We start from the raw sequence: 230,686 nt of genomic DNA, 5'->3' as shown, positions 1-230,686 counted from the left end.
CGTCCGACGAGGAAGACGATGCCGGGGCAACGTGACCCGGCGCCCGCCGATTTCCGCCGCTTCCGTACAAAACGCCGTTAAGACGACTCTCATGCTCCGCCACCTCTCGATACGCGACTTCGTCATCGTCGCCGCGCTCGATCTCGAATTCGACCGCGGCTTCACCGTGTTCTCCGGCGAAACGGGCGCGGGCAAGTCGATCCTCATCGACGCGCTCGCGCTGACGCTCGGGGCACGCGCCGACTCCGACGTCGTGCGCGCCAAGGCCGCGCGCGCCGATCTCACGGCTGAGTTTCAGGCCGGCGGCGAGGTCGCGCGCTGGCTCGACGAGCACGCGCTCGGCGGCGAGGAGGCCGGCGCCGGCGACGAGAGCCGCGTGCTGCTGCGCCGCGTCGTCGATGCCAACGGGCGTTCGCGCGCATTCATCAACGGCACGCCGGCCACGCTCGCCCAGTTGCGCGAGGTCGGCGAAATGCTCGTCGACATTCACGGCCAGCATGCGCACCAGCTTTTGATGCGGCCCGACGCTCAACGCACGCTGTTCGACACGCATGCGGGGCTGACGCCGATCGCAGCTAGTGTCGCGCGCGCCCACCGCGCGTTGCGCAACGCGCAACAAGCGCTCGAGCTGGCCGGCACGCGCGAACGGGAACTCCAGCTCGAACGCGAGCAGCTCGCCTGGCAGCTTGCGGAACTCGACAAACTCGCGCCGCAGCCCGGTGAATGGGAGGAAATCAGTGCCGAACACCGGCGCCTCGCCCACTCGGCCAATCTGATCGAAGGCGTGCGCGGAGCGCTCGATACCATTTCGGAGTCCGACGGCGCAATGCTCGGCCAGCTCGGCTCGATCGTTTCGAAATTGCGCGATCTGGCCGAGATCGATCCCGAACTCGGCGATGCGCTCGCCGCGCTCGAACCAGCCGAGATCCAATTGCGCGAAGGCGCGTACTCGCTGACTCACTATGCGCAGCGGCTAGAGCTCGACCCGGATCGCCTCGCGCAAGTCGAGCGACGGCTCGATGCGTTGCATTCGCTTGCGCGCAAATTCCGTCTGCAACCCGAGACACTGCCGCAGGAACACGAGGATCGACGCGCGCAGCTCGCCGCGCTCGACGCCGCGGCCGATCTCGATGCGCTGCGAGCCGTCGTCGAAAAAGCGCATCAGGCCTATATGGGTGAAGCCAAGCAGCTATCGAAGGTGCGCGCCAAGGCTGCGAAGGCACTCGGCGCGGCGGTCACGACCGGCATGCAGGAATTGTCGATGGCCGGCGGCCGTTTCGAAGTCGCGCTCGTACCGCTCGTGGAGGGCGGTGCGCACGGGCTCGAGCAGATCGAATTTCGCGTGGCCGGCCACGCCGGCGTGCCGTTGCGGCCGCTTGCGAAAGTGGCGTCCGGCGGCGAGCTCGCCCGGATCAGCCTCGCCCTGGCCGTCATCGCGAGCGCGGCGAGCCTCACGCCAACGCTGATCTTCGACGAAGTCGACACGGGCATCGGCGGTGGTGTGGCGGAAGTCGTCGGCCGCCTGCTGCATCAGCTCGGGCACGACCGGCAAGTGCTGTGCGTCACGCACCTGCCGCAAGTCGCGGCACGCGGCGATCATCACTTCCAAGTGACGAAGGGGATGGGCGACGGCGGCGCGACGCTCTCGACCGTCGTCGCACTCAATCATGCGAGCCGCATCGAGGAAGTCGCGCGCATGCTTGGAGGCCTCGAGATCACGGCCACGACGCGCCGGCACGCCAAGGAAATGCTCGCCGCGTAAAGCGCGGGCCGACGCGAGGTCGCCACCGCGCCATCGCTTACGCGACAAGTGCCGCGCTCAGCCGAACACGCGGCGCCAAAGCTTGAGCACGGCATCGCACTCCGGCGCAATGCGCTCATGCGGCACGCGCGCCTTTTCCATACCGTCGAGCCGCAATTGGTGCTGAAGCTTGCGGTAGGTCCGATAGGCCGCGCCGACTGTCTCCGCCTCCTCGGCACTCATGAGCCCGAAACGCGCGACCTCGCGCAGGAGCGCAATGTTGCCCGTGTTGCGAATCAGTTCGGGATCGTGCGCGGCATGCAGCAGCACCCAATACTGAACGATGAACTCGATGTCGACCATGCCCCCGCGGTCGTGCTTGACGTCGAACAGATCGCTGGGATTCGGATGGCCCGCCGCGACACGCTCGCGCATCGCCACGATCTCGGCCAGGAGCGGGCCGCTTTCGCGCAGCGTCGTCAGCACACGGTGGCGGATGTCTTCGAACTCGCGCCCGATCTGCGGGTCGCCAGCACAAAAGCGTGCGCGCGTCAGTGCCTGGTGTTCCCAGACCCACGCCGTATTGGCCGCATCCCCTTCGCGTAGCTGATAGCGCCGAAATGCGTCGAGGTCGGTGATGAGCAAGCCTGACTCGCCGTTCGGCCGCAGCCGCAGGTCGACGTCGAACAGCGTGCCTGCGCCGGTCGCCGTCGTCAGCCACGTGATGAGCCGGCGCGTGAACGTCGAATAAATGTCCGAGGCCGCGTCGTCCGGGTCGTCGTAGAGAAAGATCAAATCGAGGTCGGATGCGTAGCCGAGCTCCTTGCCGCCGAGCTTGCCGTAAGCAATGACCGCGAAGCGCGGCACCTCGCGATGGCGCTTCGACAACTGCTGCCAAACGGTTTCGATCGCCACGTCGAGAACGGAGTCGGCGAGTTCGGACAGGCGGTCGCTCACCTGCTCGACGGTCAACCGCCCCGCCAGATCGATCAGCAGGATGCGGAACACCTCGGCCTGATGCGCATGGCGCAGCAAGTCCATCTGCTGCTCGACGCCATCGGCGGCGGCCAGACGCGCACGCAGCGACATCTTGAATTCGAGCCAGTCGAAGGGGCTGCCGATCGCTTCGTCATCGAGCAGTTCGTCGAGCAACTGAGGGTGCCGAATCAGATAGCCGGCCGCCCAGCGCGACCCGGCGAGCACGGCCAGCACGCGTTCGAGCGCGGCCGGATATTCGTTGAGCAGCGCCAGGTACGCGCCGCGACGGCTCACGGCTTCGAGCAGGTCGATCAGGCGGGCGAGCGTCGGGCCGCGCTTGGCTTGCGGCTCCATCGCCGCGGCAGCATCGAGTGCGCGCGCCGCGATCGTGTCGAAACGCTCGCGGTTGCGCTCGGGCAGCCCCTGGTAGCGCGCCGAGCGGCGCACCGCGGCGAGGCGCGCGTGCACGTCGCTCGCATCGTCGAAGCCGGCCGCCTTCAAACGAACGATCGCTTGCTCGTCGGCAGCTTCATCCTCGAGCGCGGAACTCCAGAGCGCGCCCGCCCGCAAGGCGTCAGGGTCGCACGCGCCGGTCGCCTGCGCGCGCGCGCCGGCCTTGTCGGCGAAGATTTGGTCGAATTGCGTCTCGACGCGCTCGCGATGGCCGTCGAGCGCCGTCATGAACGTCGCGACGTCGGCAAAGCCGAGCGACGCGGCAAGCCGTGCGCGCTCGTCGGCATCGACGGGCAGCGCATGTGTCTGCGCGTCGTTGCGATACTGCAGCCGATGCTCGAGTTCGCGCAGGAAACGGTAGGCATCGGATAGGTCCGCGCACACGGACGGCGCGACCAAGCCTCGCGCCGCCGCATGACGGAGCACGGCTAGTGTCGGACGGATTCGAAAACCCGAATCCTGGCCGCCGCGGATCAATTGAAAGACTTGCGCGCTGAACTCGATCTCGCGGATGCCGCCCCGGCCGAGCTTGATGTCGTCGGCCTTGTCGGGCCGCATCGTAGCGCGACGCTGCGCTTCTTCGCGAATCTGCCGGTGCAGCGAGCGAATCGCGCCGATCACGCCGAAATCGAGGTAACGCCGGTAGACGAACGGCTTGACGAGCGCCTCGAGCTGCTCGGCTAGGCGCCGCGCCGCATCGCTGTCGTGCTCCGACACCAGCCGCCCCTTGATCCAGGCATAGCGCTCCCACTCGCGGCCCTGGACGTAAAAATACTCCTCGAGCATGCCCAGGCTGCAGACGAGCGGGCCCGAATCGCCGTTCGGGCGCAACCGCATGTCGACACGAAAAACGTACCCGTCCGCGGTCGGCTCGGCAAGCGCACCGATGAGTCGGCGCCCGAGCCGTGTAAAAAATTCCTGCGTCGAGATCGCAGCACGGCTGCCGCCCGCGGTTTCGCCATCGTCTTCGTAGACAAAGATGAGATCGATGTCGGACGACACGTTCAGCTCTCGGCCTCCGAGCTTGCCCATACCGACCACGCCGAGCGCGAGCCGTTTGCCGTCGGCCGCCCGCGGCTCGCCGTAAAGCGCTTCCAACTCGGTGGAAAGGACGTCGAGCGCGCGCTGGATCGCGGCCTCGGCCAAGTCGGTCATCGTGCCCGTCACTTCGGCGACGTCCGCTTTGCCGGCCAAGTCGCGCTCCATCACCGCGCAGAACACCTCCGTGCGCAGTCGGCGCAACGCGCAGCGCAGCGCCTCCTCGCCGATAGGGGTTCCCGCCTCGGCGCCGCGCGCCTTGCGGTGCTCGGCGATCAGCGCGCGCAGCCGTGCATCGATGCGCTCTCGCGTGATCGGCGCGGCGGCGAAGGCGGCGATGAGCTCGGATAGTTCGGCGCGCGCGGCGATCGCACGCGCGGCATAGGAGGAATAAGCGGAACTCAGCAGTGCGGCAGCAGTCATGGATAGGCGTGGCTCGCTTTTTGCAGCGGTAACGGCAGCCGCGAGCAACGTATCCGGTCCCGCAGGCACCGGAACGAGGCACGGCACGGCCGCGCGCCACGCAGGCAGCGAACGTTCTCGCGCGCGGGGACGGCTGGCCGCTGTGATACATTTCGTCGTCCGAGACGCCAAACTACCACATCCCCGATTCGCCGCAGTATGTCCGACAGCAAGGAATCCGCCGAAGCCGCCGTCGCCGGACACGCGCATCACGAACATCGGTGGCTGCGCCGAATTCTCAAGTTCGCGCTCGCCGTCGCCGTTCTGGTCTACTTCGCCGTTGCCGCCGTTTTCATCGGGCTGCGCTACGTGGTCCTGCCCCGCATCGACGATTTTCGGCCGCGCATCGAGACGCTCGTCAGCAGCCGCGCGCACGCCGACGTGCGAATCGGCAAGCTCGCCCCCTATTGGTCCGGCTTCGAGCCTGGCGTCGACGTGACAGACCTCGTCATCCGCGACGCCCACGGCACGCGCGCGTTGTCCGTGCCGCACGCCACCGCCACGCTATCGTGGGGCGCGCTGCTGCGCGGCAAGCCGGCGCTTGCGAGCCTCGTGATCGAGCGTCCCGACGTTCTTGCCGCGCGCGAGCCCGACGGCTCGCTCTGGGTCGGCGGCGTGCAGGTGCCCACGACGCATACGGGCAACGATACGTTCTCGACCTGGCTTCTTTCGCAACAAGCAATCGTCTTGCGCGGCGGCACGCTGCGCTGGCGCGACGCGCTGCTCAAAGCGCCGGAACTCGCGCTGCACGACGTGCGCATTGCGATCCTCAACGACGGCCTGGTCCATCGCGTCGCGCTGCAAGCACCCGCCGAAGGCACGCTACTCAAGGGCCCGCTCGATTTCCGCGCGCGCTTTCGCCATACGCCGCTGATGTCGATCGGCAAGCCACAGAATTGGACCGGCCAAGCGTACGTGTCGACAGGTCCCGTCGAGCTGCCGATCCTCGCGCGCTACGTGAAGCTGCCCGTCGCCACCTATGCGGGCCGCGTCGACAACGCGATCTGGGCGAGCTTTTCCGGCGGACACATCCGCTCGGCGCACGGCAAGCTGGAAGGATCTGACATTGCGCTGCGCGTGCGCCCAACGCAGCCGCAGCTCGACATGCCCGTCGCCCACTTCGGCTGGACCCTCTCGATCCAGGCGCAGCGCGACTACCGGCTGCAGCTCACGAATCTGCGCGCCGAACTCGGCCAGCCGCCGTTACCCGACGGCACGCCCGTGTCCCGCACGCTCACGCTGACGACGCTCACGGGCCGCTACCGCGTGCCGACGGTCGAACACGGGCAATTGATGAGCGTGACGGGCGACCGCGTCGATCTCGGCATCCTCGCCGAATTCACCCGCGCCCTGCCCGTACCGCGCCGTTTTCTCGACGAACTCGTGCGCTTCGACCCGCGCGGTATGGTTGCGAACTACACGATCGCGGTCGAGCGCGCTCGTCCCACGAGCGCGCTGGCCGCCAGCGAGGAGCGCGTCGCCGGCACGGCCCCGATCGTGCGCTATCGTTTCAAGGGCGATCTGCAAGGCATCAGCCTCGCCGCGCAAGAGCCGCCGCCCGGCCTATCGCCGGCAGGCCATCCGCGCGCCGGCCTGCCCGGGTTCGAAAATCTATGGGGCAGCATCGACGCCGACGAGCGGCACGGCACGATCACGCTCGATACGGTCAACGCGGCGGTCACGATTCCCGGAGAATTCGACGATCCGCGGCTGACGTTCGACCGCCTGCGCATGCATGGAAACTGGACCGTCAGCCCGACACGCGCACCGGGCGACGCACACAAGGCGTTTTCGATCACGGTTCCGGATCTGAGCGTCGAGAACGCCGACACCGCGGGCAGTCTCGCGGCGACCTACACGAATCCGGGCCACGGGCGCGGCGCGCTCGATTTGAAAGCGACGATCGCACGTGCGAACGTGCCGGCGATCGCGCGCTATCTGCCGACGAGTATCGGCGAGCACTTGCGCGATTATTTGGGCCACGGTCTCCAAGAGGGGGTCGCGCGCAACGCGACGATCGAGGTGCATGGCAATCTCGACAAATTCCCCTACTCGCGCGAGCCGAAGGCCGGCATCTTCCGCATCGTCGCGCCGTTCTCGGGCGGCCGGTTCGATCCTTCGCCCTATCCACCCAAGACGCTCAAGAACGGCACGCCCGACCTCTGGCCGGCGCTCGAAGGCATCGACGGCGTGTTCACGCTGAAGGAAAACAAGCTGCGTTTCGACATCGATCGCGCGCATTACAAGCGCGTCGCGATCACGCGCGTCGCGGGTCATATCGACGATCTGGGCAATCGCGGCTCGAACCTCGTCGTCGACGGGAACGCGCACGGCCCGCTTGCCGACCTGCTCGATTATGTCAACCATAGCGCCGTCGCGGGCATGACGGGGCACGTTGCCGACAAGCTGCGGGCAAGCGGCCCCGCCGGGCTCGCGCTGACGCTCACCGTGCCGCGCACGCCCAATCCGCACGTCGACGTCGCGGGCACGGTCACCCTGGACGGCAACACGTTGTCGGCACCGCAACTGCCGCCGCTCGAAGCGCTCGGCGGCCAGGTGCGTTTCACGAAGCAGACGCTCTCGCTCGAGCGCGTCGCGGGACGCTGGCTCGGCGGCGAAGTGCGCGCTACCGGCGCGCTTCAGGACAGCGGCGGCTATGCGTTCGACGTCGCCGGCCGCATCGCGGCCGACAGCGCACGGCAATTGGACCTGGACGGCCCCGCAGCCAAGATACTCGGCCACGTGTTCGGCGCCGCGCCCTACTCGATCAGCGTGCGCGGCAAGAAGGGCGCGCTGCCGACCGTCTCGGCTACCTCGGATCTGACCGGCCTCGCGCTCGATCTGCCCGCGCCGCTCGGCAAATCGCTCGGCACGCCGATGCCGCTTTCGTTCGAATTCAAGCCGCTTGGCGCTGGCGAAGGCAGCGGCAACGCCGCGACCGAAGGCATGCGCGCGCGTGCCGATCTACGCCTCGGGCCGGTCGAGGCCGCTTACATGGTCGAGCGGCGCGCCGGCGGCAATGGCGGCAGGCCCAGCCTCGCCGTTCTGCAAGGCGCGATCGGCCTGAACGCACCCGCGCGGCTCCCGCCTCACGGCGTCACCGCCACGCTGACGGGCGACTCGTTCGACGCCGACGCTTGGCGCACGTTCGCCGACGAATTACGCACCGGTCAAGAAGCTGCGCAACCGGCTGCACAACCGGCAACGCAATCGTCTGCGCAGCCCGCGCAGCGGCCACCGCGGCCGGCCTCGGCACCGCCCTCGCGAGCGTCCCAGTTCATGCCGAGCCGCATCGCCGCCCGCTTCAAAACGCTCAAGCTGCTCAATCGCCCGTGGTCGAACGTCGCCGTCGATGCGACGCAGGCATCCCGGAGCTGGCAGGCGAATCTCACCTCCGACGAAGTCTCGGGTAGCGCGTCCTGGCAGCCCGGCGCGGCCGATGCGCCCGGCGGCCAACTGCACGCAAGGTTGACGAAGGCATCGATTCCAGTCGCCGTCGGGCATGATTTGCTCGGACAGCTCACGCCGAGCGCGAACCAGCCGATGCCGGCGATCGACCTCGTCATCGACGATTTGACGATGCACGGCCACGACATCGGCCGGCTCGCCGTGAACGCGCACAACTTCGACGAAGACGGCGTGCCCGTCTGGCAGGTCGACAAGCTCGACGTCTCGAACCCCGCTGCACATCTGCTCGCGACGGCCAATTGGCGGACGTCGCGCCAGCCCGGCAGGGCAGCCGACGCCGACATGCGGCGCCGCACGGTCGTCGATTTCAAGCTCGACGTGGCTGACGCGGGCGCGCTGCTCGGCCGCTTCGGCCTGCCGCGCACGGTGAAGGGCGGATCGGGCTCGCTGTCGGGCAAGGCCGTCTGGCGCGGCGGCCCGACGGCGATCGACTATCCGACGCTCGACGGGCGCTTGTCGATGGACCTGCATCACGGCCAAATCCTGAAGGTGGACCCCGCCGTGGCCAAGCTGCTCGGCGTGCTCAGCCTGCAAAGCTTGACGCGCGTGCTCACGCTGAACTTCCGCGACGTCATCGGCGAAGGGCTGCCGTTCGAGCGCGTGTCGGGCACGGCGCTGGTGCGCAACGGCATCGCCCGCACCGACGATTTTCGCGTCGTGACCGCGCCGATGCGTGCCGATTTGGCGGGCAGCGTCGACTTCGCACAAGAGACGCAAGATCTGCACGTCGTGCTGACCCCGACGCTGAACGCGGGCTCGGCCGTGATCGCGGCAACCGTCGTCAATCCGCTCTTCGGCCTCGGCGCGCTCGTCGCCAATGCCGCCCTTTCGCAGTCGATCTCGCGCGCCTTCGCCCACGACTACGCCATCACCGGATCGTGGTCGCATCCGCTCGTCGAGCGGGTCGCGGCCGATCGGGGTAAGATGGCTGCTCCGGCCGAGGCGACGGGCCAGTAAGGCACACGGCGGGGCATGCGCCCCAGCGAGGCCCTGCGCCAGCGAGCCCCGGCAGCATCCGACACCGAATTCATGAGCGACCGCCCCGTCCATCCGACACCGTTTCGCGTCGCCGCGCTCCAGATGGTCAGCACGCCGGAGCGCGAGCGCAATCTCGAAGACGCCGAACGGCTCATCGCGCGAGCCGCGGCCGAGGGCGCCCAGCTCGTTCTGCTGCCCGAATACTTCTGCTTCATGGGCCACAAGGACTCGGACAAACTGACCGTGCGTGAAGCATACGGCGACGGCCCGATTCAGCGCTTCTTGGCCGACAGCGCACGTCGCCACGGCGTGTGGGTGATCGGCGGCACGCTACCGATTGCCGTCGCCGATCCGGCCGACGCCGGGCGCGTGCTCAACACGACGCTCGTATTCGACCCGAGCGGCACAGAGAAAGCGCGCTACGACAAGATTCATCTTTTCAACTTCGAAAAGGGCGCCGAGTCGTTCGACGAAGCCCGCACGATCCGCCCGGGGAGCGAAGTTCAGTCCTTCGAGGCGCCTTTCGGACGCGTCGGGCTGTCTGTCTGCTACGATCTGCGCTTTCCCGAGCTGTACCGGCGCATGGGAGATTGCGCGCTGATCGTCGTGCCTTCGGCGTTCACCTATACGACGGGCCGCGCGCATTGGGAAATGTTGCTGCGCGCTCGCGCCGTCGAAAACCAGTGCTACGTGCTTGCCGCGGCTCAAGGCGGCTCGCATGAAAACGGCCGCCGCACGTGGGGCCACAGCATGTTGATCGACCCGTGGGGCGAGATCGTGGCCGTGCAGGACGAAGGCCCCGGCGTCGTCGCCGGCGATATCGACCGCGCGCGCATCGACGAGGTCAGGCGCAGCCTGCCGGCGTGGCGCCATCGCGTACTTGCTTAACACCTTCTGCCTCAAACGGACCGCATGAACCTGATCGAAACCGGCATTCGCAATCTCGCGACCGCGAAAGACGTCCTGCTCACGCCCTACGGCCTCGACGAAGCGCGCCTGATCCGCACGCTCGCCGACATCTTCACGCATCGCGTCGATTACGCGGACCTCTACTTCCAGGCGACGCGCAGCGAAGCATGGAGCCTCGAGGAAGGCATCGTGAAGTCGGGCAGCTTCAGCATCGACAAGGGCGTCGGCGTGCGCGCCGTCGCGGGCGACCGAACGGCCTTCGCCTATTCCGACGACCTTTCCCCCGAGGCGCTGGCCCAGGCCGCACAGGCCACGCGCTCGATCGCGAAAGCCGGCGGCGGCAAGCAGAAGATCAAGGTGGCGAGCACGTTCAAGGGCATCGCCGGGCGCGACCTCTACCTGGCGGCCGACCCGCTCGCTTCGCTCGATGCGACCGAAAAGGTCAAGCTGCTCGAGCGCGTCGAACAAATGGCCCGCAGCCGCGACACGCGCATCACGCAGGTCATGGCCGGGCTCGCCGGCGAATACGACGTCGTGCTGGTTGCCCGCAGCGACGGGGCGATCGCAGCCGACGTGCGGCCGCTCGTGCGCGTGTCCGTGACCGTCATCGCCGAGCAAAACGGCCGGCGTGAAATCGGTAGCGGCGGCGGCGGCGGCCGTTTCGACTACGGCTACTTCACCGACGACGTCCTCGCACGCTATGTCGACGATGCCGTCAAGGCGGCCCTCGTCAATCTCGATGCGCGTCCGGCGCCGGCCGGCACCATGACGGTCGTGCTCGGCCCGGGCTGGCCCGGCGTGCTGCTGCACGAAGCGATCGGCCACGGGCTCGAGGGCGACTTCAACCGCAAGGGATCGTCGGCGTTTGCCGGCCGCATGGGCGAGCGCGTGGCGGCCAAGGGCGTCACCGTCGTCGACGACGGCACGCTGCCGAACCGCCGCGGCTCGCTCAACATCGACGACGAAGGCAATCCGACGCAGTGCACGACGCTGATCGAGGACGGCGTGCTCAGGGGCTACATCCAAGACACGCTGAACGCGCGGCTCATGAAGATGCCGGTCACGGGCAATGCTCGGCGCGAGTCGTACGCCGCGCTGCCGATGCCGCGCATGACGAACACGTACATGCTGGCCGGCAACAAGGCGCCGCAGGAAATCATCGAATCGGTCAAGCACGGCCTTTACGCCGTCAACTTCGGCGGCGGCCAAGTCGACATCACGAACGGCAAGTTCGTGTTCTCGGCCTCGGAGGCCTACATGATCGAGAACGGCAAGGTGACCTACCCCGTCAAGGGCGCGACGCTGATCGGCAGCGGCCCCGAGTCGCTCAAGTACGTCAGCATGATCGGCAACGACATGGCGCTCGACACCGGCGTCGGCGTCTGCGGCAAGGAAGGCCAAAGCGTGCCTGTCGGCGTGGGCCAGCCGACGCTGCGCATCGACAATCTGACCGTCGGCGGCACGGTCTGATCGGCCGCGCGATGCGAATTTCTTGCATCGCGCGATTGTTTTGCGCGGACTACCCGCATTATTAGGACACCCCGATTGCAGCCCGCGCTTAACCGGCGTATAAAGTGAAACGCACCTTTTTGATGAGCGTCATCCCCGTCATGTTCACGAAGTTTTATTTTTACTTCTTTTGGCATCTCAGTCCGCTGGCGGATCGAGAGGGGTGTTAGCGCGTTAAGCAAACCCGAATTCCCGAAAAACCGCCAGCGAGCCTGGCGGTTTTTTTTCGCCTCGGCATAGCCGATCGCCGGCGAGAACCGTACCCGATGAGGAGAAGCGCAACATGCCCCCCTACAATACCGACGACGTTCGTATCCGCGAATTGAAAGAACTCACGCCGCCCGCGCATTTGATTCGCGAGTTCTCGTGCACCGAGGCCGTCTCCGACCTCATCTACGGCACGCGCCGCGCACTGCATCGGATTCTGCACGGCATGAACGATCGGCTCATCGTCATCATCGGCCCCTGCTCGATCCACGACCCGAAGGCCGCGCTCGAATATGCGGGCCGCCTCGCCCACGAGCGCAAACGCTTTGCCGGCGAGCTTGAAATCGTGATGCGCGTCTACTTCGAGAAACCGCGCACCACGGTCGGCTGGAAGGGCCTGATCAACGATCCGCATCTCGACAACAGCTTCAAGATCAACGACGGCCTGCGGACGGCGCGCGAACTGCTCGTTGGCATCAATGAACTGGGGGTGCCGGCCGGCACCGAATATCTCGACATGATCAGCCCGCAGTACATCGCCGATCTCGTGTCGTGGGGTGCGATCGGTGCGCGCACGACCGAATCGCAGGTGCACCGCGAGCTCGCCTCGGGGTTGTCATGCCCGGTCGGCTTCAAGAACGGTACCGACGGCAACGTCAAAATCGCCGTCGATGCGATCAAGGCGGCATCGCAGCCGCACCATTTCCTCTCGGTCACGAAGGGCGGCCACTCGGCGATCGTCTCGACGGCCGGCAACGAAGACTGCCATGTCATTTTGCGCGGCGGCAAAACGCCGAATTACGATGCGGCCAGTGTCGACGCAGCCTGCGCCGACATCGGACGCGCCGGGCTGGCGGCCCGGCTGATGATCGATGCGAGCCATGCCAACAGCTCGAAGAAGCACGAGAATCAGATTCCCGTCTGCGCCGATATCGGCCGCCAAGTGGCCGCGGGGGACGAGCGCATCGTCGGCGTCATGGTCGAATCGCATCTCGTCGCCGGCCGCCAAGATCTGCAGCCTGACTGCGCGTTGACGTACGGCCAAAGCATCACTGACGCGTGCATCGGCTGGGATGAAAGCATCGCCGTGCTCGAGGGGCTGGCCGACAGCGTCAAACAGCGTCGCATCGCGCGCGGCGGCGGCAACTGATCGAGGCAGGCGGCCGCGGCACCATAGAGGGACGCGGCCGTTCATGCACGTCAGGCAAGTGCGCCCGTGCCGAACACTTCGCTGTGAATGCGCGCGGCATCCACGCCGAGGGCGACGAGCGCATCGCGCTGCGCCTCCATGAACGCCATCGGGCCACAGAGGTAGTAGTCGGCATCGGGCAGCACGGCTTGCTCGACGATGCGCGAGAAATCGATGCGGCCTTCGAAATCGTAATCGACGCCTTGCCGGTCGGTTGCACCCACTTCTTCGTAGAACACGGCGCGCGAGACGTTCGCATGCGTCGCCACCGTTTCGGCGAGCCACTCCTTGAACGCGTGGACCTGGCCGTTGCGGCAGGCATGAACGAATGCGACGCGACGTGCGCTGTGCTCCGCAGCCAAGGTGGAGAGCATCGACGCCATCGGCGTGACGCCCACGCCGCCCGAGACGAGCACGACCGGCGTCGACTTCGCGCGATCGAGGCGGAAGTCGCCCATCGGAGCGGTTACCTCGACGACGGTACCCTCCTCGACCCCATCGTGCAGCAGTGTCGAGAGACGTCCGGCCGGCACGGCTTCGTTGCCGCCTTCGCGCTTGACCGAGATCCGCAGCCATTTGCCGTGCGGCGCGTCCGACAGGCTGTACTGCCGCGGCTGATCGACACCCAGTTCGCCGACGTAGCGCTTCACGGTAACGAATTGGCCGGGCTCGAAGCCGGCGGCCGACGCACCGTCGGCGGGCGTCAGGTAGAACGACGTGATCTCGTCGCTCTCGATCACTTTGCGCGAGACGACGAACGGACGATAGCCGCTCCATGCCGCGCCTTCGTAGAGCTTCGCTTCCGCGCCGATCATGATCTGCGCGAGTTGCCCATAGGCCGCGCGCCAGGCGTCGAGCGTGGCCTCGTCGACCGCATCGCCGAGTACTTCGACGACGGACGCCAGCAGGTTTTCACCGACGATCGGGTAGTGCTCGGGGCGGATGTTCAGGCTCGCATGCTTGTGCGTGATGCGGCCGACGGCGGAGCCGAGCGCGCCGAGATTGTCGATGTTGGCCGCGTAGGCATAGACGGCGCGTGCGAGCACATCGGCTTGGCTGCCGCTCGTTTGGTGCGTCTGGTTGAAGAGGTTCCTCAGCTCCGGACGATTCGCGAACATGCGGCGGTAGAAATGCTTCGTGATCGTGGCGCCGTGCTCGGCAAAAACGGGGGCAGTCGCTTTGACTCGGGAGATTTGGTCGGGCGTAAGAGCGGCAGTCATCGATTCGTGTTCCTCATTAAGATGCATCAAGAATACATTTTAACAAGGTTCGGCTTCCATACGACACTTTGTCGCAGGGCAGCATGCCACGCAGGGGCCGACTGCCCGACGTCTTCCGAGATCCGGTCAGAAGACGTGCTGCGGCTGCGCTACTCGACGCGACGCTCGGGCTGCCAGAGCACGTCGCTGCCGCCACCCGCCCGATTGAGCACGCGCGCGAGCACGAACAGCAGATCGGACAGACGATTGACGTACCGGCGCGGGGCGTCGGCAAGCGGTTGCTCGGCGCCGAGCACGACGATCACACGCTCGGCGCGCCGGCAAACGGTGCGGCAGACGTGCGCAAGCGCCGCGGCGCGCGTGCCGCCCGGCAGGATGAACTCCTTGAGCGGCGGCAAATCGGCGTTGTAGTGCGCGAGCCAGCCGTCGAGCCGAGCAAGATGCGCGTCGCCGATCACCGTATGGCCCGGGATGCAGATCTCGCCGCCGAGATCGAACAAATCGTGCTGAATGGCCGTCAGCGCTTCGTGGACATCGGCCGGCAGCGGCTCCGTCAACAGCACGCCGATCTGCGAGTTCAACTCATCGACGTCGCCCATCGCGGCAACGCGCGCGTCGTCCTTGCGCACGCGGCTGCCGTCGCCGAGGCCCGTCGTGCCGTCGTCGCCCGTGCGCGTGGCGATCTTGCTCAAGCGGTGGCCCATCGTCGTCACTCCTTTTGTATCCATTGACGGCGTCTTCGCCGAAGTTGCGCGCCGCTTCCGAGCCGGACGCAACGGCCGCGAAACGCAAAAGCGACCCATTATAGGCGCGCGACGAAGCGTCCTCGGCGCTCTTCCGGGTCGGCCTTTCGGCCCATTCTGGCACCCCGGCGTTCAGCGTAGAATGAAGCAACCTTTGAACCGAACGTGGGATGCGGCGCCGGCCTGCCGGCGGCCGCGCTCAACCGCTCACCACCCGGCCCGATTACATCGACGCGAGGCGCGCCTAGGCGGCCCGCGCGAGGAGACGCCACTCGTGAACCATCCCGTGCCGCCGGCCGCACTGCGTCCTCGCCGGCCGTTCCCCGCCGATCTGCTGTCGGCGTTGCAAGTGGCGTTCGGCGAGCGCGTGTCGATCGCCGACGCCGTGCGCGCCCATCACGGCCGCGACGAATCGCCGTTCGATCCGCAACTGCCCGACGCCGTGGTCTTCGTGCAAAGCACGGAGGAGGTACGCACGATCGTCGAACTGTGCGCCCGCTACGACGTGCCGATCATCCCCTACGGCAACGGCTCGTCGCTCGAAGGGCAACTGCTTGCCGTCGAAGGCGGCGTGAGCATCGACTTATCGAGCATGAACCGCATTCTGTCGATCGCGGCCGAGGACATGACGGCCACCGTGCAGGCCGGCGTCTCGCGCAAGACGCTCAACGAAGCGCTGCGCGATACCGGCCTCTTCTTCCCGATCGATCCGGGCGCCGACGCAAGCCTCGGCGGCATGTCCGCCACGCGCGCCTCGGGCACGAACGCCGTGCGCTACGGCACGATGCGCGAGAACGTGCTAGGGCTCACCGTCGTGTTGGCCGATGGGCGCATCATCAAAACGGGCACGCGGGCACGCAAATCGTCGGCCGGCTACGATCTGACACGCCTGTTCGTCGGTTCCGAGGGAACGCTTGGCGTCATCACCGAAGTCACGGTACGGCTCTATCCGCAGCCCGAGGCCGTCTCGGCGGCCGTCTGCGCATTTCCGTCGATGGGCGAGGCCGTGCGCACCGTCATCGAGACGATCCAACTCGGCGTGCCCATTGCGCGCGTCGAATTCGTCGATGCACTGGCGATTCGCGCGATCAACCGGCATTCGAATCTCACCCTGACCGAATCGCCGACGCTCTTTTTCGAATTTCACGGCACCGAAGCCAGCGTCAAGGAGCAGGCCGAGCGCGTCGAAAGTCTCGCCGCCGAGCACGGCGGCAGCGGCTTCGCCTGGGCCACTCGGCCCGAGGAACGCAGCCGCCTCTGGAACGCCCGGCACACGGCATTCTTCGCAATGCTGCAACTGAAGCCGGGCTGCCGCGCGGTCACGACCGACGTCTGCGTGCCGATTTCGCGGCTCGCCGATTCCGTCGTGGAAACCGAACGGGATCTGCTGGGCTCGCCGCTGCCATGCCCGATCGTCGGCCACGTCGGCGACGGCAACTTTCACGTCGCCATGCTGATCGATCCCGAAAAGCCCGAGGAACTCGAAGAAGCCGAGCGGCTGAACCGGCGCGTGGTGGAGCGCGCGCTGGCGATGGGCGGCACCTGCACGGGCGAGCACGGTATCGGGCTGCACAAGATGGATTTTCTGCTGGAGGAGCATGGGCTCGCGGCCGTCGATGCGATGCGCGCGGTCAAGCACGCGTTCGATCCGCGCAACCTGATGAATCCCGGCAAGATCTTTTCGTACACGAGTTGATGCCGCCGACGGGGGAGCCTATGGAAGCCGTTACCTTGCCGGCGCAAGAGCGTGCCGAACGCCAGCGCGAAGTCGTGCAGGCGCTCATGGCCACGCTGCCGGCGCACTGCCTGCTTTATCGCGAGGAAGACACCGCACCGTACGAGTGCGACGGGCTGAGTGCCTACCGCCAGTTGCCGCTTGCCGTCGCGCTGCCCGAAACCGAGGCGCAAGTGCAACGCGTCTTGCAGATTTGCCGGCGGCTAGGCGTGCCCGTCGTGCCGCGCGGAGCCGGCACGGGCCTCTCCGGGGGCGCCTTGCCGATCCCGCAAGGCGTCGTGCTCTCGCTCTCGCGCTTCACGAAGATCGTCGACGTCGACTCCTACGCGCGCACGGCCACCGTGCAACCCGGCGTGCGCAACATCGCCGTGTCGGAGGCCGCCGCGCCCTACGGGCTCTATTACGCGCCCGATCCATCGTCGCAGATCGCCTGCACGATCGGCGGCAATGTGTCCGAGAATTCGGGCGGCGTCCATTGCCTCAAGTACGGTCTGACGGTCCACAATGTCCTGCGCGTGCGCGCCGTGACGATGGACGGCGAGATCATCGAGTTCGGCTCGCTCGCGCCCGATTCGCCGGGGCTCGACCTGCTCGCCGTCATGATCGGCAGCGAAGGGATGTTCGCCGTCGTGACGGAAGTGACGGTCAAGCTCGTGCCCAAACCGCAAACGGCGCAAGTCGTGATGGCGAGCTTCGACGACGTCGTCAAAGGCGGCGAAGCCGTTGCGGGTATCATCGCCGCCGGCATCATCCCGGCCGGTCTCGAAATGATGGACAAGCCCGCCACACGCGCCGTCGAATCATTCGTCGGCGCCGGCTACGACCTCGATGCCGCGGCGATCCTACTTTGCGAATCGGACGGCACGCCCGAAGAAGTCGCCGACGAAATCGTCAGAATGACGGCCGTGCTGCGCGAGCACGGCGCAACGCGCTTGCAGATCTCGCGCACCGAGGCCGAACGGCTGCGTTTCTGGTCCGGCCGCAAGAACGCGTTTCCGGCCGCGGGCCGCATCTCACCCGATTACTACTGCATGGACGGCACGGTACCGCGCCGCGGCATCGGCCCGCTACTCGCACGCATCGAAGCCATGGAAGGCAAGTACGGGCTGCGCTGCATCAACGTTTTCCACGCGGGCGACGGCAATATGCACCCGCTGATCCTGTTCAACGGCAACGACCCGGACGAGCTGCGGCGCGCCGAGGAATTCGGTGCGGAAATCCTCGAATCCTGCGTCGAATTCGGTGGCACCATCACAGGCGAGCATGGCGTCGGCATCGAGAAGATCAACTCGATGTGCGTACAGTTTTCAGCCGCCGAGCGCGACGCCTTCTTCGCGGTCAAGCGTGCGTTCGATCCCGCCGAGCTGCTCAATCCGACGAAGGGCATCCCGACGCGGGCACGCTGCGCGGAGTACGGCAGGATGCACGTGCGCGGCGGCCTGCTGCCGCACCCTGAGCTACCGCGCTTTTAAGGCGCCGCCAGGGCCGCGGGGCAGTTCGGGGCACGCGGAATTACCCCTACGCAGCCTCGCCCTGGCTTGTCTCCGAGCGCTCGGCCGGTACAATCTGGAACGAGTGCAATCGCGGCATGACTTGCAAAAAGCCGGCTCTACCGGATGAACGACACCACGAAGCGGGAAGCCATGCAGGAAGAGGACATCGTGGCCTACTGGTCCGAACGGATCCAGAAGGCCACGGCTGACGCGCGCCCGCTGCGTTTGCGCGGCGCCGGCACCAAAGATTGGTACGGCCAGCAGTTGCAAGGCGAAATACTCGATACGCGTGCGTATCAAGGCATCATCGCCTACGATCCCGCGGAACTCGTCATGACTGCCCGCTGCGGCACGCCGCTCGCGGAAATCGAAGCGGCGCTCGCCGAGCACAACCAAATGCTGGCCTTCGAGCCGCCCCACTTCGGCCGCGCATCGACACTGGGCGGCTGCATCGCGGCCGGTATTTCCGGGCCGCGCCGCGCGCAGGCGGGTGCGGCGCGCGATTTCGTCTTGGGCGTCGCGATGATGAACGGTACCGGCGAGGTGCTGCGTTTCGGCGGCCAAGTCGTCAAGAACGTTGCGGGCTACGACGTCGCGCGGCTCATGGCCGGCTCGCTCGGCACGCTTGGGCTCATGCTCGAGTTGTCGATCAAGGTCATGCCGCGCCCCGCGGTCGAAGCCACGTTGAAGTTCGACATGAACGGCACCGATGCCGTGCGCAAGCTCAACGAATGGGGCGGCCGCCCGCTGCCGATCACGGCCAGCGCGTGGCGCAACGGGACGCTCGCCGTGCGTTTGTCGGGCGCCGAAACCGCCGTGAAGACGGCGCGCAATACGATCGGCGGGGAGGTCGTCGACGCTGTGGAAGCCGAGCGATTTTGGGACGGGTTGCGTGAGCAGACCGATCCGTTCTTCGCCTCGATCCCGCCCGATGCGGCGCTATGGCGCCTAGCGCTGCCCTCGATCACGGAGCCGCTGCAACTGCCGGGCGCACAGTTGATGGAATGGGGCGGCGCGCAGCGCTGGTGGATCACCGATACCGATGCGCAAACGGTGCGCATCAGCGCCAAGCAGGCGGGCGGTCATGCGACGATCTTCCGGGCGGGCCGCGCCTTCGATCGCACCGTCGGTGTCTTCACGCCGCTGCCGATGCCGCTGATGAAAATACATCGCGGGTTGAAGACGGCCTTCGACCCGGCGCGCATCTTCAATCGCGCGCGCATGTATCCCGACTTCTGACGACGGCCTTCATGCTGCGAAGGCGCTCAGTGCAGACACGAACCACGCGACCGGGCTAAAGATAAGAGCGACGCGATGCAGACCCATCTGGCAGACTTCATCCGCAATACGGCCGACGGCGAAGAAGCCGATGCGATCTTGCGCAAATGCGTGCATTGCGGCTTTTGCACGGCCACCTGCCCGACCTATCAACTGCTCGGTGACGAGCTCGACGGCCCGCGCGGACGTATCTACTTGATCAAGCAAATGCTCGAGGGCGGGAGCGTCACGCGCAGCACGCAACTGCATTTGGATCGCTGCCTCACTTGCCGCAGTTGCGAAACGACGTGTCCGTCTGGCGTGCAGTACGGGCGGCTCGCCGAGATCGGGCGCCAGCATGTCGAAGCGACGGTGCCTCGGCCGCTACGCCAGCAGCTTGTACGCCGATTGCTCGCAAGCGTGCTGCCCAACAGCGCCGTATTCGCGCCGGCGATGCGGCTCGGGCAGCTCGTGCGTCCGTTCCTGCCGCGCCGGTTGCGCGACAAGATTCCGCCGCGCCAGCGCTTGCTCGAATGGCCGACGCATATGGCGTCCGCCGAAACCGCGGCCGGCCCGTCCGGCGAGGGGCGCCGCATGCTGCTCCTCGCCGGCTGCGTGCAACCGGCCATGCTGCCGAACATCAACATCGCAACGGCGCGCGTCCTGCATGCGCTCGATATCGAAACGTTGATCGAGCCCGAGGCCGGCTGCTGCGGCGCGATCCGTTTGCACCTTGGCTACCGCGACGAAGCGCTCGACGACATCCGGCGCAACATCGACGCCTGGTGGCCGCACGTCGAAGCCGGCATCGAAGCGATCGTGATCAATGCATCGGGCTGCGGCGCGACGGTGAAGGAGTACGGCCATCTTCTGCGCAACGATCCGGCTTATGCCGACAAGGCGCAGCGGATTACCGAGCTTTCGCGCGACGTCGTCGAGGTGCTGGGCGGCTTCGAAACGGAACTCGCGGCGCTCGCACGCCGGCGCGGCGTGCATACGGTGGCGTTCCATCCGCCGTGCACGTTGCAGCACGGGCAGCAGATTCGCGGCGAAGTCGAGCGCTTGCTCGGCTCGCTCGGCATCGAAGTACGCCTGCCCGTCGATGCCCATTTGTGCTGCGGCTCGGCCGGCACGTACTCGGTCACGCAGCCGTCGATGTCCTATACGCTGCGCGATCGCAAAGTGCAAAACCTCGAAGCGCTCGAGCCGCAGATGATCGTCTCGGCCAACGTCGGGTGTATCGCCCATCTGCAAAGCGGGACGTCGATGCCGGTCGCGCATTGGGTCGAACTGCTAGAGCATTTGATTTACGGGTAACGCTTTGGACATGCTCCTGTGCCCGCCCCAAACGGCCTTGCCCATTATTTGAATACGGCACAGGCTTCGCGCGAGCCGAGTGACGACACGCCCCCAATCGTCTGCGACGATTTATACGGTACGCCCTATAAATGCAGGCAGGTCCGCGTATCCTGTTGGCGCTCGGGGGCAGCCCGAGTCGCACTAGCCCTTAGCTACTCTTGCCTCATATCCACCTGAAATCAAAGCATTACCCGATCTGGACGAGCTTTTCTGGGACATGATCGATTCGGTGCGGCTGCAGACAGAAAGCGCCATATTGGAGAAAGCCAAGAAAGTCATCGTGGAAAAATTCGGTTGGCGAACCCTATTAGGAACAGCCGATCACACCGCCAGTCTAATTCGTCTCAATGAGCCGTCCAAGCTTCTAGGGATCATCCCTTTCGGATGGTCGAGCGTTGACACATCACCCACCGGGTATGTTTTGGATTTTAAAAATCACGACGCAAACATAACCCAATCCCTGATGATTACTCCAAGCCACTGTGATTTGGTTATTTCTATATCATCGAATCAATCCGAGCAAATCGATTGGATTCGCAAGCACGCAAACCTATTCTTCAACCCGGAAATAAAACTCGGCAAAGAAGAATATGGAACAAAGTATACTGTATCGCTACAGGAAGATAGCAGACATTTGTTCACATCGAAAGCTATCGATGCAATCGCCAAGCAATCCGCAAATCGCATCGTAAACGCCTTCAAGGACGAGGCGTTTGCCGAAACTCGAAGAGAGAAAATAATCAACTTCCAGCAATGGCACTTCCCTTTCTACAGCGCTTGGCTTGCATATAAGAGGCGTGAGTACCCGGAGGCAGCGGTTCGCGCAACGCTCGATACGATTGCCCTCGCCGGTGGTCCGTTTGGCAAAGGTCTGTCAAAAATTGGGATCGTGACTAAAAGCGGAACCCTTCGGAAAGTAGGCAATGGTCTGCAAAAGCTTGGAAAGCTAGATGTGCCCGGCGCGGTCGATGGCGTCAAGGAGGGCATCGCAGCGGGTGTCGCGAAAAAGGTAGGAGGCCCGGCAGCGGAATGGTTTGCCGAAAAAGCAGTCCAGGAGATCAATCAAGGCCCGAATACCAATACGTTGAACAACCTCGTGGATCACGCCTACAGCGGCAGAAGCAGAGAAAAAGCGCACATGGAGGGCGTAGCGCGGAACACGTAGAGAGCGCGTTGCGCGAGCCCGTATAATCTGCAACGGACTCCGGGCCTACGCTCACGCAAAACAAATGTCCCATATCACCGACAATCTGCGGGCGGTCCACGCCCGCATCGAACGCGCGGCGGGCGCCGCACAACGCTCGCCCGATTCGATCCGCCTGCTGGCCGTCTCGAAGACCTTCCCCGCCGAAGACGTCCGTGCTGCTTTCACCGCCGGCCAGCGCGCCTTCGGCGAGAACTACGTGCAGGAATCGCTCGCGAAAATCGAAGCGCTCGCCGACTTGCGCGCGCAGATCGAATGGCATTTCATCGGGCCGCTGCAATCGAACAAGACACGGCCCGTCGCCGAGCATTTCGACTGGGTCCATTCCGTCGATCGGCTCAAGATCGCGCAGCGCTTGTCCGAGCAACGGCCCGATGCGCTGCCGCCGCTGAATGTCTGCCTGCAAGTGAACGTGAGCGGCGAGGCCTCGAAAAGCGGCGTCGCGCCGGAAGACGCGTCAATGCTCGCGCGCGAGATCGCCGCGCTACCGAAGCTGCGGCTGCGCGGCCTCATGTCGATTCCCGAGCCCGCCGCCGATCCAGCGGCGCAGCGCGAGCCGCATCGCACGGTGCGGCAACTCTATGAAACGCTGCATGCGCAAGGGCTCACGCTCGACACGCTATCGATGGGCATGTCGGGCGATCTCGAAGCGGCCATCCTCGAAGGCGCGACGATCGTGCGTATCGGCACCGCCATCTTCGGCAAGCGCGACTACACGCGGTAAGCGACGACGCGAAGGTTGCACCCACCGGGTTGCACCCAACTGAATCGCATCGAGCAGCGGTCTATAATCGGCCGCTGCATCCATCCACTCCCCTCCCCTCATCATGAAAATCGCATTCATCGGCGGCGGCAACATGGCCGCGGCATTGATCGGCGGCCTGATCAAACGCGGCGTCGTGCCCGCGGACCTCTACGCGATCGACGTCAACGAAGACGCTCGCGCGCGCACGCATGCGCAGTTTGGCGTCGCGACAGCGGCGGTGGCCGACGAGACGCTGCGCGGCTACGACGCCATCGTGCTCGCGGTGAAACCGCAGGTACTGAAAACCGTATCGGCCTCGCTCGCGCCGCATCTGTCGGCGCAGCTCATCGTCAGCATCGCGGCTGGCATCCGCGGCACGGATCTGTCGCGCTGGCTCGGCGGCTACACGCGCGTCGTGCGCGCGATGCCCAATACGCCCGCGCTGATCGGCCAAGGCGTGACGGGGCTCGCGGCGCTGGCGGGCGTCGACGAGGCGGGCCGCTCGTTGGCGTCGCAGGTGCTCGGCGCCGTCGGCGAAACGGTGTGGTTCGACGACGAAGCGAAGATCGACGCCGTCACGGCGATTTCGGGTAGTGGGCCGGCTTACGTGTTTTATTTCATCGAAGCGATGCAAGAAGCGGCGCGCCGTCTCGGCCTGAGCGACGAAGAAGGCCGCGCGCTCGCGCTCGGCACGTTTGCGGGTGCGGCGCAATTGGCCGTGCAATCGAACGAAAGCGCCGCCGTTTTGCGCGAACGCGTGACATCCAAGGGCGGGACGACGGCCGCGGCGCTCGCCGCGTTCGACGCGCAAGGGATCAAAGAAGCGATCGCGAAAGGCGTGCTCGCCGCCGATGCGCGTGCGAAGGAAATGGGCGACGAGCTCGGGCGTCAATAAGGTCGCAGCCGCACGAGCCGAGTGAAAGCGGCGCACGGTGCAATGCCCAAGCGCCTCATAGCACCTCGCGGCACCTCATAGCCCCGACACGGCGTAATGCGCGGCGATGCCGACGAAAAGCACGCCGCCGAGCCAGTTGTTATGACGAAACGCGACGAAGCAAGGCGTCCGCTCGCGGCCGCGAATCAGTGTGTAGTGGTAGAGCGCGCAGCCGAGCGCGCCAGCCCACCCGGCCCAATAGAGCCAATCGAAGCGCAGCGCAGCGCCGAGTGCCGCATAAATGCCGAGCGTGGCCGCGTAGCAAAGCATGATGGCCGCCACGTCGAAGCGGCCGAACGTGAGCGCCGACGTACGGATGCCGATTTTGACGTCGTCGTCGCGATCGACCATCGCATACTCGGTGTCGTACGCCACCGACCAAAACACGTTCGCGACGAGCATCACCCACGCGATCATCGGCACATGATTCTGCACGGCGGCGAACGCCATCGGAATGCCGAAGCCGAATGCGATGCCGAGATAGGCCTGCGGGATCGCAAAGAACCGCTTCGTGAACGGATAGGTGCCGGCCACGAACAGCGCCGCCACCGATAACGACTTGGTCAAGCCATTGAGCGGCAAGATCAGCAGAAACGACACGATCGACAGCCCCGCCGCGATCGCCAGAGCCTCCCACGCGCGAATCTTGCCCGAGGTCAGCGGCCGCGATTCGGTGCGTTTCACGTAGCGATCGAAGTCGCGGTCGGCATAGTCGTTGATCGCGCAGCCCGCTGAACGCATGAGCACCGTGCCGACGACGAAGATAACGAGCAGAAACGGCGACGGCCGGCCGTTCGAGGCGATCCACAACGCGTTGAGCGTGGGCCACAGCAGCAGCAGGCTGCCGATCGGCTTGTCCATGCGGATCAAGCGCAGATAAAGCGGAAGACGGGCGAACAGGGACGCGTACATGGGCAAAAACGGCCGAAAACAAAAGACGATCGCCGTATTGTAGAGCCGGAGCGCCGAAACGCCGAGGGCCTCCCGATCGCGAGATCGAGGAGGCCCTCGGCATGATGCATCGCGGCGGCCGTGCTGCTTGACGATCGCTCGCTAACTGCTCGGCAATCAATCAACCGCTTCAGGCGAGCATCGAGCGCAGCATCCAGGCGGTCTTTTCGTGCGTTTGCAGGCGCTGCGTGAGCAGATCGGCCGTCGGCTGATCGTTGGCCGTATCGGCAGCGGCGAAGACTTCTCGCGCCGTGCGCGCGACCGCTTCCTGGCCTTGCACGAGCTGGCGAATCATCTCCTCCGCTACCGGCACGCCGTCGGCTTCGGGAATCGACGACAGCTTCGCAAAGTCTTTATAGCTGCCGGGCGCATGCACGCCCAGCGCGCGAATGCGCTCGGCGATCGCGTCGACGGCCAGCGCAAGTTCGTTGTACTGACCTTCGAACATCAGGTGCAGCGTATTGAACATCGGACCCGTCACGTTCCAATGGAAGTTATGGGTCTTCAAGTAAAGCGTGTAGGTATCGGCAAGCAGCCGCGACAGACCTTCCGCGATCTTTTTGCGGTCCTTGTCGCTGATGCCGATGTCGATTTGCACTGCGGTATTTTTCTTTGCCATGGCGATTCCTTCCAAGGATGAAGCGAAACGGCGAAACGGCCGAACCGGCCGGCCGCGATCGCGCGGACGAACCGGCGAGCGCAGCCAACGCAATTCAGTAGGGCACGGACGATCGCAAGTGTAGCCCAGGCATGCGAGACGGCGCCACCTTGCACGGCACCGCGGCGGCATTGCGCAACGCTCGATCGCCTTGTCCCATGCCCCCAATCCCACTTCGCGCCAACGCCCTCGGCCATGCATCGGCCGAGGGCGTCGCGTCGCGTTGAGCCGAGTCGCCGCCGCGCTTACTTGGCGTGCGTGGCCCTGCGTCGCTCGATCGCAGCCGTCACTCCGTCGCCGTAGGCGGCATCGGCACGGCCAAAGTGCTCGAGCGCACGCGCGACGATATCCTCGGGCACCCCTTCGATATGACGCGCGATATTGTCGAACAAGCGCTGACGCTCACCTTCCTCGAGCAGGCGGAACAGCGCGCCCGGCTGGCTGTAGTAGTCGCCATCCTCGCGGTGGTCGTAGCGGTCGATCGCGCCCGCCGCGAGCGGCGGCTCGGCGGCATTGCGGTCCTGCGCAAAACCACCGAACCGGTTCGGCTCGTAGTTCGGCGCGCCGCCGAGATTGCCGTCCGTGCGCATCGCGCCATCGCGGTGGAACGCGTGATGGACCGGACACTTCGGCGCATTCACGGGAATCTGATGATGATTGACGCCAAGCCGGTAACGTTGCGCGTCGCCGTACGAGAAAAGCCGCCCTTGCAACAGGCGATCGGGCGAGAAGCCGATGCCGGGCACGACGTTGGCCGGCGTGAAAGCCGACTGTTCGACATCGGAGAAGTAATTGTCCGCGTTGCGGTTCAACTCGATCACGCCGACGTCGATGAGCGGATAATCCTTGTGCGGCCACACCTTCGTGATGTCGAACGGGTTGTACGGTACCTTCGCCGCATCGGCTTCGGGCATGACTTGAATGCGGAAGTGCCACTTCGGAAACTCGCCGCGATCGATGGTCTCGATCAAGTCGCGCTGCGCGCTTTCGCGATCGCCGGCAATCACTTGCGCCGCCTCTTCGTTGGTGTAGTTCTCCACGCCCTGCGCCGACTTGAAGTGGAACTTCACCCAGAAGCGCTCGCCGCCTTCATTGACGAGCGAGAACGTGTGCGAGCCGAAACCGTGCTGCTGGCGGTAATTGCGCGGAATCCCGCGGTCGCTCATCAGAATCGTGACTTGATGCAGCGACTCGGGATGACGCGACCAGAAATCCCACGCCGCGACGTTGCTGCGCAGGTTCGTGTACGGATCGCGCTTTTGCGAGTGGATGAAGTCGGGGAACTTCAGCGGATCGCGAATGAAGAATACGGGCGTGTTGTTGCCGACGACGTCCCAGTTGCCCTCCTCCGTATAGAACTTGATCGAGAAGCCGCGCACGTCGCGTTCGGCGTCGGCGGCGCCACGCTCGCCCGCCACCGTGGAAAAACGGATGAACAACGGCGTCTCCTTGCCGATCGCGCTGAAGATCTTCGCCTTCGTGTACTTCGTGATGTCGTGCGTGACGACGAACCGCCCGAACGCGCCCGACCCTTTCGCGTGTACGCGGCGCTCGGGGATGACCTCGCGGTCGAAATGCGCGAGCTTTTCGAGCAGCCAAACGTCTTGCAGCGCAATCGGGCCGCGCACGCCGGCGGTCAGCGAGTTTTGGTTGTCGGCGACGGGTGCGCCCGCGGCGGTCGTGAGTTTGCGGTCGGACATCGTGAACTCCTCAATGAAAAAACGAAGCGAAGTGGAATCGCTCACGCGGCGAGCGCGCGAGCGGCAAGCAAGGAGAAGGCCGCGGCACGCGAGCCGCGCAGGGACACGGCCAGCCGTGCGCCCGTTCTGAAACGGGCTGGCGAAGCAACGACTCGGGCGATGAGTTGGGACATGACTTCCTCCACGGTGGGCTTGAGCGCTCGATCGGCGCGATCCATGGAGTGAAGAATAAAGAAAGCTATCGATTTACGATATTCGATTATTGTTATCTATTCGATAGTACCGCTACAGCGACAACGGGACACCTCGATAGCGGCGCGGCCGAACGCGGCATGCGCCGCGCCGGCCGGCAGCCGGACCGTCAATTGACGGCAACCGGCATGTCGAGCTTGCTGACGCCGGGCAGCTCGCAAGACGAGATGGCCTCGCTGATGGCCTCGATGGCCGGCATGCGCGTGAAGCTCTTGCGCCAAGCGAGCACGACGCGCCGGTCGGGCACGGGCTCCTCGAACGGCACGTAGCTGAGCAAGCCCGCGTCGGGTCCGCCCGCATGCGCCCTGACCTCGTGCACCGACATGCGCGGCAGCACGGTGATGCCGACGCCGCTCGCCACCATGTGGCGGATCGTCTCGAGCGAGGAGCCTTCGAATGTCTTCTGAATGCCGTCCGCTGTTTGCGAAAACCGCATCAATTCGGGACAGACGCCGAGCACGTGGTCGCGGAAGCAATGTCCGTTGCCGAGCAGCAGCATCGTTTCCTGCTTCAGGTCGTTTGCGTCGATCTTCTTGCGCGACTCCCAAGCATGCCCCGCCGGCAGCGCCACGACGAACGGCTCGTCGTAGAGCGGACGCACCATCAGGCCCGTTTCCGGGAACGGCAGCGCCATGATCGCGACGTCGATCTCGCCTTGCTTGAGCAGCTCGATGAGCTTGAGCGTGTAATTCTCCTGCAGCATCAGCGGCATCTGCGGCACGGCCCGGATCATCTGCTTGACGAGCGTCGGCAGCAGATAGGGGCCGATCGTATAGATGACGCCGAGACGCAGCGGCCCGACGAGTGGATCCTTGCCCTGCTTTGCGATTTCCTTGATCGCGAGCGTCTGCTCGAGCACACGCTGCGCTTGCGTGACGATCTGCTCGCCGATCGGCGTCACGCTGACTTCGCTCGTGCCGCGCTCGAAAATCTGGACGTTGAGTTCGTCCTCGAGCTTCTTGATCGCGACCGACAGCGTCGGCTGGCTGACGAAGCACGCCTCGGCGGCACGGCCGAAATGCCGCTCGCGCGCAACCGCCACGATGTATTTCAGTTCAGTGAGCGTCATTGGGGGACCAATCAGGACGTTGAAATCGATAGGTTTATCTTATACACCCGAGGCAGCGATTCGCCAACAGGGCGGCAACGCAGGGCTGCGTGTCCTCGGTCACGCGGCAACGACGGAGGGGCCGGCACGCATCGACAGCGAATGGCCATGCCGGGCGCCCTTCGTTCGCGCTCAGCCGCTCAGCCGCTCAAGGCGCTCAGGCCTTCAGGAATTGCTCGCGGCCGCCGAGCCAGCGCGCCAAATGCTGGAGGACGACGTCGGGATGCTCGGCGATGAGCCGCGCCGCGGCCTCTCGGGCCGGCTCGATGAGCCAGGCGTCGTTTTCGAGACTGGCAAAGCGCAGCATCGCCGCGCCCGACTGGCGCGCGCCCAGAAATTCGCCGGGGCCGCGAATCTCCAAGTCGCGCCGTGCGATTTCGAAACCGTCGGTCGTCTCGCGCATCGTCTTCAAGCGCTCGCGCGCCGTCAGCGACAGCGGGTTGCTGTAGAGCAGCACGCAGATGGAGGCCGCGCTGCCGCGCCCCACGCGCCCGCGCAATTGGTGCAGTTGAGCGAGGCCGAAGCGCTCCGCATGCTCGATGACCATCAACGACGCGTTGGGCACGTCCACGCCGACCTCGATCACCGTCGTCGCCACGAGCAACTGCGCCTCGTTGCGCGAAAACGCGTCCATGACGGCCGCCTTCTCGGCCGGCGGCAGCCGCCCATGCACGAGGCCGACGCGCAGTTCGGGCAACGCTTGCGCAAGCGTTTCGTAGGTCTCGATCGCCGTCTGCAACTGCAGCGTTTCGCTTTCCTCGATCAGCGGGCACACCCAATACACCTGCCGCCCCGTCAAGGCCGCCTCGCGCACGCGCGCGATCACTTCGTCGCGGCGCGCATCGGAAATGAGCTTCGTCACGATCGGCGTGCGCCCCGGCGGCAGCTCGTCGATCGTCGACACGTCGAGGTCGGCGTAATACGTCATTGCGAGCGTGCGCGGAATCGGCGTGGCCGACATCATCAACTGGTGCGGCTGAAAACCCGCCGCGCCGCCGCCCGCGCGATCGGCTTTGGCGCGCAGCGCGAGCCGCTGGGCGACGCCGAATCGATGCTGCTCGTCGACGATGACGAGGCCGAGCCGCGCGAATTCCACGGTGTCCTGAATGATCGCGTGCGTGCCGATCACGAGCTGAGCCGCCCCCGAGGCCGCCGCTTCGACGGCCGCGCGCTTCTCTTTCGCCTTCAGGCTGCCGGCGAGCCAGGCGACGGTGACGCCGAGCGGCTCGAGCCAGCCGCGCAGCTTGCGGGCATGCTGCTCGGCAAGGATTTCCGTCGGCGCCATCATGGCCGCCTGGTAGCCGCAATCGATCGCTTGGGCGGCCGCCAGCGCCGCGACGACGGTCTTGCCGCTGCCGACGTCGCCCTGCAACAGCCGTTGCATCGGATGGGGCGCGTTCAGATCGGCCGATATCTCGGCAACGACGCGCGCCTGCGCGCGCGTGAGTTCGAACGGCAGCGCGGCCGAAAGCCTCGCGACGAGCGTCTCGCCGCCCGTACCGCGCGGCATCGACGGGGCCGAGCGGGCGCGCCGCTCCTCGTGCGCGCGCTTGAGCGACAGTTGCTGCGCGAGCAATTCGTCGAACTTGATCCGGGTCCAGGCCGGATGGGTGCCGTCGATCAGCGCCGTTTCGTCGGCGCCCGCGCTCGGGTGATGAAGCACGCGCACCGCCTGCGCGAGCGGCGGCAACGCCAGCGGCCGGCAGTATTGCTCGGCGATGCGCTCGGGCAAGATTTCGGGCAGCGGCGTGCGGGCGAGCGCATTGTCGATGGCCTTGCGCAGATACGCCTGCGAGACGCCGGCCGTACTCGGATAAACGGGCGTCAGTGCCTGGGGCAGCGGCGTGTCCTCGTCGACGGGGCGCACCGTCGGGTGGACCATTTCGAGCCCGAAAAAACCACCGCGCACGTCGCCGCGCACACGTAGGCGAACGCCAAGCGCCATCTGCTTGACCTGCGAGCCGTAAAAATTGAGGAACCGCAGAGAGAGTTCGCTGCCGTCGGCGTCGCGCAGCTTGACGACGAGCTGCCGGCGGGGCCGATAGGCGATTTCGTTGTCGACGACGATGCCTTCGGCCTGCGCCGTCTCGCCAGGCAAAAGCTCGCCGATCGGCGTAAGCGTCGTTTCGTCTTCATAACGCATCGGCAGATGCAGGACGAGATCGATGTCGCGCGTGAGGCCGAGCTTGGCGAGCTTGTCGACCGTCTTCGCGAGCTTCGCCGGGGAGTTGCCGGCCACGGTCTTCGTCCGTTTCTTCGCAGCGCCGGCAACCGCACCGATGACGGGCTCGGCCGGTGCGTCTTCCTTCGCGAGCGCATCGCCGGCGCCGCGCGAACCCTCATCGGGCGCGGCTTGGCGCCGCTTCCTGGCGCGCGCGGGCGGTGCCGTGTCGTCGGCGGAATCGGGCAGGCTACGGTCGGACAACGGCATTACGCTCCTGGCAAGTACAATAACGGCTTTCTTCTCGACGAACGGCACGCGGGGCCGCCTCGGCATCGCGCTTCGCGATCATAGCGGCTCGTGAGCCGTTTCGCCGCATCCTCACCGCCGATCAACGCAGCATGTTCACGCTTTCCGATTTCGATTTCAATCTGCCGCCCGAGCTGATCGCGCAAACCGCGCTGCCTGAACGCAGCGCGAGCCGCCTGCTCGAAGTCGACACGACGACCGCGCCCGCGCGCCTCGTCGACCGGCGCTTCGCCGATCTGCCCGAGTGCTTGGCCCCGGGCGATTTGCTCGTCTTCAACGATACCAAAGTGCTGAAGGCCCGCTTCTTCGGCCAAAAGGCCAGCGGCGGCAGGATCGAGGTGCTCGTCGAGCGGCTGACGGGCGAGCGAACCGCGCTCGCGCAGATCCGCGCGAGCAAGAGCCCGGCGCCCGGCACGGCGCTCAAGCTGGCCGACGCATTCGAGGTGACGGTCGGCGAGCGCGTCGAGCCGTTCTACACGCTGCACTTTCCCGACGACTGCCTCACGCTGATCGAGCGCTATGGCCGGCTGCCGCTGCCGCCCTATATCGAGCACGACCCCGATGCGGCCGACGAAACGCGCTACCAGACCGTCTTCGCGCAACACCCGGGCGCCGTGGCCGCGCCGACGGCCGGCTTGCATTTCGACGAAGCGCTGCTTGCGCAGCTCGAGGCGCGCGGCATCGAGCGCGCCACGCTGACGCTACACGTCGGCGCGGGCACGTTCCAGCCCGTGCGCGTCGAGAACATCGCCGACCACAAGATGCACAGCGAGTGGTATCGACTACCGCCCACGCTCGTCGACAAGATCGCCGCCACGCGCGCGCGCAAAGGGCGCGTGATCGCGGTCGGCACGACGTCGATGCGGGCGCTGGAGGCCGCCGCGCGCGACGCGCAGGCCGCGGGCCGGCCGCTTGGCGCGACGTCGGCGGAAACCGACATCTTCATCACGCCCGGCTACCGCTTTCGCATCGTCGATCGGCTCGTGACGAACTTTCATCTGCCGAAGTCGACGCTGCTCATGCTCGTTAGCGCGTTCGCCGGCATGGAGCCGATCCGCGAGGCGTACCGGCACGCGATCGACGAGCGCTATCGGTTCTTCAGCTATGGCGACGCCATGCTGCTGACGAGGGTCGATAACTAAGACGCGCGCGGGCGAACCGCCCTTTCTTTCACGCGCTGCGCGGTCATATCCGGGCAGCGGTTTTCCCTTGCGCCGGACTGTTCTCCGGTAGCACTTGGAGCCTATCGATGACCGAAGGTCATACAAACGATCAGCCGTCGTCCCCCGCAACGGGTCTGGACGGCCTCAAATTCGAACTCGTCAAGACCGACGGCCGCGCGCGCCGCGGCCGCTTGACGCTCAACCACGGCGTCGTCGAAACGCCGATCTTCATGCCGGTCGGCACGTACGGCACCGTCAAGGCGATCCAGCCGCGCGAGCTCGAGGAGATTCGCGCGCAAATCATCCTCGGCAACACGTTCCACCTCTGGCTGCGTCCCGGGCTCGAGACGGTTGCCGCGCACGGCGGACTGCACAGCTTCATGGGCTGGCGCCGGCCGATCTTGACCGATTCAGGCGGCTTCCAAGTGTTTTCGCTGGGCGACTTGCGCAAGATCACCGAAGACGGCGTGACGTTCGCCTCGCCCATCAACGGCGACAAGCTGTTCCTCTCGCCCGAAGTGTCGATGCAGATTCAGAAGGTGCTGAACTCGGACATCGTCATGCAGTTCGACGAATGCACGCCGTACGCGACCGACGACGTGCCGACGACGCACGAAGACGCCGCCGCCTCGATGCGCATGTCGCTGCGCTGGGCCAAGCGCTCGATCGACGAATTCGGCCGGCTCGGCAATCCGAACGCGCTGTTCGGCATCGTCCAAGGCGGCATGTACGGGGATTTGCGCGACGAATCGCTGGCCGGCCTCTCGGAACTCGGGTTCCACGGCCTGGCTATCGGCGGGCTGTCCGTCGGCGAGCCGAAAGAGGAAATGATGCGCGTGCTGGAGCACATCGGCCCGAAGCTGCCGGCCGACAAGCCGCATTACCTAATGGGCGTCGGCACGCCCGAGGATCTCGTCGCGGGCGTGGCCGCCGGCATCGACATGTTCGACTGCGTGATGCCCACGCGCAACGCGCGCAACGGCTGGCTGTTTACGCGATTCGGCGACGTCAAGATCCGCAACGCGACGCACAAGAACGCGCTGCGCCCGCTCGACGAGACCTGCGGCTGCTACACCTGCCGCCATTTCACGCGCGGTTATCTGCACCATTTGCACCGGGTCGGCGAAATTCTCGGCGCCCAACTCAATACGATTCACAATCTCCATTACTACCTCGAACTCATGAGCGAGATCCGCGAAGCGATCGAAACGGGCACGTTCGAGGCATTTCGTCGCCGTTTTCGAGACGAACGCGCGCGCGGTGTGGACTAGCGGCCGGCGCGCTGCGCGCGGGCGGAGCCGCGCCCGCGCTAGCGCACGCGGGGACGGCCGGCAATCGCTGTAACCGTGCAGCCGGCAAGTCCGGCGCAGGTGGTAAAATACGCGGCTATTTTTCGATCGCCTCAGATCGTTTCGATCGTCCTTTACGGAGAAACCAACGTGTCGCTGATTTCCAATGCATTCGGGCAAGGCGCAACCGGCGGCGGCGCCGAGTCGAGCCTGATGAGCTTTTTGCCGCTCATCCTCATGTTCGCGGTGCTGTACTTCATCATGATTCGCCCGCAGATGAAACGTCAGAAAGACCATCGCAACATGCTCTCCGCGATGGCCAAGGGCGATGAAGTCGTGACGAACGGCGGCGTCGTTGGCAAGGTGACGAAGGTCGGCGAAGCGTACGTCGGCATCGAAATCGCCGCGGGCACGGAAATCACCGTGCAAAAGGGTTCCGTCACGACGATTCTCCCGAAAGGCACGATCAAGTCGCTCTGACGCGGCACCGCCCTACAGTACCCGGCTCGAGGCGGCGCGACGCGCCTAGCACGTTACGCCGCACCGGGGCCGGTGAGGGAACGCCCCGCACCGCCCACACGCCAACCCACCCGTTCGGCTCCCCCATGAATCGCTACCCCCTTTGGAAATATGTCGTGATGGCCGTGGCACTCGCCATCGGCCTTCTGTACACATTGCCCAACTTCTACGGCGAAGCGCCGGCCGTGCAGGTGCTCAGCGGCAAGGCGACGGTCAAGCTCGACGAATCCACGCTCGCGCAGGTCGAATCCGCGCTCGCCGCCGATCAGATCAAGCCTGACGACGTCACGTTCGACAACGCCACGACCAACGCCAACATCCGCGTCCGCCTGAAAGACACCGACACGCAGTTGCACGCGAAGGATTTGCTGCAAAAGGCGCTGAACCCCGATCCGAACGATCCGCAATACGTCGTCGCGCTGAATCTGGAAAGCGCTTCGCCGCGCTGGCTCACGGCACTGCATGCGCTGCCGATGTACCTCGGGCTCGACCTGCGAGGCGGCGTCCACTTCCTGATGCAGATCGACATGGCGGGCGCGCTCAACAAGCGGCTCGACTCCGACGCATCGGATGCGCGCACGTTCTTGCGCGACAACGAGATCCGCGAAGGCGGCGTCAATCGCGTCGACCAAACGATCGTCATCGATTTCGCCGATCAGGCAACGGCCGATAACGCGCGCACGCAACTCACGCGCAACATCACCGAACTGCAATGGGCCACGCGGCAATCCACGACCGGCGGGGCGCAAGTCGTCGGCACGTTCGCGCCCGCGCAGTTGAGCGCGGTCGAGGAAGCAGCCGTCAAGCAGAACATGCAGACGCTGCACAACCGCGTGAACGAGCTCGGCGTGGCCGAACCCGTGATCCAGCAGCAAGGCGCCGACCGCATCGTCGTCGAGCTGCCCGGCGTGCAAGATACGGCCAAGGCGAAGGAAATCATCGGCCGCACCGCCACGCTCGAGGCGCGCTTGGCCGATCCGGTCAACACGCACCCCACGCCCGGCGAGGCCGTCCCGGCCGGCGACGAGCTCTTCACCGAAGGCAACCAAGCGCCGGTGCTGCTGCGCAAGCAAGTGATCTTTACGGGCGACAGCATCATCGACGCCTCGGCCGGCTTCGACGAACACCAGCGCCCGTCCGTCAACATCCGCCTGAACTCGGCGGCGGGCCGCGCCGTGGCCAGCGTCTCGCGCGACAACATCGGCAAGCCGATGGCGATGGTGCTGTTCGAAAAGGGCAAGGGCCAGGTGCTGACGGTCGCGACGATCCAGTCCGAACTCGGCGATCGCTTCCAGATCACGGGCCAGCCCACCCCGCAAGCGGCCGCCGATCTCGCGCTGCTGTTGCGCGCGGGCTCGCTGGCTGCGCCGATGGACATCATCGAAGAACGCACGATCGGCCCGAGCCTCGGGGCCGACAACATCAAGAAGGGCTTCGACTCGGTCGTCTACGGCTTCGCCGGGATCACCGTGTTCATGATCGCCTATTACCTGCTGTTCGGGCTCGTCTCGGTCATCGGCCTGTCGGTGAACCTGCTCTTGCTCGTGGCCGTGCTGTCGATGCTGCAGGCTACGCTGACGCTGCCCGGCATCGCGGCTATCGCGCTCGCGCTCGGTATGGCGATCGATGCGAACGTGCTGATCAACGAGCGCGTGCGTGAAGAACTACGCCACGGCGCGCCGCCGCAGCTCGCGATCCAGAACGGCTATGCGCATGCCTGGGCCACGATTCTCGACTCGAACGTCACGACGCTCATCGCCGGCCTGGCGCTGCTCGCCTTCGGCTCGGGCCCGGTGCGCGGCTTCGCCGTGGTGCACTGCATCGGCATCTTGACGTCGATGTTCTCGGCGGTGTTCTTCTCGCGCGGCATCGTCAACGCGTGGTACGGCGGCAAGAAGAAGCTCAAGTCGCTCGCGATCGGGCAGGTCTGGCGCCCGGCCGCGGCCGAGGCCGTGGCCTATCCGCAAGTCGGCAGCGACGTCGACGAGCACACCGACACGATGCGCACGGCCAAGACGGTCACCGCGCAAAAGGGCAAAGTCGGACCCAGCGGCGCGAAGCCGGTCCTGCGCAATCGCGCGCGCGAAGGCACCACCTCGCGCAAACCGGGCTCATCCCGCTAATCGGTTCGTCGGAACCCGGAGACAAGACCATGGAATTTTTCCGCATTCGCAAAGACATTCCGTTCATGCAACGCGCGTTGATCTTCAACGCGATCTCGTTCTTGACGTTTTTCGCCGCGGTGTTCTTCCTGATTCATCGCGGGCTGCATCTGTCGGTGGAGTTCACGGGCGGCACCGTCATCGAAGTGCAGTACCCGCAGACGGTACAGCTCGACCCGGTGCGCAAGACGCTCGATACGCTCGGCTACGGCGACGCGCAGGTGCAGACCTTCGGCACCTCGCGTGACGTGATGATTCGGCTGCCGCTGAAGCATGGCCTCTCGTCGTCGCAGCAAAGCGAGCAAGTCATGGCGGGGCTGAAGGCGCAAGACGCGGCCGCGCAATTGCAGCGCGTCGAGTTCGTCGGGCCGCAGGTGGGCAAGGAGCTCGCCACCAACGGCCTGCTCGCGCTCGCTTGCGTCGTCGCCGGCATCGTCATCTATCTGTCGTTCCGCTTCGAATGGAAGTACGCCATTGCCGGCATCATCGCGAACTTGCACGACGTCGTGATCATTCTCGGCTTTTTCGCATTCTTCCAATGGGAGTTCTCGTTGTCGGTGCTGGCGGCGGTGCTCGCGGTGCTCGGCTACTCGGTGAACGAATCGGTCGTTATCTTCGACCGGATTCGCGAAACGTTCCGCCGCGAACGCAGGATGACGGTGATGGAGGTCATCAACCACGCGATCACGAGCACGATGTCGCGCACGGTCATCACGCACGGCTGTACGCAGATGATGGTGCTGTCGATGTTCCTGTTCGGCGGCCCGACGCTGCACTACTTCGCGCTCGCGCTGACGATCGGCATCTGCTTCGGTATCTACTCGTCGGTGTTCGTCGCAGCGGCGCTGGCGATGTGGCTTGGCGTGAAGCGGGAGGATCTGCTCAAGGACAAAAAGCCGCGTCACGATCCGAGCGATCCGAACGCCGGCGCACAAGTTTGAGCGGGGCGTTGGCTTAGCTGTTAGCCCTGCTTCGAGCTTCACCGCTTCGAAAAACGGCGCGCATGCGGGTGGAACCGCGGCGCGCCGTTTTTGTTTGTGCGAACGACGGCTCGGTGCGGAGCCAGCGCGTATCAGAAATGAAACATTTTCTGCCGATACGCCCACCGTTGGGCCCGCGTTGGCCTGTCCACCCTGTTCAGGGGGTCATGGCGCGAAAATTGCATAGTCGCACCCTATTCATGCCGAATGACTTGGAAGTCCGCTATGAGCACAGAATTAGGGACCGTAACGCCGCTCCCGCCTCGAATGATCACGACGCCGACGCGGCAACAGCGCTCGAACGCAATCCGTTCGGCCGTCGATCAATTCGCCGCGCGCGTCGATCTCACGCCCGCACAACGGCATCTGCTCGGTCTCGTGATCGACGAAGCGATCGAAGCTGTCACGCCAAGACCGTCGACGCTCGCACCGGGCAACGCGTCGAACGAGACGATGCTCCCGCCCGCTTGACGCGGCGCGAGGCAACACGCAGTGCTTTGCGCCGCACCATGGCGGGCGGCGCAACCTCCCCAAAACGAGCGCTTCACCGCGGCTGACGCCCGAAACGCCGAATGAATGCGCGTTCGCGGGCGATCCGCCGTGCTGCTACCGCTCTGCCAGCGTGCCGCTACTGAGGCAGGTAGTTGATGAATGCGAGCGTGCCGTCCGCAACCAACATGAACAGGCCATCCATGCCGTTGTTGACCACGCCGACCATCTGGCCGGTGAACTGCGCATTCCCGGTGCCCACCGATTGGATGTTGTTGGACCAGAAGTTATTCGCCGTCATCGCCTCCGACACTAGATACACCTGACCGTTCGGCGTCGACCATGCCAAATTGGCGACGCCGCCGTTCGACACCATGACCGGCGCGGCATTCGAGATCGGATACTGCTCGGACGTGATGTTGTTGATCGGCCCCCATTGCGGGAAGCTCGGCGGCGCGCAGTAAACAAGCGGATTTTGGCCGACGCCGACGTTCGCGTTGTAACCGGCATAAGCGGCGTTCTGCAGATTGGTATCGAAATTCGCCGCTGGCCCGTTGGCGAATTGCGGCGGCGAATCGGGCGGGATCGTCGTGCCGACCACCGTGAACGGGCTCCATGAGTCGTAACCCCCGCCCGCGTACTGTGTCGACTGATACATATTGGGCTGATTGCCGATCAACACCGCTTGCAGACATCCCTTATTGGTCCCGCCCTGCAGCAGGAACACGGGGAACTCGGTCGGCATCGAATTGAAGCCGCTGCCGAGATGACTCCATGAAGACCATTGTGGGTTGCTGCCGACGGACGTTTCCCATGCATGCCACAGATTGCCGTTCGTATCGAGCGCGAATGCTTCGAGCCGCGCATTGGTGTTCTGCACGAGTTGGACGGGGCCGCTGAAGTTCGTGCCGGACGGGGCACCCGTGATCGCGACCCAGGGCGTGTAGATGCCCTGGAACGGGTTGATGTAGCTGATCTGGATCTGCCCGGATTGCATGCGGCCGATTACCCCGATCGAGCCGTTCTGCGACAGCGCCGCAGCGGGGCTGTACGTGAGCGTACCGCCCCACGTGGACCATTTGCCTTTCGTCCCGGTCGTATCGATCTGGCACATGCCGAGCCGGTTGTCGAAGTTACGCGTGAACGCGAACAGCGACCCCGAGTAGTAGACGGGTGTCGGTAGGCCGCGAAACTGCCCGCCGAGATTCGCCCAGTCCGTCGTGGGGCCGACGGACAGCTTCGAAAATTCTGTTTGTTGATAGTCACTCGCTGGCAGGGGTGTGGACATAGTAGCTCCTGATCTCCTTGGTAACGTGCGGCGTGCTTCAGCCTTCGTCTCGCCACACTACGCACGGTGGCGGGCGACGCACCGTCGCCCATGAAACGGCTGACACCAACGTGAACCAATTTCGTTTTGCTTTTCGTTTTGATCGAAATGCCGATTACGATTTTCGGCCGACGCGCTCGTCGATCGAAAACGTCACGTAACAGGCAACCCGGACGGCCCCGCGCTCAATGCAAGCGCGATCCGTACCGGGGCCGAATTGAGCTTAGTGCATGGGTTCGCGTGCGGAAGGCGCACCTATCTAGGTTGCTAGGTGCGGGGAGCTCGCCAAGGAGAGGGGATGCGACGGCTGAGAAAAGACGAAAGACGGGGGCAGTGGCCGGCGGGAATGGATGAGGCGCGCTAAGCGCGCGCCTGCCTACGCATCACTTGAACCCAAGCACCCTACGCGACGCGACGAGCGCAACAAAGCTCACCAGCGCCGCGAACATCAAGTAAAAGCTCGGCGCGACCTTCTCGCCCGTCTCGCGAATGAGCCACGCGATGATGAACGGCCCGAAGCCGCCGAAGATCGTCACGGCGATGTTGTAGGCGAGAGACATCCCCGTGGTGCGCGTCGCGACGGGGAAAATCTCCGACAGCAAGCCCGGCAGCGCTGCGAAATACCCGGTCACGATAAGGCCCATCGCCACTTGCACGGCGAACAGCGTACCGGCACTCGGGGCCGCGACGAGCCAAGCGAAAGCCGGGTAGATGAACACGAGCATCAGCGCCGCTGACACGAGCATGATGCCCGTGCGGCCGATCTTGTCGGAAACGTGGCCGACGAACGGCGATCCGATCATTTGAATCACGCCCGTCAATACCACGGCCGAAAACGCGACGGAAGGCGGCAGCCCCAACTGCTTCACACCATAGGTCGGCATGAACAGCACGAGGTAAGTCGCCACCGTGCCGAGCACGACGATCCCGATTGCAATCAAGAGCCGCGCCTTATGGGTGGCGAACGTGTCGCGCAGCGGCGACGTCGTCGTTTCGGCGGCGAGGAATTCGGGGGTCTCGTCGACACTCGAGCGAATGTAATAGGCGATCGGCCCGAGCAGTAGACCGAACAAGAACGGCACACGCCAGCCCCAGGACATCAATTGCTCGTGCGTGAGCGTACCCGTCAGCACCGTGCCGAACACCGCCGCCAGAACGGTCGTGAGCCCTTGGCTCGCAACCTGCCAACTCGCGAAGAAGCCGCGCCGCTGCGGCACGTGCTCGGCGAGGAATGCGGTGGCGCTGCCGAATTCGCCGCCGGCCGAAAAGCCTTGCATCAGCCGCGCCAAAACGAGGATCAACGGCGCCGCGATGCCGATCGTCTCGTAGGTGGGCAGCACGACGATGATGCCCGTGCCGACCATCATCAAGAGAATCGACAGGGTGAGGGCCGACTTGCGGCCGACGCGGTCGGCATAGGCGCCGATTACGATCGCGCCCAGCGGACGCATGAAGAACGAGACGCCGAACGTACCGAGCGCGAGCAAGAGGGAAACGGTGTCGTTGCCGGCAGGGAAGAACAGCTTGGCGATCACGACGGCGAAGAAGCCGTAGACGACCAAATCGAACCACTCGAGCGCGTTGCCGATCGAGGTGGCCAGGACCGCGCGCCAAACATGGCCGCGGGAAGTCATCGATGCTGCCGCCAACGTGTCACTCATGCCAGTCTCCTGCGGTTTGCCGAAGAATCATCGACGAGGGCACCCGTTCATCGCGGGCACCTGCGAAATTAGATGTGCACGCAACCAAATACGGCCGGCTTGGCCGGCTGGCGCCCAGTATGGCCCGCAAAAATGACACGCGCAACGCGCACATTCCCACTGGACGAAAAAAACCGCCCGAAGCGAAACGCTTGCGGGCGGTTTTTCCGATGCAGCGGAGGGCTACGAAGCCACGAGGCCGCGTAGCGCGGCCGACAGCAGCGAAGCGCTTACTGCTTGATCCCTTCGGCTTGAATCTCGAGCTTCGTGTCCATGTTGAAGCCGTAGCTCTTGCCGAAGTCGAGGCCGAACTCGTCACGCTTGAAATCGGCGCGCGCCTCGACGCCGCAGACTTCACGCTTGAGCATCGGATTCATCATGCACTTGAACGATTTGATCGTCAGGTTGACGGGCTTGGTCACGCCATGCAAAGTCAACGTGCCGATCACTTCGACGGGCTTGTCGCCGTCGAACTTGATTTCCGTGCCCTTGTAGCTGGCGGTCGGATATTTGGCGACGTCGAAGAACCCCGGCGTTTGCAGGTGTTCGTTGAGCTCCGCGTTGCCCGTATCGATCGAAGCCGGATCGATCGATACGTCGACCGAGCCCGTCTTGGTCTCGCGATCGAGCGTGACGGTGCCCGTCGTCTTCGTGAACTTGCCGCGCCAAATCGACAAGCCGCCGAAGTGATCGGCCGCGAAGCTCGGGTAGGTATGGTTAGGATCGAGCTGATACGTGGCAGCGGATGCCGGCGTCAGCGAAACGATCGATGCGGCGGCAATCGCCGCGGCGATGAGGGTGCGAGTCTTCAATGGATTCTCCTTGTCGGAAGCCGCCCTGGCGAGCGGCGGTCAAACGATGACGACGCAAGCCTGAAACGTCGATGTCTCCGGCTTACGACTTTTTCGGTACGACGATATGGAACTTGATCGTGACTTCATCCGCTACCGTCGACGTGTCCTTCCATTCGCCGGTGCCGATGTCGAACTTCAAGCGGCTGATGGGCAACGCGCCGTCGAACGTCTGCGCGCCGGCTTGCTGGCCGACCGTCATCGGGAACGTAACGGGCTGCGCCTTGCCTTTGATCGTCAACGTGCCCGTCACGTTGTACTTGCCGCCGCCCGCGGGCGTGATCGCCGACGACACGAACGTGGCCTTCGGGTAGGTCTTGGTGTCGAACCACTCCTTGCCGCGCACTTGTTCGTTGTAGCTGTCGTCGCCGAGGTCGTAGCTGCCGACGTCGACGGTGAGCTGCGCGCTGCTGGCGGACGGCTTGGACGGATCGAAGCTCACCTTCGCATCGAACTTCTTGAACGTGCCCTCGACCGGCACGTTCATTTGCTTCGACGTGGCGGTCACCGTGCTTTTCGCCGCATCGACTTGCGCGAAGGCAATGCCCGAGGCTGCCAGCGACGCGGCCGCGAAGGCGGCGATCATGTAGCGGTAAAACGAAGCTTTCATTTTCATCCTTGCTGGTTGGCGTCTTTCACTTCACTTTTCTTGTAATCGGCTCGATTCGGCTCTTTTTCAACTTCTTTTCGCTTCACTTTATTTCATTTCATTTCAAAAACGGGATCATGCGGGCGAGCAAGCCGTCGCGGTCGACCCATTGATGCTTGAGCGCGGCAGCCACATGGGCCACCACGAGCGCCGCCAATCCGCAATTGAGCAGAAGATGCGCCGTTTTGAAGATCGCTTTCAGCGTTGGATCTGGAGCGATCAGCCGGGGCAGCGGCACGATGCCAAGATAGACGACGGGCACGTTCGCGGCCGAGCTGAACAGGTAGCCCGTGATCGGAATCGCGATCATCAGCGCGTACAGGAGCACGTGAACGAGGTGCGCGCCGGCGCGCTGCCAAGCGGGCATCCCGGACGGCAGCGGCGGCGCGCGGTGCGTCGCGCGCCAGAGGATGCGCAGCGCCGCCAGCGCGAATACGGTCACGCCCATCCATTTGTGCCACGAGAAATAGCGCAGCTTCGTGGGCGTGAAGCCGTGAATGCTCGTCATCACCCAGCCCAGCGTAAAGCCGCAAATCATCAACGCGGCGATGAGCCAATGCAGGCCGATGGCGGTGGGCGTGTAAGCCTCGTCATGAGCGGTAAACAAGTCGCGATGTGTCATTGCCGTGCTACGAAAATGGATCGTCGCCATGCTACCCCAAGCCGCAATTTCATGCGGAGCCGCTATCGGCAAGCCGAACATAGGCCGGCCCACCCGACGTGGCGCGAAAGTTGCCCCATCGAGCAGGCGTCCGTTCGCGTGCGTCCCCTTTTTCCCGCATCGACCGACAAGTGATGAGCACCCCATTTGGTAAGATGGGCGCGGGTTTGCGGGGGATCAGCGCCTCATGGCACGCCCGCCCGACGCCTCCGGTCCATGAAGTCCACGCTAACGCTTATGAACGGAAATGACCTGATTGCTTGTCACGACTGCGACACACTGTTGCGAAAACCGCGCGTCTGCACGAAAGGCAGCGCGCGATGCCCGCGCTGCGGTGCGATGCTCTATCGTCCGAGCGCCGTTCAACTCGAGCGGATCAGCGCGCTCACGCTGGCCGCCCTGTTCACGTTTCTCATCGCCCAAGCCTTTCCGATCGTCGAACTCGACCTGAACGGCGTGACCTCGCAAACGACGCTGATCGGAGCGCTCGTCGCGCTCTGGAGCGAGGGCATGGAACTCGTCGCGATCGCCGTCTTCTGCTCGACGATCCTGTTTCCGCTCGTCGAACTCACCGCCCTGCTCTACGTGCTCGTGCCGATCCGCGCAGGCGTGGTGCCGCCGGGCTTCAACCTCGTGCTGCGGGCCATCCAATTCGTGCGGCCCTGGGGCATGATCGAGGTACTGATGCTCGGCATCCTCGTTACGATCGTCAAAATGACGAGCCTCGCCCGCGTCGTTCCCGAAGCCGCGCTGTTCGCCTTCGGCGCGTTGACGCTGATGCTGGCCGTCGTCGTCCTGTTCGATCCGCGCGCGCTTTGGGACATCGCCGACGTAATCGGCGCACGGCGCACGCGCGGCGCGGCAACGCCTCGAGCCGCTGCGATCGCATCGAATCGCGGCACGAGCACGCAAGCCCGATGACGACGAAATACCTCACCGCCGCCCATGCGGGCATGATTGCCTGCCACGCCTGCGGGCACGTTCAAGCGCGTACCGCGGCGGGACAGGCGCAGAAGCAGGGACAGCCCCAGCGCGCGAGCGGCACGGCGACGGCGGCGCGGCAGCAACGCTGCGGCCGCTGCGGCGCGGCGCTTCATCTACGCCATCCCGACAGCATTTCGCGTACGTGGGCGCTTCTGATTGCGGCGGCGATTCTCTATATCCCCGCCAACTTACTGCCGGTGCTGCACACCACTTCGCTGTTCGGCAACGAGGACGACACCATCATGAGCGGTGTCGTTTATTTCTGGGTATCGGGCGACTGGCCGCTCGCCGTGATCGTCTTCGTCGCCAGCATCCTCGTGCCGATGCTCAAGCTGACCGTGCTTGCCCTGCTCGCCTGGACGACGCAGCGCCGCTCCGCCTGGCGGCCGCACGAGCGCACCAAGCTCTATCGCATCGTCGAGCGCATCGGCAGGTGGTCGATGCTCGACGTGTTCGTCGTGACGCTGACTGTCGCGCTCGTGCGCTTCAAGTCGCTTGCCGTCATCACGGCGGGCTGGGGCGCCCTCGCCTTCGCCGCCGTCGTCGTGCTCACGATGGCGGCGTCCCTTCAATTCGATCCGCGCCTGATCTGGGACTGCGCGGATGCCCGCAGCCCACACGCTTCTGGACGAGACCATGACTAGCCCGCAAGGACAGCCCCCCTCCCCGAACGGCGGCCCTCCGCAGGGCCCCGAGTTGCCGCCGGAATTGCAGCCGGACCTGCCCGAACCCATCACCACGCCGCGCAGCGGCTGGCTGCCGTCGCTCGTCTGGCTCGTGCCGCTCATCGCCGCGCTCGTCGGCATCGCGCTCGTCGCGAAGTCCGTCATCGACCGCGGCCCCATGATCACGCTCAGCTTCTCCACGGCGGAAGGCCTCGAGCCCGGCAAGACGAAGGTAAAGTACAAGGACGTCGATATCGGCTCGGTCAAGACCATCCGGCTTTCGCACGATCACTCGCGCGTGCTCGTCTCGGTTCAGCTCACGAAGGAAGCCGCCGATTTCGCCGTCGAGGACACACGCTTTTGGATCGTGCGTCCGCGCATCGGCACGACCGGCATCACGGGGCTCGGCACATTGCTGTCGGGCGCCTATATCGGCGCCGACGCGGGCCGCTCGCACGAAACCCAGACCGATTTCGTCGGGCTCGAGAAACCGCCGGCCGTCACGGGCGACCAGAAAGGGCGCCGCTTTTCGCTGCACGGCGCCTCGCTCGGCTCGATCGACATCGGTTCGCCCATCTACTACCGGCGCGTGCAGGTGGGACAAGTCGTCGGGTTTTCGCTCGATCGCGATGGTACCGGCGTGTCGATCGACGTCTTCATCGATGCCCCCTACGACCAGTACGTCGGCACCAATTCGCGCTGGTGGCATGCAAGCGGCGTCGATCTGCGCCTCGACTCGAACGGGCTGAAGCTGAACACGCAATCGCTCGCGACGGTCATCATCGGCGGGCTCGCGTTCCAATCTCCGCCCGGCGAGAGCGTCGGCGCCGAAGCGCCCGACAACACGGTATTCACGTTGGCGGGGAACGAGAGCGACGCGATGCGCGCACCCGACGGCCCGCCGCTCGTCGTCGTCATGAACTTCGATCAATCCCTGCGCGGGCTGTCGGTCGGAGCAACGGTCGATTTCCGCGGCATCGAGCTCGGCGAAGTCACGGCCATCGGCATTCAGTACGACCCGAAAGCACGCGACTTCACGATGCCGGTCACGATGAACCTCTACCCCGATCGCCTCGGCCAGCGATTCCGCGAATCGATCGAGCACGGCGGCCAAGCGGCGGGCAAACAGTTGCTGCGCACGCTCGTCGTGCACGGGCTGCGCGGCCAGTTGCGCACGGGCAATCTGCTGACCAACCAGCTCTACGTCGCCCTCGACATGTTCCCGAAGGCCGCGCCGGTCTCGTTCGACGTCAACCGCGCGCCGCTCGAGTTGCCGACCGTGCCGAACACGCTCGACGAGCTGCAGGTGCAAGTGGCCGATATCGCGCGCAAGCTCGATCAGATTCCGTTCGACCAGATCAGCAAGAATCTGAACGGCACGCTCGTCAACGCGAACGCGCTGTTCAAGCAGCTCGACACGCAGCTCGCGCCGCAGGCGCGCGAGACGCTGGCCGCCGCGCAGCGCACGTTCGGCGCGGCGCAATCGACGTTGCAGCAGGATTCGCCGCTGCAATCGGACATGCATCAGGCGCTGACCCAGCTCACGCAGACGTTGCAAACGCTCAACGCACTCGCCGATTATCTCGAGCGCCATCCCGAATCGCTCTTGCGCGGCAAAGCCAAGGACCAGACCCAGCCATGAAGCGTGATCAACTCGCCCTGCGTGCTCGCCCGCTCGCCATGTTCGCCGCCCGTGCCGCGCTGACCGGCGCCGCGCTGATCGGCGCCGTGTTCTTGTCGGGCTGCGCCTCGTCGCCGCCGAGCCGCTTCTATACGCTCGGCGGGGGCGGCAACGCCGCCGGCCCCGCGGCCGGCGCGACGGCAACGCCCGCATTCCTGATCGAGGTGCCGACGGTCGAGGTGCCGGCACAGGTTGCGCGCAATCAACTCGTCGTGCAGGACGACGCGACGCGGGTAACCGTGCTCGAACAGGAGCGCTGGGCGTCGCCGCCGGCCGATGAGTTGCGGCGCGCGCTGTCGGGCGACCTCGCGGCGAGACTCGACACGTTCGACGTCTTCGGCTCGCCGCGGCCCGAAAACGTGCCCGTCTATCGCATCGCCGTGAACGTGCGTCGCTTCGAGTCATGGCCGGGGTCGCGCGCCGTGCTCGATACGGTGTGGAGCGTGCACTCGCTGCGCACGCAGGCGGTGGTGACGTGCAGGACCGTGCAGACCGAAACCGTCGCCCCGGGCTACGACGCGCTCGTCGCCGGGCATCGGCGCACCGTCGGCGAGCTGGCCGATTCGATCGCGTCCGTCGTGCGCGCGCTGGCCTCCGGTGCCAGCGCGCCGGCGACGAACGCCGGCGACTGCGCGGTAGGCAGATCGGAACCGGCGGTCGCAGGCGCGTCGTGAAAGCCAACACCCGAAGATAGCGCCGGCGCCCGCGTACAATGACGCCTTTGCACGCTCGGTTTTCGTCCATGTCTTCGCCCACGCCGTTCGATTTTTTTGCCCCTTGCCCGCGCGGGCTCGAAGCCGCGCTCGCCGCCGAGTTCGCGGAAATCGCCGAGCGCTTGCCCAGCGTAGCCGGCGCGCCACCATTCGAGGTAGGCGCGCAGGTGCCGGGCGGCGTGCATTTTCGGGGTGGATGGGCAGCGGGCATGGCGGCGAATCTGCACTCGCGGATCGCTAGCCGCGTTCTCTTGAAGATCGCGGAGCGCCCCTACCGCGGCGAACAGGACATTTATGCACTGGCAGCCGAACAACAGTGGGAACGCTGGTTTTCGGCGAACGAGACGCTGCGCGTCGATCTCACGGCGATCAAATCGCCGCTGCGCAGTCTCGAGTTCGCGACGCTGCGCGTGAAAGACGCCGTCTGCGATCGGCTGCGCAGCGTAAGCGGTGCGCGCCCGAGCGTCGACACGGCGCAGCCCGACGTGCGGGTGTTCGCGTTCCTCACCGCCACGGTTTGCACGCTCTACCTCGACACCTCGGGCGAGCCGCTCTTCAAGCGCGGCTGGCGACTCGACAAAGGCGCCGCGCCGCTGCGCGAAAACCTCGCCGCGGGCATCCTGCGTCTGACCGGATGGACGCCCGGCACGCCGCTTTACGATCCGATGTGCGGCAGCGGCACGTTCGTCGCCGAAGCTGCGCAGATCGCACGCGGCGTTGCACCCGGCGTCGAGCGCCGTTTCGGCTTCGAAAAGCTCAAGCAGTACGACGTCTCGGTCTGGCAGTCGATGAAGGTCGCCGCGCTCGATGCCAAGCGCGAAGCCGGCGCGAGGAAAGTCGATCTGCCGATCTTCGCCAGCGACATTTCGGGCGACATGCTGGAGAAGGCGCGCGCGAACCTCGCACGCGCGGGCGTGCCGTCGCTCTGGCTCAAGCAGCTCGACGCGCGCGCGATCGTCCCGCCGAGTGAGCAGCCGGGCATCATCATCGCCAACCCGCCCTACGGTGAGCGCATCGAGGTGCGCGGCCGCGGCCCGCGCGGCGACGTGCGCGAGCCGCGCCACGCAAGCCGCGAGGCCGGCAGCGAAGCGTTCAACCGTGCGCAGCCCGATTGCGCCGACGGCGAATTCTTCCGGGCCTTCGGCGACGCACTCAAGCAGCGCTTTGCCGGTTGGCGGGCGTTCGTGCTGACGTCCGACCGCTCGCTGCCGGGGCAAATGCGGCTGCGCGAGTCCACCAAGACGCCGCTATTCAATGGCGCGCTCGAATGCCGGCTGTTCCGTTTCGATCTGGTCTCGGGCAGCGTGAAGTCGCGGCCGCAATCGCAAGACGGCGGAGCCGGCGCAGGCCAGTAACGTCATCCGCCCCGGCGGCGAACACGCCGGCGGCCGGCAGTCTCCACGAAAAGAGGGACAAGCTGCTGACAGAACGGTGTCAGCAGTACTGTCGCAGACTCTCTCTCATGCGCTCACCAGCGCTTGCCCAGCCTGCTTCCCCACGTCGACGGAGATTGTCATGACCGCTACTGCCACTGCCACGCGCGTTATTTCCTGGTTCGAAATTCCCGCGCTCGATTTCGAGCGGGCCGTTCGCTTCTACGAAGCCGCACTCGATCAGCCGTTGCGGCGCGAAGTCTTCGGCGGCGTGCCGATGGCCGTCTTCGCGCACGACGATGAGGCCACCGGCGGCGCGATCATCTGCAACCCGCGCGACATGCGGCCCTCCGTGACGGGCGACGGCGTCACCGTCTACCTGAACGCCGAGCCGACGCTGCGGGCCACGCTCGATCGAATCGCGCCGGCCGGCGGCAGGATCGACGGCTCGATCGTCGAGCTGCCGGACGAGATCGGCTACATCGCGTTCATCATCGATACGGAAGGCAATCGCATCGGGCTGCATTCGCGCACGCTGCGCTAGGGTCTGCTCGCGCGAATGGCTGGCTTGCGCTAGGGCCTGTTCACGCTCATTTCAGGCCTCTGCCCTACGATAAACTTCCGCCATGACCCGACGCGCCGATCGCCTCTTCCAGATTGCCGAATTGCTGCGCGGCCGGCGCCTCACGACCGCGCGGCAATTGGCCGAATGGCTCCATGTGTCGCAGCGCACCGTGTATCGCGACGTGCGCGACCTGCAGCTATCGGGCGTACCGATCGAGGGCGAAGCGGGTATCGGTTATCGACTGAGCCGCTCGGCGAGCCTTCCGCCGCTGACGTTTACGGCCGAGGAGCTCGCCGCGCTCGCAGCGGGCGCGCGGATGATCGAAACCTGGGGCGGTGCTGCGCTCGCCGGGGGCGCCCGCAGCGCGCTGGCGAAGGTGGCGTCGGCGATGCCGGCCGACAAGCGAGCGACGCTCGAGCGGCTGGCCGTGTTCGCGCCCTCGTTTCACATCGATCGCGAGTTTTCGGAGAAGGTGGACACGCTGCACCGGTCTGTCGATACGCGGCACGTCGTGAGCTTTGCGTACCGCGACCGGCTCGGCGCGAATACGGAGCGGCGCATCTGGCCGCTCAGCCTCGTCTATTGGGGCGGGCGTTGGACGGTCGGCGCCTGGTGCGAACTACGCGGCGACTTCCGCAACTTCGACATCGCGCAAATGACGCACGTCGCCCAGCACGAGACGTTTCCCGACATGGAAGGGCGGCGCCTCGCCGATTACCTGCGCCGCGTCGAAGCCCCCTCGGATCGGCCGTCAACGCCACGCTCGACAGCGAACCGATAATGCGCTGCCGGCCGCTGCGCGAGCAGAGGCCGGCACGCAAACATCATTCGACCGACTTCACCATGTCCTCGATGACTTTCTTCGCGTCGCCGAAGACCATCATCGTCTTGTCCATGTAGAACAGCTCGTTGTCGAGCCCCGCATAGCCGGCCGCCATCGAGCGCTTATTGACGATGACCGTGCGCGCCTTGTACGCCTCGATGATCGGCATCCCCGCGATCGGCGATTTCGGATCGTTCTTCGCCGCCGGATTGACCACGTCGTTCGCTCCGAGCACGAGCACGACGTCGGTCTGGCCGAACTCGTTGTTGATGTCCTCCATCTCGTAGACCAAGTCGTACGGCACCTCGGCCTCCGCCAGCAGCACGTTCATGTGGCCCGGCATGCGCCCCGCCACCGGATGGATTGCATAGCGAACGTCCACGCCCTTCTCGATCAGCTTGTCCGTCAGCTCCTTGAGCGCATGCTGCGCCCGCGCCACCGCCAGCCCATAGCCCGGAACGATCACCACCGACTCCGCGTTGCCGAGCATGAACGAAGCATCCTCGGCCGAGCCCGATTTCACCGGCCGCTGCTCGCCCGTGCCGCCTTGCGCCGCCGCGCCCGGCTCCGCACCGAACCCGCCGAGCAGCACGTTGAAGAACGAGCGGTTCATCGCATGACACATGATGTACGACAGAATCGCACCCGAGGAGCCCACCAGCGACCCGGCAATGATCAGCATCGCGTTGTTCAGCGAGAAGCCGATGCCTGCTGCCGCCCAGCCCGAGTACGAGTTCAGCATCGAGACGACGACGGGCATGTCCGCCCCGCCGATCGGGATGATGATCAGCACCCCCAGCGCGAAGGCGATGACCGTCATGATGATGAACGGCAGCCACGACTGCGTCAGGAAGAAGATGATGCCGAAGCCGAGCATGCCGAGCGCGAGCATCAGGTTGATCAGATGCTGGCCCGGATAGACGACGGGCGCGCCCTGAAACAGCCGGAACTTGTACTTGCCCGAGAGCTTGCCGAACGCGATGACCGAACCCGAGAACGTGATCGCCCCAACGAACGTGCCGATGAAGAGCTCGATCCGGTTGCCGTACGGCAGGAAGCCGACGTCGGGCGCACCGGGCGGCACGAGCCCGAACGCGGCCGGCTCGCTGACGACGGCGTACGCAATGGCCACGGCCGCCAGACCGATCAGCGAGTGCATGGCCGCGACGAGTTCGGGCATCTTCGTCATTTCGACACGAGCCGCGACATAGGCCCCTACCGCGCCCCCGACGACGAGCGCCGCGAACAGCAGGCTCAAGCCCAGCGTCAGGTTCGAGCCGAGCAGCGCCGCTTGCTTGACGATCAGCGCGATCGTGGTGAGGATCGCGATCGCCATACCGGCCATGCCGAACGCGTTGCCGGCGCGCGCGCTCTTCGGATTGGATAGCCCTTTGAGCGCTTGAATGAAGCAGACCGAGGCAACGAGGTAGAGCAGCGTGACGACGTTTATGCTCATTTACGCACCCTCCTTCTTCGCCGCTTTCTTCGGTTCCTTCTTCTTGAACATCTCGAGCATGCGCCGTGTCACGAGAAAGCCCCCGAACACGTTCACGGCCGCCAGCAGCACGGCGAACGTGCCGAAGAACTTGGCCTGCCCACCCACGGTGAGCCCCGTGGCGAGCATCGCGCCGACGATGACGATCGCCGAGATGGCATTGGTCACGGCCATCAGCGGCGTGTGCAGCGCGGGGGTGACGTTCCAGACGACGTGGTAGCCGACGTAGACGGCCAGCACGAAGATGATCAGGTTGATGACGGTGTGATTGATGATTTCCATCGCCTCGCTCCTTATGTCGACTTGCGGGTGACGGCGCCGTCGCGCGCGATCAGCGTTTGCGCCACGATGTCGTCGCTCATGTCGATGTTCAATGCGCCTTCCTTGGTCACGATCAGCTTGAGGAAATCGAACAAGTTGCGCGCATAGAGCGAGGAGGCGTCGGCCGCGACCATCGCCGGCAGGTTCGTGTGGCCCACGATCGTCACGCCATGCTTGGTCACCACCTTGTCCGGCTCGGTGAGCGGGCAATTGCCCCCGCGCACGCCAGGCAGCCCAGCCAGTTCCGCCCCACGCCCCGCGGCCAGATCGACGACGACCGAGCCCGGGCGCATCGCCTGCACCGTTTCGCTCGATAGCAGCATCGGTGCGTCGCGCCCTGGGATCAGTGCCGTCGTGATGACGATGTCGGCGGCTTTGGCACGCTCGTGCACGGCTGCCGATTGACGCGCGAGCCACGAAGGCGGCATCGGCCGCGCGTAGCCGCCCACGCCTTCGGCCGCCTCGCGCTCTTCCTGCGTTTCATAGGGCACGTCGATGAACTTGGCGCCCAGCGATTCGATCTGCTCCTTCACGGCCGGACGCACGTCGGAGGCTTCGATCACGGCGCCCAGGCGCTTGGCCGTGGCAATAGCCTGCAAACCGGCCACCCCGGCACCGAGAATCAACACGCGCGCGGCTTTGACGGTGCCGGCGGCCGTCATCAGCATCGGCATGAAGCGCGGATAGAGGTCGGCGGCGATCAGCACGGCTTTGTAGCCGGCGATGTTCGCCTGCGAGGAGAGCACGTCCAGGCTTTGCGCGCGCGTGGTACGCGGTGCGGCTTCGAGCGCGAACGCCGTCAGGCCGGCTTGAGCCAGGCGCGCCGCGTTCTCGGCATTGAACGGCTCGAGCATGCCCGCGAGCACGGCGCCGCGCTTGACCAGCGCAAGCTCGGTTTCGCTCGGCGATTGCACCTTGAGGATGAGCTCGGCGGCAAACGCCGCGTCGGCTTCGACAAGCTCCGCACCGACAGCGGCATAGGCGTCGTCGGTGAAGCTGGCGGCCGCTCCCGCGCCGCGTTCGATCGTAACGCGATGCCCTGCTTGGACGTACTTCTTCACCGTCTCGGGCGTCGCGGCGACGCGGGCTTCGTGCGCGCGCGTCTCGGCTGGCACTCCGATGTGCACGTTATATCCTCCTCACCTGCTCGTGAATGACACGAAGATGGAGCCGACGATGCTGCGTGCCGACTCCACTGCTTGAATAGGGCTGAATACCGCTTGAATACGTTGACACGACTGCGAGAAAACGTCGGGCCGCCCGGTGCTTGGCTTCTTCCCTTTGGTGCCTGTCGTGGTGCGACAGGCACGAGGGCCCGCTCAACCGGTGCTGCGGCTTCCTGAGCACGGCACGCTGAGCGTCACTTTAACCGAAGTCGCCCGAATCTTTGAAAATAGGTGTCACAAAGAATCGACCGCTCAATTCGGTTGCCCGCCGAGCACCGCATGTATGCGCCGTCGGCAACACGTGCCGCCAACCGGTAAAATGGCGGCCATGAAACAGGAACGCTGGACGCCCCGCGTCACCGTGGCGGCCGTCGTCGAACACGAAGGCCGCTTTCTGCTCGTCGAAGAGCAAACGTCGGAAGGATTGCGGATCAATCAGCCGGCCGGACATCTGGAATCGGGCGAGACGCTGACGCAAGCCGTCGTGCGTGAAACGCGCGAGGAAACCGCGCTGGCGCTCGTGCCGGAAGCGCTCGTCGGCGTCTACATGACGCATATCGATCTCCCGGACGGCGGCGCCACGTATCTACGGTTCACGTTCTGCGGACGCCACGAGGCGCTCGCACAGCCGGGCCCGCTCGATACGGGCATCGTCCGCACGCTGTGGCTGACGCCCGACGAGCTGCGCGCGTGCCGAGGGCGCCATCGCACGCCGCTCGTCCTGCGCTCGGTCGACGATTACCTCGCGGGCCGGCGTTTCCCGCTCGACTTCGTGCATACGCATTCGGTCGGGCCTCCTAACGGCAAGTAACAACGCAGTCGGTCATTCGTTCAATGAGTAAGCAAAGAGTCGTGGTAGGGATGTCGGGCGGTGTCGATTCGTCGGTGACCGCGTGGCTGCTCAAGGAAGCGGGCTACGACGTCGTTGGCCTGTTCATGAAGAACTGGGAAGACGACGACGACAGCGAGTACTGCTCGACGCGGCAGGACTGGATCGACGTCGTCTCGGTGGCGGATCTGATCGGCATCGACGTCGAAGCGGTGAATTTCGCGGCCGAATACAAGGAGCGCGTGTTCGCCGAGTTCCTGCGCGAGTATTCGGCGGGCCGCACGCCGAACCCCGACGTCCTGTGCAACGCCGAGATCAAATTCAAGGCGTTTCTCGATCACGCAATGGCGCTCGGCGCCGAGACGATCGCGACGGGCCACTATGCGCGCGTGCGCGAAGTCGACGGCCGCTTCGAATTGCTCAAGGCCACGGATTCGACGAAAGACCAGTCGTACTTCCTGCACCGTCTGAATCAAGCGCAGTTGTCGAAAACGCTGTTTCCGCTCGGCGAAATCCCGAAGACGGAAGTGCGCGCGATCGCCGCATCGATCGGCCTGCCCAACGCGAAGAAGAAGGACTCGACCGGCATCTGCTTCATCGGCGAGCGGCCGTTTCGCGAGTTTCTCAATCGCTACCTGCCGACCAAGCCTGGCCCGATGAAGACGCCCGACGGCAAGATCGTCGGTGAGCATGTCGGGCTCGCGTTCTATACGCTCGGTCAGCGCAAGGGCATCGGCATCGGCGGCAGCAAGGCCGGCAGCGGCGAGCCGTGGTTCGTCGCGAGCAAGGACATGGCAGCCAACACACTCTATGTCGTACAAGGTCACGACCACCCTTGGCTGCTCGGACACACGCTCGTCGCCGGCAACACGAGCTGGGTGGCCGGCACCGCGCCCGAACCCGGCGCACGCTTCGGCGCGAAGACGCGTTACCGGCAAGCCGACGCGGCTTGCACGTTCGGCGCGCTCGCAGCAAGCGGCGCCGGCGAGCGCTTCACGCTCGCGTTCGACGAGCCGCAGTGGGCAGTAACGCCAGGGCAGTCGGCCGTGCTCTACGACGGCGACGTGTGCTTGGGCGGAGGCATCATCGAATCGGCCGAAGCAGGCAGCAGGGCACGCAGCGCGGCCGCCACCGCGACACGGACGGCCGTCGCCGCCGACTGAGCAAACGCTTCGCGCCGGCCGCGCACAGCCACCCGGCCGAGGTTTCGCCGGCAACGCACCGTCCGCCCGCGTAATTCACTGTTACCTCACGTTGCGGGCTTTCCCGGCCCCGCGCACGATCGTTCCCGATTAAACTGGCGCATCTTTCGACCACGGCGGCCTGCGCGGGAGCGAAGCTGCGCCGTTCAGGAGCTTGTCCATGTTTTATCGACGCTACTTCGCGCTCTGGTGTGCCCTGCTGTTGGCGCTTGCGTGCGCGCTACTCTCCGCGCGCCATACGATCTCCTGGCTTTGGCTCCTGGCGCCGGCCGCCCTCATCGCGGTCGGCGTCTTCGACTTGCGCCAAGCCCGTCACAGCATCTTGCGCAATTACCCGATCGCAGGCCATCTGCGCTTTTTCTTCGAATTCATTCGGCCTGAAATCCGTCAGTACTTCGTCGAAGACGACACGGAGGAAAAGCCGTTCTCGCGCGCCCAGCGCAGCATCGTCTATCAGCGCGCGAAGAACGAGCCCGACAGCCGCCCGTACGGTACCGAACTCGACGTCAAGGCGGTCGCGCACGAATGGATCAGCCATTCGCTGGCGCCGACCAAGCTCGCCTCGCACGACTTTCGCATCGTCGTCGGGGCCGAGCGCGCGCAACCGTACTCGATGTCGATCTTCAACATCTCGGCCATGAGCTTCGGCGCACTGTCGGCGAACGCAATCCGCGCACTCAACCTCGGCGCGAAAACAGGCGGCTTCGCGCATGACACAGGCGAAGGCTCGCTCTCGAAATATCACCGCGAGCACGGCGGCGACATCATTTGGGAAATCGCCTCCGGCTACTTCGGCTGCCGCAACGACGACGGCACGTTCAGCGCCGAAAAATTCGCACGCCAGGCGTGCGAACCGCAAGTGAAAATGATCGAGATCAAGCTCTCGCAAGGCGCCAAGCCGGGACACGGCGGGGTGCTGCCCGCCGCCAAGGTGACGCCCGAGATCTCCGAGGCGCGCGGCGTGCCGATGGGGCGCGACTGCATCTCGCCGGCCACGCACAGCGCGTTTTCCACGCCGCGCGGCCTGCTCGAATTCGTCGAGCGGCTGCGCACGCTATCGGGCGGCAAGCCCACCGGCTTCAAGCTCTGCATCGGCCATCCGTGGGAGTTTTTCGCGATCGCCAAGGCCATGCTCGAAACGGGCATCGTGCCCGACTTCATCGTCGTCGACGGCGCGGAAGGCGGCACCGGCGCCGCGCCGCTCGAGTTCACCGATCACATCGGCGTACCGTTGCAAGAAGGGCTGCTGCTCGTGCACAACACGCTCGTCGGCATCGGCTTGCGCGAGAAGATCCGCATCGGCGCGAGCGGCAAGATGATCACGGCTTTCGACATCGCGCGCACGCTCGCGATCGGCGCCGATTGGGTCAACTCGGCGCGCGGCTTCATGTTCGCCGTGGGCTGCATTCAGGCGCAAACGTGCCACACGGGACGCTGTCCGACGGGCGTCGCAACACAAGACCCCGTACGCCAGCGTGCGCTCGTCGTGCCCGACAAATCGGAGCGCGTCTTCAATTTCCATCGCAACACGCTGCACGCGCTGCAAGAGATCGTCCAGGCCGCGGGGCTCGAGCACCCGTCGGAACTGCGTGCGCATCACATCGTGCGCCGCGTCTCGTCGCACGAGGTTCAACTGATGTCGGAGCTGCTCAAGTACGTGGAGCCGAACGACCTCGTCAACGGCACCTACCGCTACTCGCTCTACGAAAAATGGTGGCCGCTCGCCGATAGCGATTCGTTTTCGCCGAAGGCCCTCGCGCCGTTGGCAACGGCCTGACGCACCCGGACGAGATCAGGCTCCACGACGCGCTTGGCCAGGCGGCGCGTCAATTGGGAGTCGTGTCGATGAACGATTGGCGCTGCGCCAGTTTCGCGAAATGCTTCTCGAGATTCGGATACTTCTCGCGCCAATTGAGATCCGACATCCGAAAATCCAGGTAGCCGAGCGCGCAGCCAACGGCGACGTCGGCCAGCGAATAGTGGTTGTTGGCGCACCAGGGCTTGCCGGCAAGCCCTTGCGACATCGCCACGAGCCCCTCGTCGATCTTGCGCCGCTGACGCGCCACCCAGCCTTCGTTACGCTGGCTTTCCTCGCGCTGCGTTCCCTCGAGACGGATCAGGACGGCCGCGTCGAGCATGCCGTCGGCGAGCGCTTCCCAGCAGCGCACTTCGACGCGCTCGCGCCCCGATTGCGGAATCAGCTTGCCGACAGGCGAGAGCGTATCGACGTACTCGCAGATCACACGCGAATCGAATACGGCCTCGCCGTCCTCCATGACGAGGCAGGGCACCTTGCCGATCGGATTGAACGTATGAATGGTCGTGTCGGGCGACCAGACATCTTCGAGCACGAATTGATAGTCGATCTTCTTTTCGGCGAGCACGATCCGCGCCTTGCGGACGTAGGGGCTCGCGAGCGAACCGATTAATTTCATCATCTGCCTTTGTCTCAAGAAAACGCCGGACCGCCCCGCATCGCTTCGCGTCCGCCGCGTCGTGCGCGCGGCACGCCCACGCTGCGCCGGCGACGGCTTCGCGCGGGAGTCGGTTCGGGGGGCCCCTGAAGTGCGAGAAAGAGTATAACGTCGCCGGCGCCCGAAACGACGTACCGAAACCACATACCCAAACGCCATCATATCGGCTGGAGAGGCCGCAGCCCCCAGCGTAGCCGGCCCGTTTGAGCAGTACAATCGCACGATGAATACGCTGACCGAATCCCCCATCGCCGTCTCTGTCCACCAAGCGCGGCGCGAACGCCTGCTCGCCGCCATGCGCGCCGCGGGCGGCGGCGTCGCGCTCGTGCCGACGGCACCCGAGGTGCTGCGCAACCGCGATACCGACTATCCGTATCGCCATGACAGCTATTTCTTCTACTTGAGCGGTTTTGCCGAACCGCAGTCGTTCATCGTCCTGGACGCGACGGCGCCAGAGGGCGAGCCGCAATCGATTCTCTTTTGCCGGACGAAAAACGCCGAGCGCGAAACCTGGGAGGGATTCCATTACGGCCCCGAGGCGGCGCGCGAAGCGTTCGGATTCGATGCCGCGTTTGCGATCGAAGACCTCGACGCGCAAGTGCCGCGCATCATCGCCGACGCCCCCGCCCTCTTCTACGGGTTCGGCCGCTCGGCCGAGTTCGACGCGCAGGTGCGGCGCTGGCTCGAAGCCGTGCGCGCGCAAAGCCGCAGCGGCGTCGTCGCGCCCGTCAAGCTCGTCGATGCCCTACCGGTCCTCGACGACATGCGCCTCGTCAAGGACGAGCACGAGCTCGCGATCATGCGTCAGGCCGCGCGGATTTCAGCGCAGGCGCATCGGCGCGCGATGCAGATATGCCGCCCGGGTATGCGGGAGTACGAACTCGAAGCCGAGTTGCTCTATACGTTTCGCCGCCACGGGGCGCAAGCGCCCGCGTACGGCTCGATCGTCGCGGCCGGCGCGAATGCCTGCGTGCTGCACTATCCGGCCGGCAACGCGATCGCCCGCGACGGCGACCTCATCCTCATCGACGCCGCCTGCGAACTGGACGGCTATGCATCCGACATTACGCGCACGTTCCCCGCGAACGGGCGCTTCTCGCCCGCTCAGCGCGAGCTCTACGACATCGTGCTGGCGGCGCAGCAAGCGGCGATCGACGCCACCCGCCCCGGCGTGAGCTTCGAGGCGCCGCACGACGCGGCCGTGCGCGTGCTCGCGCAAGGGCTGCTCGATACGGGCATCGTCGATCGCACGAAGTACGCATCGGTCGACGACGTCATCGCCGAGCGCGCCTATTCGCGCTTTTACATGCACCGCACGGGTCATTGGATCGGCATGGACGTGCACGATTGCGGCGACTATCGCGAACGCACGGCGCCGCCCGACGCCACCGGCGCGTTGCCATGGCGCACGCTGCAGGCGTCGATGGCGCTGACGATCGAGCCAGGCCTGTACGTGCGGGCCGCGCCGGACGTGCCTGAGCACTATTGGAACATCGGCATTCGCATCGAGGACGACGCGATCGTCACCGAAGACGGATGTGTCCTGATCACGCGCGACGTACCCGTCGCGGCCGACGCGATCGAGGCGCTGATGCGCGATGCCCGGCAGGCATCGCCTTCCGCCTGAAGCCATGAGCGACATTCGTCCTTTGCCCGCGCCGCATGAGTTCGACGTGACGATCGTCGGCGCGGGGCCCGTCGGTCTCGCGCTGGCGGCTTGGCTCGCGCGGCGCAGCGCGAGCGCGGGGCTGTCGGTGGCACTCGTCGACGCGCGCGACCCGCAGGCCACGGCCGGCGATCCGCGCGCGATCGCCATCTCGGAAGGCAGCAGGATGCTGCTCGAGCCGTTCGGTGCGTGGCCGGCCGATGCCAATGCAATCGAGCGCATTCACGTTTCGCAACGTGGCCGCTTCGGGCGCACGCTGATCGAGCGCGGCGAACACGGCCTGCCGGCGCTCGGCTACGTCGCGCGCTATGGGTCGATCGTCCATGCGCTGGCCGGGGCCGTGCGCCGCACGCAAGCGCATTGGTTCACGTCGTGCCGCGCACTAGCGCCACAGGTCGAGCCCGGCGACGCGTTCGTCACGCTGCCGATCGAAAGCGCACATCTGCAGCGCGCCCTCAGGACGCGCGTACTCATCAATGCCGAAGGCGGGCTATACGGGCAAGCGCATGGAAAGCGGCCCCATCCGGAGCCGGCCGATGCCGAAACCGATCGCCGCACGGCCGGCCCCGCCAAGCAGCAACAGGCAGCGCACGCCGATGCGGCCAGCGCGCATCTCGCGGCCAAGCGCGAAACGCGCGACTACGGCCAAACGGCGATCGTCGGCACCGTCACCGTCTCGGCGCCGCAGCCTCACGTCGCGTGGGAGCGATTCACCGACGCAGGCCCGATCGCCCTACTGCCGATGGGCGGCGTGCGCCAAGCCGACTACGCGCTCGTCTGGTGCATGAAGCCCGAGGAAGCGGCGCGCCGCGGCGAGCTGTCCGACGCAGTACTGCTGGCGGAACTCGCCATCGCGTTCGGCGAGCGCATGGGCCGCTTCGAGTCGATCAAGGGGCGCGCGACGTTCCCGCTCGGGCTCATCGCTGCGCAAACGCTGGTCGAGGGCCGCATCGCGTCGATCGGCAACGCGGCGCAGACGTTGCACCCCGTGGCCGGACAGGGCTTGAACCTCGGGCTGCGCGATGCGCACGCGCTTGCCGATGCGCTCGGTCATGCGGGCGCCACGCCCGAAGCGCTCGCGCGATTCGCACGCCGGCGCGCCTTCGATCGCCGCATGACGATCGGCGCGACCGACACGCTCGCACGGCTGTTTACGATCGATTTTGCTCCTTTGGCGGCACTGCGCGGCCTCGCGCTGACGGCGCTCGAGTGCATGCCGCCGGTCAAGACGGCACTCGCGCGCCAGATGATGTTCGGTCAGCGCCGCTAGGGAGCAGGCTTGCGCGTTGCCGAGCGTGCAAGCCGGGCCGGTCGCGAGGGTATCGGTCGTCCCGGCGCTCTCGCCCTCTCGCCCTCTCGGCCGGCGGTTAACGGTAAAATGCGCGTTTCCCTGGTCGCCTTCCCACGCTCGTGCCTTGACGGTATGGGCGGACGCTTCTTTTCATGATGCCCACGCTCGGCTCGCACACTCTGCGCAACAACCTTTTCGTCGCTCCGATGGCGGGCGTGACGGATCGGCCGTTCCGCCAGCTTTGCAAGCGGCTCGGCGCCGGCTACGCCGTGTCCGAAATGGTCGCATCGAACGCGCAGCTCTGGAAAAGCGAGAAGACCATGCGCCGCGCGAATCATGCGGGCGAAGTCGAGCCGATCGCGGTGCAGATCGCGGGGGCCGACCCGGCGATGATGGCCGAAGCGGCGCGCTACAACGTCGACAACGGCGCCCAGATCATCGACATCAACATGGGATGCCCGGCCAAGAAGGTCTGCAACGTCGCGGCCGGCTCGGCCCTGCTGCAAAACGAGCCGCTCGTCACGCGCATCGTCGAGGCCGTCGTCGAAGCAGTCGGCAGCGGGCCCGGCGCAGTACCGGTCACGCTGAAAATCCGCACCGGCTGGAACCGCGAGAACCGCAATGCCGTGCGCATCGCACGGCTGGCCGAGGCCGCCGGCGTTTCGATGCTGACGGTGCACGGCCGCACGCGGGCCGATCTTTACCACGGCGAGGCCGAGTACGACACGATCGCGGCCGTCAAGGCGGCCGTGCGCATTCCCGTCGTCGCCAACGGCGACATCGATTCGCCGGCCAAGGCACGCGCCGTACTCGCGGCAACGGGCGCGGACGCGATCATGATCGGCCGGGCGGCGCAAGGACGCCCGTGGCTCTTTCGCGAAATCGAGCATTTCCTTATGACGGGCGAGCTGCTGCCGCCGCCGCGCATCGCCGAAATCCGGCAAGTGATGAACGAGCATCTCGAGGATCACTATGCGTTTTACGGCGAATATACGGGCGTGCGCACAGCGCGCAAGCACATCGGCTGGTACACTCGCGGCCTTTCCGGCGCCAATGCGTTCCGGCACCGGATGAATACGCTCGATACCACCCGCGAGCAGCTCGTCGCAGTCAACACGTTTTTCGACGAGCAGCAGGCGTTGTCGGACCGGCTCGTCTATGTCGACGAGGACACGCCCGAGCACGCCACGCCGAACCGCAACGAACCTTTAGCAGCATGAGCAAGCACAACATCGAACAATGCGTCCGCGACAGCCTGGGCATGTACTTCCAGGACCTCGACGGCGCCAACCCGCACGACATCTATGACATGGTGATGTCCTGCGTCGAGAAACCGATGCTCGAGGTGGTGCTCGAGCGGGCCGGCGGCAATCAGTCGCTGGCCGCCGAATATCTCGGCATCAACCGCAACACGTTGCGCAAGAAGCTGCAGCAGCACGGCCTGCTGTAACGCGCCACCTTCGTTCCTTTCCGGCCTTCTCTCCCATCATGATCAAGCAAGCGCTCATTTCCGTCTCCGACAAATCCGGCATCGTCGAATTCGCTCGTTCGCTGTCGGGGCTCGGCGTCAAGATCCTGTCGACGGGCGGCACAGCGAAGCTGCTCGCCGACGCCGGCCTACCGGTTACCGAAGTGGCCGATTACACCGGCTTTCCCGAGATGCTCGACGGGCGCGTCAAAACGCTGCATCCGAAGGTCCACGGCGGCATCCTGGCGCGTCGCGATTTGCCCGAACATATGGCCGCGCTCGAAGCGCACGGTATTCCGACGATCGATCTGCTCGTCGTGAATCTGTACCCGTTCGTTGCGACGGTCGCGAAGGACGATTGCACGCTCGAGGACGCGATCGAGAACATCGACATTGGCGGCCCGACCATGCTGCGCTCGGCGGCCAAGAACCATCGCGACGTCACGGTCGTCGTCGATCCGGCCGACTACGCCGCCGTGCTCGACGAAATGCGCGCGAACGCCAACACGGTCGCCTACAAGACGAATTTCCGGCTCGCAACGAAGGTGTTCGCGCATACGGCGCAGTACGACGGCGCGATCACGAACTACCTGACGAGCCTCACGGACGCCCTGCAGCACACCTCGCGCAACGCGTATCCGGACACGTTGAACCTCGCGTTCGAGAAGGTGCAGGATCTGCGTTATGGCGAGAACCCGCATCAAAGCGCGGCGTTCTATCGCGGTATCTCGGTGCCTGCCGGCGCGCTGGCCGGCTACCGCCAATTGCAGGGCAAAGCGCTTTCGTACAACAACATCGCCGACGCCGACGCGGCGTGGGAATGCGTGAAGACGTTCGACGCGCCGGCCTGCGTCATCGTCAAGCATGCGAACCCGTGCGGCGTGGCAGTTGCAGAGAATCCCGCGCAAGCGTATGCGAAAGCATTCCAGACCGACCCGACCTCGGCCTTCGGCGGCATCATCGCGTTCAACCGCGAAGTGGACGAAGCAGCGGCCCAAGCGGTCACGAAGCAGTTCGTCGAAGTGCTGATCGCGCCGTCGCTGACCGACGCCGCGAAGCAAGTGCTCGCTGCGAAGCAGAACGTGCGCGTACTCGAAATCGCGTTGGGCGCGGGGCAGAATGCATTCGACTTCAAGCGCGTCGGCGGCGGTCTGCTCGTGCAATCGCCCGATGCGAAGAACGTGCTGCCGCGCGACCTGCGCGTCGTCACGAAACGTCACCCGACGCCGCAGGAAATGGACGATCTGATGTTCGCGTGGCGTGTGGCGAAGTTCGTGAAATCGAACGCAATCGTGTTCTGCGGCAAGGGCATGACGCTCGGCGTCGGCGCGGGCCAAATGAGCCGTGTCGATTCGGCACGCATCGCGAGCATCAAGGCGGAAAACGCGGGCCTTTCGCTGCAAGGCTCGGCCGTGGCATCGGATGCGTTCTTCCCGTTCCGCGACGGCCTCGACGTCGTCGTCGCCGCGGGCGCGACCTGCGTGATTCATCCGGGCGGCTCGATGCGCGACGATGAAGTCATCGCGGCAGCCGACGAACACAACATCGCGATGATCATGACGGGCGTGCGGCATTTCCGTCATTGATCGAGCCGCGAGCACGGCGAGGGCGACTCGCATCGCCGAGCACCGACGAAACCCGGCCACCGCCGGGTTTTTTTATGCCTGTGCGTAGGGCATTTCTCTCGCTTACATCGATCCGTTTCTTGCGCCGTGCGCGCTGTGCAACTCTAGCGCAATATCGCCAAGATGGCGGCCATCGCCGAGCATCACGGCATCGGGCTGCGTCCGCGCGTGAAGCGCCACAAGTGCGCACGCATCGGTGAATCGGTGAATCGGCGCCCAGAGCCGCGAGGATCGCGCAATAGGCGCGGCCCACCGTTCGATGTAGTATCTCGGGCACTTCGTCCGATTTTTTTTCATGAGAATCCTCGGCATCGACCCCGGCTTGCGCGTCACGGGTTTTGGCGTCATCGAGCAGACGGGGCAGCGGCTCACCTACGTGACGAGCGGCGTGATCCGCACCACCGACGGCGATCTGCCCTCCCGGCTCGGCACGATCTTCGACGGCGTCTGCGCGCTCATCCGTCAACACGCGCCCGACCAGTCGGCCATCGAAAAGGTGTTCGTCAACGTCAATCCGCAATCGACGCTGCTGCTCGGCCAGGCGCGCGGCGCGGCGATCTGCGGGCTCGTCGCCGGTGGCGTGCCGGTGGCCGAGTACACGGCGCTGCAGTTGAAACAGGCGGTCGTCGGCTACGGCCGGGCGACGAAAGAACAAATGCAGCAAATGGTGGTGCGCTTGCTGAGCCTGTCGGGTGTACCCGGCACCGACGCCGCCGATGCGCTCGGCATGGCGATTTGCCACGCCCACGGCGGCAGCACGCTCGACACGCTCGGCGGCATCGCGCCCGCCCTGGCCAAGAAGGGCCTACGCGTGCGGCGCGGGCGGCTCGTGGGATAGCGGCAGGCGGTTGCCACGCGGCGCCTTTTCGGTCAGTCGTCGCGGTGCGCTAAACTCGCGCTTTCGGTTCACGCCTACCCGCCATGATCGGTCGCATTGCAGGCATCCTGCTCGAAAAGAATCCGCCTCATCTACTCATCGATTGCAACGGCGTCGGCTATGAAGTCGACGTGCCGATGAGCACCTTCTACAACCTACCGTCGACAGGCGACAAAATCGCCCTGCTGACGCAGCTCATCGTGCGCGAGGATGCGCATCTGCTCTACGGTTTCGGCACCGCGCAGGAACGCGCGACCTTTCGCGAACTCCTCAAGATCAGCGGCATCGGCGCGCGGATGGCGCTGGCCGTGCTTTCAGGCATGAGCGTGCAGGAGCTCGCGCAAGCGGTCACGCTGCAAGACGCCGCGCGCCTCACGCGGGTGCCCGGCATCGGCAAGAAAACGGCGGAGCGGCTGCTGCTCGAACTGAAGGGCAAGCTGGGCGCGGAACTTGGTGCGGCTGCGGGCACCGTCTCGCCGTCGGACCACGCCTCGGACATCCTCAACGCCCTGCTCGCGCTCGGGTATTCGGAGAAAGAGGCACTCGCTGCGATCAAGAACGTGCCCGCCGGCACCGGCGTCTCCGAAGGCATCAAACTCGCGCTCAAGGCGCTGTCGAAAGCGTAAAGGCCAAGCGGCACGCGGCATCCATCGCTCGGCCTGAGCGGCCGGCGCGCGCGGTACAATGGCACGCATGATCGAAACCGATAAGCTCGCCGCCGAGCGCATCATTTCCGCCACGCCCACCTCGTCGCACGAAGAAGTGTTCGAGCGCGCGCTGCGTCCGCGCCAGCTCGACGAATACGTCGGGCAGGAAAAAGTGCGCGGCCAGCTCGAAATCTTCATCGAAGCGGCGAAGCGCCGTTCCGAAGCGCTCGACCACGTTCTGCTGTTCGGGCCGCCCGGCCTCGGCAAAACGACGCTCGCGCACATCATCGCGCGCGAGATGGGGGTGAACCTGCGCCAAACGTCGGGGCCGGTGCTCGAACGCGCAGGCGACTTGGCCGCTTTACTGACGAATCTCGAAGCGAACGACGTCCTTTTCATCGACGAAATCCATAGGCTTTCGCCCGTCGTCGAGGAAATTCTGTATCCGGCGCTCGAGGATTATCAGATCGACATCATGATCGGCGAAGGGCCGGCCGCGCGCAGCGTGAAGCTCGATCTTCAGCCGTTCACGCTCGTGGGCGCAACCACGCGCGCCGGGATGCTGACGAACCCGCTGCGCGACCGCTTCGGCATCGTCGCCCGGCTCGAGTTCTACGATGCCGAGCAACTCTCGCGCATCGTTCGCCGCTCGGCCACGCTGCTCGGGGCGCAGATTCATCCTGACGGCGCGTTCGAGATCGCCAAGCGCTCGCGCGGCACGCCGCGGATCGCGAACCGCCTACTGCGGCGCGTGCGCGACTACGCCGAGGTCAAGGCCGACGGCGCGATCACCGCGCGTGTCGCCGATGCGGCGCTCGCCATGCTCGACGTCGACGCGGTCGGCTTCGATCTGATGGACCGCAAGCTGCTCGAGGCAATCCTGCACAAGTTCGACGGCGGCCCGGTCGGCGTCGACAACCTCGCCGCCGCCATCGGCGAGGAGCGCGATACGATCGAAGACGTCCTCGAGCCGTATCTGATTCAACAGGGCTTTTTGCAGCGCACGCCGCGCGGGCGCGTGGCAACGCTCGCCGCATATCGCCATTTCGGCCTGGCCGCGCCCGACGCATCGAGCACCGTGCGCACGTTGTGGGACGGGGGCGACGCGTAAGCGCACCGCGCTTAGTTCAGATCAGCTTCGAGGCCACGCAGCGATGTCCGAGTCGGCAGGTCAAAGCGGCAACGGCAACGAACGAAATGCATCCTTGCCTGCGTTCGTCGTGCGATTGCGCGAGCGGATCTCGCAAAGCGTGCTCAGCATGACGAGCGGCAGCGGTCCCACGCTCGACTACACTCACCCGCCCGGCGACCCGGGACTGTTCGGCCCCGACTCCGTTTGCTGGCAAGTGCATGCCGATTTCACGTCGATGATGATCGGCGGCATCAGCGCGTTGATGCTGCAGGCGTTGCACCCGCTTGCGCTCGCGGGCGTCTGGGACCATTCGACGTTTCGCACCGATATGCGCGGGCGCCTGCGGCGCACGGCCACGTTCATCGCCGGCACGACGTACGGTGCGCACGACGACGCGCTTGCGCTGATCGAACGCGTCAAGCGTATCCATCTTTCGGTCACGGGCGTTGCGCCCGATGGCCGCCCTTATCGCGCGAGCGATCCGGCGTTGCTGACATGGGTGCACGTCGCGGAAGTGTCGAGCTTTCTGGCGGCGCATCTGCGCTATGTGAATCCGTCGTTATCGTCGGCTCGGCAAGACCGCTATTACGCGGAGGTGGCGCTGATCGCCAAGCTGCTCGGCGCGACCGACGTGCCCGAAACACGTGCGCAAGTCGCCGAGTATTTGTCGTCGATGCGCCCCGAGCTCGAGGCGGGGCCGCGCACCCATGAGGTCGTGCGCGTTTTGCGCCATGCCGCGCCGCCCGATCGTCCACTCATGCAGCCGGCCGTACGGTTAATGCTAAACGCGGGCGTCGATCTGCTGCCCGACTGGGCGCAGCAGATGCTCGGCTTCACACGGTTCGCGCGTATGCAGGCGGTACTCGCACGGCCGGGGGTACGGCTCGTCGGCCCCTTCATTCGATGGGCACACGTGAATGCGGTATCGAAGCGCGCGAGACGGCGGGCGGCGTCTGCGCCGGATGCTTAAGCAACATCGCTTGGCTGCGCGGTATTGCGGAACGAAACGCCGACTGCCTCAGCGGGCTGCGCGCGCCGCCTTCACCAACCCATCATCGTCGCTCGCGCCGCCCAAGTGCGCGACGTCGGCCCATTCGAGCACCGTCGAGCCCCCATCGTCGCCGAACTCGACCGTGTTGATGCTCGTGTTGAGCAACGCATAATTGCGCGGTGCATCGAGCGCGAGGCCACGCGCATGGCGGTAGACGCAGTCGAGCACGCCGCCGTGCGTCACGCAGGCGATACGGCCGCCCGGATGCTTTGCTACCATCGCGGCCACCGCATGCACGACGCGGTGATAAAACACACGCACCGATTCGCCGCCTTCCGGCGAGAATCCCGGATCGCGGGTTTGCCAACGCGCGTAGTCGTCGGGATAGCGCTGCGCGATCTCCGCGCTCTCGTGGCCCTGAAACACGCCGTAAGCGCGCTCGCGCAAACCCTCGACGAGATGCGGCACGAGCCCCAGCGCCGCAGCCGTCGGCCGCGCCGTCTGCTGAGCGCGCTGCAGATCGCTCGAATAGATCGCATCGAGCCTTGCACCGCCGAGCGCTTCGCGCGCCAAGCGCTCGGCAAGACGCTGCGCTTGCTCGACACCGGTCTCGGCCAGCGGGATATCGATGTGCCCCTGGATGCGCTTCACGCGATTCCAAGACGTCTCGCCATGTCGGATGAAAAGAACTTGCGTCGGCATCGTCGGTAAATCGGAAAAGGTCAGGGGCGCGTTTGCAGCCAGAACGTCACGGGCCCGTCGTTGACGAGCGACACCTGCATCGCGGCGCCGAACTCGCCGGTTTCGACGATCGAATGGCGCGCGCGAGCCGACGCGACGAAGTAGTCGAACAGGCGCCTGCCGTCTTCGGGCGCCGCGGCCGGCGTAAAGCTGGGCCGCAGGCCGCTGTTCGTATCGGCGGCAAGCGTGAATTGCGAGACGAGCAGCAGGCCGCCGGCCCGCCCGGCTCCGTCGATATTCGTGACAGGCAGATTCATCTTGCCGGCCGTGTCGCTGAAGACGCGGTACCCCAGCACCTTCGCGAGGAGCTTGTCGGCGCTCGCCTCGGTATCGCCGCGCTCCGCGCACACGAGCGCCAGCAGGCCAGGCCCGATCTCACCCGTGACGCGCTCGCCCACACGCACGCTCGCTTGCGTCACGCGTTGGATCAGCGCGATCATCGGCGCGCTCCGCCGCGGCTTGCTTCCGTGCTGCTCGCGTCACGCGGCGCACGCCAAAGCCGGTAGATCACGAACACGAACCGCACCTCACGCCGTAAGCGTCACGCGCGAGAACCGGCGCTTGCCGACCTGCACGACGTATTCGCCGGCTTCGACTTTGAGCGCCTTGTCCGAGATCACAGTGCCGTCGATGCGCACGCCACCTTGCTCGACATTGCGCAGCGCGTCGCTCGTCGACGGTGCAAGCCCGGCCTGCTTGAGCAATTGGCCGATCGCAAGCGGCGCACCATTGAGCGTGACGGACGGGATGTCGTCGGGCACGCCGCCCTTGGCGCGATGGTTGAAGTCTTCGAGCGCGCGCTCTGCATCGGCCTGCGAATGGAAACGCGCGACGACCTCCTGCGCGAGCGACACCTTGAAATCGCGCGGATTGCGCCCTTCCTCGGCTTCGCGCCGGAAACGCGCGATCTCGTCGAGGCTGCGGAACGAGAGCAGCTCGAAATAGCGCCACATCAGCACGTCGGAGATGCTCATGAGCTTGCCGAACATATCGTTCGGTTTCTCGCTGATGCCGACGTAGTTGTTCTTCGACTTCGACATTTTGTCGACGCCGTCGAGCCCTTCGAGCAGCGGCATCGTCAAAATGCACTGCTGCTCTTGCCCGTATTGCTTTTGCAATTCGCGGCCGACGAGCAGGTTGAATTTTTGGTCCGTGCCGCCGAGTTCCAGATCGGCATTGAGCGCGACGGAGTCGTACCCTTGCATCAACGGGTAGAGAAACTCGTGGATCGAAATCGGCACGCCGCCTTGGAAACGCTTCGTGAAATCGTCGCGCTCGAGCATGCGCGCCACGGTGTAACGCGAGGCGAGCTTGATCATGCCGTCGGCGCCGAGCGGCATCGACCACTCGCTGTTGTAACGGATTTCGGTTTTTTCGCGATCGAGCACGAGCGCGGCTTGCTCGAAGTACGTCTTGGCGTTCGATTCGATCTGCTCGCGCGTGAGCGGCGGACGCGTCGCGTTGCGCCCGGACGGATCGCCGATCAGCGACGTGAAATCGCCAATGAGGAAGATGACCGTATGGCCGAGGTCCTGTAGCTGACGCATCTTGTTCAGCACGACCGTGTGGCCGATGTGGATGTCGGGCGCGGTCGGGTCGAGGCCGAGCTTGATCCGCAGCGGCGTGCCCGTTGCCGCGCTGCGCGCGAGCTTCTGCGCGAACTCTTCTTCGATCAGCAGTTCATCGGCGCCGCGCTTGGCAACGGCGAGCGCGTGGCGCACTTCGTCCGTGATCGGAAACGGCGAGGCGGGCTTGGAGGTGGACTCGGTGCTCATCTGGAAATCGATTGTTCCGGCTGGAGGACGGTGCAAAAGGTTCGATTGTCCCATATCTGGCGCGGCCGCTGACGCGATCGCGCAACCCTTAGCGCCCTCGGCCGTTCTCGCGGATAATCGGTGCCGCGAGCAAGTGCACAAGCGCTTTCTTCGGGTCGTCCGCTCGGCCCGCAACGACAAAGAGGAGCAGCAATTGGCGGCAAGCGCGACGCAAACCGGTGGCGAAGGCGTGTATTTCGGGCTGATGTCGGGCACGAGCATGGACGGTGTCGACGGCATCGCCGTCGAATTCCGCGCAGGTGAGGCGCCGCGCGTGCTCGCCGATGCGTTCGTCGGCTTCGCCGACGGGCTGCGCGACGCGCTGTTCGCCCTCCAGCAGCCCGGCGAGAACGAAATCGAGCGCGAGGCGCTGGCGGCGTCGGCGCTCGCGGCGCGCTATGCCGTCTGCTGCCACGAACTGCTGCGCAGCGCGAACATCGCGCCCACGCGCGTACGCGCGATCGGCGTGCACGGCCAAACCGTGCGCCACCGCCCGGAAAAGGGCTATACGCGGCAGATCAACAATCCCGCGCTGCTCGCGGAGATGACGCATATCGACGTCGTCGCCGATTTCCGCAGCCGCGACGTCGCGGCCGGCGGCCAAGGCGCGCCGCTCGTTCCAGCCTTCCACGCGCAGATTTTCGGGGCGAACGACGAAACGCGCGTCGTCTGCAATCTGGGCGGTATCAGCAACATCACCGTCTTGCCGCCGGCCCGCGCACGCGCGACGAACCGCGATGAGCGAGTTGCGGGAACTCGGGGAACTGAGCGGGCGGCCGATGGCGAGGCGGTCCGCGGGTTCGATTGCGGCCCCGCGAACGTCCTGCTCGACGAGTGGGCACAGCGCCACCTGGGCACACTCTACGACGAAGGCGGCCGCTTCGCCGCGAGCGGCATCGTCGACCAAGCGCTCTTGAACGTTTTGCTCGACGAGCCGTTCTTCGAGCAGGCGCCACCCAAGAGCACGGGACGCGACCTCTTCAACGCCGCGTGGCTCGACGCGAAACTCGTCGGTTTCGAGACGCTGGCGCCCGCCGACGTCCAAGCGACGCTTGCCGCGCTGACGGCCGTGAGCATCGCCCGCGAAATCGAGCGACACGCGCCCCGCTGCCGCGCCGTCTATGTCTGCGGCGGCGGCGCCCGTAACCCGACGCTGCTCGAGGCGCTCGAACACGCACTCGGTCGAAGCGGCGTCAGCGGTGTACCGGTGATGACCACCGACGCGCTCGGCGTACCGCCACACCACGTCGAATCACTGGCGTTCGCATGGCTCGCGATGCGCTGCATCGAACGAGCGGCCGGCAACTTGCCGGCGGTAACGGGAGCCGCCGGCGAACGCGTGCTCGGTGCGATCTATCCGCGCTGACGGCAACGGCGCGAGAGCGGGAAAAGCCGCGCGGAGAACCGCGCCGGCAAAACGCCGCACGCCACGAATAAAAACGGGGCCGAAGCCCCATTTCAAGGATCGTTTCGACGGCACGAAGCGAACCGCGCCACCCGCGCCGATCGTTTCAGCTTTGCATCAAACCGAGAACGACGAACCGCAACCGCAGGTCGTCGAAGCATTCGGATTCTTGATGACGAATTGGGCGCCGTTGATGTCGTCCTTATAGTCGATTTCGGCACCAACCAAATATTGGTAGCTCATCGAATCGATCAATAGCTGCACACCGCCCTTGTTCATGACGGTATCGTCTTCGTTGACCGCTTCGTCGAACGTGAATCCGTACTGAAAACCGGAGCAGCCGCCGCCTTGCACGAACACGCGCAGCTTGAGGTCGGGGTTGCCTTCCTCATCGATCAGTTGCTTCACCTTCTCGGCCGCCGCGTCCGTAAAGACGAAGGGGCTCGGCATTTCGGTCACAGGGGTATCGGTGACGGCGTTCATACTGACTCTCTCCAAAAAAACTTCTAAGCGCTATTGTATGGCCCTTCGCGTACTCTTGCTCTGCCCATCTGCGGTAACCCTATGAATGCAATGGGTTCTAACACGTGCCGGCCCTAGTTAAAAGCGCACAGCGTGACCGCATTCGGCACTGGGACGAGCAGGGATCATGAAAGCGAAAAAGCCGCCGTGCGAAAGCAGCGGCGGCTTTTTCGGCTGCGGCCCGCCACAGGCGGGGCGCTTCGAAACGATTAACGCTTCGAGAATTGCTTCCTGCGGCGTGCCTTGTGGAAGCCGACCTTCTTACGTTCGACTTCACGAGCGTCACGCGTAACGAAGCCGGCGTTCGACAATGCCGGCTTCAGCGTCGCGTCGTAATCCATCAGCGCGCGCGTGATGCCGTGGCGGACGGCGCCCGCTTGCCCCGTTTCACCGCCGCCCGAAACGTTGACCTTGATGTCGAACGTCGTGGCGTGGTTCGTGAGCTCGAGCGGCTGGCGCACGATCATCAGCGACGTTTCACGCGAGAAGTAATCCGCGATGGGCTTGCCGTTGACGACGATGTCGCCCTTGCCAGCCTTGATGAAGACACGGGCGACCGCGCTCTTGCGGCGGCCCGTACCATAGTTCCAGTTACCGATCATGTGGGCTCCCCTTAGATCTCGAGCGCCTTCGGCTGTTGAGCCGAATGCGGATGCGTGGCTTCAGCGTAGACCTTCAGCTTCTTGATCATCGCGTAGCCGAGCGGGCCCTTCGGCAGCATGCCCTTGACCGCCTTCTCGAGCGCACGGCCCGGGAAGCGCTCTTGCATCTTGCCGAACGTCGTTTCGTAGATACCGCCCGGGTAGCCCGAGTGACGGTAGTACTTCTTGTCCGTGGTCTTGTTACCCGTGACCTTCAGCTTGCCGGCGTTGATGACGATGATGAAATCGCCGGTGTCGACGTGCGGGGTGAATTCAGGCTTGTGTTTGCCGCGAAGACGGCGCGCCACTTCGCTGGCGACACGGCCGAGAACCTTATCCGTCGCGTCAATCACGTACCATTCGCGCGTCACCTGTTCGGCTTTGGCGGAAAATGTCTTCATGATCGATCCAAAAAATTGACCTGCCCTTCGTATTTTTCCTGCTTGGATGTGGCGCATCGAGGCACCGGTGCAGGCTCTCCCTGTTCTTCTTCCGCGGGCATGAATGCGGAAAAGCTCTGAATTATAAAGGAATTTGGCGGCACTCGTCAAAGGCGGCCGCGCCGCGCCGCGGCGAACTCTAAAAGGCGGTGCGGCAGGCGCGATGCTTGCGGCCCGCCAGCCTGTCAAAGCCGGATGGGCAGGCGCCGCACGAAAAAAAGCCCAAACGCGAGGTTCGGGCTTAATCCACCTAAGGAGGAGGGTGGAGGAGACATGCGGAGATCGTCGAAAGCGACAATCAATGAAGCGCATTGTACAGAGCCAAGGGCAGCTAGGCAAGAAAATTTGCATTGCGAAAATTAATCTCATAATGTGAGATGAAGAGGCGGCAGACCCAACCCCTCCGCGCCAACCCTTCGTTCGCGTCAAAGCTACAATGCAAATCCGACCGAACGTAACCATGCAAAAACAGCGGAGTAGTGCCATGGAATGCAAAGTGAGCTGGATGGGTCCTGACGGCATGGCCTTCGCGGCCGAAACAGGCAGCGGCCATCTGGCGATGATGGACGGCGCGCCGGAAGGCGGCGGCCGCAACTTGGCGCCACGGCCCATGGAGATGGTGCTGCTCGGCACGGGCGGCTGCACGGCCTACGACGTCGTCATGATCCTGAAAAAGAGCCGGCAGGAGATCGTCGACTGCTCGGTCACGCTCAAGGCCGAGCGCGCGAGCGAAGACCCGAAGATCTTCACGAAGATTCACTTCCATTTCACGGTGACGGGCAGAAACCTCAACCCGGCCACCGTCGAGCGCGCGATCAACCTGTCGCACGACAAATACTGCTCGGCGTCGATCATGCTGGCCAAGACGGCCGAACTCTCGCATTCATTCGAGATCGTCGAGAACTGACGCAGCTTCGTCCGCGAAAAAGCCGGCATCCTCAACGACGCCGGCTTTTGCATTTTTGCGTTTTTGCGTTCGGGAGGCGAAGTAGGCCGGTAAGCCGGATTCTGTGCATTCGCGGCACCTTGCGGCACCGCGAACGTGGCAGCCATTCCTCTAGGCGCGCCATTGCTGACGCGCTCGAGCTTCCTACCCGCAGGCAAGACGGGGGCACCGTCTTGCATCCGAAGATGCGTGCCTGCCTATTTGGAATTGCTCCGGGTGGAGGTTGCCGTGCCGTCTGCGTCGCCGCAGCCGCGGTGCGCTCTTACCGCACCGTTTCACCCTTACCTGATCCCCGCTTGCGCGGGGCCATCGGCGGTTTGTTCTCTGTTGCCCTGTTCCGCGTGTTGCCACGGATGGCCGTTAGCCATCACCCTGCCCGATGGAGTCCGGACTTTCCTCGCCCCTCCCGGCGCAAACCGGGAAGGCCGCGACTGCCTGGCCTACTTCGCAGCTTGCGAGTTTACCATCGCGCCCGCTTGTCCGCGCTTTCCATCGGCGCTTCCGTCCGCCGTTCCACTATGTAGCGCTTCGTTCGCGAATCCGAAATATGCGTCGACTCATGGCGGAATAAAAAAATACACTACCGCAGAGAACCCGCCGGACATGCCTCCTATGACGAAGTTCTGTTGTGTATCGATCCGGAATCGGCGCCCCAAGCGAACTTCCTCGTCCTATGGCGAGGCAACGCAAGGTGCGTCTGCCGCTCACGCTGATAGCCCCGCCGGCATCGCGCTACGCAAGTCGCGATCCAGCAGCTTCAGCGAAACAAGCCAATCCCCTCGTCTCGTGGCGCCCCACCCGAGACGATCGCTCAGCGTCGGCAAAACGAAACCCACGACCGACACAGGCGACCTCGGATTTTTGTTCGATCAAGGCCTGAGCAAGAGACCGGTCGACCTTGCCGCGAACCGGAAGGCGATGCAAGCGTGGAAGAAGGAATACGAGGCGAAGCAGGAAAACGAGCGAGCCGCGCGTGTAGCGGCCGCGGTAGCGAATCGAAACGCGGATGACGTCAATGCGGTCAAAAAGCGGGAAATTTCCGACAATGCGCTCTTGAGCGGCTTCAGGCCGCAAATGGAGCGGGAATATGAGCGGCTCGTCTACGAGGAGGGCTCGGAGGGTCCGCTCGAGGACATCGCACAGATGGCCATCGCGAACGTGTTCAACAACGCCGATGGCTCCGTCAACGCCGTGCGAGAGGAGCACGGCGGGTATATGCGAAGGTGAGCCGCGAGAGGCTCGCTAGCGCTCGATTTCCGACGCGGCAGGTCACGACGCCTGCTTGGCGGCGTTGCGAGTACGCCGTCCGGCGCGAAAGACGTGGGCGTCGTCGTAGAACGCCGGCGCCGTGTTGGCCGGCCAAAAGCCCGGCACGCCGAGGACCGGTAGCGGCGCGTAGCGGCCGTTGTCGAGGATAGCGGCGTCGGCGAGCGATGCGGCGACGGCCTGATCGAGCCACTCGTTTTGTCGATGCGGCGGCCAAGCGAAGTAGTCGACCGGCGCGGAGACGATCCACGCATGTCCCGTGCAGGCTTTGTACGGGGTAACCAGCTTTTCGAGCAGCGCATGGCCGAACACGCGCACTTCGCAGCGCGTGCCCCACACAGCTCGCTCGTCGACGAACAGCCGCCGCCAGTCGAACGTCGTCAGCGCGGCACTCAGTTGCGGATCGGCGCAGACGAACAGCACCGCGTTCTCGTCGAACAGCGTCAGAAAATCGCGTTCGGCGCCGCGTGCGCCCGTGATGCCGCCGCGCTCGATCGCCCTCGCCTGGCGCGCGTTGAGCGTCGCCTTCACGCGCGGATGCGCGAACCAGACGAGCGCATTGAAGAAATCGTGCAAGTTGCGGCGCGTCGGCACGCCGCCCGTCGCCGCGATATGCGCTTCGTAAGCCGAGCCGGCCGGCAGTTCCGCCTGCTCGATGAACGACAGCAGCCGCCCGTTGCCCGTGACGTGACCGGCGGCCTGTGCTTCGCAGGCGAGCATACCGACGAAGCCAGAGGGGTCGGCCTGCGCACTATGCTGCCACCTTGCGCCGCGCGCCGCATAGGGCGCAAGCCAAGGCGCGGACCAATCGATCCGCTCCAGATTCGCAATCGCCGATGCGCTTGCGCCTTCATCGAGGCACAGCTCCCGCGTCACGGTCCCCCTCCGAACTCGGAACTCAGGCGAGCCGCCAGCCGATCGCCTCGCCCGCGCGCAACGGAACGACCGCCGCTTCGCCCGCGACGATTTCAGCCGGCAAGGTCCAGCTTTCGCGCACGAGCGTCACACGCTCACTGCTGCGCGGTAGCGCGTAGAAGTCCGGCCCGAAGAAGCTGGCGAATCCCTCGAGCTTGTCGAGCGCGTCGGCGTTGTCGAACGCCTCCGCATAGAGTTCGAGCGCATGCAAGGCCGTATAGCAGCCGGCGCAGCCGCATGCATGCTCTTTCAAGCCCTTCGGATGCGGCGCGCTATCGGTGCCGAGGAAGAAGCGGGGATTGCCCGATGTCGCCGCTTCGACGAGCGCCACGCGGTGCGTCTCCCGCTTGAGTACGGGCAGGCAGTAGTAGTGCGGCCGAATGCCACCCTGAAAAATCGCGTTGCGGTTGTAGAGCAGATGATGCGCGGTGATCGTCGCGCCGAGCAAGCCCGCGTGCGCGCCGTCGTCACGCACGTATTGCGCCGCATCTTTCGTCGTGATGTGCTCGAAGACGACCTTGAGCTCCGGGAAATCGCGGCGCAAAGGCATCATCACGCGGTCGATGAATACCTTCTCGCGATCGAACAGATCGATCGACGAGTCGGTCACCTCGCCGTGCACGAGCAGCGGCATCCCAACCTCCTGCATCGCCTCGAGCGCCTTCGCGCATTTGGACAGATCGGTCACCCCAAAATCGGAATTCGTCGTCGCGCCCGCCGGATACAGCTTCACGCCATGGATGAAGCCACTCTCTCGTGCGCGCCGAATTTCGTCGGGCGGCGTGTTGTCGGTGAGATAGAGCGTCATCAGCGGCTCGAACTTCGCGCCGATCGGCAACGCGGCAAGGATTCGTTCGCGATAGGCGCGGGCCGCATCGACGGTAGTAACGGGCGGCTTCAGGTTCGGCATGACGATCGCGCGTCCGAACTGGCGGACGGTGTGCGGCAATACGGCCGCAAGCATCTCGCCGTCGCGCAGATGCAAGTGCCAATCGTCGGGACGGGCCAAGGTAAGCGAGGACAACGCGCCGCGCTGATACGCGGCGTTCGGGGACGAATCGGAAACGGTCATGGCGACGATCTGGCAAGAAGGCCGGCGGAAAAACCGCGCGGCGATGAGAAGTAGACCCCGTTACGCGAAGCAAGCCGCCCGCTATCGTGGAAAAACCGCAACGGACACCCGACAGCGCCCGCCGATTTCGCTTTTTTCGGCAGGCGGCTCGGTATATGCTTCGAAAAACATATTGTAGCGGGTTCGCTCGACGCACCCGCCCGTTCACACGCATCGCCAACCCGCAACATGTGCCAACTCCTCGGAATGAACTGCGCCGCGCCGACGGACGTCACGTTCTCCTTCACGGGTTTCGCTGCACGCGGCGGCATCACCGATCACCACGCCGACGGCTGGGGCATCGCCTTCTTCGAAGACAAGGCGTGCCGGCTGTTCATCGACCATCAATCGTCGGCCACGTCGCCGATCGCGGAGATGGTCAAGCGCTATCCGATCAAATCGAAGAACACGATCGCGCATATCCGCAAGGCGACGCAAGGCCACATCCTGCTCGAGAACTGCCATCCGTTCATGCGCGAGTTATGGGGCCGGCATTGGATCTTCGCGCACAACGGCGACTTGAAGGATTATCGGCCCGAGATCACTGGCGTGTACCAGCCTGTCGGCACGACCGACAGCGAGCTCGCGTTTTGCGCGCTCATGCAAGGCTTGCGGCACGCCTTTCCGGGTGCGCAGCCGCCGCTGCAAGAGTTGTTCGACACGCTGACCGCGCTCACGCGCGACATCACGAATTACGGCGTGTTCAACTTCCTGATGTCGAACGGGCAAGCGCTGTTCGCGCATTGCTCGACCCATCTGCATTACATCGTGCGACGCTGGCCGTTCTCGACGGCGCATTTGATCGACGCCGACATGTCGATCGACTTCGCGCAGTACACGACGCCCGAGGATCGCGTGGCCGTCATCGCCACACAGCCGCTGACCGACGACGAAATCTGGACCGCGTTCGCGCCCGGCGATCTCTTGATGTTCCAAGACGGCGAAGTGGCCGCCCGCGCGCACATTCCGGTGCCGCTCTCCGTACTCGAAAAAGCGCGCAATCCCGCTTGCGACCCAAGCGCCTCGGCCTCGATGTACCCGTCGGACACACCGGCCGCGGCGGCCTTCAGCGCCGATGCCGACGACATCGCGGCATTCGAGTCGTAACTCGGCCGAACGCCCGCCTGCCCGCTCAGTCAGTCCGTCAGTGCAAAATCTTCGCGAGAAACTCTTTCGCGCGGTCCGACTTCGGGTTGTCGAAAAACGCGTCCTTGCGATCGTCCTCGACGATGAGGCCCCGGTCCATGAAGATGACACGGTGCGCGACCTTCTTCGCGAACCCCATCTCGTGCGTCACGCACATCATCGTCATCCCGTCTTGCGCGAGTTCGACCATGACGTCGAGCACCTCGTTGATCATCTCGGGATCGAGCGCCGAAGTGGGCTCGTCGAACAGCATCGCAACCGGGTCCATCGACAACGCCCGCGCAATGGCCACGCGCTGCTGCTGACCGCCCGATAGCTGCCCCGGAAATTTGTCGGCCTGCCCTTTCAAGCCTACGCGATCGAGCAGCGCAAGGCCCTTGTCCGCGGCCTCCCCCTTCGAGCGGCCGAGCACCTTGATCTGCGCGAGCGTGAGGTTCTCCATGATCGACAAATGCGGGAACAACTCGAAATGCTGGAACACCATGCCGACCTTCGCGCGCAGTTTCGACAGGTTCGTCTGCTTATCGCGCAGCGATTGGCCGTCGACGACGATCTCGCCGTCCTGAAACGGCTCGAGGCCGTTGACGGTCTTGATCAACGTCGATTTGCCGGAGCCCGACGGCCCGCACACGACGACCACCTCGCCCTTCTCGACTTCCGTGGTGCAATCGGACAGCACCTGAAACGTGCCGTACCACTTCGAAACGTGACTGATCGAAATCATCCGGTGATCCTTTCGCAAAAACGCCTGCCGGCCGCTGCCCGGCCCGCGAAGCCTTTGCATGATACGCGGCCTGCGCGCGCGGGCAAAAATGGCCGATCGGGTCAAGAAGCGGCGGTGGGTCACGCGCGTAGGCACGCTTCGTGCCGCGTAAATATCCAAATGGGGATAGTCGTCGACCTTAGGGAAATGCCTACGCCGCATCGGAAAATCCCTACGCACGCAGTTTCGATAATCCCCGTCAAGTCGATCTATTCCGATCCATAAGCGGCGATCGATTAAACAGATGGAACCGATTTCAATCCGTGAATTCATGGCGACGCGCGAGGTTGCACTCGATTATTAAATCGACACATAACTCATCAAATTGTCATACTAAAATGGTAGACAGAAAGGCCTACCCCGTTGCCGAGCGGGCATCGGCAGGCCATCCGCCTCTCAATACCGCCCCGTAACGAGGCGTAACAATGACATCCATTGAGAGTCGAGCACTCGGGTTCGATGCGATTACTCCCCATTTCTTCTACGGCAAACGTTTCACGCCAACCCATTATTCGTCTGAATAGCTTTTCAGTTTTTCGATCAATTGCACCGATCGGCATTAAGTATTTGACGAAACGGCCGATAACCTTAATGCTCCGTTCCACCTTTTTAATACCCAAGAGCCCGAGTGCAATCACCGGCGCGGCCCCGGCGTCTGAGCCCGCGCAAAAACAACTCGCACATGTCCGACGCAACGCAATCAGTCACCGTCGATCAAGCAAAGCAGCCGATTGGGGTAGCCGGTCCCCTCACGTCGACGCTGGACCGGTGCCGCGATGCGCTGCGGCTGTCGAAACCACCCGAGTGGGCCATCGTCGGCCTTTGGGCCGGCTCGCTGGCCGCGCTCGGGGTGCTGGCCGTCGTCAAGCTCGATCTCGCCGCGCAATATCGCGTCGCGTTCTCCGTTCTGGCCGCCATGCTCGTGCTGCGGCACGCGGGCGGCCTCGCCCGTGCTCGACTCTTCTTTCTGCTTTGTTCAGGATTCCTGACCTTTCGCTACCTGTACTGGCGCACCACGTCCACCCTCGGCTATAACGGCTTCGCCGACTTCGTCTTCATGCTGCTGCTTTATGCGGCGGAGCTGTACGGCATCGTCGTCGCCATGCTCGGGCTGTTCGTCAACAGCCGGCCGCTGCGGCGCGCGCCGGTCCCGCTCATCACGACGCCCGGTGCGCTGCCCACCATCGACGTCTTCATCCCCACCTACAACGAGCCGCCGGATCTCTTGCAAGTGACGCTGCGCGCGGCGCTCGACATGCGCTATCCGCGCGAGCTGTTGAACGTTTATTTGCTCGACGACGGCGGGACGCTTCAGAAGCTCACGCAAGCGGCCCCCGACAAAGCCGCGGAAGCGCTCGCACGTTCGCAGGCATTGAAACGGATGGCCGAGTGCCACGGCGGCATTTACCTCACGCGCGAGCGCAACGAGCACGCCAAGGCGGGCAACATCAACGCCGCGCTCGCACACACGCGCGGCAATCTGATCGTCATCTTCGACGCCGATCACGTGCCGACCGCGGACTTTCTCGAGAAGACCGTCGGCCATTTTCAGCGCGACGAACGACTCTACCTCGTGCAAACGCCACACTTCTTCATCAATCCGGACCCGCTCGAAAAGAACCTCGGCATGTTCGGCCGCATGCCGCCCGAAAGCGAGATGTTCTATTCGGTCGTTCAACACGGCCTCGACTTTTGGAACGCGTCGTTCTTCTGCGGATCGGCGGCGTTGCTCCGGCGCCGATACCTCGAGGAGATCGGCGGCATCGCAGGCAACTCGATCACCGAGGACGCCGAGACGGCGCTGACGCTGCACGCGCGCGGCTATCACAGCCGATACGTGGATGAAGCGTTGATCTCGGGCCTGCAACCCGAAACGTTCGCGAGCTTCATCGTGCAACGCGTACGCTGGGCGCAGGGCATGATTCAACTCTTCCTACTGAGCAATCCGCTGCGGATGAAGGGGCTCACGCTCGCGCAGCGGCTCTGCTATTTCTCGAACGCGTTTTTTTGGTTTTTCTGTTACGCGCGCGTCATCTTCCTGTTCGCGCCCATCATGTACCTGGTGTTCGGGCTGCAGTTCTACAACGCGACGATCCCTCAGTTCTTCGCCTATGGCCTGCCGCAAATGATCTCGGCCATTCTCGCGTCCGATTACCTGTTCGGTCGCTATCGCTGGACGCTGATCTCGGAAGTCTATGAGTTGCTGCAATCGATGTTCTCGCTGCGCGCCGTCGTCTCGGTGATGTTGCGTCCTCGCGCGCCGGGCTTCAAGGTCACACCCAAAGGCGAAAAAATCGAAGAGGATTCGATCTCGGAGTTGGCGGGGCCGTTCTACATCGTCTACGTGCTCGTGCTGCTCGGCGTCGCAGTGGGCGTCTGGAAACTCTTGCACGGCTATCCGCATCGAGACGTCATCATCTCGGCCCTCTGCTGGTGCGGGCTCAATCTCGTGTTGCTCAACGCCTGCATCGGCGTGCTCTACGAGCGCAAGCAGCGTCGCGCCGTCCCGCGCGTGCCCGCGAATCTCGCGGCGACGCTGCATAGGGAAGGCGCGTCGGGCGACGCGAGCGCCGGGCCCGGCATCGCGTGCCGCGTCGTCGATCTGTCGGCGGGCGGCCTCAAGGCCGTCATCGCAGCCGACGATGCGGCGCGCGCGCCGCGCCAAGGCAACGCCACGCTCGAAATCTTCAACGTCGCGCGCGGACACACGAGCCGCATCCCGCTGACGATCCGCAACGCGTTTTCGAGTCGCGACGGCGCGCTCGTCATCGGCGCGCAGTTCAACGACGACAGCGTCGCCGGCCTCTCCGAGCAAGTCTCGCTCGTGTTCGGCGACAGCGGCCGGTGGCGCGACTTCCGTGAGAGCCGCAACCGCCGTATCGGCGTGTTCCACAGTTTGGGGATCGTCGTCAAGCTCGGTTCCGTCCACGCGGCCGGTCATTACCGTGTGTTCGTCGTCGGCATGCTGCGCTACGCGGCGCATCCGTGGCGAGCCGTCTCGCCCATCGTTCGCGCCTTAGGTTCTCTTCATCAAAAACGACAACAATGAGTGCTTCATTTCTGTTCCGCGCAACGGCTCGAGCGATGTGCTGCGTCGTCGCGGTGTTCGTCGGCGGCGCCCCGCTTGCCGATGCCCACGCAAAACCGGCCCCCAAAGTCGCCTCGGTAAAAATCGCCGCGCCAGCGAGTGCGGCCGCGCCCGTCAAGCCCGCCAACCCGGCGACGGCAAACGAAGGACAAACCCTCTCGCTCGCGACGCTCGGCAACCTGACGGGCGCACTGCGGCTCGCCGGCGCATCGGCCTCGCGCAGCATCAGCATTCCGCTCTCGGCCCGCGAGCGCGTGCACGACGCCGTGCTCCATCTCGTCGTCTCGAACTCGATTTCGCTGCTCACCGACCGCTCGGATCTCGCCGTGCGCGTCAACGATCGCACGATCGCGCAGTTGCAGCTTTCCTCGCGGCAACCCGAGACCACGGCCGACATCCGCGTACCTGCGGAGCTGCTGCGGCCAGGCTACAACACGCTCACGTTCACTGCCGCGCAACACTCGACCGAGAACTGCGAGGACCCCAACTCGCCCGAGCTTTGGACCGAGATCGACACGAGCGCGTCGACGCTGCGCATGCAGACGACTCTCGCGTCTTTGACGCCAACGCTGGCCGATTTGCCCGACCTCGTCGATCCGAAGCAATGGGCCGGCCGCGCGTTTGCGATCGTCGACGCTTCGCATCCGAGCGACGACCGGCAACTCGAAAGCGGAGGCCTCGTCGCGCAAGGTATCGCGCTCAGGCTGCGGTATCTGAGCGCGGCGCCGCGCGTGCTCGACGCCGAGCATGGCAACGGCGCCGGCATGCTGCCCGGCCTCGCGCTCGCGCCGCTCGCCGACTCCGACGTCGTGCTGATCGGCTCGCGGGAGGCGCTGCGCGGCTATCTCGACGCCAAGACGATCGAGCGCATCGACGGTGCGTTTCTGGGCATCTATCCGAAGCCCGACGATGCGCGGCGCTTCGTGCTCGTCGTAAGTGGGCGCGATGAGCGCGAGGTCGAACGCGCGGCGCGCGCGTTCGCACACAGCGAGCTGCCGCTGCCGCGCAGCAGCGAACTCGTCGTGAGTGGATTCGACGAAACCGCGCTGCCGCCGTGGTCGGTGGACAAAACCGTGACGGGCACAGCGCCCCACGCGTTTCGCGATCTTGGCTTTTCGAGCCGCACCTTGCGGCCCGGCGATGTGGCCGACATCGACGTACGCCTGCCCGCGGACATCTACGCCCCCGAAGACGCGAAGGTCACGCTCGACATGAACTTCACCGAAGGCGCGAAGATGCGCGAGGATTCCGTCCTCGACATCCGGCTCAACGGCCGCTTCGAGCAGGTCATCGCGCTCGATCAACCACAAGGCGCCGTGATGCGCCACTATCGCATCACGATTCCGCTGCGCGATTTCCGCGCGGGACTCAACACGTTGTCGCTGCGGCCGCTGCTCGTGCCGCTCGTCACGGATCACTGCACGCTGCGCCAGACGGACAACCTCGAAGTCACGCTATTCGACGACTCGACGCTGACGCTGCCGCCCGCCTCGCACTTCACGACGCTGCCCGATCTCAAGCGCTTCGCCGACAGCGGGTTTCCCTACACGGTGCAGCCCGACGGCAACGATCTCGCGATACGGCTCGCCGCGCACGACGACGACACGATCGCCGCGGCCTGGGCGCTAGCGGGCCGGCTTGCGCAAAACCAAGCCGCACCGCTCACTGCTGCTCAGCTCACGTTCGGCGCGGCGTCGAACGCTCGACGCGACGTCATCTTGGTGGGGGCCACGCCGGCGCTGCCGCCGGCGCTATTGCAGCACGCGCCGTGGCTGCCGGGCAAAAGCATCCGCATCGCCGACGACGCAACGGTCGCAGCCGATGCGCCAAGCGACGGCACGTTCCCGTTCCGCCTCGGACATCTGCTCGGTACGTCGGCGCGCGCGGCGCAAACCGATGTGACGTTGAGCGGCAACGTGCCGCTCTCGCGTCAATTGCTCGTCATGCAATATCGCGGCGAAGGAGGCGGCGCGATGACGGTACTGACGGCCGCGAACGCGGGCGAATTGCTCGACGGCGTGTCGCGCTTGATCGAGCCGAGCGAATGGGGCGAGCTTCGCGGAAACATAGCGGTCCTCACTTTCGATCATCCCGATCTTTGGACGGCGCGCGTCGGCGGCACCTACGAGGCGGGCTCGCTGGGGCCGCTCGATTGGCTCGGCTATACGCTCTCGGTCCATCCTTGGCTCGGCTATGCGGTGCTCGTCGCGCTGCTGTCGATATTCGCGGGGGCGTCCACGCTGCTGCTGAAACGCTATTACCGGAAACGGCATCGTGGCGTCGAGGAGTGACGCGCGTCGGCGCGCACGCTGGGTGCTCGGTTGCTGCCTTGTTCTGCCAGTCGGATGCTGCGCGATTCATGCGGCTCAGGCCGCGCAGAGCAACGTGCTGACCGTCGAGCGAGGCGATGCCACGCCCACTAGCGAGACGGGGTCGAGCGACGCCGCGATCGTGCGGCAGCGTGCCCAGCGCGAGGTGAACCTGTCGACGCGCACACGGGGGGCTGCGCATATCGCGCACACGGAGCAGCGCAATTTCGTCGACCCGGATGCATCGGCGGCGGTGGTCGGTGCGCCGCCATCGGTAAGTGCAGCGACAGCGTCGGCCGCATCGGCCCCGGCAACGACGGCTACCGCGACGACCCGCACCGCTACCGCGGCGAGCGCGATGGCATTCGTCCCCGATGAACGCCCGCTGTGGCGCCTGCTGCATGACCACCGCCTCGCCGATTTCGACCGCCAAGTCGAACAAATCGAGCATGAGGCGCCGTCGTGGCGGCCCTCGTCATCGCTCACCGACGAGCGAGCGCGGCAACAGCGAGATGCCGACGTCGCCGCGGCATTGCAGGGCAACGACGCCGTAGCACTGCGCCACGTGATCGCGCTCGTGCCCGACGCGTTCGGCTGCGCGCATATCGATCGCGTGTGGCAAGCCGCCGACGTCTTTGCCCGCACCGGAGCGCTGGGCGAAGTCGACGCACTCTATCGCACGGTCATTCCGTCGTGCGCGCCCGCCGACAATCGGATCGCGACGCTCTACCGTGCACAGCAACAACTGCCTGCCGATCGCGTCGACGCGCTGATCGCACTCGAAGCGTCGCAGGGACATCGCGACGCGCAAGGCGAAGCCGCGTTCGAGCGTCTTCGCTATCAACGCGCCATTGCCGCACTCGGCAAGTTGCCGCCGGACTCGGCGCAGGCGGCGAACCAACTCGCAGACGTGGCGCAATCGATCCGCAGCTATCGCGATGGCCCGGCCGCGGCGCTCGCCGGCTGGATCGCCCACGCGCAGCACGATGAAAGCGCTTCGCAAAGTTGGTTCGAAGCCGCCTTGACGTTCTCCCCCGAGAACGTCGATGCCAAGCTCGGCCTCGCCCAAATCAGGATCGAGTCACGTGACTACGACGCGGCGCAATCGCTACTCGACGCCCCGGCGCTGCGCGAGGATCCGCGCGCACGGCAAGCACGAGCGCAGATCGCGCTCGCCCATGCGAACGACGCTTACGCAGCGCGCCGCTACGATCAGAGTTTGAAATGGCTGGACGTGGCCGCTCGCGAAGGATTGCCGGCGACGGACAGCGCTGTGCCGCGCGGCTGGACGCTCTATGCGATGGGCCGATACGAGCAAGCGGCGGCAGCCTTCCGGGTTCGCTACGACGCAAGTCACGACGACGGCAGCGCCGAAGGGCTGGCGCTCTCGCTCCATGCGATGGGCAAGATCGGCGCACGCACGGGCGCCTCTCGCGGCACCCCGCCGAGCACCGACGATCGGCGCATCGACGCCTACCTCGACGCGCTCGATGCGCAAACGCAGTACTACCGCAAGCAATTCGTCGCGTCGAAGGCGGCGCTGAACGACGCCTTGGCCGAGCCCGCCGATCCGCAGCGAATCGTCGGGTACGTGCCCGCGGACTTGACCGGCATCGACGCACCTTCATTGACGGGCGGATTGGCGTGGTCCGATCACATCGGCGCGGCGGGTCAGGGTCGACTCGACACGATCGGGCCCGAACTGCAGAGCGCGTGGGTCCACGGCACGACGCAGTTCTCGCTGCAATATCGGCAGTTGTTCATCAATGCCGGAACGGAATCGCTCGATGCCGGCTCGCCGACTTCACCGCGTCTCGGAGGCTCGACGCGCGCGGAAGAAGTCCAAGCAAGCGTCGCCGATTCGACTCGAATCGGCGTGATGCCCAAGCTCGACTGGCGGCTTTCGCTCGGCGGCACGCAAGGCGCGCCATCGGGATTTCAACCGAACGGGGTAGGAACGGTCGGCCAGCAGACGAGTTGGGGAACGTGGATGCTCTATGGCGGCGTGACGCCCGTACGCGACTCGTTACTCTCGTGGCGCGGCATGGCCTGGCCCGAAGCAGCCGGCAACGACCGCTGGGGCGCCGTGCTCCGATCGTCGGGTGGTGCGCAGGTTCGCTGGCAAGTCGCACCGCACTGGAACATCGGCGCCGCAGCCACCGGGCAATGGTTGACGGGCAGCAACGTCGCCGGGAACGAAGGGGTATCAGTCGATCTCTCGGCCGCCTATGACCTGCACCTGCGCGGATTCGACTACCTCAACATCGGGCCCACGATGCATTACCTCTCGTATCGCCGCAACGAGAATTTCTACGATTGGGGACAAGGTGGGTACTACAGCCCGCAATCGTCGCTGAGCGAAGGTCTCGCATTGCAATGGCTAACCGCCGAAGGGCGCAAAACGCAGATTCGCGCAAGCGTAGAAGCCGGATGGAACGACACGCTGCAGCATTCGGAGGCATGCTTCCCGCTCGGCATACCGGCCGGCACGAGCTCGGCGATCGATGCGATGAACGCCGCTTGCACCGGCAGCCACGACCACGGCCCCTATACGAGCGCGGAAATCGCCGCGGTCACCCGACTCTCGCCGCGCCTGCAGGTGGGCGCGCTCGTCACCGCCAACGTGACGCCGGGCCGCGATCAACAATTCGGTGCGGCCGTCTTCGTTCGTTACTTCTTCGCGCCGCGTGCGGCCGTCTTCAGCAGCGATTTGCCGAGCAGCGCGCAGCAGTAAGCAAAAACACACAACGAAAAACGGGCGGACATCTTGCGATGCCGCCCGCTCGAGAAACCGGACGCGCCGTGAGGGGCGCGCCGGTAGTTCAAACCCGCTTCGCTTGTGGCGAATAGGGAATCAGGGATACAGGCCACGCATTTCGCGCGCCATCAAAATCCGCTTACACGCGACGATGAACGCCGCCGTGCGCATCGACACCTTGTTGTCGCTCGCCACTTGCCAGACAGCGCTGAACGCTTCGCGCATGACGCGCTCGAGGCGCTGGTTGATCTCGTCTTCGGTCCAGAAGAAGCTCGAGAAATCCTGCACCCACTCGAAGTACGACACCGTCACGCCGCCGGCGTTGGCCACGACGTCGGGGATCACGAGCACGCCCTTGTCGTGCAGGATGTCGTCGGCCGCCGTCGTGGTCGGACCGTTCGCACCTTCGACGACGATCTTCGTCTTGATCTTCGCCGCGTTCTTCTCGGTGATCTGGTTTTCGAGCGCCGCCGGGATCAGGATGTCGCTTTCGATCGTCCAGAACTCGTCGTTCGAAACCGGATCGGCGCCCTTGAAGCCGCCCACGCCACCCGTATTCGCGACGTGCTCGAGCAACGCGTGCGTATCGATGCCGCTCGACTTATGGAGCGCGCCCGTATGATCTTGCACGGCGACGACCTTCGCACCGGCTTCCTCGAACAAGCGCGCGGCGATGCCGCCCACGTTGCCGAAGCCTTGCACGGCGATGCGTGCGCCTTTGATCTCGAGACCCGTGCGGCGTGCCGCTTCCGTGCCGACGACGAACACGCCGCGGCCGGTCGCTTCACGGCGGCCGAGCGAGCCGCCCAGCGTGATCGGCTTGCCCGTCACGACGCCCGTGGCCGTTTGGCCTTGGTTCATCGAGTACGTGTCCATCATCCACGCCATGATCTGCTCGTTCGTGTTGACGTCAGGCGCGGGGATGTCGGTGTTCGGTCCGATGATGATGCCGATTTCGCTCGTGTAGCGGCGCGTGACGCGCTCGAGCTCGCCACGCGAGAGCGTGCGCGGATCGACGCGGATGCCGCCCTTCGCGCCGCCGTACGGCACGTTCACGGCCGCGTTCTTCACCGACATCCAAGCCGACAACGCCATCACTTCGGACAGCGTGACGTCCTGGTGGTAACGCACGCCGCCCTTGCCGGGACCGCGCGAGACGTTGTGCTGAACGCGATAGCCTTCGAAGTGCGCGACGGTGCCGTTATCGAGTTCGATGGGCACGTCGACGATGAGAATGCGCTTCGGGCGCTTGAGTGTTTCGATCCAACGCGACGACGAACCGAGGTACGGTGCGACGCGATCGACTTGACGCAGATAGTTTCCCCAGGGGCCGAGATCGTCGGCGTGAAGGTACGAGGGGATCGATTGTGCAGACGTGGTGGACTGCAATTGCGCTGACATGGACACTCCAACGGTCACTGAATGTGCGCCATTGTCGAAAAAGCCCTTTTTGAAATCCAATGCCGTTTGGTCATCCCGTTATGCATTTCTTGCATAACGTCGATACCGAGGCCGACTCGGCCCACGCTGCCAAGCGAGCAGCCGCGCGCGACGCCGCGCAGTACGCACGGTCGTGCCGCTACCGTCATCGCTACGCTTGCGCGACGCCGAGTTCGTCGGCAACGACCTGCCATAAGCGGCGCACGAGTTGCTGGCGCGGATCGTCGCCATTGACCGCGAGTTTGTCGCGGTACAGGCGGATTTCCATCGTCAACGTGAAGCGATCGGCAGGCAACCCGCGCGAAGCCGCACGGTCGAGCCGGATCAAATCGCCGGCCGCGACGGCGTCTTCGACGGCGCTGTGCGGCAAGAAAGCAACGCCGTGTCCGGCCAGCGCCATCGCCTTGAGCGCCTCGGCCATATCCGTTTCGTAGATCCGATCCAGACACAGCCGCTCGGGCGAATTCGCGACGATGACTTCGGTCATGCGCCCGAGATACGCGTTCGGCGTGTACGAGAGATAGGGGACCGGCGCGTCGGCGGTTCCCGGCAGGACGTAGCGCGCGCGGCCCGCGCGCGTCGGCGCCGAGAACGGGCTGATCGGCTCGAAGCCGAGCGTGAGCATGTCATAGCGGCCCGGATCGAGCGCGACCGGATGGCTCGGGTGGTGATAGCCCATCACGAGATCGCAGCCGCCTTCGACGAGCGAGAGCACGGCATCGTGAACGTTCAGCGCGCGCAGCCGCGTGTGCACGGGCCCCATCTGCGCTTCGATCCGCTGCAGCCAGAGCGGAAAGTAGGTGAGCGACAGCGTATGCGGCACCGCGAACTCGATCGTGGCGGCTGGCGAACCCACATGCCCGCGCAGCAGTATCCGCGACTCGTGCATGTGCGAGAGCATCGCGAGCGCCTGCTCGCGAAACACCTCGCCCGCCTGCGTGAGCCTCGTCGGATAGACCGACCGGTCGATGAGCTCGGTGCCGAGCCACGCCTCGAGCGCCTGGATGCGGCGCGAAAACGCGGGTTGCGTCACGTGCCGTAGCTCCGCGGAACGGCTGAAGCTGCGCGTCTCAGCGAGCGAAACGAAGTCTTCCAGCCATTTGAGTTCCATGCGAGCGAGGGCCGTGCCGGCCGAACGAAAAGCGACGCTCGCATTGTACCGGGGCGGCCCGCCCCAAGCCGCCATGCCGCGCGACGCGGCGACGCACCGTACACCCCGCATCCGCCGTTTCATGGCAACGTTGGTGCAGCGCACCATCGACGCGCGCCGGGCACATCGGGAGTGCCGTACCGCGCGATGCAGGTGCGCCGACGCTGTCGCCCGCAGTCGTCATCGCCGGACGCCCACGCAGACGCGGCCGCATCGGAAATGCCGCAATCGTAAGCGGCGCCTGACGATGCGGCCGGCCGGACGAGCGAAGGAGCGTCGATGGCATAGCGCTTGCGTTAGCGAGCCGTCGCGCGACGCGTAGAGCGCAGCCAAGACCGTGAGATGCCGCGGCGCTCATCGCCGCTAACGATTCATCCGACATTCGACGCGAGGACGATCATGAAGAACCTGCAAGATGCGCTACGGAGCGGCAATTGGCGCTCGCTCCTCGCCTGCTTTCTCTACTTCGACACGGGCTTCACGATCTGGATCGCCTATGGACCGCTCGCACCGTTCATCGGCAAGAGCATCGCCATGAACGCGGCGCAGCAGGGTTTTCTCGTCGCCGTGCCCGTGCTCTCGGCCGCGATTCTGCGCGTGGCGCTCGGCAACCTCTATCAGTCGGTGAACGGGCGGCGCGTGGCGCTGATGGGTATCGCGATTTCCGCGCTGCCCGCGATTCTGCTGCCGCTGCTGCCGGCCACGCCGTCCTACACGCTGCTGCTCGTACTGGGCGTTTTCCTTGGCGTCGGGGGCGCGAGCTTCGCCGTCGCGCTGCCGATGGCGGGCAGCGGCTATCCGCCGAAGGTGCAGGGCCTCGTGCTCGGCCTCGCCGCCGCCGGCAACATCGGCGCCGTGCTCAACGGCTTCCTGTTTCCGCGCGTGGCCAGCGCGTTCGGCTGGCAGTACGCAACGGCGTCCGCCCTGCCGCTGCTCGCGATCGCCGGCCTTACGATGTTCGCGTGGGGCGACGACCGCGGCAAAAAAACCGGCAGCGCCACGCGCGCACTGGCCGGCTTCGCCACGATACTCGCAGGCCTCGTCGCGCTCGTGCTCGCCGTGCATGCGGGCGTATTCGGCGCGGGCAGAACCGGCGTGCTGCTGCTGCCGGTGCTCGGCGCGACCGGGGCCATCGCGCTCTTGCCGGCGCGCTATCGCGCCGTGCTCGCCGAGCGCGACACCTGGGCCATGATGCTCGTCTACAGCATCACGTTCGGCGGCTTCGTCGGCATGTCGTCGTATGTAACGCTGCTGCTCACGACGCTCTATCAAATGCCGAAGCTCGAGGCCGGCGCGTTCATGTCGGTGCTCGCTTTTCTCGGCGCGATCGTGCGGCCGATGGGCGGCTACGTGGCCGACCGCATCACCGGTGTACGCGCGCTCACGGGCGTGCTCGCCGCGATCTCGCTCGCCGATTTCACCTTCGCCGCCTGGATGCCGCCGCTCGCGGGCGGCATTGCGATTCTGGTGTGCCTCTATCTCGCGTTCGGCATCGGCAACGGCGCGACGTTCCAACTCGTTCCCCATCGCTGGAAAAGCAAGACAGGCCTGCTCTCGGGCATGATCGGCGCGGCCGGCGGCATCGGCGGCTTCTATCTGCCGGTGGTGATGGGCATCGCCAAGGAAAGCACGGGCAGTTATCAATTGGGTTTCGCCACGTTCGGCGCACTCGCGGCCTGCACTTGCCTCGCGATCCTCGCGCTGCGCGGCCAATGGCTCGTCTGGGCCAGCCCGGCCGGCGCGGCGCTCGAAGCCGCACATGCGGCCAAGCCTGCGCGCGTCGGGCAAGCCGCCGCCGCGAACGAATGACGCGATCGAGCGAGCCGCGCTCGTCGAATTGCCCGATCGCCCCCTCGACTACCCGAACTGAGTCGGACTCAGTCCCGCTAAGTTGGGCTCCGGCGGTGGTAAAATCGCGGGTTCTCCCCTATTCCGAACCCGCGCCATCGAGCGCACCGCCCCATCATGTCCGATACCCGCGCCGATACGCTGTTTGCTCTCACCGCCCTTTCGCCGCTCGACGGCCGCTATGCCGCCAAGACAGAGGCGCTGCGCGACTGGCTCTCCGAAGCCGCATTCATGCGCCATCGCGTGACCGTCGAAGTCCACTGGCTCATCGCGCTGTCGCAAGCCGGCTTCGCCGAGATGCCGCGCTTTTCGGAAGCGGCCGAAACGTTCCTGCTCGATCTCGTTGCGCGTTTCTCGGCGCACGACGCCGCGCGCATCAAGGAAATCGAGCGCGTGACGAACCACGACGTCAAAGCCGTCGAGTACTGGCTCAAGGAATCGGTCAAGGGCCAGCCCGAGCTCGAACGCGCAAGCGAGTTCATTCACTTCGCCTGCACCTCGGAAGACATCAACAATACGTCGCACGGCCTCATGCTTGCCGGCGCGCGCGAGCACGTGATCCTGCCCGCGCTGCGCTCGGTGCACTGCCGCCTCGTCGCACTCGCGCACACGCAGGCCGAGCAGCCGATGCTTGCGCGCACGCACGGCCAGCCGGCCACCCCGACGACGCTCGGCAAGGAAATCGCGAACGTCGCCGCCCGCCTCTCGCGTGCGATCGAGCGCATCGCTCAAGTCGAGCTTCTCGGCAAGATGAACGGCGCGGTGGGCAACTACAACGCGCATCTGTCGGCTTACCCGAGCTTCGACTGGGAAGCGTTCTCGCGCAACGTCATCGAACAGCGGCTCAAGCTCACGTTCAATCCGTACACGATTCAAATCGAGCCGCACGACTACATGGCCGAGCTGTTCGACGCCGTCGCGCGCGCGAACACGATCCTGCTCGATTTGGACCGCGACGTCTGGGGCTACATCTCGCTCGGCTACTTCAAGCAAAAGACGAAGGCCGGCGAAATCGGTTCGTCGACGATGCCGCACAAGGTCAACCCGATCGATTTCGAAAACTCGGAAGGCAACCTCGGCCTGGCGAATGCCACGCTGCGCCATCTGTCCGAGAAGCTGCCGGTGTCGCGCTGGCAGCGCGACCTGACCGATTCGACGGTGCTGCGTAACATGGGCGTCGCGCTCGGCTACTCGCTGCTCGCCTACGAAGCGCTGACCCGCGGCCTCGACAAGCTCGAAGTCAATCCGGCCCGCTTGAACGAGGATCTCGATGCGTGCTGGGAAGTGCTCGCCGAGCCCGTGCAGACGGTCATGCGCCGCTTCGGCATCGAAAATCCGTACGAGCAGTTGAAGGAACTCACGCGCGGCAAGGGCATCACGCGCGAAGCGCTGCGGCAGTTCATCGCCACGCTGGCCATTTCGGACGAAGCCAAGGCGCTGCTGATGAACATGACGCCCGCGTCGTACACGGGCAAGGCAGCGGAACTGGCCAAGCGCATCGCTTAAAGCCGCATCGAGCATCGAGCAAGGCGCACCGTCGATCGGCGGTGCGCATTTTTTGCGCAACGCGTGCGTCCCGCGCTAGCCGAGATCCGACACCACCTCGTCGACGATCGCCTCGGGCTCAAGCTCGATGCTGACCGCGATCGCTTCGTCCGCGCCAGGCTCCTCGAGCGTGTCGAGTTGGCTTCGCAACAGCGCCGGATTGAAGAAATGCCGGCCGCGCGTCGCCAGCCGCTCGTGCAGCAACTCGAACGAGCCCTTCAGATAAACGAAGCGTACCGTCCCGTCCCCTTCGGCGCCGCCGCGCAGCACGTCGCGGTACGCGCGCTTGAGCGCCGAGCAGCCGACGACGAGCGATTGCCCCGCCCGCACCTTCTCTTCGATGGCCGTACGAATGGCCGCGAGCCACGGCCATCGATCGTCGTCGGTGAGCGCAATGCCTTGCGCCATCTTTTCTTTGTTCGCGGCGCTGTGAAATTCGTCGCCGTCGACGAAGCCGCAACCGAGACGCTCGGCGAGCAACTCGCCGATCCTCGTCTTACCGGCGCCCGAGACGCCCATCACGATCAGAATCATTGCGTTTCCCTTAGAGCCCGTTCATGCCGGCAACGGGCTCGCACTGGTGCTAGACGACCGTCGCGAGCGCGAAGGTCAGCCCGAGGCCGAGCAGCGAGATGATCGTCTCGCAGAGCGACCATGTCTTGAAGGTCTGCCCGACCGTCATGCCGAAATACTCTTTGATCAGCCAAAAACCCCCGTCGTTCACGTGCGAGAAAATCAGCGACCCCGAGCCCGTCGCGAGCACGAGCAATTCGGGCTGAACGTGCAGCGCAGCGGCCTTGGCGATCGGTGCGACGATGCCGCAAGCCGTCGTCATCGCGACCGTGGCCGAGCCCGTCGCGAGGCGAATGAGCGCGGCGACGAACCAGCCGAACAGCAGCGGCGACAGGTGCGCCTGCGTCGCGACCGCAACGATCTGCTGAGAGATGCCGCTGTCGCGCAGCACGCCGCCGAAGCCCCCGCCCGCCCCGACGATCAGCGTAATGCCGGCGATCGGCGCGAGGCAATCGCCGCAGAACTTCTGAATCTGCTCGCGGTTGAAGCCGCGCTGGGCACCGAACGTCCAGAAGCTCACGATCACAGCGATCAGCAGTGCGACGTCGGAGTTGCCGACGAAGCGCAGCAGGTCGTTCGGCACCGACTTCGGCGCGAACAAAAGATCGGCCCAGCTACCGACGAGCATCAGCAATACCGGCAGCAAAATCGTGAACAGCGTAATGCCGAAGCTGGGCAGATCGCGCCGGCCTTGCGCGGCATCATCGGCCGATTCGATGAACTGCGCGGCGAGCGGGTTGTTCTCGGGCAGCTTGACGTATCGATGCACGAGTAGCGCAAACAACGGGCCAGCGACGATCGCGGTAGGGATGCCGACGATGAGCCCGTATGCGATCGTCTTGCCGATGTCTGCGTTGTACGCCTGCACGGCCAACAGCGCGGCCGGATGCGGCGGAATCAAGCCGTGCACGACCGAGAGGCCCGCTACCATCGGCAAACCGATGAGCAGCAGCGACTTGCCCGTGCGCTTGGCGACGTTGAATGCGATCGGGATCAAGAGCACGAAGCCCACTTCGAAGAAAACGGGCAACCCGACGATGATCGCGACGAACATCATCGCCCAGTGAATGTGCTTTTCGCCGAACCAGCGGATCAAGGTCGTCGCGATCTGTTCGGCCCCGCCCGATTCGGCCATCATCTTGCCGAGCATCGTCCCGAGGCCGACCACGATTGCGATATGGCCGAGCGTGCCGCCGTTGCCCGCTTCGAACGACTTCACGATCTGCCCGGCCGGCATGCCCGCGGCAAGCCCGAGCAGCAGGGAAATCACGATCAGGACCAGGAACGGGTAGACCTTGTACCGGGCAATCAGCAAGATGAGCGCCGCAATCGCAATCAGCGCGTAGAGCAGCAAGAGGCCGCCGTGAACCGATCCCATGAAAAGTCTCCTTTGCTTGTTATGAAACGAGAGAGGTAGACGAACGCGCGAGCGGTGCGAGCCTTGCTGCCCACGCATGGTCGCTGCATTTTAGTCGGCGCGGCGATTTGGCGATAGAACCGGTTCCATTAACGAAAACCCTGATCCCTCCCGCCTAAAACGGCACGAGAGCGCAGGAATGTGCGGATTGGCGGCGACGATCGTTGCGGCGCCGCGGCGCCCGGGCAGGCGGGCGCCGCGGCGCGGTACGCGTGTCAATGTTGATGAGCGGCCAGCTCGGATGCGGCGCGGGCAAGACGCGTGACTTCGTCCCAGTTCTGCGCAGCCAGGGCAGCCTTCGGCGTGAGCCACGAACCGCCGACGCAGACGACGTTCGGCAATGCGAGGAAGCTTGGCGCCGTCTCGGTCGTGATGCCGCCCGTCGGGCAGAACTTGAGCGCCGGGAACGGCCCGTACAGCGCTTGCAGCATCGGAATGCCGCCGGCCTGCTGAGCCGGGAAGAACTTGACCGTCTCGTAGCCGAGCTCGAGCGCGAGCAGGATGTCGCTCGGGGTCATGACACCGGGTAGAAGGGGCAGGCCCGCGTCCTGTGCGGCTTGGTGAATGTCCTTGGTGAGGCCCGGAGAGACCGCGAATTGCGCGCCGGCTTTCTTCGCTTGCGCGCAGTGCTCGGGCTTCGTGATCGTACCGACGCCGACGACGATGTCCGGCGAGAGTTGAGCCGCGCGCTCGATCGCGCCGATGCCGGCCGGCGTGCGCAGCGTGATCTCGAGGACCTTGACGCCGCCCGCATGGAGCGCGCGCGAAACGTGTTCGCCTTGCTCGACCGTCTCGAAGGCGAGCACCGGAATGACGGGGCCGAGGCGGACGATGTCTTCAACCTTTTTCATGCCGGACTCCTTATTGCTGAGGGGTGTGGATCGGACGCTCGGCCGACTCGCCGACGACCGACGGAAGTTCCTGCGGAACGAGCGGCCCGAATACCGAGGCGCCCATTTCGGCCGGCGCGGCGGCCGCTCGAAAAACGCCGAACAATTCGCGGCCGAAGCCGACTTCGTTTTCCGCTTGATGCTTGGGCTGCTCGACGGCGCGTGCGTTCCATTGCCCGGCGTCGATCTCGACGTCGAGGATGCCGCGCTCGGCGTCGATGAGGATCGTGTCGCCGTCGCGCACCTTGCCGAGTGGCCCGGCGAGCAGCGCCTCGGGCGAAACGTGGATGACGGCGGGCACCTTGCCCGACGCACCCGACATACGCCCGTCGGTGACGAGCGCGACGTGAAAACCTTGGTCTTGCAGGACGCCGAGTAGCGGCGTCAGGCGATGCAACTCGGGCATGCCGTTCGCACGCGCACCTTGGAACCGCACCACGGCGACGAAATCGCGCTTGAGTTCGCCCTTATCGAAGGCCGCCTGCACGGCCTCCTGCGAGTCGAACACGAGCGCTTGCGCGCGCACCGTGCGGTGCTCGGGCGCGACGGCCGAGATTTTGATGACGCCGCGCCCAAGCTTGCCTTGCATGAGCCGCAGGCCACCGTCGGGCTGGAACGGCTCGGCGAACGGCCGCAGCACCTTCGCGTCGCCGCTTTGCTCGGGACCGGGCACCCAGGCGAGCTGCCCATCGACGAGCTTCGGCTCTTCCGTATAGCGGCGCAGCCCCTTACCCATGACCGTCGTGACGTCCTCGTGCAAGAGGCCGCCCTCGAGCAGGTTGCAGATCAGGAACGCCATGCCGCCGGCCGCGTGATAGTGGTTCACGTCGGCTTTGCCGTTCGGATAGATCTTGGCGAGCAGCGGGACGGCCTGAGAAAGCGCGTCGAAATCGTCCCAATCGATCAGGATGCCCGCCGCGCGCGCGATCGCCACGAGGTGCAGCGTATGGTTGGTCGAGCCGCCCGTCGCGAGCAGCGCGACGATGCCGTTGACGATCGCCTTTTCGTCGACGACGTGGCCGATCGGCGTGTACGCCCCGCGCTCGGCGGTCAGATCGAGCACGCGGCGCGCGGCAGCCGCCGTCAGCGCGTCGCGCAGCGGCGTATGCGGATGGACGAACGCCGAACCCGGCAGATGCAACCCCATGACTTCCATGAGCATTTGATTGCTGTTCGCGGTGCCGTAGAACGTGCACGTCCCGTGCCCGTGATAGGCGGCCGATTCGGCTTCGAGCAGCGCGTCGCGCCCCACTTGGCCCGTCGCGAACTGCTGGCGGATCTTGGCTTTCTCGTCGTTCGAGAGCCCGCTCGTCATCGGGCCGGCCGGCACGAAGATCGTCGGGAGATGGCCAAACTGGAGCGCGCCGATCAACAGGCCCGGCACGATCTTGTCGCAAACGCCGAGACACAGGGCCGCATCGAACATGTTGTGCGTGAGCGCGACGGCCGTGCTCATCGCGATGACTTCGCGCGAAAAGAGCGAAAGCTCCATCCCCGCGTTGCCCTGCGTGATGCCGTCGCACATCGCCGGCACGCCGCCCGCGAATTGCGCGACGCCGCCGTTTTCACGCGCGGCCCGCTTGATGATCTCGGGAAAATCCTTGTACGGCGCGTGCGCGGACAGCATCTCGTTGTACGAGGACACGATGCCGATGTTCGGCTCGCGCATCGCCTTGATCGCGAGCTTGTCGTTGCCTTCGAGACCCGCGAAGCCATGCGCGAGGTTCGCGCACGACAGCACGCCGCGGGCCGGAAACCGCCCCTGCGCGGCATCGATGCGCGCGAGATAGGCCAAACGCGTGGGGCGGCTGCGCTCCACGATACGGCGGGTGACTTCGGTCAGCGTGCGATGCGGCGAAACCATGGGGGGACGCTCCTTCCTGAAAAACGGCGCTCGAGCACCGAGCCGGTGGCGCGATGCGGCCGGACGGCCGCTCCGCTCGATTTAGGCGGAGGAAGTTTAGTAGAAAAACTACATCATGACAATGCGGATTGATCGTGACCACCAAATAAATGCCGCATGTACGTCAATTGCCGATCGAAAGCGCTCGCCGCATCGGTAGAAAATATATGTAGATTTTCTACATATCACAAGCCATACTAGCGCCGTCGATAGAACACGATACACCCGCTTGGCGCGGTTTTCCGAGATGCTTGCCCGAATCGAATCCATGCGCGCGCAGTTGCGCCCATCCGAACGCAAACTCGCCGACTACGTGCTCGACGCCCCGCGCGAAGTGCTCGATCTGGCGATGACCGAACTTGCGCAGCGCGTCGGCGTGAGCCAGCCGACGATCGCGCGCTTTTGCCAAGCGCTCGGCTGCGGCGGCTTTCGCGAATTCAAAATCCGGCTGGCGCAGAGCATCGCGCCCGGGGTGCCATCGGTCTACCGCGACGTGCGACCCGACGAGCCGGCGCCTGGCGTCGTCGCCAAGGTGTTCGACCGGACGATCGGGGCGTTGATCGAAGTGAGAAACAGCCTGTCGGCGCACAGCGTCGCCAAGGCGATCGATCTGCTAGCACAGGCATCGCGAATCGAGTTCTACGGCGCCGGCGGCTCCGGCATCGCCGCGCAAGACATCCAGCACAAGTTTTTCCGGCTCGGCATCCCGAGCGTGGCTTATGCCGATCCGCACACGTACACGATGTCGGCCGCGTTGCTCGGCGCGGGGGACGTCGTCGTGACGATCTCGAACACGGGCCGCACGCGCGACATCGTCGAAGCGGCACGCTCGGCGCTTGCCTGCGGCGCGAAGGTCATCGCGATTACAAACAGCAACTCGCCGCTAGCACAGCTTGCGACGGTGAGCCTGTTTGCGAATGTCGCCGAAGAAACAGATATTTTTTCGCCGATGACCTCGCGCGTCTCGCATCTGGCGATCGGCGACATCCTCGCCGTCGGCGTGGCGCTTCATCGCGGACCCGATCTCGTCGACAAGCTAGCGCGGGCCAAAAAAGCGATTACACGGCTTCGGATCGAGACGCCGCCGAGGCGGGACGAGGAATAGGACGAAGAGCGTGACTGAACCGTGCGGGCGGCGCACATCGTGGCCGCCGCCCGCAGGCGTCTGCCGACAATTCGAGATGAGCAGACGCCTGAAGCGCCGCGCTTCAGAACGGCTTGACGACGACGAGCGCCACGGCCGCGATGAGCCCGAGCACAGGCAACTCGTTGAAGAAGCGATACCAGCGATCCGAGCGACGATTCTCGCCTCGCTCGAATGCCGTCAGCAGACGGCGGCAGTAGGCGTGATAAGCGACGAGCAACACCACGACGCCAAGCTTCGCATGCAGCCAGCCCTGCCCTTGCCCGATGCCGTAGCCGAGCCACAGCCAGAGGCCGCAGGCAAGCGCGATCGCGGCGATGAACGTCATGAACCGGTAGAGCTTGCGCGCCATCGTCAGCAGGCGGGCAATGGCGGCCGGCTCCGTTTCCATGGCAAGGTTGACGAAAATGCGAGGCAGATAAAACAGGCCCGCAAACCAAGAAGCCACGAAAACGATGTGAAACGTCTTGACCCAGAGCATCGGTGTTGTGTCGTCGTGCGTTGTCGTGCGTTGTGATTGATTCGTATCGACATGAAGGCCATCGCGCCGGGGTGCGCGCCGAAACTCGCATCCCATGCTCCCGCGCCGATTGCCGTGCCTCGCGCTACCGCCGAACTTCGCCGTGCCCGAGCACGACGTACTTGAGCGACGTGAGCCCTTCCAACCCGACGGGGCCGCGCGCATGCAGTTTGTCGTTCGAAATCCCGATCTCCGCGCCGAGCCCGTATTCGAAGCCGTCCGCGAAGCGCGTCGAGGCGTTCACCATCACGCTCGCCGAATCGACTTCGCGCAAAAAACGCATCGCTCGGTCGTGATCTTCGGTGACGATCGCGTCGGTATGCGCCGAGCCGTACGTATTGATGTGATCGATCGCCGCATCGATGCCGTCCACGACCTTGATCGCGAGCACCGGCGCGAGATACTCGGTACGCCAGTCTTCCTCGGTCGCATCGACGAGCGCGAGCGCCGGAGCGCCGCTGTCCCACGGCGCAGCTTCGAGCACTGCCCGCGCGGCGGCATCGACGCGCAGCTCGACGCCCTTGTCGCGATACACGCGCGCGAGCGAGGGCAACGCCGCGCGAGCGACGCCGCGCGCGACGAGCAGTGTTTCCATCGTGTTGCAAGTGCCGTAGCGATGCGTCTTCGCGTTGTCGCACACAGCCAGCGCTTTGCACAAATCGGCGCGGTCGTCGACGTAGACGTGGCAAATGCCGTCGAGATGCTTGATCATCGGCACCCGCGCTTCCTCGATGAGCCGCGCGATGAGACCCTTGCCGCCGCGCGGCACGATCACGTCGACGTATTCGGTCATCGTGACCAGCTTGCCGACGGCGGCGCGATCGGCTGTCTCCACCACTTGCACCGCGTCGCGCGGCAGGCCTGTCGCCGCCAACGCTTCACCGATCAGCGCCGCGAGCGCCGTATTCGACGCCAGCGCTTCCGAGCCGCCGCGCAGAATCGCCGCGTTACCGGATTTCAAGCACAGTGCCGCGGCATCGATCGTCACGTTCGGGCGCGATTCGTAGATGATGCCGATCACCCCGAGCGGCACGCGCATCTGACCGACCTGAATGCCGGTCGGCCGATATTTGAGATTGCTGATCTCGCCGATCGGGTCGGGCAGCGCGGCCACTTGGCGCAAACCCTCGATCATCGTCGCAATGGCTTTGTCCGACAGCGTCAGGCGATCGACGAACGCAGCATCCATGCCCTTGTCGCGCGCCTTGGCGACGTCGAGCGCGTTCGCTTCTTTCAGTGCCGCCTGCTCGCGCTCGATCGCGCGGGCGATCGCCTCGAGCGCATCGTTCTTGGCCGCCGTGGCGGCCCGCGCCATCGCACGCGAAGCGGCGCGCGCGCGGCGGCCGATGGCGGTCATGTATTCGTCGATTTCCATCCTGATTCTCTGATTCTCGTTCGTGGCGCACACGGCGCGGTGTGTATTCGCAATGGCGCCAAGGCCAGCGTTTCTTCGATTGTAAGCGGTTGGAGAGCGGTTAAGCGGCTAAGCGCCGATCGTGCGTACGGCAGCGCGCTTGCCCGGCGCCGCCACGAGCGCGGCGATCTCGAACAGCCCTTCCCACGGATCGGGCGGCAACGCCACCCGCCGCCGGCTGCCCGGCACCGTGCCCGTGAGCCCTTTCACCTGCCGATCGAGCGCCGCTGCGAGCGCGAGCCCCTCCTCGAGCAGCGGCTCCGTCACGCGCGAAAGCGCGGGGCCGACGAGCCGCTCGCGCGGCCCCCAGACGCGGTTCTCCCGCAGCAACATTGCCAGCGGCTTGCCGGCTGCCGCGCCGCGCTTGATTTTCAGCAGCGTGCGCAACTCCTCGGTCAGCGCCCACAGCACGAGCACGGCCGCCTCGCCCTCGCCCTTCAAGCCGTCGAGCATCCGCGAGAGCCGGCCGACATCGCCGGCGAGCATGGCTTCGTTGAGCTTGAAGACGTCGTAGCGGGCGACGTTGAGCACGGCGTCATGCACCTGCTCGAACGTCAGCGCGCCCTGCGGATAGAGCAGGCCGAGCTTTTGAATCTCTTGGTGAGCGGCCAGCAAGTTGCCCTCGACACGCTCGGCGATGAACTGCAGCGCGCGCCGGCCATCTTCGCCCGGCACCACGCGCTGACCTTGCTGCGCGAGCCGCTGCGCGACCCAATTGGGCAACTGCGCGCGTTCGACGGGATCGATCCGCAGCGAGACGCCACGCTCGGTCAGCGCCGTGAACCACGCCGACTTCTGCGTCGCGGCATCGAGCCGCGGCAGCGTCACGAGCGTCAGCACGTCCGGATTGTCGGCCACGGCGAGCACCTTGAGCGCATCGGCGCCTTCCTTGCCCGGCTTGCCCGACGGAATCCGCAACTCGATCAATTGGCGCTCGCCGAACAGCGACATCGATTGCGTCGCCCCCAAGAGCGAGCTCCAATCGAAGCTGCGCTCGACGGTAAACACGTTGCGCTCGGTGAAACCGGCCGCACGCGCCGCGGCACGGATGCGGTCGCACGCCTCCTGGGCGAGCAGATGCTCGTCGCCGTAGACGACGTACAAGCCGGCAAGGCCCTTGGTCAGATGCGTGTCGAGCGCGTCGAGTCGCAGTTGCATAGGCGGCGGATCGTGAAGCGTGTTTGGCGGAGACGGCCGATTAGAGCGGCGGCGGCGGCAGCGGCGCGCGTGGTGCGACGCCCGGCGTCTGTTGACCCGGCGCCGGATGCAGCGAGTGCACGGTCGCGAGCCGGCGCGTCAGTTGGTCGACCGCGTCGTTTTCCATGTCCGTATACAGCAGTTCGGATTCCTGCGCCTTCGCCAGCGCGTATTGCGTGCTGTACGTCATGGCCCGATTCAACGCCATCGCGCTCGGCGGAATGAGCACGGCGCCGTCTTTGCCGGTCAGCCTGTAGTTGAGGATGTAGGTGAGTTCGTACTCCTCGGCCGCGCCGAGCAAATTGAGCGTCAGCACCGATTGCCCCCGCGCTTCGCTGAGCGTCAGCACGGCATCGGCGTTCGCCGGCGACTGAACGATAACGGTATCGCTACCGCCCTCGATCATCCGCGTCAAGCGCGCGGCCACGACCGGCGGCGCGCCTACGATCGCGAGCCGCTTGAACGCATAGTTTTCCTGGCCGCGTAGCTGAAAGCCGCACGCGGCGAGCATCGTCGTGCCGCACACGAGCGCGAGAAACGTTCGGCGTATCACATTGGCTCCTTGATTGAATCGCGCGCGGCGACATCGCACCGCGCGCCGCGCCTTCAGACGACGATGTTCACGAGCCGACCGGGCACGATGATGATCTTCTTCGCGCTCTTGCCTTCGCTGAAACGCGCGAACATCTCGTGCGCCAGCGCCGCGGCTTCGATCGTCTCACGCGACGCATCCTTGGCGATCGTCAACGCACCGCGCACCTTGCCGTTCACCTGCAGCACGAGTTCGATCTCGGCCTGCTCCAGCGCCTTCTCATCGACCTTCGGCCACGGTGCGTCGAGCAGCGTCCCGAATTCGTCGACGAAGCCGAGCGTCTGCCACAACGCGTGAGTCACGTGCGGCACGACAGGGTACAGCACGCGCAGCAGGACGCCGTAGCACTCGCGCAGCACGCTCGGGCGCGCGAGCTTGGCGTCTTCCAGCGCGTTGAGCATCTTCATCGCGGCCGAAACGACCGTGTTGTACTGCAGCCGCTGGTAGTCGAAATCAGCCTGCTTGAGTACACCGTAAATCTCGCGGCGCAGGGTTTTGTCGACCTGCGCGAGCTGAGCCGCGTCGAACGTGTCGCGCGCGATGAGTTCGGCTTGATTGGCATGGCCGAACGTCCACACGCGGCGCAAGAAGCGACTCGCGCCCTCGACGCCTGAGCCCGACCACTCGAGCTGCTGCTCGGGCGGCGCGGCGAACATCGTGAACAGGCGCGCCGTATCGGCGCCGTGTTGATCGATCAGCACTTGCGGATCGACGCCGTTGTTCTTCGACTTCGCCATCTTCTCGACGCCGCCGAGCACCACCGGCTGGCCGTCGGCATGGAGCGTCGCACCGATGGGGCGCCCCTTGTCGTCGTGCTCGACGGTGACGTCGGCCGGGTTGTACCAGGTCTTCTTGCCCGCGGCGTCTTCACGGTAGAACGTTTCGTTCAGCACCATCCCCTGCGTGAGCAGGTTCTTCGCCGGCTCGCCGAACTTGACGAGCCCCATGTCGCGCATCACCTTCGTCCAGAAGCGCGAATAGAGCAAGTGCAGAATCGCGTGCTCGATGCCGCCGATGTATTGATCCATCGGCATCCAGTAATCGGTGCGCGCATCGACCATCGTGTCCGCATCGTGGCACGTGTAGCGCGAGAAGTACCAGGACGAATCGACGAACGTATCCATCGTGTCCGTCTCGCGCTTGGCGGGCGCGCCGCACGTCGGACACGCGCAGTTCACGAACGCCGCCGACTTCGCGAGCGGGTTGCCCGTGCCGTCCGGCACGAGATCCTCGGGCAGCACGACGGGCAGATCCCGCTCTGGCACCGGCACGTCGCCGCACGAGGCGCAGTGGATGATCGGGATCGGCGTGCCCCAATAGCGCTGGCGCGAGATGCCCCAATCGCGCAGACGCCAGGTCACTTGCTTGTCGCCGAAGCCAAGCGCCTGCAGATCGGCGGCGACAGCGTCGACGGCCTGCTCGTATCCCATGCCGTCGTAGCGTCCGCTATCGACGCAAGCGATGCCTTCCTTGTCGCCGTACCACGCCTGCCACGCGTCGGTCGAATAGTCGCAGCTCGCCTTCGCGATCACTTGCTTGATCGGCAAACCGTATTTCTTCGCGAACGCGAAGTCGCGTTCGTCGTGCGCGGGCACGCCCATGACCGCGCCTTCGCCGTAGCTCATCAGCACGTAGTTGCCGATCCACACTTCGACGCGCGCTTGCGTGAGCGGATGCGTGACGAAAAAGCCCGTCGGCATGCCCTTCTTTTCCATCGTGGCAATCTCGGCCTCGGCCACGCCGCCATGCCGGCACTCGTCGATGAACGCTTGCAACTCGGGCTTGCCCTGCGCCAAGCGCGCAGCCAGCGGATGCTCGGCCGCGATCGCGCAGAACGTGACGCCCATGATCGTGTCGGCGCGCGTCGTGAACACGCGCAACAGCTTACGCTCGCCGTCGAGCTCGTACGGGAAGCCGAAATTCACGCCGAAACTCTTGCCGATCCAGTTCTGCTGCATCACCTTGACGCGCTCGGGCCAGCCGAGATCGTCGAGATCGTTCAGCAACTCATCGGCGTACTGAGTAATACGCATGTAGTACATCGGGATCTCGCGCTTTTCGACGAGCGCGCCCGAGCGCCATCCGCGCCCGTCGATGACTTGCTCGTTCGCGAGCACCGTCTGATCGATGGGGTCCCAGTTCACCGTACCGGTCTTCTTGTAGACGATGCCCTTTTCGAGCATCTTCAGAAACAGCCACTGGTTCCACTTGTAGTACTTCGGATCGCAGGTGGCGACCTCGCGCGACCAGTCGATCGCGAGCCCCATCGACTGCATCTGCCGCTTCATGTAGGCGATGTTGTCGTAAGTCCATTTCGCGGGCGGCACGCCGTTGGCCATCGCCGCGTTTTCGGCGGGCATGCCGAAGGCGTCCCAGCCCATCGGCATCAACGTGTTGTAGCCGTTCATCCGCAGATAACGGTACATGACGTCGTTGATCGTGTAGTTGCGCACGTGCCCCATGTGCAGCTTGCCCGACGGATACGGCAGCATCGAGACGCAATAGAACTTCGGCTTGCCGGCGACTTCGGCCGAGCGGTAAGCGTTCGACGCGCGCCAATCTGCTTGGGCGGCGGCTTCGATGTCGGCGGGTAAATATTTTTCTTGCATGGCGGTGGTTCGGGCTGGGCTGTCGTGGCGCCTTGCAATGCGGGCGCGGCAATACGTCGAGATGCGATTTTCCCCGCAAATGGGGAAAACTTCGATTATACCGTTCGGCCGAGCGCAAGCCGCATGCGCGGCGCGTGACGGCCGGTCGTTACGGCTTGGCGGGCACGGCCGGCGCGGTGGGCACCGTGTCCGTGCTCGGCGCCGCACCGTCGCGCGGCGGCTCGGTCACGAAGCCGATCCGATCGAGCCCCGCCTGCTGCGCGGCGCCCATCACCTGCGCGATGATCTCGTAGCGCGTCGAGCGCGCAGCCCGCAGGTGAAGCTCGGGCGGCGTGCCGGCCTTACCCGCTTGGGCGAGACCCGCACGCACGGCGTCGAGCGACATCGGCCGACCGTCCCAATAGAGCCGACCGGCGTCGTCGATCGAAAGAGTGATCGTGTGCGGCGTTTGCGGCGCCGGCGCGGCAGCGACCTTCGGTAGATCGAGCCGGATCGCGTGGGTGAACAGCGGCGCCGTGATGATGAAGATGACGAGCAAAACGAGCATGACGTCGATCAGCGGCGTCATGTTGATGTCGGCCATCGGCGCGGCCGAGCGCTCTTTGTCGAATCCGCCGAATGTCATGATCGCCCCCTCGCGCTAGCTCTGCGTCGTCGTCAAGCGCGCGCCTTGCGCACCGGCTCGCTCGCCTGCTCATGCGCCGGCGCGGCGCCGAGCCGTTCGGAGGCGCCGCGCGCCGGCGGCGCCTCCGCGCCGCTCGGTGTCGTGTCTTTTTCATGCGCCTGCGGCGCGCACACGTACGCATGCAGATCGTGCGCGAAACCGTCCAGTTCCTCCGATAGCTGCCGCTGCATCCTGCCGAGGACGTTGTAGGCCAGCACGGCCGGAATGGCGACGACAAGGCCGAAAGCCGTCATGATCAGCGCTTCGCCGACCGGCCCCGCGACGTTCTCGATCATCGCTTGTCCGCTCGCGGCGATGCTGCCGAGCGCGTGATAGATGCCCCACACGGTACCGAGCAGGCCGACGAACGGCGCCGTGCTGCCGACCGAGGCGAGCAGCACCTGCCCGAACTCGAGCCGACGCTGCGACGCAAGCAGCGCCTCTCGCAAGGCGCGCAGCACGCGCTCCCCGCGCTCGACGCGCGCGAGCATCGCGGACGGTGCATGAACCTCCGACGCCTCGAGCGCCGCCTCGGCGAGCGGCGTGAATACACGCTCGCGATCCGCGCCGCGCAGTGCGAGCACGCCGTCGGAGAGCGTCGCCGACTGCCAAAACAACGCAAGTGCACGGGGCCCTTGGCGCTTCGCCCGCACGAGCATCCAACTCTTGACGATCAGAAAGCACCAGCTTGCGATCGACATGGCCAGCAACACATAGGCGACGCCGTGCGTGAGCGCGTCGCTCGATTGCAAGTAGTGAACGATGCCCGTGTTTTGCATGCGAATCCCAAAGCGAGAACAACGCGCCGGCGCGCGTTACGCGATCGGCGCGATCAGCGCAGACCGAGTACGTCCTGCATGTCGTAAAGGCCGGCGCCGCGTTCGGCGAGAAAGTGCGCGGCCCGCAGCGCACCCTGCGCGTACGAGACGCGGCTAGCCGATTTGTGCGTGATCTCGATACGCTCACCGGTACCGGCGAACAACACCGTGTGATCGCCGACGATATCGCCGCCGCGAATCGCCGAGAACCCGATCGTCGACGGATCGCGTTCGCCCGTCACGCCCTCGCGGCCATAGACCGCGCATTCCTTCAAATCGCGGCCGAGCGCGCCGGCGATCGCTGCGCCCATTGCGAGCGCCGTGCCCGACGGCGCATCGACCTTATGGCGGTGATGCGCCTCGATGATCTCGATGTCGTAGCCGGTGGCGAAATGGCGGGCAGCGAACTCGAGCAGCTTGAGCGTCACGTTCACGCCCACGCTCATGTTCGCGGCGAAGACGATCCCGATTCGCTCCGCGGCAACGCGCACGGTGTCGCGCTGCGCGTCGGTCATGCCGGTCGTGCCGATCACGAGCTTCGTGCCGTGGCGCAGCGCGGCGTCGATGTAGGCAATCGTGCCTTCGGGCCGCGTGAAATCGATGAGGCAGTCGGCTTTCGCGAACACCTGCTCGACGTCGTCGGTCAGTGCAACGCCCGTGCGCTGCCCGAGGAATGCGCCGGCGTCCTCGCCGAGCTGCGGTGAGCCCGACCGATCGAGCGCGCCCGCAAGCGTCGCATCGGGATCGTTCAGGACGGCTTCGATCAACATCCGGCCCATCCGGCCCGATGCGCCGGCGATGGCGATTTTCATCGGCAACATGCATACCCCTTTTCAATGACGGGCCGGCCATGGCGGCCTCGGTCGGCTGCGCCTTCAAGGCGCCTCGAAAAACAAAAAGCGGGCGGCGCACCTTGCGCACGGCCCGCCCGAGGGCCGGCTCGCGCGTGATGCGCGTGAACCGGCCGAGAAAGAACGAACGATCAGCCGCCCGTGCTCGACGCGCCCTGCTGCGCGGACGACATCGACTGTTTGCCCGCACCGTCGGTACTCGACTGCGTGCCGGCCGGGCCGACCGGGTTGCTCTGATCAGGCGATGACGGCTGCGGCGCGCGGTGGAACTGGAACTGCGGCGTCGCGCTCGGCAGCCCGTTCGATGGCGCCGGCCCGCCCGAGCGCACGGCCGGCGTGGTGGGCGCTTGGTTCGTCGCGCGGTTGGCCGCTTGCGCTGCCTGCGCGTTCGCCGCCTCGGTGCTCTGCTCGCTCGCGCCGGCCTGCGCCGCGCCACTGGCCGGTTGCGCGGCCGCGGCCGCACCTGCGGAGGCAGCCGATGACGCCGATGCCGACACAGCCGCGGCCGCGCTCGGCGCCGGTGCACTCGCGGCTTTGCTCTTCTTCCCGCGCTTGTCGCCGTCGATGTCGGCGAGCAACTCCAGATTGGACGGCAGATCCTCGCCGCCCGACCAGTTCACGACGTGATCGTCCTTGAAGTTGACGACGAAATCGCGCTGCTGCACGACCGCCGTGGAGCCGCGCTTGAAGTAGAAGACGTAGTCCCAACGCTCGTCATGGAACATGTCCGTCAAGAGCGGCGTACCGAGCGTCGTTCTGACTTCGTCGCGCGTCATGCCCACGCGCATCTTCGAGGCCGCTTCCTTGGAGACGAAGTTCCCCTGCACGATGGTGATGCGATACGGCGTAATGCTTTGTGCGACTCGCTGCGTGAGGCTGTCGTAGGTCGAACATCCCGCAACGAGCGCGACCGTCGAGGCAGCGATCAACAGCTTGCGCACGTGACTCCCCCCGCGCTTCATAAGAAAATTTGGACTCATTTCACCCACCGTGCGGGCCCTTTATTGACGATCGCCGGGCCGCGCGAGTTTCATCGAAGATGACCGGAACAGCAAAAACCCATTACTATTCGAATCGTGCATTGTACTCTAGGGATGCCTAGCCATGACCAATCCGACCGATCTCAAAAACATCGGGCTCAAGGCGACCCTACCGCGCCTCAAAATCCTCGAAATTTTCCAGCGCAGCGCCGTGCGGCACCTGACGGCCGAAGACGTCTATCGCAACTTGCTCACCGAGGAACTCGACATCGGCCTTGCCACTGTTTACCGCGTCTTGACGCAGTTCGAGCAGGCCGGCCTGCTCTCGCGCAGCAATTTCGAATCGGGCAAAGCCGTGTTCGAGCTCAACGAGGGCACGCACCACGACCATCTCGTGTGTATCGACTGTGGGCGCGTCGAGGAGTTCTTCGACCCCGAGATCGAAAAGCGCCAACAGAAGATCGCTGAAGAACGCGGCTTCAAGCTGCAAGAGCATGCGCTGGCGCTTTACGGCGTCTGCACGAAGCAAGAGTGCCCGCACCGCAAGCACTGACCGCGAGCATTGACGTCGCGGCGTGCCCGCTTCGCTTCCCCGCGTGCCATGGCCCATACGAAAGAGCCGCCTGTGGGCGGCTCTTTCGCTTAACGGCTCGGGCCCGCTCGCCGCACGGATCGCAGGCCCGGCGCAACCGGCTTACTTGGCCGTCGCGAGTGCGACCGCCGTATCCAGCATGCGGTTCGAGAAGCCCCACTCGTTGTCGTACCAGCTCGACACCTTCACGAGACGGCCGGACACCTTCGTGAGCGTCGCGTCGAACGTCGAGCTCGCCGGATTGTGGTTGAAGTCGATCGAGACGAGCGGCGCCGTGTTGTAGCCCAGAATGCCCTTGAGTTCACCCTCAGCCGCATCCTTCATGATCGCGTTGATTTCTTCGACCGTCGTGTCGCGCTTGGCGATGAACGAGAGGTCGACGATCGATACGTTGATGGTCGGCACGCGGATGGCGTAGCCGTCGAGCTTGCCGGCCAGTTCGGGCAGCACGAGGCCGATCGCTGCGGCGGCGCCCGTCTTCGTCGGAATCTGGCTGTGCGTGGCCGAGCGGGCGCGGCGCAGGTCTTCGTGATAGACGTCGGTCAGCACCTGGTCGTTCGTGTACGCGTGCACGGTCGTCATCAGGCCCGACTCGAGACCGATCTTGTCGTTGAGCGGCTTGACGAGCGGCGCAAGGCAGTTCGTCGTGCACGACGCGTTCGAGATCACCGTGTGCTCGGCCTTCAACGTCTTGTGGTTCACGCCGTAGACGATCGTCGCATCGACGTCCTTGCCGCCCGGCGCCGAGATCAACACTTTTTTCGCGCCGCCGGCCAGATGCGCGCTCGCCTTTTCCTTCGACGTGAAAAAGCCCGTGCACTCCATCACGACGTCGACACCGAGTTCGCCCCAAGGCAGCTCGGCCGGATTGCGGTTCGCCAGCACGCGGATCTTGTCGCCATTGACGACGAGGTTCTCGCCCTCGACCGCCACGTCGCCGGGGAACGGGCCGTGCGCCGTGTCGTACTTCGTCAGATGAGCGTTCGTCTTCGCATCGCCGAGGTCGTTGATCGCGACGATCTGCAGATCGTGCTTCTTGCCGCTCTCGTAGAACGCACGCAGCGTGTTGCGGCCGATCCGGCCATACCCGTTGATTGCGACGCGTACCGTCATGATGGTTCTCCTGAAATTGGGGCTGAAAAAACCTGTCGTATCTCATCTTCCCGGCACACCGCGGGGCGGGGCCGCGCCCGCCATGCGCCGGGAAGCCGTATTGCGTCTTCCCGCGAGTCTATCGTTACTCGAGCGCCGCCTTGGCCGCTGCGACAACGTGCTCCACGGTAAAGCCGAAATGCTTGAACAGCACACCGGCCGGAGCCGACTCGCCGAACGTATCGATGCCGACCACGCCGCCCTCCAAGCCGACATACTTACGCCAAAAATCGGTCACGCCCGCTTCGATCGCGACACGGCGCACACCCTTGGGCAGCACGCGCTCACGGTACTCGGCGTTCTGGCGGTCGAACACGGTGGTGGCCGGCATCGAGACGACGCGCGCCGCGATGCCTTGCTGCGCGAGCGGCTCGACGGCGTTCAGCGCAAGTTCGATTTCCGAGCCTGTCGCGATCAAAATGATCTTGCGCGCGACGATCTCGTCGTTCCAATCGCGCAGGACGTAACCGCCCTTGGCGATGTTGGCGATTTGCGCATCGGTGCGTGTCGAGAACGGCAGATTCTGGCGGCTGAAGATCAGGCACGACGGGCCCTGATACTCGACGGCTTGCGTCCAGGCAACAGCCGTCTCGACCGTGTCGGCCGGGCGCCAAACGTGCAGGTTCGGAATCAGGCGAAGGCTGGCGACGTGCTCGATCGATTGGTGCGTCGGGCCGTCTTCGCCGAGGCCGATCGAATCGTGCGTGAAAACGAAGATCGACGGCGACTTCATCAGCGCCGCGACACGCAGCGCATTACGGCTGTAATCGGAGAACGTGAGGAACGTGCCGCCGAACGCCTTGTAGCCGCCGTGCAGCGCCATGCCGTTGATGGCGGCGCTCATGCCGAATTCGCGCACGCCGTAGTTGATGTGGTTGCCCCACACGATGCCGTGCTCGCCGGCGCGCACGGGCTTGCTCGCCTTCCAATTCGTGAGGTTCGAGCCCGTCAGATCGGCCGAGCCGCCGAGCAGTTCGGGCAACACGGCGGCCAGACCCTCGATCGTCTGCTGCGATGCCTTGCGGGTGGCCACCGTTTCCGCGCGCTCGTTCGCGCCGGCGATGATCGCTTGCGCCTTGGCCGCCCAATCGGCCGGCAGCTTGCCGCTCGCGCGGCGCTCGAATTCAGCCGCCTCCTGCGGATACTTCGCACGGTATTGCGCGAACGCGTCGTTCCATTGCGCTTCGCGCTGCGCGCCCGCTTCCTTCGCATCCCACGCCGCATAGACTTCTTGCGGAATCACGAACGGCTCCCACGTCCAGCCGATCGCCGCGCGCGTAGCTGCGATTTCCTGCGCGCCGAGCGGCGCGCCGTGCGCATCGTGACCGCCCGCCTTCGTCGGCGCACCCTTGCCGATCACGGTCTTGCAGCAAATCAGCGTCGGCTTGTCCGCGCGCTTCGCTTCCGCGATCGCCGCGTCGACCGCCTGCACGTCGTGCCCGTCGACATGGCGGATGACGTTCCAGCCGTACGCTTCGAAACGCTTGGGGGTGTCGTCGGCGAACCAGTACTCGACGTGGCCGTCGATCGAAATGCCGTTATCGTCGTACAAGGCGATCAGCTTGTTCAGCTTCAGCGTGCCCGCGAACGAACAGGCCTCGTGCGAAATGCCTTCCATCAGACAACCGTCGCCGAGGAACACGTACGTGTGGTGATCGACGAGTTTCGCGTCGGCCTTATTGAATTCGGCCGCGAGCAGCGATTCGGCGAGCGCCATGCCGACGGCGTTCGCGAGACCTTGGCCGAGCGGGCCCGTCGTCGTCTCGACGCCCGGCGTGATGCCGTACTCGGGGTGGCCCGGCGTTTTCGAGTGCAGTTGGCGGAAGTTCTTGAGCTCGGCGAGCGGCAGGTCGTAGCCCGTCAGATGCAGCAGCGAATAGAGCAGCATCGAGCCGTGGCCGTTCGAGAGCACGAAGCGGTCGCGGTCGGCCCAGTGCGGATTGGCCGGGTTGTGCTTGAGGTGGCGCGACCAAAGGGCGACGGCGATTTCGGCCATGCCCATCGGCATGCCCGGATGGCCGGAGTTCGCTTGTTGCACGGCATCCATCGCGAGCGCGCGAATCGCGTTCGCCATGAGAGCGGTGGGAGCGGGAGACGAGGTCGTCATGTCGAGTCCGGAGAACGAGTCGAGAAAGCGTGGCGCGCGGCGGACCGCTGCTCGTGTTCGATCACCGCCCGCGCGGGCGGGGCACCGCCGCGGCGCGAAGCGGGAAGAGCAAGCGGACAGGGCTGCAAAGCGCGTTATTCTAACAGATGGTGCCCGCTCCTTCCCCGACCCGCGCGGGGCCAAGCCTTCCGGAAGGGCCGTGCGGCGGCTCTATAATTCGATCATTGCGACTCGCTCGCGACCGCTCGCCCGCCCGTGTTTTCCCGCACCGATCCGCCGCTCCTCTTTCATCCCGCGCCCGGCGCCGCCTACGGCTTTCCCGGCGCGCACCGCGTTGCGCACGTCGATTCGACCCATCAGCGGATCGAGGTATGGGACACGCCGCAACTCGGCCTGCTGTTTACGCTCGACGCGCGGCCGATGACCTCCGTCGGCGACGAGTTCGTCTATCACGAATGCATGGTGCATCCGGCCGCGCTCGCGCATCCGGCGCCCAGCAAAGCGCTCGTGCTCGGCGGCGGCGACGGCGGCGCGGCCCGGCAACTGCTCGCGCATCCGAGCATCGAACGGATCGTCATCGCCGAGCTCGACGAGGCCGTCGTCAGCATGGCGCGCGCGCATTTGACCGACGTGCACCGCGGCGCGCTCGACGACGCGCGCGTGCAGCTCGTCATCGGCGACGCCGCGCGCTTCGTCGCCACGGCTAGCGAGCGCTTCGATCTCGTCGTGTTCGACCTGACGCCGCCCGACTCGCCCGCCGCGGAGCTCTACACTCCCGCCTTCTATGCACGGCTGAAAACCGTGCTGGCGCCGCGCGCGATGCTGTCGATGCATCTGGGCTCCGCCCAATTCCACCTCGAGCGGGCGGCCGCCCTGGTGCGGGGCCTGCGCGCGAGCTTCGCCATCGTCGACGTGATGTCCGCATTCGTGCCGCTCTACGGTTCGCTCTGGCTCATGGCCCTCGCGAGCGACACGCTCGACGCCGCCTCGTTGTTCAAGCACGACATCGAAGCGCGCCTCGCGGCCCGCCGCATCGAGACGTTGCGCTACTATGACGCCGCGCTGCATCCGGCGCTGTTTGCGCTGCCGCGTAGCGTCCGCGCCGGTTTGCGCTAGCCGGCGCCGCCGGGCGCGCGCCGCACGGCGCCTGCGCACGTCATCGCTCATCGCTCATCGCTCATCGATTTCGAACATTTTCGAACGCCGCTTTATGCCTCGCTTTTTCGTCGACTCCGACTTCCAATCCGGCGACGCCGTCGCACTACCCGACGAGGTTGCCCGCCACGTCCAAGTGCTGCGCCTGACGACCGGCGACGCGCTGACGCTGTTCAACGGCCGCGGCGGACAATACGAGGCCAGGCTCGTCGAGGTCGGGCGCCGCAACGCGCTCGCGCAGATCGGCGCGTTCGCGTCCGTCGAAGTCGAGGCGCCCTATCGGATCACGCTCGCCCAAGGCATCGCGGGCGGCGACAAGATGGATTGGCTCATCGAAAAGGCGGTCGAGCTCGGTGTGTCGCGCGTCGCGCCGCTCGCCACGGCCCGAGGCGTCGTGCGGCTATCGGCAGAGCGTGCGAGTCGCCGTCATGCGCACTGGCAAGGCATCGTGCGGGCCGCGTGCGAGCAATGCGGACGCAACCGCATGCCCGAGGTCGATCCGGCATGCGACTTGTACAATTGGCTCGAGATGCTCCCCAGGTCCGGCGACCCCGGCGCGCTACGGCTCATGCTTTCGCCGCGCGCCAGCATCGCGTTCGAGACCCTGCCCGGCACGCCGCCGAGCGCCGGCGTCACATTGTTGATCGGCCCGGAGGGCGGCCTGTCGCCCGAGGAGGAAGACGCTGCCGTGGCGCACGGCTTCACGCCGCTTTCGCTGGGCCCGCGCGTGCTGCGCACCGAAACGGCGGGCATGGCGGTGCTGGCCGCGCTCGCCGCGCGCTGGGGGGGATGGTGAGGCACTGCCATGAAAACGAAGGCCCGCTCACCGGCGGGCCTGGCTGAGAGAACAACGCGAACGACGCGAACGACGCAAGCGGCGCGACGCTACGCGCGCGCCGACGTCAAGCAAGCGTCACGCAAACGAATAGAAGACGCGGAAGGTGACCTTGCGCTCTGCCCAAAATTCGGAGGCTTCGCGAAACACGTCGAGCAGCGTCTCGCGCCCTTCCTTGTCGAACTTCTGCGCGATCGGCAAGCCGTCGAGGACGATGACGAAGCCCGGCTGCGCGCCCGCTTTGTGCACGAGATCGGTCAAGCAATCGTAGAGCGCGTCGTAGTTCTTGCCGAAGTGCTTCGGAAACAGGAACGACGTGGCGATCGTCTCGAGCACTTCCTGCTTGGACGCGGCCTGCCCGCAGTAGGCATAGAGAAAGTGCTGCCCGAGCCGCTGGGCTTCGTCGGCGAGGTCCTGCACGCGAAACGCCCTGATCGACTGGACAAGGTTCGGTCGCACGGTCGCGAAAAGGCTCATAGGCTCCTCGCTCGGTGAATGCCGGGATGCCGCGTCGCCCTGCTCGCTCTGGCCTTGCTCGGCCACGCGCATTTGCATGACACGCTGAAAAAGATTGCCGTCGCCGGCCGCGAACAGATCCGTCGCGACTGCGGTGTCGTGCGCGTAGACGTCGTCGCTCATGCCGTTCATCCCAATGTCATTCAACAATGCGTTTAAAACTGTTGTAGTGGTCGTCTGAATAGAAGCAGTTGTCGATCCGCCTCAAAGGGCCGCCGCACACGATGCGGCGCGCGCCGCGACTTCTCGCTCGCGGCGTGGGAACCGTGTACTCATGGTAGTAACCGCGCCGATGCGGCGGCAGCAGCCGCTCGAAATTGCCGAACACGACGCCATCCTTTGCATACGGATAAGGGCCGCCGGCTGCGATCGACCTCAAAGTGGCGACCGCTTCGGGCGGCAACTGCGCCGGCTCGATCGTGCCCGCATTCTCTGCCGGCAACCGCGGCACCTCTCGCGCAAACGCGACAGGCACAGCGAACAAACCGCCCGGCAAGCCAATACCGCTCCAGCCGGCCACGGCCACGAAGGCCGCGAGCGCACCGTGACGAAGCCACTTCCCCGCTCGTTCGCGTGTTCCCGCGCGTGTCATCGGCCAGAGTTCCTGCTGCTCGATCGAAAATGAACGACCACGAAAAGCGTAAGGGTATCTCTAACGCCCCCCGGACGCAATCTTTGTGTGGAAAATGAAAGGTTTAGCGAGATTTCGGGGAATTTCCGTCAGTCCTATTTATCCTTTTTTGGATAAAATTTATCGCAACCGAGATAAAATTGTGCTCGACGGTGCCCGATGCGGTGAGTCTTTGCCTCCTCACCGCGGCTTCGTGCAATCGGAAATCGTCGTTTCACGCATTTGGGGCGGTAGCCTCTCTTTTCGCCCCCGGCGTGCCCGCAATGGGCACGCCGTTTTTTCTTCGCTTTTTCTTTCTATGGCCGCGGCTTATTGCGCGGCGACACCTCAGCGCGCGATTGCGCTGACGTCGGCCACGAGCAGAGCCGTCATGTTGACGATGCGCCGCACCGTCGCCGATTCCGTCAGCACGTGCACGGGCTTGGCAGCGCCGAGCAGGATCGGCCCGATCGCGATGTTGTTGCCGGCCGCGGTCTTGAGCAGGTTGTACGCGATGTTGGCGGCATCGATGTTCGGCAGGACGAGCAAGTTCGCCTCGCCCTCGAGCGTCGACTCGGGCAGCACCTCGCGCCGCAGCGCCGGATCGAGCGCAACGTCCCCATGCATTTCACCGTCCACCTGGAGGTCGGGCGCGCGCTCCCTGATCAGCGCGAGCGTATCGCGCATCTTTTGCGCAGACGGCGCATTGCTCGTCCCGAAATTCGAGTGCGAGACGAGCGCAACCTTCGGCTCGATGCCAAAACGACGCACCTCTTCGGCGGCCATGATCGTGATCTCCGCCAATTCCGCCGGGGTCGGGTCGACGTTCACGTGCGTATCGACAAGGAAAATCTGGCGGCCCGGCAGGACGAGACCGTTCATCGCGCCGAACACATTGCAGCCCTCGCGCTTGCCGATCACTTGGTTGATGAAATGCAGATGGCGGTGCGGCGTCGAGATCGTGCCGCAGATCATGCCGTCGGCCTCGCCCTTTTTCACGAGCATCGAGCCGATCAGCGTCGTGCGCCGGCGCATCTCGACCCTCGCCAACTGTTGGCTGATGCCCTTGCGCGCCATGAGGTGGTAGTAGTCCTGCCAAAACTCGCGGAAGCGTTCGTCGTGCTCGGTGTTGACGACCGTGAAATCGACGCCCGGCGTCAGGCGCAAGCCGTAGCGCTCGATGCGATGTTCGATCACGGCCGGGCGGCCGATCAAAATCGGCGTGGCGAGCTTTTCGTCGACGACGATCTGCACGGCCCGCAGCACGCGCTCTTCTTCGCCCTCGGCGAAGACGATGCGCTTCTTGCCGGACTCGACGCTGCGCGCCTGCTGGAAGATCGGCTTCATCGTCGTGCCGCTGTGATAGACGAACTGCTGCAAGTGCTGCTTGTAGGCGTCCATGTCCTCGATCGGCCGCGTCGCCACGCCCGAATCCATCGCGGCTTGCGCGACGGCCGGCGCGATCTTGACGATGAGGCGCGGATCGAACGGCTTCGGGATCAAATACTCGGGCCCGAACGAGAGATCCTGGATACCGTACGCGGTGGCGACGATGTCGCTCTGCTCCTGGCGCGCCAACTCGGCTATCGCGTTGACGGCCGCGATTTCCATTTCGCGCGTGACCGTCGTCGCGCCGGCATCGAGTGCGCCGCGGAAGATGAACGGAAAGCACAGGACGTTGTTGACCTGATTCGGGTAGTCGGTGCGTCCCGTCGCGAGAACGGCGTCGGGACGCACTTCGAGCGCGAGCTCGGGCAGGATCTCGGGCGTCGGATTGGCGAGCGCGAGGATCAGCGGCTTTGCGGCCATGCTCTTGACCATCTCGGGCTTGAGCACGCCGGCCGCCGACAGGCCGAGGAATATGTCTGCCCCTTCGATGACCTCGGCAAGCGTGCGCGCCGACGTTTCGCGCGCGAAACGCTCCTTGTCCGGGTCCATCAACTCGGTGCGGCCTTTGTAGACCACGCCGGCCAAATCGGTGACGAGGATGTTCTCAAGCGGCAGTCCGAGATCGACGAGCAGGTCCAGACATGCGAGCGCGGCCGCACCGGCACCCGAGGCGACGAGCTTGACCTTCGCGATGTCCTTGCCGACGACCTTCAGGCCGTTCGTCACCGCCGCGGCGACGACGATGGCGGTACCGTGCTGGTCGTCGTGGAAGACGGGGATCTTCATCCGCTTGCGGCACTCGCGCTCGACGATGAAGCAATCGGGCGCCTTGATGTCTTCGAGATTGATCCCGCCGAACGTGGGCTCGAGTGCGGCGATGACGTCGATGAGCTTATGCGGATCGGATTCGTTCAATTCGATGTCGAACACGTCGATGCCGGCGAACTTCTTGAACAGCACCGCCTTGCCTTCCATCACGGGCTTCGACGCGAGCGGGCCGATGTTGCCGAGGCCCAGCACCGCGGTGCCGTTCGTGACGACGCCGACCAAGTTGCTGCGCGCCGTGAAGCGCGCCGCGTTCAGCGGATTCTCGACGATTTCCTCACAGGCGAACGCGACCCCCGGCGAATACGCAAGCGCGAGATCGCGCTGGTTGATCATCTGCTTCGTCGGCGCAATGGCGATCTTGCCCGGCGAGGGAAATTCGTGATAATCGAGCGCGGCTTCGCGCAGCTTCGCTTTGGCGGTGGTGGAATTCGTAGACATGAGGTTCGAGAGGTCCAGTCTTGTTACGCGGATTAGAATAAAGTTTCGACGCATTGTAGCGCCATTCGCCCCCCGTCCCGGCAGCCCTGTCCGTCCGGCCAGGTGCGTCCGCGCCGCGAACGCGCCGCGCGTAGACGCAACCGCGCACCCCGCTCACCCTTTACTCGTCCCCTTGACTCCGCTTGCCTATGTCCCTTTCCGAATTCGCGCTGATCGAACGCTTCTTCGCTCAGCGCGCGCGCTCCGGCCCGCAGCGCGCCGAATTAGGCATCGGCGACGATTGCGCGCTGATCGCCCCCGAACCGGGTGAGTTGCTGGCCGTTTCGACAGACATGCTCGTCGAGGGCCGGCATTTCCTGGCGAGCGCCGAGCCGCAGGCGCTCGGCCACAAGACGCTCGCCGTCAACCTGTCGGACCTCGCGGCGATGGGTGCGAAGCCGCGGGCGTTTACGCTCTCGCTCGCGCTCGAAACGCCACGCGAGGTGTGGCTCGAAGCGTTCGCACAAGGCCTGTTCGCGCTGGCCAACCGGTTCGATTGTCAGTTGATCGGGGGCGATACGACGCGCGGGCCGTTGAATCTGTGCGTCACCATCTTCGGCGACGTACCCGCGCAAGGCGCATTGCGTCGCGACGGCGCGCGCGAGAACGACGACATTTGGGTATCGGGCACGCTCGGCGACGCGCGAGCCGGGCTCGGCATCTTGCGCGGCGAATGGCCGGAGGGCCTCTTCGATGAACGCGAGCACGCCGCGTTGCGCCAAGCACTCGACCGGCCCGAGCCGCGCATCGCGCTCGGGCTCGCGCTGCGCGGACTCGCGCACTCGGCGCTCGACGTCTCCGACGGGCTGGCGGGCGACTTGCTCCACATCCTCGAGCGCTCGCGCGCGCGAGCGTCGATCGACGTCGACACCGTCCCCATATCGAGCGCGCTGCGCAAGCTGCCGCTCGATACGCAGCGGCGCTGTGCGCTCGCCGGCGGCGACGATTACGAGCTCCTCTTCACGGCCCCACCGCACGCACGCGAAGCGATCGCAGATGCCGGCGAGCGCGCGAACATCGCCGTGACGCGGATCGGTACAATAAGCGCCCTGCGTCATGCAAGCGAGGCGCCGACGATTGCGTGGCACGACGCCTCGCAGGCGCCGCTTTCGCTGACGCTGCACGGCTTCGACCATTTCGATGCAAACTGATCCGACCGACCCAACGCTTCCCGGCGGCACACCGCCCGCTTCGGCCGCCGCGCCCTCCGTGTCCGCGCCGCCGGCGCCGGCCTCGTCCTCCGCCCGGCCGCCCAAGCGCCGCGCGAGCGCGCGCTTCATGCGCTCGCATCCGCTGCATTTCTTTTCGCTGGGCTTCGGCAGCGGGCTCTCGCCCGTGATGCCGGGGACGATGGGAACGCTGTTCGCGTGGGTATCGTTCGCCGCGCTCGACGGCCGTCTCACCGTCGCGGCGTGGGCCGCGCTGATCGTCCTGGGCTTCGTCGCCGGCATTTACATGACCGGCTTCACGGCGCGCCGGCTCGGCACGGACGACCCCTCCCCCGTCGTCTGGGACGAAATCATCGCGTTCTGGCTCGTGCTGCTGTTCGTGACGCCCGAAACGTTCGTCGGCCAGCTATGGGCGTTCCTGCTGTTCCGCTTCTTCGACATGGTCAAGCCACCGCCGATCCGCTACTTCGACCGCCACGTCAAAGGCGGCTTCGGCATCATGCTCGACGATCTCGTCGCCGCGTTCTTCACGCTGCTCGTGATCGCCTTGTGGCGCATGACCATTTGACCATTCGAGGTCACGCAACCTTCGTCCGCCCTCCGCCCAGCCGAGATCATTGCAATGCCCACCGATTCCGTCGTCCATCAACTCGCCGTGCGCGCCGGCAACAAGCTGCGCGAGACGCGCCTTTTACTCGCGACCGCCGAATCGTGCACGGGGGGCATGGTCGCTACCGCTGTCACGGACATCTCGGGCAGCAGCGGTTGGTTCGAACGCGGCTTCGTCACTTATTCGAATCAAGCCAAGACGGAGATGATCGGCGTGCCGGCCGAACTCATCGACAAGCATGGCGCCGTCAGCGAGAGCGTCGCCCGGGCGATGGCGGAAGGCGCGCTGCGCAACAGCCGCGCGCAGGTATCGCTCGCGATCACGGGCGTGGCGGGGCCCGGCGGCGGCACGGAGACGAAGCCCGTCGGCATGGTTTGCTTCGCTTGGAGCAATCGGCTCGAAACGTCGGCGCAGACGCTCGTCTTCAAGGGCGATCGCGAGCAGATTCGCGCACAAGCGGCCGCGCACGCGCTGCGCGGCCTGCTCAAGCATATCGACGAGCACGAACGCTAACGGCACCCGTTCGTCAGCAGCGCGCGCATCAAAGGTAGGCGTTGATCTTGTCGCGCGTTTCTTGCGCGGCGCGCGCGGCCGCCTGCGCAAACGCCTCATCCTTGCCCGCGTACAAAATCGCGCGCGACGAATTGATCATCATCCCCGCTCCCGCGCTCGTGCGGCCGGCACGCACCGTCGCCTCGACGTCGCCGCCCTGGGCGCCGATGCCCGGAATCAACAGCGGCATGTCGCCGACGATCCCGCGCACGACCTCGATCTCGTTCGGAAACGTGGCGCCGACGACGAGCCCGAGTTGCCCGCTCGCATTCCATTTCTCGGCCGCCAGCGAAGCGACGACTTGATAGAGCGGCCGCCCACCCGTTTCGAGAAACTGCAAATCGGAGCCGCCGGGGTTCGACGTCCGGCACAGCACGATGACGCCCTTGCCTGCGTGCGCGAGATACGGCTCGATCGAATCGAAGCCCATGTACGGATTGACCGTCACCGCATCGGCCCGATAGCGCTCGAACGCCTCGCGCGCGTATTGCTCGGCCGTGCTGCCGATGTCGCCGCGCTTGGCGTCGAGCACGACCGGCAGCCCAGGGTGACGCTCGTGAATGTGCGCGATCAGCGCTTCGAGCTGGTCTTCGGCCCGATGCGCGGCGAAATAGGCGATCTGCGGCTTGAACGCGCTCGCGAACGGCGCCGTCGCATCGACGATGTCGCGGCAGAATTCGAAGATCTTGTCGGCGCGTCTCGCAAGCGCGGCCGGAAAGCGCGACGGTTCGGGATCGAGGCCGACGCACAGCAGCGAGCCCGTGCGCTGCCAGGCCTCGCCGAGCGAGCGGGCGAACGAGTAGGAGATGGTCATGACGAAAACGGGACGCGTCCCGGTGGCGGGAAAGGCCCGTATTCTACCCGCGCAAGGGCCCTCGCCGGCATCGTCCGGCGCACGCCGATGAACGCGGTGAATGCTCGGGCCCGCCTACCGCCCGACCGGCTCGACCGTGAAGCGAAACTCGCGCGCGAGCGTTTCGCCCGGCGCCAGCACCGTCATGCCGTGCTCGCACGCGCCGCCGGGTAGGTTGACGGCATTGATCGGATGATCCACGGGCTCGAAGCAAAAGAAATCCTCGCCGGGCGGCGTATAGAGCACGTAGTAATCGGCGTTCGCCTCGACCGTCACCGACAGCCGCTTGCGCGGCCAAACGACGGCGGCCCGGCCGCTCCATTGCGTGAAAGCGTGGTTGACGAGCGCGTCGGGTAGCGGATAGGCCACGCCGAACTCCCAGGCCGGCGGCACCAAGACGTGGCGCACGGGCAGCCAATCGGGGCCCGATAGCCACAACCCGCTCGCCGCCGCGGAAAGCCGCGTGTCGGCGTCGCGCGCGAAGAAAGGATGAAGCCCGAGCCCGAACGGCATCGGTTCGCGCCCGGCGTTTTCGACGGCAAGCGTCACGGCAAGCGTCGCGTCCTCGAGCGCATAGCCGAGCGTCGCGCGATAAGCGTACGGCTTCGCTCGTTCCCGCTCGAGCGCGAGCGTCGCATGCGCGTCGCCGCGTTCGACGACGCGCCAGGCGCGCAGCCATCCGTCGCCGTGAATCGGCAGCGGCTCCGCGCCTCGATTGCGCGGCACGGTAAAATCGCGCCCGTCGAAGTGAAATCGTGCGCGGCCGATCCGGTTCGAGTAAGGCACGAGTGGGTAACAGGCGAGCGCGTTCGGATCGGTGTCAGATCGCACCGCCGACGCGCAGGGGCGGAAAATCGGCGTCGGCAGCCCGCCATCGCCGTGCCAATCGAAACGCGTCATGCCTCCGCCCAGTGCCGGCGCGAGATCGACCCGCAATTGCGCATTGGCGAGCGTCAACTCGGCGCTTTCGTGCGTGCCGGCCGCCGCACGCGCGATCGCCGATGTGTCCGGCCCCGAGCGCACCGGCTGCACGATCGCCGCCAGTTTCGCATTGCGCACTTCCGCGCGCGTGCTGTGCGTGTCCGACACGCGTGCGCGGCGCGTTTCAGGCGCACGCGCCCCCCTCATGGCGATGGCATCGGTATTCGCTGCGGTCATGATCAGCTCCGTCGAGAGGCGCCAAGCCGGCGGCGCCGGCTTGGCAGTGTACGAAGGCGTGTCTTTTGCCGCCTTTGACTCATGTCGATCGTTTCGGTTTAACCCGGCCGGCCCGGGGTTTACCGCCACTGCCCGAGAAACACGGGCTCCGGCAACCCGCGCCGCCGGCTCGATGCGACGAAAACGCCGCCGGCGCCAGGCTCGGCCGCCAGCGAGATCCCATCGAGCTCGTCGCGCGCGGTCGTCACGTAAAGCGTGGCCAGATGCGGGCCGCCAAGCGCAACGCAACTCGGCTGACTCACCGGCAAGCTGACGCGCTCGGTCTCCTTCCCATCCGGCCCATAGCGCACCACGCGCGCGCCGCCCCACTGCGCGTTCCACAGCCCGCCTTCGGCATCCACGGTCGAGCCGTCCGGCCCGCCGTCGGCATCGACGAGCCGCGTGAAAACGCGCACGTTGCCGAGGGTGCCGTCAGCGCCGTAATCGCAGGCGAGAATTTCGCGCGTCGGCGTATCGCAGAAGTACATCGTCGCGCCGTCGGGACTGAACCCGATGCTGTTCGAGATCGCCGGCGTCGGTAGAGGCAGCCTCTCCAGCGACAAATCATGGCCGAGCCGATAAAAGCCCCCGACCACGCGAACATCGCCCCCTTCGTACTTGGTCCCGAAGACGAACCGCCCCTGCCGGTCGCAGCGGCCGTCGTTCAAGCGCGTGTCGAGCCCGGGCTCGACGTCCGCGATCCGGTGCAGCTCGCGCGTCGTCAGATCGAAAAATGCCAAATGCGTCGCGAGACCGAGCAACAGGTAATGCGGATCGGCGCACAGCGCGAACGTCGCCAGCCGCTCCGGCATGGCCCAGCTCGCGCGCTCGCCCGTGTCCGGGTCGTAGCGATACAAGCGCGCGCCCTCGATGTCCGTCCAATAGAACCGGCTCGTACGCGCGCACCAGGTGGCTCCCTCGCCGAGCGCGCATCGCGCATGCACGGCGAGCGTCGCCCGATAGCCCTCGGTCCTCATGCCCAGCCTCCGTCGACGATGAAGTCCTGGCCCGTCACCATGCGGCTGTCGTCGGCTGCCAGAAAGAGCGCCATGCGCGCCAAATCCTCGGGCAGCAACTCGCCGTCGAGACACTGCCCTTCCTTCAGCGCGCGTTTGCCCGCTTCGTCGAGCCAGAGCCGTCGCTGCTTGTCCGTTAGGACCCAGCCGGGCACGAGCGCATTGACGCGGATGCCGAACGGGCCGAGATCGCGCGCGAGCGCCCGCGTCAGCCCTTCGATCGCGGCCTTGGCCGTCAGATAGACAGGCATGCCGCCGTTCTTGAGCATCCAGCTAATCGAACCGAGATTGATGATCGAGCCGCCGCCCGCGCGCTTCATGTCCTCGACGACGGCCTGCGCCGCGAAGAACTGGTGCCGCAGATTCACGGCGATGCCGGTGTCGAACGAGGCCGGCGTCACCTCGGCGAGCGAGTGCCGCACGTCGTTCGCCGCGTTGTTGACGAGCACCGTGATCGGGCCGAACGCGCCTTGCGCATCGGCGATCGCGCCGCGCAGCGCATCGATGTCGGTCACGTCGCACGCGAGAAAGAGCGGCTTTTCGCTCGCATCGCCGAGTGCATCGGCGAGTGCCTCGCCCGCGGTCGTATCGATGTCGCAAAACGCAACGCGCGCGCCTTGCAACGCGAAGTGCTGAACGAACGCAGCCCCGATGCCGGTCGCGCCGCCCGTGATGAACACGGTGCGACCGACGAGGCTCGGATAACGGGCATAGGGGCCCAGTTGCGGATGGTCGGGAAGCGCCATCGTGAAAAATCTCCGTAAGACAGCGGGTCCGTGTTCAGGCGCGGACCCGTGTGCGGCAATCGCTCAATCGCGCGAGCCGCGGTTCTTGAGCTGATCGAGCAGCACGGCCGCGAGCAGAATCGCGCCGCGCACGAGGTACTGATAGAACGCGTCGATGTTCAACAGGTTCATGACGTTCTCGACGGTGCCCATGATGAGCACGCCGATCACGACGCCCGAAATCGTCGCGCGACCGCCTAGCAGCGACACGCCGCCGAGCACGCACGCCGAGATGACGTTCAGCTCGAAGCCTTCCGCGGCATTCGGCTGGCCCGACGTGATGCGCGATGCCAGAATCACACCGGCCAACGCCGTCACGGCGCCTTGAATCAGGAAGATCAAGACGCGCGTGCGCTCGACATTGATCCCGGCCAGACGCGACGCTTCCGGATTGCCGCCGATCGCGAGCGTGTTGCGGCCGTAGACGGTCTGATTGAGCAGCACGCCGAACCCGATGAAGCAGACCAGCGTGACCCAGATCGGCAGCGACACGCCGAACAGCGCCAATCCGCCGAGCGCGATGAACGTGTCCGACGAAACACCCACGGCCTGCCCATGCGAGACGATGAAGCCGAGACCGCGCACGATCTCCATCGTCGCGAGCGTCGTGATCAGCGCGTTGATGCGCAGATAGGCGATCACCGCGCCGTTGACCCAGCCGATCGCGGCGCCGGCCGCCACCGCGGCGACGATGGCAAGGAACGTGCTGTTCGTCGCGTTGAGCACCATCGCGCAGAGCACGCCCGCGAACGCGACGATGGAGCCGACGGACAGATCGAAGTCGCGCGACGCAAGACAGAACATCATCGTGCAAGCGACCATGCCGATCTGCGAGACCGACAACGCGAGGCCGAGCATGTTCTCGATCGAGAAGAAGTGATCGACGGTCAGCGACGTCGTCAGGAACATGAGGGCGAAAATCAGGATAAGGCTGTATTCGGTGACCTGCTGCCACCACTTCTGCCGATCGTTCTGCTGCGGGATCAGCGCTTCGGCCGCGCGCTTGGCGCCCGCCTCTACGAGGTTTTCTCTTGTTTGCATGTCGTGACTCCTTCACCCCGTTCGCGACGGGTCTTCGTTGCATCCGTTCCGTTTCGGGCACCGTTCTTCATCGCGGTGCCGCATACCGCCGCACGCCGCTCGGCGCTCAAGCCGCTTCGCGTGCGGCACGCCCGCCTTGAGGCAGCGCGAACTCCAACAGCGCAGGCTCGCTCGCCTTATCGCGCGCGAGTTCGCCCGCGATCCGCCCCTCGCGCATGACGACGATGCGATCGGAGACGCCGAGCACCTCGGGCAGCTCCGACGACACCATCACCACGGCGCAGCCGCGCTCGGCAAGCTCATAGATGACGTTATAGATCTCGTGCTTCGCGCCGACGTCGATTCCGCGCGTCGGTTCGTCCAGAATGACAACCTTGAGATCGGGCTCGGCGAGCCAGCGCGACAAGATCGTCTTTTGCTGATTGCCGCCCGAGAGCAGGCGGATCTTCTGCCGCCGGCTCGGCGTTTTGATCTTCAAAAGCTTGATGAAGCGATCGGCCGTCTCGGCCTCTTTCGCGCGATTGAGGAACAATCCCGCACGCAAGCCGTGCCGCCGGCAACTGATGTTGATGTTCTCGGCAACCGAGGCCATCGCGACGATGCCCTCTTCCTTGCGGTCTTCGGGGCACAGCACGATCCCGCGGCGAATCGCATGCGTCGGGCTTTTCACGTCGGCGGCGGCGCCGTCGAGCGTCAGATGTCCGCCGCGCCGTTTTTCGGCGCCGTAGACGAGCCGCATCAATTCGCTGCGGCCCGCGCCCACCAGCCCGAAGAAGCCGACGATTTCACCGGCTCGCACGGAAAAGCTCGCGGGCGCCGACAGGCCGTGGCCTTCGACGGCATCGACGACAAGCCGCACCTCGCCGTGGTGTCGAGACCGATAGCCGTAGATGTCGGCAATCTCACGCCCGACCATCTCCTTGACGATCGTCTCGCGCTTGACCTCGGCGAGCGACGGATGCGATGCGACCTTGCGGCCGTCGCGAAAGATCGTACAGGCAGTGCACAGCTCGTAGATCTCGTCCATCCGGTGCGAGATGTAGATGAGCGCGCGGTCATCGGCCTGCAACTCGCGCACGAGCTTGAACAGCACTTCGGTCTCGCGATGCGAAAGCGAACTCGTCGGCTCGTCGAGCGCGATGACGCGCGCGTTACGTAGCAGCGCCTTGCAGATTTCGACCATCTGCCGCTGCGCGATCGACAACCGTCCGAGCTTCGCGTTCGGGTCGAGATCGACGCCCATCGCGCCCAGCCGTTCCCGCACGAAACGCTTGGCGTCGCGCTTGTGCACCCAGCCGAATGCGTTCGGCAACCGGCCGAGCAGCAGGTTTTCCGTCACGGTCAGATCGGGAACGTATTGCAGCTCCTGGTGAATCACCGCGACGCCCGCAGCGATCGAGGCCGCCGCGCTCGGAAAACGCACCTCCTGGCCGTCCATCATGATGCGGCCCGAGTCGGGTTGATACTCGCCGCCTAAAATTTTGAGCAGCGTCGACTTGCCCGCGCCGTTCTCGCCCATGAGCCCGTGCACCTGGCCGGGCTCGACTTCGAACGACACGCCGTCGAGCGCGCGAACGCCCGGAAACACCTTGCCGATATTGTCAAATCGCAATGTTGCAGACATCTCACCTGTCCTCGCACTGAAGGGTCATCCAAGCCGGCCGCCCGTCGCGTTCGTCACTGAACCGACGCGCGGCCGGCCTGGAAAGCTGCGCCGATTACTTCGCGGCGAGCCCCATCTCTTGACGCACTTGCTCCACGTTGCCGCGCGTGGCCAGCATGCCCGTCGTCAACGTCAGGAGCGGCGGCTCCTTGCCTTGCGTGATCCAGGCATACATGAGGTTCGACGTCTCTTCGCCGTGGCGCTTCGGACTGATGATGACCGTGCCGAAGAAGCCCGTCGTCGCCGGCTTCTTGAATTCGTTGAGTGCCGAATCCGAGCCGCCGATACCGATGCCGATCATGTTGTCAGCCTTGAAGCCCCGGCTTTCCGCCGCGCGCACGGCGCCGAGCACCGCTTCGTCGTTCAGGCCGTACGCCACCCAGTGCTTGAACTGCGGGTTCTTCGTGATGGCGATGTTGGCGGCGTTGAACGCGTTTTCCGTATCGGTCTTCGCTTGCGGCGCGGCAATGACGTTCGCCTTCGGGAAGCCCGACGCAAGAAGAACGTCGGTTGCGCCTTGCGTGCGATCGTGCGCCGTCGGCAATTCCTCGTAGGTCACGTCGATCGCGCCGACGTCCTTCATATCCCAGCCGCGCTTCTTGATTTCGTCGATGATGCCCTTGCCGACCTGCTGACCGATGTTATAGGCCGAAATACCCATATGCGGCACCGACGCGATCGGTTTGCCGCTGCCGTCCACGAGGCGGTCGTCCACCGTCATCATCTTCAGACCGTCGGCCTTCGCCTTTGCGACGATGCCCGGCCCGAGCTTCACGTCGGGCGTGCAGATGATGAAACCTTGCGCCTTTTGGGCAGCGAGGTTGTCGATCGCACTCATCACCTTTTCGCCCGAGGTGGCACCGATCTTCACGAGCGTGAAGCCGTCCTTCTTGGCGGCCGTCTCGGCGAATTTCCATTCGTCCTGGAACCAGGGCTCTTCAGGCTGCTTCACGAGAAAGCCGATCTTGACCTGGTCGGCAGCTTGCGCGGCCGGGACGCCCGCAACCATCGAAGTCACCGCGGCGGCGGCCAGTGTGAGGAAAATTCTGCGCTTCATGAGGTCTGTCTCCTGTCTGATTGAGCGTTCGGCCGCGTTGTCTTGTCGGATGACTCACGCGGCCAGTGCGTCATCCGGTTCTCACGTCGCCGCGCGGGACCGCCGCACGGCAACTAAATCAATCTTTCATGTCAATCGTGGTAGAGCGCCGTGCGCCCACCGTCGATCGTGATGCAAGCGGCATTGATGAACGGCGCCTCGTCCGATGCGAGAAACACCGCCGTCATCGCTACCTCCCGCGGCTGCCCGATCCGCTTCATCGGCTGCAAGGCCAGCGTTGCCTGGCGCGCGGCTTCGGGATCGGGCTGCGCATTCCACCAATCGTGCGTGAGCTGCGTTTCCACATAGCCGGGCGCGATTGCATTGACGCGCACCTGCTTCGCCGCGTATTCGATGCCGAGCGCGCGCGTAAGGCCCAGCACGCCGTGCTTCGCGACGGGATACGGAAAGCACCCCGGGATGATCTGAAATGCGTGCGTCGACGCGATGTTCACGATGCTGCCGCGCCCACGCTCGACCATGCCCGGCAGCACGGCCTTGCAGCCGTTCCAGACGCCGTCGAGATCGACGGCGAAGCAGCGCCGCCAGTCGTCGTCGCTCATCGTGAGCGGATCGCAAAACACATTGATGCCGGCGTTGTTGACGAGCACGTCGATCGGACCGAACGCGTGCTCGGCCGCATCGCGCGCATCGCAGACGGACGGCGGCTGCGTCACGTCGGTGCGCACGGCGAGCACGCGCGCGCCCGGCGTCGCGGCCTCGATCTGCTCGGCGACACGGCATGCGGCATCGTGGTCGAGTTCGGCCAGCACCGTGGCAGCGCCTTCGCGCGCGAACGCGTGCGCAATCGCTTCACCGATCCCACGGCCGGCGCCCGTCACGAGCGCGACCTTGCCTGCGAGCCGGCCCATCACACCGCTCCCTCTTTCAATACGCGCCACGCCGCGATGAACGCCCGCGCGTGCGCGGTCGTCGCCTCGACGTCTTGCCCGGGGCGATACAGCGCGGAACCGAGGCCGAAGCCGTTTGCGCCGGCCGCAACCTGCATGCCCATGTTCTCGGGCGTGACGCCGCCCACCGGCACGAGCGGCACGCGCTTGGCGATCACCGCGCGCCAGGCTTTGACCACGTGCGCGCCCAACTGCTCGGCCGGAAACAGCTTGAGCACGTCGGCACCGCTCGCGAGCGCGGCGAACGCTTCGGTCGGCGTCGCGACGCCGGGCGCGCAAGCCATGCCAATTTCCTTAGCAGTCCTAATGATTTCAGTATCGCCGTGAGGCATCACGATCAGTTCGCCACCCGCTCCCGCAACGTCGGCAACGAAGGCCTGCCGCAGCACCGTGCCCGCCCCGACGATCGCATCGGCCGGCAGCGCCTTGCGCAGGGCGGCAATGCTGGAGAGCGGATCGGGCGAATTGAGCGGCACTTCGACGATACGAAAACCGGCGTCGTACAACGCATTGCCGTGCGCCACCACTTCGCCGGGCGTCACGCCGCGCAGAATCGCGATCAACGGACACGCGTCGAACGCGACCATGAAACGCGCATGAGGATGGTATGGCTTCGGCAGATCGAATTCGGTTTGCATGGCGTACTACCTTGATTCAATTCCCTAACGATTCGTCGGATGGCTATGTCGTTGCCGGTCGTTCGGCGATCTTGGTACGGTGTGCGTCAACTCGTGGGCGCGGTCGCATGTCGCTCGACGAGTCCGGCCTGCGTGGCGATCCGCCACAGCCCGTGTTCGGCCGCGGCCTCGACGACGCTGGCACGCACGCAACCGAACTGCGTCAACGCGAGCCGATAGCGCTCGCACAACGCTGTGCTGCCGATCAAGCGCGGCGCTTCGCCTACGAGCGTCGCGCCGCGCGACTCGAGCAGTGCGGCCAGCCCGCACAGCTCGTGACCGATTAGGAGTCCTGACAAATAATCGGGCTGCTGTTCGGCCGGCAGCGTGCCCGTCAAGCCGAGCGTGCGCGTGCTGAAAATCGTCGCGAGCAGCCCGGCGCGATGCGCGTGTTTGGCCACCGTCACGCCGCGCAGAAATGCTTGCGTATCGAGTTGGGCCGGCTCGACCATCGTGCGCCCGAGAATCGTGTGATCGCGCAGTGCCGCGTAAAGCTCGCCCGTCATGAACGTATGAAACGACTCCACGCGCTCGCCGCGTACGACGGCCCACTTCGCATGCGTGCCCGGCAGGCCTACGAGCGTGCGCGTGTCGCCGCCGATCGCATCGCTCGCGAGCGCCCCGACGATTTGCGTTTCCTCGCCGCGCATCACATTCGGCAATTCACCGCGCTCGATGACGCCCGGCACGATATGCATACGGACGCCGCGCGCCGTCGTGACGCGCACGATGCCCGCGACGAGCGCCGACGCGTCGGCCGGCGTGTCGATATACGGCGCCTCGCGCCAGCCTTGCGCGCTGCCGACCATGCCCGCCGCGATCACGGGCAGGTTCGGCGACGATTCGAGCCAATCGCCGCACGCGGCCTCGAACGCCGCGTCGAATCCGCCTATCTGCGGCAATCGCATGATGCCGTCGGTCGAGGCACGCGTATCGATGACCGCGCCGAGCGCATCGAACAAATACGCACGCATGGCCGTGGTACCCCAGTCGAGTCCGATCAGTACCGGTCGTGCGGTCATAGCTTGAACAACGCTCATCGTTTGATACGGCGTGCGCCGGGTGCAACCCAGCCGAGTTCTTCGGAGATCGCGCGCGCTTCGCGCTGCACGATCGGGATCAGTTCGTCCATCCGTTCGAGCGGCATGTAGGGAATCGTGCTCGCCACCGACACGGCCGCGATGATCGTTCCGGATGCATCGCGGATGGGCCCTGCCACACAGCGGATCGACGGTTCGTTCTCCTCGAGATCGAACGAGAAACCGCCTGCCGAGTAACGGACCATCCTTTGCAGGAACATCGGCTTGTCGGCGCGATTGTCGTTCTCGAGACGCACGCTCTCGAGCGCGCGCCTGGCCGAGTCGTAAAGCGTGCCCCACGTCTGAGGGGACAAATCGAGCATCAATGCCTTGCCGATCCCCGTCGAGGCGAGCGGCATGCGATGACCGACGCGCGAGCGCATTTCGAGGCCGCGCGTACCGGCGATCTTGTCGATGTAAAGCACGTCGTCGCCGTCGCGTACGCCGAGGTGGATCGTGTCGAGCGTCGCTTCCGACAGACGTTCGAGGTAGGGACGCGCCACCGCCGTCAGCGGCATTTGCTCGAGCGCGATCGTGCCGAGCTCGATGAGCTTGGGACCGAGCTGATAACCCTGCGCGTTGTGACGCAGATAGCGCGCCTGCACGAGGCTGCTCACGAGGCGGTGCGTGGTGCTGCGTGTGGTCCCGAGCGCCGCGGCGAACGCGCGCATGTCGCGGGCGCCCGAGGCGCACGCCTCGATGATGGCCAGGCCGCGCAACAGCGTTTGGGTGCCCGCCTGCGACTCGTTGATTTCGAGGGGAGATCCGCCGATCGGCGCGGGGCCGGCCGCACCGGCGGCAGGGGAGCCGAGGGCAGGCTCGGATGCGTCGCCCATCACGGCGGGATGGGCCAGGTCGTTGTCAGGGGCAGTCATCGGGCGCGTCTCCATGCGGTTGAGATGCTTCGCTCTCGAATCGCTTCGTCTCATGTAGTGCTCAGCGCGGTCATTTCGACCGCTTGCGACGAATTGTAGGCACGCCTTGCGTCAGCTCCAACATTTGAATGACCTACCCATATACTGAGATAACCCTGATTCGCGCCGAGCCGTGGCAAGATGCCGTGCGCGTTGCGCCTCGAGCTGCATCGCATGGCTCGTCGAATCCCGGCGCCCGAGCGGCACGGTCACCGCCACCGTCACAAGCACGCTTTTCACCCGACAGCCCCACTTCTCCCAAAAGGAGCGAAAAATGAAACCGATCATCAATCTGGCCGACATCGAACTGTCCCCACTACCGGCCGGCGTAGCGCCCCCCGAATCGATGGCCGAGCGCTACGCCCCACGCATGGGTGCGATCAGTCCGCACGTCGGTGCGCAGAAGCTCGGCTACAACGTGACGGCACTCGCGCCGGGCAAGCGCGGGTTTCCGTTTCACAACCATCGCGTGAACGAAGAAATGTTTTTCGTGCTGGAGGGAACGGGAGAGGTGCGCATCGGCGAGGCCGTCTATCCGATCCGCGCGGGCGACGTCATCGCGTGTCCGCCCGGTGGCCCCGAGGCGGCGCATCAAATCGCGAATACGGGCGACGTGGAATTGAAGTACTTGGCCGTGAGCACGAAAATGCTGCCCGAAATCGCCGAATACCCTGATTCAGGCAAATTCGGCATCCTCGCTGAGTTTCCCAATGCGTCGGGCGAACGACCGAAGGGATTCAGATTCGTCTCGCGCGAGAGCGAAAGCATGGCTTATTGGGAAGACAACTGAGCGAACCGAGCAGCCGGGTGGACATTGGGGCTGCCGAAAGCTAGCGGCCCATCGCAGCTCATCGCGGCACTTCGGCGGCGCCCATGCGCCGCGCGATGACACCCGAGCGCTGCTTGAGATAGGCGGACGAGCGATGCTGGTCGAAATATTTCGGATTCGGCAGCATGACGGCGAGCCGAGCCGACTGCCAAACAGTCAATTGGGCGGCCGAGCACCGATAGTAGTAGCGGGCGGCCGCCTGCGCGCCGTACACGCCGTTGCCCCACTCCACCGAGTTCAGATAGATCTCGAAGATGCGCTGCTTGTCCATCAGCGTCTCGAGCATCCAGGTGATGATGAGCTCCTGCCCCTTGCGGACATAGCTCTTTTGCCGCGAGAGAAACAGATTGCGCGCGAGCTGCTGAGAGATCGTCGAGCCCCCGGCGACGATCCTGCCTCTCGCCTTGTTCTTCTCCCACGCCTGCAAGATCGCGTCGGTCTCGTAGCCGTTGTTGTTGACGAAATTGGCGTCTTCCGACGCGATGATCGCGCGCTTCAGATTCCGCGAGATGCGATCGTAGGGCACCCATTGATGCTGAATCGCGACGTCGGGCCGGTCCTGCGCGAGCCGCCAGGCGTCGGCCCGCATGAACGCCGTCGAACTCGGATCGACGACGGTCCATACGGCAATCTGCACGAAGTAATACGCCTGCGTGGCGACCCAGGCAAACGCGCATACCGCCACCGCATACAGCACCCAACCAGCGATGCCCTTTCCCGTTCGCTGTCTCGTTTTCGTCATCGATGCGTCTCGACCGTTCGCACTCGCGACGGCCGCGCCTCGCGCACCGCCAAGGGCGCCATCCCGTCCATCGCGACCTACGCCGACGCCGCCAACATCGCGCGCAGCTCGGCAAGCACCGGAGCGCTGTCGGGCCGCACACCGCGCCATATCCAAAACGACTCGGCGGCCTGCCCGACGAGCATCCCCAGCCCGTCCGACACGTTCGCGCCGAGCGCCTGGGCGTGCCGCATGAACACCGTCGGCTGCGCGCCGTACATCATGTCGTAGGCGAGCGTGCGGGGGCCAAAGGCCCGTGCGTCGCACTCAGGCACCGCCGCTGCCAGGGAACCGGCCGTCGCGTTGACGATGATGTCGTACGGCTCGGGCTCGACCACCGCGGGCGCGCCGCCCGACAACGCACACCCCGCCTCGTGAGCCGCTCGAGCGAATTGCTCGACGAGTGCTTGCGCCTTTTGCACCGTGCGATTGGCGATCGTCAATGCCCGCGGCCCGCGCTCGAGCATCGGCAATATCGCGCCGCGCGCCGCACCGCCCGCGCCGAGGAGCAAAACGCGTGCGCCGGCAAAGCGCATGCCCAAATTCGTCTCGATGTCGGTAACGAGGCCCACGCCGTCCGTGTTGTCGCCGTAGATGCCGTCGGCGTCGAACCGCAGCGTATTCACGGCGCCCGCCGCAGCCGCGCGCGGCGAAAGCCGGTCGGCCAACGCATGCGCCTCGAGCTTGAACGGCACGGTCACGTTCAGGCCGCGCCCGCCCGCCGCAACGAATGCGCGCACAGTGTCGACGAAGGCGTCGACGGGCGCGAGCAGGCGCTGATAGTCGACCCGCTCGCCCGTTTGCTCCGCAAAGCGCGCGTGAATGAACGGCGATTTGCTGTGCGCGATCGGATTGCCGACCACCGCATAGAGGTCGCTGCCAGAGGCGGCGGGCGCAATCGGCGGGACGCCTTGCGTCCCGTGCCCGCTCGCTTCGCTCATTGCGTCACCTGTGCAGATCGCGTCGCACCGCCTGATGCGTCCGACGCTTGCGGGCCTTCGGCATCGGCCGCACCGCCGCCGTTGGTCGATCCATGCGCCGTCTCGCCGCCTTCTTCCGCCCCTTCTTCCGTCGCACCTTCCCCCGCTTCGGCCTGCGCTTCCCCTTCGCTTTCAGCCGACGTATCGGGCGCGTCGATGACCTCCGCCTCTTCCTCTTCGTCCTCCGCGGTAGCGGACGCCGCGCCGGGCGCATCGAGCACGCGAATCGGACGCACCGACGCCTCGATGGTCAGCTCGTCGACCGACATCACTTCGAGCACGATGCGCGTACCACGCGCATGCACGCCGAGCCCCGGAACGTGAAGCAGCAACGGCACTTCCTCGAGCCGCACGAGATCGCCCTTGACCACCGCCGCGACGACCTCCTTCTTGTGCTCCTGCGTCAGCCACCGCAAGCACCAGAAATACTCCATCCGGCGCTGATGATCGGCGTAGGCGGTATAGGTGTCGTCGAAGCCCTGCACGACAGCGAACAGATCGGCGTCTTTCGGCTTGAACGGCGCAACGAGCTTGGCCGCGACGCCATGCTGGACGCAGGCGAGCAACTGCCATTGATTGACGAGGTCGACATAGCGGCGCAGCGGCGACGTGCTCCATGCGTACTGCGCGACGCCAAGGCCTTCGTGCGGCGCCGCGCTCGTCTGCATGCGCGTGCGCTTCGGCCCCGCCGCGGCAAAGGTGCGTTGCGTCCGGTAAATGCCGGGCACGCCGTGATCGTGCAGCAGCGCGCCCCACGTCGAATTGGCGAGAATCGCGAGCTCGGCGACGATCAGATCGAGCGGCGAGCCGCGACGGCGCGGCGTGATCGTGACGTGCTCGCCGTCGACGTAGAAGTTGTAATCCGTATTGCCCGGCACCTCGCGCCGCAGGCCATAGCCGGCGCGCGCGGCCTGCCGTTTTTCGAACAGCGCTTGCGCGAGCGGCCACAGCAAGGCGATCTCATCCTTGTGCGGATAGTCGCCGCTGCCGGCGGCGAGCGCCTCTTCGGTCACGCACGCGTCGAGCGTGTTGTGGCGCAGGTTGCTCTCCACGTGGACGAGCTCGGCGCGCGTTTCCGTGGCGACGATGTCCTGCGTGCCGCGGTTGACGATGACGTAGAGCGAGAGCGCGGGCCGCAATCCGCCCTCTTTGAGCGTGAAGGCTTCGACGACCTCGTCGGGCAGCATCGTGATCTTGTCGCCGGGCATGTAGACGGTCGACAGCCGAGCCCGCGCAATCGCATCGACGGCGTCGCCGCGCGCGATGCCGAGCGACGGCGCGGCAATATGCACGCCGACGCGAACGCGATCATCGGAGAGCAACTCGACCGAAAACGCGTCGTCGATCTCCGTCGTCGTGATGTCGTCGATCGAGAACGCGCGCACGTGCGCCGTCGGCAAGTCTTCCGGAACGGGCCCCGGCGTCACGGGCGAAAAACCGGTGCCGTGCGGAAAGTATTCGGACAGAAACCGCGCCTCGTGCAGCGCGCGGGCCGACGCGACCCCACCGCAGTCGAGCATGAGCCGCGCCGTCGAGACGCCGCGCGCCGCGGCGGCGCCTTCGAGCGCCTTGTATTCGATCCCGTTTTTGTCGGGCTTCGTGAGCAGCCCGAGCGCCTTGCCGCGAAACGCCTCGGGCAGCCGGCCAGCCTTGAGCTCTTCCTCGTATTGCGCCTGCACGAGCGCCTGCTGACGCTTGCGTTCGAGCCCCGCGAGCGCCATCTTCAATTGCTCTTCAGGCGCGCGCTGGTACTGTCCGCGGCCCTTGCGACGAAAGTAGACGGGCGCGCCTTGCATGCGCAGCACGAGTGCCGCGCGCTCGACCGCGCCCGCTTGCGCCCCGAAATATTCGCTCGCAAGCGCGGCGAACGGAAATTCGTCCGCCGGCGCGCACTCCCACAAAAAATCGAGATCGATCTGCTGCGCGGCAGCATCGGCCTCTTGCAGCAGTTCGGCCGCGCTCGGCTTGTCGAACTCGATCAGCACGTCCTTGGCGCGCACCTTCGCGCGCCGGCCGCCCGGCAGTTCGACCTGCAGCGCATCGCCTTGGCGCGACAGCACGCTACCCGCCTTCAAACCGCCTGATTCCTCAAAGAAAACGTTCACTCGACACTCTCGTTACGAATTGGGTCCTCGCAGCGAATCTGCGCCGCAAACCGCGCACCCGCTGCCGATCGATAGGGTTCCGTTGTGCGCGGCGCGCACAGTGCACGCGTCGCTCTCGCGCCGCCGACATGAAGGCCGCACTACACGAGTTCGGCCGGCGCGATGCCGCAAAACGCGAGCACATCGCCGACGTAATCGGCGAACTCGCTGATCGCATGGTCGCTGCCGACAATCAGCTTCGTCTCGACGCCGGGACAATGCGCAAGCATCTCGCGGTAATCGAGTACTTCGTCGCCCGTGGCGGCGATCAAATAATAGCGTTCCGGCCGCGTGATCGACTCGACGCCGAGCGCGCGCAGTTCGTCGAGATGATGCGGTTCGACGACGATGCTACCGCCGCCGTGCCAGAGCGGCTGCTCGCCGAGATAGGCGGACAAGTCGCGCTGGGGCAGAACGGCCGGATTGAGCAGCACCGCGCGCCAGCCGTGCTTCTCGGCGAGATGGGTCGCAAAGTAGCCGCCGAGCGAACTGCCGATCACGGTCACGTCTTCGGGCGCGGCGCCCGCAACCTGCGCCTCGGCCGCGGCAACGGCCGCGAGCGGCGAAACGGGCAGCATGGGACACCGCCACTCGCTCGCGCGCCCGAGCGCGGTCATGCGCGCCGCGAGCAGTTGGGCCTTGAACGATCGCGGTGAAGAACGGAACCCGTGCAGATAGAGAATCACGCGGCGCCTCTCGCGCGCGAGCCGAGCGCATCGAGCAGCTTCTGATGAACCCCGCCGAACCCGCCGTTGCTCATGACGAGCACGTGATCGCCGGCCCGCGCGGCGTGCGCGACGGCCGCCACCAGCGCGTCGAGATCGTCGAAAGCGCGCGCCTTGTCGCCGAGCGGCGCGAGCGCCTCGCGCAAATCCCAGCCGAGCGCGTCGCGGCCGGCGGGGGCGCCGTAGCCGAACACGAGATCGGCGCCCGCGAGGCTCGCCGGCAACTGCGCCTTCATGACGCCGAGCTTCATCGTGTTCGAACGCGGCTCGAGCACCGCCAAGATTCGCGTGCGCGCGCTGCCCACGCGCGTACGCAGGCCCGCGATGGTCGTCTCGATGGCCGTTGGATGGTGGGCGAAATCGTCGTAGATCGTGACGCCGTCCACGCTGCCGCGCACTTCCATGCGCCGCTTGACGTTGCGAAATTCGGTCAGCGAACGCGCCGCCTGAGCCGGCGGCACGCCGACGTGCCGCGCCGCCGCGACGGCCGCGAGCGCGTTGAGCCGGTTATGCTCGCCCTGCACCTGCCAATCGACGACACCGACGCGCTCGCCGCGCCAATAGACGGCAAAGCGCTCGTCGATCGGCTCGCCCTCTGCGGCGGGCAGCGCGTCCCAGCCGCCGTCGACGCCGAAGCGCTCGGCCTCGCTCCAAAGGCCGCGCGCGAGCACGCGATCGAGCGCGGCGTCGCGCCCGTTGACGACGAGACGGCCGATGGCGGGCACCGTCCGCACGAGGTGATGAAATTGCGTTTCGATCGCAGCCAAATCCGGGAAGATGTCGGCGTGATCGAACTCCAAATTGTTGAGAACGGCGGTGCGAGGCCGGTAGTGAACGAACTTCGAGCGTTTGTCGAAGAACGCCGTATCGTATTCATCGGCTTCGATGACGAAGAAATTCGAATCGGTGAGCCGCGCCGACACGCCGAAATTGAGCGGCACGCCGCCGATCAGAAAGCCGGGATCGAACCCCGCGTCCTCGAGCAGCCAGGCGAGCATCGAGCTCGTCGTCGTCTTACCGTGCGTACCCGCCACGGCCAGCACCCATTTGCCGGCCAGGACGTGCTCGCCGAGCCATTGCGGCCCCGACACATAAGGCAGGCCGCGATCGAGAATGGCCTCCATGAGCGGATTGCCGCGCGAGACGACGTTGCCGACGACGAATAAGTCCGGCTTCAGATCGAGCTGCTCGGCGCCGTAGCCTTCGACGAGCGTGATGCCTTGCGCCTGGAGCTGGGTGCTCATCGGCGGATAGACGCCGGCATCGCAACCCGTCACGGTATGCCCCGCGCCGCGCGCGAGCACCGCGAGGCCGCCCATGAATGTGCCGCAGATGCCGAGGATGTGGATATGCATAAAACTGTCTGCTCGTGCCGCGCTTGCCGCGAGTGCATGAAGGGGACGCGAACGCCGGGCGGGCGAGCCGCGTGAGGCCCGCTATTGTACCCGAGGCGATCGCGTCTCCCGGGCGCAGCGGAGCGCACCGGACGATCGAGTATGATTGACGGATGGTGCGCAAATCTTTTGTCGATCCGCAACGCGTGCGGGAGGAAATCGCGATCGCGGCGGCGCGGCTGATCGCGGAGGAAGGGCTCGACTACGCAAGCGCCAAGCGCAAAGCCGCGCGGCAGGTTGTCGGGCAGCCACGCGTCGCCGGCGAGTGGCTGCCCGACAACGACCAAATCGAGGAAGAAATCCGCCAATACCAGTCGCTGTTCCAGGCGGACACCCAACCGGCCGTGCTGCGCCGGCTGCGGGAAATCGCGCTCGACTGGATGAAGCGGCTCGTGGCCTTCAACCCCTATTTGACCGGCGCGGTACTCAACGGCACGGCCGGCGAGCATTCGGACATCCATTTGCAGGTGTTCTGCGACAATCCGAAAGAGGTCGCGATTTATCTGCTCAATGCCAGCGTGCAATACGACGTCTCCGAAACGCGCCATTTCGGCGGCCGCGGCGACGTCGAGACACTGAGCTTCCTGTGGCGCGGCACCCGCGACGAGGCGCCCGTCGGCGTCCACGTCGCGCTGTACGACGCCGATGATCTGCGCGGCGCGGTACGCGCCGATTCGCGCGGCCGCGCGGCACGAGCGAGCACCGAGGCCCTCGAAGCGCTGCTGGCCGCGGGCGATGCCCCGCCCTTAACCAATTGAACGTTCAGATGAATAAGAAAGCCATACTCGCCGTTGCTGCTGTTGCAATACTCGCGGCCGGCCTGGGAGTCGGCGCCCGGCAGTGGCTGTTCGGCGGCGCGAGCAGCGCAGCCGCCGCGCAGCCGCAGGCCGACACGGCCTCCATCGCGGCGCCGGCGAGCGGGGCCGTCGCGCAATTGTTCGCCACGCAGTTGCATGACGTCGCCGGCAAGCCGCAAACGCTTACGCCCTACAAAGGACACGTGCTCGTCGTCAACTTCTGGGCGTCCTGGTGCGGCCCGTGTGTGGCGGAGATGCCCGAGCTCGTTCGACTTCACGACGCCTACGCGAGCAAGGGCATACAGTTCATCGGGATCGGCGTCGATTCGCAGCAAAACGTACAGAACTTTCTGAAAAAGATCCCCGTCGACTACCCGATTCTCGTCAGCGGATTCGGCGGCGCGGACCTGGCTCGAAGCCTCGGCAACGGGGCCGGCGCATTGCCCTTCACCGTCGTAATTGACGCCAACGGCACCGTACGGTCGACAAAATTAGGACAAGTCACGCCGCAGGAATTGCGCAAGACCTTGGATGCGCTTTGAGCTCGCACGACCGCAACAACGCAGATCGCACCACATTGACGCACGATCGAGGCAATTTGCCTGAAGTTGGTAGCAATAAAGCATCCAAATCGGCAAAAAATACCGCCACATCCGTCCTCTTTTTCATCCGCTGCTAGACAAGTTTCGCCAAACGGCGCTAAAGTGCGCGCAATTCCGCGGAAACAGAAGCGAACCATGAAACGATTGCTGGTACTGCACGGCCCGAACCTCAACCTGCTAGGCACGCGGGAACCCGAGGTATACGGCCGCGTCACCCTCGAGCAGATCGACCAGGCGCTCTGCGCGCGCGCGCAGCAAGCGGGCGTCGAGTTGGCGACGTTTCAGAGCAACCACGAAGGCCAGCTCGTCGACCGCGTGCAAGCCGCCCGTGCGGAATCGGTCGAGTTCATCTTGATCAATCCCGCCGCCTATACGCATACGAGCGTCGCCCTGCGCGATGCGCTGGCGGGCGTCGGCATCCCGTTCGTCGAGATCCACCTGTCGAATGTACATCGCCGAGAGCCGTTCAGGCATCACTCGTACTTTTCCGATCAGGCCGAAGGCGTCATCTGCGGGCTCGGTTGGATGGGCTATCTGTACGCACTCGAGTTCGCGCTCGAGCGGCTGGCGTCGTCCAGCGCACGCGGCTGATTTCAGAACATCAAATCGGCGCCGACACGAGCCGGCGCCTCACGCATTGAAAAAGGGGATTCCCTATGGATCTACGTAAGCTGAAAACTTTGATCGACCTCGTCTCCGAATCGGGTATCTCCGAGCTCGAAGTGACCGAAGGCGAAGGCAAAGTCCGCATCGTCAAAAATGCGCCGCCGGTTTACGTACAACAGGGCCCGGCGTACGGGCCGCCGCTGACGGCGTCCTACCCCACAGCAGGCGCCGCCGGCGCACCCGAGCACGCCCCCGCAGCAGCGGCCCCGGTTGCCGCCGTGCAAGGCCATGTCGTCAACTCGCCGATGGTCGGCACCTTCTACCGCTCGCCGTCCCCGGGCGCCGAACCGTTCGTCCAAGTGGGCGATTCGGTCAAGGAAGGCCAGACGCTGTGCATCATCGAAGCGATGAAGCTGCTCAACGAAATCGAAGCCGACAAAGCCGGCGTCGTGAAGGAAATCCTGATCGAAAACGGCCAAGCCGTCGAATACGGCCAGCCGCTTTTCGTCCTCGGCTGATCGCAACGCGGGCCCGGGCGCGTATCCGCCTCGGGCGTAGCCGTTTCGCTCGAATGCCGTGCGCCGCCCTATTTCGCGGCCCCACGACGCACGAGCCCATTAATGCGTCGAACAATAGCCATGTTTGAAAAAATCCTCATTGCGAACCGCGGCGAAATTGCGTTGCGCATCCAGCGCGCGTGCCGCGAGCTCGGCGTCAAGACGGTCGTCGCCTACTCGACCGCCGACAAAGAAGCCAAGTACGTCAAGCTCGCCGACGAAGCCGTCTGCATCGGGCCGGCACCTTCGCCGCAGAGCTACCTGAACATGCCCGCGCTCATCAGCGCGGCCGAAGTCACCGACGCCGAAGCGATCCACCCCGGCTACGGCTTCCTCTCGGAAAATGCCGATTTCGCCGAGCGCGTCGAGCAGTCGGGCTTCGCCTTCATCGGCCCGCGTCCCGAAACGATTCGCCTGATGGGCGACAAGGTCTCGGCCAAGCAGACGATGATCAAAACGGGCGTGCCGTGCGTGCCCGGCTCGGAAGGCGCGCTGCCCGACGATCCGAAGGAAATCGTCAAGATCGCGCGCTCGGTCGGCTACCCCGTCATCATCAAGGCGGCGGGCGGCGGCGGCGGGCGCGGCATGCGCGTCGTCCACACTGAAGCGGCGCTCGTGAACGCCGTCAACATGACACGCGAGGAAGCCGATCGTGCATTCGGCAACCCGCAGGTCTACATGGAGAAGTTCCTCGAAAATCCGCGCCACGTCGAAATCCAGGTGCTCGCGGATTCGTTCAAGAACGCGCTCTGGCTTGGCGAGCGCGACTGCTCGATGCAGCGCCGCCACCAAAAGGTGATCGAAGAGGCGCCCGCGCCCGGCATCGCACGCCGCTTGATCGAGCGGATCGGCGACCGCTGCGCCGACGCCTGCAAGAAGATGGGCTATCTCGGCGCCGGCACGTTCGAATTCCTCTATGAGAACGGCGAGTTCTACTTCATCGAGATGAACACGCGCGTGCAGGTCGAGCATCCGGTAACGGAGCTGATCACGGGCGTCGACATCGTGCAGGAGCAGATCCGCATTGCCGCCGGCGAAAAGCTCGCGCTGCGTCAGCGCGACATCGTGTTCCGCGGTCATGCGATCGAGTGCCGGATCAACGCCGAGGATCCGTTCCGCTTCACGCCGTCGCCGGGCCGCATCACGTCGTGGCACACGCCCGGCGGCCCTGGCATCCGCGTCGATTCGCACGCGTACAATGGGTATTTCGTTCCGCCGAACTACGACTCGATGATCGGCAAGCTGATCGCCTACGGCGCGACGCGCGAGCAAGCGATCCGCCGCATGCGCATCGCCCTGTCGGAGATGGTCGTGGAAGGCATCCAAACGAACATCCCGTTGCATCGCGAGCTGATGCTCGACGGCAGCTTCGTCGAAGGCGGCACGAGCATTCACTATCTGGAGCACCGGCTCGCCGAAAAGCAGCAAGCCGCGCCGGAAGAAACCTGATTGCCATGAGCTACAGGGAACTGATCGTCGAACTGGAACGAACGCGCGCGGAGGCGCTGTCCGATGCGCTCATCGAGCTCGGTGCGCTATCGGTATCGGTCGAAGACGCCGATGCCGACACGCCCGACGAGCAGCCGCTGTTCGGCGAGCCCGGTCTCACGCCGGAACGAACGGCGTGGCAGCATTCGCGCGTCGTCGCGCTGCTCGCGCCCGAGCAGGAACCCGCCGTGCTGGCCGCCGCCGCGGCGAACGCGGTTGGCTTGGCCGGCACGCCGCCGTTCACGCTGCGCGACGTGCCCGAACAGGATTGGGTGCGTCTCACGCAATCGCAATTCGAGCCCATCCCGATCGGCAAGCGCATTTGGGTCGTGCCGTCTTGGCACGACGCGCCCGATCCCCAGGCACTCATCCTCGAACTCGATCCGGGCCTCGCCTTCGGCACGGGTAGCCATCCGACGACGCGGCTGTGCATGGAATGGTTGGAGGACTCGATCGCGCACGGCCAATCGGTGCTCGACTACGGTTGCGGCTCCGGCATTCTGGCGATACTCGCGAAAAAATGCGGTGCCGCGCCGGTCGTCGGCGTCGACATCGATCCCCAAGCCGTCGAATCGGCACGACTCAACAGCGAGCGTAACGGCGCCGAGGTGGCCTATGCGTTACCTGACGATTGCCCGGCCGGACAATTCGACATCGTCGTCGCGAACATCTTGTCGAACCCGCTCAAGCTCATGGCCTCGATGCTGAGCGCAAAGGTCAAAGCGGGCGGACGCATCGCGCTGTCGGGCGTGCTGGCCCGGCAAGCCGAGGAAGTCGCGCAGGCGTATCGGCCGTGGATCGATATCGGCGTGTGGCGCGAACACGAGGGATGGGTGTGCTTGACGGGCGTCAAGCGCGTCTCCGAGCAAAATGGCGATCCGAGCGCGGCCGAGGGCCCCGCGGGAAACCATTAGAATAGCGTCTATCGATCGATGTACCGGCCTTGCCGCCGGTTTTCCCGCCCACCATGGTTCTAGCCACCCGCTGCCCCCACTGCGAAACGGTTTTCCGCGTGCAGGAAGCACTGCTCGCAAGCTCCGGTGGGTTCGCACGCTGCGGACACTGTCATCAGGTCTTCGACGCTCGCCAAAACCTGCTCGATCCGCACGCGGGCGAGCATCGAGTTCCCGGCGAGCCTGCTTTCGAGCCGCCGCCGTCCGCCGCTCAGCACGAACCCACGCACGACGAGCGTCAAGCGCCAACGCACGAAGCCGAAGCTGAAACGCAAGCCCGAGCCGAAGGTGTCGGGACGCAAGTCGAAGCGCTCCCTGAAGCCGAGCCTGCTCATCGTGAGCCGATGCCGGACCCCGAATCGTCCTTGACTGCGCAAACCGCAGCCGAGGCCACACCACTGCCCGAGCATCCGTTGCCCGACGAGCATCCGTTGCCCGACGAGCATGCATCGCCCGACGAGCAAGCATCGCTGCCCGAGCATGTGCCGCTGCCCGAAGAAAGCGAGGCGGTGCCCAGCGAAGCAGCCGAGGCCGAACCCAAACTCGCCTCGCTGCTCGAGCCGGAACCGGTAGCGAAAACGCCGCAGCCGCAGGCCGAGCCCCTGCCCGATCCAGCGCCGCCGCCCGATGAGCCGCCCGAACGCCAGCCGCAAGAATCGCGCGCCGGCGAACCGACCGTTGCCTCTGAGCCCGAAGCACCGCATAGGGAGCACAACGCGTCCGAGCCGATCGAACCGACGCAAGACGACGCCGCCAACCCCGCCGCGACACCGAAGTGGGCGCCGCGTGATCTGCATTGGGACGACGACGAGCCGCACTTCAACGGACGCACACCGTCCGAGGCCGACGACGAGCCGCGATTCGGAACTGCGCCGAGCGCGCGCCTAGCAAGCGAAGCGAAGGCCGAGTTCGTGCCGCCCCCTCTCGCGGGCGATGCCGACGAACACGAGCGCGAACCGCATCTCGCACCGCAACTGCGCGCGAGCTTGCAAGCACAAGCCGAGGCTTCGTCCGAGCCGTATTTCGGCGCCCCCGACGACGAACCGGGCATCCAAGCGGCCGCGGTGCCGCCGATCTTCGCCGAACCGCCTGCGTCCAGCGAGCACGAACGCCATTTCGCCGTCACGCGCGAGACCCGCAAGCGGGCGCCGAGCCACGTGCTCGGGTACATCGTCGGCGGCATCGTCGCCATCGCGCTGCTCGTCGTGCTGATCGCACAGCTAGCGTGGTGGCGCCGCGAAGCCGTCATGGTCTATTGGCCCGACTCGCAACCCTTGTTCGCGCGCGTTTGCACGCAACTCGGCTGCCAGATCTCGCCGCCGCGGGACATCGACGGGCTGCAGGTCGAAGCGTCGGACCTGCGTCAAGTCGACGGCCCGCACCGCCTCGAGTTGCGCGTGCCGCTGCGCAACCGCTACGGCATCGCGCTCGCCTATCCCGCGATCGAACTGACCCTGTTCGACGACAAGAACAACGTCGCGATCCGCCGCATCTTGTGGCCGCAAGATTACGCGCCGCCGGGCACGGCGATCGCCGCGGGCCTGCCGGCGCATACGACGCAAACGATGATCGTACGCCTGGACAGCGGCAACGCGATCGCCACGAACTTCCGCGTCCAGATCTTTTATCCGTAGCGCACTCCGGGCACGACCGCATGAGCGGCGCGTGCCCACTCTTTCGCACTCGCGACAACCTGAAACGAACATCCGGAGCTAACATGAGTCAAGTCACGCTGGGCGGTAACCCGATCGAAGTCGGCGGCGCGTTTCCGTCCGTCGGCCAGAAGGCCCCTGAATTCTCGCTCGTCGGCAAGGATCTGAAGCCGGTGGCGCTCGCCGATTTCGCCGGCAAGCGCAAAGTGCTGAACATCGTCCCGAGCCTCGACACGCCGACGTGCGCAACGTCGACGCGCAAGTTCAACGAAGCGGCCGCCAAACTGCAAAACACGGCCGTCATCGTCGTCTCCGGCGATCTGCCGTTCGCCGCGACGCGCTTTTGCACGACCGAAGGCATCGAAAACGTCGTGACGGCCTCGACGTTCCGCGGCCACGAGTTCGCGCAAGCGTACGGCGTCGACGTGACGTCGGGCCCGCTCACGGGGCTGACGGCACGTGCCGTCGTGGTCATCGACGAAAACGACAAGGTCGTGCACGCCGAGCTCGTGGGCGAAATCAAGAACGAGCCGAACTACGAAGCAGCCCTGAGCGCGCTGAAGTAAGCCGCGCCCCGTCACCGACGCAGCACGCCGCGCTACCCGCGCGGCGTTTTCGTATGGCGTCCTCCCCAACACGACACGCATAGGAATTCTTGCCTTGGCTACGCTGATTTGCGGCTCGCTCGCTTACGACAACATCATGACCTTCCAAGGGCGCTTTCGCGAGCACATCCTGCCGGATCAGGTCCATATTCTGAACGTGAGCTTCCTCGTTCCGACGATGCGCCGCGAGTTCGGCGGCTGCGCCGGCAACATCGCCTACTCGCTGAACCTGCTCGGCGGCGACGCGCGCATCATGGCGACGCTCGGCGAGGTCGACGCTCAACTCTATCTCGATCGCTTCGAGAACCTGGGGCTCTCGACCGAGCACGTACGCGTCGTGCCAGGCGCCTACACGGCGCAGGCGATGATCACGACCGATCTCGACAACAATCAGATCGCCGCCTTCCATCCGGGCGCGATGATGCAGTCGCACCTGAATCAGGCCGATCGAGCGAGCGGCATCACGCTCGCGATCGTCGCGCCCGACGGCTACGAAGGCATGGTGCAGCACACGGAGAAGCTCGCCGCCGCCGGCGTGCCGTTCGTCTTCGATCCGGGCCAGGGTTTGCCGCTGTTCTCGGGCGAGGCGCTAAAGCGCGCCATTGAACTCGCCACTTACGTGGCAGTCAACGATTACGAGGCGAATCTCGTCAGTAATAAGACGCTCTGGTCGCTCGATGAAATCGCGCAACGCGTGAAAGCCTTGATCGTGACGCGAGGCGAGCATGGCGCGCAGATCCATCACGACGGCCAGTGCGAAGACATTCCTGCCGTGACCGCCTCGCAGGTCGTCGATCCCACCGGGTGCGGCGACGCGTTTCGCGGCGGATTGCTCCACGGCATCGAACACGGCCTCGATTGGGCCACGACGGGCCGCTTGGCAAGCCTCATGGGCTCGCTCAAGATCGAGCAACCCGGCCCGCAAACCTACGCGCCGACGCCCGAGGAAATCGACCAACGGTTCGCGCAGGCCTTCGGCTATAGCCTGCGGTAATACTCTTGTGGAGCAACAGACAATGAAAATATCGGCACGTGTGATGCTGGCCATGCTGATCGCCGGTTCGCTGACGATGACGGGATGCGCGTACAACAGCAGCTCCCCCGATGTCTATACGGCGGGCCAAGCGCAGCGCGAAGAAACGGTCCGCTTGGGCACCGTCGAAAGCGTGCGCGCTGTGACCATCTCGACGAACGGCGGACAACCGAGCGGGCTCGGCGCGATCGGCGGCGGTGCGCTTGGAGCCGTCGCTGGCAGCGCGATCGGCGGCGGCAAAGGTTCGATCGCGACGGCCATCATCGGTGGCATCGCGGGCGCCGTGGCCGGCAACGCAATCGAAAACGGCGTGGCGAACCGCCCCGGCGTCGAGATCACCGTACGGCTCGATAACGGCGACCTACGCGCAATCACCCAAGCGGCAACGGGCGAAGTCTTCCAAGCGGGCGATCGCGTGCGACTGCTGTCGAGCGCCGGCGTCACGCGGGTCACGCACTAAATCCCTCACTGAGTCGCTCGCGTCCACACGGCGTTCGACTCGGCGCGCTTCGAAGGACACATAAAAAACCCCGTCGCCGGCGAACCGGTGACGGGGTTTTTTTGTCGACTCGACAACGAGCGAGACGCGATGCGTCGCGCTCGTTACACCATCCTATTAAGGACGGCTGCCGGTCGGGAACGGCCAAGCAGCAGCCGGGTTCAGCGCGGTCTTCACCGTCGAGGCAGGCGCGGTCGATGCAGCGGCAGGCGCGGCAGGGGCAACGGGCGCAGCAGGCGCCTTCTTCGCGGCAGCCTTCTTCGCAGGAGCGGCCTTCTTTGCAGGCGCAGCAGCCTTCTTGGCGGCAGCCTTCTTCGCAGGCGCAGCCTTCTTGGCGGCGGACTTCTTCGCAGGCGCAGCCTTCTTGGCCGGTGCAGCTTTCTTCGCTGCAGCCTTCTTCGCCGGCGCTGCCTTCTTGGCCGGTGCAGCCTTCTTCGCCGCAACCTTCTTCACGGCGACCTTCTTCGCTGCAACCTTCTTCGCCGGCGCTGCCTTCTTGGCCGGTGCGGCCTTCTTCGCCACAACCTTCTTCACGGCGGCCTTCTTGGCCGGTGCAGCCTTCTTCGCCGCAACCTTCTTCACGGCGACCTTCTTCGCTGCAACCTTCTTCGCCGGCGCTGCCTTCTTGACCGCGACCTTCTTCACTGCGGCCTTCTTCGCCGGAGCGGCCTTCTTGGCCGGAGCTGCTTTCTTAGCGGCGGGTTTCTTCTTGGCTGTTACCATTATTTTCTCCTTCAGGTTTGAGAATGAGTAAGTCCGAACTACACCCTTCTTCAAACCCGCTTCCCGCTGCGCGCCGGTAGTAACGGCGCGCGCTGCGAAGCGGGCTATTCATCGGCGTACGCAAAAACCTAGCGCTTACGCTAATGAATGCGGTAAGGCGTGCCGTACCGGAAGGCACAGCACGCCGAATCGAGTTGGCAGGCGAGCACCATGCGCTCGCGCAGCCCGATATTCGCTCGTGACAAGCGGGCGGCACAGCCGCCGGCTTTTTCAGGGGGTAGTTCGCCCATCCCACCGAAGGGTTCGCAAAGTGCCTGTCATGTTTGTGGGCGGTCGCACCGCCGGGCACGCTTTGCATTAGGCGTTCTTGCTCCTTACCTTATCCGCCGCCGCCTTTCCGCGGCGGCGCCCCATCATCATTCAATTCATCTCATCGGTAAGCACGCGTCATTCCCACGACAGCGCACCACCGGTTTGGTATTCAATGACTCGCGTCTCGAAGAAGTTGCGTTCCTTCTTCAGGTCGATCATCTCGCTCATCCACGGGAACGGGTTCTCCTCGTTCGGGTACAGCGGATCGAGACCGATCTGCTGGCACCTGCGGTTGCAGATGAAGCGCAGATAGCTCTTGAACATCGACGCGTTGAGTCCCAGCACGCCGCGCGGCATCGTGTCCTCGGCGTAGCGGTATTCGAGCTCGACCGCGTGCTTGAACAGCTCGCGAATCTCGTCACGGAATTCGCGCGTCCACAAGTGCGGGTTCTCGAGCTTGATCTGGTTGATGAGGTCGATGCCGAAGTTGCAGTGCATCGACTCGTCGCGCAGGATGTATTGGTACTGCTCCGCCGCGCCCGTCATCTTGTTCTGGCGGCCAAGCGCGAGAATTTGCGTAAACCCGACGTAGAAGAACAAGCCTTCCATGACGCACGCGAACACGATCAGCGACTTGAGCAACTTCTGATCGGCTTCGAGCGTGCCGGTCTTGAATGCCGGATCGGTCAGCGGATGGATGAACGGAATCAGGAACTCGTCCTTATCGCGGATCGAGGCGACCTCGTGATAGGCGTTGAAGATCTCGCCTTCGTCGAGGCCCAGCGATTCGACGATGTATTGGTAGGCGTGCGTGTGAATCGCCTCTTCGAATGCCTGGCGCAGCAGGAACTGGCGGCACTCGGGCGCCGTGATGTGCCGGTAGGTGCCGAGCACGATGTTGTTCGCGGCGAGCGAGTCGGCCGTCACGAAGAAGCCGAGGTTGCGTTTGACGATGCGGCGCTCGTCTTCGGTCAGCCCGTTCGGGTCCTTCCAAAGCGCGATGTCGCGCGACATGTTGATTTCCTGCGGCATCCAGTGATTCGCGCAGCCGGCGAGGTACTTCTCCCATGCCCACTTGTACTTGAACGGCACGAGTTGGTTGACGTCGGTGCGGCCGTTGATGATCCGCTTGTCGGCGACGTTCACGCGCGCTTCGGATACGGCCGCGCTCTGAGCGGCAGATTGATCAGCGCCCGCGTACGGAGCGACGGCGACGTCGTCCGCGAAGATGTTTTGCGCCAACGGAGCTTGCGTCGCGAGGCGCGTCGCCGCTTGCGTTTCGACGGCCTGCCCCGCGGGGTTGCGCAACGCGTTGCGTTGCGACCCGCTCGAGGGAGTTACGGCAGTCGTCTCGTCATCCCAGTTGAGCATAAATTCTCACCATCAATTTAGATCGGTTTGTACCATCTTTTCACGAGCGATAAAAGGGTTCGCTCGTGAAAATCCTTGTTTTTCGATTCGCGCTGCAACCTCGATACAACACTTTGTTCGTTACGTCGCACACGCGAGATCGTCGATGACGCTCGAAGAGTCGTCTCGATGCGTTTGTCTTCTCGTCGAAGAGGACTCGCGTCGAGCATCGATCGGCGACGCTTCATGTCCTGCATGTCCCTCGCATCTCGCCGCTCGTTGGATGCCTTCGATGCGCAGCGAAGCGCGTTGCGCTTCATCGTGGGCGCGCGTTTGTCGTTCTGTCGTTCACGCGCCTTTGTTCTGTCGACGCCGGCGCGCGACGCGCGCCGGCGTTCGCGACGAGGCCTTACTGGCAAGCCTCGCATTCGTCGAAGCCCGGATCGCCCGGACGCAACATGCAGGCGGGACCATCGGGCTGCGGGGCCTCTGCAACCGCGGGCGCCGCGTTCAATCCGCCCATCGACGAACCCATGCCACCGCCGATCGCACCGCCCGTCGCACCGAAACCGCCTGCCGCACCGCCGCCGCTCGCGCCGCCATCATCCGAGCGTACCGCGTTGAGCGCGCCGTGCGCGACCGTCGACTTCTCGACGTGCGTGGCCGCCATCGTGCGCAGGTAGTACGTCGTCTTCAGGCCGCGCACCCAAGCGAGCTTGTAGACCTCATCGAGCTTCTTGCCCGATGCGCCCCCCATGTAGATGTTCAGCGATTGCGCTTGGTCGATCCACTTCTGGCGACGCGAAGCCGCTTCGACGAGCCACTTCGGATCGACTTCGAACGCGGTGGCGTAGATCGCGCGCAGATCGGCCGGCACGCGGTCGATGCGCGAGAGCGTGCCGTCGAAGTACTTGAGATCGGCAACCATCACCTCGTCCCACAGGCCGCGCGCCTTCAGATCGCGCACGAGATAGTCGTTCACCACCGTGAATTCGCCCGACAGATTCGATTTCACGTATAGGTTCTGGAACGTCGGCTCGATGCAAGCCGAGACGCCGATGATGTTCGAGATCGTGGCCGTCGGCGCGATCGCGACGCAGTTCGAGTTGCGCATGCCGTGGCTGGCGATGCGCGAGCGCAGCGTCGCCCAATCCATCGTCTCGGACGTATCGACCTCGACGTAGCCCCCGCGCGCCTGCGCCAGAAGATTCAGCGTGTCCTGCGGAAGGATCCCGCGATCCCACAGCGAGCCGCGATAGCTCGAATACCGGCCACGCTCCTCGGCCAGCTCCGTCGACGCGTAGTAGGCGTAGTAGCACACCGCTTCCATCGACCGATCGGCGAACTCGACCGCGTCATCCGACGCATAGGGCACGCGCAGCAGGTGCAGGCAGTCCTGGAAGCCCATGATGCCCATACCGACCGGGCGGTGCTTCAGGTTCGAGTTGCGCGCCTTCGCCACGGCGTAGTAGTTGATGTCGATGACGTTGTCGAGCATGCGCATCGCCACGCTGATCGTGCGCTTGAGCTTGTCGTGATCGAGCGCGTAGCTGCCGTCGGCTTGCTTCACGAGGTGTGCGACGAGGTTCACCGAACCCAGGTTGCAGACGGCGATTTCGTTGTCGCTCGTGTTCAGCGTGATCTCGGTGCACAGGTTCGACGAGTGCACGACGCCCACGTGTTGCTGCGGCGAGCGCACGTTGCACGGATCCTTGAACGTGATCCAGGGGTGGCCCGTCTCGAACAGCATGCCGAGCATCTTGCGCCAGAGCTGGGCGGCAGGGATCTTCTTGAACAGCTTGATCTCGCCGCGCGCCACCTTCTCTTCATACGCCGTGTAAGCCTTCTCGAAGTCGGCGCCGAACTTGTCGTGCAGATCCGCGCAGGTCGAGGGCGAGAACAGCGTCCAATCGCCGCCTTCCATCACGCGCTTCATGAACAGATCGGGGATCCAGTTCGCCGTGTTCATGTCGTGCGTGCGGCGACGGTCGTCGCCGGTGTTCTTGCGCAGCTCGAGGAATTCCTCGATGTCGAGGTGCCACGTCTCGAGGTACGCGCAGACGGCGCCCTTGCGCTTGCCGCCCTGGTTGACGGCCACGGCCGTGTCGTTGACGACCTTCAGGAACGGCACGACACCCTGCGACTTGCCGTTCGTGCCCTTGATGTGCGAGCCGAGGGCGCGCACGCGCGTCCAGTCGTTGCCGAGACCACCGGCGAACTTCGAGAGCAGCGCGTTTTCCTTCAGCGCTTCGTAGATGCCGTCCAGATCGTCCGCCACCGTCGTCAGATAGCACGACGATAGCTGCGAACGGCGGGTGCCCGAATTGAAGAGCGTCGGCGTCGAGCTCATGAAGTCGAATGTCGAAAGGACGTTGTAGAACTCGATCGCCCGCGCTTCGCGGTCGATCTCGTTCAAAGCGAGACCCATGGCGACACGCATAAAAAATGCCTGCGGCATTTCGATGCGCGCGCCCTCGACGTGCAGGAAGTAGCGGTCGTACAGCGTTTGCAGGCCCAGGTAGCCGAATTGCAGATCGCGACTCGCCTCGAGCGCCGCGCCGAGGCGCTTCAGATCGTACTGCAGCAGCTTTTCATCGAGCAGTTCCGCCTCGATACCGCGCTTGATGAATTGCGGGAAGTACTCGGCGTAGCGCTCGCCCATCTCGCCTTGCATCACTTCCTCGCCGAGGATCTCGCGGCGGATCGTGTGCAGCAAGAGGCGGGCCGTCACTTGGCTATAGGCCGGATCCTTTTCGATCATCGTGCGCGCAGCCAGGATCGCCGAGTCGTAGACCTGGCTCATCGGCACGCCGTCGTAGAGATTCTTGACCGTCTCGGCGACGATCGGCTCGGCGTTCACCGCATCGCCGAGGTTATCGCAAGCCGATTCGATCAACGCACGCAGCGCCTGAAGGTCGAGCGCACGCGTGACGCCGTTGTCGACGACGTTCAGGCCCGAGGACGACCCGGCGGCCTCTTCCTGCTCGTGGCCGCGCTCTTGATTACGCTTTTCGCGATAGAGGACGTAGGCGCGCGCGACGTTGTGCTCGCCGCCTCGCATCAGTGCGAGTTCGACCTGGTCTTGAATATCTTCGATATGGAACGTGCCGCCGTTCGGGCGGCTGCGCACGAGCGCCCGCACGACGCTTTGCGTCAGTTGCTCGACGAGCTCGCGCACGCGTGCGGACGCCGCGCCTTGGCCGCCGTTGACGGCCAGGAACGCCTTCGTGACGGCGATCGCGATTTTGGACGGCTCGAACGACACGACGCTGCCATTGCGGCGGATCACTTTGTAGTCCGCGAAGGTCGCCTGCGGCGCGAGCGGCTGCGCGTAGGCGCCCTGCCCGCTGACGGCGCGCCCGGCCGGAGCGCCCTCGTGCTGGCTCGTCATGTTGTCGGTCGTTTGCATGTGCAAAGCTCCTGATCTTGGATGTGCGGTCAAACCGCGGATTGGAACAACCGCCGCGCCACCCCGAGCGCGAACGATGAGGGGCGGGAGAGAAAACGAAACGAGCGGGCTGCGCGGCAGCGCGAGTCGAAAAAGACGATCGCGTTCGTCATTGTTTTGGCCACGCTTGCATGTCCCGTTTTTCCCCCGAAGGTCGAACGCCGAGCATCGCCCGGCGTTCGACCCGCATGATTTGCACGCCGCATTCTGCGGTTCCGGCGCCCTCTCGACGGCTGGGCACCCCCGGCGTGTCGACACAACATCTAGTGCAATTGCGTCGTATTGCTACCAAGTATAGTAGCGCAGTCAGCCAATTCAAAAGGGTTTATTTGGGGCCGAACGCTTGACTTTTGATTAACCGAGCCGGGACAAGGACTTACCCGAAACGCAAGCGGCACGCGGGTTTGCGTGGGCTTGTGCGAATGCCGCGCGCGACGGCGGCTAGGCTCCCCGGTAGGGGAAATACCGATCGGCGAGCGTCGTGTCGCGCTGCAAACGCGCCCAATCGAAGTGAGGGCCGGGATCGGTCTTGCGGCCCGGGGCGATGTCCGCGTGCCCGGCCAGCGCCTCGATCGGATAGCGCGCGGCGAGCGCCGCGACGAGCGGTGCGAGCGTCGCATACTGAGCCGCCTCGAACGCCCTTGCGTCGGTGCCTTCGAGTTCGACGCCGATCGAGAAGTCGTTGCAACGTTCGCGCCCGAAGAAGTTCGACACGCCGGCATGCCACGCGCGCGCTTCGCACGAAACGAATTGCTCGAGCGCGCCGTCGCGGCGGATCAGGAAATGCGACGACACGCGCAGGCCGCGCAAATGCGCATCGAAATAAGGATGCGTGTCGCAATCGAGGCGATTGAGAAAAAGATCGGCGATCGCACTGCCGCCGAATTCGCCGGGCGGCAGGCTGATGTTGTGAATGACGATGAGCGTCGGCACCGCGCCGCCGGGGCGTGCCTCGAAATTCGGCGACGGCAGCGCGCACGCGCCGCGTACCCAGCCGTCGTCGCCGACGGCGAACGGCGTCGCGCTCATCGGCCCTCGCGGCCGCCCGCGCGCGCCGCGTAACGCTGCGCGTGTTCGGCGCTGCAGAAGTACTGCGCCCCGGCGCGAATCGAATCGCTCTTCGGTGCGTGCACGCCGCAGACGGCGCAGCACACCATCGGTTCGGCAAGTTGCCGCGGCGCGCGCTCCTGCCCCGTGCCGCCGGCCGCCCCGCGGGGCGTACCGGGACGCGCCCCGCCGCGCAGAGCGCCTTCGGTCTGAGCGGCCCGCATCGTCCTGACCAGCCAACGGGCGGCAAGCACGAATACGACGAGAAGAAGAATCTGGCGCATGACGATCAAACCACGGGACGGTGCAGCAGCACCTCGAAGACGAAGCGGCTGCCCACGTACGCGAGCAACAGGGCGACAAACGACGCGAGCACCCAGCGCAGCGCGGCACGCCCGCGCCAGCCCGACACCTGGCGCCCCGTGAGCAGCGCGCCGAACATCAGCCAGGACAGCACCGCGAACACCGTCTTGTGATCGAACGTCAGCGGGCGGCCCAGCAACTGCTCGCTGAACAGCACGCCGGAAATGAGCGTGAGCGTCAGCAGCACGAAACCGGCGCCGATCAGCCTGAACAGCAGCTTCTCGAGCGTCAGCAGCGGCGGCAGCGTGTCGAGCCAACTGGCGAACCAGCCGCCGTTGCCCTCGAGCGCGCTGCGCCACGTGTGCAAGCGGCGCTCCGCGAACAACATCAAGACGGCATGCAACGCGGCGATCGCAAACAGCCCATAGGCAACGTTCGCGATGATGAAATGCATCTTGAACAACGGCGCGGCCGCGTACAACAAGACATGCACGCCGCCGAACGCGAGCGGCATCAGCGATGCGATGCACGCGAGCGGCAGCACGAGCAGCCCGAGGCTCTCGAGCGGAAAGAAGAAGCTTTCGATCCAATAGATGCAGGCGCCGAGCCAGAACATGGCCGACAGCGCGAACGCGAAGCCGAAAATCATCGCGTCGTGCGGAAAGATCGTGATATGCAGCAGCAGCCCATGCGCGGCCAAGGCCACGAACAGAAGCGCTCGTGCGACGCGCGTCGAGCCCGAGGGCGGCACGCTCGCCGGCGCGGGCATAGGCGGCACGCTCGAGAGCATCGACGGCGCGCTCGCCAAGCGGTGCGCGCGCCAGCCGGCTACAGCGAGACCGCCGTACAGAAGCGCGGTGAGGGCATACAGTACAATATCCATGTTCCAAGTTTACACTAGGCCGCCGCACCCGCCCCGCTCGCGCGATGGGCGAGCAGCCGCCGCTGTGCTTCCCTACGGCTCCCCATGCTCGACACACTCACCACCCGGATGGCGCGCGTCGTCAAGACGCTGCGCGGCGAAGCCCGCCTCACCGAATCCAACACGCAGGAAATGCTGCGCGAAGTACGGCTCGCGCTGCTCGAGGCCGACGTGGCGCTGCCCGTCGTGCGCGATTTCGTCGCCAAGGTCAAGGAAAAGGCGCTCGGCGAAGAAGTGCTGTCGAGCTTGTCGCCTGGGCAGGCGCTCGTCGCCGTCGTGCAACGCGAGCTCACGGCCGTCATCGGCGGCGACTACGAAGGCCGTGCCGCCGAACTGAACCTCGCCGTCACGCCGCCCGCCGTCATCCTCATGGCCGGCCTGCAGGGTGCCGGTAAGACGACCACCTCGGGCAAGCTCGCGAAGCTGTTGCGCGAGAAGCACAAGAAAAAGGTGTTGACCGTCTCGTGCGACGTCTACCGCCCGGCCGCCATCGCGCAGTTGAAGACGGTGACGGAACAAGTGGGCGCCGATTTCTTCCCGTCCGAACCGAATCAGAAGCCCGTCGATATCGCGCTCGCCGCGCTCGACTGGGCCAAACGTCACTACCACGACGTGCTCATCGTCGACACGGCCGGCCGTCTCGGTATCGACGAGGCGATGATGCAGGAGATCACCGCGCTGCACACGGCCGTGAACCCGGTGGAAACGCTGTTCGTCGTCGATGCGATGCTCGGTCAGGACGCCGTCAACACCGCCAAGGCCTTCAACGACGCACTGCCGCTGACGGGCGTCGTCCTCACCAAGCTCGACGGCGACTCGCGCGGCGGTGCGGCGCTGTCGGTGCGCCACGTAACGGGCAAGCCGATCAAGTTCGCCGGCGTGGCCGAGAAGCTCGACGGGCTCGAGGTGTTCTACCCCGAGCGGATGGCAAACCGGATTCTCGGCATGGGCGACATCCTCGCTCTCGTCGAGGAAGCCCAGCGCAACGTCGACGTCAAAGCCGCGCAGAAGCTCGCCGACAAAGTCAAAAAGGGCGGCGACTTCGACCTCAACGACTTCCGCGCGCAGCTCTCGCAGATGAAGAGCATGGGCGGCTTGTCCACGTTGATGGACAAACTGCCCGCGCAGTTCCAGCAGGCCGCGGCCGGTGCCAACATGGGTCAAGCCGAAAAACAGATGCGCCGCATGGAGGGCATCATCAACTCGATGACGCCGGCCGAGCGCGCCAAGCCCGAGCTGATCAAAGCGACGCGCAAGCGCCGCATCGCGGCGGGAGCAGGCGTTCAAGTGCAGGAGGTGAACCGAATGCTCAATCAGTACGAGCAGATGCGAACGATGATGAAGAAGCTCAAGGGCGGCAACCTGCAGAAGATGATGCGCGGCATGAAGGGTATGCTCCCGGGCATGCGCTGAGCGCGCGGGTTTATGCCGTGGCGCGCACCGGCGCGCCGCTCCACACTATATATACAGTCATCGCTCGCAGAACGCCATGAATCGCGAAGAAGCTCTCCATATCTTTCGCCACTCCGAGGAAATCGTCTCGGCCGCCGAAGTGAACGCCTCGATCGAACGGATGGCGAAGGCCATTCGCGCGCAAATCGGCGAGGACTTTCCGCTGCTGCTGTCGGTAATGGGCGGCGCGGCCGTTTTCACCGGCATGCTGTTGCCCCATCTCGATTTCCCGCTCGAGTTCGACTACATCCACCTGACGCGCTACCGCAACACGACGCAAGGCAGCGCCGACATGCAATGGCGGGTGGCGCCGGCCGAATCGGTGAAGGACCGCGTCGTGCTCGTGCTCGATGACATCCTCGACGAGGGCGAGACGATGGCTGCGATTCGCGACCGCATTCTCGCGATGGGTGCGAAGCGGTTCCTGAGCGCGGTGCTCTGTGAAAAGCAGATCCCGAAAGCCAAGCCGCTGCATCCCGATTTCTGCGGGTTCGACGTGCCCGACCGCTATGTATTCGGCTGCGGCATGGATGCGAAGGGCTACTGGCGCAATCTGCCGGCAATCCGCGCGCTGACCGAAGGCGCGTGACGTAGCGCACATGAGCGCCGGCTAGGGCGAACCGCCTGCCGACGCCGACGCATCGAAGGCGTTACCGGAAACCGCGCCGCGCCAATGACCGGTAGGCCGGCACGGATCTGCCATCGATGAGCCGCCCACGCGATGGCGGGCGGCGGCTCAAACAGCGCCCTCAGCCCGCGTGGCTCGGATGAGCGAACGCTGCGCGGATCTTCTCCGTCGCAAACGCAGCGGCCTGCTCGATCGGCAGCAGCGTCGGTTCCGTATCGCGGCGCCCCTGATACTCGACCTTTCCTTCCTTGAGCCCGCGCTCGCCGACGACGAGGCGGTGCGGCACACCGATCAGTTCCCAATCCGCGAACATGACGCCCGGCCGCTCACCGCGATCGTCGAGGATCACGTCGATGCCGGCCTCGGACAGTTGCGCATAGAGCTTGTCCGTTTCGGCACGCACGCTCTCGCTGCGGTCATAGCCCATCGGGCACAGCACGACCTCGAACGGCGCGATGGCCTCGGGCCAAATGATGCCGCGCTCGTCGAAGTTCTGTTCGATGGCCGCGCCGAGGATACGCGTGATGCCGATGCCATAGCAGCCCATGATCATCGGCTGCGGCTTGCCGTTTTCGTCGAGGAACGTCGCGCCCATGGCCTCGGAATACTTCGTGCCGAGTTGGAACACGTGACCGACCTCGATGCCGCGGCAAATTTCGATCGTCCCCTTGCCGTCGGGCGAAGGATCGCCGGGGCGCACGTTGCGAATGTCGGCCACTTCCGGCTCGGGCAGGTCGCGGCCCCAATTGGCGCCCGTCGTGTGGTAATCGACTTCGTTCGAGCCGACGACGAAATCGCTCATGTTTGCCACGGTGCGATCGGCCACCACCTTCACAGGCTTCTTCGTGCCGATCGGCCCGAGGTAGCCCGGCGGCGTGCCGAACCATTCGACGATCTCGGCCTCGGTGGCAAAGCGAAAGCCCGCGAGACCAGGCAGCTTGCCGACCTTGACCTCGTTCAAATCGTGATCGCCGCGCAGCATCAAGAGCCAAATCGTCGGCTCGGCGCCTTCGTTATCGGTGGCAAGGATGATCGACTTGATCGTGCGCTCGAGCGGGATGTTCAGCAACTCGGCGACGGCTTCGCACTTGGCTTTGCCCGGCGTGGCCGTCTTTTGCATCGTCTCGCGCGGTGCGGCGCGCTCGGCATAGAGCGGCAGCGCCTCGGCGGCTTCGACGTTGGCCGCGAAATCCGACGCCGGACAGTAGGCGATGTCGTCCTCGCCCGTTGCCGCGATCACGTGAAACTCCTGCGAACGATTGCCGCCGATCGCGCCACTGTCGGCGTTGACGGCGCGAAACTCGAGCCCGACGCGCGTGAAGATGCGCACGTACGCATCGAACATCTTGCGATACGACTCTTGCAACCCGGCTTGGTCTTTATCGAACGAGTAGGCGTCCTTCATCGTGAACTCGCGGCCCCGCATCACGCCGAAACGCGGACGGATCTCGTCGCGGAACTTCGTTTGGATCTGATAGAAGTTCACGGGCATTTGCCGATAGCTCTTGATCTGGTTGCGCGCGATGTCGGTCACGACTTCCTCGTGCGTCGGCCCGATCACGAAATCGCTCTGCTTGCGATCCTTGAAACGCAACAGCTCGGGGCCGTATTGCTCCCAACGCCCCGATTCCTGCCAAAGCTCGGCGGGCTGCACCGCCGGCATCAAGAGCTCGAGCGCGCCGGCGCGGTTCATTTCCTCGCGCACGATCGCCTCGACCTTGCGAATCGAGCGCAGGCCGACGGGCAAGTAGCTGTAGATGCCGCCGGCCGCGCGCCGGATCATGCCTGCGCGCAACATCAACTTATGGCTGACGACTTCCGCGTCCGCCGGAGCTTCCTTCAGAGTGCCGATAAAGAAACGGGAGGCTTTCATTCAACGATTTTCCAAAAGCGACAGCCCGCAGCGAGCCGCCAAAAGAAGGGAACGAGTGATCTTGGGACATCAGAGAACCGCTGCGCGCACCATCGAAGCCTAACGCGAAGCGGCATGATTCGTCAGACAAGTCATCGGCGGCACCGGGGCACGATTGATGCAGCGCACGGAACCCCTATGGTGCATGCCGATGCCAAAGGCTCGTTATCTGTTTATAATCAAAGCAATTTTAAAGGATTCGAAGGTGGTTGTATGCTTGATCGCGAAGGCTTTCGCCCGAACGTCGGCATCATCCTCTTGAACGCGCATAACGAGGTGTTTTGGGGCAAGCGGCTACGTGAACATTCCTGGCAGTTTCCGCAAGGGGGCATCAAGTACGGTGAAACCCCTTTGCAAGCGATGTATCGGGAGTTGCACGAAGAAACCGGCCTGCACCCGCAGCACGTCAAGATCATCGGTCGCACGCGCGACTGGTTGCGTTACGAGGTGCCCGACAAGTTCATCAAGCGCGAAGTACGCGGCCACTACCGCGGCCAGAAACAAATCTGGTTCTTGCTTCGGATGGTCGGCCGCGACTGCGACATCTGTTTGCGCGCCACCGATCACCCGGAATTCGATGCTTGGCGCTGGAACGAGTATTGGGTGCCGCTCGACGCGGTCATCGAGTTCAAGCGGGATGTCTATCAATTGGCGCTGACCGAGCTGTCGCGTTTCCTGCGCCGGGTTGCGCCGCGCATGGACAAGCCGCACGGGCCGCATCACGGTGGGCGGTATCCGCGCCTGTCGCCGTCGGCGCAAGCGTCGATGCCCGACGAAGCTGCGCCGCAAGTGCCGAACGGCAGCGCCGACACGTCGGCTTACTCCGTGCCGAGTTTCATCCTGCCCGACTGATCGGCCGTATCATCGCCGCGGCGAACGCTGCGTGTGCATGGGGGTGCCCCGTGCACACGCGCGCCGCTCGCTCGATCACATGCGCGGACGCTATCATTCGGGTCTTTCGAGTCTTTGTGCCCGCTCATCCGAGGTATCCATATTGAAAGCGATCGTTCTCGCGCTGGCCTGCGTGGCCGGCACCGCCGTTCTGGCCGGCTGCTCGCATACGCCGACCAAACCCAAAGACGACAGCACGTTCCATTACCTGCTCGATAACACGACCGTCTGGACTGAAAACAAGGTTGAGACGCTGCCGTCGCTACCGAGCGAGCGCGATCTGATTGCGTTCGACGTGTCGCAGAACACGCCGCTGCATTTCGCGGTCGACGCGAAGTCGGTGAGCGTGGGGTCCGACGGCGTCGTGCGCTACACGGTCGTGATCACGAGCCCGAGCGGTGCGCACAACGTCAATTACGAAGGCATTCGCTGCGATACCTACGAGTGGCGGCTCTATGCGGGCCTGAACGCCGATCACGACGGCTGGGACCGCACCGTGTCGAACGATTGGGCGCGCATCGAAAACGGCGACCTCAACGCGTACCACGCATCGCTCTATCAGGACTACTTCTGCGCCAACAAGATGCCGGCGGGAACGACCAAAACAATCGTCAACGACATGCGCCTGCACCGCACGGCAACGTCACATATGGAGTAATGCGGCGCTCCGTGGCGCCTGCGGCATCCGGCTGGCGGCAAACGTCCGGCGCTAAAGAACAAAGGCCCGCATCCGACGATGTGGGCCTTCTTCCCTTCTTCCCTTCTTCCCTTCTTCGTATGACAGCGCAGCGTCTTCGCCGCGTTAGAGAACGACTAGATTGTCGCGATGAATCAACTCGGGTTCGAGCATGTAGCCGAGGATCGATTCGATGTCGGCGCTCGCATGACGCTGGATCCGCTTCGTCTCGGCGCTGCTGTAATTCGTGAGCCCGCGCGCCACCTCGCGCCCGGCCGTGCTCACGCAAGCAATGACTTCTCCGCGCGCGAACACGCCCTGCACGTCGACCACCCCGATCGGCAGTAGGCTCTTGCCGCCGGCCGTCAGCTTTTCCACCGCGCCGTCGTCGATCACGACGTGCCCACGCACCTGCAGGTGATCGGCCATCCATTGCTTGCGTGCCGCAAGGCGTGCCGTGCGCGCGACGAGCTGCGTGCCGATCGCCTCGCCCGCCGCCAGCCGCGTCAGCACGTCGGGCTCGCCACCGCTTGCGATCACGGTGTTCGCCCCGCTGCCGGCCGCACGCTTCGCGGCGAGAATTTTCGTCAGCATGCCGCCGCGGCCGATCGCAGAACCTGCGCCACCGGCCATCGCTTCCAATTCGGGCGCGCCCGCGTCGGCTTCGCGCACGAGTTGCGCCGCAGGGTCCTTGCGCGGATCGGCCGTAAATAGGCCCGGCTGATCGGTGAGGATCACGAGCGCATCGCCTTCGATCAAATTCGCGACTAGCGCGCCCAGCGTGTCGTTGTCGCCGAACTTGATCTCGTCGGTCACGACCGTGTCGTTTTCGTTGATGATCGGCACGACGCCCAAGCGCAGCAACGTCAGCAGCGTCGAGCGCGCGTTCAAATAGCGCTCGCGGTCGGCCAAGTCGGCATGCGTGAGAAGAATTTGGGCGGTGCGAATCCCATACTCGGCGAAGCGGCTCTCGTAAACTTGGGCGAGACCCATTTGCCCAACGGCGGCCGCGGCCTGCAATTCATCGATTTCGCGTGGACGCTTCGTCCATCCCAGACGCTGCATGCCCTCCGCGATCGCCCCCGAACTGACGAGCACGACCTCCTTGCCGCGCTCGCGCAACTGCGCGATCTGCGCCGCCCAGCGGCCGATCGCCGCCTGGTCGAGCCCGCGCCCTTCGTTCGTCACGAGGCTAGATCCCACCTTGACAACCAAGCGCTTCGAATCCGCGATGACAGAGCGCATCGTGCGACAGTCTCCATGAATGATCGGTGAGCCCGCCGTTGGACGGCGGCGAGCGGTGGGCGCGGCCCTCGCCGGCGCCCCATGCGCGAATCAGGCGCGAATCAGGCCCGCGGTGGAGTCGAATCGCCAGCCGGCGGCCCGTCGCGAAAACGGACGTCCGCCGCGAGATCCTCTGCCTGCTCGGCACGGTGGGCATCGGAATGCTCGGACAGGTAATCGTAGACGGCGTAGCAAAGATTCTCGCAGCCCAGCCCAGTCAGCGCCGAGATCTGAAACACCGGCCCCGCCCATTCGGACCGCTCGACGAAGTCGGCCACGCGCGCTTCACGTTCGTCCTCGGCAATCATGTCGAGCTTGTTCAGCACGACCCAACGCGGCTTTTGGTAGAGCGCTTCGTCGTACTTGCGCAGCTCGGCTACGATCGCCTTTGCTTCGGCAACGGGATCGACGCTCTCGTCGAACGGTGCGAGATCGACGAGATGCAGCAGCAGCCCGGTACGCTGCAAGTGACGCAAAAACTGGTGACCGAGCCCCGCGCCTTCAGCCGCGCCTTCGATCAGGCCCGGAATGTCGGCGATGACGAAGCTCTTGCTCGGCCCCACGCGCACGACGCCTAGATTCGGCGCGAGCGTCGTAAACGGGTAGTCCGCAATCTTCGGCTTCGCGTTCGATACCGAGGAGATGAACGTCGATTTACCCGCATTCGGCATCCCGAGCAGACCGACGTCGGCCAGCACTTTCAGTTCGAGGCGCAGCATACGGCGCTCGCCGGGCTTGCCCTCGGTCTTCTGACGCGGCGCGCGGTTCGTGCTCGACTTGAAGTGCAGATTGCCGAGGCCGCCCGCCCCGCCCTGGCCGATGAGAACGGTCTGCTCGTGCTCGGTCAGATCCGCGATGATCTCGCCCGTGTCGAGATCGTTGATGACCGTGCCGACGGGCATGCGCAGGAAAACGTCGTCGCCGCCCTTGCCGTAGCAATCGGAGCCGCGGCCGTTTTCGCCGTTGCGCGCCTGGTGCTTCTTCGCGTACCGGTAATCGATGAGCGTGTTGATGTTGCGGTCGGCGACTGCGTAGACGCTGCCACCTCGGCCGCCGTCGCCGCCATCGGGGCCACCGAACGGAACGAACTTTTCGCGGCGCATCGACGCGCTGCCGTCGCCGCCATCGCCGGCGATCACCTCGATCCGCGCTTCGTCAATGAACTTCATTTCTCGCTCCGTCCCGGGTTTTCCCGATATTTTGCCGCTTGCCGCGCGCCTTCACCATGTTGGCGCACGAAATCTGCGCACAGAAGAAAAAAGGCCCCGCCAACCACGCGGGGCCTTCTTGCTGTGTCGCTCCCGTGTCTGATCGAATTCAGACCGCGGCCGGGAGAACGGTGACCGTATGCTTCTTGTCGGCGCCTTTCGTCGTGAACTTGACGTGGCCGTCGACCAATGCGAACAGCGTGTGGTCCTTACCCATCCCGACGTTGCTGCCCGGATGCATGCGCGTGCCGCGTTGGCGCACGATGATGCCGCCGGCGTTGATCGCTTGGCCGCCGTACACCTTGACGCCGAGGCGCTTCGACTCGGAGTCGCGGCCGTTGCGGGAAGACCCGCCTGCTTTTTTGTGTGCCATCTGATAGCTCCTTAACCGGTGCGCTTACGCGTTGATCGCGTCGATGCGCAGTTCGGTGTAGTTCTGGCGGTGACCTGCGTGCTTCTGGTAGTGCTTCCGGCGACGCATCTTGAAGATCGTCACTTTGTCATGCCGCCCTTGCGATACGACGGTAGCCTTGACGGAAGCCCCACTCACCAGCGGCGTACCGAACTTAATCGATTCGCCTTCGCCTACCGCGAGAACCTGGTCGAGCGTGATTTCAGCGTCAATGTCTGCCGGTATCTGTTCTACTTTCAATTTTTCGCCGACAGCAACCTTATACTGCTTGCCGCCGGTTTTTATGACCGCGTACATTGAGAACCTCACTCTGTGTGCGCCACTTGCGTGGACGCTTTTTTCAAACCTGCTTTTCCAAACCTACCGCTGCTTCCTTCCTACTCCCTTCCTACATCCTTCCCTTCCCCGCACCGTACCGTACCGCCGTGCGCGAAAACGCGTGATTATACATGGAGTTAGCGGCGCGGTCAAAGCGCATTGCCGACGACCAAGCGCCCGACACCCGCGCGCGGCGCGACATCGAGCCGCCGCCAGCCCCCTCGGGAAGCCGCATACCCCTTATAATCCGCGGCATCACCCAATTTTTTGATCATGTCGTCGACCGCCACCACCTCCCCCAGCGCCGCCAACCTGCTCGCCCCGATTTCAGAGGACATGGAGCAGGTCAATCGTGTCATTCGGCAACGTTTGGCTTCCGAGGTGATGCTCATCAATCAGATCTCGGAATACATCATCGGCGCCGGCGGCAAGCGGCTGCGCCCCGCGCTGCTGCTGCTCGTCGCGCGCGCGCTCGGCGATACCACGGGCCACCGGTACGAGCTCGCGGCAATCGTCGAGTTCATCCACACGGCCACGCTGCTGCATGACGACGTCGTCGACGAATCGGATCTGCGGCGCGGCCGGCAAACGGCGAACGCGCTGTTCGGCAACGCCGCGAGCGTGCTCGTCGGCGATTTCCTTTACTCGCGCTCGTTCCAGATGATGGTCGGCATCGGCAAGATGCGCGTCATGGAGATTCTGGCCGAAGCGACGAACATCATCTCCGAAGGCGAAGTCCTGCAACTGCTCAATATGCACGATGCGGACGTCGACGAAGCGCGCTACATGCAGGTGATCCGCTACAAGACGGCGAAGCTGTTCGAGGCGGCCGCGCAGCTCGGCGCGGTGATCTCGGGTGCCGACGCGCCCACGGAAGCGGCCGCCGCCGAGTTCGGCCGTCGCATCGGCACGGCATTCCAGATCATGGACGACTGGCTCGACTACACGGGCACGGCCGAATCGATGGGCAAGAACGCCGGCGACGATCTGCGCGAAGGCAAGCCGACGCTGCCGCTGATCTATTTGATCGAGCGCGGCACGCCAGAGCAATCGGCGCTCGCGCGTGAGGTGATCGAGCACGGCGGCACCGATCGCTTCGACACGATTTTCGAGGCGATCACGCGCTCGGGCGCACTCGATCACACGCTCGAGTGCGCAAAGCGCGAGGCGCGAGCGGCCGCCGCGGCGATTTCTTCGTTCCCGGATTCCATTTACAAAGAAAGCCTGCTAGAATTATGCTCTTACTCGACGGCGCGTCAGTCTTGAACGAGACTGATCGGTCGGAAGAGTCCAAGCAGTGTCAAATTCGGGGTGTAGCTTAGCCTGGTAGAGCGCTACGTTCGGGACGTAGAGGCCGGAGGTTCGAATCCTCTCACCCCGACCAGAATTTAAAAGCCTCGGAGTGGAAACGCTCCGAGGCTTTTTGTATTCCGCCATTCAACGCGAGCGATGATAACGGCGAGCCTCGCGGTGCGCGTATCGAGCGCGCTGAGTCCGCGCGCAACGCAACGCTCGCCGAAATCAAAGCACGCCTTCACGACTCGCTCGGGCTTTCTTTCCACGCAGCCCCCAGGCTTCCCGCATGCGGACGAACTTCTCGGCCGTTTCCGCGCTTGACCGAGCCACCCTGCGGAAAAACGCCGCGACCAACCCGAGTGCGAGACCAGCAACGGCCGAAACGAGCACGATCAAGCCCCGCCTCGGCGCACTCCTTTTTTCGGGTGGCGTCGCGACGTCGATCTGCTGCACGAGCGGCCCTTCTCTTGCCACATCGAGCTGAGCGAGTTCGAGTTGTTTTGTGAACGCATCGAGCTGCGCTTCCTGGTATTTGACCTCGCGATAGGCGCGGACAGTAGCAAGCGCAGCCGCGTCGTCGGATTTCTTGCTCGCATTGGCGCCATCGCCCCCCTCCAGCGTCGCGAGTTGCCCGCGCATGGCATCGATCTCGGCAAGGACTCGCTGCACGTCGGGATTGCTCGCGGTCGCGTAAGTGCGCATCGATTCAAGCTCTACTTCGCGCGAAGCGATTTGTGCTCGCAGATCGGCCGATTGGCGGATTGCGCCTAGCACCTGGGCATCGAGGCTCACCACGCCCGAGGACCGCTGGGCATCCTTGAGTGCGATTTCAGCCTGACTCAGCTTCTCCTTCGTCTTGTCCACCTGTTGCTGGAAGAACAAGCGCCGCTGCTGTGCCTCGGTCACCGCCAGACGGTCCAGCATCATGCGCAGCTCATCGACGTACGCATTTGCGAGCTGCGCGGCGAAGACGGGCGAGCGGTCGCTCGCCTTGATCGTGACGAACCCGGAATGCGAGTCGGCTGCAATGTCGACCCGCTCTTGAAGCTTCGTTCGTGCCGCCTGCATTAGACCGACGTCGTAGCGCTGCTCGAGCTTGAAACGATCGATGAGCCGGTCGGCAATCGTATCGCTCTTGAGCAGGCCCACATAAACCTGGTCAGGCGATTTGATATCCGGCACCACGCCCGCCATACCAGCCAATGCGCCAAGGCCAGCCAAGGCGCTCGATGCCGAGCTTTGTTGCTGCGGCGGCATCAAGACCGTCTGGCCGGTGTACATCGCCGGCAGCATCAGACTGACTACGAGCCCCACGAGCGTGACGACGAACGCCACCCCGAAGATCGTTCGCTTTTCCTCGCCAAGTGCGATCCCGACATCGAGCAAATCGATTTCTTCGACGCCCGGCGTATCGACGCCCGGCCCATCCCCACGCTTCGCTGGGTCCCCGTCGCGCTGCGCAGTCGTCACGTTCGTTGCCATATCGTTCATGGGGATTATCTCAGGACCTTGATGGCGGCCGCGCCAAGACCGAAGTTTGCCAGGACCTGCGTCCAGTCCTTCAATCCCGCCACGACCTTGGTCATGGTCGAGCGGCGATCGAGCTTCTCGGGCATCACGACCGTATCGCCCGGCATGAGTGGAGTCGCGTTGAAGGAGTGGAACCAGGTCGTCGAATTCTTGCGGAGCACGCTGCCGTCTGCGCGCAGCACGAAGGCCCCGGACGAATCGGCGACGTCCTGCTGTACGCCTGCGGCGCGCAGAGCATCCCCGACCGTGCGCCCCGGCCCCCAGAGCTGCGCATTTTCGTTGTCCACCGCGCCCACGACCATCACGTAGGACGGCATCGGCGGAACGTAAACCGCATCGCCGCCTTCCAGCGGGACATCGGGCAACTCGGCAACCCTATCGACGCTCGTCGGCAAATCGAGCGACACCCGTCCATTGGGCTTGAGCGAATGCAAGGTCTGAAGCTCGGACTGCTGCGCGTCGACGATCTGGTCCTGCACGGCCTTATCACCGTCGGGAACGTTCGCGAGCGCCGCGGCTAGCTGGCTGCCAGCCTGCCGCTCGGCACGCGCGAGCGCCGCATCGAGGTTGCGCTGCTGATCCTTGCGTGTTTGCTCGCGCGTGAGTTCGAGACCGTAGAGATAGGCCTGCGGCGTGGTCCCCCCCGCGCGGCGCAAGACGGTCTGCAACGTGTCTCCAGGACGCAACTCGTAGATACCGGCAGCACGAACCTCTCCGTCGACGCGCACGAGCCGCGTCTCGTCAGCGAGCGGCAAGCGCATGTCCTTCGTGCCGAAGATCGTCACGACATCGCCCGGTTCGAGCGGCAAATTGGCCTTCGGATCTTTCTTCAGGACGACATCGCCTAGATTGAATGGGATCAACTGCGTCCTGAGGTCGTTGTGATTGAGGCGCTCGATCACGGCGTAATTCCAATCCGGCTCGTCGACCAGGTTCTTCACCTCGGCCTTTGTCCGATCCAGTAGTTGTCCGCTCTGCCCGTCCTGCCCGTCCTGTCCGTCCTGTCCGCTCTGCCCGTTTTGCCCAGACTGCGCGCCTTGTTGGTACTGCCCGCTGCGCTCGGGCCGATCGTATTGCACCAGGATGTTCTTGCGCGTGAAGTAGTCGGGTGTCAGCAACGCGTCCGGATCGGGCAGCAGATCCGCGAGCGTCATACCCGGCTTGTAGGGATAGCGCAACGGCGCCGCGACGTTGCCGCGCAGCGTCACTGCGTTGGCGAATTGAGGGCTGATGTCGAACAACGTGATCACGTCGCCGTCTTTCACGGTACTCGCGAGCCCGGCGGCATCGAGCTTGAGCTCCTCGACGGTACGCGGCGCCCTGGCCTGGGTGGGATCGATGCGCTCGATGAGCACCTTGGAGCGGCCCGTTAACGCATTGACCCCTCCCGCATACTTCAGCAACTGCTGCAACGATTCGTCGTTCGACTTCAATTCGTAGATGGCCGGCGTGTCGAGCGCTCCAAGCAATGCCACACGCGGCCCCGCGGGTGGAATCACGATCACGTCGCCCTGCTCCAGATGCACGTCGCCGGCCGCCTTTCCTTGCGTGATGAAATCGTAGAGATCGAGCGTCGTGACGAGCGCGCCGTCACGACGAAGCTCGATCCGGCGCATCGACCCGTTCGGTGCCGGCCCGCCGCTTTCGAACAACGCGTTGACGAGCGTGGAGAGGCCCGACACCGTGTAGGCGCCCGGGTGGCGAGCACGCCCCACCACATAGACTTGAACCGAGTGAAGACGGTCGAGCGTGGCATTGGCGCCGAAATGAGTGTAGACGCGGCCAACCGCACCTTTCAAGACGCTGTTCAGCGCTGCGGCCTTCACCCCCGCAACCGTCACGGTGCCGATCTTCGGGATCGCGATCTGCCCATCGCGATCGACGGTGAGGCGCAATTGGCCATCGACGCCGCCCCAGAGGCTCAGCACGATTTCGTCGCCGGGCCCAATGACATAGTCCGCCGGCGCGGGCACATCTTGCACTGGCGCATAGGCTTGTCCCGCTCCACGTGTGAAGAGATTCTGTCCAAAGATGGGCAATATCCGGCCGGTGGTACGCGTGACGAACTTCTGCAGTGCCGTCGGCGGATCGATCTGAGCGACGCCCCGTCGTGCATCGCGCTCACTCGCCTCGCTCTCGGCGCTCTTCGACCCAAGCGCCGATGATGCCGGGTCGCTCGATGCGGCCGACGCGCCAAGCAGTCTCGGTGAATTCAGCGATGATCTCCCGAGACCCTGCGTGCGAATCGAAGCGGCTACCGACGACGCCGCCGCATCGCAATTGCCCTGACCGCTTTGCGCGTTGCACTGAAGGGAGGGCGGCAACGGCGGCAGGTCGACGGTGCCGGCATCCTGCGCATAGGCGGACATGCCGGCCATGAATTGCGCTCCGATACCAAGTACGACCGCGATTCTGACAGCAGCGTATAAACCGAAACGCCGCGGAGACACAGAGGAACACCGGAGGGCTACCTGCATTTCGATGCTAGCCTTGTCGAAAGAATAGAAAGACCACGAGCCGCACGCTCACCGGAAGCTACGGCAACTATAAGAAAAAGCAGAGCGACGTCAATGCGTGGCGCAATCGACCACGCAGCACGATTGCGACGGCCAACGCCGAACGCCAACCATCGCATGCTGCCTCGCCTTCATTGCCCGTCATCCGACGGCGGACGGTACCAGAGACTGCGCCAATCATCGAGCCGCGTCAGGTCGTAAAGCGGATACTGACGGTCGAGCTTCGCTCCGCCGTCACGCGTAAGCGGATGCCAGTCGAGTCGCGCGACGTCCGCGCTCGAGCGCGTCATCATGGCGTCGAACGGAATCGTCACGTAGATCCCTTTGTCGAAACTGCCCTCGCCGAACTCGGCCGATGATACGTTCGTGCGCGTCGCGTAGGCACCCATCGTGACGCCGTTGCGGAACGTTCGCGAGAGATCGAGCGTGGCGCCGCGGTCCCTCGCAAGGTAGCGGCCGACGCTGAGATCCATATGCACGCCGTGCCACCCCGTGTCCCAGTAGAGCGTGACGTTGCCCGTGACGGTGCTGTAGTCGAGCAGCGAGAAGTCCTGCCGGAAACCGCGCTGGCGAACCGCGTTCACGTCGACGCCGACAGCGAGCCGGCTTTGCGGCGGACGATAGAGCCACTCGCCTCCTACGCCCGCAAACATGCTTTCGAGCAAGCCGCCATAGAGGCTGTAGTAGTTCGAGACACCGATCTTGCCGACCTTCGTCAATTGCAGATAGGGAATCGTCACGCGCGAACTCGTCACATACTGGCGTATGTCGGTACGAACGTGCGGCAGCGAGCTAGGCGCATCGTAGGTGAACTTGTCGTAGTTGTTGATGAGGCCCACGTTCAGATCGCCCCCGATCCAAGCATCCTGCGTCAGCCGCAGCTCGGCGGAAGCATTGGCCGAAAGCTGGTACAGCACGAAACCGTTCGGCCCGCCGAGCGTCTGCTGATAACCGGGCCCCACCGCAATCTTGAAGCGCTGGGGCGGTTGTTCGAAGAGCATCGGCAACGCGTCGATCGCGCGCTCCGAGATCGGCGGGTGTGCCACGATGGCCGAGGCGCGTTCGCTCGGCGGCACCGCGCGCACGTGATTGTCGACCCACACCGAACGCTCGACCACGTAGTCGGCGACCGGCATGCCCCACCTCATCGGCAGTATGTGGAAAGTACGAATGTCAGGCGGCGTGTCGCGGTCCAGGACGTTCGCCACACGCTCTAGATGAGCTCGCACGTAAAAAGCGTTGGGATTATCGATCTCGACCAACAGGTCTGCGCCGAGACCGTGCACGCCAATAACGCGCCAACCGGTCTGCTGCTCGATGTCGGCAGCAAGCCGTACCCACCGCGCCGCGAACAAGGGTTTGGGCCCCACCGGCTTCGCGGCGGTCTGAGTCGCGTTCGCCGCCACTACGGATGAGGCGGGCGCCGAATCCGCGGCAAACGCCGAGGCCGGTGCGTCCGAAGAAGTGCTCGATGGTCGCTGCCATTGCGTATCGGCAGGCGGCACGCTCACCGGCAACGGCAGCGGATCGCCGAGTTTCGGCATGCTGGCATCTTTCAGGTTGCCGTGGATCGCGACGCCGAACATCAGGCGGCTGCCGCGTTCGTAGCCCAAGGTCAAATCGACGTGCTTGGACGCGCGGTAGACCGCACCGACGTTGATCGGCCACCGGTCGCGCAGGGCCATGCCGAACGGTTCGTGTTGATAGTTGTTGCCGTCGTATTCGACTTTGAGAAGCAACTTGTCGATGGGCGTCTGATACTGGACCCCGCCGAATAAAGATGTGCGCCCATGGAAATACGAGCCCAGCGAGAATTGTCCGGTGCCGGTGCTCTCCTGCCTCTGATTGAAACTCGAACCGAACACCGAGAGTGGATTGGGCAAATTCCCGCGGCCCCCCAGATAACCCCATCCGAGTCCGAGCGTCCAATCGAAGTCGCCTGCCCGCTTGCTGCCGACGACGTATTCGCCGCCGAACAAAGATGTTCCGCCGAGATCGCGAAAGCCCACCGAAACCTCCGGCAACCAGGCCGATTCCTTCCATAACCGGAATTTGGCGTCGATGCTTTTGTCCTTGTAGGTCTGCGTGCCGCTCAATGAAGCCGACCCGTACGCCTGATTGGTAACGTTGGTATAGCCGAAGACCAGCTCGAACCAATCGAGCGGCTGCAGCATCACGTTCAGCCTGGTGTACGGCGTTACGTTGGAGAGGCTGATCGATGCCTCACCGGCATCGGCCATCCGCGCCGTCGGCATCTGCAGTAATCCGATGCCCCCCCAGTCGTCGCTCGTCATCTGTAAATCGCGCGAGCGTGATTCGATAACTGGCGCAGGCAATCGCGAGTCCGGTTGCAGGGGGATATCGGACACCCGCCCTGCGGATTCGGAATCGGACACGCCCTGCGTCGCGAAAAAGTTCGCGATATGTCCGGAGACCTCTTGGGGCCACGCGCCCCCTCGGCCGGGTGCCCAGATCCACGCCCCCGGCGCGGGCAAGTCCTGCGCGCTCCGGTTCCACAACGCCACGCCAACGCGTTCCGCCCTACCGTCGGGCTGCGCGATCCAAGCGAAATCCGGATGTCCCCGGGGATCACATGCCAGTACGTAGTCAAGCGCCTCGGCATTCGGCACGTGAGGCCGAGTACACATCGACCCATCGGCGCGAATCACCGTGACGGAACTCGGGCGTGTCGGAATGATGACCTTATCGCCGCGTTCGAGCAACGGATCGCGGGCCGGATTCGCTTGCAGCCAGCGCGGATCGCTGTGCTCGACCACGACGCGGCCGGTTGCGGCACGCGACGAAATCAAGGCGATCATGCCTTCGCGCTGCGGGTCGTCCATGCCGCGTAGGGCACCGATCTCGCTGATCAAGCGCTGACGCTGCTGCTCCTGGGCGTACACCTCCTGCCGGGACTGCCACATGAGCCCATCGAGAAAAAGCGGGCCGGATTCCGCGGCTGCCCTCGAGTTGGCCGATACGGAACTAGCGACGAAATGCTCGGCAAGCCAGTTACCCAGATAAACGGGCGTCGTGATCGTCGTCGATTCGTTTGCCCACGCGGCAACGGACCAGCCGCACGCGAGCAGGCAAGTAAGCAGACGGGTTGCTCTTCGTACATGACCGCAGCCTATCTCTCGCAGCGTCATCGTCCAGTTGTGGTTATGAATTTGCCGGCCAACGCTGCCAACTGATGCAAAAGCTCCGACTGAGGCATTGCTCGCCATAAACGACGATGCCCTGCCCATTGCGAATGGAAACCCCATACCGCCCCGGCGGCAACGGTTCGCGCCCGCTCGACGTTTCCTTGAACCAACTCAACCGATCGACCGGCACGCCGACGAGATGTGTGCCGGACGGCGGCGCGATCGGGATGACGGACAGGGTGTCGACGACCCCATAGTCGTAGCCCGGCATCACGTCCCGCCGACGAGTCAGCGTGAGCGGCGCGGAGATGCTCGACCACGAGGGCAGCGCGGACAATCGGACGTTCGACCAATCCGTCGGCATCGCCGTCGTACCGACAACGCGGCCGTCCTGAAGACGCAGGACCTCAGCGCCGCCGGCGCTGTACCAGACCTCGACAGGAGTGTGCGGGGCGGGGTCGACATAGCCGAGAATCATGAGCGTCGACCGGCCATGAACGGTGACACGTAAATAGCGGTATCGCGTATCGAGCTTCGCGGTATCGGTCAGCTTGTCGCTGCGCCCTCTGAGCGGGGCGAACGTATCACCGATTACTTGAAGGGAAGTGGAACATGCATTTAAGAGAAATAGGCACGGCAATAGCGTTACGAGCCGATTGAACATTTACGCATACTGAACTGTGGCGGGGCTTCGGGCGACTCAAAGCAAAGAAAAGGCCCTATGGACGAGGGCCTCTCGACGCAGCGGATCAGTTTTATTACCGCGTCGTACCGGTCGTTCCCGTCGTACCCGAGGTACCGCCTCCGCCGGAAGACACGGCGGCGGCCAAACCGGCCGCCGCCGCCACGCCCAGGCCCACTGCGGCCACCGTACCGATGCTCACGCCGGCGATCGTGGTTGCGCCCGCGGCACCCGCCGCTCCCGCCCCAGTGGTCGCGCCTGTCGTCGCAGCGGCCGTTCCAGTCGGAACAGTCGTGCCCGTTGCCGTCCCGCCGCCTGTCGCAGCCGCGCCGGCGGCTGCCTCTCCCGCCGCGAATGCAGCCGGAGATACGACAAGCGCCGCGGCAGTTACCAAAGCGATCAATGCGTTCATGAGACTCCCCGAAAAAGTGAGTTTTCTCGACAAAAACATAGCAAAGATAGTAACAAGCGTCAAAAAATCAGAGCAATGCCATTTGCTTACCGATAGCAGGTCAATATGCCCCACGCCCCTGAATTACAACGCCGACCGTCTTGAACAAAACGGCGATGTCATACCAGATCGACCAGTTCTGCACGTACCAGGCATCGAGGCTGACACGCTCGGCATAACTGGCGTCGTTGCGTCCACTGATTTGCCAAAGCCCCGTCACGCCGGGCAAAACCCGCAGATACAGATTCACATAGGCGCCATAGCGCCCGAGTTCGGCGTCCACGATGGGGCGCGGACCGACAAGACTCATCTCGCCCCTGACGACATTGATGAGTTGCGGAAGCTCATCGAGGCTTCTCTTGCGCAGAAAGTTGCCGATCGGCGTGACGCGGGGGTCGTTCCTAAGCTTGAAGTCTTTGTCCCACTCGGCACGAGCCAACGGATCGTTAGCCAGCACCTCCTGCAATACCTTTTCGGCATCGGGGCGCATGGTTCGGAACTTGAGGCACTTGAACGGCTTGCCGTCGCGCCCCACGCGTGTCTGACCGTAGAAAGCCGTTCCGCCGGCATTGCGTATCATCGATGAAATGATGGCGAAAAGCGGCAACAGTAAGACCAGCAGGGTGCTCGCGACGACCAGATCGAACGCCCGTTTCAGCCATCGATAGCTTCTGCGCGTAAGGTTGTTGCGAACAGTGAGGAACAATACCTCGTGGCAAAAGAAATGCGAAAGTTGCGTGCCAAAAAGCGGCAAGCCGCGAATCGGCGGGATCACGTGGATATTCCGACGGCTTGCAGTAAGGTGCTGGAGAAGCGTTTGGCTTGCCGCGCATGACACATCGTCGAGCGCTACGACGAGTTGCGCGCCCTCGTATGCACGCAGCAGGTCGTCGAGGGTGGGCGATGGCGAGAAAACCGGATAGGTCTCCGTGCCGATCGAAATCCCCTCTCGAACGGCACACGCCGGGCTGGCCGCGTTCACGTCGACGAAACCGAGCAGCCGATAGCCCATACCTTGCGCGCCCCTCAGAGCCTGCCACGCGTCTCGAGCGTTGTCTCCACAACCGATGATCAGGACTGCTTGGCGCCAGAGACCCACGGCGTCGAGCAACGCCCTAGCGGTAACACGGCCCAGCGGTAAGATTGCAAACGCACAGCCCCACGTCCACAGCGTGACACCTCGCTCAGCGCCTATGCCCGCGTAGAAGATGATGGCGCCGGCTAACATCAGCACGACACTCAACGTCTGAGCGATTTCACGGAGCTCGTCCCCAAACGGCCGGCGACGTGCGTAATGTTCGAGGCCAACCCAGAACCACCCGACTGTCAGCAGCGTCAGCGCCAGATGAACGAATAGCGCCCTGGCGCCATAGCTCGCCCATGCAGCGGCGCCACGCGTGTCGGGAAGACCCAGCAAAGCGAAATCGACAAGGAGCACCAGCACGTCGGTACCCGCTAGCGTGAGTTTCACGGGCCAATAAACTTGGGCGAATCGCCCCTGCTCGGTGCGTCGCGCGCACAGCAGGCAAATGCCCAGGAAGGCAATCAGCGCGGCGGCGCATAAAACAGACGTGCGGTGGGCCATATAGAGGCCCCATTGCTCGAATGCAGGCGGCAGCGCGAATCCGGAGGTGGCCGCTTGTCGCACCGTGTCGGAATCCGGCATGTGGACCGCATATTGCGCGACGTAATTCTTGACCCCTTTCGCGGCCAACAGGACAAACAGAAGGGCGATGAGAGGAGGAAAAAGTGCGCCGCGCTTATTCATCACCGCCCCCCGCGAATGCACAGCTCCACACCGTGGCAACGCGCTGGACGATCGTGGTCGTGCAATATCCCATTTCTTGCCTCACCTATTATTATTTCTCGTGATTGACAAAGGCAGCCTCCCGTCGATGAAGCGCATCTCGTTCGAGACGCAGCAAGGCTGCCGCCACAGCGGAGACATTTGACGGTTGAGCAACGCTATCCGGAAAATGCGGTTACGCGAACCTCCTTGCGATGCCCAATAGTCTCGAGAACAACGGTCGAGGGATTACGGTGCTAGCGATGCCTTTGCACCAGTGCATCACCATCCGTTTTCCATAAAAACACATCGCCAACGCGACCTTCCCGCCATGCATGATCGACGCGCGATATGCATCCTTCAATCCAATGTAATACAAAAGATCGGAGTTGCCGCCAAGCCTGAAATTGACGACAAGGTCAGGCACATACCTTACCTTTAAATCCTTCCTATTCTTTACCAGGCGCAGCAGCCATTCGTAGTCCGGGGCAACCCGGAATCGCTCATCGAATAATCCGATCTCATCGAATAGAGCCCTACGTATGACCATCGTCGGAAAGTTGACGCAAGGCATCTGGTAGAAGGCACCCATCCTTCCAAAGAAAGCTGGATCCCCGTTCAATCGGTGCAACGGCGCCCCATCGCTGGACCGCACCTGGATATCTCCATAGACTATATCCGCACCGCTTACCGCGATTGCATCTACCGCCGCCTCGATAAATTTCGGCTCAATCCAATCATCGGCATTCAGAAAAAAAACATACCTCGCGCCGGACAATAAGATGGCTTTATTTTGCGCATCGACGATACCTCGATCTTTTTCCGAGACCCATTGATCGATATGCGCATCATACGATCTCAATATATCGATAGTCCCATCGTTCGAAGCCCCGTCTACGACGATGTAATCGAGGCGCTCCAGCGCGGTCTGTTGAAGGACGCTTTCAATGGTCGATGGCAACGTATCCACTGCATTGCGCACGAATGTCAAAATCGACACCGAGGGGTGTTGCGTCGAGACACCTCGGCTACCACCGCGAAGCACCTCCTCGACAGCGCCGGCGGACGTCGCGACCATCATTGGCCACTCCTGACTGCAGCGTAAAATATCCCCTTGAGCCAAGGCGGGCTGAGCCTGAATATCGGGTAGACCATAACGCCGACCACCCACCCGGTTATGCTGATTTTTCGAGCCATCAGAGCGCGGGTTCGAAATTTTACTTCTGTCCAAATATACCCAATACCCCCTCTTCTATTTCTTTGCTCTCGCGAAATTCTGACGTAGACCAGCGGCTTCTGGATGCAGTAATATTTTGCCCCTCGGAGCAATAGCTTGAGATAAAGATCATAATCCTCGAGCAATCCGACCGATTCGTTATATCCACCGACACTCATCAGCAGATCTCGCCGAAGAACGATAGTTGGATGAGATATGATGTTTCTATAATTCAAATATCTTGCGATCTGGCCATGAAACTCCGGCGTTCTTTTTGTCGCCAGTACTTCTCCTTCGACCTCAAACTCCGCATGCCAGGAGCAGATCACGTCTACCGCAGGTTCCGCGGCAAGCGCTTTCAGTTGCACCTCGAAGCGATCCGGGTGACAAATATCATCGCTGTCCATGCGGGCAATCAGGTCGTACTTAGCCGCGGTCAAGCCGTAGTTCAACGCCGCCGCAAGCCCCTTCCGCGCCTGTCGCAGTATGGTCCACTCGATCAGCGGTGCCGAGCCCCGTACGCTTTCAACCGCCTGTTCCTGATCTTTCGGAATCTCACCGTCGATGACCAGCACCACCTGTGCCGGCGGAAGGCGCTGCGTCGCAAGGCTACTCAATGAAGCCCGCAGCCATTCGGCCCTAACGCCGAAGTAGGTGGACATGAGCACCGTCAATGGCGCACTGGCATGCTTCATAGCTGGACGCTGATGCTGTATCGTCGAAGAAGAAATAGCCCGGAAGCAACGAAGAGCGATTCGGATAAAATTAATACACCGGCCATCTCCGTTGCCGAAAGTGCGCCTCTCAGAATCCATATCAAAACAAACCCGATCCCGAAGGTCGCGCAAAGAATTTTAATCAGCAAAAACTCTTGCTTGTTTGCGATCAAATATTGAGTGACGAAACCCTCGCGAATAGCCGTCAACACCGGCAATGCGGCGAGGATTTTCAGTACATTCGCGCCACTCGAGAACGCACGCCCAAAAACAACGTGAAGCAACCATCCCGAACAATCGAAGGTGATCAAGCCCGCTATCAATGCCATTCCAATCATTATCGCGGACGACAAGACTAGATTTCTTTCGGACAACGAATTCGGCGTTGCATTCTTACTGATACGGGGGAAGAAGGCAAATCTAATCGGCTGAGCCACGCTGTACATCGCGCGGGAAATTTTCTCCGAAGCCCCGTACCGTCCCACTTCGTACGAGCTGGCGAATTTTGCGAGCGCGAGCGGTTGGAGTGCTCCCAGAAGCGTTCCAATCAAATGCAGTAGGCCCATCGGGGCGGCATCGCGCCAGCAGGCCATCAAAGGCTTGCACCCCACCGATCGCCAGGAAAAACGTACGTTTGCCAGTATCAGGAGAATCGAGAAACTCGATGCAGCCGCGAGCGCTTGGATAGCGAAGCATCGCCAAATATCCGCGGGCCCGCGAACCAAAATATAGACACCAACGACCACAATGGTTTTACCAAGCGCATCACAAAGGCTCGGCATCATCATTTTTTCGATTCCCTGATAATACCAGGTAAGACTGAATCCTTGAAATGCACCAGCAAGAATCGCCAATACGAGTACCCAAAAATCAACTTTCGGAAGCAAGGCGAAGTAGTATGCCGTGAAAATAGCAATCGCCCCCAAAAGCGCCAAGCAGAATTTAATTAAATTGACATATACGAACGTTTCCGCCAGAAAAATCGCATTTTCTCTTCGACGCGAAATAGATCTTACGCCTGACACATGAAAGCCAAAATCGGAGATGGCTATCATGATTATCGAGATAGTCTGTGCGACCGTAAACACCCCCCACCCGGCGACCCCCAGGCGTGGTCCCAGGATCGGCAAGATGATTAAAGGCGCAGCCATCGAAATGGCATACGAAAAATAGAGGAAAACGATATTTCTAAGCACAACCATCGCTCCACGAGGTCGCCGGTTTGCTATCGACGAGACAGAGTGCGTAAGGTGTGAGTCAGCTTTGTGATGGAAGCGATCGTCGACGAGCTCGCGTGCTCGACAACGTACATACCGGCCTTCCGTAGGAGAGGCGCTTCCAGCCAGTCGTTGTGCGTCGGCTCTGCATAGGTATCAGTGGGTGGCGCATTGTTGAAGTAGCTCCCATCAACTAGCGAAACAAGCTTGTAATCCCTGTTGACATCGCGAAAACCAGCCCCCCAGCCGACTCCGTAGGTGGACGACCATTTCGCCTTGAACGCGCGAAAATCAACATCGAATGCCATGGACTTCTTAGGCGCGGCGGAAAAGTATCTCTCGATAGATGAAAATATTAGCTTGCTTTGATAGCACAACTGAGCTCGCCCACCGTTGCGCCAAACTCTAAGCCCTAGATCCGGGTCGCCATAATGAGAGATAAACTCCCTCGAAAACAGTCCGCCCACAGCCTCGGCACTCGCGCGGCTGATCGCCGGGTAGTATGGGTAATATAGACCATATACCGTGCCGAAATAATTTCCGCTTTTATTCTGTCCAGCGACGAAAGGAAAATGATTGCGTTCGTGCGTGACAATGAAATCTACGATATGCCTGAGCCAGCCGCGAGTCACCAGCACGTCATCGGAGAGTAAAACAATGATATCCCCGGACGCCGCCTCGTATCCACGGGCGATTGCATTGCAAGTACCCTGAGGCACGTCCTCCTTTAGCCAGACAATCAACCTCCCTTTAGGGCTAAATGGGCTGATGACGACGATTTCGTGCTCCACTCCTTGCGCCCCCAGATCTATCGAGCGCAGAAGACCGTCGAGCAGCTTTTCCCTTAGCGTCGGCACTATGATGCTAACCTTCATTTGACCGCTCCAATCCGTTCAAAGTCGCCTTAAATCGCGCACTCAATCGAGCCGTGCATTCAATTCACCCACCGATTCAAGCTGTTTGTTTAGGCAACGCTTGGCCAAGGCCTCCGGTCACAAATTTCGTCATGAGCGATTTTCGTCGGGGGGGTCAAAATTTCTCGATCGCTGTTCAAGGTGGCGCAGATGCCGATCATTAGCCAGCCAAACACGTCGTATCCCACGAATTGAAAAAAACCTGTTACGGCGTACGCAAGAAGTGCAACGCCGAACACTTTATGCTCGCCGCTATTCGATCGCAAGGATTTCCTAATGGTCGATATCAGCAGAAGCGCAAATAAAACACCGGATTGAAAACCACCGTCTATTGTGTTCTGCAAGTAAATATTATGAAAATTGTTTTCCACCAGCGCTCGACCTATTTGACCTTCGAGCAAATTAAATGAGTTCCCTATTCCGCTTCCCCAAGGGTGGTTCATCAGCAATTCGACCCCATTGGTCCAGAGCAGCGCGCGCCCAACCGAGTCGTTGTCCAGCTCGGAACCGATGGACAGGAAGCGAGTGACGATGTTGTCCTGAGCGGTGGACACATCGACAAGTACCGCTGCAATCAGGCCGAGCACCAGTAGGGACGCGAACAACTGTTTCAAATTCGGCTTTTTATGAAACTTGAAGAGCGCCGCCATGACACAGACAATAAATCCCGATCGACTTTGATATAGAACGGATATGACTATCGAAACTGCCAACGCCACCCAAAAGCGCTTATCCTTGAGCAAAAAGATCGCCGCTATTCCACAAAACGTAGCCTCGATATTTGGGCCGCCTGATGAAACCCACGGAACATCAAAGAATGCCCCCTGCCCCACGACCGCCGCCCGAAGAAATAAATTAATATACAGAATGGCTTTTATCGCAACGACGGCAAGATATAACTTCGCAGCCTTTCTAAAATAAGTCAACACCGTCTCACAGCCTAAATATCGAATCAGATGAAACCCGAAAATAAACGTAAGAGCCGCAAACGGCAACTGAATGAACTGCTTATTGAATCCAATCTGCCAATAAACATAGCCATTGGATAGCAGCGCGACCGCGAAATAACTCCAAATCAATTTCGCTCGTGCAGGAAAGCACAGCGGTCTGCGTATTAGGAGTTGCCCCAAGCATAGAAGCGCCAACACATGGTACAGGCGAATCGAGGAGCCCTTGTGCGTGATCTCTACGAGTACGATCGCGGGATAGAAAGAAAAGACTACGAAAAGAAACGCGATCGGCGCCGCTGGCTTGAAGGGCTTCGTTGCGATCCTGAACGGATTCATTGCCATCTGAAGATTGGCCCTTTCTGTTCCGCGGCAAACATTCCTACGGCTTGATTGTGCCTGCTCGTTTCAGACATTGCCGTAGCGAGTATTTTTGACCATCGTATAGCCTTTGACGAGTTCACTGATGCCACGGTCGAGAGAAAACTCGGGCTTGAAGCCGGTCGCTTCGATTTTAGCGTTCGATACGATGTAATTGCGCTGGTCAGGATCCTTGCCGACCGGAGCTTCGATATACACGAACTCCGGGCACTGCCGTTTAATTCGCTCGCACAGCTCTTTCTTGGAAACGTTGGCATCCGAGAGCCCAACATTGTAGATTTTCCCGGTCATATCTTCGTGATGAATCAGCCCGTGCTGAAACACCCTTGAAACATCCCGAACATGAATATAATTTCGCTTGAAATGACTCTCGAACAGAACGACGAATCGATCATGGACCGCTCGGTATGTGAAGTCGTTGACGAGCAGATCGATTCGCATTCTCGGAGACATTCCGAAGACGGTCGCCAACCGAAAGCTGATGGCCGACGGATGCTCCATCAACGCCCTCTCGATGGCTACCTTTTCGATCGCGTACTGGGAAATCGGCCGCAGCTCGGATTCTTCCGTGCAAAAGTTGTTTTCGTCGCCACTGCCATAGGCGCTATTGGTCGTCGGCATCAAGACGATCTGCTGCTTGGAAAGCAACCTGAGCATCATCTCGATCGCATCGTGGTTGATGGTCGTCGCACCCACGGGATCGGCGCTACAAAGCGGCGCCCCGACCAACGCGGCAAGAGGGATAACGACGTCCGCCTCTTTCATCAGCTTCGCCATCGTGCTTTCGGAGCGAATGTCGCCCTTCACGATTGAGAAGTTAGCGTAGTGACAAGCGTGATTCAAGCTGGCCTGCTTGTACATGAAATTGTCGAGCACCGTGACCCGATGACCTGCGGCGAGCAGATCCGGAACCAGTGTCGACCCAAGGTAGCCTGCGCCCCCTGTCACGAGAATGTTATAGGACTCCAATGTTTGCCCCCAATTGTTGAAAAATTGCCCGCACCCCAATGCTTCAGCGAAGCATCTCAGATGCGCGGCGATAATCGTCCGGCACGCCGATGTCGATGAAGCCCCCCGGGAAAGCCATCCCATACAAGGAGGCGCCGGCCCGCAATGCCGACGGCAGCAGTTCCTGTTCCAATGAGACGCTGTCTCCAGGGCGAGCGCCGGTATGCAGCAAGCAGTCGGGTTCGATCAGATAAACGCCGCCGTTAGCCAACGCGCCCACTTCTCCCCGTTCGACCTCCAGCGAATGCACGCGCCCATCCTCGGCCACGCTCAAGCCCATGTAGCGTCCGGCCTCATTGCTGCGAAACAGGGCAAGGGTCCAGTCGGAATCGCGTTCTGCATGAAGCGCTGCCAGCGACCGGAGATCGACCTCGAAATAAGTGTCGCCGTTGAGGACGAGGAAGGGCCCTTCGCCGGTCAGGCGGCTCGCGGCAAGGAGGACACCGCCCCCCGTACCCATCGGGGTCTCTTCAATCGCGTACTCGATCGCGGCATCGCGGTAACGGCTTCCAAAGTGAGCCGTGATCGCGCCATGCAGATAACCCACCGAGAGAACGAAGTGCTCGATTCCCTGGCCGATCCAGTAGTCGATCTGATATTCGAGAAAGGGGCGGCCGTTCACCGGCGCCATGGGTTTCGGCAAATCAGGGACCGCCGCGCGTAAGCGGGTTCCCAAGCCCCCGGCCAATACGATGGCGTGCCTCACCACGTTTGCCTCGCTCAGTCGACGGAATTAAGGATGGCGCAAACCTCGTCCACTTCTCGATTCTTCAGATCAGGAAAGTTGCCGATGTAGAAGCCGTAGAAATGGATGTGCTCGGTTTCGGGAAACGCTTTGTGGTAACCCTCGGGAACGATGCTTTTCAGGTAAGGCTGCCTCAGTTGATTGCCACCACCGGCACTGCCCCGACGAAACTCGATCCGCGCTTCCCGCATCGTCGCCATTACCCGCAGAACAAATGCGTCGTCTGGCTCCCTAAGCACCACATTGAATGCGTAATTGCTCGATCCCTCGAGCTTGAAATCGGTCCGATACTTCTTCGCATCTATCCGACTCAGGAAGCGTGCAAAATTCTTCGTACGGCGTTCTACGTTGGTGTCGAGCCGCTTGAGCTGACTGCGCCCTAGAATGCCTCCGATTTCCGTATTACGCACGTTGTACGCAGGGAAAGCAAAAATGAAATCCGGGTTCAATTCGGGGTTCTGCTGCTGATGCGTCGCCCGGACCGCCGGGTCGTTCGCTTCTCGAACCATCCCATGCGAGCGAAGCATCCGAGCCTGCTGATAGACGTGCGGATCGTTCGTGCAAATCATCCCGCCTTCGATGGTGCTCAGGTGGTGGGCATAGTAGAAGGAAAAATTCGAAACCCAGCCGAAGCTACCTAGACGCTTGCCATCGTGAGTTGCGCCGTGCGATTCGCAAACGTCCTCGATCAACGGGATCTTTCTCCGTTGAAGCGCTTCAAGCAGTTCGTCCGTCAAACCGTCGAAACCTTGGGCGTGGGTCAGAAACACGGCCCGCGTCTTTTCATTCAGTTTGGCGAGGATTTGCTTCGAGTCCATCGCCAGCGAGCGCGGATCAATGTCGACGAACACGGGCGTGAAGCCGTTCTGCAGTACGGATGCAATGTCGGAAACCCACGTCAGCGAAGGCACGATCACTTCTCCGCCTTCCGGATGCCGAATCTTGAGGATCGCCATCGTAAGCAGGTTTGCCGACGCGCCCGAGTTCACGAAGACACTGTGCTTTACCCCCAACCATTCGGACCATTCCTCCTCGAAGGCCCGGACGTTCGCTCCATGCGTGAGAATAGGATCGTCCTGCTTCAGATGCTCGATGACGAGATCCAGATCTTCTCGGGCAATATTGTTGCGCATCAAAGGATACGACGACACGATTTCTCCACGTGATCGAATCGGAAGTTTGAGGACACCTCGCGGCTACCGTTTAGGCGGCGACCCTGTTCGCGAAATCGTGTATGCCTCTTTGTACCGCTTCGGGGCCGATTCCGACGAGTTCGTGAAGCTCGGTGCGTGTGCCCAGGTCGAAACGGTAGGCACCGTCCACCCCGATGTTCAGCATCCTTTTATTCAGCCCGCTTCGCGCCAGAAACTCGAACAGCATTGCGTCCATTCCGCCACGCCCGCGAAAGCCCTCTTCCAGCGAGACGATCCCTTCATACGTGCGCAGTGTTTCCTGAAGCATCGCGGCCGAGAATCGCGACAAGTCGAACAAGTCGATGACACCGACCTCTAGTCCAACCTCGTCCAGACGTTCTGCGACCTTTAGCGCGGTGTGAAGCATGTACCCGGTCGCAATCAAACAAATCGTCTTGCCGCGCCGATGAAGATGAAATCCGAGATCGGCATTCGGCGCGGCTTTGTCGTAGACAACGGGCAGTACCTGCGCGTCGAAGCGCAGATACCGCAGGCCCGGCCCATTCACGCATTGATCGAACATCGATGCCGCCGTGACGTGATCAGCGGGAGACAGGACACGGACGACCGGAATCGCTCGCATCAACGCCAGATCTTCATAGCACTGATGAGTCGGCCCCGAGACCACGTAGCTATAGCCCGCGCCTACGCCGATCAGGTTGACGTTCATCGGCCGCACTTGCGAGAGCAGCGCCAAGTTGACACGAATTTGCTCACAGCATCGCATCGTGATGAACGGTGCAATGGCGTAAGCAAACACTTTGAAGTCTTCGAGCGCCAGCCCTGCGGATACGTTGATTAGGTTTTGCTCGGCAATCCCGACATTGACGAAACGATCCGGGAAATCTGTTCGTATCTTGTCGAGCACCGGGGAGCCGAAATCGGCGGTCACGAAAAAAACTCGAGAGTCTTCCGCCATCGCGCGCCAAATGCGTTCGAGAAAGGCATCGCGCATGGCCAACGGTTTGTCGCTCACGAATGTTGCTCCAGCAGACGATCGATAAGTTCCGGCTTCGGATTGATGATGTGCGAGAGGGGAGCATTCTCGAGGCCCGGCACGCCATGCCCTTTCAAGGTCCGAGCAATGAGCGCCTTTGGTTTGCCGTCGAACTTGCCTATCTGAGCGTGCAATGCGGCTTGCACCGCATTCACGTCGTGCCCATCTACTTCGGCGCAATCCCATCCGAATGCTCGAAGCCGGTCGGAGAGCGCGCCGTGCGAAACGATGCTATCGGTGTAGCCGAGCATGCTGATGTGATTATCGTCAACGACGAGATGCAAATTATCGAGTTGATGCTGAGAGGCAAACATGATTGCCTCCCAATTGGCGCCCTCGTGGAGCTCTCCATCGCCGGTCACGACGAAAACGTGGCGATCGCTACCTTTGCGCCGAAGCCCGAGCGCGATTCCCGCCCCCACGCCCAGGCCGTGGCCCAGAGAGCCGTTTACCGTTTCATAGCCCGGTATCACCGGATCGGGGATGCCGCCCAAAAAGCCGCCCGCCTCACCCACGCTTTCGAGCGCTTGCATCGGAAAAAATCCCAGATCCGCGAGAATCGGATACATGCAGATCGATCCATGCCCCTTGCTGATGATGCAGCGGTCACGCCGCGGCGAGCGAGGATCGCTGGGGTCGAAGCGGACGATGCCACCGTAGTACAACGCGGTAAATATCTCGACCGCGGAAAGCGACGATGCCAACCGAGTTTCGGGCGCCCTTCGATGGATAGCCAGCGTCTCTCTCCAGACCCAACGCGCCTTCTGTTGTAAGTCGATGGAGCGATCGTTCATGCTTTAGCCTCCGCGTTTTGCATAGCTTGCAGATACCACCGATAGGTATCCTGGAGCCCAGCGTCGAATTCGACGCTGTTGCGCCAGCCAAACCCCTTTATTCGACTACTGTCCAACAGTTTCCTGGGGGCGCCGTCCGGCTTCGAGGTATCCCATTCGATCTCTCCCGCATACCCTGTCACGCTGGCCACCGCCTCCGCGAGTTCACGAATCGACAGATCGCATCCCGTTCCGACATTGATCGGAAATCGCAGGTGTTCCGTATCGCCTTGCAGGAGTGCGATGCACGCATCGGCCACATCGTCGGCATGGATGAACTCGCGGCGGGGGTTGCCGCTTCCCCAAAGCGTGACGCTCGCGGCGCCCCGTTGCTTCGCTTCATGGAAACGGCGTATCAGCGCGGAAAGGACATGCCCCGATTTCGGGTCGAAATTGTCATTGGGACCAAAGGCGCTGTTGGGGATCAAGGGTATGAATCGCTGCTCGCCATATTGCTGGTTGTAGGCCAAACACATTTGCACGCCGGCCAACTTCGAGACCGCATAGGCAAGACTCGTTGACTCCGGAATGCCGGAAAGAAGCAATGATTCGGGCATGGGCTGCGGACAGTCGCGCGGATACATGCACGACGAGCCGAAAAGGATCAACTTTTTCACGCCCGCTCGGTGTGCCGCTCTCAGCACATTTAGTTGAATCGCAAGATTCGTATTGATGAAGTCCGCCGGATACAACTGATTCTCGACGATGCCACCAACGCGTCCGGCCGCGAGAACGACGTAATCCGGACGGCTATTGTCGAAGAACTCATCAACCGCGCTCGACTCAGTGAGTTCCAGTTCGTGATGCGGCTTCAACAGCAATCGTTCAAAACCGACACGCCGGAGTCGGCGTACGCACGCCGAGCCGATCAGGCCAGTGTGGCCCGCGACGTAGATCCGCGATGTAGCGTGCACGATTACAGCCCGTTCGGTTGATACAGCACGACTCGGCTACCGGAATCCTCGAAATCGAACGGCACATGGACCAAATGGCTCAGGCGCTCTCGAATCGCGGGTTGATCTTCAGGTTTAGCAAACAACAGAAAAAAACCGCCGCCGCCCGCGCCGAGAATTTTCCCTCCAATCGCACCGGCTTTGCGTGCGGCCTCATAGACATTGTCGATCTCAGGTGTGGATACCAAGTGCGACAATCTACGCTTGCATTGCCAACTTTCATCGAGAAGCTTACCCAGATCCTCGATTGGCCGATTGGTGTTCCTGAGAATCTCGACGGCCTCATCCACCATTTCCTGCATACGCGTGAGTTCGCTCTCGCGTTTATTCAGATTTTCAATCTTTGATTTAGCCACTTCTGAGGCAATTCGCGAAAGCCCCGTGAAGCACAGCATCAGGTGATCGTGAAGCTCGCCTAGTCGAGCGGTAGGAAGTATCAGCGGCGACACATCGAATGAATCGTCGCTATGAAAGTCGATCCGATTGAATCCGCCAAACGCCGCGGAGATCTGATCCTGAGATCCGACATTCTCGCCGATCAGCTCTTGTTCGATGTGGATAGCATCCTTGGCAAGCGTACCCTTATCTACCATTTTCCCCCGGAGGGCTTGCAGCGCGTGCGTCAGGCCAACCGTAAACGCAGAGCTCGATCCCAATCCCGACCGAGCGGGAAGATCGCCATCATGATGTATCTCGAGCCCTTCTTCGACCTCCGCCCAATTGAGTACGGCATGCACCGACGGGTGCTCGATCTGATTGATCGTTTTTGCATTTTCAATACGAGAGTAAACGATTCGATATTTATGATCGAAGAACGGCGGCAATGGCCGGCACGAGATGTAGCAGTATTTGTTGATGGTCGTTGCCAGAACGGATCCGCCATGATCCCTATACCAACGAGGGTAATCCGTTCCGCCTCCAAAAAAAGAGATTCTGAACGGCGTGCGGCTAATGATCATTGAAACCCCCGACTACCAGGAAGGTAAGGCCGGCTCAGCCTCGCTCGCGCATGCTACCGCCCTGCCATGGCGCGATTGGCTAAGCGCAGCTGAAGATGATCGGTATTCTCTACCACGAAATCCAATACTCGCTGCTTGGCACGCCGATGGATACGTCCATCTAGGCGCACCGCCAGTCAATGGGGACGCTCCCCCCTCAAGCCTTCGTCAACTGCGCTATCGGTACGGTCAGCCGCACAGGCCGGCTTAACAACTCGATCAACACCATCGCGCGCTGGTTGCCGTCACTCATCTGGTAGACGGCTTCAATGCCGGCAAACGCACCTTCGACCATTCGAACCCGCTCTCCCGGCGTAAATAACCGTTCGGGATGCCTGGCTTCGATTTCGGCCGGCGCGCGCAGCACCGATATCAACGCCTCTTCCACTTTAGCCGCTCGGCCTCCGAACATCACGAGCCGGCTGACACCCTTTGTAGATCGAATAGGGGCCCAGCTTTGGCCGGTTCCACTATCGTCGAGTTCGATGAAGAGATAACGCGCGAACATGGGCTCGACCACGACGCACTGCTTTCCGCGCCGAATCCTCTCGATCGTAAGCAAAGGCAAATAGCACCTGTAGCCTTGCCGTTCGAGATTTTCAACCGCGCGCCCTTCTTGTCGCGGCCTTGTATGGACGAGATACCAGTTCATAAGCCATCCCGAGGCTCGACGCGTGCGTCACCGCGCTGGCAAAAAACCAGTGACCACCCATCCTTGAACCGCTGGCTGGAGTCGTCGAACGATTGGGAGTGCCTAGCGCGGCTGACGACGAACTTGTCGGCAATGCTGGCGAGTGTGGAGCTCAGCGACATCGCATCCATCAAAAGCCAAAAGACTTGACGGAACGGACTGCCGGCAGCATGTGTAAGATAAACCCAAAAAAAGAGCGTACCAATGCATATGCACGGTAGGTAAATAGGGTGCCAGGCATCCCATCCATATCCGAATCGCCGGAACCGCCCCATCCCCATTATTTTCCCCACTTGCGTTCTGAGTAACTTCGTGGTCCGTTCATTACGTTGCCGTCTGCTCGGCATGCAACGTCGCGAAGCCATTCTAAGCGATCAGGACTAGGCGATCAAAAGTCCGAACGTCCGTATTAACGCTAACTTTTTACGAACAACATACTTAATCTTTCAATTATTACAGATTGCATTTGCACCCGAGAACTCGGACAACGGACAGACTATATTGGCTATTCGATCGAATTGGGACACTCGAGGAAAGTTTATTTCTTTCAATAACCAGACTCAATTCTTTCAATGATGATCAATTTTATTTCGATTTAGCGTGATCGTGATTGTGGTCCCTGATGCAGCAGTCAATGCCCTCCCTCGAAATGCAGCTCGATCCGGCACCCTGGGCGGTTATCGCCAATGGCGAGCGTCGCGCCGTGCACGCGCGCGACCGCTGCCACTAGGCTCAAGCCCAAGCCATGTCCATCGGTCGACACCGCTTGTCCGACGCTGCGATAGAACGGGCGTAGCACAGCCTCCCGCTCACCGGCGGAAATGCCCGGCCCCGTATCGATCACGGCCAAGCGTGGAGCGTCCCGCCCGCCGACCCGTCGCGCCTCGAGTCCAACCACCCCGCCGGCGGGGGTGAACTTCAATGCGTTGTCGAGCAGATTCTCGACGGCGCCGAACAGCAGATCGACGTCGCCATGCACGCGCACCGCATTGTCCGTCTCGATCCGCAGCTCGATCCCGCGTTCCTGCGCAACGGGTTCGTACAGATCGAAGATATCGTGCACCAACGCATCGAGCCGCACCTCGCCGAAGCTGCCGCGACGCTCGCCCGCCTCGACCTCGGCAATCCTCAGCAAGGCGGTGAAGCGGCCGAGCACCACGTCGACCTGACCGATCGCCGCATCGAGCGCCTGTTCGTAGTCGGCCGGCAACGCGCCACGTCGTCGCGCACGCTCGAGCCCGGCGCGCAGCCGCGTCATCGGCGTGCGCAAATCGTGCGCGATACCCGCACACACGCCGCGCACCTCGATCACGAGTTGTTCGATCTCGTCGAGCATCGAGTTGACGATCACGACGAGACGATCGACATCGTGCCGCGAGCCCTGCGTCGGCAGCCGGCGGCTCAGATCGCCCGACATGATCTCTTGCGCCCGCTCTGCGATCTCGCGGATGCGTCGGTTCGACAAGGCATTCATGGCTGCGGCGAAACCGGCCGCGAGCACGATCGTCAACGCCAGCCCGCCGCATAGCGTCCGGATCAGCGTGGTATCGAAATCGCGAATCCCGTCTGTCGAATGGCCCACCACGACATAGAGGCCGCTCGTCGTCGGCACGACGATGCCGCGATAGTAGTGGGCGCGCTGCTCGCCCTCTCCCGCCGGTGTCGAGTAGTCGAAAGGCTTGCCGGGGTGTTGATGCGGAAGCTGCCGGATATTGCCGGCAAGCCAGACACCGCTCAGGTCGAATAGGCCGTAGGGCCGGCTGCGCGCCACCTCGCGCCGCGCCAGCGCCGAGATCTCCGCGATCGCGTCGCTGCGCCCGATCGTGTGGAATTCGTTGACTTCGCCGAAGAGACGATCGTCGATTTGGTGGACGAGATAGCGGTCAGTCAGCCAGTAGAGCAACGCGAAGAGCAGAACGGCGGAGACGACGAACGCCACGGACAATGCGGCGATGCCCGTCGGACGAAGACGCCGGCTCGAACGCTCGATGCTACGCATGCAGCGTATAGCCCACGTTGCGCACGGTATGGATCAGTTGCGGCAGCGCGCCGTTCAAGCTGATGCGGCGACGCAGTTGGCCGATGTGCATGTCGATCACGTTGGTCTGCGCGTTGAAACTGTAGCTCCACACCGCCTCGAACAGCATCGCGCGCGTGACGACTTGTCCGGCGTTGAGCATCAGGTACTCAAGCAGCGCGTATTCGCGCGGCTTGAGCTCGACCGGTTGGCCCGCGCGACGCACCGTGCGCAGGCGCGGATCGAGTTCAAGGTCTCCCACGAGCAGACGTGCATCGTTCACCGACACGCTGCGTCGACGCAGTAGCGCATTCAGGCGCGCGGACATCTCGAGTGCGTCGAACGGCTTGGTGAGGTAGTCGTCGCCGCCCGCGCGCAATCCGCGCACACGGTCGTCGACCGCCGCCAGCGCGGATAGGATCAGCACCGGCGTGCTGCGGCCGACATTGCGCAGCGTCGAGAGAATCGACAAGCCGTCGATATCGGGCAACATGCGATCGAGCACGATCGCCTCGAACGCGCCGTCGAGCGCCTGCTGCAGCCCCTGGTGCCCGGTCGCGACGCACAAGGCGTCGAAGCCGAAGTCGTCGAGCGCGGCGCCGAGTTCGGCACTCACGAGCGCGTCGTCCTCCACCACCAGGATGCGCGGACGGCGCGCCACACCGGCAAAGCCCGGCATTGGATTACGGGCCGACGCGCGTACCGCCGGCTTCGTTCTGAGCGAGTGCATGAGGAGAGGTCCAGTTGACGCCCGGCAGTATGCCGGCACCTTCGCGCACGACGGCCTGCAGCGTGTCGGGCGAGAGGCCGAGCGCGCTGACCACGGTCGGCGCGACCTCCGTCGTCGAGACCGGATACCGGACGCGTCGGCCGCCGGCGAGCCGCGGGCTCGACAGGATCAACGCAACGCTCGTGTCGTCGTCGTGAAATCCTCCGTGCTCGGCCAGCTTGCCATCATTGGGTGACGTGTAGATGACACCGTCGCGCGTCACCACGACGAGGTCCGGCGTGCGGCTGTCCTTCGTCGGAGACGGGAACAGTCGGGCCAAGCGCGTGCCGTGCAGCACATCGCGAATGCCCAGTTCCTTCGCATGCGCGCGCAAGGCTGCCGCAATCTTCGCGGTGGCCGACGGATCCTTGAGCCAGATCAGCGCGCCATGATCGACGGTGATCTGGGCAAGCGCGCCGGGTGCGGCGTCTCGCACGGCCTGCTCGAGTTTGTCGCTGTCGATCTTATGCAGCAGGGCCCGATCGATGGGGCCGTTGCCGTGCTTGGCCGTGATCACGATCAGCGTATCGTCGCGCAAACCTTTCTTGTCGAGCTCCTGCACGAAACCGCCCAGCAAGCGGTCGACGAAGCCGATTGCCGCGTCGAGGCCCGGTGTGAGGTTACCGTCCGCGTCGCGCCAGCCGTGCAGCTTCTCGCCGACATTGACCGACTGGAAGTTCATGCCGAAGACGTTCGGCACCGGCGCATCCTTGCTGCCGTCGTGCGTGCGCCCGTCGATCTGGTTCAGAATCGCACGAGCCTTCATTGCGTCGTAACGCTCGGTCTTGGCCAGCGAACCGGTGATCTCGGTGGTGGACACGTTGTTCATGCCCTCGTAGTTCGCGCCGATCTCCGGTAGGAAGAGGTCGTCCACGCCGTGGCCCGACGGGCCTTGCACGATTTCATAGGTCGGATGTTTGTCGATCCATGCCGTATAACCGCCCGCATCGCGCACGGCGTCGAAGATCGTGTTCACGCGCAGGTACGCATGCGGAAACAACGGCACGCACCCGTTCTTCGGATCGCGCGGCATCTTGCTGGCGTCGATCACATTCTGCTTGCCGGTATCGACGCTCTCGTCGTAGCGCACGCGCGTGCCGAGCTTGCTGCAATCGCTGCCGGGCGCGGCGAGGCTGCGGTCGTAGCTGTCGTCGTAGTACACGCCGGTCACCGCGGGCGTACCGCCGGTAACGAGCGCCATCAGGCCTGGGAACGAATCGGCGGGCACGACGGTATGTGCGTTCGTATAGGCGACGCCTTCATCCCTGAGCTTGGCCAGCGTGCTGTCCGGATGCGCCGAGGCAAAGTGCGCGAGATCCGAGCCGTGCAGGCCGTCGACGCTGATCAGGAGAACGTGATGAACAGGGGCGCCGGCCGGCAATGCTGCCTGGACCGGAGCGGCCACACACGCGAACGTGGCGATGCACAAAGAAACGAGCGGGGAGGCAAACGGAGCAGCGAACGCTTTCATTCTTGGTTGTCTAGATTGAAGTTGACCCACAATTGTTCGGATAGGCTTTTGCCGGCAAATGCCGCCGGCGGCTGCGGATAAGCCGCATTGCGCACCGCGGCGAGCGCGGCGCGATCGAGCATGCCGACGCCGCTCGACAGCACGAGCCGGACATCGGACACCGCGCCGTCGCGATAGACGAAGGCGACGCGCGCGCGACCATCCATCCCGGCCATACGAGCCGCTTCCGGGTAGTGCAGCGCGGCCTGGATGGCGGCGCGCAGCTCGGCGTCGAAACTGGCATCCGGCCGCGACGGTGGGCTCGGCGGCGGCGCTCGATGGGAAACGGGCGCAGCCTCGGTCGGAGCGGCAGTCGGGATCGGCGCTGGCGCGGGCGGTGCCACCGGTTGCTGCGCGGCCTGCGGCTGCGCAGCGGGCTCGACGTGCGCCACATGCTCGAGGTGCCGCACCTGATGCACGAGCGGCACGCGACGAGGCTGCGCGACCGGCTTGGGCAGCGGCTTCGGCGGTGCAGGCGGTGCGGGCGGCACGGGTTCTGGCGCCTGCACGGGCGGCGCGAGCGCAATCGTCATCGGCGGGGGCGACGGCAGTTCGCGCGGATGCGCGAGCCAGACCAACATGCCGGCCAGCATCAGCGCCTCGGCCGCCAACGCAAGCGCGGCCGACCGATAAAGCGGATTACGCGCTCGCACGACGGGCGGAGTCTGCGGAGTCTGGATAGGGGATGGCGGTCGCGTTTCGATGGTCACGGCCTGCATCTCAGTTGCCCTGGCTCGGCTGGGCCGCGAGCGACACCTGCGTGACGCCCGCTGCACGGCATGCGTCCATCGCCGTGACGAGCGCCTGCAACTGCGCTTGCTTCGAGCCCGCGATCGTCACGACTGTATGCACGCGATCCGGACGCGCAGCGAGCATCGCGGTCAGGTCCGCGGCGCTCAAGGTGCGGCCGTCGACCGAGATGCCGCCGTCGGCCGACAACGTCACGGTGACCTTCGGCGGCGGCAGGCTCTGCGCGCTCGTACTGGACGGCAACTGCGTGCGCAGGCCCGCGTTCGGAATCATGTGCAGCGTGATCATGATGAAGAACACCAACAGAAAAAACATGATGTCGATCATCGGGATGATCTCGATGCGCGCCTTCTTCGCCTCGAAATACTTCACGTTCAGGCTCCGTGTTGCAGGAGCGAGCTGACCACCACGTGCGGCGCGGTGCGTTCGAGCTTCACGCCCTCGTGCGCTTCGTCCCTTGCTGCGCCCCGTGCTGCGTCCGCTAGGCGGTTGACGAGCGCCGTCTTGAGCGTGTCGAGTTGATGCATGACGACGCGCACCCGGTTGTTCAACCCGTTGAAGAAGACGAGGCCGATCATCGCCACGAACAGGCCCGAGGCGGTTGCAACGAGTGCCTCGGCTACGCCGCCCGTCACCTGCGTCGGCGCGTTGCCCGGATCGGACAGCACTTGAAACGCGTTGAACATGCCGACGATGGTGCCGAACAGGCCGAGCAACGGCGCGAGCGTGACGATCGTATCGAGCACCCAGAAGAAGCGGTCGATCTGAGGCGCCTTGCGCATCACCACTTCCTCGAGACGCATCGACAGCGCCTCGCGATCGGCCTGGCCGGCCAAGCGGCCCGCCGTGCCGAACAGGTCGGCGCTCGGCATCCCCTCGTCGCGCACGGCCCAGCTTGCGAGCGTCGTCGCGCCGGGCGTGTCGACACCATCAAGCGCTTCGAGCGCTGCGCGCGTCGTCCGCGCGACACGCTGCAGATACCACGATCGCTCGATGATGACGGTCAAGGCCACGAACAGCAGCGCGGCGATGACATAGAGCACGCCACCCGAATGATTGGCGAGGCGCAACAACGTGTCGGTAGACATGAGACGGAACTCCTTGGCACTGCAACGGTAGGAATAACAAATACGAATCGTCGATCAGAACGTCGTCGAGATCGTGCCGATGACGGCGCGGCCCGGCGCAGTCCAGAACAGCGGCGTACCCAGCGCCACCGTGTTGCCGGCCGTGCCGATGATGCTCGTGCGGTTGAACACGTTGTCGATCTGCAAGCCGATCTTCGTGTCGTGCGACCACGGCGTCAGGTTGTCGATCGTGTACGTCGCGGCCAGGTTGAACAGGCCGTAGCCGCCGAGCGGCTGGCTATTGCCGTTGACATCGGTGTAACCGTTAGGCTGGCGGCCGACGAACTTGAAGATCGCCGATGCGTCGAGCGGACCGCGCGAATACAGCAGCCCGGCCGCGGCCGTCATCTTCGGCGCGCTCTGCACCCAGCCGGAGCCATCCTTGAACTTTGCCGAGTTGAGCGTGAGGTTGGCGTAGACATTGAAGCCATGGCCGAGCGAAACCGTGCCTTCCGTCTCGAAGCCCTTGTAGTCGGCGCCGCCGCCGTTCGAGAAATAAGTGACGCCGCCGACGGTGTGGTTCTTCACCATGTTCAGGAAGTCGATGTAGTACAGGTCGGCGTCGAACGTGACGCGATCGCTCTTGTACACGGTGCCGAGCTGGTAGTTGTTGGTCTGCTCCGGATCAGGCTGCCCCGACACCGCCGGAGCATTGACGTAGAGCACGTTCAGGTTGGGCGCGAGGTATCCCTGCGCGAACTGGACGTACGTGCTCCAGTTCGGGTTGAGTCGCTCGTTGACCGTGATCGACGGCAGCAGCTTGGTCCACGTATGGCCGTAATCGAGCGGCGTGCCCGTCTTTTGATTCTCGGGCGTGTAGATGTTGCGCGAGAAGTCGACATAGCGCAGGCCCGGCGTGATCGTCAGACCGTATTGCGGCAGCTTCCACTCGTATTGGGCGAACGGCTGGAACACCAGGAAGGTGTCTTGCATCGTGTCGTTCAGCACCGGGTCCGACGGCGGCAGCGCGAAATTGAGCGTGTCGTCGACGTCGAAGTTGTTGCGGAAGTTGGTCTGGTACGCGAGCCAGCCGCCAAGGGTCAGCTTGCCGGGCCCGAGATCGCGCTCGGCGCTGAAGATGTCGCCCCAGGCGCGGTAGTTGTTGTTCATCTCGACGCCCGGCACATCGTTCGCACCAGGCAGCGCGGCGCCCGTATCGGTCGTCACGCCGTTGGGCGATTCGCCGTTCGGATCGGCGCCGTTGAAGCCGTTGTGGTAGTACCCGTAGGTATAGATCTTGTTGTTGAACGTCCAGGAGAATTGCTTCGTGCGGATGTTCAAGTATTCGAAATCCGTGTTGATCTTGTCGAAGTTGTAGCCGTAGTAGGCTTGGCTCGTCGGATCGCCGGACAAGCCGTAGTCCGGGCCGAACTGAGCGATCTGCGCGGCCGTCGCACCGTAGGAAACGTTCTGGTGCAGATTGTTGTAGTCCGCGAATATCGTCAGCAGCGTATCGTTGCCGATCGGCTTTTCGAGCTTGAAGTACAGGTTCTGACGACGCTGCGAAGCGTTCGTGAGGTAACCGTCGCTGCTGCCGTCGGTGCCGCCCACCATCACGCGCGCATCGCCCCAATTCTGCATCACGCCCGAGTTGTACTCGAGGCCCCCGAGGGCCGTGTCCCAGCTCCCGTAAGAGCCGAACACGGTAAGGCCCGGCGTGGCCGAAGGCTCCTTGGAGTCCATGGCGATAGTGCCGCCGAAGGTCGCGAAGCCGATCTGGCTCGCATCGCCCGGGCCGCGATCGACGTTGATCGAGCCGATCTCCTGGTTCGTGAAGAACGAGGTCGAGTGGTGCGTGAAGTCGTTCGAATCGCCGAACGGCACGCCGTCGAACGTGACGTTGTACTGGCCGTCCTGGAAGCCGCGAATCGACAACGCCTGCGACTCCATCAGGCCGGAACCGTTCGGATCGACATTCATCACGCTCGGCGCGATCGCAACGATATCGCTGTAGTTTGCGGTCGGCGCGGCGTTGTTCTCGATGTACTTGCGGCTGATCTTCGACTGCGGCTCGGTCGCCTCCAGCGAGGATTGCGTAGGCGCGTTCGCCGGCGCGCTCTCGCGCTTGGCCGTCTTCTTGGCGGCGAGGTCGACGTCGGTCGTCGCGGTGCTTTTTACTGAACCCAGGTCGCCCGAGGCGGGGGCCGGAGTGGGAGTGGGCTGGGTCTGCACGGGCTGGGGCTGAGTCTGCGTGGCCTGAGCATGAGCGGCCTGGGCGCCCGCCATGCAGAGGGCGGCAAAAACGTAGCGCGTCAGCGGTTTGAGACGAAGTGGCGCATGCACACGTTGCATGATTCGGCGTCCTTGTTTCTGTTGGATAGGCGGAAAGGCATTGAGATCGGACGCCATCCTAAAGACCGGCCGTTAATCACACGTGATGGAAAACTTACGTAGTTAAGATTGCCTTACGGTTCGCCTGCGAAGGTTGGCGCAGCAAGGCGAACACGCCTAGGCCCAGAGGCCGCGGACGAGCCATTTCGGGCTCAAAGTGTGGTTTGGATCGAGCGGGTAGGAGGAAAAAGCATCTGACTCAAGGCAGTCCGTTCATGACGCGGCGCTTGCGGCAGAGGGCCTAGGGCCCGAGGGCTCCCACCCGCTCTGCTATATTCTTGCCATCCCTTTCATTGCCACTTCAGCACGACGCGTGGAACAAATTCCCTTGTGGGCGCAGATCGGCGCCGTTTTCGTTCTACTTTTCTGCTCCGGCTTTTTCTCGATTTCGGAAACGGCGATGATGGCGCTCAACCGCCATCGGTTGAAGTATCTCGCCGGCAAGGGTGCGTTCGGCGCGAAGACGACGCAAAGCCTGCTCGCCCGCCCCGATCAACTGCTCGGCGTCGTGCTCATCGGCAACAATCTGCTGAACACGATCATCCCCGTGCTCACGACGTCGATCGCGCTGCGCACGTTCGGACGCAACAACCTCGTCCTGTCGATCGCAACGGGCATCGTCGCTTTTCTCATCATCGTCTTCGCCGAAATCACGCCGAAGATCGTGGGCGCAACGTTCCCCGAGAAGATCGCGCTGCCAGCCAGCCTCGTCATCGCGCCGCTCATGCGCGTGCTCAAGCCGGTCGTCTGGTTCGTCAACCTGTTCTCGAACACGATCTTGCGCGCGCTTCACATCAACACGAAAGGCGGCCGCGAGCAGCGCATGAGCACCGAAGAGCTGCGCGCAATCGTGCTCGAATCGGGCAGCTTCATGCCGACCAAGCACCGCAGCATCCTGCTCAACCTATTCGATCTCGAAAACATCTCCGTCGAAGACGTCATGATCCCGCGCCGGCGAATCGAGTCGCTCGATCTCGACGCGCCGTTCGAAGAGATCCTGCATCAGCTCGAAACGTGCTACCACAACAAGCTGATCGTCTATCAAGGCGACATCGATCGCGTGGTCGGCGTCCTGCACGTGCGCAAGACGCTTGCCGCGCTGCACAAGCAGGAACTCACGCGCGAGACGCTGCGCGCGCTGTTGACCGATCCGTACTTCGTGCCGTCGGGCACCCCCGTCTTCCAGCAATTGCAGTACTTCCAGGAAACGCGCCATCGCACAGCGCTCGTCGTCAACGAGTACGGCGAACTCGAGGGGCTCGTCACGCCCGAAGACATCCTCGAAGAGTTGATCGGCGAGTTCACGACGTCGATTCCTCGTAGCGCCGGCACGCGCACGGGCTGGACGGACAGCGGCGAATGCATCGTGGCCGGCAGCATGCCGCTGCGCGAATTGAACCGCTGGCTGCAGATCACGCTGCCCACCGATGGGCCCAAAACATTGAACGGCCTCATCCTCGAGACGCTAGAAGAGATCCCCGAAGGCGACGTTTGCCTACAGATCGGCGACGTGCAACTCGAGGTGCTGCAAAGCGACGATCAAGCCGTACGCACCGTCAAGTTGTTCAGACCCGGCGCTCGCGCCTCCAAGCCCTCGCACGCTTAGCGGCGCAGCATCGCGCGCATTGGCCGATCGGCCGAATAGCGCGCCGGTGAGGCGCAGGCGAAGATCGTCGCATTGCGTTCTTCGACGGCACCGCGCCGCTCTTCGATGCCTGCTTCCTTGTCGTTTTTCCTGCGCGAAGCACCCGGCCCGCCCGATGACGGGCCCGCCGCCCGCCTCTTGGCCGAAACGCTCAACCGAGCGGCACAGCGCGGAGCATCCGATATTCACGTCGAGCCTACCGAGCACGGTTGGCGCATTCGGTTGCGCGTGGACGGCGTGCTGCACGAAATGCCGTCTCCTCCCGCGAATTTACGCGACGCGTTCGTCACGCGCGTGAAGGTGCTCGCGCGCCTGGATATCGCCGAGCGGCGCGTCCCGCAAGACGGTCGCCTGCGGCTCGCGGTCGCGCCGGGCAAGGTCGAAGACTACCGCGTGAGCGCGCTGCCCACCGTACATGGAGAAAAGCTCGCATTGCGGCGACTCGAAGCGCTGCCACCCGATCTGTCGCTTGCCGCGCTCGGCTTCGATGCCCGGCACAGGCCGCTCGTCGAGACAGCCATTCGCGCACCGCACGGGCTCGTCCTCGTCACGGGCCCTACCGGCAGCGGCAAGACGCTTTCGCTCTACGCATTCCTGCAGATGCTCAACGATCACTCGCGCAATCTATGCACGGTCGAAGATCCTCCTGAAATTCAACTGGCCGGCGTGAACCAGGTCAGCGTGCGCGAGAAAACAGGGCTCACGTTCGCGGTCGCGCTGCGGGCGCTGCTTCGGCAAGACCCGGACGTCATCATGGTCGGTGAAATTCGCGACGCCGAAACGGCCGACGTCGCACTCAAGGCCGCGCAGACGGGGCATCTCGTGCTCGCAACGCTGCATACCAACGATGCCCCCAGTGCGATCGGCCGTCTCGTCGACATCGGCGTGGCGCCGTACAACCTTGCTAGCGCGCTGCGGCTCGTCACGGCGCAGCGGCTCGTGCGGCACCTGTGCCCCCATTGCCGAACGCCTGACTCGCTCGCGCCGGCAGCGCTCGCCGCCGCCGGGTTCGTCCGTGAAACACCGTGCGATTGGACGCCCTATGCGGCTCGCGGCTGCCCGGCCTGCCATGGCGTCGGCTACCGAGGCCGCGTGGGAATACATCAAGTCATGCCCACGTCCCTCGCCATCCGTGAACTCGTGAACGCCGGCGCAACCGGTCAGGCAATCGCGCGCCAAGCGCAAGCCGACGGAGCGGCATCCCTGCGCGAAGCAGCGCTCACGCGCGTCCGCGAAGGCGCGACGAGCTTGGCCGAGGCCATCGCGGCCACGGATGCCGCATGAGCGACGTCAAATCGGCACACCCCGACGGCACGCGCTTCGCGCCGCATGCACCGCCCAAGCAACCGGCTGCGGGCGAGCGGCGCTTTCGCTGGCGCGGCGTCGCTCGCGACGGCAAACGCCGCGGCGGCTCGCTCGTCGCACCCGATGCCGCAACGGCCCGCGCGCAACTGCGCGCCGCCGGCATCGTGGCGGCGCGGCTCGTCGAGGCCGGCGCGGCCAGGCCTCCAAGGACGGCGGCACGCGAAGTGACAGCGTTCACGCGACAACTTGCGACGCTGTTGAGCGCGGGGCTGACGCTCGCTCAAGCGCTCGATCTCATCGCGCAAACCGCTCGACGCGACGCGATGCCGCGCGTCGCCCGCGGTCTTGCGCGCCGCATCGCAGGAGGCGACCGATTCGCGTCGGCGCTCGCGGCCTATCCGAGCCAGTTCGACCGGCTCTACCGGGCGCTTTCGGCAATCGGCGAGGCCACCGGTAACCTCGCGCTCGTGCTCACCCGCCTCGTCGAGCATCGCGAGCGCGCCGCCGCGCAGCGCGGCAAGCTGCGCGCGGCGCTCGCCTATCCTTGCGTCGTGCTGCTGCTTGCCATTGCCGTCACGGCCGCCCTGCTCGCGTTCGTCGTGCCCACGTTCCAACAGGTCTTCGCCAGCTTCGGCGCCGCGCTGCCAGCGCCGACGCGCGCGGTGATGGCGCTGTCGCACGCGCTGCTGCGCTGGGGTCCGCCGTCGCTGGCTGCGTCCGCCGCGCTGTTGCTCGTCGCTGTACGCCTCGTTCGCCACTCGCCGCGAGCGCGCGAGGCGCGCGACCGCTTGCTGCTCGCGACGCCCGCCGTGGGCCCGCTCGCGCGGGCGGTCGCAGCGGCGCGCTGGTCGCGTGCACTCGGCACGCTGCTCGCGGCCGGCACACCGCTTGCCGATGCGCTGCACGCGCTCTCGCACGTCACGGGCAACGCCACGTTCGACGCCGCGAATGCACAAATCGAAGTGCGCTTGCGGCGCGGCGAGCGGCTCGCCGCAGCCATGCGCGCCGTCGGCTGCTTTCCCGCGGCGCTCGTCGAACCCATCGCGGTGGCGGAAGAATCGGGCGCACTCGATACGATGCTGCTCGATTGCGCCGAGTTGGCCGAGCGGGAGGTCGATGAAAAACTCGCGCTCGCTTCCGCCTGCGCCGAGCCGCTCGTCGTGATCGTCCTGGGGCTCGCGGTCGGCGCGCTCGTCGTCGCGCTTTATCTGCCCGTCATCGAACTGGGCAACGTGGTGTAGCATGCCCCCCATTCGCCACTCGGCCATGATCACGACCTCCTCCGTGTACGCCTCCGTCATCAGCGATCCGTTCGCGCGCCTATCCCTAGGCATCGGCGCCACCTTCGGCGCGCTGCCGCCCGTCTGGCAATTTGCGTTCGCCATCGCGTTCGGCCTCGCCATCGGCAGCTTCGTCAACGTCGTAGCGCACCGGCTGCCGATCATGCTCGAGCGCGCCTGGCGTCTCGAGATCAGCGAGGCAACCGGGCAAACCGCCCCCGCGAGCGGCCTGCCTGCGCGATACAACCTGTGCGTGCCGCGCAGCGCTTGCCCGCATTGCGGCCACGTGCTGCGCGCCCACGAGAACATCCCCGTGTTCAGCTACGTCTTGCTGCGCGGCCGATGCTCCGACTGTCGCGCACCCATCGGCCTGCGCTACCCGATCGTCGAACTCGTGAGCGCGGCGTTGGCTGCGGCCGCGCTCGCCTTCTACGGGCCCACGGGCACGGGGCTCGCCGCGTTCGGCCTCACGACGGCCCTGCTGGCGATGAGCGCCATCGATGTGGAAACGCGCCTCTTGCCCGATTCCCTGACGCTGCCGCTGCTATGGGCGGGCCTCATCGTCAATTTCGACGATACGTTCGCTACGCTGCACGCCGCGGTAGCGGGCGCCATCGCGGGGTACGTTTTCCTCTGGTGCGTCTACTGGCTGTTTCGGTTCGCGCGCGGAATAGAGGGCATGGGTTACGGCGACTTCAAGCTGCTCGCGGCGCTGGGCGCGTGGCTAGGGTGGACCGCATTGCCGCAGATCGTGCTGATTGCGGCCGTGTCGGGAGCCGCCGCGGGGCTCGTCGCCATGTGGTCGGGGCGCTTGCGGTTCGAGGAGCCGCTGCCGTTCGGCCCATTCCTCGCGCTCGGCGGCATCGTGACGCTGTTCGCGGGTACGCCGCTCTTTCATCTGCTCGGAAGCTGACGCTATGTTCGCCGTTGGGCTCACCGGAGGCATCGGCAGCGGCAAATCGACCGTTGCCGATCTGTTCGCAACGCACGGCGTCGCCATCGTCGACACGGACGTCATCGCACACCGCGTCACGGCGCAGGGCGGCGCCGCCATGCAGCAGATCGAGCAAACCTTCGGCCCGCAGTTCGTCGCACCCGACGGCTCGCTCGACCGCGCCAAGATGCGCGCCCTCGTGTTCTCCGACAATACGGCCAAGGCGCGGCTCGAAGCGATCACCCATCCGCTCATCCGCGCCGAAACCGCACGCGACCGCGAAGCGGCGAAAGGCCCATACGTCGTAATCGTCGTGCCGTTGCTCGTCGAATCGGGCACTTGGAAGTCGCGCGTCGATCGCGTGCTCGTGGTCGACTGCGGCGTCGAGACGCAAATCGCACGCGTCATGCGCCGCAACGCGTTTTCGCGCGAACAGGTCCTGGCGATCATGGCGCACCAAGCCGCACGCGAGGCACGGCTTGCGGCGGCCGACGACATCGTCGTCAACGACAATGCGTCGCTCGAAACACTGGCACAGGAAGTGCGCCGCTTGCATCGGCGGTACCTGGCACTCGCGCGTTCGAGATGAAGAGGACATCCTGCTAAAACGCGTCGGAACCCAAGAACGCTCCGCAACACAAGATGTCGAATCCGCAGCGAGAATGACCGCGTACCATCGCAAAACGCTCGATTCCATGAGAGCGCAGTAAAAAGTGCCCGATTCCGCGATTGCGGGGGGCAATCTGCGGCATTAGAATGTCCTGCAATCCCACCACCCACGACGTCAGGGGCGAGCCCGCTTGATTCTTTACGAGTATCCGTTCAACGAGCGAATTCGCACACTGCTGCGTCTCGAAGATCTGTTCGAGCGCTTTACGTTCTTTTTGAATCAAGACGACGCGCGCGAGCATCACGTCGCGCTGACGACGCTGTTCGAAATCGCGGAAGTCACGGGCCGGGCGGACTTGAAGTCCGATTTGATGAAGGAACTCGAGCGCCAGCGCCAAACGCTTGCGCCGTTCCGCGGCAATCCAGGCATCGAGCAAAATGCGCTCGAGGCCGTGCTCGGCGAAATCGAGCAGACGCTCGCGGGCCTCGCTCAGATGCAAGGCAAAACGGGCCAGCACCTTTCGGACAACGAATGGCTGGCGAGCATTCGCAGCCGCGCGATCATTCCGGGCGGCACCTGCGAGTTCGATTTACCCTCCTACTACGCTTGGCAACAGTTGCACCCCGATCAGCGCCGGCAAGACATCGTCAAGTGGATTACGCCGCTCTTGCCGCTGCGCGACGCCGCGTCGATCGTGCTGCGGCTCGCACGCGAGTCGGGTCAAGCGTCGAAGGTCATGGCGATGCAGGGCAGTTACCAGCAGATGCTATCGGGTCGCACCTACCAGTTGATGCAAGTGCGCATTTCGCCCGAATTGCGCGTCATTCCCGAAGCAAGTGCGAACAAGTACATGCTCTGGGTGCGCTTTACGGTGCAGGATGGGGATCTGCGTCCGCGGGCCGTCGACGTCGACGTGCCGTTCCAATTGACGCTGTGCAGTCTTTGACGACATGCACGGCACGCGCCGTCGCGCGACACCGACCGCGCATCCGCGTGCGTGGCTTGCTGCCTGCGGCGGCCTAAAGACGATTGCCTGACAGTATGGTTACCGTGGTCAAATGCCCCGCTTGCGGGAAAGACGTTCGCTGGACGCCCGAAAATCGGTTTCGCCCGTTCTGCTCGGAGCGATGCAAGCAGATCGACCTGGGTGCCTGGGCCAATGAAAAGTACCGGATCGGCGGCACCGACGAGGAGCCACCGTCGGACGACGACAAACACGGCGATCTGAACTGATCCGGCCGCGACGCCGCTCGGCGCGATCGGCCGTCGTCATGTCGGGCTGCCGTTACGTCAGTCAGCGGCGAGCAATTCCAGCACGGGAATCGCCGCGGGCAGCAGCGGCGCCACCTCGACCGGCAGTCGTTGCCAGCTAAACGCCTGGCCCTCGCGGCCGTGCGGCTCGCCATTCCACTGCGTGACCTTGCAGAAATAAAGCCGCACATAGGCATGCGGATAGTCGTGCTCGAGCGTATGCCAGCGATGGCAAACCGTCATATCGATGCCGAGTTCCTCGTGCAGTTCGCGTGCAAGGGCTTGCTCGACTGTTTCGCCCGGTTCGAGCTTGCCGCCCGGAAACTCCCAATACCCTTCGTACGGCTTGCCTGTCGGCCGCTGCGCGAGTAAATATCGGCCATCGGGCAGAACGAGCACGCCAACGGCGACTTCCGTCACGGGGCGCCCCGTCGGCGAACGGTCGGCGGCCTGCGCGCCGCTACGCTCCGTCGTCATGCTCGCGCCCTGCGGCCCGACCAGTCGCGCGCGAATTGCCACGCGACGCGGCCCGAGCGCGACCCACGTTCGAGCGCCCAAACGAGCGCGTCCCCGCGCGCGTCGGCGACGTCCTCGTCGCGACAGCCGAAATGGCGCAGCCAGTGGGCGACGATCGTCAAGTAGTCGTCCTGCTTGAAGGGGTAGAAGCTCACCCATAAGCCGAAGCGTTCGGACAACGAAATCTTCTCCTCGACGACTTCGCCCGGGTGGATTTCGCCGTCGGACGTATGCTTGTACGTCTCGTTGTCGCTCATGTACTCGGGCAGGAGGTGGCGACGGTTCGACGTCGCGTAGATCAGGACGTTGTCGGACTGCGCCGATACCGAACCATCGAGCGCAACTTTCAGCGCTTTGTAGCCCGATTCGCCTTCCTCGAACGAAAGATCGTCGCAGAACACGATGAACTGCTCGGGCCGCGATGCGATGAGCTCGGTGATGTCGCCGAGATCGTGCAGATCGTCTTTGTCGACTTCGATGAGGCGCAGGCCGTCCTTCGCATACGCATTCAGGCACGCCTTGATCAGCGAAGACTTGCCCGTACCGCGCGCGCCCGTCAGCAACACGTTGTTCGCCGGCTGCTTGCTCACGAATTGGCGCGTGTTCTGCTCGATCAAATCCTTTTGGCGATCGATGTTCTGCAAATCGGAAAGGGTGATCGACGAAATGGCCGGCACCGGCTGCAGATAGCCCCGCCCCTGACGTTTGCGCCAGCGAAAAGCGACTGCGGCCGACCAGTCGACGTCCGGCGCCGCCGGCGGCAACATGACTTCGAGACGGCCGAGCAACGCCTCGGCGCGGGTCAGAAACTGTTCGAGTTTGTCCATGAGCGGAGTAGGGCGTCGGGCGCCGCGGCAAACAGCCCGGCGCGATCGAGGAATGGGGTATAAGCCGCTTCCTAAGCGCGGCCGTGCGTCAAGAGCGGTAGTCGGCGTTGATCGACACGTAGTCGTGCGATAGATCGCACGTCCAGATCGTGGCCTGCGCCGAACCACGGCCGAGCAGCACGCGGATCGTGATCTCGCTTTCCTTCATCACGCGCTGGCCGTCTTCTTCGCGATAAGCGGGGTGGCGCCCACCGGCTGTCGCGACGTGGACATCGCCGAGATAGAGGTCGATCTTCGCCACGTCGAGATCGGCGATGCCGGCGTAGCCGATCGCGGCCAGGATACGGCCGAGATTCGGATCGGACGCATAGAACGCCGTCTTCACGAGCGGCGAATGACCGATCGCATACGCGACCTGACGGCACTCGCCCTCGTTCGCGCCGCCTTCGACCTGCACGGTCATGAACTTCGTCGCCCCCTCGCCGTCACGGACGATCAACTGAGCGAGCGTCTGAGCCTGCCGCACAACGGCATTGCGCAGCGCCGCGTATGCGGGCGCGGCGGCCGACGTGATCGCGGGCAGGCTCGATTTGCCCGTCGCGATGAGGATGAACGAGTCGTTCGTCGACGTATCGCCATCGATCGTGATGCAGTTGAACGAGCGATCGGCAACATCCTTGACGAGCGCATCGAGCACGTCTTGCGCAACGGCCGCATCGAACGCGAGGAAGCCGAGCATCGTCGCCATGTTCGGCTTGATCATGCCCGCGCCCTTGCTGATGCCCGTGAGCGTGACCGTATGGCCTTCGATCGGAACTTGCGCCGACGCCACCTTCGGCAACGTGTCGGTCGTCATGATGGCTTGGGCCGCGTCGTACCAGTGCGCGGCCGCGCGGCATTCGAGCGCAGCGGGCAGGCCCGCCTTGAGCCGATCGATCGGCAGCGGCTCGAGAATGACGCCGGTCGAAAACGGCAGCACCTGCTCCGGTGCGATGCCCGCCAGACGCGCCAACTCGGCGCAGGTTTCGCGCGCATGCGCGAGGCCCGGCTCGCCCGTGCCGGCGTTCGCATTGCCCGTGTTGACGACGAGCGCGCGAATGCCCTTGCCGCTCGCGTGCGCGCTACGCGCGTGAGCGAGATGTTCGCGACATACGGTGACGGGTGCCGCACAGAAGCGGTTCGACGTGAACACACCCGCCACCGTCGCGCCTTCGTCGAGCGAAACGACGAGCACGTCCTTGCGGTTCGGTTTGCGGATGTTCGCCTGCGCATAGCCGAGCGTCACGCCGGCGACGGGATGCAGTTGTGCGGGGTCGATTTCAGGAAAATTGACGGCCATGGTCGTGAATCCGGTTAAGCCAGCTTACCGTGACACTGCTTGTATTTCTTGCCGCTGCCGCACGGGCACGGATCGTTGCGCCCGACCTTCGGGATGCCGTCCGCGCCGGACGCCGAGGCCGCCGGCGCATGCGCGCCGTGGCTCATGGCGTGCCCGATCATCTCGGCGGCGGCATCGGCCGACGCGGCAGCCGCCGGCGCAGCCACGGCCGCGGCTTCGGCGAACTCCACATGGCGAAATTCCACGTTTTCGAGGTGGCTGCCCTGCTCTTCGTATTGCTCGACCGCCTCTTCGAGTTGCTCCGGCGATTGAATCTGGACGTTCATGACGATACGCGTCACTTCCGTCTTCACGATGTTCAGCAGCGCCTCGAACAGCTCGAACGCCTCGCGCTTGTACTCTTGCTTGGGGTTCTGCTGCGCATAGCCGCGCAGATGGATGCCCTGGCGCAAATGATCGAGCGCGGCGAGATGCTCGCGCCAGCAGCGGTCGAGCGTCTGCAGCATCACCGAGCGCTCGAACGCGCTGAAGGCTTCGCGGCCGACGAGCGTGACCTTCGCCTCGTATCCTTCGTCGGCCGCGCCGATCACCGCTTCGACGATGTCGTCGGCATCGAGCGACTGCGACTCGTTGATCATCTCCTGCACGGCGAGGTCGAGCTGCCAGTCCTTGCGCAGCGCTTCCTCGAGTTCGGGCGCGTTCCATTGCTCTTCGATGCTGCCCGCGGGGACGAATTCGTGCACGACGTCGGTGACGACCGCATGGCGCATCGCCGTGATCGTTTCGGTGATGTCGTGCGCTTCGAGCAGTTCGTTGCGCTGCTGGTAGATCACCTTGCGCTGATCGTTGGCGACGTCGTCGTATTCGAGCAGTTGCTTACGGATGTCGAAGTTGCGCGCTTCGACCTTGCGCTGCGCCGATTCGATCGACCGCGTGACGATGCCCGCTTCGATCGCTTCGCCCTCGGGCATGCGTAGGCGGTCCATGATCGAGCGCACGCGATCGCCGGCGAAAATACGCAGCAGCGGATCTTCGAGCGAAAGGAAGAAACGCGAGGAGCCCGGGTCGCCCTGGCGGCCCGCGCGGCCGCGCAACTGATTGTCGATGCGGCGCGATTCGTGACGCTCGGTACCGATGATGTGCAAACCGCCCGCGGCCTTCACCCGATCGTGCAGCGCCTGCCATTCATCGTGCAGCGCTTGGATTCGACTGGCCTTTTCGTCGGCGGGAATCGCTTCGTCGGCCTCGAGCAGCGACGCTTGCTTCTCCGCGTTGCCGCCGAGCACGATGTCGGTCCCGCGGCCGGCCATGTTCGTCGCGATCGTCACGCGCTGGGGCCGCCCGGCTTCGGCCACGATCGCCGCTTCGCGAGCATGCTGCTTCGCGTTCAGCACTTCGTGCGGCAAGCCCGCCTTCGTCAGCAAATTCGACAGCAGTTCGGAATTCTCGATCGACGTCGTACCGACGAGTACCGGCCGGCCGAGCTCATAGCATTCGCGGATATCGCGGATAACGGCGTCGTAGCGCTCCTTGGCCGTCTTGTAGATCTGGTCCTGCCGGTCGATCCGCTTCGGCGGCCGGTTCGTCGGGATGACAACCGTCTCGAGCCCGTAGATTTCGTTGAATTCGTACGCTTCGGTATCGGCCGTGCCGGTCATGCCCGACAGCTTCGCGTACATGCGGAAATAGTTCTGAAACGTGATCGAGGCGAGCGTTTGATTCTCGCTCTGGATCTTGACGTGCTCCTTCGCTTCGACGGCCTGATGCAACCCATCCGACCAGCGGCGGCCCGACATCAGCCGCCCCGTGAATTCGTCGACGATGACGACTTCGCCGTTTTGCACGACGTAGTGCTGATCGCGGAAGAACAGCGTATGCGCGCGCAGCGCCGCATACACGTGGTGCATCAGCGTGATGTTCTGCGCCGCATAGAGGCTTTCGCCCTCTCCGATCAAACCCCATTCGGAAAGCAGGCGCTCGGCCTTTTCGTGGCCCGATTCGGTCAGGAACACTTGGCGACCCTTTTCGTCGAGCGTGTAGTCGCCCGGCTTTTCGACGCCCGTGCCGTCGGCCTTCTCCTCACCGATCTGCTGCTCGAGCAGCGGCGGCAGCGCGTTCATCCGCACGTACAGTTCGGTGTGATCCTCCGCTTGGCCGGAGATGATGAGCGGCGTGCGCGCTTCATCGATGAGGATCGAGTCCACTTCGTCGACGACCGCGAAGTTCAGCGAACGCTGCACGCGCGAATCGGTCTCGTAGACCATGTTGTCGCGCAGGTAATCGAAGCCGAATTCGTTGTTCGTGCCGTACGTGATGTCGGCCGCATACGCCTGCTGCTTCGACTCGTGGTCCATCTGCGACAGATTGATGCCGACCGACAAGCCGAGGAAGTTGTAAAGCTTGGCCATCCACTCGGCATCGCGCTGCGCGAGGTAATCGTTGACCGTCACGACGTGCACGCCGCGCCCCGACAGCGCGTTCAAGTAAGCGGCCAGCGTCGCGACGAGCGTCTTGCCCTCGCCCGTGCGCATTTCGGCAATTTTGCCGTAATGCAGCACCATGCCCCCGACCAATTGGACGTCGAAGTGACGCATCTTCAGCACACGGCGGCTGGCCTCGCGGCAGACGGCGAAGGCTTCGGGCAGCAATTTGTCGAGCGATTCGCCGCTCGCCACGCGCTGGCGGAATTCGTCCGTTTTCGCGCGCAGTTGGTCGTCCGTCAATTGCTCGATTTGCGGCTCGAGCGCATTGATCACCGCGACGGTCTTTTGATACTGCTTGACGAGACGCTGATTGCGGCTGCCAAAGATCTTTTGGAGAAAACCGGTGGTCATCGGGTCGAGTATGCGTCGCGGCTTCGGTCGAGCGCCCGCGCGCCTGGAAGGTCACGGCGGATGCCCGGGTTCGGATAGCCTCGGCGGCTTATTCCATGAGTGAATTCGAATCGCGCATTTTAGCACGCGAGCCTTAACGTACCGTGTCGTAGGCATGGCCGCGCGACGCGCCGGCGCACGGCGTGCGGCCAGGTACAATCGCGCCATGAGCCGCTTCTCGTCATTTTCGAAGTCAGCCGCGTCGCGCCGGCCCCAGGCCGTCGCCGAAGTGCTCGGGCGCACCGACGCGTTCGCCGCGCTACGCGCCGGCGTCGAGCAGGTCGCCGCGCTCGAGCGCGACCTCGCGCAGCTATTGCCGGATTATTTGGCGACCAACATCGAGCCGGGATTCATCAAGGACGGCACGCTGACGCTATTCGCGGCGCACAGCGCGTTGGCCGCGCGTCTGCGGCACGTGGAGCCGCGGCTGTTGTCGGAATTGCAGCAGCGCGGATGGGCCGCACGCACGCTCGCCATCAAGGTGCGCCCGCGCTCGCTCGAAGCGCCGGCCGCACCGAAGCAGGCGCGTATGACGCCGGCCGGCGCGGCGGCGCTAGAGGCGCTGAGCCGCTCGCTGGCCCCGTCGCCGCTGCAGGCGGCCCTCGCGAAGATGGCGACGCGCCACGGAAAACCCGTCGACGAAAAAGAATGAGCGGCCCGCAGGCCGCTCGTTTCGAAGCTTTTCCAGCCGGTGCGCGGCAAGCGCCGCCCGCCTGTCAGGCGAAGGCCGTCTGCGCCTCGTAGCCGAAGCCGCGCGGCGCGCTCTGCGCATCGTCGAACGTCAGCACTTCGTAGGCATCCTCATGCGCGAGCAACTCGCGCAGCAATGCATTGTTCAGACCGTGGCCCGATTTATACGCCGTGTACGAAGCAAGCAGCGGATGACCGACCACGTAAAGATCGCCGATCGCATCGAGCATTTTGTGCTTGACGAATTCGTCGTCGTAACGAAGGCCGTCGTTGTTCAAGATGCGGTATTCGTCGAGCACGATCGCATTGTCCATGCTGCCGCCGCGCGCCAGCCCGAGCTCGCGCATCATCTCGACTTCGTGTGCGAAACCGAACGTGCGCGCGCGGGCGATTTCCCGCACGTAGGACGTCGTCGCAAAATCGACTTCGAGCGCTTGCCCCGTCTTGTCGACGGCAGGATGGCGAAAATCGATCGTGAATTTGAGCTTGAAACCGAAGTACGGGTCCAGGCGCGCGACCTTGTCGCCCTCGCGCACTTCGACGGGCTTGACCACCTTGATGAATTTCTTCGGCGCGTTTTGCTCTTCGACCCCGGCTGATTGCATCAGGAAAACGAACGACGACGCGCTGCCGTCCATAATCGGGATTTCTTCGGCCGTGACGTCGACGTACAGGTTATCGATGCCCAAACCGGCGCATGCCGACATCAAATGCTCGATCGTCGACACCCGAACGCCGTCCTTTTGCAGAACCGAGGCAAGACGCGTATCGCCGATCGATAGCGCCTGAGCCGGAATATCCACGGGCGTCGCCAAATCGACGCGCGAAAACACGATGCCGGTATTCGCGGCAGCGGGGCGCAACGTCAGCTCGACCTTGCGCCCTGAGTGCAAGCCGATTCCGACGGTTTTGACGATCGATTTGATGGTGCGTTGCTTCAACATGGTTCCGTTCGATTGCTATTTTCAATCGGCAATTTTCAACTAATAGGGGGAATTATACTCCATCCGACGGAAGCGTTCATTCCGCGGACGTATCAATCTGTTTCGTCCGGTTACGGTCATGGACCAAAAGAGGCTGGCGGCCGGAACGGAGGCGTTCCCGGCCGCCGGCCCGTAACGGACCGTCACAAAAACCACGGCGCGCGTTGCCGCAGCGCAACACCGAAACGCGGCGCGCAACCCTCCCGGCGAGCGACGACGATCGCTTGCCCGTGCTCGAGCCGTCGTCCGGCGCATCTTGCCCGCGATGCGCACGGCACGTTCCCGCCCCCGGCCGCGCTCAGCGTCGATACCGATTCAGCATCGGTCCGACCCCGCGCGGCACGACGCGCTCACCGGCTCGCTCGCTGCCAAACCCGCCTGTCGCAGCCCGAGGCGTTGGCGTGCGTGCGTCTCAATGCACGCGCACGCGCCGTGCCACCCGGCCTAGGGCGCGCCGACAGCCGATCCACCCGCGTCGCTTGCGCGCTTCGGGTGATGGCCGCGCCCGGTCGTCCGACAGGACGAAGCCGCCTGACGCCGTTGCCGTTCATGATGCCGTCCTTCGTCGGCGCGGCGCACGAGGCGCCCGCGCGACGATTGCACCGCTCAGTCGGCCTGCTTACGCAGGAACGCCGGGATGTCGTACGTGTCGACGCCCTTTTCTTGCAGCGCCTGCACATGCGACGCAGCCGTTTCGCGCGAGTTGCGCCATACCGCCGGCGTGTCGAGCGCGCCGTAATCGGCCGTATTCGCGTGCGACTGCGCGTAGCCGTGCTGCATCACGGGCTGGTTGTCCGTGCCCGTGCGCAACAGCGTCATCGGCGCCGCTTGCTGCTTCTTCGCCGCGCTCGCCGCCGTGCGGCCGAGACCCGTCGCCACCACCGTCACGCGCAGCGCGTCGCCCATCGCGTCGTCGTAGACGGCACCGAAGATCACCGTCGCGTCTTCCGCCGCGTAGCTCTTGATCGTGTTCATCACTTCGCGCGTTTCCGACAAACGCAGCGAACGGCTCGACGTGATGTTCACGAGCACGCCGCGCGCGCCCGACAGATCGACGCCTTCGAGCAACGGGCTCGCGACGGCCTGCTCGGCCGCCAGACGAGCACGATCGACGCCGGCCACCGTGGCCGTGCCCATCATCGCCTTGCCTTGCTCGCCCATCACCGTCTTCACGTCTTCGAAGTCGACGTTCACGAGGCCATCGACGTTGATGATTTCGGCAATGCCGGCAACCGCGTTGTTCAGAACGTCGTCTGCGCACTGGAAGCACTTATCCATCTCGGCGTCATCGCCCATCACCTCGAACAGCTTGTCGTTCAGAACGACGATCAGCGAGTCGACGTGATCCTCCAGTTGCTGCGAACCTGCCTCTGCCACGCGCATGCGCTTGCCGCCTTCGAATTCGAACGGCTTGCTCACGACGCCCACGGTCAGAATGCCCATCTCCTTGGCGATCTGCGCGACCACGGGCGCCGCGCCCGTCCCCGTGCCGCCGCCCATGCCGGCCGTGATGAATACCATGTGCGCGCCGCGCAGCGCATCGGCGATCCGCTCGCGCGCCTCTTCGGCCGCCGCACGTCCCATCTCCGGCTTCGCGCCCGCGCCAAGCCCAGTGTTGCCGAGCTGAATGACGTGCGACGCGCGCGAGCGCGATAGCGCCTGCGCGTCGGTGTTCATGACGACGAAATCGACGCCCTGCACCCCCTTGCTAATCATGTGCTGGACGGCATTGCCGCCAGCGCCGCCAACGCCCACCACCTTGATGATGGTGCCGTTGGTTTCCGTTTCCAGCATCTGGAATTCCATATTGCCTCCGTCGAGAAAAAATCCAGCGTATCGGCCGTTATTCGGCGAAGGGTCGGGCAACCCCTCGTCGCACGCGAGCCGCCGGCACCCGCGCTGTCACTGCCTGCCCGAAGCGCATCGCAGCGACGCGCGTTGAGCCGTCTTCGAAATCAAAAATTGCCCAAGAACCAGTCTTTCATCCGCGAGAAAACCTGCCCCATCGAACCCGCCTGCACGGCGACCTTGCGGCCGCGCATGCGCTGCGACGAACCTTCGACGAGCAGCCCCATCGCCGTCGAGTAGCGCGGATTGCGCACGACGTCGGCCAGGCCCCCCGCGTATTCCGGCACGCCGATGCGCACCGGCTTCAAGAAAATGTCTTCGCCGAGCTCGACCATGCCCGGCATCATCGATGCACCGCCCGTCAGAACGACACCCGAGCTCAAGAGTTCCTCGTAACCCGATTCGCGCACGACTTGATGCACGAGCGAGAACAGCTCTTCGACGCGCGGCTCGACCACGGCCGCGAGCGCTTGGCGCGACAGCGTGCGCGGCCCGCGCTCGCCCAGGCCCGGCACTTCGATCATTTCGTCCGGATCGGCGAGCGCCTGCTTCGCGATGCCGTAGCTGACCTTGATGTCCTCGGCGTCGGGCGTCGGCGTGCGCAATGCCATCGCGATGTCGCTCGTGATCTGATCGCCCGCGATCGGAATCACGGCCGTGTGGCGAATCGCGCCTTCGCTGAAGATCGCGATGTCGGTCGTGCCGCCGCCGATGTCGACAAGCACGACGCCGAGTTCCTTTTCGTCTTCGGTCAGCACGGCAAGCGACGACGCGAGCGGCTGCAGGATCAAATCGTTGACCTCGAGCCCGCAGCGCCGTACGCACTTGACGATGTTCTGCGCGGCCGACACGGCCCCCGTCACGATGTGCACCTTCACCTCGAGGCGGATGCCGCTCATGCCGATCGGCTCGCGCACGTCTTCCTGACCGTCGATGATGAATTCCTGCGTGAGGATGTGCAGCACCTGCTGATCGGTCGGGATGTTGATCGCCTTGGCTGTCTCGATCACACGCGCGACGTCGGCCTGCGTCACTTCCTTGTCCTTGATCGCCACCATCCCGCTCGAATTGAAGCTGCGGATGTGACTGCCCGCGATCCCCGTGAACACGTTGGTGATCTTGCAGTCCGCCATCAACTCGGCCTCTTCGAGCGCGCGCTGAATCGACTGCACCGTGGCCTCGATGTTCACCACGACGCCTTTTTTCAGACCCTTCGATTCGCTTTGTCCGAGCCCGATCACCTCGTAATGCCCCTCGCCGCGCAACTCGGCGACGATCGCCACGACCTTGGCCGTGCCGATGTCGAGGGCAACCAGCAGATCCTTGTAGTCTTTACTCATAGCGTGCTCATGGCGTGTGGTGTCATGTGTTACTTCGCCGCGGGTTTGCCCGCGGTCGCGTTATCGATAAAGCGCATCCCGGCGGCGCGAATCGCAAAACCGTTCGGATAGCGCAAGTCGGCAGATTCGATGTCCTTTCCCCAACGCGCCGTCACCGCCGACCATGCCGCCGTCAGCCGGTGGCTGCGCTCGGCTAGCGTCTGCGGGTTGCGCTCCCGGCCGTACTCGATCTGCGTGCCGTTCGACAGCTTCACGGTCCACGCATAACGCGGCGACAGCGTCACCTCGTCGGGCGTTGCGCCGAGCGGCGCGAGCCACTTCCTGAAATCGAAGTAGCGGGCCACCACTTCCTTCTCCGTGCCGTTCGGCCCGTCGAACGCGGGCAAGTCTCCATCGAGTTCGCCTTGGTTCGCCGTGAACAGCTCGCCGTCGACGCTCACGAGTTGATCGCTGCCCCACGTGCCGAGCGGCTTGTACTCCTCGAGCGTCACCGCGAGCGCATTGGGCCACACGCGCCGCACGCTCGCGCGGCGCACCCACGGCATCTGCTCGAACGCCTGGCGCGCGCTGTCGAGATCGACCGTGAAGAAGTTGCCCTTCAAATGACCGACGACGCTCGCACGCACCGTCGGCGCGTTGATGTGATCGATATCGCCGCCGATCGCGATCGTGCGCAGCGCGAACGCCGGGCGCTGCGTGAGCCAATAACCGCCCGCCGCCAACAACACCAGCGCCAACAGCGCGTAGAGCGCGTTGGCGGCGAGGTTCAGTTGGCGTACGTTGTTCCACATGGCCGGCGATCAATCCTTGAGCGTCAGCGCGAGCACGCCGACCACGAGTTCTTGGTAGCCGATGCCGACCGCGCGCGCCGCTTTCGGCGGCAGTGAGTGATCGGTCATACCCGGCGCCGTGTTCACTTCGAGGAAGTAGGCATTGCCGTTTCCGTCGAGCATGAAGTCGGCGCGGCCCCAATCGGTGCAGCCGAGCACCTCGAACGCACGCCGCGACAGCGCCTTCAGCCGCGTTTCTTCGTCCGCCGCGAGGCCGCACGGAATCAGGTATTGGGTGTCGTCCGCGACGTACTTCGCGTGGTAGTCGTAGAACTCCCCGGCCGGCACGATGCGGATGATCGGCAAGTCGAGATCGCCGGCGATGCAGGCGGTGTACTCGCCTCCGCCGTCGATGCTCTTCTCGACGACGACGATCTTGTCGAACTGCGCCGCCTCCTCGAGTGCGGCCGGCAGCGCGTCGGCGCGCTTTACTTTCGTGACGGCCACGCTCGAGCCTTCGCTCGCGGGCTTCACGAACAGCGGCAAGCCAAGCTTCGCGACGATTTCACCGGCACGCGCCGCATAGTCGTCGCCGCGCAGCACGGCTTCGAACGGCGGGGTCGGCACGCCCAGCTGCTGCCAGACGAGTTTCGTGCGGAACTTGTCGAGGCCGAGCGCCGAGCCGAGCACGCCGGTGCCCGTATAGCGAATGCCGTAGAAGTCGAGCGCGCCCTGGATCTGGCCGTTCTCGCCGTAACCGCCGTGCAGTGCGTTGAACGCGCGCACGAAGCCTTCGTCCTTGAGCTTCGATAACGGCTGCTCGGCGGGGTCGAACGGGTGCGCGTCGATGCCGGCGTCGCGCAGCGCTTTCAGAACGAGCGTTCCCGACTTGAGCGACACCTCGCGCTCGGCGGATTCTCCACCAAGCAGGACGGCCACTTTGCCGAAACGTTTCGGATCGATGCTACTCATCTCAAGCCCTTAGTTCTTGCGCCAGGCGACCCGGCACCGCGCCGATCGAGCCTGCGCCCATCGTGATCACCACGTCGCCGTCGCGCACGAGTGCCGACAGCGCCTGCGGCACTGCGTCGACCGTTTCGACGAATGCCGGATCCACCTTGCCCGCGGCTCGAATCGCACGCGCGAGCGCATTGCCGTCGGCCGCGACGATCGGCGATTCGCCGGCCGCGTAGATTTCCGTCAACACCAGCGCATCGACGCTCGAGAGCACGCCGACGAAATCCTCGAAGCAATCGCGCGTGCGCGTATAGCGATGCGGCTGGAACGCGAGCACGAGCCGCTTGCCGGGGAAGGCGCCGCGCGCGGCCGCGATCGTCGCCGCCATCTCGACGGGATGGTGTCCGTAGTCGTCGATCAGCGTGTACGTGCCGCCGCCCGCCACGCGCATCTCGCCGTAGCGCTGAAACCGCCGGCCGACGCCCGTGAACTCGGCGAGCGCGCGCTGAATATCGGCATCGGCGATCTCGAGTTCGGTAGCGATCGCGATCGCGGCCAGCGCGTTCTGCACGTTGTGCGTGCCCGGCATGTTGAGCACGATCGCGAGCGGTGCCGCACCCTCGCGCAGCGCCGTGAAATGCATCTTGCCCTCGCGCGCGAACACGTTGACGGCGCGCACCTGCGCATCGGGAGCGAACCCGTAGCGGATCACGGGCTTCGACACGAACGGGAGAATCTCGCGCACGCTCGAGCAGTCGACGCAGAGCACGGCGATCCCGTAGAACGGCAGCCTGTGCGTAAACTCGATGAACGCCTGCTTGAGCCTCGCGAAGTCGTGCCCATAGGTGTCCATGTGATCTTCGTCGATGTTCGTGACGACTTCGATCACGGGCAGCAGATTGAGGAACGAGGCGTCCGATTCGTCCGCTTCGGCGACGATGAAATCGCCCGTGCCGAGCCGCGCGTTGGCGCCCGCGCTCGTCAAGCGGCCACCGATGACGAAGGTCGGATCGAGGCCACCCGCCGCGAGCACGCTCGCGACGAGACTCGTCGTCGTGGTCTTGCCGTGCGTCCCCGCGATCGCGATGCCCTGCTTCAAGCGCATGAGCTCGGCGAGCATCACCGCGCGCGGTACGATCGGCACGCGCTTGCGGCGCGCGGCCAGCACTTCGGGGTTGTCGCTGCGTACAGCCGTCGATACGACAACGGCATCCGCGCCTTCGATGTTCCCCGCATCGTGCCCGATCGCGACCTGCGCGCCGAGCGAGACGAGCCGATCGGTGGACGCGCTGCGGGCGAGATCGGAGCCGCTCACGCGATAGCCGAGCGTGACAAGCACCTCCGCAATGCCGCTCATGCCGGCGCCGCCGATGCCGACGAAGTGAATATGTTTGACGATGTGTTTCATTGCTTTCCTTCCTGGCGCGCGAGCGCCACGGCCGCGCAGATCTGCGCGACGCGATCGGTGGCTTCCGGCTTGGCCAGCAAACGTGCGCGCTCGGCCATTTCGGCGAGCGTCTCGCGCGTCTGGCTGCGCAGCCAATCCGCTAGGTTCTCGGGCGATAAATCGCGTTGCTGCACGAGCACGGCCGCCTCTTGCGAAGCCAAGAACTCGGCATTCGTGCTTTGGTGATCGTCGACCGCATACGGGAACGGCACGAACAGCGCGGCTACGCCCACGGCCGCCACCTCGGCCACCGTCATGGCGCCCGAGCGGCAGATGACGAGATCGGCGTCGCCGTAGGCTGCGGCCATGTCGTCGATGAACGGCACGAGGCTCAGCGATTCGCCCGGCGCGAACCCGGCTTGCGCGTAGTTGCCCCGCAGCGCGTCGATATGTTTGGCCCCCGCCTGATGGATGACGTGCGGCCGCTCGTCTGGCGCGAGCAGCGCGAGCGCACGCGGCACGCATTCGTTCAGCGCCGCGGCGCCCAAGCTGCCGCCGACGACGAGCACGCGCAGCGCTCCGGTGCGGCTCGCATAGCGCGACGTCGGCTCCGATGCGTGGCACAGCTCGTCGCGCAACGGATTGCCGGTCCATTCGGCGCCGGGCAGCGTGTCGGGGAAGGCGACGAGCACGCGCCGCGCGAGCTTGGCGAGCACTTTGTTGGCAAGCCCCGCGACGGAATTCTGTTCGTGCAACACCAGCGGGCGTCCCGTCAGCGCCGTCATGACGCCCGCCGGAAACGTGATGTAGCCGCCCATGCCGAGGACGACGTCGGGCCGCACGCGTCTGAGCACGCGTAAACTTTCGAGACAGGCGCGCAGCAGATTGAGCGGCAGCATCAGCTTCGTCTTGAGCCCCTTGCCGCGCAACCCGCCGAAGCGCACGTATTCGATCGGCACGCCATGCTTGGGCACGAGCGAGGCCTCCATGCCCGACGGATTGCCGAGCCAGACCACGCGCCAACCCCACGCGCGCATGCGATGCGCGACCGCGAGCCCGGGGAAGACGTGCCCCCCGGTGCCGCCGGCCATGACCATCAACGTGCGCTGAGGCGTGGCGCTCATACCTTGCCCCCACGCATCAGCACGCGGTTCTCGTAGTCCACCCGCATCAGGACGGCCAGTGCAACGCAGTTGAGCACGATGCCCGAGCCGCCGTAGCTCACGAGCGGCAGCGTCAGCCCTTTCGTGGGCAGCAAGCCGAGATTCACGCCCATGTTGATGAACGTCTGCGCACCGAACCACAAGCCGATGCCCTTGGCCATCAATCCCGCGAACGTGCGGTCGAGCGCAAGCGCCTGGCGACCGATTTCAAACGAGCGGCGCACGATCCAGTAGAACAACAGAATGACGATCAGCACGCCTACGAAGCCAAGCTCCTCGCCGATCACGGCGAGAATGAAGTCGGTATGCGCCTCGGGCAGATAGTTGAGCTTTTCGACGCTGCCGCCCAACCCCACCCCGAACCACTCGCCGCGCCCGAAAGCGATCAGCGAGTGCGTCAGTTGATAAGCCTTGCCTTGCGCGTAGCGGTCGTCCCACGGATCGAGGTAGGCAAAAATCCGCTCGCGCCGCCAGGGCGAGGCCCAAACGAGGATCGAAAACGTGCCGACGGCCGTTGCGACGAGACCGCCGAACAGCTTGCCGTTCACCCCGCCGAGAAAGAGCACGCCCATCGCGATCGCCGCCACGACCATGAACGCGCCCATGTCGGGCTCGAGCAGCAGCAACGCGCCGACGACACCGACCGCGAACCCCATCGGCAAAAAGCCCTTGGCGAAGCTGTGCATGTGTTCCTGCTTGCGCACCGTGTAGTTCGCCGCGTAGATCGTCACGGCGAGCTTCATGATTTCCGAGGGCTGCATGTTCATGAGGCCGAGCGGAATCCAGCGGCGCGCGCCGTTCACGCCCTTGCCGATGTGCGGAATCAGCACCATCACGAGCACCGCCAGCGTCAGCAGGAAAAGCTTGGGCGCGTACTTGTCCCAGACCGAGATCGGGATCTTGAACACCACGATCGCGACCGCTGACGCGATGACCAGCGAAATCACATGACGCAGGAGGAACGCGTAGCTGTGATACGCCGCGTACTTCGGTGAATCGGGCATGGCGATCGAGGCCGAGTAGACCATCACGACCCCGAGCCCGAGCAAAGCGATGACGACCCACAGCAACGCGTGATCGTAATCGAGCATGCGCGAGCGCATCGGGCGCATCCCACTGACGGCGCTCGCGAGACCGCTCGCGCCGGACGCGGCGGCACCGCCCGTCTTGAGCGATTTGCCGCCCGCCGCCGCGTCGCGTTGCGGCATCAGTCGTGAGCCGAAGCGGTCGATCCAGCTCATAGCATCATCCCCCGCTCGGCCGCGATCTCCTCGACCGCGCTACGGAATACGGCCGCGCGATGCGCGTAGTTGTCGAACATGTCGAGACTCGCACAAGCCGGCGACAGCAGCACCGCGTCGCCAGGCTGCGCGAGCGCGCAGGCTGCGCGCGTCGCCGCCTCCAGCGTCGGATGGTCGACGAGCGCGACGCCCGTCTCGGCGAGCGCCTCGCGAATCGGCGGCGCATCGCGGCCGATCAGCATGACGGCACGGCACCAGCGCGCCGCGGGGCGTGCCAGCGGTGCGAAGTCCTGCCCCTTGCCATCGCCGCCGGCGATCAGCACGACACGCTGCGCCAGCCCGTCGAGCGCCGCGACGGTCGCGCCGACGTTCGTTCCCTTGCTGTCGTCGACATAATCGACCCCGTCGATCGACGCGATCAGTTCGACGCGATGCGGCTCGCCGCGGTACTCGCGCAAGCCGTGCAGCAGCGGCGCGGCCGGCAGACCGATCGCACGCGCCAACGCCAACGCAGCAAGCGCGTTGGCCGCATTGTGCAAGCCCCGGATGCGCAGCGCATCGGCGGGCATCAGGCGCGTCATGGCGAGCTCGGCCGGCAGGGCCGCTTCTTGGCGACGGCGGCGCGGGCTCGCCGTTTCGTCCGACGGCTCGCGCTCGCGCGCTTGCACGAGCCAGTTGATGCCGTTCTCGCGCAGGAGCCCGTAATCGCCCAAGCGGGCAGGCTCGTTCACGCCGAACGTGACGTACGCCTGCGCTTCGGCCGTTGCATCGGCCCGAGGTGCGAGCGCCATCGTGCGCGCGTCGTCGCGATTGAGCACACGCACGGTGCCCGGCCCGAAGATGCGCCCTTTCGCGGCCGCGTAGGCATCGAACCCACCATGCCAATCGAGGTGGTCCTGCGTGATGTTGAGCACGGTCGCGGCATCGGGGGCGAACGTCCGCGCGGTTTCGAGTTGAAAGCTCGACAGTTCGAGCACCCAGACGTCAGGTAGCGCGGCGCCGTCGATCGCGCCCATCAAACGATCGAGCATCGTCGGGCTGATATTGCCGGCGACCGCAACCTTCCGGCCGGCTCGTTCGCAAAGCTGCCCCGTCATGCTCGTCGTGGTGGTCTTGCCGTTCGTTCCGGTGATCGCGACGACCTTCGGCATATAGCCGCTCTCGCGTAGATGCGCGAGCGCCTGCGCAAAGAACTCGACTTCGCCCCACACGGGAATACCGCGTTCATGCGCGCTCGCGATGAGCGGCACGAGATCCTGCGCGAGCGGCGAAAGCCCCGGGCTCAGCGCGACGAGTTCGATGCCGCCGTCGAGCAGCGCCGGCGAGAACGCGCCGCCGACGAACTCGGCGTCGATCCCGTGCGTCTCGAGCGCCGGCAAATTCGGCGGTGCCTCGCGCGTATCGGCGATGCGCAAGCGGCACCCGTGGCGCGCGCACCAGCGCGCCATCGCGAGACCCGATTCGCCGAGTCCCAGCACGAGCACCATCGGCCGTTGCCGATCTCCAAACATCTCGCCGAACATCGCTTGCTTTCCCTTTTCCTTTGCGGTCGCGTTTGTGTCTGCCCTGCGCGTCAGCGCAGCTTCAACGTCGACAGCCCGAACAAACAGAGCATCAACGTGATGATCCAGAAGCGCACGACGACCTGCGTCTCTTTCCAGCCCGACAGTTCGAAGTGGTGATGCAGCGGCGCCATCTTGAAGATGCGCCGGCCTTCGCCGTAGCGCCGCTTCGTGTACTTGAACCACACGACTTGCAGCATGACCGAAACCGTCTCGGCCACGAAGATGCCGCCCATGATGAACAGCACGATCTCTTGCCGGACGATGACGGCCACCGTACCGAGCGCGCCGCCGAGCGCCAGCGCGCCGACGTCGCCCATGAACACCTGCGCGGGGTGCGTGTTGTACCAGAGGAATGCGAGCCCGGCCCCGCCCATCGCGGAACAGAAGATCAGCAGTTCCCCCGCGCCTGGAATATGCGGGAACAGCAGATATTTCGAATAGACCGAGCTGCCCATGACGTAGGCGAACACGCCGAGCGACGCGCCGACGAGCACGACGGGCATGATCACGAGACCGTCCAGCCCATCGGTCAGATTCACGGCATTGCTCGCGCCGACGATGACGAAGTAGGTCAACGCGATGAAGCCCCACACGCCGAGCGGGTAGCTGATCGACTTCAGGAACGGCAGCATCAGGTCCGCGCGCGCGGGCAGCCCCATCGACAAGCCACTGCGCACCCACGCCATGAACAGGTCGAATACGCGAACGTTGCTCGCCTCGGAGACGCTGAACGCGAGATACACCGCCGCGAACAAGCCGATGACGGACTGCCAGAAATACTTTTCGCGCGACGACATGCCGCGCGGGTCCTTATAGACCACCTTGCGATAGTCATCGACCCAGCCGATCACACCGAAGCCGAACGTCACGAGCATCACGATCCAAATGAAGCGATTCGTCAGGTCCGCCCAGAGCAGCGTCGACACTGCGATGCCGATCAGGATCAGCACGCCGCCCATCGTGGGCGTGCCCGATTTGACGAGATGCGTCTTCGGCCCGTCGGTGCGCACCGCCTGGCCGACCTTCATCGACGTCAGCTTGCGAATCACCCACGGCCCGCATACGAGCCCGATCACGAGCGCGGTGATGGTCGCCATCACCGCGCGAAATGTCAGATAGCCGAAAACGCGCAAAAAACTTGCGTCGTTCTGCAGCCATTGCGCCAGCGCCAGCAGCATGCTCGTCCTTCTCTTTCAATGCGTGCCGGGCGAGTTGCCCGGCACCGGGGTGGGTTGCGAAACGGTCAGCGCCTCGACGACGCGCTCCATCCGCATGAAACGCGAGCCCTTCACGAGCAGCGTCGCGCTCGATCCGAAGCCCGCTTGCAGCAAATACTCGACGAGCTTCGCCACGTCGTCGAAATGGTGCGCCCGGCCCGCGTGCCCGCTCGCGCTCGCCGCGGCCGGCTGCGCCAGGTCGAATGCCAAGCAGGCGTCGTGCGTGGCGTCGCCGAGCGCAACGAGCATGTCGATGCCGCGCTCGCGCGCATAGGCGCCGACTTCGCGATGAAACTCGGGGCCGTTATCGCCGACTTCGCCCATGTCGCCCATCACCAGCACACGCGGTGCGCCGCACGCCGCCAGCACGTCGATCGCCGCACGCATCGAGTCGGGATTCGCGTTGTAGGTGTCGTCGATGACGACCGCGCCGGCCAGCGCGCCGGCAAGCGCACGCTTCGTCTGCAGCCTGCCCTTGACCGGCGAAAAGGCTTCCAGACCACGCGCGATTGCCTCGAGCGGTACGTTCGCGGCAACCGCGGCCGCCGTCGCCGCCAGCGCATTGCGTGCGTTGTGCTCGCCGAGCACTTGCAGCGTCGCGTCGAACGCGCCCGCCGGCGTGCGCACGCGCAAACGGTTGCCCTCGAGCGCGCCCGTGACCGCGGCGGCCGCCGTCGCGCCATCGCGCGAAGCGTCTTCGAGCGCGAAATCGACGATAGGGTTCCCCGTCGCGGCCGTTCGCCAGATCCCGGCGTAAGCGTCGTCGGCGGGAAAAACGGCGGTGCCGTCGGCAGGCAGCGCATGAATAACGCTCGCATGCTCGAGCGCGACGGCCTCGACGGTCGCCATGAACTCCTGATGTTCGCGCTGCGCGTTGTTCACGAGCGCGATCGTCGGCAGCGCAATCTTCGCGAGCACATCGGTTTCGCCCGGATGGTTCATGCCCACTTCGATGACGGCGAGCCGATGCGCCGCGCTCAAGCGCAGCAGCGTGAGCGGCAGTCCCACGTCGTTGTTGAAATTGCCGGCCGTGGCAAGGCGCGCCGATTCCCCAACCGCTTGCGCGAAAATCGACGCGATCATCTCCTTGACCGTCGTCTTGCCGTTGCTGCCCGTTACGGCTACGAGCGGCATCGCAAATCGACTGCGCCAACCGCGCGCGAGCGCACCAAGCGCCTCCCGCGTGTCCTCGACGATAAGCGTCGGCACATGCCAGTCGGACGGCACCCGCGTGGCGAGCACGGCACTGACGCCGCGTGCCGCAACGTCGGGCAAAAAGTCGTGCGCGTCGAATCGATCGCCCTTGAGCGCGACGAACAGATCGCCAGCGCCAGCGGTACGACTGTCGGTACCGACGCGCTCGAACGCGGTGGCGCCGTCACCAACCACGATGGCGCCGGGAATCAGCCGCGCGGCTTCCATGAGCGAGAGCATCGTCATTGCTCACCTCCGCGCGAATACATCACGCGCGCGGCGAGCGCGAGGCGAGCATGGTCTTGATCGGAGAAAACGCGCTTCTTACCCATGATTTCCTGTGTCGCTTCATGGCCCTTGCCGGCCAGCACGACGACGTCTTCGCGCGCCGCATCGCGCACCGCATGCAAAATCGCGTTTGCGCGATCCTCGATGCGACGCACTTGGCCGGGATGCGCCATGCCGGCGACGATCTGATCGATGATCGAGCCCGCTTCCTCACTACGCGGGTTGTCGCTCGTCACGACGACCGCATCGGCCAGCCGCTGCGCGATCGCGCCCATGAGCGCTCGCTTGGTCGCATCGCGATCGCCGCCGCAGCCGAACATGCAGACGAGCTGCCCACCGCGCGCCTGCGCGATCGGACGCAGCGCATCGAGCGTCTTCTCGAGCGCATCGGGCGTGTGGGCGTAATCGACGACGACGAGCGGCTCGTCGTTCGCGATGCGCCCGCCCAAACGCTGCATGCGGCCGTTGACGGGCTCGAGCTTCGTGAGTTGCGCGAGCGCATCGGCGAGCGGAACGTCCGCCGCCAAGAGCGCGCCGAGCACGCCGAGCAGATTGCTGACGTTGAACTCGCCGAGCGTGCCGACTTCGACGTCGGCCGCCCCCCAATCCGAAGACAGATGAAATGCCGTGCCGGTAGCGGTAGCACGGACGTTCGTCGCAACGAGCGCGGCGTGCGCACTCGGCGCGTCGCTCGCCGCGCCGATGCCGTAGGCGATCGTCGGCATACGCGGCTGCGTGCGCGCGATGAGGCGCCGGCCCGCCGCATCGTCGCGATTGATGACCGCGGCCTTGAGCGTCGGCCATTCGAACAATTTCGCCTTCGCGGCCTCGTACGCCTCGAACGTGTGGTGATAGTCGAGATGATCTTGCGTGAGATTCGTGAACACGGCGATATCGAAGGCCGTGCCGCTCACGCGCCCCTGGTGCAGCGCATGCGACGAAACCTCCATCGCGACGGCGCGCGCACCGGCTGTGGCCAGTTGCGCCAGCGAGCGCTGCGTCTGCGGCGCATCGGGCGTCGTAAAACCGGTATGAACGAGATGCCCCCACATGCCGGTGCCGAGCGTGCCGACGACGGCGCACGGTTCGCCGAGCGCGGTCAGCGCCGCGGCTATCCACTGCGAGCACGACGTTTTCCCGTTCGTCCCCGTCACGCCGATCATCCGCATCGATTCGCTCGGCTCGCCGTACCAGCGGCTCGCGATCTCACCCGCCAGCCGATCGAGCCCAGGCACCGCAAGCGCGCGGGCGGCATCGACCTGCCCCGCGAATCCTTCGGGCTGATAAAGCACCACACCCGCGCCGCGCTCGAACGCACCGGCGATATGCGAGCGGCTGTCCGCGCCGTCGACGGCATACGCGAAAAAAACGTCGCCGGCCGCGAGGGTGCGCGTGTCTGCATGCAATTGGGCGCCGGTCGCCGCATGCGCGCGCAGCCAATCGAGCGCATCGGCCACGTGCCGGCGCATGGCGTCCTCGTTGTAGGGAGCGCTCATCGGATGACTCCCGGGCGCGCGTGCGCATCGGCCGATATCGTCATCGGCCGCGCGGGCGGGAACGTGACGCGCTTACCGGGCACGACGCCCGCCATCTTTGCCGTCTTCGCCGTATCGTCGGACACGACGAGTTGCTTGACCGGCATATCGGGCGGCACGTTCAGCGTGCGCAGCGTATCGCCGACGATGCTGGAAAACACGGGACCCGACACCGAGCCGCCGAAATGGCTGCCGGCGGTCGGCTGATCGATCGAGACGGCGACGACGATGCGCGGATTCGGCATCGGCGCCATGCCGACGAACGACGCGCGGTACTTCGAGCGATCGTAGCCGTGCGACGTATGCACGTACGCGGTGCCGCTCTTGCCGCCGACGCGATAGCCCGGCACGGCGGCCTCGGGCGACGTGCCGGCCGCCGTCACGACCGATTCGAGCATCGTGCGCACTTCGCGCGCCGTCGTCGGCGAGAAGATTTGCGGCCCCGTCACCGGCTGGGTCGGGTCGGTCTTGAAAATCGACACGGGCATGATCTGCCCGTCGTGCGCGATCGCCGTATAAGCGCGTGCGAGCTGGAACAGCGAAACCGACAGCCCATAGCCGTAAGACATCGTCGCCTGCTCGATGCGGCGCCAGCTCTTCCATGGCCGCAGCCGGCCGGCCGCCGCACCGGGGAAGCCCACTTTCGGCGCCTGCCCGAGCCCGATGCTCGTATACATATTCCACATCTCTTCCGGCTTGAGCGTCATCGCGATCTTCGTCGCCCCGATGTTGCTCGACTTCTGGAGAACGCCGCCGATGGTGAGCACACCGTTGGCGCTGTCGTCGGTGATCGTGGCGCCGTCGAGTGTGAATCGGCCGTTACCCGTGTCGACGAGCGTGTTGGGCGTGATTCGATGCAAATCGAGCGCGAGCGAAACCGTAAACGGCTTCATGATCGAGCCCGGTTCGAACACGTCCGTGAGCGCGCGGTTGCGCAACTGCTCGCCGGTCAGGCGCGAACGATCGTTGGGGTTGTAGGTCGGGTAATTGACGAGCGCGAGCACGTTGCCCGTGCGCACGTCGACGACCATCGCCGCACCCGCCTTGGCCTTCGCCTTCTCCACAGCCGCCTTCAAGTTCGAGTAGGCGATGTACTGGATCTTGCTGTCGATCGAGAGCTCGACGTCCTTGCCGTTGTGCGGTACGACTTGCTCGTCGACGTCCTCGATGATGTGCCCCATCCGATCCTTGATCACGCGCCGGATGCCGGGCGTGCCCGCGAGAATCTTCTGATCGGAAAGCTCGACGCCCTCTTGCCCCTCGTCCTCGATATTGGTGAAGCCGACCAAGTGGGCCGTAATCTCGCCTTCGGGGTAAAAGCGCTTGTATTCGGTGCGTTGATAAATGCCGGGGATCTTGAGCGCCTCGACTTTCTCGGCAACGTCGACCGGCACTTGGCGCTTCACGTAGACGAACGTTTTGTCCTCGGAAAGCTTCGCGCGCAGCTCTTTCTGCGTCATGCCGAGCAGCGCGCCGAGCGCGACGAGCTTGGCCGGGTCCAGATCTTCCGGCACCGACTCGGGCATCGCCCAGATCGCGCGCACGGGCAAGCTCGTTGCAAGCACGAGGCCATCGCGGTCGAGGATCTTGCCGCGCGTGGCGGGCAACTCGATCGTGCGCTCATAGCGGCTTTCGCCTTGCTTTTGATAGAAAGCGTTGCCGGGGCCTTGAATCCAGAAGGCACGCGCCGCAAGGGCGACGAACGCCATGAACAGCATGAACACGACGAGCTTCGAGCGCCACATCGGCAACCGCACCGACAGCACCGGGCTGGCCGAGAACGTGACGCTTTTCGTCTTCGTCGTATGTTTCATCGCGCGCCTCGGCGATCGTCGACACGGCTAGGCGAGCGGCCGGCGCCCTTGCCTACGCGCGCTTGAGCGGACGGCGCGCTCGCCGCGATCGTGGGAATCGGCGCATTCTCGGCAACGCTCGAACCGGGGGCGAGCGTGAGGAATTGCGTGTCGCCCGTCGAGGCGGGCTGCATCTTGAGCGTATCGGTGGCGAGTTGCTCGATGCGCGACGTCTTCGACAGCGCGCTTTGCTGATACTGCAATTGCGCGTAGTCCTGCTGGAGTTGATGCTCCTCCGACTGCGCGCGCTCGAGCTGCACGAAGAGTTGCCGCTGCTGGTTCGTGGCATTGACGACGGAAAGTGCGCAACCGAGAACGACGATCAGCAAGAAGATGTTCAGCCGGCTCATGGCGCGACGCGCTCCGCGACGCGCATGACCGCGGAGCGGGCACGCGGATTGGCTTCGATCTCAGCGGTGCTCGCGAAGACGCGCCCAACGATTTTCAACGGCGCGGCGGGCAGATCGACGGCGCGAATCGGCAAGCGACGATCGACCGCAGGCGCACTCGCATGCGCCTGCATGAATCGCTTCACGATTCGATCCTCGAGCGAATGAAAGCTGATGACCACCAGCCGCCCCCCTTGCTCCAACGACGACAACGCCGCCTCTAAAACGACTTGCAGCTCCGCAAGCTCTTGATTGACGTGAATCCGTATAGCCTGAAAGGTGCGGGTGGCCGGATCCTTGCCCTTCTCACGGGTCTTGACTGCGCGAGCCACGATTTCGGCAAGCTCGCCCGTGGTGACGAGAGGCCCAAGACGGTCGGACTCTGCCCGGCGAGCAACAAGCGCCTTTGCAATCTGAACAGCAAACCGTTCTTCCCCATAATCTCGAATGACCTCCGTCAGTTCCTGCTGGCTCGCCCGCGCCAGCCACTCGGCCGCGGATTCGCCGCGCGTCGGGTCCATCCGCATGTCGAGCGGGCCGTCCGCGCGAAAGCTGAAACCACGCGCCGGGTCGTCCAATTGCGGCGACGACACGCCAAGATCCAGCAGCACGCCGGCGACACGCCCGATACCTCGCGTCGCCAGCGCCGGCGCCAACGACGCAAAACTCTCATGCACGATCTCGAAGCGCGGATCGCCGATCGCGCGCGCCGTCGCGATCGCCTGCGGATCCTTGTCGAATGCGATCAGCCGTGCCCGCTCGCCCAGCTTCGCGAGCACCGCGCGGCTATGGCCGCCGCGCCCGAACGTCCCGTCGACATAGACGCCGTCCGCACGCGTGACCAACGCATTCACCGCTTCTTCCAGCAGCACCGTGCGATGCTGCAATTCGTTTTCCATCGCAGTGCCCTATTTCAAACCGCGATCAAAACGTGAAATTCTTCAATGCGTCCGGCATGCCTTGCGCCATCGCCGCCTGCTCCTTGGCCGCGTAGGTTTGCGCGTCCCACAGTTCGAAGTGGCTACCCATGCCGAGCAACATGATTTCCTTTTCCAGACCCGCGGCCATGCGTAATTCAGGCGAAACGAGGATGCGTCCCGCGCTATCGAGATCGACGTCGGAGGCATTACCGAGAAAAATGCGCCGCCACCAATGCGCGTCCATCGGCAATGCGGCGATCTTGGTGCGAAAGACTTCCCACTCGGGGCGGGGAAACAGCAATAGGCAGCCGTCCGGGTGCTTCGTCAGCGTCACCCGTCCTTGTGCCTCGCCTTGTAGCGCCTCGCGATAGCGAGAGGGCACGGACATGCGGCCCTTCGCATCGAGCGTCAGCGCCGACGCCCCTTGAAACACCTTTCTCTCCCTTTTGGAGCCCTATGCCCCACCCCTCGAAATATCGGCCGGAATGATCCGAACAATCCACAAAAATACACTTTCTCACACTGTCTCCCACTTTAGAGTAACGCCCTAGACCGGTCAAGGGAGAAAACCGTTTTTTCGCCGAATTTTGTTTGTTAGAACAAGGACTTACGTGAGTCCCTTCAAGGAAGGAGTGAAACCAAAAAAACGTTTATAAAAGAATGAACTACTGCATTTTGTGAATGTGATACCTGAGAAGCTCATGGCCGCACCGGCGTGATCGGCGCTCGAAGCGAACGAAGGTGGGATAGAAAGCGGATTAGATAGGGATGGATCGACGAGCGACGCGGGCGCGCCGCTCCCACTGCCAAGTTAGATGTAATAGGCCGTTCGCGTCATGACTTTCGACGCCGCGCGCATTAGCGCCTTGATCGGCATCGGCAGCTCGGCGCCGCCGGCGTCAGTGGCCGACTGACCGTGCGAGCGCTCGTCGTCGCGCATTTGCTCGACGATGGCGCGCGACGACCGATCGCCCTCGGGCAGCGACTTCAAATGCCCGTCCAGATGGCGCTCGACTTGGCGCTCCGTTTCAGCCATGAAACCGAGGCTTGCCTTGTCGCCGAAACAGCCGGCCGCGAAACCGATCGCAAGCGCGCCAGTGTACCAGAGCGGATTGAGCAAACTCGGACGCGAGTCCAGCTCGCGCAAGCGCGCGGCGGTCCACGCCAAGTGATCTTCCTCCTCGCGTGCTGCGTGGTCGAAGGCATCTTTGAGGCTGGGCGAGCGCGTGGCGAGCTTTTGCGCTTGATAGAGCGCCTGCGCGCAGATCTCGCCGACATGATTCACGCGCATGAGGCCAGCCGAGTGCGCGCGCTCGGCGAGTGTCATCTCCTGTTCTGCGCCCCCCCTCGCATCGGTCGGCTCCAGCTCTGGGGCAGGCACCGGCCGGCTCATGCGGCTCACCCCGGCGATCGAACGCAGCCCCCGATCAAATTCGACAATCAACTCGTCCAGCATCATTGCACTCTCCATGCGGCGCAGCAAATCGGCGGCTAAAGGAAGGCGCCGCCGTGCCGCACAGTCCCTCGTGCTGCCCCGACAGCATGGTGCGCATGCTTAGTTCAGAGCAAAACGGCGGCCAATCGTGCATTTTAGACGATGTTGCAAAACCCGCGCAGCATAGACACTTTTGCGGCACCGCACCGCGGCACGACGCGCTATGCGCTCCGCTCCGGCGTGACCTGCGCGGCGGAACTCGCAGCGGCGGCATCGCGCAACTCTCGGCGCAGGATCTTGCCGACGTTCGACTTCGGCAACTCGGTGCGGAACTCGACGATCTTGGGCCGCTTATAGCCCGTGAGTTGCTCTTTGCAGAATGCCAGCACGTCGGCTTGCGTGAGCGCCGGGTCCTTCTTGACGATAACGAGCTTGACCGCTTCGCCGGAATGCTCATCGGGCACGCCGACGGCCGCGACCTCGAGCACGCCGGGGAGCTTGGCGACGACGTCTTCGATCTCGTTCGGATAGACGTTGAATCCCGAGACGAGAATCATGTCCTTCTTGCGGTCGATGATCTTGAAATAGCCGCGCTCGTCCATGATGCCGATGTCGCCCGTTTTGAAGAAGCCGTCGGCCGTCATCACCTTCGCGGTTTCATCGGGGCGATTCCAGTAGCCGGCCATCACTTGCGGCCCGCGGATGCAGATTTCGCCGGGCTGGCCGACGGGTTGGTCGGCGCCATCGTCATCGCGAATCGCGAGTTCGGTCGATGGGATCGGCAGCCCGATCGTGCCGCTGAACTCGGTGGCCGTCACGGGATTGCAGCAAGCGCTCGGCGACGTTTCCGACAAGCCGTACCCCTCGATCACCGGGACATGCGTGCGCTCGTACCAG

The 230,686-nt window shown here is 64.4% G+C and carries 201 protein-coding genes, 1 tRNA gene, 1 other RNA gene and 2 pseudogenes (2 of these 205 only partly in view); 80 read left to right on the top strand and 125 right to left on the bottom strand.

Annotation, left to right across the window (positions count from 1 at the left end):
- Together J3485_RS03695 and recN are read left to right on the top strand one after the other, a co-directional pair.
- A protein-coding gene (locus J3485_RS03695) for an NAD kinase (protein ID WP_206951218.1) crosses the window boundary here: on the top strand, window positions 1-35 show its 3' portion. The gene continues 874 nt to the left of window position 1, outside the view; the window shows 35 of its 909 coding nt (coding positions 875-909); the start codon falls outside the window, past its left edge; the stop codon is at window positions 33-35.
- Between the two features lie 56 nt (window positions 36-91).
- On the top strand, window positions 92-1,762 hold the full coding sequence (gene recN / locus J3485_RS03690; protein WP_206951217.1) for a DNA repair protein RecN: 1,671 nt from the start codon (window positions 92-94) through the stop codon (window positions 1,760-1,762).
- Window positions 1,763-1,819: 57 nt separating this feature from the next.
- Here the strand turns inward: recN and glnE are convergent, their stop codons facing one another.
- Window positions 1,820-4,633, bottom strand: a complete 2,814-nt coding sequence (glnE, locus tag J3485_RS03685) for a bifunctional [glutamate--ammonia ligase]-adenylyl-L-tyrosine phosphorylase/[glutamate--ammonia-ligase] adenylyltransferase (RefSeq protein WP_206951216.1) — start codon at window positions 4,631-4,633, stop codon at window positions 1,820-1,822.
- A gap of 198 nt (window positions 4,634-4,831) precedes the next feature.
- Here glnE and J3485_RS03680 point away from each other — a divergent pair, with 198 nt between their 5' ends.
- The 4 genes from J3485_RS03680 (at window position 4,832) to aroG (ending at window position 12,893) form a co-directional block, all read left to right on the top strand.
- Entirely contained in the window at window positions 4,832-9,097 is a 4,266-nt protein-coding gene (locus J3485_RS03680; protein ID WP_206951215.1) for a YhdP family phospholipid transporter, read from the top strand.
- A gap of 72 nt (window positions 9,098-9,169) precedes the next feature.
- Window positions 9,170-10,006 (top strand): carbon-nitrogen hydrolase family protein, encoded by an 837-nt coding sequence (locus J3485_RS03675; protein ID WP_206951214.1) that lies wholly within the window; start codon window positions 9,170-9,172, stop codon window positions 10,004-10,006.
- 24 nt (window positions 10,007-10,030) lie between these two features.
- Window positions 10,031-11,497, top strand: coding sequence for a metalloprotease TldD (tldD, locus tag J3485_RS03670; protein WP_206951213.1), 1,467 nt, complete (start codon window positions 10,031-10,033; stop codon window positions 11,495-11,497).
- 322 nt (window positions 11,498-11,819) lie between these two features.
- Window positions 11,820-12,893, top strand: coding sequence for a 3-deoxy-7-phosphoheptulonate synthase AroG (gene aroG, locus J3485_RS03665; protein WP_206951212.1), 1,074 nt, complete (start codon window positions 11,820-11,822; stop codon window positions 12,891-12,893).
- Window positions 12,894-12,943: 50 nt separating this feature from the next.
- Here the strand turns inward: aroG and hmpA are convergent, their stop codons facing one another.
- A complete protein-coding gene (gene hmpA / locus J3485_RS03660; protein WP_206951211.1) occupies window positions 12,944-14,152 on the bottom strand; it encodes an NO-inducible flavohemoprotein in 1,209 nt (402 codons plus the stop codon).
- 149 nt (window positions 14,153-14,301) lie between these two features.
- Complete coding sequence (locus tag J3485_RS03655) at window positions 14,302-14,856, bottom strand: cob(I)yrinic acid a,c-diamide adenosyltransferase (RefSeq protein ID WP_206955624.1); 555 nt, start codon at window positions 14,854-14,856, stop codon at window positions 14,302-14,304.
- A 313-nt stretch (window positions 14,857-15,169) separates the two neighbouring features.
- Here J3485_RS03655 and J3485_RS03650 point away from each other — a divergent pair, with 313 nt between their 5' ends.
- The 7 genes from J3485_RS03650 to proC all read left to right on the top strand — a co-directional run bounded on the left by J3485_RS03650 (window position 15,170) and on the right by proC (window position 23,583).
- Window positions 15,170-16,591, top strand: coding sequence for an FAD-binding oxidoreductase (locus J3485_RS03650; protein WP_206951210.1), 1,422 nt, complete (start codon window positions 15,170-15,172; stop codon window positions 16,589-16,591).
- A gap of 20 nt (window positions 16,592-16,611) precedes the next feature.
- On the top strand, window positions 16,612-18,102 hold the full coding sequence (locus tag J3485_RS03645; protein ID WP_206951209.1) for an FAD-linked oxidase C-terminal domain-containing protein: 1,491 nt from the start codon (window positions 16,612-16,614) through the stop codon (window positions 18,100-18,102).
- Between the two features lie 171 nt (window positions 18,103-18,273).
- On the top strand, window positions 18,274-19,362 hold the full coding sequence (gene glcE / locus J3485_RS03640) for a glycolate oxidase subunit GlcE (RefSeq protein WP_206955623.1): 1,089 nt from the start codon (window positions 18,274-18,276) through the stop codon (window positions 19,360-19,362).
- 75 nt (window positions 19,363-19,437) lie between these two features.
- On the top strand, window positions 19,438-20,697 hold the full coding sequence (gene glcF, locus J3485_RS03635; RefSeq protein ID WP_206951208.1) for a glycolate oxidase subunit GlcF: 1,260 nt from the start codon (window positions 19,438-19,440) through the stop codon (window positions 20,695-20,697).
- A 259-nt stretch (window positions 20,698-20,956) separates the two neighbouring features.
- Window positions 20,957-21,904 (top strand): hypothetical protein, encoded by a 948-nt coding sequence (locus J3485_RS03630; RefSeq protein WP_206951207.1) that lies wholly within the window; start codon window positions 20,957-20,959, stop codon window positions 21,902-21,904.
- Window positions 21,905-21,968: 64 nt separating this feature from the next.
- Window positions 21,969-22,667, top strand: coding sequence for a YggS family pyridoxal phosphate-dependent enzyme (locus J3485_RS03625; protein ID WP_206951206.1), 699 nt, complete (start codon window positions 21,969-21,971; stop codon window positions 22,665-22,667).
- Window positions 22,668-22,770: 103 nt separating this feature from the next.
- A complete protein-coding gene (proC, locus tag J3485_RS03620; RefSeq protein WP_206951205.1) occupies window positions 22,771-23,583 on the top strand; it encodes a pyrroline-5-carboxylate reductase in 813 nt (270 codons plus the stop codon).
- A 75-nt stretch (window positions 23,584-23,658) separates the two neighbouring features.
- Here the strand turns inward: proC and ubiA are convergent, their stop codons facing one another.
- From ubiA to recG, 6 genes are all read right to left on the bottom strand, one after another.
- The gene (ubiA, locus tag J3485_RS03615) at window positions 23,659-24,522 is read right to left on the bottom strand and encodes a 4-hydroxybenzoate octaprenyltransferase (RefSeq protein ID WP_206955622.1); all 864 of its coding nucleotides are present in this window, start codon (window positions 24,520-24,522) and stop codon (window positions 23,659-23,661) included.
- A 181-nt stretch (window positions 24,523-24,703) separates the two neighbouring features.
- Window positions 24,704-25,192 (bottom strand): Dps family protein, encoded by a 489-nt coding sequence (locus J3485_RS03610; protein WP_206951204.1) that lies wholly within the window; start codon window positions 25,190-25,192, stop codon window positions 24,704-24,706.
- Between the two features lie 284 nt (window positions 25,193-25,476).
- Window positions 25,477-26,931 (bottom strand): catalase, encoded by a 1,455-nt coding sequence (locus tag J3485_RS03605; protein ID WP_206951203.1) that lies wholly within the window; start codon window positions 26,929-26,931, stop codon window positions 25,477-25,479.
- 41 nt (window positions 26,932-26,972) lie between these two features.
- Window positions 26,973-27,104, bottom strand: coding sequence for a hypothetical protein (locus J3485_RS29225; protein ID WP_277991589.1), 132 nt, complete (start codon window positions 27,102-27,104; stop codon window positions 26,973-26,975).
- Between the two features lie 188 nt (window positions 27,105-27,292).
- Window positions 27,293-28,252: a hydrogen peroxide-inducible genes activator gene (locus J3485_RS03600; RefSeq protein WP_206951202.1), complete on the bottom strand. Its 960-nt coding sequence runs from the start codon at window positions 28,250-28,252 to the stop codon at window positions 27,293-27,295.
- Window positions 28,253-28,448: 196 nt separating this feature from the next.
- Complete coding sequence (gene recG / locus J3485_RS03595) at window positions 28,449-30,722, bottom strand: ATP-dependent DNA helicase RecG (RefSeq protein WP_206951201.1); 2,274 nt, start codon at window positions 30,720-30,722, stop codon at window positions 28,449-28,451.
- A 131-nt stretch (window positions 30,723-30,853) separates the two neighbouring features.
- Here recG and queA point away from each other — a divergent pair, with 131 nt between their 5' ends.
- The 6 genes from queA (at window position 30,854) to J3485_RS03565 (ending at window position 37,345) form a co-directional block, all read left to right on the top strand.
- Window positions 30,854-31,903 carry a tRNA preQ1(34) S-adenosylmethionine ribosyltransferase-isomerase QueA gene (queA, locus tag J3485_RS03590; protein WP_206951200.1) on the top strand — a complete coding sequence of 350 codons (1,050 nt, stop codon included), beginning with the start codon at window positions 30,854-30,856 and terminating at the stop codon, window positions 31,901-31,903.
- Window positions 31,904-32,010: 107 nt separating this feature from the next.
- Entirely contained in the window at window positions 32,011-33,195 is a 1,185-nt protein-coding gene (gene tgt / locus J3485_RS03585) for a tRNA guanosine(34) transglycosylase Tgt (protein WP_206951199.1), read from the top strand.
- Window positions 33,196-33,363: 168 nt separating this feature from the next.
- Window positions 33,364-33,693 carry a preprotein translocase subunit YajC gene (yajC, locus tag J3485_RS03580; RefSeq protein ID WP_206951198.1) on the top strand — a complete coding sequence of 110 codons (330 nt, stop codon included), beginning with the start codon at window positions 33,364-33,366 and terminating at the stop codon, window positions 33,691-33,693.
- Between the two features lie 125 nt (window positions 33,694-33,818).
- Complete coding sequence (secD, locus tag J3485_RS03575; RefSeq protein WP_206951197.1) at window positions 33,819-35,855, top strand: protein translocase subunit SecD; 2,037 nt, start codon at window positions 33,819-33,821, stop codon at window positions 35,853-35,855.
- A gap of 29 nt (window positions 35,856-35,884) precedes the next feature.
- Window positions 35,885-36,835, top strand: coding sequence for a protein translocase subunit SecF (gene secF / locus J3485_RS03570; RefSeq protein WP_206951196.1), 951 nt, complete (start codon window positions 35,885-35,887; stop codon window positions 36,833-36,835).
- A gap of 264 nt (window positions 36,836-37,099) precedes the next feature.
- Window positions 37,100-37,345: a hypothetical protein gene (locus J3485_RS03565; protein ID WP_206951195.1), complete on the top strand. Its 246-nt coding sequence runs from the start codon at window positions 37,100-37,102 to the stop codon at window positions 37,343-37,345.
- Between the two features lie 157 nt (window positions 37,346-37,502).
- Here J3485_RS03565 and J3485_RS03560 read toward each other — a convergent pair whose 3' ends face one another.
- The 5 genes from J3485_RS03560 to J3485_RS03540 all read right to left on the bottom strand — a co-directional run bounded on the left by J3485_RS03560 (window position 37,503) and on the right by J3485_RS03540 (window position 42,512).
- Window positions 37,503-38,651, bottom strand: coding sequence for a DUF8189 domain-containing protein (locus J3485_RS03560; protein WP_206951194.1), 1,149 nt, complete (start codon window positions 38,649-38,651; stop codon window positions 37,503-37,505).
- 422 nt (window positions 38,652-39,073) lie between these two features.
- Window positions 39,074-40,351 (bottom strand): MFS transporter, encoded by a 1,278-nt coding sequence (locus J3485_RS03555; protein WP_206951193.1) that lies wholly within the window; start codon window positions 40,349-40,351, stop codon window positions 39,074-39,076.
- A gap of 269 nt (window positions 40,352-40,620) precedes the next feature.
- Window positions 40,621-41,202: a YceI family protein gene (locus J3485_RS03550; RefSeq protein WP_206951192.1), complete on the bottom strand. Its 582-nt coding sequence runs from the start codon at window positions 41,200-41,202 to the stop codon at window positions 40,621-40,623.
- A gap of 82 nt (window positions 41,203-41,284) precedes the next feature.
- On the bottom strand, window positions 41,285-41,851 hold the full coding sequence (locus J3485_RS03545) for a YceI family protein (protein ID WP_206951191.1): 567 nt from the start codon (window positions 41,849-41,851) through the stop codon (window positions 41,285-41,287).
- A 97-nt stretch (window positions 41,852-41,948) separates the two neighbouring features.
- Window positions 41,949-42,512, bottom strand: coding sequence for a cytochrome b (locus J3485_RS03540; RefSeq protein ID WP_206951190.1), 564 nt, complete (start codon window positions 42,510-42,512; stop codon window positions 41,949-41,951).
- A 276-nt stretch (window positions 42,513-42,788) separates the two neighbouring features.
- On the opposite strand from J3485_RS03540, the gene J3485_RS03535 reads away from it, so the two are divergent.
- The 7 genes from J3485_RS03535 (at window position 42,789) to J3485_RS03505 (ending at window position 49,313) form a co-directional block, all read left to right on the top strand.
- Window positions 42,789-43,472 (top strand): paraquat-inducible protein A, encoded by a 684-nt coding sequence (locus tag J3485_RS03535; RefSeq protein ID WP_206951189.1) that lies wholly within the window; start codon window positions 42,789-42,791, stop codon window positions 43,470-43,472.
- Window positions 43,469-44,179, top strand: a complete 711-nt coding sequence (locus tag J3485_RS03530) for a paraquat-inducible protein A (protein WP_206951188.1) — start codon at window positions 43,469-43,471, stop codon at window positions 44,177-44,179. Before J3485_RS03535 ends, J3485_RS03530 begins: the two co-directional genes overlap by 4 nt.
- Window positions 44,172-45,842, top strand: coding sequence for a PqiB family protein (locus J3485_RS03525; protein WP_206951187.1), 1,671 nt, complete (start codon window positions 44,172-44,174; stop codon window positions 45,840-45,842). Before J3485_RS03530 ends, J3485_RS03525 begins: the two co-directional genes overlap by 8 nt.
- A complete protein-coding gene (locus tag J3485_RS03520) occupies window positions 45,839-46,555 on the top strand; it encodes a PqiC family protein (protein WP_374192404.1) in 717 nt (238 codons plus the stop codon). Before J3485_RS03525 ends, J3485_RS03520 begins: the two co-directional genes overlap by 4 nt.
- 68 nt (window positions 46,556-46,623) lie before the next feature.
- A complete protein-coding gene (locus J3485_RS03515) occupies window positions 46,624-47,949 on the top strand; it encodes a THUMP domain-containing class I SAM-dependent RNA methyltransferase (protein ID WP_206951186.1) in 1,326 nt (441 codons plus the stop codon).
- 160 nt (window positions 47,950-48,109) lie between these two features.
- Window positions 48,110-48,511, top strand: a complete 402-nt coding sequence (locus J3485_RS03510; RefSeq protein ID WP_206951185.1) for a VOC family protein — start codon at window positions 48,110-48,112, stop codon at window positions 48,509-48,511.
- 82 nt (window positions 48,512-48,593) lie between these two features.
- Window positions 48,594-49,313 (top strand): helix-turn-helix transcriptional regulator, encoded by a 720-nt coding sequence (locus tag J3485_RS03505; protein ID WP_206951184.1) that lies wholly within the window; start codon window positions 48,594-48,596, stop codon window positions 49,311-49,313.
- Between the two features lie 43 nt (window positions 49,314-49,356).
- Here the strand turns inward: J3485_RS03505 and J3485_RS03500 are convergent, their stop codons facing one another.
- Genes J3485_RS03500 through J3485_RS03490 form a run of 3 tightly spaced genes read right to left on the bottom strand, consistent with a single transcriptional unit; the run spans window position 49,357 to window position 52,298 of the window.
- Window positions 49,357-50,811 (bottom strand): NAD(P)(+) transhydrogenase (Re/Si-specific) subunit beta, encoded by a 1,455-nt coding sequence (locus J3485_RS03500; protein ID WP_206951183.1) that lies wholly within the window; start codon window positions 50,809-50,811, stop codon window positions 49,357-49,359.
- The gene (locus tag J3485_RS03495; protein WP_102643857.1) at window positions 50,812-51,132 is read right to left on the bottom strand and encodes a proton-translocating transhydrogenase family protein; all 321 of its coding nucleotides are present in this window, start codon (window positions 51,130-51,132) and stop codon (window positions 50,812-50,814) included.
- An 11-nt stretch (window positions 51,133-51,143) separates the two neighbouring features.
- The gene (locus tag J3485_RS03490) at window positions 51,144-52,298 is read right to left on the bottom strand and encodes a Re/Si-specific NAD(P)(+) transhydrogenase subunit alpha (RefSeq protein WP_206951182.1); all 1,155 of its coding nucleotides are present in this window, start codon (window positions 52,296-52,298) and stop codon (window positions 51,144-51,146) included.
- A 367-nt stretch (window positions 52,299-52,665) separates the two neighbouring features.
- Between J3485_RS03490 and J3485_RS03485 the strand changes: the two genes are divergently transcribed.
- The 3 genes from J3485_RS03485 to J3485_RS03475 all read left to right on the top strand — a co-directional run bounded on the left by J3485_RS03485 (window position 52,666) and on the right by J3485_RS03475 (window position 56,145).
- Window positions 52,666-53,148 carry an NUDIX hydrolase gene (locus J3485_RS03485; RefSeq protein ID WP_206951181.1) on the top strand — a complete coding sequence of 161 codons (483 nt, stop codon included), beginning with the start codon at window positions 52,666-52,668 and terminating at the stop codon, window positions 53,146-53,148.
- Window positions 53,149-53,162: 14 nt separating this feature from the next.
- Window positions 53,163-54,329, top strand: a complete 1,167-nt coding sequence (mnmA, locus tag J3485_RS03480; protein WP_309477033.1) for a tRNA 2-thiouridine(34) synthase MnmA — start codon at window positions 53,163-53,165, stop codon at window positions 54,327-54,329.
- A gap of 199 nt (window positions 54,330-54,528) precedes the next feature.
- On the top strand, window positions 54,529-56,145 hold the full coding sequence (locus J3485_RS03475; protein ID WP_206951179.1) for an FMN-binding glutamate synthase family protein: 1,617 nt from the start codon (window positions 54,529-54,531) through the stop codon (window positions 56,143-56,145).
- A 49-nt stretch (window positions 56,146-56,194) separates the two neighbouring features.
- Here J3485_RS03475 and J3485_RS03470 read toward each other — a convergent pair whose 3' ends face one another.
- Window positions 56,195-56,806, bottom strand: a complete 612-nt coding sequence (locus tag J3485_RS03470; RefSeq protein WP_206951178.1) for a glutathione S-transferase family protein — start codon at window positions 56,804-56,806, stop codon at window positions 56,195-56,197.
- 259 nt (window positions 56,807-57,065) lie between these two features.
- Here J3485_RS03470 and J3485_RS03465 point away from each other — a divergent pair, with 259 nt between their 5' ends.
- The 9 genes from J3485_RS03465 to J3485_RS03425 all read left to right on the top strand — a co-directional run bounded on the left by J3485_RS03465 (window position 57,066) and on the right by J3485_RS03425 (window position 66,518).
- Entirely contained in the window at window positions 57,066-58,469 is a 1,404-nt protein-coding gene (locus J3485_RS03465) for an aminopeptidase P N-terminal domain-containing protein (RefSeq protein ID WP_206951177.1), read from the top strand.
- A gap of 4 nt (window positions 58,470-58,473) precedes the next feature.
- Window positions 58,474-59,778: a UbiH/UbiF/VisC/COQ6 family ubiquinone biosynthesis hydroxylase gene (locus J3485_RS03460; protein ID WP_206951176.1), complete on the top strand. Its 1,305-nt coding sequence runs from the start codon at window positions 58,474-58,476 to the stop codon at window positions 59,776-59,778.
- 176 nt (window positions 59,779-59,954) lie between these two features.
- Complete coding sequence (gene dusB, locus J3485_RS03455; protein ID WP_206955620.1) at window positions 59,955-61,019, top strand: tRNA dihydrouridine synthase DusB; 1,065 nt, start codon at window positions 59,955-59,957, stop codon at window positions 61,017-61,019.
- Complete coding sequence (locus J3485_RS03450) at window positions 61,016-61,249, top strand: Fis family transcriptional regulator (protein ID WP_206951175.1); 234 nt, start codon at window positions 61,016-61,018, stop codon at window positions 61,247-61,249. The genes dusB and J3485_RS03450 overlap by 4 nt, the downstream gene beginning before the upstream one ends.
- Window positions 61,250-61,287: 38 nt before the next feature.
- Complete coding sequence (gene purH, locus J3485_RS03445) at window positions 61,288-62,853, top strand: bifunctional phosphoribosylaminoimidazolecarboxamide formyltransferase/IMP cyclohydrolase (protein WP_206951174.1); 1,566 nt, start codon at window positions 61,288-61,290, stop codon at window positions 62,851-62,853.
- A gap of 334 nt (window positions 62,854-63,187) precedes the next feature.
- On the top strand, window positions 63,188-63,730 hold the full coding sequence (ruvC, locus tag J3485_RS03440; protein ID WP_206951173.1) for a crossover junction endodeoxyribonuclease RuvC: 543 nt from the start codon (window positions 63,188-63,190) through the stop codon (window positions 63,728-63,730).
- Between the two features lie 83 nt (window positions 63,731-63,813).
- Window positions 63,814-64,395: a Holliday junction branch migration protein RuvA gene (gene ruvA, locus J3485_RS03435; protein WP_206951172.1), complete on the top strand. Its 582-nt coding sequence runs from the start codon at window positions 63,814-63,816 to the stop codon at window positions 64,393-64,395.
- A gap of 67 nt (window positions 64,396-64,462) precedes the next feature.
- On the top strand, window positions 64,463-65,527 hold the full coding sequence (ruvB, locus tag J3485_RS03430; RefSeq protein WP_206951171.1) for a Holliday junction branch migration DNA helicase RuvB: 1,065 nt from the start codon (window positions 64,463-64,465) through the stop codon (window positions 65,525-65,527).
- A gap of 43 nt (window positions 65,528-65,570) precedes the next feature.
- The gene (locus tag J3485_RS03425) at window positions 65,571-66,518 is read left to right on the top strand and encodes an oxygenase MpaB family protein (protein ID WP_206951170.1); all 948 of its coding nucleotides are present in this window, start codon (window positions 65,571-65,573) and stop codon (window positions 66,516-66,518) included.
- Window positions 66,519-66,566: 48 nt separating this feature from the next.
- On the opposite strand, the gene J3485_RS03420 is transcribed toward J3485_RS03425, so the two are convergent.
- The 3 genes from J3485_RS03420 to tyrS form a co-directional block, all read right to left on the bottom strand.
- The gene (locus J3485_RS03420; RefSeq protein WP_206951169.1) at window positions 66,567-67,241 is read right to left on the bottom strand and encodes a histidine phosphatase family protein; all 675 of its coding nucleotides are present in this window, start codon (window positions 67,239-67,241) and stop codon (window positions 66,567-66,569) included.
- Between the two features lie 20 nt (window positions 67,242-67,261).
- Window positions 67,262-67,720, bottom strand: a complete 459-nt coding sequence (gene dtd / locus J3485_RS03415) for a D-aminoacyl-tRNA deacylase (protein ID WP_206951168.1) — start codon at window positions 67,718-67,720, stop codon at window positions 67,262-67,264.
- Between the two features lie 87 nt (window positions 67,721-67,807).
- Window positions 67,808-69,055, bottom strand: a complete 1,248-nt coding sequence (tyrS, locus tag J3485_RS03410; protein WP_206951167.1) for a tyrosine--tRNA ligase — start codon at window positions 69,053-69,055, stop codon at window positions 67,808-67,810.
- Window positions 69,056-69,248: 193 nt separating this feature from the next.
- On the opposite strand from tyrS, the gene J3485_RS03405 reads away from it, so the two are divergent.
- The gene (locus J3485_RS03405) at window positions 69,249-70,460 is read left to right on the top strand and encodes an anhydro-N-acetylmuramic acid kinase (protein ID WP_277991618.1); all 1,212 of its coding nucleotides are present in this window, start codon (window positions 69,249-69,251) and stop codon (window positions 70,458-70,460) included.
- A 156-nt stretch (window positions 70,461-70,616) separates the two neighbouring features.
- Here J3485_RS03405 and erpA read toward each other — a convergent pair whose 3' ends face one another.
- The 3 genes from erpA to rplM form a co-directional block, all read right to left on the bottom strand.
- Window positions 70,617-70,982, bottom strand: coding sequence for an iron-sulfur cluster insertion protein ErpA (gene erpA, locus J3485_RS03400; RefSeq protein ID WP_206951166.1), 366 nt, complete (start codon window positions 70,980-70,982; stop codon window positions 70,617-70,619).
- 248 nt (window positions 70,983-71,230) lie between these two features.
- Entirely contained in the window at window positions 71,231-71,623 is a 393-nt protein-coding gene (gene rpsI, locus J3485_RS03395; protein ID WP_102643874.1) for a 30S ribosomal protein S9, read from the bottom strand.
- Between the two features lie 11 nt (window positions 71,624-71,634).
- A complete protein-coding gene (rplM, locus tag J3485_RS03390) occupies window positions 71,635-72,063 on the bottom strand; it encodes a 50S ribosomal protein L13 (RefSeq protein WP_102643875.1) in 429 nt (142 codons plus the stop codon).
- Between the two features lie 523 nt (window positions 72,064-72,586).
- Between rplM and J3485_RS03385 the strand changes: the two genes are divergently transcribed.
- Window positions 72,587-73,009 carry an OsmC family protein gene (locus tag J3485_RS03385; protein WP_206951165.1) on the top strand — a complete coding sequence of 141 codons (423 nt, stop codon included), beginning with the start codon at window positions 72,587-72,589 and terminating at the stop codon, window positions 73,007-73,009.
- A 74-nt stretch (window positions 73,010-73,083) separates the two neighbouring features.
- Here J3485_RS03385 and rnpB read toward each other — a convergent pair.
- An RNA gene (gene rnpB / locus J3485_RS03380) (RNase P RNA component class A) lies at window positions 73,084-73,495 on the bottom strand.
- Window positions 73,496-73,966: 471 nt separating this feature from the next.
- Here rnpB and J3485_RS03375 point away from each other — a divergent pair.
- A complete protein-coding gene (locus tag J3485_RS03375) occupies window positions 73,967-74,275 on the top strand; it encodes a hypothetical protein (RefSeq protein WP_206951164.1) in 309 nt (102 codons plus the stop codon).
- Window positions 74,276-74,317: 42 nt separating this feature from the next.
- Here J3485_RS03375 and J3485_RS03370 read toward each other — a convergent pair whose 3' ends face one another.
- Together J3485_RS03370 and pyrC are read right to left on the bottom strand one after the other, a co-directional pair.
- Entirely contained in the window at window positions 74,318-75,190 is an 873-nt protein-coding gene (locus tag J3485_RS03370) for a DUF3025 domain-containing protein (protein WP_309476974.1), read from the bottom strand.
- Window positions 75,191-75,212: 22 nt separating this feature from the next.
- Window positions 75,213-76,301 carry a dihydroorotase gene (pyrC, locus tag J3485_RS03365; RefSeq protein ID WP_206951163.1) on the bottom strand — a complete coding sequence of 363 codons (1,089 nt, stop codon included), beginning with the start codon at window positions 76,299-76,301 and terminating at the stop codon, window positions 75,213-75,215.
- A 228-nt stretch (window positions 76,302-76,529) separates the two neighbouring features.
- On the opposite strand from pyrC, the gene J3485_RS03360 reads away from it, so the two are divergent.
- A complete protein-coding gene (locus tag J3485_RS03360; RefSeq protein WP_206951162.1) occupies window positions 76,530-77,447 on the top strand; it encodes a class II glutamine amidotransferase in 918 nt (305 codons plus the stop codon).
- Between the two features lie 37 nt (window positions 77,448-77,484).
- Here the strand turns inward: J3485_RS03360 and J3485_RS03355 are convergent, their stop codons facing one another.
- Window positions 77,485-78,210: an amino acid ABC transporter ATP-binding protein gene (locus J3485_RS03355; protein WP_206951161.1), complete on the bottom strand. Its 726-nt coding sequence runs from the start codon at window positions 78,208-78,210 to the stop codon at window positions 77,485-77,487.
- 721 nt (window positions 78,211-78,931) lie between these two features.
- Between J3485_RS03355 and bcsA the strand changes: the two genes are divergently transcribed.
- The 3 genes from bcsA to J3485_RS03340 are packed head-to-tail and all read left to right on the top strand — an operon-like array spanning window position 78,932 to window position 86,380.
- Window positions 78,932-81,298 carry a UDP-forming cellulose synthase catalytic subunit gene (bcsA, locus tag J3485_RS03350; RefSeq protein WP_206951160.1) on the top strand — a complete coding sequence of 789 codons (2,367 nt, stop codon included), beginning with the start codon at window positions 78,932-78,934 and terminating at the stop codon, window positions 81,296-81,298.
- Window positions 81,295-83,628 (top strand): cellulose biosynthesis cyclic di-GMP-binding regulatory protein BcsB, encoded by a 2,334-nt coding sequence (locus tag J3485_RS03345; RefSeq protein ID WP_206951159.1) that lies wholly within the window; start codon window positions 81,295-81,297, stop codon window positions 83,626-83,628. The genes bcsA and J3485_RS03345 overlap by 4 nt, the downstream gene beginning before the upstream one ends.
- Window positions 83,612-86,380: a cellulose synthase subunit BcsC-related outer membrane protein gene (locus tag J3485_RS03340; protein ID WP_309476973.1), complete on the top strand. Its 2,769-nt coding sequence runs from the start codon at window positions 83,612-83,614 to the stop codon at window positions 86,378-86,380. Before J3485_RS03345 ends, J3485_RS03340 begins: the two co-directional genes overlap by 17 nt.
- 120 nt (window positions 86,381-86,500) lie before the next feature.
- Here the strand turns inward: J3485_RS03340 and J3485_RS03335 are convergent, their stop codons facing one another.
- Both J3485_RS03335 and J3485_RS03330 read right to left on the bottom strand, forming a co-directional pair.
- On the bottom strand, window positions 86,501-87,805 hold the full coding sequence (locus J3485_RS03335) for a Glu/Leu/Phe/Val family dehydrogenase (RefSeq protein ID WP_206951158.1): 1,305 nt from the start codon (window positions 87,803-87,805) through the stop codon (window positions 86,501-86,503).
- Between the two features lie 190 nt (window positions 87,806-87,995).
- Window positions 87,996-88,955: a LysR family transcriptional regulator gene (locus J3485_RS03330; protein WP_206951157.1), complete on the bottom strand. Its 960-nt coding sequence runs from the start codon at window positions 88,953-88,955 to the stop codon at window positions 87,996-87,998.
- Window positions 88,956-89,393: 438 nt separating this feature from the next.
- On the opposite strand from J3485_RS03330, the gene J3485_RS03325 reads away from it, so the two are divergent.
- Window positions 89,394-90,803, top strand: a complete 1,410-nt coding sequence (locus J3485_RS03325; protein ID WP_206951156.1) for an MFS transporter — start codon at window positions 89,394-89,396, stop codon at window positions 90,801-90,803.
- A gap of 156 nt (window positions 90,804-90,959) precedes the next feature.
- Complete coding sequence (gene purB, locus J3485_RS03320) at window positions 90,960-92,348, top strand: adenylosuccinate lyase (RefSeq protein ID WP_206951155.1); 1,389 nt, start codon at window positions 90,960-90,962, stop codon at window positions 92,346-92,348.
- A gap of 75 nt (window positions 92,349-92,423) precedes the next feature.
- Here the strand turns inward: purB and J3485_RS03315 are convergent, their stop codons facing one another.
- The 4 genes from J3485_RS03315 to edd form a co-directional block, all read right to left on the bottom strand.
- The gene (locus tag J3485_RS03315) at window positions 92,424-92,921 is read right to left on the bottom strand and encodes a gluconokinase (RefSeq protein ID WP_206951154.1); all 498 of its coding nucleotides are present in this window, start codon (window positions 92,919-92,921) and stop codon (window positions 92,424-92,426) included.
- Between the two features lie 49 nt (window positions 92,922-92,970).
- On the bottom strand, window positions 92,971-94,338 hold the full coding sequence (locus tag J3485_RS03310; protein ID WP_206951153.1) for a GntT/GntP/DsdX family permease: 1,368 nt from the start codon (window positions 94,336-94,338) through the stop codon (window positions 92,971-92,973).
- Between the two features lie 254 nt (window positions 94,339-94,592).
- Complete coding sequence (locus J3485_RS03305) at window positions 94,593-95,228, bottom strand: bifunctional 4-hydroxy-2-oxoglutarate aldolase/2-dehydro-3-deoxy-phosphogluconate aldolase (RefSeq protein WP_206951152.1); 636 nt, start codon at window positions 95,226-95,228, stop codon at window positions 94,593-94,595.
- 10 nt (window positions 95,229-95,238) lie between these two features.
- Window positions 95,239-97,131 carry a phosphogluconate dehydratase gene (edd, locus tag J3485_RS03300; protein ID WP_206951151.1) on the bottom strand — a complete coding sequence of 631 codons (1,893 nt, stop codon included), beginning with the start codon at window positions 97,129-97,131 and terminating at the stop codon, window positions 95,239-95,241.
- A gap of 286 nt (window positions 97,132-97,417) precedes the next feature.
- Between edd and J3485_RS03295 the strand changes: the two genes are divergently transcribed.
- A complete protein-coding gene (locus J3485_RS03295; RefSeq protein ID WP_206955616.1) occupies window positions 97,418-98,275 on the top strand; it encodes a MurR/RpiR family transcriptional regulator in 858 nt (285 codons plus the stop codon).
- Between the two features lie 103 nt (window positions 98,276-98,378).
- Here the strand turns inward: J3485_RS03295 and J3485_RS03290 are convergent, their stop codons facing one another.
- From J3485_RS03290 to J3485_RS03250, 9 genes are all read right to left on the bottom strand, one after another.
- Window positions 98,379-98,795, bottom strand: coding sequence for a CopD family protein (locus J3485_RS03290; RefSeq protein ID WP_206951150.1), 417 nt, complete (start codon window positions 98,793-98,795; stop codon window positions 98,379-98,381).
- A gap of 124 nt (window positions 98,796-98,919) precedes the next feature.
- Window positions 98,920-100,209, bottom strand: a complete 1,290-nt coding sequence (locus tag J3485_RS03285) for a glutamate-5-semialdehyde dehydrogenase (RefSeq protein ID WP_206951149.1) — start codon at window positions 100,207-100,209, stop codon at window positions 98,920-98,922.
- A gap of 108 nt (window positions 100,210-100,317) precedes the next feature.
- On the bottom strand, window positions 100,318-101,406 hold the full coding sequence (holA, locus tag J3485_RS03280) for a DNA polymerase III subunit delta (RefSeq protein WP_206951148.1): 1,089 nt from the start codon (window positions 101,404-101,406) through the stop codon (window positions 100,318-100,320).
- Between the two features lie 40 nt (window positions 101,407-101,446).
- Entirely contained in the window at window positions 101,447-101,998 is a 552-nt protein-coding gene (locus tag J3485_RS03275; RefSeq protein WP_206951147.1) for an LPS-assembly lipoprotein LptE, read from the bottom strand.
- Between the two features lie 53 nt (window positions 101,999-102,051).
- Window positions 102,052-104,646 carry a leucine--tRNA ligase gene (leuS, locus tag J3485_RS03270; protein ID WP_206951146.1) on the bottom strand — a complete coding sequence of 865 codons (2,595 nt, stop codon included), beginning with the start codon at window positions 104,644-104,646 and terminating at the stop codon, window positions 102,052-102,054.
- 148 nt (window positions 104,647-104,794) lie between these two features.
- Window positions 104,795-105,271 (bottom strand): ExbD/TolR family protein, encoded by a 477-nt coding sequence (locus J3485_RS03265; protein ID WP_206951145.1) that lies wholly within the window; start codon window positions 105,269-105,271, stop codon window positions 104,795-104,797.
- Between the two features lie 32 nt (window positions 105,272-105,303).
- Window positions 105,304-106,089 (bottom strand): MotA/TolQ/ExbB proton channel family protein, encoded by a 786-nt coding sequence (locus J3485_RS03260; RefSeq protein ID WP_206951144.1) that lies wholly within the window; start codon window positions 106,087-106,089, stop codon window positions 105,304-105,306.
- Between the two features lie 53 nt (window positions 106,090-106,142).
- Window positions 106,143-106,940: a 4-hydroxy-tetrahydrodipicolinate reductase gene (gene dapB / locus J3485_RS03255; protein WP_206955615.1), complete on the bottom strand. Its 798-nt coding sequence runs from the start codon at window positions 106,938-106,940 to the stop codon at window positions 106,143-106,145.
- Between the two features lie 170 nt (window positions 106,941-107,110).
- On the bottom strand, window positions 107,111-107,959 hold the full coding sequence (locus J3485_RS03250; RefSeq protein WP_242538467.1) for an outer membrane protein assembly factor BamE: 849 nt from the start codon (window positions 107,957-107,959) through the stop codon (window positions 107,111-107,113).
- Window positions 107,960-108,083: 124 nt separating this feature from the next.
- Between J3485_RS03250 and fur the strand changes: the two genes are divergently transcribed.
- On the top strand, window positions 108,084-108,512 hold the full coding sequence (gene fur / locus J3485_RS03245) for a ferric iron uptake transcriptional regulator (RefSeq protein ID WP_206951143.1): 429 nt from the start codon (window positions 108,084-108,086) through the stop codon (window positions 108,510-108,512).
- 141 nt (window positions 108,513-108,653) lie between these two features.
- On the opposite strand, the gene gap is transcribed toward fur, so the two are convergent.
- Window positions 108,654-109,664 (bottom strand): type I glyceraldehyde-3-phosphate dehydrogenase, encoded by a 1,011-nt coding sequence (gene gap / locus J3485_RS03240; protein ID WP_206951142.1) that lies wholly within the window; start codon window positions 109,662-109,664, stop codon window positions 108,654-108,656.
- 124 nt (window positions 109,665-109,788) lie between these two features.
- Window positions 109,789-111,810, bottom strand: coding sequence for a transketolase (tkt, locus tag J3485_RS03235; RefSeq protein ID WP_206951141.1), 2,022 nt, complete (start codon window positions 111,808-111,810; stop codon window positions 109,789-109,791).
- Window positions 111,811-112,065: 255 nt separating this feature from the next.
- On the opposite strand from tkt, the gene speE reads away from it, so the two are divergent.
- On the top strand, window positions 112,066-112,926 hold the full coding sequence (speE, locus tag J3485_RS03230) for a polyamine aminopropyltransferase (protein WP_206951140.1): 861 nt from the start codon (window positions 112,066-112,068) through the stop codon (window positions 112,924-112,926).
- Window positions 112,927-112,993: 67 nt separating this feature from the next.
- Complete coding sequence (locus J3485_RS03225; RefSeq protein ID WP_374192432.1) at window positions 112,994-113,761, top strand: 16S rRNA (uracil(1498)-N(3))-methyltransferase; 768 nt, start codon at window positions 112,994-112,996, stop codon at window positions 113,759-113,761.
- Between the two features lie 117 nt (window positions 113,762-113,878).
- On the opposite strand, the gene J3485_RS03220 is transcribed toward J3485_RS03225, so the two are convergent.
- The 3 genes from J3485_RS03220 to J3485_RS03210 all read right to left on the bottom strand — a co-directional run bounded on the left by J3485_RS03220 (window position 113,879) and on the right by J3485_RS03210 (window position 117,581).
- Window positions 113,879-114,439, bottom strand: coding sequence for a barstar family protein (locus J3485_RS03220; RefSeq protein WP_206951138.1), 561 nt, complete (start codon window positions 114,437-114,439; stop codon window positions 113,879-113,881).
- A gap of 16 nt (window positions 114,440-114,455) precedes the next feature.
- The gene (locus J3485_RS03215; protein ID WP_206951137.1) at window positions 114,456-114,908 is read right to left on the bottom strand and encodes a ribonuclease; all 453 of its coding nucleotides are present in this window, start codon (window positions 114,906-114,908) and stop codon (window positions 114,456-114,458) included.
- A gap of 366 nt (window positions 114,909-115,274) precedes the next feature.
- Window positions 115,275-117,581, bottom strand: coding sequence for an NADP-dependent malic enzyme (locus tag J3485_RS03210; protein WP_206951136.1), 2,307 nt, complete (start codon window positions 117,579-117,581; stop codon window positions 115,275-115,277).
- 188 nt (window positions 117,582-117,769) lie between these two features.
- On the opposite strand from J3485_RS03210, the gene thiL reads away from it, so the two are divergent.
- From thiL to J3485_RS03195, 3 genes are read left to right on the top strand one after another with little or no spacing between them, the layout of a single operon-like run.
- Window positions 117,770-118,771 (top strand): thiamine-phosphate kinase, encoded by a 1,002-nt coding sequence (gene thiL, locus J3485_RS03205; protein ID WP_206951135.1) that lies wholly within the window; start codon window positions 117,770-117,772, stop codon window positions 118,769-118,771.
- The gene (locus J3485_RS03200; RefSeq protein ID WP_206951134.1) at window positions 118,761-119,357 is read left to right on the top strand and encodes a phosphatidylglycerophosphatase A family protein; all 597 of its coding nucleotides are present in this window, start codon (window positions 118,761-118,763) and stop codon (window positions 119,355-119,357) included. The genes thiL and J3485_RS03200 overlap by 11 nt, the downstream gene beginning before the upstream one ends.
- 54 nt (window positions 119,358-119,411) lie before the next feature.
- Complete coding sequence (locus J3485_RS03195; RefSeq protein WP_206951133.1) at window positions 119,412-119,912, top strand: CinA family protein; 501 nt, start codon at window positions 119,412-119,414, stop codon at window positions 119,910-119,912.
- Window positions 119,913-119,940: 28 nt separating this feature from the next.
- On the opposite strand, the gene pyrF is transcribed toward J3485_RS03195, so the two are convergent.
- The 11 genes from pyrF to J3485_RS03140 form a co-directional block, all read right to left on the bottom strand.
- Window positions 119,941-120,765: an orotidine-5'-phosphate decarboxylase gene (gene pyrF / locus J3485_RS03190; RefSeq protein WP_206951132.1), complete on the bottom strand. Its 825-nt coding sequence runs from the start codon at window positions 120,763-120,765 to the stop codon at window positions 119,941-119,943.
- A gap of 114 nt (window positions 120,766-120,879) precedes the next feature.
- Window positions 120,880-121,932 (bottom strand): aldose 1-epimerase, encoded by a 1,053-nt coding sequence (locus J3485_RS03185; RefSeq protein ID WP_242538651.1) that lies wholly within the window; start codon window positions 121,930-121,932, stop codon window positions 120,880-120,882.
- A 149-nt stretch (window positions 121,933-122,081) separates the two neighbouring features.
- Window positions 122,082-122,978, bottom strand: coding sequence for an SMP-30/gluconolactonase/LRE family protein (locus J3485_RS03180; protein WP_206951130.1), 897 nt, complete (start codon window positions 122,976-122,978; stop codon window positions 122,082-122,084).
- A complete protein-coding gene (locus J3485_RS03175; RefSeq protein WP_206951129.1) occupies window positions 122,975-123,763 on the bottom strand; it encodes an SDR family NAD(P)-dependent oxidoreductase in 789 nt (262 codons plus the stop codon). Before J3485_RS03175 ends, J3485_RS03180 begins: the two co-directional genes overlap by 4 nt.
- Window positions 123,764-123,826: 63 nt before the next feature.
- Window positions 123,827-124,843: an L-arabinose ABC transporter permease AraH gene (araH, locus tag J3485_RS03170; RefSeq protein WP_206951128.1), complete on the bottom strand. Its 1,017-nt coding sequence runs from the start codon at window positions 124,841-124,843 to the stop codon at window positions 123,827-123,829.
- Window positions 124,844-124,949: 106 nt separating this feature from the next.
- Window positions 124,950-126,467, bottom strand: a complete 1,518-nt coding sequence (gene araG, locus J3485_RS03165; protein ID WP_206951127.1) for an L-arabinose ABC transporter ATP-binding protein AraG — start codon at window positions 126,465-126,467, stop codon at window positions 124,950-124,952.
- A 94-nt stretch (window positions 126,468-126,561) separates the two neighbouring features.
- Window positions 126,562-127,563 (bottom strand): arabinose ABC transporter substrate-binding protein, encoded by a 1,002-nt coding sequence (locus tag J3485_RS03160; RefSeq protein WP_206951126.1) that lies wholly within the window; start codon window positions 127,561-127,563, stop codon window positions 126,562-126,564.
- A 131-nt stretch (window positions 127,564-127,694) separates the two neighbouring features.
- The gene (locus tag J3485_RS03155; protein WP_206951125.1) at window positions 127,695-128,474 is read right to left on the bottom strand and encodes an SDR family oxidoreductase; all 780 of its coding nucleotides are present in this window, start codon (window positions 128,472-128,474) and stop codon (window positions 127,695-127,697) included.
- Window positions 128,474-129,151, bottom strand: coding sequence for a 2-dehydro-3-deoxy-6-phosphogalactonate aldolase (locus tag J3485_RS03150; RefSeq protein WP_206951124.1), 678 nt, complete (start codon window positions 129,149-129,151; stop codon window positions 128,474-128,476). Before J3485_RS03150 ends, J3485_RS03155 begins: the two co-directional genes overlap by 1 nt.
- Window positions 129,152-129,237: 86 nt before the next feature.
- The gene (locus J3485_RS03145) at window positions 129,238-130,212 is read right to left on the bottom strand and encodes a 2-dehydro-3-deoxygalactonokinase (protein WP_242538466.1); all 975 of its coding nucleotides are present in this window, start codon (window positions 130,210-130,212) and stop codon (window positions 129,238-129,240) included.
- Window positions 130,213-130,226: 14 nt separating this feature from the next.
- A complete protein-coding gene (locus tag J3485_RS03140; protein ID WP_242538465.1) occupies window positions 130,227-131,144 on the bottom strand; it encodes an IclR family transcriptional regulator in 918 nt (305 codons plus the stop codon).
- A gap of 313 nt (window positions 131,145-131,457) precedes the next feature.
- Between J3485_RS03140 and J3485_RS03135 the strand changes: the two genes are divergently transcribed.
- Window positions 131,458-131,973: a cupin domain-containing protein gene (locus J3485_RS03135; protein WP_206951122.1), complete on the top strand. Its 516-nt coding sequence runs from the start codon at window positions 131,458-131,460 to the stop codon at window positions 131,971-131,973.
- A gap of 58 nt (window positions 131,974-132,031) precedes the next feature.
- On the opposite strand, the gene mtgA is transcribed toward J3485_RS03135, so the two are convergent.
- The 5 genes from mtgA to mpl form a co-directional block, all read right to left on the bottom strand.
- Window positions 132,032-132,754: a monofunctional biosynthetic peptidoglycan transglycosylase gene (mtgA, locus tag J3485_RS03130; protein ID WP_206951121.1), complete on the bottom strand. Its 723-nt coding sequence runs from the start codon at window positions 132,752-132,754 to the stop codon at window positions 132,032-132,034.
- 77 nt (window positions 132,755-132,831) lie between these two features.
- Window positions 132,832-133,734: a shikimate dehydrogenase gene (gene aroE, locus J3485_RS03125; RefSeq protein WP_206951120.1), complete on the bottom strand. Its 903-nt coding sequence runs from the start codon at window positions 133,732-133,734 to the stop codon at window positions 132,832-132,834.
- Window positions 133,731-135,878 (bottom strand): ribonuclease catalytic domain-containing protein, encoded by a 2,148-nt coding sequence (locus J3485_RS03120; RefSeq protein WP_206951119.1) that lies wholly within the window; start codon window positions 135,876-135,878, stop codon window positions 133,731-133,733. Before J3485_RS03120 ends, aroE begins: the two co-directional genes overlap by 4 nt.
- A 140-nt stretch (window positions 135,879-136,018) precedes the next feature.
- Window positions 136,019-136,603 carry a YqiA/YcfP family alpha/beta fold hydrolase gene (locus tag J3485_RS03115; protein ID WP_206951118.1) on the bottom strand — a complete coding sequence of 195 codons (585 nt, stop codon included), beginning with the start codon at window positions 136,601-136,603 and terminating at the stop codon, window positions 136,019-136,021.
- Complete coding sequence (mpl, locus tag J3485_RS03110; protein WP_206951117.1) at window positions 136,600-137,997, bottom strand: UDP-N-acetylmuramate:L-alanyl-gamma-D-glutamyl-meso-diaminopimelate ligase; 1,398 nt, start codon at window positions 137,995-137,997, stop codon at window positions 136,600-136,602. Before mpl ends, J3485_RS03115 begins: the two co-directional genes overlap by 4 nt.
- A 152-nt stretch (window positions 137,998-138,149) precedes the next feature.
- Here mpl and J3485_RS03105 point away from each other — a divergent pair, with 152 nt between their 5' ends.
- The 11 genes and pseudogenes from J3485_RS03105 (at window position 138,150) to J3485_RS03055 (ending at window position 146,789) form a co-directional block, all read left to right on the top strand.
- Window positions 138,150-138,794, top strand: coding sequence for a UDP-N-acetylmuramate--alanine ligase (locus J3485_RS03105; protein ID WP_206951116.1), 645 nt, complete (start codon window positions 138,150-138,152; stop codon window positions 138,792-138,794).
- An 8-nt stretch (window positions 138,795-138,802) separates the two neighbouring features.
- Entirely contained in the window at window positions 138,803-139,375 is a 573-nt protein-coding gene (locus J3485_RS03100; protein WP_206951115.1) for a TlpA family protein disulfide reductase, read from the top strand.
- A 195-nt stretch (window positions 139,376-139,570) separates the two neighbouring features.
- On the top strand, window positions 139,571-140,026 hold the full coding sequence (gene aroQ, locus J3485_RS03095) for a type II 3-dehydroquinate dehydratase (RefSeq protein WP_206951114.1): 456 nt from the start codon (window positions 139,571-139,573) through the stop codon (window positions 140,024-140,026).
- 65 nt (window positions 140,027-140,091) lie between these two features.
- On the top strand, window positions 140,092-140,559 hold the full coding sequence (gene accB / locus J3485_RS03090; protein ID WP_206951113.1) for an acetyl-CoA carboxylase biotin carboxyl carrier protein: 468 nt from the start codon (window positions 140,092-140,094) through the stop codon (window positions 140,557-140,559).
- A gap of 120 nt (window positions 140,560-140,679) precedes the next feature.
- Complete coding sequence (accC, locus tag J3485_RS03085) at window positions 140,680-142,047, top strand: acetyl-CoA carboxylase biotin carboxylase subunit (RefSeq protein WP_206951112.1); 1,368 nt, start codon at window positions 140,680-140,682, stop codon at window positions 142,045-142,047.
- A 5-nt stretch (window positions 142,048-142,052) separates the two neighbouring features.
- Window positions 142,053-143,000 (top strand): 50S ribosomal protein L11 methyltransferase, encoded by a 948-nt coding sequence (prmA, locus tag J3485_RS03080; RefSeq protein ID WP_206951111.1) that lies wholly within the window; start codon window positions 142,053-142,055, stop codon window positions 142,998-143,000.
- Between the two features lie 53 nt (window positions 143,001-143,053).
- A pseudogene (locus tag J3485_RS29495) lies at window positions 143,054-143,122 on the top strand (MJ0042-type zinc finger domain-containing protein); the annotation flags it as partial.
- A gap of 282 nt (window positions 143,123-143,404) precedes the next feature.
- Window positions 143,405-144,673, top strand: coding sequence for a DUF3426 domain-containing protein (locus tag J3485_RS03070; RefSeq protein ID WP_242538463.1), 1,269 nt, complete (start codon window positions 143,405-143,407; stop codon window positions 144,671-144,673).
- A gap of 83 nt (window positions 144,674-144,756) precedes the next feature.
- Window positions 144,757-145,257, top strand: a complete 501-nt coding sequence (tpx, locus tag J3485_RS03065; RefSeq protein WP_206951110.1) for a thiol peroxidase — start codon at window positions 144,757-144,759, stop codon at window positions 145,255-145,257.
- 94 nt (window positions 145,258-145,351) lie between these two features.
- A complete protein-coding gene (locus J3485_RS03060) occupies window positions 145,352-146,290 on the top strand; it encodes a carbohydrate kinase family protein (RefSeq protein ID WP_206951109.1) in 939 nt (312 codons plus the stop codon).
- Between the two features lie 22 nt (window positions 146,291-146,312).
- The gene (locus tag J3485_RS03055) at window positions 146,313-146,789 is read left to right on the top strand and encodes an outer membrane lipoprotein (RefSeq protein WP_206951108.1); all 477 of its coding nucleotides are present in this window, start codon (window positions 146,313-146,315) and stop codon (window positions 146,787-146,789) included.
- Between the two features lie 156 nt (window positions 146,790-146,945).
- Here the strand turns inward: J3485_RS03055 and J3485_RS03050 are convergent, their stop codons facing one another.
- The 7 genes and pseudogenes from J3485_RS03050 to J3485_RS03025 form a co-directional block, all read right to left on the bottom strand.
- A complete protein-coding gene (locus J3485_RS03050; RefSeq protein WP_206955611.1) occupies window positions 146,946-147,551 on the bottom strand; it encodes a histone H1-like DNA-binding protein in 606 nt (201 codons plus the stop codon).
- Window positions 147,552-147,588: 37 nt separating this feature from the next.
- Window positions 147,589-147,909, bottom strand: a pseudogene (locus J3485_RS28780) (hypothetical protein); the annotation flags it as partial.
- 89 nt (window positions 147,910-147,998) lie between these two features.
- Entirely contained in the window at window positions 147,999-149,234 is a 1,236-nt protein-coding gene (locus J3485_RS03045; protein ID WP_206951107.1) for a ribonucleotide-diphosphate reductase subunit beta, read from the bottom strand.
- Window positions 149,235-149,622: 388 nt separating this feature from the next.
- Entirely contained in the window at window positions 149,623-152,622 is a 3,000-nt protein-coding gene (locus tag J3485_RS03040; protein ID WP_206951106.1) for a ribonucleoside-diphosphate reductase subunit alpha, read from the bottom strand.
- Window positions 152,623-153,102: 480 nt separating this feature from the next.
- A complete protein-coding gene (gene ampD, locus J3485_RS03035) occupies window positions 153,103-153,690 on the bottom strand; it encodes a 1,6-anhydro-N-acetylmuramyl-L-alanine amidase AmpD (protein WP_206951105.1) in 588 nt (195 codons plus the stop codon).
- Entirely contained in the window at window positions 153,687-153,992 is a 306-nt protein-coding gene (locus J3485_RS03030; protein ID WP_206951104.1) for a PP0621 family protein, read from the bottom strand. The genes ampD and J3485_RS03030 overlap by 4 nt, the downstream gene beginning before the upstream one ends.
- 5 nt (window positions 153,993-153,997) lie before the next feature.
- Window positions 153,998-154,894, bottom strand: a complete 897-nt coding sequence (locus tag J3485_RS03025) for a cytochrome C assembly family protein (RefSeq protein ID WP_206951103.1) — start codon at window positions 154,892-154,894, stop codon at window positions 153,998-154,000.
- Window positions 154,895-154,978: 84 nt separating this feature from the next.
- Here J3485_RS03025 and ffh point away from each other — a divergent pair, with 84 nt between their 5' ends.
- On the top strand, window positions 154,979-156,346 hold the full coding sequence (gene ffh / locus J3485_RS03020) for a signal recognition particle protein (RefSeq protein WP_206951102.1): 1,368 nt from the start codon (window positions 154,979-154,981) through the stop codon (window positions 156,344-156,346).
- A gap of 76 nt (window positions 156,347-156,422) precedes the next feature.
- Window positions 156,423-156,974: a hypoxanthine-guanine phosphoribosyltransferase gene (locus J3485_RS03015; protein ID WP_206951101.1), complete on the top strand. Its 552-nt coding sequence runs from the start codon at window positions 156,423-156,425 to the stop codon at window positions 156,972-156,974.
- 160 nt (window positions 156,975-157,134) lie between these two features.
- On the opposite strand, the gene J3485_RS03010 is transcribed toward J3485_RS03015, so the two are convergent.
- Window positions 157,135-158,886, bottom strand: coding sequence for a proline--tRNA ligase (locus tag J3485_RS03010; protein ID WP_206951100.1), 1,752 nt, complete (start codon window positions 158,884-158,886; stop codon window positions 157,135-157,137).
- A gap of 252 nt (window positions 158,887-159,138) precedes the next feature.
- Here J3485_RS03010 and J3485_RS03005 point away from each other — a divergent pair, with 252 nt between their 5' ends.
- Together J3485_RS03005 and J3485_RS03000 are read left to right on the top strand one after the other, a co-directional pair.
- Window positions 159,139-159,777 (top strand): RNA pyrophosphohydrolase, encoded by a 639-nt coding sequence (locus tag J3485_RS03005; protein WP_206951099.1) that lies wholly within the window; start codon window positions 159,139-159,141, stop codon window positions 159,775-159,777.
- Window positions 159,778-159,919: 142 nt separating this feature from the next.
- Complete coding sequence (locus tag J3485_RS03000; RefSeq protein WP_206951098.1) at window positions 159,920-160,474, top strand: CNP1-like family protein; 555 nt, start codon at window positions 159,920-159,922, stop codon at window positions 160,472-160,474.
- Window positions 160,475-160,618: 144 nt separating this feature from the next.
- On the opposite strand, the gene proB is transcribed toward J3485_RS03000, so the two are convergent.
- The 5 genes from proB to J3485_RS02975 form a co-directional block, all read right to left on the bottom strand.
- Window positions 160,619-161,737, bottom strand: coding sequence for a glutamate 5-kinase (proB, locus tag J3485_RS02995; protein WP_206951097.1), 1,119 nt, complete (start codon window positions 161,735-161,737; stop codon window positions 160,619-160,621).
- 101 nt (window positions 161,738-161,838) lie between these two features.
- Window positions 161,839-162,945: an Obg family GTPase CgtA gene (cgtA, locus tag J3485_RS02990; RefSeq protein ID WP_206951096.1), complete on the bottom strand. Its 1,107-nt coding sequence runs from the start codon at window positions 162,943-162,945 to the stop codon at window positions 161,839-161,841.
- A 148-nt stretch (window positions 162,946-163,093) separates the two neighbouring features.
- Window positions 163,094-163,357: a 50S ribosomal protein L27 gene (rpmA, locus tag J3485_RS02985; protein ID WP_206951095.1), complete on the bottom strand. Its 264-nt coding sequence runs from the start codon at window positions 163,355-163,357 to the stop codon at window positions 163,094-163,096.
- A 24-nt stretch (window positions 163,358-163,381) separates the two neighbouring features.
- Window positions 163,382-163,693, bottom strand: a complete 312-nt coding sequence (gene rplU / locus J3485_RS02980) for a 50S ribosomal protein L21 (RefSeq protein ID WP_206951094.1) — start codon at window positions 163,691-163,693, stop codon at window positions 163,382-163,384.
- 170 nt (window positions 163,694-163,863) lie between these two features.
- The gene (locus J3485_RS02975; RefSeq protein WP_206955876.1) at window positions 163,864-164,052 is read right to left on the bottom strand and encodes a hypothetical protein; all 189 of its coding nucleotides are present in this window, start codon (window positions 164,050-164,052) and stop codon (window positions 163,864-163,866) included.
- On the opposite strand from J3485_RS02975, the gene J3485_RS02970 reads away from it, so the two are divergent.
- Window positions 163,988-164,980, top strand: a complete 993-nt coding sequence (locus tag J3485_RS02970) for a polyprenyl synthetase family protein (protein WP_206951093.1) — start codon at window positions 163,988-163,990, stop codon at window positions 164,978-164,980. The two genes, J3485_RS02975 and J3485_RS02970, sit on opposite strands and share 65 nt — an antisense overlap.
- A gap of 41 nt (window positions 164,981-165,021) precedes the next feature.
- A tRNA-Pro gene (locus J3485_RS02965) sits at window positions 165,022-165,098 on the top strand.
- Between the two features lie 137 nt (window positions 165,099-165,235).
- Here J3485_RS02965 and J3485_RS02960 read toward each other — a convergent pair.
- The 26 genes from J3485_RS02960 to J3485_RS02835 form a co-directional block, all read right to left on the bottom strand.
- Entirely contained in the window at window positions 165,236-166,501 is a 1,266-nt protein-coding gene (locus J3485_RS02960; protein WP_206951092.1) for a GumC family protein, read from the bottom strand.
- A 5-nt stretch (window positions 166,502-166,506) separates the two neighbouring features.
- Window positions 166,507-168,918, bottom strand: coding sequence for a polysaccharide biosynthesis/export family protein (locus J3485_RS02955; protein ID WP_242538462.1), 2,412 nt, complete (start codon window positions 168,916-168,918; stop codon window positions 166,507-166,509).
- Between the two features lie 269 nt (window positions 168,919-169,187).
- On the bottom strand, window positions 169,188-171,980 hold the full coding sequence (locus tag J3485_RS02950; RefSeq protein ID WP_242538461.1) for a YjbH domain-containing protein: 2,793 nt from the start codon (window positions 171,978-171,980) through the stop codon (window positions 169,188-169,190).
- 238 nt (window positions 171,981-172,218) lie between these two features.
- The gene (locus J3485_RS02945; RefSeq protein ID WP_206951089.1) at window positions 172,219-172,866 is read right to left on the bottom strand and encodes a YjbF family lipoprotein; all 648 of its coding nucleotides are present in this window, start codon (window positions 172,864-172,866) and stop codon (window positions 172,219-172,221) included.
- Window positions 172,867-172,960: 94 nt separating this feature from the next.
- Window positions 172,961-173,296 carry a hypothetical protein gene (locus J3485_RS02940; RefSeq protein ID WP_206951088.1) on the bottom strand — a complete coding sequence of 112 codons (336 nt, stop codon included), beginning with the start codon at window positions 173,294-173,296 and terminating at the stop codon, window positions 172,961-172,963.
- 100 nt (window positions 173,297-173,396) lie between these two features.
- Complete coding sequence (wbaP, locus tag J3485_RS02935) at window positions 173,397-174,920, bottom strand: undecaprenyl-phosphate galactose phosphotransferase WbaP (RefSeq protein WP_309477032.1); 1,524 nt, start codon at window positions 174,918-174,920, stop codon at window positions 173,397-173,399.
- A 397-nt stretch (window positions 174,921-175,317) separates the two neighbouring features.
- Window positions 175,318-176,202 (bottom strand): glycosyltransferase family 2 protein, encoded by an 885-nt coding sequence (locus J3485_RS02930; protein WP_206951086.1) that lies wholly within the window; start codon window positions 176,200-176,202, stop codon window positions 175,318-175,320.
- A complete protein-coding gene (locus tag J3485_RS02925; protein WP_206951085.1) occupies window positions 176,199-176,999 on the bottom strand; it encodes a glycosyltransferase in 801 nt (266 codons plus the stop codon). The genes J3485_RS02930 and J3485_RS02925 overlap by 4 nt, the downstream gene beginning before the upstream one ends.
- A 29-nt stretch (window positions 177,000-177,028) precedes the next feature.
- The gene (locus J3485_RS02920) at window positions 177,029-178,249 is read right to left on the bottom strand and encodes an oligosaccharide flippase family protein (protein WP_206951084.1); all 1,221 of its coding nucleotides are present in this window, start codon (window positions 178,247-178,249) and stop codon (window positions 177,029-177,031) included.
- Between the two features lie 29 nt (window positions 178,250-178,278).
- Window positions 178,279-179,145, bottom strand: a complete 867-nt coding sequence (locus tag J3485_RS02915; RefSeq protein ID WP_206951083.1) for a glycosyltransferase family 2 protein — start codon at window positions 179,143-179,145, stop codon at window positions 178,279-178,281.
- 89 nt (window positions 179,146-179,234) lie between these two features.
- The gene (locus tag J3485_RS02910; protein WP_206951082.1) at window positions 179,235-180,476 is read right to left on the bottom strand and encodes an O-antigen ligase family protein; all 1,242 of its coding nucleotides are present in this window, start codon (window positions 180,474-180,476) and stop codon (window positions 179,235-179,237) included.
- A gap of 63 nt (window positions 180,477-180,539) precedes the next feature.
- Complete coding sequence (locus J3485_RS02905) at window positions 180,540-181,604, bottom strand: NAD-dependent epimerase/dehydratase family protein (RefSeq protein WP_206951081.1); 1,065 nt, start codon at window positions 181,602-181,604, stop codon at window positions 180,540-180,542.
- On the bottom strand, window positions 181,525-182,226 hold the full coding sequence (locus J3485_RS02900; protein ID WP_309476972.1) for a nucleotidyltransferase family protein: 702 nt from the start codon (window positions 182,224-182,226) through the stop codon (window positions 181,525-181,527). Before J3485_RS02900 ends, J3485_RS02905 begins: the two co-directional genes overlap by 80 nt.
- A gap of 14 nt (window positions 182,227-182,240) precedes the next feature.
- Entirely contained in the window at window positions 182,241-183,416 is a 1,176-nt protein-coding gene (locus J3485_RS02895) for a DegT/DnrJ/EryC1/StrS family aminotransferase (protein WP_206951079.1), read from the bottom strand.
- Window positions 183,417-183,468: 52 nt separating this feature from the next.
- Window positions 183,469-184,434 carry a transketolase family protein gene (locus J3485_RS02890; RefSeq protein ID WP_206951078.1) on the bottom strand — a complete coding sequence of 322 codons (966 nt, stop codon included), beginning with the start codon at window positions 184,432-184,434 and terminating at the stop codon, window positions 183,469-183,471.
- Window positions 184,431-185,249, bottom strand: coding sequence for a transketolase (locus J3485_RS02885; RefSeq protein WP_206951077.1), 819 nt, complete (start codon window positions 185,247-185,249; stop codon window positions 184,431-184,433). Before J3485_RS02885 ends, J3485_RS02890 begins: the two co-directional genes overlap by 4 nt.
- A complete protein-coding gene (locus J3485_RS02880) occupies window positions 185,246-186,202 on the bottom strand; it encodes a GDP-L-fucose synthase family protein (RefSeq protein WP_206951076.1) in 957 nt (318 codons plus the stop codon). Before J3485_RS02880 ends, J3485_RS02885 begins: the two co-directional genes overlap by 4 nt.
- Before the next feature lie 2 nt (window positions 186,203-186,204).
- A complete protein-coding gene (locus J3485_RS02875; protein WP_206951075.1) occupies window positions 186,205-187,200 on the bottom strand; it encodes a GHMP family kinase ATP-binding protein in 996 nt (331 codons plus the stop codon).
- Window positions 187,201-187,396: 196 nt separating this feature from the next.
- On the bottom strand, window positions 187,397-187,891 hold the full coding sequence (gene rfaH / locus J3485_RS02870; protein ID WP_206951074.1) for a transcription/translation regulatory transformer protein RfaH: 495 nt from the start codon (window positions 187,889-187,891) through the stop codon (window positions 187,397-187,399).
- A gap of 670 nt (window positions 187,892-188,561) precedes the next feature.
- Window positions 188,562-189,929, bottom strand: a complete 1,368-nt coding sequence (locus J3485_RS02865) for a sensor histidine kinase (RefSeq protein ID WP_206951073.1) — start codon at window positions 189,927-189,929, stop codon at window positions 188,562-188,564.
- Complete coding sequence (locus J3485_RS02860; protein WP_206955610.1) at window positions 189,922-190,626, bottom strand: response regulator transcription factor; 705 nt, start codon at window positions 190,624-190,626, stop codon at window positions 189,922-189,924. The genes J3485_RS02865 and J3485_RS02860 overlap by 8 nt, the downstream gene beginning before the upstream one ends.
- A 4-nt stretch (window positions 190,627-190,630) precedes the next feature.
- Complete coding sequence (locus J3485_RS02855; RefSeq protein WP_206951072.1) at window positions 190,631-192,121, bottom strand: alkaline phosphatase family protein; 1,491 nt, start codon at window positions 192,119-192,121, stop codon at window positions 190,631-190,633.
- A 62-nt stretch (window positions 192,122-192,183) separates the two neighbouring features.
- Window positions 192,184-192,936, bottom strand: a complete 753-nt coding sequence (locus J3485_RS29220; RefSeq protein WP_206951071.1) for a TonB family protein — start codon at window positions 192,934-192,936, stop codon at window positions 192,184-192,186.
- A 10-nt stretch (window positions 192,937-192,946) separates the two neighbouring features.
- On the bottom strand, window positions 192,947-193,348 hold the full coding sequence (locus J3485_RS02845) for an ExbD/TolR family protein (RefSeq protein WP_206951070.1): 402 nt from the start codon (window positions 193,346-193,348) through the stop codon (window positions 192,947-192,949).
- A 2-nt stretch (window positions 193,349-193,350) separates the two neighbouring features.
- On the bottom strand, window positions 193,351-194,064 hold the full coding sequence (locus J3485_RS02840) for a MotA/TolQ/ExbB proton channel family protein (RefSeq protein WP_206951069.1): 714 nt from the start codon (window positions 194,062-194,064) through the stop codon (window positions 193,351-193,353).
- Window positions 194,065-194,118: 54 nt separating this feature from the next.
- Complete coding sequence (locus J3485_RS02835; protein ID WP_206951068.1) at window positions 194,119-196,395, bottom strand: TonB-dependent receptor; 2,277 nt, start codon at window positions 196,393-196,395, stop codon at window positions 194,119-194,121.
- A gap of 352 nt (window positions 196,396-196,747) precedes the next feature.
- On the opposite strand from J3485_RS02835, the gene J3485_RS02830 reads away from it, so the two are divergent.
- The 7 genes from J3485_RS02830 (at window position 196,748) to yacG (ending at window position 203,441) form a co-directional block, all read left to right on the top strand.
- Window positions 196,748-198,040 (top strand): HlyC/CorC family transporter, encoded by a 1,293-nt coding sequence (locus tag J3485_RS02830; protein WP_206951067.1) that lies wholly within the window; start codon window positions 196,748-196,750, stop codon window positions 198,038-198,040.
- A gap of 105 nt (window positions 198,041-198,145) precedes the next feature.
- On the top strand, window positions 198,146-199,363 hold the full coding sequence (locus tag J3485_RS02825; protein WP_206951066.1) for a GspE/PulE family protein: 1,218 nt from the start codon (window positions 198,146-198,148) through the stop codon (window positions 199,361-199,363).
- Window positions 199,360-200,625, top strand: a complete 1,266-nt coding sequence (locus tag J3485_RS02820) for a type II secretion system F family protein (protein ID WP_206951065.1) — start codon at window positions 199,360-199,362, stop codon at window positions 200,623-200,625. Before J3485_RS02825 ends, J3485_RS02820 begins: the two co-directional genes overlap by 4 nt.
- A 1-nt stretch (window position 200,626) precedes the next feature.
- Complete coding sequence (locus tag J3485_RS02815) at window positions 200,627-201,577, top strand: prepilin peptidase (protein WP_374192403.1); 951 nt, start codon at window positions 200,627-200,629, stop codon at window positions 201,575-201,577.
- Between the two features lie 4 nt (window positions 201,578-201,581).
- Window positions 201,582-202,187, top strand: coding sequence for a dephospho-CoA kinase (coaE, locus tag J3485_RS02810; RefSeq protein WP_206951064.1), 606 nt, complete (start codon window positions 201,582-201,584; stop codon window positions 202,185-202,187).
- A 211-nt stretch (window positions 202,188-202,398) separates the two neighbouring features.
- Window positions 202,399-203,154, top strand: a complete 756-nt coding sequence (zapD, locus tag J3485_RS02805) for a cell division protein ZapD (RefSeq protein WP_206951063.1) — start codon at window positions 202,399-202,401, stop codon at window positions 203,152-203,154.
- Between the two features lie 95 nt (window positions 203,155-203,249).
- Entirely contained in the window at window positions 203,250-203,441 is a 192-nt protein-coding gene (gene yacG / locus J3485_RS02800) for a DNA gyrase inhibitor YacG (RefSeq protein ID WP_206951062.1), read from the top strand.
- Between the two features lie 57 nt (window positions 203,442-203,498).
- Here the strand turns inward: yacG and J3485_RS02795 are convergent, their stop codons facing one another.
- From J3485_RS02795 to secA, 4 genes are all read right to left on the bottom strand, one after another.
- Window positions 203,499-203,936 carry an NUDIX domain-containing protein gene (locus J3485_RS02795; RefSeq protein WP_206951061.1) on the bottom strand — a complete coding sequence of 146 codons (438 nt, stop codon included), beginning with the start codon at window positions 203,934-203,936 and terminating at the stop codon, window positions 203,499-203,501.
- Complete coding sequence (locus tag J3485_RS02790) at window positions 203,933-204,802, bottom strand: ATP-binding protein (RefSeq protein WP_206951060.1); 870 nt, start codon at window positions 204,800-204,802, stop codon at window positions 203,933-203,935. Before J3485_RS02790 ends, J3485_RS02795 begins: the two co-directional genes overlap by 4 nt.
- Before the next feature lie 88 nt (window positions 204,803-204,890).
- Window positions 204,891-206,141 (bottom strand): bifunctional glutamate N-acetyltransferase/amino-acid acetyltransferase ArgJ, encoded by a 1,251-nt coding sequence (gene argJ, locus J3485_RS02785; protein ID WP_206951059.1) that lies wholly within the window; start codon window positions 206,139-206,141, stop codon window positions 204,891-204,893.
- Window positions 206,142-206,155: 14 nt separating this feature from the next.
- Window positions 206,156-208,975: a preprotein translocase subunit SecA gene (gene secA, locus J3485_RS02780; protein WP_206951058.1), complete on the bottom strand. Its 2,820-nt coding sequence runs from the start codon at window positions 208,973-208,975 to the stop codon at window positions 206,156-206,158.
- Between the two features lie 205 nt (window positions 208,976-209,180).
- Between secA and J3485_RS02775 the strand changes: the two genes are divergently transcribed.
- Window positions 209,181-209,666 carry a DciA family protein gene (locus tag J3485_RS02775; RefSeq protein ID WP_206951057.1) on the top strand — a complete coding sequence of 162 codons (486 nt, stop codon included), beginning with the start codon at window positions 209,181-209,183 and terminating at the stop codon, window positions 209,664-209,666.
- 64 nt (window positions 209,667-209,730) lie between these two features.
- On the opposite strand, the gene lpxC is transcribed toward J3485_RS02775, so the two are convergent.
- The 18 genes from lpxC to J3485_RS02685 all read right to left on the bottom strand — a co-directional run.
- The gene (gene lpxC, locus J3485_RS02770; protein WP_206951056.1) at window positions 209,731-210,648 is read right to left on the bottom strand and encodes a UDP-3-O-acyl-N-acetylglucosamine deacetylase; all 918 of its coding nucleotides are present in this window, start codon (window positions 210,646-210,648) and stop codon (window positions 209,731-209,733) included.
- Window positions 210,649-211,293: 645 nt separating this feature from the next.
- A complete protein-coding gene (ftsZ, locus tag J3485_RS02765) occupies window positions 211,294-212,493 on the bottom strand; it encodes a cell division protein FtsZ (protein ID WP_206951055.1) in 1,200 nt (399 codons plus the stop codon).
- 149 nt (window positions 212,494-212,642) lie between these two features.
- The gene (ftsA, locus tag J3485_RS02760; RefSeq protein WP_206951054.1) at window positions 212,643-213,875 is read right to left on the bottom strand and encodes a cell division protein FtsA; all 1,233 of its coding nucleotides are present in this window, start codon (window positions 213,873-213,875) and stop codon (window positions 212,643-212,645) included.
- 29 nt (window positions 213,876-213,904) lie between these two features.
- Window positions 213,905-214,666 carry a cell division protein FtsQ/DivIB gene (locus J3485_RS02755; RefSeq protein WP_206951053.1) on the bottom strand — a complete coding sequence of 254 codons (762 nt, stop codon included), beginning with the start codon at window positions 214,664-214,666 and terminating at the stop codon, window positions 213,905-213,907.
- 9 nt (window positions 214,667-214,675) lie between these two features.
- Complete coding sequence (locus tag J3485_RS02750) at window positions 214,676-215,617, bottom strand: D-alanine--D-alanine ligase (protein WP_206951052.1); 942 nt, start codon at window positions 215,615-215,617, stop codon at window positions 214,676-214,678.
- 1 nt (window position 215,618) lies between these two features.
- Complete coding sequence (gene murC / locus J3485_RS02745) at window positions 215,619-217,010, bottom strand: UDP-N-acetylmuramate--L-alanine ligase (RefSeq protein ID WP_206951051.1); 1,392 nt, start codon at window positions 217,008-217,010, stop codon at window positions 215,619-215,621.
- A complete protein-coding gene (gene murG / locus J3485_RS02740; protein ID WP_206951050.1) occupies window positions 217,007-218,113 on the bottom strand; it encodes an undecaprenyldiphospho-muramoylpentapeptide beta-N-acetylglucosaminyltransferase in 1,107 nt (368 codons plus the stop codon). The genes murC and murG overlap by 4 nt, the downstream gene beginning before the upstream one ends.
- The gene (gene ftsW, locus J3485_RS02735) at window positions 218,110-219,393 is read right to left on the bottom strand and encodes a putative lipid II flippase FtsW (RefSeq protein WP_206951049.1); all 1,284 of its coding nucleotides are present in this window, start codon (window positions 219,391-219,393) and stop codon (window positions 218,110-218,112) included. Before ftsW ends, murG begins: the two co-directional genes overlap by 4 nt.
- Entirely contained in the window at window positions 219,390-220,904 is a 1,515-nt protein-coding gene (gene murD / locus J3485_RS02730) for a UDP-N-acetylmuramoyl-L-alanine--D-glutamate ligase (protein WP_206955608.1), read from the bottom strand. Before murD ends, ftsW begins: the two co-directional genes overlap by 4 nt.
- Window positions 220,905-220,966: 62 nt before the next feature.
- Window positions 220,967-222,136 (bottom strand): phospho-N-acetylmuramoyl-pentapeptide-transferase, encoded by a 1,170-nt coding sequence (gene mraY, locus J3485_RS02725; RefSeq protein WP_206951048.1) that lies wholly within the window; start codon window positions 222,134-222,136, stop codon window positions 220,967-220,969.
- A gap of 15 nt (window positions 222,137-222,151) precedes the next feature.
- Window positions 222,152-223,615 (bottom strand): UDP-N-acetylmuramoyl-tripeptide--D-alanyl-D-alanine ligase, encoded by a 1,464-nt coding sequence (locus J3485_RS02720; protein ID WP_206951047.1) that lies wholly within the window; start codon window positions 223,613-223,615, stop codon window positions 222,152-222,154.
- On the bottom strand, window positions 223,612-225,153 hold the full coding sequence (locus J3485_RS02715; protein WP_206951046.1) for a UDP-N-acetylmuramoyl-L-alanyl-D-glutamate--2,6-diaminopimelate ligase: 1,542 nt from the start codon (window positions 225,151-225,153) through the stop codon (window positions 223,612-223,614). Before J3485_RS02715 ends, J3485_RS02720 begins: the two co-directional genes overlap by 4 nt.
- Window positions 225,150-227,006: a peptidoglycan D,D-transpeptidase FtsI family protein gene (locus tag J3485_RS02710; RefSeq protein ID WP_206951045.1), complete on the bottom strand. Its 1,857-nt coding sequence runs from the start codon at window positions 227,004-227,006 to the stop codon at window positions 225,150-225,152. Before J3485_RS02710 ends, J3485_RS02715 begins: the two co-directional genes overlap by 4 nt.
- Entirely contained in the window at window positions 227,003-227,395 is a 393-nt protein-coding gene (gene ftsL, locus J3485_RS02705; RefSeq protein ID WP_206951044.1) for a cell division protein FtsL, read from the bottom strand. Before ftsL ends, J3485_RS02710 begins: the two co-directional genes overlap by 4 nt.
- Window positions 227,392-228,333, bottom strand: a complete 942-nt coding sequence (rsmH, locus tag J3485_RS02700) for a 16S rRNA (cytosine(1402)-N(4))-methyltransferase RsmH (RefSeq protein WP_206951043.1) — start codon at window positions 228,331-228,333, stop codon at window positions 227,392-227,394. The genes ftsL and rsmH overlap by 4 nt, the downstream gene beginning before the upstream one ends.
- Window positions 228,334-228,358: 25 nt before the next feature.
- Window positions 228,359-228,787, bottom strand: a complete 429-nt coding sequence (mraZ, locus tag J3485_RS02695) for a division/cell wall cluster transcriptional repressor MraZ (protein ID WP_102643981.1) — start codon at window positions 228,785-228,787, stop codon at window positions 228,359-228,361.
- Between the two features lie 378 nt (window positions 228,788-229,165).
- A complete protein-coding gene (coq7, locus tag J3485_RS02690; protein ID WP_206951042.1) occupies window positions 229,166-229,813 on the bottom strand; it encodes a 2-polyprenyl-3-methyl-6-methoxy-1,4-benzoquinone monooxygenase in 648 nt (215 codons plus the stop codon).
- A gap of 197 nt (window positions 229,814-230,010) precedes the next feature.
- A protein-coding gene (locus J3485_RS02685; protein WP_206951041.1) for a long-chain fatty acid--CoA ligase crosses the window boundary here: on the bottom strand, window positions 230,011-230,686 show its 3' portion. It continues 1,037 nt past the right edge of the window; 676 of the gene's 1,713 nt are visible here — the last part of the coding sequence; its start codon lies off the right edge, out of view; its stop codon occupies window positions 230,011-230,013.

It is taken from the genome of Trinickia acidisoli, assembly GCF_017315725.1.
Classification (GTDB): domain Bacteria; phylum Pseudomonadota; class Gammaproteobacteria; order Burkholderiales; family Burkholderiaceae; genus Trinickia; species Trinickia acidisoli.
Note: the sequence above shows the minus strand (reverse complement) of the source record. Positions and strands in the feature narration are given on the sequence as shown.

Excerpts from the sequence above, each read along its gene's own strand:
- recN (WP_206951217.1), top strand. The coding sequence starts at position 92 with ATGCTCCGCCACCTCTCGATACGCGACTTCGTCATCGTCGCCGCGCTC.
- glnE (WP_206951216.1), bottom strand. The coding sequence starts at position 4,633 with ATGACTGCTGCCGCACTGCTGAGTTCCGCTTATTCCTCCTATGCCGCG.
- J3485_RS03680 (WP_206951215.1), top strand. The coding sequence starts at position 4,832 with ATGTCCGACAGCAAGGAATCCGCCGAAGCCGCCGTCGCCGGACACGCG.
- J3485_RS03675 (WP_206951214.1), top strand. The coding sequence starts at position 9,170 with ATGAGCGACCGCCCCGTCCATCCGACACCGTTTCGCGTCGCCGCGCTC.
- tldD (WP_206951213.1), top strand. The coding sequence starts at position 10,031 with ATGAACCTGATCGAAACCGGCATTCGCAATCTCGCGACCGCGAAAGAC.
- aroG (WP_206951212.1), top strand. The coding sequence starts at position 11,820 with ATGCCCCCCTACAATACCGACGACGTTCGTATCCGCGAATTGAAAGAA.
- hmpA (WP_206951211.1), bottom strand. The coding sequence starts at position 14,152 with ATGACTGCCGCTCTTACGCCCGACCAAATCTCCCGAGTCAAAGCGACT.
- J3485_RS03655 (WP_206955624.1), bottom strand. The coding sequence starts at position 14,856 with ATGGGCCACCGCTTGAGCAAGATCGCCACGCGCACGGGCGACGACGGC.
- J3485_RS03645 (WP_206951209.1), top strand. The coding sequence starts at position 16,612 with ATGGAAGCCGTTACCTTGCCGGCGCAAGAGCGTGCCGAACGCCAGCGC.
- glcE (WP_206955623.1), top strand. The coding sequence starts at position 18,274 with ATGCAGGAAGAGGACATCGTGGCCTACTGGTCCGAACGGATCCAGAAG.
- glcF (WP_206951208.1), top strand. The coding sequence starts at position 19,438 with ATGCAGACCCATCTGGCAGACTTCATCCGCAATACGGCCGACGGCGAA.
- J3485_RS03630 (WP_206951207.1), top strand. The coding sequence starts at position 20,957 with ATGATCGATTCGGTGCGGCTGCAGACAGAAAGCGCCATATTGGAGAAA.
- J3485_RS03625 (WP_206951206.1), top strand. The coding sequence starts at position 21,969 with ATGTCCCATATCACCGACAATCTGCGGGCGGTCCACGCCCGCATCGAA.
- proC (WP_206951205.1), top strand. The coding sequence starts at position 22,771 with ATGAAAATCGCATTCATCGGCGGCGGCAACATGGCCGCGGCATTGATC.
- J3485_RS03610 (WP_206951204.1), bottom strand. The coding sequence starts at position 25,192 with ATGGCAAAGAAAAATACCGCAGTGCAAATCGACATCGGCATCAGCGAC.
- J3485_RS03605 (WP_206951203.1), bottom strand. The coding sequence starts at position 26,931 with ATGTCCGACCGCAAACTCACGACCGCCGCGGGCGCACCCGTCGCCGAC.
- J3485_RS29225 (WP_277991589.1), bottom strand. The coding sequence starts at position 27,104 with ATGTCCCAACTCATCGCCCGAGTCGTTGCTTCGCCAGCCCGTTTCAGA.
- J3485_RS03600 (WP_206951202.1), bottom strand. The coding sequence starts at position 28,252 with ATGACGCTCACTGAACTGAAATACATCGTGGCGGTTGCGCGCGAGCGG.
- recG (WP_206951201.1), bottom strand. The coding sequence starts at position 30,722 with ATGCCGTTGTCCGACCGTAGCCTGCCCGATTCCGCCGACGACACGGCA.
- queA (WP_206951200.1), top strand. The coding sequence starts at position 30,854 with ATGTTCACGCTTTCCGATTTCGATTTCAATCTGCCGCCCGAGCTGATC.
- tgt (WP_206951199.1), top strand. The coding sequence starts at position 32,011 with ATGACCGAAGGTCATACAAACGATCAGCCGTCGTCCCCCGCAACGGGT.
- secD (WP_206951197.1), top strand. The coding sequence starts at position 33,819 with ATGAATCGCTACCCCCTTTGGAAATATGTCGTGATGGCCGTGGCACTC.
- secF (WP_206951196.1), top strand. The coding sequence starts at position 35,885 with ATGGAATTTTTCCGCATTCGCAAAGACATTCCGTTCATGCAACGCGCG.
- J3485_RS03565 (WP_206951195.1), top strand. The coding sequence starts at position 37,100 with ATGAGCACAGAATTAGGGACCGTAACGCCGCTCCCGCCTCGAATGATC.
- J3485_RS03560 (WP_206951194.1), bottom strand. The coding sequence starts at position 38,651 with ATGTCCACACCCCTGCCAGCGAGTGACTATCAACAAACAGAATTTTCG.
- J3485_RS03555 (WP_206951193.1), bottom strand. The coding sequence starts at position 40,351 with ATGAGTGACACGTTGGCGGCAGCATCGATGACTTCCCGCGGCCATGTT.
- J3485_RS03545 (WP_206951191.1), bottom strand. The coding sequence starts at position 41,851 with ATGAAAGCTTCGTTTTACCGCTACATGATCGCCGCCTTCGCGGCCGCG.
- J3485_RS03540 (WP_206951190.1), bottom strand. The coding sequence starts at position 42,512 with ATGACACATCGCGACTTGTTTACCGCTCATGACGAGGCTTACACGCCC.
- J3485_RS03535 (WP_206951189.1), top strand. The coding sequence starts at position 42,789 with ATGAACGGAAATGACCTGATTGCTTGTCACGACTGCGACACACTGTTG.
- J3485_RS03530 (WP_206951188.1), top strand. The coding sequence starts at position 43,469 with ATGACGACGAAATACCTCACCGCCGCCCATGCGGGCATGATTGCCTGC.
- J3485_RS03525 (WP_206951187.1), top strand. The coding sequence starts at position 44,172 with ATGACTAGCCCGCAAGGACAGCCCCCCTCCCCGAACGGCGGCCCTCCG.
- J3485_RS03520 (WP_374192404.1), top strand. The coding sequence starts at position 45,839 with ATGAAGCGTGATCAACTCGCCCTGCGTGCTCGCCCGCTCGCCATGTTC.
- J3485_RS03515 (WP_206951186.1), top strand. The coding sequence starts at position 46,624 with ATGTCTTCGCCCACGCCGTTCGATTTTTTTGCCCCTTGCCCGCGCGGG.
- J3485_RS03510 (WP_206951185.1), top strand. The coding sequence starts at position 48,110 with ATGACCGCTACTGCCACTGCCACGCGCGTTATTTCCTGGTTCGAAATT.
- J3485_RS03505 (WP_206951184.1), top strand. The coding sequence starts at position 48,594 with ATGACCCGACGCGCCGATCGCCTCTTCCAGATTGCCGAATTGCTGCGC.
- J3485_RS03500 (WP_206951183.1), bottom strand. The coding sequence starts at position 50,811 with ATGAGCATAAACGTCGTCACGCTGCTCTACCTCGTTGCCTCGGTCTGC.
- J3485_RS03495 (WP_102643857.1), bottom strand. The coding sequence starts at position 51,132 with ATGGAAATCATCAATCACACCGTCATCAACCTGATCATCTTCGTGCTG.
- J3485_RS03485 (WP_206951181.1), top strand. The coding sequence starts at position 52,666 with ATGAAACAGGAACGCTGGACGCCCCGCGTCACCGTGGCGGCCGTCGTC.
- J3485_RS03475 (WP_206951179.1), top strand. The coding sequence starts at position 54,529 with ATGTTTTATCGACGCTACTTCGCGCTCTGGTGTGCCCTGCTGTTGGCG.
- J3485_RS03470 (WP_206951178.1), bottom strand. The coding sequence starts at position 56,806 with ATGATGAAATTAATCGGTTCGCTCGCGAGCCCCTACGTCCGCAAGGCG.
- J3485_RS03465 (WP_206951177.1), top strand. The coding sequence starts at position 57,066 with ATGAATACGCTGACCGAATCCCCCATCGCCGTCTCTGTCCACCAAGCG.
- J3485_RS03460 (WP_206951176.1), top strand. The coding sequence starts at position 58,474 with ATGAGCGACATTCGTCCTTTGCCCGCGCCGCATGAGTTCGACGTGACG.
- dusB (WP_206955620.1), top strand. The coding sequence starts at position 59,955 with ATGCCCACGCTCGGCTCGCACACTCTGCGCAACAACCTTTTCGTCGCT.
- J3485_RS03450 (WP_206951175.1), top strand. The coding sequence starts at position 61,016 with ATGAGCAAGCACAACATCGAACAATGCGTCCGCGACAGCCTGGGCATG.
- purH (WP_206951174.1), top strand. The coding sequence starts at position 61,288 with ATGATCAAGCAAGCGCTCATTTCCGTCTCCGACAAATCCGGCATCGTC.
- ruvC (WP_206951173.1), top strand. The coding sequence starts at position 63,188 with ATGAGAATCCTCGGCATCGACCCCGGCTTGCGCGTCACGGGTTTTGGC.
- ruvA (WP_206951172.1), top strand. The coding sequence starts at position 63,814 with ATGATCGGTCGCATTGCAGGCATCCTGCTCGAAAAGAATCCGCCTCAT.
- ruvB (WP_206951171.1), top strand. The coding sequence starts at position 64,463 with ATGATCGAAACCGATAAGCTCGCCGCCGAGCGCATCATTTCCGCCACG.
- J3485_RS03425 (WP_206951170.1), top strand. The coding sequence starts at position 65,571 with ATGTCCGAGTCGGCAGGTCAAAGCGGCAACGGCAACGAACGAAATGCA.
- J3485_RS03420 (WP_206951169.1), bottom strand. The coding sequence starts at position 67,241 with ATGCCGACGCAAGTTCTTTTCATCCGACATGGCGAGACGTCTTGGAAT.
- dtd (WP_206951168.1), bottom strand. The coding sequence starts at position 67,720 with ATGATCGCGCTGATCCAACGCGTGACGCAAGCGAGCGTGCGTGTGGGC.
- tyrS (WP_206951167.1), bottom strand. The coding sequence starts at position 69,055 with ATGAGCACCGAGTCCACCTCCAAGCCCGCCTCGCCGTTTCCGATCACG.
- erpA (WP_206951166.1), bottom strand. The coding sequence starts at position 70,982 with ATGAACGCCGTCACCGATACCCCTGTGACCGAAATGCCGAGCCCCTTC.
- rpsI (WP_102643874.1), bottom strand. The coding sequence starts at position 71,623 with ATGATCGGTAACTGGAACTATGGTACGGGCCGCCGCAAGAGCGCGGTC.
- rplM (WP_102643875.1), bottom strand. The coding sequence starts at position 72,063 with ATGAAGACATTTTCCGCCAAAGCCGAACAGGTGACGCGCGAATGGTAC.
- J3485_RS03385 (WP_206951165.1), top strand. The coding sequence starts at position 72,587 with ATGGAATGCAAAGTGAGCTGGATGGGTCCTGACGGCATGGCCTTCGCG.
- J3485_RS03375 (WP_206951164.1), top strand. The coding sequence starts at position 73,967 with ATGCAAGCGTGGAAGAAGGAATACGAGGCGAAGCAGGAAAACGAGCGA.
- pyrC (WP_206951163.1), bottom strand. The coding sequence starts at position 76,301 with ATGACCGTTTCCGATTCGTCCCCGAACGCCGCGTATCAGCGCGGCGCG.
- J3485_RS03360 (WP_206951162.1), top strand. The coding sequence starts at position 76,530 with ATGTGCCAACTCCTCGGAATGAACTGCGCCGCGCCGACGGACGTCACG.
- J3485_RS03355 (WP_206951161.1), bottom strand. The coding sequence starts at position 78,210 with ATGATTTCGATCAGTCACGTTTCGAAGTGGTACGGCACGTTTCAGGTG.
- bcsA (WP_206951160.1), top strand. The coding sequence starts at position 78,932 with ATGTCCGACGCAACGCAATCAGTCACCGTCGATCAAGCAAAGCAGCCG.
- J3485_RS03345 (WP_206951159.1), top strand. The coding sequence starts at position 81,295 with ATGAGTGCTTCATTTCTGTTCCGCGCAACGGCTCGAGCGATGTGCTGC.
- J3485_RS03335 (WP_206951158.1), bottom strand. The coding sequence starts at position 87,805 with ATGTCAGCGCAATTGCAGTCCACCACGTCTGCACAATCGATCCCCTCG.
- J3485_RS03330 (WP_206951157.1), bottom strand. The coding sequence starts at position 88,955 with ATGGAACTCAAATGGCTGGAAGACTTCGTTTCGCTCGCTGAGACGCGC.
- J3485_RS03325 (WP_206951156.1), top strand. The coding sequence starts at position 89,394 with ATGAAGAACCTGCAAGATGCGCTACGGAGCGGCAATTGGCGCTCGCTC.
- purB (WP_206951155.1), top strand. The coding sequence starts at position 90,960 with ATGTCCGATACCCGCGCCGATACGCTGTTTGCTCTCACCGCCCTTTCG.
- J3485_RS03315 (WP_206951154.1), bottom strand. The coding sequence starts at position 92,921 with ATGATTCTGATCGTGATGGGCGTCTCGGGCGCCGGTAAGACGAGGATC.
- J3485_RS03310 (WP_206951153.1), bottom strand. The coding sequence starts at position 94,338 with ATGGGATCGGTTCACGGCGGCCTCTTGCTGCTCTACGCGCTGATTGCG.
- J3485_RS03305 (WP_206951152.1), bottom strand. The coding sequence starts at position 95,228 with ATGAAAAAGGTTGAAGACATCGTCCGCCTCGGCCCCGTCATTCCGGTG.
- edd (WP_206951151.1), bottom strand. The coding sequence starts at position 97,131 with ATGGTTTCGCCGCATCGCACGCTGACCGAAGTCACCCGCCGTATCGTG.
- J3485_RS03295 (WP_206955616.1), top strand. The coding sequence starts at position 97,418 with ATGCTTGCCCGAATCGAATCCATGCGCGCGCAGTTGCGCCCATCCGAA.
- J3485_RS03290 (WP_206951150.1), bottom strand. The coding sequence starts at position 98,795 with ATGCTCTGGGTCAAGACGTTTCACATCGTTTTCGTGGCTTCTTGGTTT.
- J3485_RS03285 (WP_206951149.1), bottom strand. The coding sequence starts at position 100,209 with ATGGAAATCGACGAATACATGACCGCCATCGGCCGCCGCGCGCGCGCC.
- holA (WP_206951148.1), bottom strand. The coding sequence starts at position 101,406 with ATGCAACTGCGACTCGACGCGCTCGACACGCATCTGACCAAGGGCCTT.
- leuS (WP_206951146.1), bottom strand. The coding sequence starts at position 104,646 with ATGCAAGAAAAATATTTACCCGCCGACATCGAAGCCGCCGCCCAAGCA.
- J3485_RS03265 (WP_206951145.1), bottom strand. The coding sequence starts at position 105,271 with ATGACATTCGGCGGATTCGACAAAGAGCGCTCGGCCGCGCCGATGGCC.
- J3485_RS03260 (WP_206951144.1), bottom strand. The coding sequence starts at position 106,089 with ATGCAAAACACGGGCATCGTTCACTACTTGCAATCGAGCGACGCGCTC.
- dapB (WP_206955615.1), bottom strand. The coding sequence starts at position 106,940 with ATGAAAATCGCCATCGCCGGCGCATCGGGCCGGATGGGCCGGATGTTG.
- J3485_RS03250 (WP_242538467.1), bottom strand. The coding sequence starts at position 107,959 with ATGAGTCCAAATTTTCTTATGAAGCGCGGGGGGAGTCACGTGCGCAAG.
- fur (WP_206951143.1), top strand. The coding sequence starts at position 108,084 with ATGACCAATCCGACCGATCTCAAAAACATCGGGCTCAAGGCGACCCTA.
- gap (WP_206951142.1), bottom strand. The coding sequence starts at position 109,664 with ATGACGGTACGCGTCGCAATCAACGGGTATGGCCGGATCGGCCGCAAC.
- tkt (WP_206951141.1), bottom strand. The coding sequence starts at position 111,810 with ATGACGACCTCGTCTCCCGCTCCCACCGCTCTCATGGCGAACGCGATT.
- J3485_RS03220 (WP_206951138.1), bottom strand. The coding sequence starts at position 114,439 with ATGAGCGACGACGTCTACGCGCACGACACCGCAGTCGCGACGGATCTG.
- J3485_RS03215 (WP_206951137.1), bottom strand. The coding sequence starts at position 114,908 with ATGACACGCGCGGGAACACGCGAACGAGCGGGGAAGTGGCTTCGTCAC.
- J3485_RS03210 (WP_206951136.1), bottom strand. The coding sequence starts at position 117,581 with ATGTCTACGAATTCCACCACCGCCAAAGCGAAGCTGCGCGAAGCCGCG.
- thiL (WP_206951135.1), top strand. The coding sequence starts at position 117,770 with ATGTCCCTTTCCGAATTCGCGCTGATCGAACGCTTCTTCGCTCAGCGC.
- J3485_RS03200 (WP_206951134.1), top strand. The coding sequence starts at position 118,761 with ATGCAAACTGATCCGACCGACCCAACGCTTCCCGGCGGCACACCGCCC.
- J3485_RS03195 (WP_206951133.1), top strand. The coding sequence starts at position 119,412 with ATGCCCACCGATTCCGTCGTCCATCAACTCGCCGTGCGCGCCGGCAAC.
- pyrF (WP_206951132.1), bottom strand. The coding sequence starts at position 120,765 with ATGACCATCTCCTACTCGTTCGCCCGCTCGCTCGGCGAGGCCTGGCAG.
- J3485_RS03185 (WP_242538651.1), bottom strand. The coding sequence starts at position 121,932 with ATGAGGGGGGCGCGTGCGCCTGAAACGCGCCGCGCACGCGTGTCGGAC.
- J3485_RS03180 (WP_206951130.1), bottom strand. The coding sequence starts at position 122,978 with ATGAGGACCGAGGGCTATCGGGCGACGCTCGCCGTGCATGCGCGATGC.
- J3485_RS03175 (WP_206951129.1), bottom strand. The coding sequence starts at position 123,763 with ATGGCGCTTCCCGACCATCCGCAACTGGGCCCCTATGCCCGTTATCCG.
- araH (WP_206951128.1), bottom strand. The coding sequence starts at position 124,843 with ATGCAAACAAGAGAAAACCTCGTAGAGGCGGGCGCCAAGCGCGCGGCC.
- araG (WP_206951127.1), bottom strand. The coding sequence starts at position 126,467 with ATGTCTGCAACATTGCGATTTGACAATATCGGCAAGGTGTTTCCGGGC.
- J3485_RS03160 (WP_206951126.1), bottom strand. The coding sequence starts at position 127,563 with ATGAAGCGCAGAATTTTCCTCACACTGGCCGCCGCCGCGGTGACTTCG.
- J3485_RS03155 (WP_206951125.1), bottom strand. The coding sequence starts at position 128,474 with ATGGGCCGGCTCGCAGGCAAGGTCGCGCTCGTGACGGGCGCCGGCCGT.
- J3485_RS03150 (WP_206951124.1), bottom strand. The coding sequence starts at position 129,151 with ATGCAAACCGAATTCGATCTGCCGAAGCCATACCATCCTCATGCGCGT.
- J3485_RS03145 (WP_242538466.1), bottom strand. The coding sequence starts at position 130,212 with ATGACCGCACGACCGGTACTGATCGGACTCGACTGGGGTACCACGGCC.
- J3485_RS03140 (WP_242538465.1), bottom strand. The coding sequence starts at position 131,144 with ATGACTGCCCCTGACAACGACCTGGCCCATCCCGCCGTGATGGGCGAC.
- J3485_RS03135 (WP_206951122.1), top strand. The coding sequence starts at position 131,458 with ATGAAACCGATCATCAATCTGGCCGACATCGAACTGTCCCCACTACCG.
- mtgA (WP_206951121.1), bottom strand. The coding sequence starts at position 132,754 with ATGACGAAAACGAGACAGCGAACGGGAAAGGGCATCGCTGGTTGGGTG.
- aroE (WP_206951120.1), bottom strand. The coding sequence starts at position 133,734 with ATGAGCGAAGCGAGCGGGCACGGGACGCAAGGCGTCCCGCCGATTGCG.
- mpl (WP_206951117.1), bottom strand. The coding sequence starts at position 137,997 with ATGCATATCCACATCCTCGGCATCTGCGGCACATTCATGGGCGGCCTC.
- J3485_RS03105 (WP_206951116.1), top strand. The coding sequence starts at position 138,150 with ATGGTGCGCAAATCTTTTGTCGATCCGCAACGCGTGCGGGAGGAAATC.
- J3485_RS03100 (WP_206951115.1), top strand. The coding sequence starts at position 138,803 with ATGAATAAGAAAGCCATACTCGCCGTTGCTGCTGTTGCAATACTCGCG.
- aroQ (WP_206951114.1), top strand. The coding sequence starts at position 139,571 with ATGAAACGATTGCTGGTACTGCACGGCCCGAACCTCAACCTGCTAGGC.
- accB (WP_206951113.1), top strand. The coding sequence starts at position 140,092 with ATGGATCTACGTAAGCTGAAAACTTTGATCGACCTCGTCTCCGAATCG.
- accC (WP_206951112.1), top strand. The coding sequence starts at position 140,680 with ATGTTTGAAAAAATCCTCATTGCGAACCGCGGCGAAATTGCGTTGCGC.
- prmA (WP_206951111.1), top strand. The coding sequence starts at position 142,053 with ATGAGCTACAGGGAACTGATCGTCGAACTGGAACGAACGCGCGCGGAG.
- tpx (WP_206951110.1), top strand. The coding sequence starts at position 144,757 with ATGAGTCAAGTCACGCTGGGCGGTAACCCGATCGAAGTCGGCGGCGCG.
- J3485_RS03055 (WP_206951108.1), top strand. The coding sequence starts at position 146,313 with ATGAAAATATCGGCACGTGTGATGCTGGCCATGCTGATCGCCGGTTCG.
- J3485_RS03050 (WP_206955611.1), bottom strand. The coding sequence starts at position 147,551 with ATGGTAACAGCCAAGAAGAAACCCGCCGCTAAGAAAGCAGCTCCGGCC.
- J3485_RS03045 (WP_206951107.1), bottom strand. The coding sequence starts at position 149,234 with ATGCTCAACTGGGATGACGAGACGACTGCCGTAACTCCCTCGAGCGGG.
- J3485_RS03040 (WP_206951106.1), bottom strand. The coding sequence starts at position 152,622 with ATGCAAACGACCGACAACATGACGAGCCAGCACGAGGGCGCTCCGGCC.
- ampD (WP_206951105.1), bottom strand. The coding sequence starts at position 153,690 with ATGAGCGCGACGCCGTTCGCCGTCGGCGACGACGGCTGGGTACGCGGC.
- J3485_RS03030 (WP_206951104.1), bottom strand. The coding sequence starts at position 153,992 with ATGCGCCAGATTCTTCTTCTCGTCGTATTCGTGCTTGCCGCCCGTTGG.
- J3485_RS03025 (WP_206951103.1), bottom strand. The coding sequence starts at position 154,894 with ATGGATATTGTACTGTATGCCCTCACCGCGCTTCTGTACGGCGGTCTC.
- ffh (WP_206951102.1), top strand. The coding sequence starts at position 154,979 with ATGCTCGACACACTCACCACCCGGATGGCGCGCGTCGTCAAGACGCTG.
- J3485_RS03015 (WP_206951101.1), top strand. The coding sequence starts at position 156,423 with ATGAATCGCGAAGAAGCTCTCCATATCTTTCGCCACTCCGAGGAAATC.
- J3485_RS03010 (WP_206951100.1), bottom strand. The coding sequence starts at position 158,886 with ATGAAAGCCTCCCGTTTCTTTATCGGCACTCTGAAGGAAGCTCCGGCG.
- J3485_RS03005 (WP_206951099.1), top strand. The coding sequence starts at position 159,139 with ATGCTTGATCGCGAAGGCTTTCGCCCGAACGTCGGCATCATCCTCTTG.
- proB (WP_206951097.1), bottom strand. The coding sequence starts at position 161,737 with ATGCGCTCTGTCATCGCGGATTCGAAGCGCTTGGTTGTCAAGGTGGGA.
- cgtA (WP_206951096.1), bottom strand. The coding sequence starts at position 162,945 with ATGAAGTTCATTGACGAAGCGCGGATCGAGGTGATCGCCGGCGATGGC.
- rpmA (WP_206951095.1), bottom strand. The coding sequence starts at position 163,357 with ATGGCACACAAAAAAGCAGGCGGGTCTTCCCGCAACGGCCGCGACTCC.
- rplU (WP_206951094.1), bottom strand. The coding sequence starts at position 163,693 with ATGTACGCGGTCATAAAAACCGGCGGCAAGCAGTATAAGGTTGCTGTC.
- J3485_RS02970 (WP_206951093.1), top strand. The coding sequence starts at position 163,988 with ATGTCGTCGACCGCCACCACCTCCCCCAGCGCCGCCAACCTGCTCGCC.
- J3485_RS02975 (WP_206955876.1), bottom strand. The coding sequence starts at position 164,052 with ATGTCCTCTGAAATCGGGGCGAGCAGGTTGGCGGCGCTGGGGGAGGTG.
- J3485_RS02960 (WP_206951092.1), bottom strand. The coding sequence starts at position 166,501 with ATGAACGATATGGCAACGAACGTGACGACTGCGCAGCGCGACGGGGAC.
- J3485_RS02955 (WP_242538462.1), bottom strand. The coding sequence starts at position 168,918 with ATGGCCGGCATGTCCGCCTATGCGCAGGATGCCGGCACCGTCGACCTG.
- J3485_RS02950 (WP_242538461.1), bottom strand. The coding sequence starts at position 171,980 with ATGTGGCAGTCCCGGCAGGAGGTGTACGCCCAGGAGCAGCAGCGTCAG.
- J3485_RS02945 (WP_206951089.1), bottom strand. The coding sequence starts at position 172,866 with ATGTTCAATCGGCTCGTAACGCTATTGCCGTGCCTATTTCTCTTAAAT.
- J3485_RS02940 (WP_206951088.1), bottom strand. The coding sequence starts at position 173,296 with ATGAACGCATTGATCGCTTTGGTAACTGCCGCGGCGCTTGTCGTATCT.
- wbaP (WP_309477032.1), bottom strand. The coding sequence starts at position 174,920 with ATGGCCCACCGCACGTCTGTTTTATGCGCCGCCGCGCTGATTGCCTTC.
- J3485_RS02930 (WP_206951086.1), bottom strand. The coding sequence starts at position 176,202 with ATGATGGTCGCGACGTCCGCCGGCGCTGTCGAGGAGGTGCTTCGCGGT.
- J3485_RS02925 (WP_206951085.1), bottom strand. The coding sequence starts at position 176,999 with ATGTCCACCTACTTCGGCGTTAGGGCCGAATGGCTGCGGGCTTCATTG.
- J3485_RS02915 (WP_206951083.1), bottom strand. The coding sequence starts at position 179,145 with ATGAAGGTTAGCATCATAGTGCCGACGCTAAGGGAAAAGCTGCTCGAC.
- J3485_RS02910 (WP_206951082.1), bottom strand. The coding sequence starts at position 180,476 with ATGGCAATGAATCCGTTCAGGATCGCAACGAAGCCCTTCAAGCCAGCG.
- J3485_RS02905 (WP_206951081.1), bottom strand. The coding sequence starts at position 181,604 with ATGGGATGGCTTTCCCGGGGGGCTTCATCGACATCGGCGTGCCGGACG.
- J3485_RS02885 (WP_206951077.1), bottom strand. The coding sequence starts at position 185,249 with ATGAACGATCGCTCCATCGACTTACAACAGAAGGCGCGTTGGGTCTGG.
- J3485_RS02875 (WP_206951075.1), bottom strand. The coding sequence starts at position 187,200 with ATGATCATTAGCCGCACGCCGTTCAGAATCTCTTTTTTTGGAGGCGGA.
- rfaH (WP_206951074.1), bottom strand. The coding sequence starts at position 187,891 with ATGAACTGGTATCTCGTCCATACAAGGCCGCGACAAGAAGGGCGCGCG.
- J3485_RS02865 (WP_206951073.1), bottom strand. The coding sequence starts at position 189,929 with ATGCGTAGCATCGAGCGTTCGAGCCGGCGTCTTCGTCCGACGGGCATC.
- J3485_RS02860 (WP_206955610.1), bottom strand. The coding sequence starts at position 190,626 with ATGCCGGGCTTTGCCGGTGTGGCGCGCCGTCCGCGCATCCTGGTGGTG.
- J3485_RS02840 (WP_206951069.1), bottom strand. The coding sequence starts at position 194,064 with ATGTCTACCGACACGTTGTTGCGCCTCGCCAATCATTCGGGTGGCGTG.
- J3485_RS02835 (WP_206951068.1), bottom strand. The coding sequence starts at position 196,395 with ATGCAACGTGTGCATGCGCCACTTCGTCTCAAACCGCTGACGCGCTAC.
- J3485_RS02825 (WP_206951066.1), top strand. The coding sequence starts at position 198,146 with ATGCCTGCTTCCTTGTCGTTTTTCCTGCGCGAAGCACCCGGCCCGCCC.
- J3485_RS02820 (WP_206951065.1), top strand. The coding sequence starts at position 199,360 with ATGAGCGACGTCAAATCGGCACACCCCGACGGCACGCGCTTCGCGCCG.
- J3485_RS02815 (WP_374192403.1), top strand. The coding sequence starts at position 200,627 with ATGCCCCCCATTCGCCACTCGGCCATGATCACGACCTCCTCCGTGTAC.
- coaE (WP_206951064.1), top strand. The coding sequence starts at position 201,582 with ATGTTCGCCGTTGGGCTCACCGGAGGCATCGGCAGCGGCAAATCGACC.
- yacG (WP_206951062.1), top strand. The coding sequence starts at position 203,250 with ATGGTTACCGTGGTCAAATGCCCCGCTTGCGGGAAAGACGTTCGCTGG.
- J3485_RS02795 (WP_206951061.1), bottom strand. The coding sequence starts at position 203,936 with ATGACGACGGAGCGTAGCGGCGCGCAGGCCGCCGACCGTTCGCCGACG.
- J3485_RS02790 (WP_206951060.1), bottom strand. The coding sequence starts at position 204,802 with ATGGACAAACTCGAACAGTTTCTGACCCGCGCCGAGGCGTTGCTCGGC.
- argJ (WP_206951059.1), bottom strand. The coding sequence starts at position 206,141 with ATGGCCGTCAATTTTCCTGAAATCGACCCCGCACAACTGCATCCCGTC.
- secA (WP_206951058.1), bottom strand. The coding sequence starts at position 208,975 with ATGACCACCGGTTTTCTCCAAAAGATCTTTGGCAGCCGCAATCAGCGT.
- J3485_RS02775 (WP_206951057.1), top strand. The coding sequence starts at position 209,181 with ATGAGCCGCTTCTCGTCATTTTCGAAGTCAGCCGCGTCGCGCCGGCCC.
- lpxC (WP_206951056.1), bottom strand. The coding sequence starts at position 210,648 with ATGTTGAAGCAACGCACCATCAAATCGATCGTCAAAACCGTCGGAATC.
- ftsZ (WP_206951055.1), bottom strand. The coding sequence starts at position 212,493 with ATGGAATTCCAGATGCTGGAAACGGAAACCAACGGCACCATCATCAAG.
- ftsA (WP_206951054.1), bottom strand. The coding sequence starts at position 213,875 with ATGAGTAAAGACTACAAGGATCTGCTGGTTGCCCTCGACATCGGCACG.
- J3485_RS02755 (WP_206951053.1), bottom strand. The coding sequence starts at position 214,666 with ATGTGGAACAACGTACGCCAACTGAACCTCGCCGCCAACGCGCTCTAC.
- J3485_RS02750 (WP_206951052.1), bottom strand. The coding sequence starts at position 215,617 with ATGAGTAGCATCGATCCGAAACGTTTCGGCAAAGTGGCCGTCCTGCTT.
- murC (WP_206951051.1), bottom strand. The coding sequence starts at position 217,010 with ATGAAACACATCGTCAAACATATTCACTTCGTCGGCATCGGCGGCGCC.
- murG (WP_206951050.1), bottom strand. The coding sequence starts at position 218,113 with ATGAGCGCCACGCCTCAGCGCACGTTGATGGTCATGGCCGGCGGCACC.
- ftsW (WP_206951049.1), bottom strand. The coding sequence starts at position 219,393 with ATGAGCTGGATCGACCGCTTCGGCTCACGACTGATGCCGCAACGCGAC.
- murD (WP_206955608.1), bottom strand. The coding sequence starts at position 220,904 with ATGTTTGGAGATCGGCAACGGCCGATGGTGCTCGTGCTGGGACTCGGC.
- mraY (WP_206951048.1), bottom strand. The coding sequence starts at position 222,136 with ATGCTGCTGGCGCTGGCGCAATGGCTGCAGAACGACGCAAGTTTTTTG.
- J3485_RS02720 (WP_206951047.1), bottom strand. The coding sequence starts at position 223,615 with ATGACGATGCTCTCGCTCATGGAAGCCGCGCGGCTGATTCCCGGCGCC.
- J3485_RS02715 (WP_206951046.1), bottom strand. The coding sequence starts at position 225,153 with ATGAGCGCTCCCTACAACGAGGACGCCATGCGCCGGCACGTGGCCGAT.
- J3485_RS02710 (WP_206951045.1), bottom strand. The coding sequence starts at position 227,006 with ATGAAACATACGACGAAGACGAAAAGCGTCACGTTCTCGGCCAGCCCG.
- ftsL (WP_206951044.1), bottom strand. The coding sequence starts at position 227,395 with ATGAGCCGGCTGAACATCTTCTTGCTGATCGTCGTTCTCGGTTGCGCA.
- rsmH (WP_206951043.1), bottom strand. The coding sequence starts at position 228,333 with ATGGAAAACGAATTGCAGCATCGCACGGTGCTGCTGGAAGAAGCGGTG.
- coq7 (WP_206951042.1), bottom strand. The coding sequence starts at position 229,813 with ATGATGCTGGACGAGTTGATTGTCGAATTTGATCGGGGGCTGCGTTCG.